We start from the raw sequence: 227,186 nt of genomic DNA on the forward strand, positions 1-227,186 counted from the left end.
GATCTCCGCGCTCGTCGCGTCCAGTCGGCGCAGCGCACCGCAGCCGACCGCCCGCCCGCCGGAGACGGCCACCAGGAACAGATCGATGTCGGCAGCCGACGGCGGCATGCCCGGCTCGTGGTCGCCGGTGCCGTAACGGGCGTCCAGCTCGGCGCGCTGCGCAGCCCGCAGCGCGGCACCGTCCGGATCGTCCCAGGCGCGGACCTCGACGGAGACACTCATGGTGCCCTCCTTTCGTAACAGGCGTTACGGTAACATCCGTTACGTGGCCAGATCAGCAGACCGCTCAGCACAGGGCGAGGCGTTGTCCCGGGCCGTGTGGAGCGTGCTCGCCGAGCAGGGGCTGGAACGACTCACCGTCCGCGCCGTCGCCGCCGCCGCCGGCTGCACGACCGGCCTGGTGATGCACCGCTTCCCGAACCGGCAGGCCCTGCTGCTGCACGCCCGCCGGCTGCTGCACGAGACCACCCGGGCCCGGGTCGAGTCCCTGGAGTCCTCGGCCGCCGGCCCCCGGGCCGCCCTGCGCGCGATCCTGCGCCAGGGCATGGCGCTCGACGAGCAGACCCGGCAGGAGGCGATCGTCTGGATGGGCTTCCTGGCGGCCGCCGTGACCGACGACGATTTGATCGAGGAGCACCGCCGCAACAACCGCGCCTGGCGCGCCCGCATCGAGCGCCTGGTGGCGGCAGCCGCTCCGGAGTGGACACCCGAGCGGGTCGCGACGGTGGCGCTGGCCCTGATCACGATGACCGAGGGCGTCGCCGCGTACGCGGCGGCCGATCCCGGCGCCTTCCCGGCGGCGGCCCAGGAGGCCATGCTGGACGCGGCCCTGACAGCCCACGACCTGGCCCCTGATCCGCACCGGCTTGCCTCGCCCTCGACCTGCCCTGAGTTACCGTGAGGGGCATGACCGCGGTGCCCGAGTGGATGCGCCCGCCCCGGCCCGAGGGGTGGTATGCCGACGATCTCGACTACCTTCCGGAGGCGCCGCGGCACACCGAGCTGATCGACGGAGCGCTCGTCTTCATGATGTCTCCCCAGCGGGCCTGGCACAGTCGGGCCGTCTCCGCCTTGCTGATCACCCTCCTCGATCAGGCACCGACGGGTGTCGAGGTGGAGCGCGAGATGACGATCCGGCTCGACGACCGAAACCGGCCCGAGCCCGACCTTCTCGCCACCAGGGCACCTTTCTACGACCCGAACCGCACCTACTACACGCCCGACCAGGTGCTTCTCGTCGTCGAGGTGGTCTCCCCGGAGTCAGCGCACCGCGACCGAACGGTCAAGCTCCGCAAATACGCGGAAGCCGGCATTCCGTACTATTGGCGCGTGGAGGACGAGGACACGTCGCCGGTCGTCCACGCCTACGAACTCGACGGGCCGACCCGCGCCTACGCGCCGAGCGGCATCCATCGCCACGAGCTGCGGACCAGCACGCCGTTCCCCATCGAGATCGACCTGGACGGGTTGGTCCCCGGCGCTCGTTGAATCTGCCCTCACACCGCCACGAGCCGGATGCGATCACCGCAGAGCTTGCTCATATCCTCGATGTCCGAGGTCAGCATGACCACGGGGCGGTGCTGCCGCAGCGCAGCCTCGGCGACCGCCGCGTCGATGGCTGCCCTCGCGAGCGATCGGGCAAAATCCGACCAGTCCTCGGCGGACTTGTCGGGCGCTCCAGCGACTGGGTGAAGGCGTGGGCGTGTGGCACGGGTCGCCAAGCGAACGCACCGCGATCGCGGCCCGTCCGGTGGTTACAACTGTGACCACCGGGGCCGCTTCGGACATGGGGCTGCCAGAATCGGCGATTCGATAAGCAGGTGATGCACGGATCGAGTGGGGAGGCGGTCAGGTGGCTGAGGTGAGGCCGCTATGGGAACGCATCCCGCACCGTCCCAGCGCTGAAGAGATCGAGCAGGCCGACCGCATCCAGCAGGTGCACGCCGACTGGGTGCGCGAGCACGCCGACGAGATGCCGTTCGACTCCGAAGGGCGGCGCGCGGGTAGCGACTATCCGCTGCACTACGTCGACGTGGAGGCCTCTGGCGAGGCGCTCGACGATCTGAAGTGGCAAATTGGGCCGGCCTGACCTGCGCCTGGGCGAGAGCAGCCGAAAGGGAGTCGGGCCAGCACGGCAACGTCCTGGTGGAAGCGTCGTTGGTGGTACGGCGTCCGGTAGTACCGCGGCCGGATGATCGGCCACGAATGTTCGTCCGATCGCCCAACCTCGGCGCAGCTATCCACAGCGTTGTGGACATTGACGTACCGTCGATGTTGGCGGTCGGAGTAGAGACCGGCCGCCACACCCTGACCTCTACCAGGGGAGCACGGATGACGACCGGGCGAGAGACGTTTGTGCAAGCCCTGGCCCGTTTCCAGGGCGCAATGTCATTGCGAGAACTAGCTCGCCGGGCCCGCATAGACGCCGGGCACCTCTCCCGTGTCGCGCGAGGCGTACGCCCACCCCACGCCGATCTGGCCCGCGCCCTGGACCGAGCGCTGAATACCGACGGCCAGCTGGAGGCCCTCGTCGAGCGGAAGCCCGCACGGTTCGAGGTCGACGACTTCCGACCCTGGGAAACCGCCGAGCTCCTCGGCCGAATCCGCGCCGGCGCTATCAACAACGGCACCATTGAATCCCTCGAGGCCACAGTGATCGAGCTGTGCTGCGAGTATCCGACCCGGGACGCCCATAGCCTGCGTCGGGAGGCGCACATCTGGTTGGGGGAGATCGATCGGCAGCTGCGCAAGCCGGTCGGTCTCGCCGCACACGAGGGCTTACTGCACGCCGCCGGCTGGCTGGCCCTGCTGACCGGATGCTTGGAGTACGACATGGGTCAGCGGGCGGCTGCGGAGGCAACCCGGGTGGCCGCGCGGCAGCTCGGGGAGGAGGGCGGAAACCCCGAGATCGTCGGCTGGAGTTTCGAGATGTCGGCGTGGTTCGCGCTGACCCAAGGCAGGCTCGGCGCGGTCCTCGACGCTGCACGGGCCGGCCAGGCGGCCGCACCCGGAGGTTCAGCAGCCGTGCAACTCGCCGGGCAGGAGGCGAAGGCCGCCGCCCGGCTCCGCGACAAGGAGGGTGTCCGGGATGCCCTGGAGCACGGTCGAGTCCTGCTCGCGTCACGGCCGGCACCGTCCCGGCCGGACCACCACTTCATCGTCGACCCGGCAAAGTGGGACTTCTACGCGATGGATGCCTACCGCCTTGCTGGCGACGATGCGCGGGCAGCGCAACACGCGCGGACCGTGCTGCAGCTCGGGTCGAGTGCCGACGGAGAGCTGGCGCCGATGCGGATGACGGAGGCTCGGCTGACGCTCGCCGCCGTCGCGGCCCGCGGCGGGGACCTGGAACAGGCCGTCACGGCAGGCATCGGGGCTCTCAGTGGTCAGCGCAAGTCCCTTCCGTCACTGCTGATGGTCGGCGGAGAACTGGACGCCGAGCTGCACAGCCGGTACCCGGGCGAGTCCGGGCCCGCGGACTTCCGGGAAGCACTCCGATCGGTCGCTGCCGGTACGTGAGCGGTCCTGTTGCCAACGTTGCCAAATGCCGGCATCGGGCACCCGGCAGCGCGCCACTACTCCACCTCGCGTGATCGCTCGGTGACGATCAGGCTGCGACGGCACGGTTCGCCCACCTCCATGGAAAGCCCGTGCCATCGCACCCCCGGCGCCCGGCTCGGTGGAGGCGATGAGCGTGACCAGGTACGAGATCGAGCACCAGCCCCGACGGCTGCGGGCGCGGCCGTGGCGGATGGTCTGCGCCTACGACGGCATGCCCTGGCCGTGCATCGGTCAGCGCGCCCTGTGCAAGGCGGGATGCTGCGACCACGACTCCGATACGTTCCTGGAGCTGGTCGACGCGCTCGGTCCCTTCGCCCCCGCCTGGGCGCGGAGGATGCGATGAGCCTCCGGACTATCCGACGACACTCCTGGCCGCTCGACGCCGAGGCCGCGACCGAGCTGCTGCAAGCCGACCTGCCGGGCTGGGTCGTGACCTACCGACCCGGCTTGCCCGGCATCTTCTGGGCCGAGCGGCTGCGCGAGACCGGCTCCTCGGCCGTGTGGTGCTCGGACCCGGCCGGCGTCTACGCCACTATCGAGAACCTGTGCGACGAGGACACGCGATGAGCGGCGAGCCGGAGAACCTCGCCCACCGCAATCGCCGGCTTCCCGGAGTTCTCGAAGAGTGCGAACGTCTGGACGCGGCCGGAGACCTCTCGGAGCGCTGCCCGCGATGCACATCCGGCCCGGGGACTCCTTGCGTCAACCTGTTCACCGGCACGCTCAAGGCCGAGACCTGCTGGTCCCGTCGCACGCTGCGGGGCGATGACGTCGAGCTGCCCGCTCACCTGATCGCCCCGCTCGCCGATGCGCCCCGCCCCTGACGCGTTGTGGCGGTACTACACGTTGAAGCGGAACTCGACGACGTCGCCGTCCTTCATGATGTAGTCCTTGCCCTCCATGCGGACCTTGCCGGCTGCCTTCGCGGCGGACATGGAGCCGGCGGCGACCAGGTCGTCGAAGCTGACGATCTCGGCCTTGATGAAGCCGCGCTGGAAGTCGGAGTGGATGACGCCGGCCGCCTCGGGGGCCGTGGCGCCGACCGGGATGACCCAGGCGCGGGCCTCTTTCGGGCCGGCGGTCAGGTAGGTCTGCAGGCCGAGCGTCTCGAAGCCGACGCGGATCAGGCGGTTCAGGCCGGGCTCGGACTGGCCGGTGGACTGGAGGAGCTCGAGGGCCTCCTCGTCGTCCAGCTCGATCAGCTCGGACTCGATCTTCGCGTCCATGAAGACGGCCTCGGCGGGGGCGACCAGGGCGCGCAACTCGTTGAGGAACGCCTCGTTGCCCAGCTCGGCCTCGTCGACGTTGAACACGTACAGGAAAGGCTTCGTGGTGAGCAGGTGCAGCTCGGCGAGCAGCTCCAGCTCGACCCCCGCGGTCTTGGCACCCTGGTAGAGCGTCACACCGTCGTTGAGCAGCTTGAACGCGGCCTCGGCGGCGGCCACCGTCGCGGCCTTCTCCTTCTTGAGCTTCGCCTCTTTCTGCAGGCGGGGCAGTGCCTTCTCGACCGTCTGCAGGTCGGCGAGGATCAGCTCGGTGTTGATCGTCTCGATGTCGTCGGACGGCGAGACCTTGCCGTCGACGTGCAGCACGTTCGGGTCGGAGAACGCGCGGACCACCTGGCAGATCGCGGACGCGTCGCGGATGTTCGCGAGGAACGCGTTGCCGCGACCCTGGCCCTTCGACGCGCCGCGGACCAGGCCCGCGATGTCGACGAAGCTCACCGGCGCCGGCAGGATCTTCTCACTGCTGAACAGCTCGGCGAGCTTGTTCAGCCGGTCGTCGGGCAGCCCGACCACGCCGACGTTGGGCTCGATCGTCGCGAACGGGTAGTTCGCGGCGAGCACGTCGTTCTTGGTCAGGGCGTTGAACAGGGTGCTCTTGCCGACGTTGGGCAGGCCGACGATTCCGATGGTGAGGCTCACGGAACGCCAGTCTACGGGTTGGGTCAGGCGAAGAAACGACGCAGTTCGGCTGCGACCAGTTCCGGCCTGCCGCTGTCGTCAGCGGCGAGATGGCCCACGCCGGTCAGGGTTACCCGCCGCACTCGCGGCAGGACCGGCTCGAGGCCGTTCAACACCCCGATCAGGTACGCCGGTGAGCGGTCCCCGCCAAGCAGGAGCGTCTCGGCGGTGACGGCCCGGTACGTGTTCAGCGGGCCGGCCGCGTCGTCGACCACCGCCGCGTCCAGGCGCATCGTGGGGACCAGTTCGGCGAGCTCGCGGCCCCGGCCACCGCGCATGGCGAGACCGGCGAGCGGGATCAGCGCCGCCCGGGGCACATGCCGGAACTCGCCCGTGCCCTTCGTGACGGTCACGAACGCGGCCGCGCGGTGACCACGGGACAGCTCTTTCTCGTACCGGGGAAGCCAGGAGGTCGGGTCGTGAGCGCCGTGCTTGAGCGGCGGCTCGTAGAGCGCGAGCCGCTCGATCGGCAGCTCCATGGCCGCGCGCAGGGCGACGACCGCGCCCGAGCTGAGCCCGAACACGTGCCGTGCCCCGGTCTCGTCGAGCACCGCCCGCAGGTCGTCGATCTCCGCGCGCAGGCCGTGACCGGTAGCGGCCGGACCGCTGTGGCCGCGACCACGGCGGTCCGGGACGTAGACGGTGTGCGTCGCGGAGAGGAGCCGTGCGAGCTTCGTGAAGTTCGCCGACGTCTGCATGCCGCCGTGCAGGAGCACGACCTTGGGGCCACCGCCGAAGGTGCGCCACGCGATGTCCGTTCGTTGCGCCACAACATCCATGCGTCAACCATAGTTGACATATTCCACCGCGTCAACCTAAGTTGACAACGGTACGGTGATGTCCGAAACCCGCCAGCCACGCCGGTGGGCGGCAGAGCAGACTCGGGGACATGGAGCTGGACTTCGAGCGTTGCTACCGGGCCGTCGACAGCCGTGACCAGCGGTTCGACGGATGCTTCTACACGGCCGTGCGCACCACCGGGATCTACTGCCGGCCCTCCTGCCCCGCCGTCACGCCGAAACGCCAGAACGTCACGTTCTACCCCAGCGCGGCCGCGTCCCAGCGCGCCGGATACCGGGCCTGCCGCCGCTGCCGGCCCGACGCCGCACCCGGCTCCCCCGAATGGGACATGCGCGCCGACACGATCGGCCGCGCCATGCGGCTCATCGGCGACGGCGTCGTCGACCGGGAAGGCGTCGCCGGGCTCGCCAGCCGGCTCGGATACACCGAACGGCACCTCAACCGGATGCTCACCGCGGAACTCGGCGCCGGGCCGCTCGCCCTCGCCCGGGCCCAGCGCGCCCAGACCGCGCGGATCCTCGTCGAGACGACCGACCTCGGGCTCGCCGACATCGCGTTCGCCGCCGGATTCGGCAGCGTGCGGCAGTTCAACGACACGATGCTCGAGGTGTACGCGGTGTCACCGAGCCAGCTGCGCAACCAGCGGCCCGCCGCCGCACGGGGCGAAGCCGGGGTGATCAATCTGCGGCTCGCCTATCGGCCGCCGCTGCACGCCGGGTCACTCCTTGAATTCCTGGGAGCGCGGACCCTGCCGGGGGTGGATGAGCTGTGCGGTGACACGTACCGGAGGGGGATGGTCTTGCCGCATGGAAGCGCGACCGTTGCGCTGAAGCCCGCGGAAAGGTGGGTTTTCGCGACGCTGCGGCTGAGCGATGTGCGGGATCTGGCGCCGGCGGTGGCGCGGTGCCGGCGGTTGTTCGATCTCGATGCTGATCCGGTGGCGGTGGACGGGATGCTGGGGGCCGAGGGGGCGTTGCGGGAGGTGGTGCGGGGGGAGCCGGGGGTGCGGGTGCCGCGGGCGGTGGATGGGTTCGAGATGGCGGTGCGGGCTGTGGTGGGGCAGCAGGTGAGCGTTGCGGGGGCGCGGACGACGCTGGGCCGGATTCTGCGGGCCGCCGCGATCGTGGACAGTCCGGTGGCCCTCGAAGAGGGCCCCTCCCCCGCCTCCCGACCTACCGCCCTACCGACGCCCACCGACACCACCGCAGCCACCACCGCACTCACCGGCTTCCCACCGGCAAGCGCCATAGCCGCCCTCCCCGACTCCGCGTTCGGGATGCCCGCCACCCGCCGCACCACGATCCGCGCCCTGGCGACCGCGGTAGCCGACGGCAAACTGGACCTGGAGCCCGGCGCGGACCGCACCGAGACCACCGCCCGCCTGATGGAACTCCCCGGCATCGGCCCCTGGACAGCCGGTTACGTCGCCATGCGCGCAGTAGGCGACCCCGACGTCTTCCTGGAGACCGACCTGGCGGCTCGCCGCGGCGCGGCCGCCCTGGGTCTCCCCGACACACCCCGTGAGCTGGCAGAACACGCGGAACGCTGGCGACCTTGGCGGTCCTATGCGCTGATCCGTCTCTGGCGTGCTGCCTGACGACGCTACCGCCCGCCGACGCCCCGCGGGAGTTGTCCACATTCCCGGGTTGTCCACAGGCCGGCCTGCGGCGGCAGGCGTTTCCGGCAAGGCTGTGCCCCCCGATCGTGAGGAGAGAGCGATGCTTCGTTATTCGACGTTGGACACCCCGACCGGCCCGTTCACCGTGGTCGTGACGAAGGACGGCGTGGTTCGCGCCGCCGGTTTCACCACGGATGTGCCGGAGCTGATGCGGCTGATGAGTCCGAAACTGCGGGCGCCGGCCGAGGCGAACGACGATGTGGGCCCGGTGCGTGACGCGGTCCGCGCCTATCTCGACGGCGACCTGACGGCGCTGGACGCGGTGCAGGTCGAGCAGCACACCCGCGGTGAGTTCATGAGTCACGCCTGGGACGTGATGCGCCAGATCAAGCCGGGTGCGCCGGTGACCTACACCCGTTATGCGGCGCTGGCGGGTCGTCCACTGGCGGTGCGTGGCGCCGCGTCGGCGTGTGCGCGCAACGCGGTGGCGCTGATCCTGCCGTGCCATCGGGTGTTGCGCACGGACGGGTCGCTGGGCGGGTACCGGTGGGGCCTGCCGGTCAAGTCGTGGCTGCTGGCGCACGAGGCGAACGGCTGACGAAGCCCTTGGCGGTGGGCGCACGCGCAACGCCGATGCATGCGCCCCACCGCCCGGAGGAGCTGGACGCCGGCAAACCCCGCAGACACCCCGATCACCGTACGGCCTAATCGCCTCGCCGATCGCACCACCGGAACCCTAGGCTGAACGGCATGACTGATACGGGAACCGGACGTCACGGTCTCCCCGAGCGCCCGTCGCTGGACGGCCTCGAGGAGAAGTGGGCGTCGCACTGGCAGGGGGAGGGCACGTACGCGTTCGACCGTTCCAAGGAGCGCTCGGACGTGTTCTCGATCGACACACCCCCGCCGACCGTATCCGGATCGCTGCATATCGGGCACGTCTTCTCCTACACGCACACCGACACGGTCGCGCGTTTCCAGCGGATGCGCGGCAAGGCCGTCTTCTATCCGATGGGCTGGGACGACAACGGCCTGCCCACCGAGCGCCGCGTGCAGAACGTGTTCGGTGTCCGCTGCGACCCGTCGCTGCCCTACGACGCGGATTGGGCGCCGCCGGCGAAACCGCCGAAGCCGCCCGTCTCGATCTCCCGGCGGAACTTCGTCGAGTTGTGCGAGAGGCTCACCGCCGAGGACGAGAAGGCGTTCGAGTCGCTGTGGCGGCGGCTGGGGCTGTCCGTCGACTGGGGACTGACGTATTCGACGATCGGGGCGACGGCCCGCCGGATCGCGCAGCGGGCGTTCCTCGCGAACCTGAGCAGCGGCGACGCCTACACCTCGGAGGCGCCGACCCTGTGGGACGTCGGTTTCCGCACCGCTGTCGCGCAGGCCGAGCTGGAGGATCGGGAGAGGCAGGGCGCCTACCACACGCTGCGGTTCACCGGCGACAACGGACCGATCGAGGTCGACACGACCCGGCCGGAGTTGCTGCCGGCGTGTGTCGCGCTCGTTCACCATCCGGGTGATCCCCGCTTCACGGGCCTCACCTCGGCCCGGACACCCTTCTTCGATGTCGAGGTCCCGGTTCTGGCCCATCCGCTGGCTGCCGCCGACAAGGGTACGGGGATAGCCATGGTCTGCACGTTCGGTGACCTCACCGACGTCACGTGGTGGCGTGACCTCAAGCTGGACACCCGTGTCGTCCTGGGCCGTGACGGACGGTTCCTCCCGGATCGTCCGGAGGGGGTCCCGTCGGCGGCGTACCAGCATTTCGCCGGGCTGACCGTGGCGGCGGCCCGCAAGGAGATGGTCCGGCTGCTGGGCGAGTCCGGTGGCCTGATCGGGGAGCCGCGGCCGGTCACGCATCCGGTCAAGTTCTACGAGAAGGGCGACACGCCGCTGGAGATCGTCACCAGCCGGCAGTGGTTCATCCGCAACGGCGGGCGTGACCAGCAGCTGCGGGAGCGCCTGCTGGAGCGGGGCCGTGAGCTGCGCTGGGTGCCGGAGAGCATGCGCCATCGGTACGAGCACTGGGTCGGCGGCCTGACCGGTGACTGGCTGATCAGCCGGCAGCGGTTCTTCGGTGTGCCGATCCCGGTCTGGTACCGGGTGGACGCCGCGGGTGAGCCGGACTACGCGGACCCGCTGATCCCGCCGATGGAGAGCCTGCCGGTCGACCCGTCGTCGGAGTGCCCGCCGGGGTTCACCGAGGAGCAGCGGGACGTGCCGGGCGGGTTCACGGCGGACCCGGATGTCATGGACACCTGGGCGACGTCGTCGCTGACACCGCAGATCGTCACGGGCTGGAGCACGGACGAGGATCTGCACCGCCGCACGTACCCGATGGATCTGCGCCCGCAGGGCCAGGAGATCATCCGGACCTGGCTGTTCGCGTCGGTCCTGCGCGGCGAGCAGCTCGGCGGCACGCTGCCGTGGGAGCGGGCCGTGCTGTCCGGCTGGATCCTCGACCCGGACCACAAGAAGATCTCGAAGTCCAAGGGCAACGAGGTGGAGACGCCGCTCGCGCTGCTGGAGCAGTACGGGTCGGACGCGGTGCGGTACTGGGCGGCGAGCGGCCGTCCCGGCGCCGACCTGGCGTTCGAGCCGGCGCAGCTGAAGGTCGGGCGGCGGCTGGCGACGAAGCTGCTGAACGCGTCCCGGTTCGCGCTGGGCCTGGGCGCCGCGGAGGCGCTGCGGAAACCGGTCACGGAACCGCTGGACCGGGCGATGCTGGGCCGTCTCACATCGGTGGTCAGCGAGGCGACGGCGGCGTTCGAGCGGTTCCAGCACACCGACGCGCTGCAGGTCACGGAGACGTTCTTCTGGACGTTCTGCGACGACTACATCGAGCTGGTCAAGGACCGGGCGTACTCGGACGGTCCGGGCGCGGACTCGGCCCGGGCCGCGCTCGCCGCCGGGCTGTCGGCGCTGTTGCGGCTGTTCGCGCCGTTCCTGCCGTACGTCACGGAGGAGGTCTGGTCGTGGTGGCGGTACGGCTCGGTGCACCAGGCGACGTGGCCGACGACGCACGAGCTGTCCCGGGTGGCGCCGGAGAGCGACCCGTCGCTGCTGGATCTGGCGGGTGAGGCGCTGCGGCAGGTCCGCCGGGCGAAGTCGGACCGCAAGCTCTCGATGAAGACGGAGGTGCCGCTCGCCGAGGCGCTCGGGCCGGCCGATCTGCTGGATCGGCTGGCGCTGGTCGAGGGCGACTTCCGGGCGGCGGGCCGGATCACGAAGCTGGACCTGCTGCGCGACCGCACCCCGGAGCTCGTCATCGCCTGCGCGTTCTGATCCGATTCCCGGTGCCGGGGCCGTGTGCTGGTCCACCATTAGGGCATGTCATTCGCCCCGGAGGAGGTCCAGGCCCCGGCCCGGGACGCGGTGCTGTTCCGGTCCTCGCCGGTGCGCGCCTTCTTGATGGTGTTCGCCGCGCTGCTGGTGGCCTACCTGGCGGTGTCGCCGGTGGTGGCCCGGTTCGCCCGTGGGACGGGCGAACCGTGGTGGGTCACCGCCGCGCAGGCGGTCGCGGTCGCGGCCGGCGCCGCGGGCGTCTACACCCTCTCTGCGAGAGGGTCGCTTCCCACCTGGGTACGGGTGTCGGAGGCCGGCCTGGAGCTGGCGGCGCAGGACAGCGACCCGATTCTGCTGGAGTGGCGGGACGTGGCCGCCGTGGTGATCCGCCGGGCCGGTCTGCGCACGGTCCTCGAGGTGGTGCCCGGTGACCTGGACACGGTGCATCCGGTGCAGGACGCCGCGGATGGCGCGCCGCCGCTGACCGACACGCCTCGCGGCCCGGCGTTCACCGCCGACCTGAGTCAGCTGTGGCCGACGTCGCGGGCGCTGCGCCGGGAGCTGGAGCACTGGATGCTCGTGAAGAAGAACCAGCCGGTCCGGCGTTTCTGACAGCGGTCAGATGTCGCCGCCGCCACCCCAGTCGCCGCCGCCACCCCAGTCGCCACCGCCACCCCAGTCGCCGCCACCGCTGGAGTCGCTGCCGCCGCTGAGGTCATTGCCGCCGAAGTCGGCGGCCTGGGCGTCGCCGCCCCAGTCCTGCCCGCCCCAGTCGCCGCCCCAGTCGCCGTCGCCGCCGACGATGCCCACGTCGCCGAAGGCGGGCGAGAACAGCGCGTCGAAGATCAGCATGCCGCCGAGGACGCCGGCACCCGCGCCGAGCGCGGTCTTCCACACGGGCGTCGAGTACCACCCGGCGGGCACCGGGCGGCCCTGCACCCGGCCGCCGGGGTAGTAGTAGGGCGTGCCGGGGCCGGGCTGCGGGCCCGCGCGGTACTGATGACCCTCGACGGTGACCTCCCGTTCCCGGGTGAGCTGCCCGCTGCCCCGGGAGGCGGCCAGCGGCGGCAGCTCGGGGCCGGGGTCGATGCCCATCGCGGTGCGCGCGGCCCGCACGTAGGCGAGGCCCTCCAGAGCCGACTCGCGGGCCAGCTCGTACTGCCGGACCGAATTGGCCTGCTGGAGCTGACCGCCTGCCGCGTTGTACCGCTCGCTCGCGTCAGCGAGCGCCTGACGGGCCGCCGGGTCCTCGGAGACCAGGTTCATCACCTGACCGCCGAGCCGCTCGTACCACCGCTGCGCCTCGGCGCGGGCGTCCTCGAGCTGCGTCTGCCGGCGAGCCTGTCCACTGCGCTGCGTCGCGGCGATGACCAGCGCCACCAGCGCGAGGATCACCAGGATGAGTAACACGCCCTTCATGTTTCCCACGGTACCTCTGCGGGTCATGTGTCACCGGTCTGGCAATCTTCTCCAAGTGACGTTCTCCACGCTCGCTGTGATCCTCGTCTGCCTCGCCGCCGGCGCCGCCCTGGGCTGGCTGGTCGCCCGGGCACGCGCCGCCACCGACATCGCCCGGCTGGAGGCGACCCTGGAGGCGGCCCGGGAGGGTGAGCAGCGGATGGAGCAGTCGCTTCGGGCACTGTCCTATGAGGCGACCGCGCAGTCCCAGGAGGCGGTGGCCCGAGCGGTGGCGCCGCTGCACGAGACCCTGCGCCGGTACGAGGAGCGGGTCGCCCAGCTGGAGCACGACCGGGTGGACGCGTACGCGGAGCTGCGCGAACAGGTCCGGGTGATGGGCGCGGTCTCGGGCGAGCTGCGCACCGAGACCCGGCAGCTGGTGTCGGCGCTGCGCGCGCCGCAGGTGCGCGGCCGCTGGGGTGAGCATCAGCTGCGGCGCATCGTGGAGGCGGCCGGGCTGCTGGAGCACTGCGACTTCGCCGAGCAGGTCACGGCGGCCACCGACGATCAGGGGGTCCGGCCCGACCTGGTGGTGCGGCTGCACGGCGGCCGGGCCGTGGTGGTGGACGCGAAGGCGCCGCTGGACGGGTACCTGTCGGCGATGGAGGCCCGCGACGAGCGCACCCGCGACGGCCACCTGGACATGCACGCCCGGCACCTGCGCGCGCACGTGGACCAGTTGTCGGCGAAGAAGTACTGGGCGGCGTTCGACGAGGCCACCGACTTCGTGGTGCTGTTCGTCCCGGCGGACCCGTTCCTGGACGCGGCCCTGCAGCGGGACCCGGGGCTGATGGAGCACGCGTTCCGCCGGCACGTGGTCCTGGCCACCCCGGCCACCCTGATCGCCCTGCTGCGCACCGTCGCGTACTCCTGGCGCCAGGAGGCACTGGCCCGCAACGCGGTGGCGGTGCACAGCCTGGGCCGGGAGCTCTACGCCCGGCTGTCCACGCTCGGCGACCACGTGGCGAAGCTGGGCACGTCGCTGACCGGGGCGGTCACCGCGTACAACAAGGCCGTCGGCTCGCTGGAGTCACGGGTGCTGGTGAGCGCCCGCAAGCTGGCCGAGATGGGCGTGACCGGCGACGACCTCATGGAGACGCCGCAGGTCGAGGTCATGCCCCGCCAACCTCAAGCTCCCGAGCTCAGCCAGCAGCCCTAGCGGCGGCCGCGGCTTTCATGTCGCGGCGCAGTTCCTGGGGCAGCGAGAACGTCAACCGTTCTTCCGCGGTCGTGTACTCCGTGACCTCGCCGAAGCCGCGCTCGGCGAGGTGGGCGAGCACCTCCATGACCAGCTCGTCCGGGACGCTGGCACCGGACGAGACGCCGACCGTGGTGGCGCCGGCCAGCCACTCGTCCTGGATCTCGGCGGCGTAGTCGACCAGGTGACCGGCCCGGGCGCCGGCGCCGAGGGCGACCTCGACGAGCCGCACCGAGTTCGACGAGTTCGTCGAGCCGACGACGATGACCACGTCGCAGTCCGGGGCGATCTCCTTGATCACGTGCTGGCGGTTGGAGGTGGCGTAGCAGATGTCGTCGCTGGGCGGCGACTGCAGCAGCGGCAGCCGGGTCTTCAGCCGGGCCACCGTCTCCATCGTCTCGTCGACCGAGAGCGTGGTCTGCGACAGCCAGACGACCTTGGACGGGTCGCGGACCACGACGTTCTCCACGTCGTCCGGGCCGTCGACCAGCTGGATGTGCGCGGGGGCCTCGCCGGAGGTGCCGATGACCTCCTCGTGACCCTCGTGACCGATCAGCAGGATGTCGTAGTCCTCGGCGGCGAACCGTTTCGCCTCGTGGTGCACCTTCGTCACCAGGGGGCAGGTCGCGTCGATCGCCTTGAGGTTGCGCTCGCGGGCCTGCTCGTGGACCTCGGGCGCAACGCCGTGGGCGGAGAAGACGACCGTGGACCCCTCGGGGACCTCGTAGTTCTCCTCCACGAAGATCGCACCGCGGGCCTCCAGGGTGCTGACCACGTGTTTGTTGTGCACGATCTGCTTGCGCACGTAGACCGGGGCGCCGTAGAGCTTCAGCGCCTCCTCGACGGTCTGCACGGCGCGGTCGACGCCGGCGCAGTAGCCACGCGGCTTGGCGAGCAACACCCGCTTACGAGGTTCAGTCACCCGGCCATGGTACGTGGCCGCTCCCCCTGCCTGTCGATCTGCGATCAGTGCCACAGCAGGGCTGGCGGACGTCGGGCACACTGCCGCCCATGACGGAGCTCTACACCGGGATGGTCCGGCTGGCGATCGGGGTGCTGACCCTGCTCGGCGGCGCGTTCTGGCTGGTGATGGCCCTGACCATGCCGGACGTGCGGGACGTGACGATCAGCGTGGCCGCGGTCGGTGCCGGGTTGATCGTGCTGTTCTGGGACCGGCTGCGCCTGCCGGCCCGGATCGTCGTGCCGGTGGCGGCCGCCGGCGGGCTGGCCGGGACGGGCACCGGGCTGGCGGCGGACCGCATCAGCGAGGGCGGGATGTTCGCATGGCTGGAGTACCGCGGCTGGCCGTTCGAGTGGCTGGTGCGCGGCGGTGTGGCGGACACCCCGGACGAGGCACGGCGGCTGGCGATCGAGGACGGCTGGGCGGCCGACTGGTTACGGATGCTCGTGGACGTGGTGCTCTGGACGTACGCAAGCCTGGTGTTGATCGTGGTTTTGATCGTCGGGATGCGGGCGCTGCGTGGGTATTTTGCCCCGAAAGTGACGGATCAGCCGGGATAATGGCCGCATGGGCGGCGCGCATCGGGGCGAGGACCCGTGGGCAGCGTGGCCGTCCATCCCGGCGGTGCTCCGGGTGATGGCGGGCTGGTTCCTCGTCGGCATCGGCGCGCTGAACCTCGCGGTCGAGGTGGACGGCGGCCTGACCGGGCAGTACCTGATCTTCCACGTGGCGCTGCTGGCCGGCGGCGTGCTGCTGCTGGCCCGGCACCGGATCCGGCCGAGCCGCGCCGGGTACCTGGTGTCCGGGCTGCTCGCGCTCGCCGGGATGGCCGTCGCGACGGTACCCGCCACCACACGCTGCTGCCTCGCCGATCACCCGCAGCGGCGCGGCTATCCGTTCCCGTTCCTCGGCACCGGGGACGGCGTGCACGTCGACCCGGAGTACCTGGCCGCGGACCTGGTCTTCTGGGCCTGCGCCGGGCTGCTCGTGCTCACCGTGCTGACCGTGATCGAGCAGCGGCTGCCGGAACGGCGCACCCCGGTGGACCTCGGCGCCTACACCGGGCGGCACGCCGAGCCCCGCGCCATGGCCGCCACCGGCGATCGCAGCGGGGAGAATGTCGGTGGGCTTCCGTAATCTGGCCGGGTGACCCAGCCCGAGGCGAAGAAGCCGGAACCCAAGAGCACCGCTGACGAGCCGTGGCCGGTCCGCGTGGTCAGCCAGAAAGTCGGCGCCTGGATCGCGAAACTCGGCTGGGTCTGGGTGGACGGGCAGGTCGCCCAGATCAGCCGCCGGCCCGGCTCGGGCGTGGTCTTCCTGACCCTGCGTGACCCCTCCGCCGACCTGAGCCTGACCGTCACGGCCCACCGCGACGTGCTCGACGCGGGCGCGCCGGAGCTGGCCGAGGGCGCCCGGGTCACCATGCACGCGAAACCGGAGTTCTATCCCGCCCGGGGCACGCTGAGCCTGCGCGCCGACGAGATCCGCCAGGTCGGCCTCGGTGAGCTGCTGGCGCGGCTGGAGCGGCTGAAGAAGCTGCTCGGCGCGGAGGGCCTGTTCGCCCGTGACCGCAAGCGGCGGCTGCCGTTCCTGCCCGGCCGGATCGGCCTGATCACCGGCCGGGCCAGCGCCGCCGAGCGCGACGTGCTGATGAACACCCGGCGCCGCTGGCCGGCCGTGGAGTTCCGGGTGGTCAACGTGGCGGTGCAGGGCCCGACCGCGGTGCCGCAGATCATCGACGCGCTGAAGGTTCTGGACAACGACGACACGATCGACGTCATCGTGATCGCCCGGGGCGGCGGCAGCGTGGAGGACCTGCTGCCCTTCTCCGACGAGGCGCTCTGCCGGGCAGTGTTCGCGGCGCGCACCCCGGTGGTCAGCGCGATCGGGCACGAGACCGACGCGCCGCTGCTGGACTACGTGGCCGACCTGCGCGCCTCCACCCCGACCGACGCCGCCAAGCGGATCGTGCCGGACCTCGCCGACGAGCTGCGCCTGATCGAGCTCGCCCGCAACCGGCTGGACCGCGCGGTCATCGGCCTGATCGAGCGGGAACGGCACCGGATCGAGTCGTGGCGCTCGCGGCCGGTGCTGGCCCGCCCGGAGTCGCTGATCGACCAGCGCGCCGCCGAGGTGACCGCGCTGCGGGACCGCGCCGGGCGCAGCCTGGAGCACCGGCTGCGCCGCGCCGACGACGACCTGCGGCACACCGTCGCCCGGCTGCGGGCGCTGTCGCCGGCGGCGACCCTGCAGCGCGGCTATGCGATCGTGCAGCGCGCCGACGGCCACGTGGTCCGCGCCGCGGACGAGGTGGCCGCGGACGACCTTCTTCGGATCCGGCTCGCGTCCGGCGAGCTGGCGGCAAGAGTAGGAAGTGACCAGTGAGCGACGAGAACCTCAGCTACGAGCAGGCCCGCACCGAGCTGGCGTCCGTGGTGGAGCGTCTGGAGCAGGGCGGCGGGAGCCTGGAGGAGTCGCTCGCGCTGTGGGAGCGCGGCGAGAAACTGGCCGACGTCTGCCAGCGCTGGCTGGACGGTGCCCGGGAGCGGATCGAGGCGGCCCGCGCGGCCCGGCCCGGCGACTGAGCGCCGGTCAGCGGAGCGCGGCCGCCAGGGTCTCCATGTCGTCGCGGTCGGTCTCGCCGATCAGCAGGATGGTCCGGTTCTGCTCGGTGACGATGAACGCGGTCTCGCCCGGCCGCCCGGAGTAGACCATCCAGGTGCGGTCGCCGGCGCGGAACGTGCCGGTCCGCTTGCCCTGATCGCCCACCTCGGCGGGGACCAGGGTCGCGGCCGGCACCGTGCTCTGCACCAGCAGGATCGGGTCGGACTCCGGGTCGACGTAACCGAGACGCAGGGTGGCCCCGCCGTCCTCCTCGCGGAAGTTGGCGGACGTGACATACCAGTCCTCGCTCAGGCCGGCCGGCTGCACCACGGTGAACCGCTGCGAGGCGGACTGGACCGCGCTCGTCGTGTCCTTCGAGATCGGCTTGTCGCCGTCGAGGACCAGTTTCCAGAAAACCATCACCAGCGCGATCGGCACCAGCAGCACCAGCAGCGAATAGGCCATGTCGCGGGGGCGGCGGCCCTCTTTCGGGGCGAGCCGCGCGGGCGCGGGTGCGGGGACAGACGTCGCGGGTTCCACCAACCCATTGTTAACCATGTCGCTGAACCGAGACGGGGCACGTCCGCGGATGCCAGGATCGGAGGACTTGACAGCCCCGCAACGTCGCGAGGAGGCCGCCGTGCCAGCCCGAGTCCCCCAGGACCTCGACCGCAACATCGCCCTCGACCTCGTCCGAGTCACCGAAGCGGCCGCCATGGCCGCCGGACGCTGGGTCGGCCGTGGCGACAAGAACGGCGGTGACGGCGCCGCCGTCGACGCCATGCGCAAGCTCATCAACTCGATCCAGATGCGCGGCGTCGTCGTCATCGGCGAGGGTGAGAAGGACGAAGCGCCGATGCTCTTCAACGGCGAGCAGGTCGGCGACGGCACCGGGCCGGAGGTGGACGTCGCGGTCGACCCGGTGGACGGCACCACGCTGATGAGCAAGGGGATGCCGGGCGCCGTCGCGGTCCTCGCGGTGGCCGAGCGGGGCGCGATGTTCGACCCGAGCGCGGTGTTCTACATGGAGAAGATCGCGGTCGGCCCGGACTGCGCCGACGTGATCGACATCAACGCCGGCGCCACCGAGAACCTCAAGCGCATCGCGAAGGCGAAGAGGTCGAGCGTCTCCGACGTGACGGTGTGCATCCTGGACCGTCCCCGGCACGCGAAGCTGGTCGAGGAGGTCCGGCACGCCGGCGCGAACATCAAGTTCATCTCGGACGGCGACATCGCCGGGGCCATCTCGGCGGCCCGCGAGGAGTCCGACGTCGACGTGCTGATGGGCATCGGCGGCACCCCGGAGGGCATCACCGCGGCGTGCGCGCTGAAGTGCCTCGGCGGCATGATCCAGGCGAAGCTGTGGCCGCACGACGAGGCGGAGCGGGAGCGGGCGATCGCCGCCGGGCACGACCTGGACCGGGTGCTCAGCACCGACGACCTGGTCACCGGCGACAACTGCTTCTTCGTGGCGACCGGTGTGACCTCCGGTGACCTGCTCAAGGGGGTGCGCTACCGGTCCGGTGGGGCGCACACCCAGTCGATCGTGATGCGGTCCAAGAGCGGGACGATCCGGGTGATCGACTCGTACCACCGGCTGGAGAAGCTCGCGCTCTACTCCGCGGTGGACTTCGACGGGCACCTGCCCACGCTCTGATCAGGCCCCGCTGGTCAGAATCGGTCAGCGCCGGCGGCGGAACAGCACCGCCGCCAGCGCGCCGCCGACCAGCCCGAGCAGGTGGCCCTGCCAGGAGACCCGGGCGTCGGTGGGCAGGATGCCGTAGAGCTGGTACCAGTAGAGCAGGCCGATGAACGCGGCCACCGCGATGTTCCACCAGCTGCGCTCGACCAGGCCGCGGGTGAGCAGCAGCCCGAGATAGCCGAAGATCACGCCGCTGGCGCCGACCACCACGCTCTGCGGGTCGCCGATGAACCACACGCCCAGGCCGGCCACCGCCATGATCACCACGGTCGACCAGATGAACCGGCGCATCCCGCCGGCCAGCACGAACGTGCCGAGCAGGATGAGCGGCACCGCGTTGCCGTAGAGATGCTCCCAGTCGGCGTGCAGGAACGGGCTGAACAGCACCCCGTCGAGGCCCTGGATGTGGCGCGGGATGATGCCGCCGGCCACGTCGAGCGTGCCGGGACCGAGGCCGACGTCGATCGCCTCGATCAGGAAGAGTCCCGGGACGACGGCGCACATCGTCACGAACGCCCGGCCCAGCGACGCGTAGAAGGCATCGGTGCCGAATCTCGCCGCTTCGTCCTCGCGTGCCTTCGCCCAGTCGTACCCCATGGTCCGATGGTGGCAGCCCGGCGCATCCCCGGCCACCCAGGAGGCCCAGCCGGGATGGGCTCAGCCCAGATTGAATCAGCCGAGCTTGCTGATCGCCGCCCGGATCTCGTCGCGGAACTTGGAGACCTGGGTGTAGACGCCGAAGTAGCCGTCCCGCGCGCACCCCAGCCCCCAGCTGACGATGCCCACCTGCCGCCACGTGCCGGCCGCGTCGCGGCGCACCATCGGCCCGCCGGAGTCGCCCTGGCAGGTGTCGACCCCGTGCCGCCCGGCGCAGATCGACTCGTCGCGGACCAGTTCCACCCCGGCCTGCCGGTACGCCTTGGCGCACTCCCGATCCGCGATGATCGGCACCTCGGCGTAGTGCAGGCGCCGCTCCTGCTTCAGCGAGCTCTCCCGGGTCTGCCCCCACCCCATCACCGTGAACGGGCCCTCGTCCCCGCCGGCGTCCTCGGGCAGGTCGAGGGTGGGCAGGTCGAGCGCGCGTTCCAGCCGGACCAGCGCCCAGTCCTTGCCCTCGGTCTCGGTCACGAAACCGGGCGACCGGAACACCTCGACCGATTTCACCGTGACCGCGTCCTTGGACTTCAGGTCGGACGAGCCCGCAGTGACGGTGATCCGGTGGTTCGGGCCGGTCGCGCCGACGCAGTGCCCGGCCGTGAGGACCAGCCGGGGGGCGGTGAGCGCGCCGCCGCAGCCCATCGAGAGCCGCACCGCCCAGGGGAACTCGCCGGGCGTGGCTATCTCGCCGCCGATCACCTCGGGGACGCGCGTGTCCGCGCGGGCCGGCGTGGCGCCGACCGGCAGCGCGACCGTCACGGCCACGACAAGCGAAGCCACATTTCGGACCATACGGACATTGGATCACAGCAAAACGGGGCTGCGCGGCGTGCCGCGCAGCCCCGTTTCAAGTCAGATCAGTACCAGCCCGTGTTCTGCGAGTGGCTCCACGCGCTGCACGGGGTGCCGTAACGGCCCTTGATGTAGCCGAGGCCCCACTCGATCTGGGTGGCCGGGTTGGTCTTCCAGTCCGAGCCGGCCGACGCCATCTTGCTGCCGGGCAGCGACTGCGGGATCCCGTACGCGCCGGAGCTGCGGTTCGTGGCCTTGTAGTTCCAGCCACTCTCCTTCTTCCACAGCTTGTCCAGGCAGGGGAACTGGGAGAGGCCGAAACCGGCGTCGAGCGTCATGGCGCAGCCGATCTTGCGGCTGCCGCTGTACTCGTTGCAGGACTCCGGGATGTCGCCGGTGTACTCCACCGGCCCGCCCGACTCGGCGGCCTCGGCCTTCTTCTTCTTCTCCTCGGCGGCCTTCTTCTCGGCGGCCTCGGCGGCGATCGCCTTCTTCTCCAGCGTCCGCGCCTTGGTGGCCGCGGTCTTCGCCTCGGCGGCCGCCTTGGACGCCGCGGCGTCCTCCGCCTGGCTCCGGAAGGCCCGGGCCGCGGCGTGCTGCGCCTGACGCTCCTTGAGCAGCTGCATCTCGTCGGCGTCCGCCTGAAGGACGAGCTGGGACGTGGCGCTCTGCTGCTCGAGTTCCCGGTTCTGCCCGAGGTAGACGCCGCCGACCAGACCGGTCAGCAGCAGACCCACGGATGCCGTACGAACTCCGAGCCGGCTCCAGAGCCGCTTCACGAAGAATCCCTTCGTCGGGGGCAATGACGCGGCGCGTCTCCACCGTCACTGGGTGAAACCGCGCCGCGAGCACCGCGACCCCGCTGGGCCGCCGCCTCGAACTCCGAGGGGGTGGCCCGAAGTCGATCTCCGACCACGTTGCCACTCGATGGCGCTCGCCGAACACCATGGCGCAACGTGAAGTGGATGTGAAATGCCAACGCGGTCTTGTGACGCTAGTCACACGATTTTTTATCTCAATCCGGCACAAAGTCCCGCGCTGGCGTCATCTCACCGGGGGGTCAGAGAGGGATTTCCTCCAGCAGGTCGGTGACCACCTCGGCAATCGGCGATCGCTCCGAACGGGTCAGCGTGACATGGGCGAAGATCGGATGCCCCTTCAGCGCTTCGATGACCGCCGTGACACCGTCGTGCCGGCCGACCCGCAGATTGTCACGCTGCGCGACATCGTGGGTGAGGACCACCCGCGAGTTCTGGCCGATCCGGGAGAGCACGGTCAGCAGCACGTTGCGCTCCAGCGACTGCGCCTCGTCCACGATGACGAACGCGTCGTGCAGGCTCCGGCCCCGGATGTGGGTCAGCGGCAGCACCTCGAGCATGCCGCGGGCCATGACCTCCTCGACCACGTTGGCGTGGGCGACCGCGCCGAGCGTGTCGAAGACGGCCTGCGCCCAGGGCGACATCTTCTCCGCCTCGCTGCCGGGCAGGTAGCCGAGCTCCTGGCCGCCGACCGCGTACAGCGGGCGGAACACCACCACCTTCTTGTGGCGGTTGCGCTCCATCGTCGCCTCCAGGCCGGCGCAGAGCGCCAGCGCGGACTTGCCGGTGCCGGCCCGGCCGCCGAGCGAGACGATCCCGATCGACTCGTCGAGCAGGATGTCCAGCGCCACCCGCTGCTCCGCGGAACGGCCGCGCAGGCCGAACGCGTCCCGGTCGCCGCGCACCAGCTTGATGGTCTTGTCCGGGTTCACCCGGGCCAGGGCCGAGCCGCGCGACGAATGGATCACCAGGCCGGTGTGGCAGGGCAGGTTCTCCGCCTCGTCGACCTCCAGCTCCTCGCCGGAGTAGAGGGCGACCACCTGCTCCTCGGTGAGCCGCAGATCGGCCATGCCGGTCCAGGTCGGGTCGCTGGCCTGGCCGTGCCGGTACTCGTCGGCGGTGATGCCGACCGAGGCGGCCTTCACCCGCAACGGCATGTCCTTGCTGACGAGCGTGACGTCCCGGCCCTCCGCGGCCAGCCCGAGCGCCACCGAGAGGATCCGGGTGTCGTTCGAGTCGTTGCGGAAGCCGTGCGGCAGCGCGCTCTGGTCGGCGTGGTTCAGCTCGACCCGCAGCGTGCCGCCCTCGTCGTTGCAGAGCACCGGCTGGTCGAGGCGGCCGTGCTTGATCCGCAGCTCGTCCAGCATGCGCAGCGACTGCCGGGCGAACCAGCCCAGCTCGGGGTGGTGACGTTTGCCCTCCAGTTCGGAGATGACCACGAGGGGCACGACGACCTCGTGGTCGGTGAACCGGCGGAACGCCGCCGGGTCGGACAGCAGGACCGAAGTGTCCAGGACGAAGACGCGGCCGGCCGGGGCCGGCTCGGCGTCGGCGTGCCGGTCCCGCACCCTGCGGCGCGGCGTCGTGGCACGGGTCTTGGTCACCTTGTCGGCCGGGTCGGAGTTCGAAGCGACACCGGCATCGGTACGGCGAGATGTCACAGGCCTGCTCCAGCGGGCGTGCAACCCGCCACCCGCGGTCCGCCACCTCCGGCCGCCGGCACATGCACAGGGACGGATTGCGGGCCCTGTGGCGCAAGTCATCGCAGGTCCGGGCCGGCCGGCTGGCTCGGGATGACCCCGTGCCATACCCGAGACGCTAGCGGTCAACTGCGTCCCGCGGTAGTGCGCAAAATCGGGCACCGAGGGGTGACGCTCGCCCCACGCGAAATCATCACGCATGAAAGTCGACCATCCGCGGGTAATCTGAGCCCGTGGCTGAGAGCGCTCGTCCGACACATCCGCTGACCACCGACGAGGCCTGGGCTTTCACCGCCGAGAGGGCCTCCTCGACCACGTTCTTCTTCGATTTCGACGGTGTCCTGTCACCGGTCACCGACGACCCCGACGCCTCGCAGCCGGTCCCCGCCGTCCTCGGCGTGCTGGAGCGGCTGGCGTCCGCGGTGGCCCGTGTGGCGATCGTCTCAGCCCGGCCGGTGAGCTTCCTGCGGTCGCGGTTCGAGTCGCTGGAGGGCGTCGACCTCTACGGGCTGTACGGGCTGGAGGTGTGGCACGACGGCCAGGTGGTGACCGAGCCGGCCGCGCTGGAGTTCGTCCCCACCATGGACCGCCTCGCCGAGCAGGCCCGCACCGAGCTGCCCGCCGAGATCCTGGTGGAGTACAAGCGGCTCTCCGTCGCCCTGCACTACCGCACCGCGCCCGGCCTGGCCCGGACCGTCGAGCGCTGGGGCCACGAGCAGGCCGAGCGGCTCGGCCTGCGGATCCAGGGCGGCCGGATGGTCGTCGAGCTCAAGCCCCCGGTCGACCAGGACAAGGGCATGGTCATCACCGAGGGCGTCCGCAACGCCGGCTGCGCGTGGTATTTCGGTGACGACATGTCCGACATCAAGGCGTTCGACGCGCTGCGCGCCCGGGAGGCCGTCGACCCCGCCTTCTTCGGCATGGCGGTGGCCGTGGCGAACCCGGAGACCGGCGCCGAGGTGTCCAGCGCCGCCGACCTGACCCTGGACTCGCCGGAGCAGGTCGCCACGTTCCTCACCGAGGGGCTGAAGCGCTTCTCGTGAGCGGTGCTCAGGCTCCGTAACGGCGCTGCCGGTTGCCGTACGACCGCAGCGCCCGCAGGAAGTCGATGCGGCGGAAGTCCGGCCAGTTCGCGTCGTGGAAGTAGAACTCCGAGTTCGCCGACTGCCACAGCAGGAAACCGGAGAGCCGCTGCTCGCCGCTGGTCCGGATGACCAGGTCCGGGTCGGGCTGGCCCTTGGTGTAGAGGTGCTCGGCGATGTGCTCCACGTCGAGGATCTCGGCGAGCTCCTCCAGGGTGCCCCCGGTCGCGGCGTGCTCGTAGAGCAGCGAGCGGACCGCGTCGGTGATCTCACGCCGCCCGCCGTAGCCCACCGCCATGTTGACCTCGACGCCGTCGCGGCGGTCGCGGGTCTTCTCCTGCGCCGCTTTCAGCGTGGCGGCCGTGGCCGAGGGCAGCACGTCGAGCGCGCCGACCATCCGCAGCCGCCACGGGTTGCCGTCCTCGGCCAGCTCGGTCGCGAGATCCTCGATGATCTTCACGAGCGGGTCGAGCTCGGCGGCCGGGCGCTGCAGGTTGTCGGTCGCCAGCAGATAGAGCGTGACATGCTCGATGCCGGCCTGGTCGCACCAGGTCAGCAGCTCCTTGACCCGGGTCGCGCCGACGCGGTGGCCGTCGTTGGGGTCGACGAAGCCCATCTCGCGGGCCCAGCGGCGGTTGCCGTCGCACATGACGCCGACGTGCCGGGGCACGGGCTTGCCGACGAGCTTGCCGGCCAGCCGCCGCTCGTAAATGGAATAGATCAGAGAACGCAGACTCATCACCGCAAAGGGTAGCCATCCCCGCTGAGGGCTCAAGCGGGGACGGGCCGCCAGTGCACCATCCGCGTCGCGATGCGTCCGATCGTGCGAACGTCGAGCAGTCCGTCCGCGAGTCCGAGATCCACCATCCGGGCGAACGTGCCGGGATCGGCGGCGGCTGCGGTGACGGCGGCGTCGGCCACGTGCGGCCAGGCGGTGAGCCGGGCGGCGAGCCCCGAGTGCCGCAGGTGCCGCCCGAGACGGCGGCGCAGCGCGGTCGCGTACCGCCGGGCCACGTCGTGCGGCCCGCGCGCTGCTTCCGCGCCGGCCAGCGCCCCGGAGAGCACCGCGTAGAAGATGCCCTCACCGGTCAGCGGGTTGATCAGGGAGAGCGCGTCGCCGGCGAGCAGGATCCGGCCGCGGCCCGCCGCCGGCCGGGCGGTCGACAACGGCAGGTGGTGCCCGCGCACGCTCGCCGGTTCGGCGCCGGGCAGCAGCAGGGCGAGCCGATGGCGCAGGTACGCCCGGGACAGCGGCCGCCCACGCAGCAGCTCCCCGTACCCCACGTTGGCGGTGCCATCGCCGATCGGGAACTGCCAGGCGTACGCCGGCCAGCGCTGACGGGTCGTGACGATGACCTGCTCACCGGTGTCGGCGGCCGGCGCGTAGCCGCGGATCGCGATCGCCAGGTGCCCGGCCGGGTTCGCGCCGTGCCCGAGGCTGCGGCGCACCACCGATCCGGCGCCGTCCGCCCCGATCAGCACCCGTGCCCGGTACCTCTCGTCGATCACGATCGGGTCGTCACCCCGTACCCTCCGGGTGGTGTGGCGGCGCAACTCGGCGCCGGCCGCCACCGCCGCACGGACCAGGCGCTCGTCGAAGATCCGCCGGGGCACCGTGTGCGCCGGACGCGGCAGCGGCCGGGCCACCGCGGCGCCGCCGGGCGCCACCAGCCGCAACCGTTCCACCCTCCGGAAGCCCGCCACCGGGTCCGGCACGCCCAGGCCGGTCAGCACGTCGACGGCCTCGGCCGCGATCCCGTCGCCGCACGGCTTGTCCCGGGGGAAGCCGGCCCGGTCCAGCAGCAGCACCCGCGCGCCGCCGCGCAGCGCGGCCAGGGCGGCGGCCGAGCCGGCCGGCCCGGCGCCGATCACCGCAACGTCATAGACGTCCATGACGCCACGATGTCACTCCGGCGCCGGGCCGGGCAGGGTCAGGCGTCGGCCAGGCGGGCGCGCAGCGCGTCCAGCTCGGCCCAGAGCACGGCCGGCAGCTTGTCACCGAACTTGGTGAACCACTCGGTGACCTGCGGGATCTCGGCCAGCCACTCCTCCGGATCGACCCGCAGCACGGCTTCCAGCGCGGCCGGGTCGATGTCCAAGCCGGTCAGGTCGAGCGACTCGGGCGTCGGCACGTGGCCGATCGGGGTCTCCACCGCGTCGGCCTTGCCGTCCAGGCGCTCGACGACCCACTTGAGCACCCGGCTGTTCTCGCCGAAGCCCGGCCAGAGGAACCCGCCGTCGGCGTCGCGCCGGAACCAGTTCACGTAGAAGACCTTGGGCAGCTTGTCGGCGTCGCCGGACGCGCCCTTCGCCATGTCGATCCAGTGCTGGAAGTAGTCGCCGGCGTGGTAGCCGATGAACGGCAGCATCGCCATCGGGTCCCGGCGCACCACGCCGACCTGGCCGACCGCCGCGGCCGTGGTCTCGCTGGAGAGCGTGGCGCCGAGGTAGACGCCGTGCACCCAGTCGCGGGCCTCGCTGACCAGCGGAATCGTGGTCTTGCGGCGGCCGCCGAAGAGGATCGCGTCGATCGGGACGCCGCGCGGGTCGTGGTACTCGTCGGCGAGGATCGGGCACTGCTCGATCGGGGTGCAGAACCGGCTGTTCGGGTGGCTCGAGACGGCATCCGAATCCGGCGTCCAGTCGTTGCCCTTCCAGTCGATCAGGTGCGCGGGCGGCTCGCCCATGCCCTCCCACCAGATGTCGCCGTCGTCGGTGAGGGCCACGTTGGTGAAGACCGAGTTGCCCTTGGCGAGCGTGCGCATCGCGTTCGGGTTGGTGTGGAAGTCGGTGCCGGGCGCGACGCCGAACAGGCCGAACTCCGGGTTCGTGGCCCACAGCCGGCCGTCGGAGCCGAACCGCATCCAGGCGATGTCGTCGCCGACCGTCTCGACCTTCCAGCCGGGCAGCGTCGGCTCGAGCATGGCCAGGTTGGTCTTGCCGCACGCCGACGGGAACGCGCCGGCGATGTAGCGGACCTGACCCTCCGGCGAGGTCAGCTTCATGATCAGCATGTGCTCGGCGAGCCAGCCCTCGTCGCGGGCGGCCACGCTGGCGATCCGCAGCGCGTAGCACTTCTTGCCCAGCAGCGAGTTGCCGCCGTAACCGGAGCCGTAGGACCAGATCTCGCGGGTCTCCGGGAAGTGCGAGATGTACTTCGTCTCGTTGCACGGCCAGGCGACGTCCTGCGCACCGTCGGCGAGCGGCGCGCCGATCGAGTGCAGGCACGGCACGTAGTCCGCGTCGTCGCCCATCGCGCTCAGGACCTCTGCCCCCATCCGGGTCATGATGCGCATGCTGGCGACGACGTACGGGCTGTCGGTGAGCTCCACGCCGAACATCGGCTTCACCGGGTTCTTATTCGGGTTTTCGCCGCGCGAAGGCACAGTGTCCAGCGGGCCCATGCAGAACGGCACCACGTACATCGTGCGGCCCCGCATCGACCCCCGGTACAGCTCCGTCATGAGCTGCTTCATCTCGGCCGGGGCCATCCAGTTGTTGGTCGGACCGGCGTCCGCCTCGTCGACCGAGCAGATGAAGGTGCGCTCCTCGACACGCGCGACATCCGACGGGTCGGTGCGGGCCCAGAACGAGTTCGGTTTCTTCTCCGGGTTGAGGCGGACCAGCGCTCCGGACTCGACGAGCTCGTCGGTGAGCCGGGTCCATTCGGCCTCCGAACCGTCGCACCAGACGATCCGGTCGGGCGTTGTCAGGGCGGCGACCTCGTCCACCCAGGCCAGCAGGCGGGGATGCGAGGTAGGGGGCAGAGACAAGATGAAGCTCCTTCGGTCGGCACTGACCAATGACGAATCGGCCGGGAAGTCCGGCTCTGTCATGGGAGTCACATGAGCGTAAGCCCGACAGCGCATGGAGTTCATCGGTAGAACCTGTGGACAACCGCACAATCTATGGTTGCGATGCGCGCAGACGATCGATTCTTCGCCTCTTGGTGCACCTGCGCGCAGTCTCGCCGCTTCCCGGCTCGAGGCACACCGTCGCCGCTGACAACTTTCACAAAACGGACTTAACACCTTAGACTTTCACCTAATCGGGCTTTCCTCGCAATTCCGGCCACATCTCGCGCAGGTCCGGCCTCAGGAGGCGGAATGACGACCCCCGGCAACGACGCGGACTCGGACACCGACTTGCTGAGCGCCGTCCGGGCGGGCGACACAGCCGCGTTCGGCACGCTCTACGAGCGGCACCACGCGGCCGTGCGGCAGTTCGCGTACGGGCTGGTCCGCGACCCGGCCGACGTGGACGACCTGGCCGCCGAGACGTTCGCCAAGGTGTTCGCGACGCTGCGGGCCGGACGTGGCCCGCTCGTCGCGTTCCGCGCCTACCTGCACACCACCATGCGGCACGTCTGCTACCAGCGCGCCAAGATGGACCGCCGGCTGGAGTTCACCGACGACCTGACCCGGTACGACGCGGGCGAGCCGTACACCGACCCGGCGCTGGAACGGCTGGAACGCGCGTACGCCGCCGCCGCGTTCCGGCAGCTCCCCCCGCGCTGGCGCGACGTGCTGTGGCAGACCGAGGTGGAGGGCTCGACCCCGGCCGAGCTGGCGCCGCGGATGGGCCTCACGCCGAACGCCGTGGCCGTACTCGCCCATCGCGCCCGCGAGGGGCTGCGCAGCCTCTATCTGCAGCAGCACGTGACCGCTGCCGATCACCCGGAATGCCGGTGGGCCGGCGAGCGGCTGGGCGGCCAGGTGCGCGGCCGGCTCGCCGCCCGCGACGCCCACCGGATGCGCACCCACCTCGCCTGGTGCGGCGACTGCCGGGGCCGGCTCGCCGAGATCCGCGAGGTCGACGGATTCCGGCACACACCGTTACGTCAGCGTCACCATGCCGGGAGCCACGGTTAAGACTCGGCGGCGACGCACGAAAGAGAAGGCAGCGCGGACAGCGAGGGATGACTGCCGCAGGTACCCTCGGTGCCGTGCCTCCCAACCCGGCGCAGACGTCCCGCCTGCGCACACGTCTGCAGGCGCTCGTCCGTGAGCTGGGCAAGTTCGGCACGGTCGGCGGCATATCGTTCGCCATCGACCTGGCCATCTTCAGTGTCCTGCGCGGTTCCGGCACGGAGCCGCTGCTGGCCAAGACCATCTCCACGGTGATCGCGACGACTGTCGCGTTCTTCGGGAACAGGTTCTGGACCTGGCGCCACGGCCAGCACACCCACATGGCCCGGCAATACACGCTCTTCTTCGTGATGAACGCGATCGGCCTCGGCATCTCGCTGGCCATCCTCGCGCTCAGCCACTACGGCCTCGGCCGGATCTGGCCGGTGTTCGAGAGTCAGCTCGCGGACACCATCTCGGGTCAGTTCGTGGGCACCGCGTTGGCTACCATGTTCCGCTTCTGGTCATATCGACGCTTCGTCTTCCGGGTCACCGGCGACTCGGCCAAGGACCAGAGTGTGGCGCCGTCGTCGTCGTCCGCACACTAACTCCGGCGTCACCGCCCCTGTACCCGTAAGGTTGCCCAATGCCCTCAGCCAGCACGCTGACGGAACGCCTGCGCCGCGTCGCCCCGGAGGCCCTGGCCTTCGGCATCATCGGCGCCGGCAACACGCTGCTCTACATGGCGATCACGTACGTCCTGCTCGACATCGGCGCCGTGAAGGCCAGCGTCATCGGCACGGTGATCACCACCTCGCTGGCGTACCTGGCGAACCGGTACTGGACGTACCGGAACCACACCCGCACCGCGCTGCGCCGGGAGTACACCCTCTTCTTCGGGTTCAACCTGATCGGCATGCTGATCCAGTCCGGGGCCATCGCCATCGGCAAGTACGGTTTCGGCCTCACCGAGGAGCACGACGAGCTGCTCTTCATGACGGTCACCGTGATCGGCATCGGCATCGCCACGATCTTCCGCTTCTGGGCGTACCGGACGTTCGTCTTCCTCAAGCCGCCGGTCGACGGCCACGAGGCCGCGATCACCGAGCTGGACGCGACGGCCGGGCTCGCCGAGCTCAGCGCCGTCGAAGAACCGAACAGCGTCGCCCGCCTGGACCTGCAGGCGGAGCTGGACGCCCGCTGAAAGAACCCAGCGGGTCATCTCAGCGCCGGAACAGGCCGCGATGTGGCTCCGGCGCTGTTTGCTGTTCCGGGTCCTCGTCGTCGTCCTCCGGCTCGGCCGGGCTGTGCTCGATCAGGTCGTAGAGGATCGTCTGCACCCGCTCGGCGTGCGGCAAGCCGGCCAGCACCGCACTCTGGTCGCCGATCGAATCGACGGTCAGCGTGCCGCTGCCCAGCATCCGGTCCAGCACCGACTGGGTCAGCGCGTGGTCGTTCACCCGGTTCAGCGGCAGGTCCCGGCGCTCCCGCACGAGCACGCCGTGCTGCAGCAGGATCCGCTCGTTGGTGAACACGTAGTGGGTGAAGCGCCAGATCAGCAGCGGGCGCACGCCGTGGCGCAGTGAGTTCCAGAGCAGGATCGCGGAGATCAGCCAGAGCGCGACCGTGCCGCCCTCGGTCTCCGGCAGCATGACCCAGGCCAGGATCTCGCCGGTCAGCGCGAGCGCCAGGACCGCGACCGGCGCCACCGCCGCCTTCCAGTGCGGAGCGAGGTGAAGGACGACCTCCTCCTCGTCGGTGAGCACATCCTCCGGGAACGCCACGCGGTCAGCGTACGTGCAGCACGTCACCCGCCGAGACCCGATGTTCGGCGCCGTCCACCGTACGGATCACCAACTGGCCGTCCCGATCCACGGTCACCGCCTCACCGGTCAGCTCGCCCCCGTTCGGCAGCAGCACCCGGACCGCACGGCCGATCGTGGCGCAGCCCCGGCGGTACTCCCCGGTCAGCCCGCACATCTCGGCGTCGCCGCCCGCCTCCCGCCAGCCCTCGTACCACCGGGCGAAACCGCGCAGCAGCGCCCGCAGCAGCGGATCACGGTCGATGTTCTCGGCGCCGGCCACCCGCAGCGAGGTGGCCGCCACACCGTTCGTCGGGGGCAGCTCCTCCGCGTACGTGCTGACGTTCAGCCCGATGCCGACGACTATCGCGTCGCCGGCCACCTCGGCGAGGATGCCGGCGCACTTGCGGTCGTCGACGAGCAGGTCGTTCGGCCACTTCAGCGCCGCCTCGACACCGGACACCCGGGTCACCGCCTCACGCAGCGCCACCCCGGCGAGCAACGGCAGCCATCCGTACGCCCCGGGCGGCACCGCCGGCCAGCCACGCTCCGGGTTCGGCGCCGAGGGTCGCAACAGGACACTGAGGGTCAGCCCGGCGCGGGGCGGTGACGTCCACTGCCGGTCGCGGCGTCCCCGCCCGGCGGACTGGCTCTCGGCCACCACGACCAGGCCCTCCGGCTCGTCACGCCGGGCGGCACCGGCCGCGTCGGCGTTGGTCGAGCCGGTCTCGGTGCGGATGTCGAGCCGGGACCAGAAGCCGCCCGGCACCACCAGGGCGCGGGTGAGCGCCCGGGCGGACAGGGGCGGTCGGTCGAGGTCGGCATACGACGAGGAAGTCACCCGCGAAGCCTATGCCCGGCGTCGCGTGCGGCCCGCCCTGGCCGGGCCGCTCCGGGCGGGGCGGCCTTGCCGGAGCGCCTCGGTCAGGGCTGGGGGCCGGCTGCGTGACGGCTCACGTAGCCGGAGGCCTGAGCGGCGGGGGCGGCGGGACGGGGGCGCGGACGCGGACGTTCGTGGCGGGAGCGGCCCTCCAGGCGCTCGTTGCGGTCGCGCCACGGGCGTTTCTCCTCGGCGTCGCGCCAGGCGCGCCGCTCCTCACGGTCACGCCAGGTGCGGGACACCGGTACCCGGTTGTCGTCGGGCTCCGGGGGCCAGGTCGACGGCACGAGCGTAGTGGGCTCCGCAGCCTGCACCGGGGTCAGATCAAAACCGGTCGCCGGCTCGTAGGAGGGCACCTGCGGCAGTCGCTCCACGGGCACCGGCCAGCCGTAGCCCCGGGCGGACGGCTCGGGATCGTTGTAGAGGTCGTCCGGCACCGGGGTCCAGTACTCGCCGGACGACGGGCGGTCGTCCAGGGCCGGATAGTCCGGGCGCACCCAGTTGTCGACACGGTCGCCGCGGTTCCGGTCGGGGGCGGGGCGGTGGCCGTACCCGGGGAATGTGGTTCTGGGGTGTGGTCCGGCGTCGCGCAAGGGCCAGAGGTCGCGCACCGGCTCTGCGGGAGGGGCGATCGAGCGGTCGTAGCCGGGGTCGGGGTAATCGGGTTCGTCGTCATAATCCGGATCGGTCACCTCGGGGTCCGGTTCGTCGTCCTCGGGAAGATCGGGATCCGGGTGGGCGAGGCCGTCCAGGTGGGCGAGGTGGTCCCGGTGGGCGGGGCCGTCCAGGTGGGCGAGGTGGTCCCGGTGGGCGGGGCCGTCCGGGTAACCGGGGTGCTCCTCGTGGGCCGGCTCCTCGTCGTCGGCCAGTCCGATCATGGCAAGACCGGCCGGGGCGGACGCGGTCAGCGGGGGACGGCCGCTGAACGAGGCTGCGATCCGGCGCCGGCGCGGGGGTGCCGGCGCAGGCGGGACAAGCGCAGGCGCCGCCTGCTCCACGAGCGGGGGCGCAGCCGGGTGCGTGATCGGGAGTGCGGACGGCACAGGCTCCGGCATCGGCGGACGAATCGGGGCGGGCGCGGGCAGCGACTCCGGCATAGGCGGACAAATCGGAGCGGGGGTGGACAGCGACTCCGGCGGGGCGGGGATGGTCGGCGGCTCCTGCGCCAGGGGCACCGGATGCTCCGTCGTCGCGCGCCGCCGCCGGGAAGCCGAGCCGGACCCACCACCGAAGATCACCGACCAGAAGCTGATCAATGTGGCGAGGCCGCCTGCGATGAGCGCGAATCCGGCCGCTGTCATCCAGTTCGTCACGGGGAGAGTAACGAATGGGGCATTGGGTATGAAACGCTCCCGTAACGGCCCGCTCTACCCCACCCGATCAGGCAGGTCGGAGATCGACCGGACCGGACCTGAACGCACACTTGGTTACGATCACCCCCGAGTGCATCGTCGCATCGGAGCGGGAGACCACGTGACATCGCAGCCCGACATACACACGACCGCCGGAAAGCTCGCCGACCTCGCCCGCCGGACCGACGAGGCCGTGCATGCCGGTTCCGAGCGAGCCATCGAGAAACAGCACGCCCGAGGCAAGAAGACCGCCCGGGAACGCATCGAGATGCTGCTCGACAAGGACTCGTTCGTCGAACTCGACGAACTGGCCCGGCACCGCTCGACCGCGTTCGGCCTGGACCGCAACCGGCCGTACGGGGACGGCGTGGTGACCGGCCACGGCACCATCGACGGCCGTCAGGTCTGCGTGTTCTCCCAGGATTTCACGGTCTTCGGCGGCTCGCTCGGCGAGGTCTTCGGCGAGAAGATCGTCAAGGTGCTCGACCTGGCCATGAAGATCGGCTGCCCGATCATCGGGATCAACGACTCCGGCGGCGCCCGGATCCAGGAGGGCGTGGTCGCGCTCGGCCTCTACGCCGACATCTTCTTCCGCAACGTACGAGCCAGCGGCGTCATCCCGCAGATCTCGCTGATCATGGGTCCCTGCGCGGGCGGCGCCGTCTACTCCCCGGCGATCACCGACTTCACCGTCATGGTCGACCAGACCTCGCACATGTTCATCACCGGACCCGACGTGATCAAGACGGTCACCGGTGAAGAGGTCGGCATGGAGGACCTCGGCGGTGCGCGGACCCACAACACGCGCAGCGGCAACGCGCACTACCTCGCCTCGGACGAGCAGGACGCCATCGAGTACGTGCGGGCGCTGCTCTCCTACCTGCCGAGCAACAACCTGGACGAGCCGGAGATCTTCGAGTCGGACGCCGAGCTCGCGGAGCCCGACGCGCACCTGGACACCCTGATCCCGGACTCGCCGAACCAGCCGTACGACATCAAGAAGGTCGTCGAGACCGTCGTCGACGAGTTCCTCGAGGTGCAGCCGCTCTACGCGACGAACATCGTGGTCGGTTTCGGTCGCGTCGAGGGCCGGCCGGTGGGCGTGGTCGCCAACCAGCCGATGAGCCTGGCCGGCACGCTCGACATCGCCGCGTCCGAGAAGGCGGCACGGTTCGTCCGGACCTGCGACGCCTTCAACATCCCGGTCCTCACGTTCGTCGACGTGCCCGGCTTCCTGCCCGGCACCGGACAGGAGTGGGACGGCATCATCCGGCGCGGCGCCAAACTGATCTACGCGTACGCGGAGGCGACGGTCCCCAAGGTCACCGTGATCACGCGTAAGGCGTACGGCGGTGCCTACGACGTGATGGGCTCCAAGCACCTCGGCGCCGACGTCAACTTCGCGTGGCCGACCGCGCAGATCGCGGTGATGGGCGCCCAGGGCGCGGTCAACATCCTCTACCGGGGCGAGCTCGCCGCGGCTTCGGACCCGGTCGCACGCCGGGCCGAGCTCATACAGGAGTACGAGGACACGCTCGCGAACCCGTACATCGCGGCCGAGCGCGGTTACGTGGACGCGGTCATCCAGCCGTCACAGACCCGCGCCCAGGTCACCCGGGCGTTGCGGATGCTGCGCACCAAGCGGGAGACCCTGCCGCCCAAGAAGCACGGCAACATCCCGCTGTAACTCCGGCTCCGCTTCGCGGCGATTCGCGTGCTACGGGGTACCCGCGGGGAGCCACTGACCGGCCAGCAGGAAGGCGCCGGCCAGCAACGCCACCAGGTTCACCACCAGGAAGAGGCCCACCCAGAACACGGCGGGCAGGTGCGTGAGGCGGCTGAGCTGGTCGGCGTCCGAGTCACGCATCCGGCCGCGGCTGCGCAGCTTCTGCAGCTCGAAGACCGGCCGGACACCGCCGAAGAGCAGGAACCACACCCCCGCGTACGCGAAGACGGCCTGCACCTGGGCAGACGCGTACCAGGAGACCGCGAACACGATCGCGCCGGTGATCACGAGCGAGACCACGCCGAACAGGTTCCGGATGTTGATCAGCATGAGGAGCAGCAGCACCACGGCGAGCCAGAGCAGCAACGTGATCCGGTTGCCGCCGAGCAGCCAGGCGCCGAGCACACCCACCAGGGACGGCGCGATGTAGCCGCCGAGCAGGGTGAGGATCATCCCGGGTCCGGTCGGGCGGCCGGCCGACAGGGTCAGGCCGGACGTGTCGAACTCGAGCCGGATGCCCCGCAGCCTGCGCCCGGTCAGCAGCGCGAACAGCGCATGCCCGCCCTCGTGCGCGATCGTGACGGCGTTGCGGGCGACCCGCCACACCGGCCTGAACGCGACCGCGAGGAACCCGGCCACCGCGGTGAGAAGCACCAGCAAACCGGGTGGATCGGGCTGAGCTCCGAGGAGTTGATCCCACAGGTCAGTCACACCGTCGATCGACAACACGCCGGGGACTGTAGCCGATCAGGCTATGCGCGGCGTCGCGCCACCACTTTCACCGGCTCGGGTCGGGGCCGGCGCAGGTTGCGGAACGCGAGCACGCCACCGGCAACCACGGCCAGGGCGGCGACGAGCAGGAACGCCAGGACCGGGCCGGCGGCAGCGATGAGGATCGCCAGGTCCGCCACCGCGACCAGCATCCAGAGGGCCAGAGTCGGCTTACTGCCGTGTCGTCGGCAGTTCATGATGCACCTCCATCCGTGACTCTGGATCTACTACCCAGCCGTCCCGATCTCACGCATGGAGGTGCGGATCACCCGGCCCGGAAGCCCTCGTAGATCGCCGCGAGGTCCTTCTTCGCCGCGTCCCAGTCACCCGGAGACGTGTACCAGGAGAGGCTCCAGGTGGTGTCGTCGATCGCGAACACCCGGCGGACCACGTGCTGCTCGTTGCCGCTGTTGGTGGTGTAGTAGTACTCCCAGTCGGCCGCGTCACCGTGGAAGTCGACCTCGTTCACGCCGACGTTGTTGTAGTTCCGGTAGTGGCTGGTGCTCTGCTCCTGCCAGTACTCGCCCGGGTCGTCCAGCTCCTGGTTCACCCGGTTGATGATCAGCAGCCGGTTGTCAAAGTTCACCCGCGTCTCGCTGCCGCCGCCGCTGACCGAGGCGCCCTTCGGCACCGGGAGGCTGAAGCCGGACCCGTTGTAGGTCCGCCAGCCGCTCGGGGTGCCACCGGCCGCCGAACTGGCCGCCGCAGAGGGGCTGCTCGCCGCCGGAGCTGCGGTGGAGCCCTTGGCCGGAGCGGAACTGCTGTCGCTCGCCGGATCACCGGCAGCCGCGGCGCCGCCCTTGACGGGCGTCGCACCGGTGGAGCCCTCGGCGTCGCTCCCGAACGCCTGGGCCACGATGATGCCGATCAGCAGCAGGAACGTGAGCACGATCCCGAGCCCGACGGCGGCCTGCCGGCGGGTCAGCGTGGTGCCGAGAATCGTGATGCCACCGCGCCGCTCCGGCGGACGCATCTGCATGGGCGTCCACGCCGGACGGCTGGGCCGCTCGAATCCCGGCGCCGAGCCACCGGCTCCGCCGCCCACCCCACCGACTCGGCCGCTCGCCCCGCCGACTCCGCCGCCCGCCCCGCCGACGACCCGCGTCGCGGAGTCCGCGTCCGAGCCGAGCGGCGCCCGCCGAGGCCCTGGAGGCGACAGCGGCGCGACGACGGCGGTCCGGTCGTCGATGGCAGGCCCGCGCCCGGCAGCGCCGTTCGCGGCCGTGTCCCGGCGGGCCGGCCTGCGACCGGTCATGTCGCCGCCGACGACAGTGGTCTTGTCCGCGTCCGCCGGGTTGTTCAGCACGGCCGGGTTGGTCAGGAGAGCCGGGTTGCTCAGCATCGTGGTTCGGTCGCTGTCCGCGGGCTTTCCGACGACCGTGGTCCGGTCGGCGTCCGGCGGGGCAGCGGCGGTCGCCGGCTCGTCAGCGGCCCCGGACGTGCCGGCAGTCTCCGCCTTCGCGTCGGACTCCGGCGCGCCGGCGGTCTTCGCGTTCCCGGCGGTTTCCGTCGTGTCGGCGCTCTCCGCGTTCCCGGCGGTTTCCGTCGTGTCGGCGTTCTCCGCCTTGTCAGCGGCCCCCGCCGTCGGGGAGGCCTCGGGCACGCCGACCGCTTGTGGTTCCTCGGCAGCCTCCGGCTTGTCGGCAGCCTCCGCCTTGTCAGCCGGTCCCGCCTTGCCGGTCTCGGTCTTGCCGGCGGTTTCAGGCTTGCCGGTGATCTCGCTCTTGCCGGCGGTCTCAGTTTTGCCGGTCGCGGTCTCGGTCTCGCCGACGGTCTCACTCTTGCCGGCGGCCGCAGCCTTGCCGGCGGTCGCAGTCTCGTCAGCGGTCGCAGCCTTGTCGGACGTCGCAGCCTTGTCCGCGGCATCCGAGCCTGCCGTCGCCGGCTCGGCCAATTCAGAGACCGGCTTCGTCACGGCCGGCGCGGCCTTCTCCGCGGCGGAGTCCACCACCTTCGCGGCGGACTCAGGCTGGTCAGCGGCCGGCTCGGCCACAGCAGCGCCGGACGTCGCAACGCCTGACGCAGCGACGCCGGGCTTCCCGACTGCCGGCTCAGCGGCACCGGACTCCCCGGCCACCGACTCAGCGCCGGCTGAACCACCGGCGACCGACTTCGAAGTGTCCGCCTCGGACGATTCCGAGGCCTTCGCCGCGGAGTCAGCTCCGGGCGACTCGGCCGCAGGATCCGAGGGCCCCACCCCGGAGACCGAAGGCTTGACCTCGGAAGGCGAGGCCGACGGCGACGTCTCGGCTCCCACGCCGGATTTCGCCGCAGCCGGCACGACCGGAGCAGCGGCAGAGCTCGGAACCGACCCGGAATCCTTCGCCGGAACGGACGCGTCCTTCTCGACCGCCGGCTTCTGCGCGGGAACCGACAATTCCGGCTTCTCACCCTTGGTCTCAGGAGACGCGCCGGAGTCCACAGAGGCCGGCGCAGCAGCGGCCGGGGACTGAGCCTCCGCCGCGGGCACGACAGGGTAGGCGCCGGTCGCCGCCGCCAGTGAACGCTCGTGCTCCGGCGCGGCCTTCTTACGCCGGTTCGCCGCCACGTCAGCAGCCGTGAACCCGATGCGCGTCGGCGCACTCGAAGCCACCCCGTGAACCCGCCCCGGATTCCGGCCACCGTCCTGCGGCGACCCCGGCACCCCACCGCGAGGCGCGACACCACCACGCGGCGCACCGGGCACGCCACCCCGCGGACCAGCCTGCGGGCCAGCCGGCATTCCAGGCTGCTGGCCGGGCGGCATTCCACCCTGCTGGGCGCCGGGCACGCCACCCCGCGGACCAGCCGGCGTTCCACCCTGGGGCACTCCGGGCACCCCGCCACGAGGGCCGGACTGCACACCGCGGGGCGGATAACCCGTACCCGAATGGTGGTCTTGAACCGGGGGTGTGTCGACGCGCGTCGCGTCCAGCGGCTTCGGGGGCTGCGGGCCACGGGCCGGAGGCTCGCCGGGCACGGGGCCACCGACCGGCGCCTTGCCCGGCGCGAAGATCGGGGGGCGACCGGGCGGCGGCGTGTTGGCCACCGGCGGACGCGGCGTCGGCACGACCGGGGCCGAACCGGTGGCGGTCCCCCAGCCGGAACCGGGCAGCACCGGCGGGCCACCGGGACCGCTCGGCAGTGACGGTCGCTCCCGGCCGACGCCGGGGCGGCGCATGGTCGGGCTCATCGGGAAGGCGATCTTCGATCGCCGGCCGGCCGCTCGCGCCAGCAGGCGCTCGGCCTCCTCCGCATCGATACGGTGGGCGGGATCCTTGCGCAGCAACCCGTTGAGTACGGGTTTGAGCGGTCCCGCGTTCCGAGAAGGAGGAACATTTTCGGTCGCCAGTGCGGCGAGCGTGGCGATCGCGGACGGCCGCGCGAACGGCGACTGACCCTCCACGGCGGCGAACAGCGTGGCGCCCAGCGACCAGAGGTCGGCGGCCGCGCCCGCGGTGCCGTCCCGGGCGCGCTCGGGAGCGATGTAGGCCGGGGAGCCCAGCACGAGACCGGTGCGGGTCACGTTCGGGTCGCCGGGGACCGTCGCCAGACCGAAATCGGTCAGCACGACCCGGCCGTCGTGGCCGAGCAGCACGTTGCCCGGTTTGACGTCACGGTGCACCACGCCGGCGCGGTGCGCGGCCCGCAGCGCGTTGAGCACGCCGAGACCGATCTCCGCGGCCCGGACCGCGTTGAACGGCCCGTCCTGAGCCAGCGTGTCCTGCAGCGAGCGGGACGCCACGTACTCCATGACGATCCACGGGTCGTCGGCGGTCCGCAGCACGTCGAAGACGCGCACCACGTTGATGTTGTTGAGCCGGGCGATGGCGCGTGCCTCACGCAGTGAACGCTCGCGCATCTCCTGCCGCTCAGCCGGGGTGAGCCCCGGCGGCGGAACGAGTTCCTTGATGGCCACGTCCCGGTGCAGGACGACATCGGTCGCCCGCCAGACACGCCCCATCCCGCCCTGACCGAGCGGCGCGACGAGCCGGTAACGATCAGCGACAACGAGTGGGGGAGAAGAAGACATCACGCAGAAAATACCTGGTTCTGTCGAGCGGCCGCGAATTGATCAGCCGAGTGTGGGACACGTGTCACCGGATCTCCGGCCACCCGTCGTACGCTCGGTTGATGAATGAGGAACCGCTGGTCAGCGTCGTACGAGGAAGCCTAGACGATCATGAGCTGGCCGCGCTGGCCGCCATCCTGACATCTCGATCCACTTCGGTCAATTACGAAACACCGTCACAACCGGTCTCGGAGTGGAGCAGATCAGCACGGCCGACCGGCGCGGCACGTGGCTGGCGGGCCTCCGCCCTCCCTCGCTGACGGCTGTCCACAGGGGGCAGTCATACGCGCCGTGACCGGATAACCTCGGAGAGGTGACCCTTTCATGGCCGGGCGACGCTTGTCACATCGAGGCGGACCTCCTCGCCATGGAGGAGGTCGCCGCCCGCCTGGCCGGCGCCGTGGAGCGGGATTACGCACCCGAGGCGGTCACCGTGAGCAGCACGATGCTCACCCGGCTGCCGGCGGCGGATCGCACGTTCAGCGAGCTGGGCCTCTTCGTGCACGCCCACGAGCGTGCGCAGGAGGCGACCCTGCAGAACGTCTACCACTACGCCAACGGGACATATGGTCTCGCCGACGCGGTCCGGGAGACGAAATCCCGGTACGCGGCGAGTGACGCGGCCGTGGAGGCCGGTCTGCTGCGGCACGCGCCATGATCTCCGCGACCGGCGGTGGCGGCGGCACCGACTGGGCATCGCTGCGCGTCGACCAGATGTGGGAGATGCTCGCGTCCCACGACTCGTCGGCGTATGCGCGGCTGAGCGGCGGCTGGCGGCGATCCCACGAGTTGGTCCTCTCGCACATTTCACAAGTCCGGGCGTACCGGGCAAATCTCGTGGCGGCCTGGCCGCCGGAGGGCAGCGCCGCGGCAGCCGCCTATTTCGCCCGCCTGGACGCGTTGATCGCCAATCTGGAGGAGACCCACGAGGCCGCGATCGCCAACCACCGGGCGTTCACCGGGGCCAGCTCCGCGATCGAGGCGGCCCGGCGCGAGATGGCCGAGATCCACCGGGAGCACGCGGCGAACCAGGCGCTGCTCGCGGCGTTCGCCGAGGAGAAGAGGCTGTACCAGCTGACCCCGGGCAAGGCGCGCGGTGTGCCGCCACGGCGACCGGTTCCCCCAGGGCGGCAGGAGGGGCTGGAGGCTCGGGCGCGGGCGGTCATGCAGGCGTTGAGCACGGAACTGGCGCAGGCGCAGACGGCGCTGGTGGTGCCGCCGCGTTACCGGCCGGCGGTGGTGGGCGATCGGTTCCCGCTGCCGGTCAACGCGCCGGAGCTGTCCCGCAGCCGTGGCCTGTCGACGGAGGCCGCGGAGCCACGGACCTCCGGGCAGCACACATCTGATCCGCGGGCATCAGATGGGCGGGCACCGCAGCCGCGAGCCTCGGGTCAGCGGGCACCGGAGCAGCGCGCATCCGATCAGGGGGCGCCGGGTCAGCGGGGTCCCGTCGCGGCTCGGACCGGGAAGACCGCGCCGGCAACCGCCCGGAATCCGGCCTCCAACCTCCCCGGAAGCCCCGCGACCCCTTCCGCCGAGCGTGCCCAGGGTGTGATCGGCAGACCCGGCCCCGAAGCCACGGCCTCCCGGACCACCCCGGCCCGGCAGTCCCACCCGATCGAACCGGCGACCGGCATCAGACCGGTGAACGGGATCATCGGCGCCACCGCCGCCACCGGCCACCCGGACCAGCGCACCCCCCGCGTCAACCCGATCGGCGGCGTGATCGGCAGGCAGCCCGCCGCACCCCGGCACGACGACCACCCCCGCCCCCGCCGGCCGGCCCACGACGACCCCTGGGAGACCGACACCGGCGTGAACCCGGTCCTCTCTCCCCCGCCGGAGACACCGATAGATCCCGGCCCCGCCCTCGGAAGCCCTCGAAACGACCGCCAAAACGGCTGAAACATGCCGCTTGCGCCCACGGGCCCACTACCGCGCCTTGTAGTGTCCTTTCCCGTGCAGAACGACATCACGTACCGCCTGATCCTCGCCTCGGCCAGCCCGGCCCGCCGTGCCCTCCTGACCGGCGCGGGCATCGACGCCGAGGTCATCGTGAGTGGCGTGGACGAAAGCGTCGTCGAGGCCGAGGACGCGCACACACTCTGTCTCGCGCTGGCCCGGATGAAGGCCCGCACGGTCGCCGCCGACCTCCCGGCCGACCCCGGCGCGCTGGTGCTCGGCTGCGACTCGGTGCTGGCGTTCGAGGGCGAGATCTTCGGCAAGCCGGCGAGCCCCGAGGAAGCGGTGAAGCGCTGGTCCGCGATGCGCGGCAAGTCCGGCGTCCTGCACACCGGTCATCACCTGACCGGGCTGGTCAGCGGCTTGCAGGCGGAGTCGGTCGGCACGACGGTGGTGCACTTCGCGGACGTGAGCGACGCCGAGATCGAGGCGTACGTGGCGTCCGGCGAGCCGCTCCAGGTGGCCGGCGCGTTCACCCTGGACGGCCGGGGCGGCGCGTTCGTGGAACGGATCGAGGGCGACCCGGGCAACGTGATCGGCCTGTCGCTGCCGCTGCTGCGCACCCTCCTCGCCGAGATGGGTGTCCCCATCACCAGCCTCTGGCGGAAGTAAAAGTTAATCCAGAATCACACCGCTGCGGCAGAAACCGAGCCGAACGACCGTTAGGCTCTACCCGTGCGGAAGATATTGATCGCCAACCGTGGCGAGATCGCCCTCCGGGTGATCCGGGCCTGCAAGGACGCCGGCCTCACGAGCGTCGCCGTCTACGCCGACAGCGACCGGGACGCGCTGCACGCGCGAGCAGCCGATGAGGCGTGGGCGCTGGACGGCGAGACAGCCGCCGACACCTACCTGCGCATCGACAAGCTGCTCGACGTGGCGGCTCGGAGCGGCGCCGACGCGGTCCATCCCGGTTACGGGTTCCTCTCCGAGAACGCCGAGTTCGCCCAGGCCGTACTCGAAAAGGGTTTGATCTGGATCGGCCCGTCGCCTCAGGCGATCCGGGACCTCGGTGACAAGGTGACGGCGCGGCACATCGCGCAGCGGGCCGGCGCGCCGCTGGTGCCCGGCACGCCGGATCCGGTGGCCGACGCGTCGGAGATCATCGCGTTCGCCGAGGAGCACGGCCTGCCCGTGGCGATCAAGGCGGCGTTCGGCGGTGGCGGCCGGGGGCTGAAGGTGGCGCGCACCATCGAGGAGATCCCGGCGCTGTTCGAGAGCGCGACCCGGGAGGCGGTGGCCGCGTTCGGCCGCGGCGAGTGCTTCGTCGAGCGTTACCTGGACCGGCCCCGGCACGTCGAGGCCCAGGTCATCGCGGACACCCACGGCAACGTCGTGGTGGTCGGCACGCGGGACTGCTCGCTGCAGCGCCGGCACCAGAAACTCGTCGAGGAGGCCCCGGCGCCGTTCCTCAGCGACGAGCAGCGTTCCAAGATCCACGAGAGCGCGAAGGCGATCTGCCGGGAAGCCGGCTACTACGGCGCCGGCACCGTGGAATACCTGGTCGGCCAGGACGGCACCATCTCGTTCCTCGAGGTCAACACGCGTCTGCAGGTCGAGCACCCGGTCAGCGAGGAGACCACCGGCATCGACCTGGTCCGCGAGCAGTTCCGGATCGCCGCCGGCCTCCCGCTTCCCATCACCACCGACCCGGTGCCACGCGGCCACGCGATCGAGTTCCGGATCAACGGCGAGGACGCCGGCCGCAACTTCCTGCCCGCCCCCGGCACGGTCACCGAGCTGACCTGGCCGTTCGGCCCCGGCGTGCGGGTCGACTCGGGCGTCGAGAAGGGCAGCGTGATCGGCGGCAACTTCGACTCGATGCTCGCCAAGATCATCGTCACCGGCGCAACCCGGGCGGAAGCTCTCGAACGCTCCCGCCGCGTCCTCGACGAGACGGTCATCGAGGGCATCGCCACGGTCCTGCCGTTCCACCGCGCGGTCATCCGCGACGAGGCGTTCACCGGCGAGCCGTTCACCGTGCACACCCGGTGGATCGAGACCGAGTGGGACAACACCGTGCCGCCGTTCGCCGCGCCGGCCGCCGCAGCCGGCGAAACCGCCGAACGCGAGACCGTCGTGGTCGAGGTGGGCGGCAAGCGCATCGAGGTCCGTCTTCCCAAGACCTTCTTCTCCGGTACGGCCTCAGCCGCCCCCAGGCGCAGCGCGAGCCGTCCCCGAGCCGGATCTGCGGGCGCCACCTCCGCGGCGACCAGCGGCGGGCTGACCGCCCCGATGCAGGGCACGATCGTCAAGGTCGCCGTGCAGGACGGCGACGAGGTGGCCGAGGGCGACACGATCGTGGTCATCGAGGCGATGAAGATGGAGCAGCCGCTGCAGGCGCACCGCGCCGGCACGGTCTCCGGCCTGACCGTCGAGGTCGGCACCACCATCACGGCGGGCACGGTGATCTGCGAGATCGCCTGACCGCAGCGGGCGTGGTAGCGCGGACCCTCGGGGACTGCGCAGGGGATTACCAGGGCGGGCCGCCGATACGGGACCTACCGGCGGCCCGCGCCGCGTCGCCGGGGAATCCGAGACCCGGCGGCACGGGCAGTCCCCACCGTACGCCGCGGACCCGCCGGCATCGAAAACCAGGCGCGCAGGGGTGAACTTCGGACGTAACGTGTCCGTCGTCACGACGGATAGTGCCGCGAGAACGTGCATGGTGTAACCGGACGCTGACAGCACAGCGCACTCTCAGCTACGACCACGCACAATGCCGTGAGCCCCGAAGCCGCGAGGTGACCTGCCGATGACCGAACTGTTGACCATGCTGGCCACGCCCGCGTGGGCGTACCTCGCCCTGTTCGGATTCCTCGCGGTGGACGCTCTGGTGCCGGTCGTGCCCATCCAGGCCATCATGATCACCTCTGGGGCGCTCACTGTCTACGGCAATCTCGATCTGCCCGCGGTGATCGCGGTGGGTGCGGTCGGCATGTTCACCGGGGACGCCGTGGCCTTCGCGCTCGGCCGGTCGACCGGTGCCCGTTTGAGCGCATTACGCGAACGATTCGCGCCGCGCGGCGACGATTCCGAGCCCGGCCGGACCCGCCGCGCCGCCGAACGGTTCACCCGGGGCCTGCGCCGGCCCGGCCCGCTCGTCATGCTGCTCTGCCGGTTCGTGCCGGGCGGCCGGATGGCCGCCGGCTACCACGCGGGCCGTACCGGGTACCCGGTGAAGCTCTTCGCCGCCTACGACGGCCTGGCGTCGATCTGCTGGGCGAGTTACGGCGGCCTCGTCGGTCATCTCGGCGGGACCGCGATCACCCAGTCGGCGTGGCGGCTGTTCGCCGTCGCCGCCACCGCCGCTGTCGTCTTCGGCACGGCCGGGTGGATCCTCGCCCTCTTCGGCGGCGGACCGGCCCCGGAGAACGAGGAGCCGGCCGCCGGCCCGACGACGCCTACTGAATCTCGTGCTGCATCAGCTGGCGTGCCGCTTCCGCGATCGACCCGGAGAGCGACGGATAGATCGTGATCGTGTGCGCCAGCTGATCCACCGTCAGGTTGTTCTCGATCGCCATGGTGATCGGCAGGATCAGCTCGCTCGCCTTCGGCGCCACCACGACCCCGCCGACGATCTGCCCGGTCGCCGGACGGCAGAACAGCTTCACGAAACCGTCCTGCAGGCCGGCCATCTTGGCCCGGGCGTTCCCGGTCAGCGGCAGCATCACCTGACGCGCCGGGGTACGGCCGGAGTCCACCTCGTTCTGCGACACCCCCACCGTGGCCAGCTCCGGATCGGTGAAGACGTTCGCCGAGACGGTCCGCAGCCGTAGCGGCGCCACCGCCTCGCCCATCGCGTGCCAGATCGCGATCCGGCCCTGCATCGCGGCGACGCTCGCCAGCGGCAGCACACCGGTGCAGTCACCGGCGGCGTAGATGCCCGGCACGTTCGTCCGCGACACCCGGTCCACCGTCACGTAGCCGCCGTCGCCGACCGCCACGCCGTACTCCTCGAGGCCGAGGTCCGCGGTGTTCGGGATGGCGCCGACCGCGATCAGCGCGTGCGACGCCTCGATCACCTTGCCGTCGCCGAGGGTCACCTGGACGCCGTCGCCGGTGTTCACCACGGACTTGCCGCGGGCCTGACTGAGGATGATCATGCCGCGGTCGCGGAACACCCGCTCGATCGCCATGGCCGCGTCCGCGTCCTCGTGCGGCATCACCCGCTCGCGGCTCGACACCAGCGTCACCTGCACACCCATCGCGAGGTACGCGCTGGCGAACTCGGCGCCCGTCACACCGGAACCGATCACCACGAGGTGGGTGGGGAGCTCGGTCAGGTCGTACACCTGACGCCAGTCCAGGATCCGCTCACCGTCCGGGCGCATCGAGGAGAGCACCCGCGGGGTGGCGCCGGTGGCCAGCAGGACGGTGTCCGCCTCCACCGCGTACGTCTCCCGGCCCTCCGGGGTGATCAGTACCTGATGGGTGTGACCGAGCCGGTCCTCGCCGAGTTTCGCCCGGCCCCGGACCACGTCCACACCCGCCTTGATCAGCTTGGTCTGGATGTCGCCGGACTGCGCCAGCGCCAGCGATTTCACCCGCTGGTTCACCGCCGCGGCGTCGACGCTCACGCCGTCCAGGCCGGCCGACCGGATGCCGAACCGCTCGTTGTGCCGGTACCCCGTCATCACCTCCGAGCTGGCGATGAAGGTCTTGGACGGGACGCAGTCGGTGAGCACGCACGCGCCACCGGGCCCGTCCGCCTCCACGAGCGTCACATCCGCGCCGAGCTGGGCCGCGACCAGGGCCGCTTCGTAGCCTCCCGGCCCTCCACCGATGATCACGATCCGACTCACGACTACCAGACCTCCAAAACGCCGCTGAGTTTTCCCGGCTTTCCCGCGGGGGAAAATCCCGGCAAAACCGGTTGAGAAGTGCCGACACGCACGTTCTATATTCTCACCACCCCCTGTTCCGGCTAGTGTCGTCGCCGTGCGTCACTACGCCGCGTATGGCTCGAACCTGGATCCCGCCCGCATGCGGGCCTACTGTCCGCACTCGCCGATGGTCGGCGTGGGGTGGATCGAAGGCTGGCGCCTCACCTTCGCCGGTGAGGGAGATATGGGCTGGGAGGGGGCGGTAACCACGGTCGTCGAGTCACCGGGCGACCGGGTGTTCGTCTCCCTCTACGACGTCCACCCGTGGGACGCGGCACAGCTCGACGAGGTCGAGGGCGTGACAGCGGGGGCGTACCAGAAGCTCACCGTGCGTGTATCGACACTTGACGGCGACGTGCCCGCCTGGATCTACGTCTTCGCCGGTTACGAGGGCGGCCTGCCCACCGCGTGGTACCTCTCCGAGATCGCCAACGCGGCGGAGAAGGCGGGCGCGCCCGACGACTACGTCGCCGAGTTGCGCTCCCGCCCCACCGGGACATCCTCGCCCGAGGTGTAGCCCGGTTCTAACCCCTGGTCACCGTGGTCTGGTAGACGTTCGCGCGGTAGAGCGCGGTCATCCCGACCTTGAAGTACAGGCTCGCGGCGTCGGTCGGGTTCGCCAGATCGACGCCGAGACCGGCCTTCGCGTGCCCCCGCGCCGCGTACCCGGCGAAGGCGCGGCGGAGAAGAGCTTCCCCCAAACCCCGCTTGCGGTACGGGCGGAGCACCGCCAGCGACCGCACCCATCCCTCGTCGTTCGACTCGTCGCCGCCCGATCCCCCGGACTGCAGGACTCCCGCGACGACCCCGTCCACCTCGGCCACGAACCATTCGTCGAAGCGGACACCGGACTCGGCGCTGATCTTCGCCTGCCAGTCCCGGTAGCTCAGCGCCTGATGGTCGGAGTCCCGGAACGCCTCCTCGACGACCGCGTGGAAGCGGCGCATCTCGTCATCGGCACGGACCGGCCGCACCGTGACGCCCTCCGGCGCCGCCGGCGGCTCGTGCGCGACGCCGGCGAGCGGCATCTGCATCCGGGCGTGCTGCTTCAGGAAGACGAAGCCGGCGCCGGTGAGCGCCTCGATGTACGCCGTCTCGGTCGGGATCGCCCCGGCCCGCACCGTGTAGACGTCGTGGCCCAGCTCCGCGGCGCGCTCCACCATGCGCGCCATCAGCAGGCGCAGCAGCGGCCGTTGCGCCGGCAGGCCGGTCTCCGGGTGCACGTAGACCTCGGCGAAGTCGCGGGCCTGACCGGTCGGGTTCCGCGGGTACGCCCAGCCGGCGGTCCCGCCCGCCGGATCGATCGCGAGCCAGCAGTCCCGGCTCATGTCGGTGTTCGGCCCGGTCAGCTCCTCGTGCACCTCGTCGAGGGTGAAGTCGGGCTCCCCCACCGCGGCGATGTCACTGGCGTGCACGAGGGCGAGGATGGCGGGCGCGTCGGCGAGGGTGGGACGGCGCAGCGACCAGCCGGGTGGGAGATCGGACATCCCGGCATCGGACCATCCCCGCGCGTCGGCCCGCCACCGATTTTCGGCAGCCGGTTTATCAACGCTCCTCAGGTGCTTTTTCGTGCTTCCGCACGCTTCAGCGGGCCAGCCGGTGGCCCAGCGATTCGAGCAGGCCGGCGAACTCCACCCGCTCACTGCGGTCCAGCGCCGCGTAGGCCTGCCCGGCCATCGAGTTCGCCACCGCCTCGGCCCACATCAGCCGCCGCACCAGCGGACCGGCCGGCGGATAGGGCGGCTGCCACCCGAACGCCACCGCCCCGGTCTCTCCGTCCGGCCCCGCGATGATCGCTTCGAGCGGGGTGAGACCACTCGCCCGCACCGCCATGACGTGCACACCCTGCCGATGCTCGTGCAGCAGGTGCAGCAGCACGGCGGCCCGCGCGCCGGGCGCCGGATCCGGCACCGGCATCGCCCGCCACGCCGCGAACAGGGTCAGTCCCGCCGCGTCGACAGCGTCCACGACGCGGCCGGCAAGTTCCAGAAGACGAGCAATCCGAGGGTACGGCCCCAGCTGCTCCCCACCCCACGCACACAGCTCGTGCAGATGCCAGGTGGCGACCTCCACCGGCGCCGACGTCTTGGCCGTCGCCTCCCACCCGTCGGTGACGGCCTCCGGAGCGATGAAGGCAAGCGCCGCCGCCACCGTCTCCGGCCGCACCTCACCGAGCGCCCCGGCCCGCGCCGACACGTGATAGGCCCACCCGGACAGCCCGAGCAGCCGGGCCCGGCGCAACGTCTGCGGTGACTCCGCGAAGGCTCCGACAATCGCGGCGAGTCCGGCCTTGGTGTTGGCGGCAGCCTGTTCGGGGGTCACCTGCCCGATTCTGCCCTCCCCGCCCCGTTAAAGAAAACGCTCCCGCGCTCACTCCCCTCACTCCTTCCCCGCCGTGGAAGCGGCGGCCGGGAGAGTAACCGGGTCAGGAGGGCGCGAGGTCGTCGAGCGCCGCCTGGACGTCGCCCACCCGGCGGCGGGCCGCGGCGGATTCGCGTTCGGCGGTGCGGCGGGCCAGTTTGCGGCGGGCCACGTCGGCGACGGCCTCGGTGCGGCGGCGTTCCAGTTCGGCCAGCTCGGCGTCCAGGTCCTCGACCAGATGCCCGGCGTCCCGCTCGGCCGTCTCGGCACGCTCCAGCTGCGCGTCGGCCCGCCGCTCCGCCGCCAGCGCGGTAGCCATCTCGCGCTCCAGCTCCCGCCGCTTCCGTTCGAGCTCCCGCCTCCGCTGCTCAGCCTCCCGCTGCCGCCTCTGGGCAGCAGCCCGCTCCCGAGCCCCCTCAGCACCGCCGGCCCCAGCAACGCCGGCAGACGCCCCGCCGGGCCCGTCCGGGCCGCTGCCGGACCAGTCGCTCTCGGCGGCGGCGCTGCCGTCAGCCCAGCCTTCGGCTTCGCCGCCCGCGCTTCCGGCCTCGACGCCGCGAGCCCGCTCCTCGGGGGACAAATCCGAAATATCCGCCTCGGCGGTGTCCGTCACGAGGCGCAGGCGGGGGCGCGGCACCTCGCCGAATCCCGCATACGTGGCCGCCCGGATCAGCCGCCCGGTGCGGACCTGCTCGGCGATCTCCGGCTCGGCGAGCGCCGCGGTCAGCGTCGCCTCCACCTCCCCCAGCGGGAGCCGCGCGGCCGGAACCCCCGCCGCGACGGCGAGCTTGCGGGCCGCCGCGACCATCGCCGAGACGAACTGGCGGCGCTGAGTGGACAGTTCGCGCAACTGGTCACCCTGCAGGTCGCGCTGGGCCGAGCGCAGCGCCGATGAGAGCTCGACCAGCTCCTCGATCAGATCCGGGCGCTTGATCGCGAGCAGATTGACCACCCAGGCGGCCACGGTCGGCTTCTTCAGGGCGGCGAGCCGCTTGGCCGCGTCCCGGTCGCCGGCCTTGCGGGCCTCCTCGATCGCGGCGGAGCGGGTCGCCACGAAGCCGTCCGGCGGCTCCTCGTAGAGCCGCCGCACGCTGTCGTCGATGCCGGTGTCCACGTCAGTTCAGCACGGTGCCGGGTGCCACCTGCTGGAACGTCGTCTCCGAGAAACTCTCCAGGTGTTTGCCGTAGACGGCCGAGCCGCGCTCGTTGAGCAGCCCGTCGTGCAGCGCGTACGCCCGGGCCGGCCGCACCGACCGGACGAACTCCAGCGACTCGGCGATCGTGGCCCACGGCGCGTTCATCGGCACGAACAGCGTGTCCACATCCACGTCGCCGGGCCGCACGAACGAGTCACCCGGGTGGTAGACGTTCGTGGCGCCGTCGTCGATCAGGAACCCCAGATTCGCGAAGACCGGCACGTACGGATGAATGATCGCGTGCTGCCCGCCGTACCCCCGGATCCGGAAGCCGGCGGCCTGGAACTCCTCGCCCGCCGCGACCGCGGTGGTCGCCTCGGCGACCTCCGCCAGCAGTGGCAGCACCGCCTCGTGCGCGAAGATCCGCAGATCGGGCCGGCGCCCGGCCGCGGCCGTGACCGCCGCGACGTCCAGGTGGTCGAAATGCTCATGGGTGATGAGCACGGCATCCGCACCGTCCAATGCGGACGACTCGGAGAATTCGCCGGGATCCACCACGAGAACTCCGGCGCCTTCGAGTCGAAGGCAAGAGTGCGTGAACTTCGTGACGCGCACGGGACCCCTCCGCCGTTCAGTGAGCATTTTCAACCTGACATCGGGCCTGAAGGCGCCAGGCCGTTGGCCGGCGCCAGCAAGCGAGGCCCTCGTCACGTTGAAAAAGACTCAATCGTTACCGGTCACCAGCCAGTCTGCCGGAACCACGCGCCGCGTGGCGTACGTCCCAACGGTCAAGCCAGAAGAGATCGGAGTGACGATGCATAAACGGGGAGCCACCAAGCTGATCGCCGCCGCACTGCTCGCGGGGGCGCTGCTGGCCGGATGCGGCGCCGGCAGCAGCGACGAGTCGGGCGCTTCGCAGGCGGAACCGGCGGTCGGCCGCGCGGACGGGGGCAATCCCGACAGCGCCGGGGGCGGCAATGCCGACAGCGCCGGCGGCGGGGAGGCGCCCCAGGCCGCCGAGGGCGCCGCCGTCCAGGGCAAGAACGCTCCGGCGCAAGCGCCGGAGCTGCGCGTCGATCAGCGCTCGATCATTTACACGGGCTCCATCACGGTACGGGTGGAGGACGTCACCACGGCGGCGGCGCGAGCGACAGGCATCGCCTCGGCGGCCGGCGGCTTCGTCGGCGGCGACGAGCGGCACAGCGGCGAGGGCGCCGACACCGCGAACCTGACGCTGCGGATCCCGGCCGCGAAGTTCAGCTCGGTCGTGGACCAGCTGGCCGGTCTCGGCACCGAGGAGACCCGCGGGATCAACACCGAGGACGTCACCGAGGAGGTCGTCGACCTGGACGCCCGGATCTCGGTGCAGAAGGCCCGGGTGGAGAGCGGCAAGAAGCTGCTCGCGCGAGCCGGCTCGCTCGACGATCTGGTGATGCTGGAGCGCGAGGTGGCCACCCGGGAGGCGGACCTGGCCTCGCTGGAGGCGAAGAAGCGCCGGCTCGCCGACCTCACCGCGCTCTCCACGATCACCGTGGTGCTGCTCGACCCGGACGCGGCGGTCAGCGACCCGGACGACGAGCCGCCGGGCTTTTTGGCCGGCCTCTCCGGCGGCTGGGACGCGCTGAAGGCGTCACTGGCCGTGCTGCTGACCGTTCTGGGCGTGCTGCTGCCCTGGCTGCTGGTCGTCGGCGTCCCGGTGGGGGCGGCCGTCTACGCGATCCGCCGGTACCGGAGGCGGCAGCTTCCGCCCCCGGCCACCACGACGCCGCCGGCCACCACCCCTTAGAACGCGCCGGACGACAGGGCCGCGAGCGCGGTGTGCGTCATGACCCGCACGCCGTACCCGATGGCGCGCTCGTCGACGTCGAAATCGCCCTGGTGGAGATCGTGGCGCACGTCCGAGCCGGGGACCGCGGTGCCCAGCCGGATCATCGCGCCCGGGACGTGCTCCAGGTAGAACGAGAAGTCCTCGCCGCCCATGCTGAGCTCGGCCTCGACCACCCGGTCGGCGCCGAGCGCGGCGCCGGCGGCACCCGCGATGATCGCCGAGGCCATCCGGTCGTTGATCACCGGGGGGACGCCGCGGATGTAGTTGACGTCCACCTCGGCGCCGGTTCCCGCGACCACGTCGTGGATCAGCTTGGTGACCAGCTCCGGTGCTTCCCGCCAGGCTTCCCGGCTGAGCACCCGGACGGTCCCGCGCACCTCGCCGGCGCCGGGGATCGCGTTGAACGCCTGGCCGGCGTGCACCGCGCCCCAGACCAGGGAGATCCCGGCGCGCGGGTCGATCCGGCGGTTCAGCAGGGATGGCACGTCGATGATGACCCGGCCCAGCGCGTGCACCAGGTCGGCCGTCAGGTGCGGCCGGGCGGTGTGCCCGCCGGGCCCGCTGAGCTTGACCTCGACCGCGTCGGCGGCCGCGGTGAACGGGCCGGAGCGGACGCCGACCAGACCGGCCGGCAGCTGCGGGTAGCAGTGCAGCGCGAAGATCGCGGAGACGTCCTTGAGGGCGCCCGCCGAGATCACCTCGGGAGCGCCGGAGGGCATCGCCTCCTCGGCCGGCTGGAAGATCAGCCGCACCCGGCCGGGCAGCTCGCCCTGCTCGTTGAGCTGGGCGAGGGCCAGGCCGAGCCCGAGCGCCACGGTGGTGTGCACGTCGTGGCCGCAGGCGTGCGCCAGCTTGTCCACGGTGCTGCGGTACGGGACGTCCTTGAGGTCCTGCAGCGGCAGCGCGTCGATATCGGCCCGGAACGCGATGGCCCGGTCACCCTCGCCGATGTCGCAGATCACCCCGTTGCCGCGCGGCAGCAGGCGCGGGGAGAGACCGGCGACGGTCAGCTCCCGGGCGATCAGCGCGGCGGTCTCGAACTCGGAGTGTGACGGCTCGGGGTGGGCGTGGATGTGCCGGCGAATCGTTACCAGCTCTGCGCCCCTCGCGGCGAGCCAGCGGTCCAGCTGGCCGGGGAGCGGGTCAGCGCCGGGAGGGGGCCCGGGCCACGACGTATCGACACCTTCCGGCGCCGTCAGAGCAGTAGTCACGTCGGCTTCCGTATTCGTTCTAGAGGTTTGTCGGGTTTGGCGACGCGCGCCAGCTTAACCCGATTTCAGTCACGCTGTGTAACGGGTGGGTAAAGAGGTCTTCGCGCCCACAGCCGAGGCAGGGCGGGCTCACGGGAGATCGTCCCGGCCCGCCAACCCCTCAACGGGTAGTGAATCGCGGAGGTGACGCGACGTACTACAGGTCCGTTGCCGACGACTCACCGATCAGAAACGTTCGACCGGCCGGTGGACGCCCCATACCCCACGCAACGTGTGGCACACCTCCCCCACCGTCGCACGCAGGCGCAACGCCTCCTTCATCAACGGTAGGACGTTCACGCTCCCGGCTGCGGCCTTTCCGAGATCCGCCAGCGCGGCCTGCACCGCCGGGTTGTCCCGCTCCGCGCGCAGCGCCGCGAGCCGGCTCACCTGGGCGGACTCGATCGCCGGGTCGACACGCAGCGGCTCGTACTTCTCCTCGCTCTCGGCGGCGAACCGGTTCACGCCGACCACCACGCGCTCACCGGAGTCGATCTCGTTGGCGATCTGGTACGCGGACTTCTCGATCTCACCCTTCTGGAAGCCCTGCTCGATCGCGTCGACCGCCGACCCGAGCTCGAAGACGCGCTCGATCAGCGCGGTCGCCTCCTGCTCGACGGCGTCGGTCAGGGCCTCCACCGCGTACGAGCCGGCGAACGGGTCCACCGTGCCGGTCAGCCCGCTCTCGTACGCGAGGACCTGCTGGGTGCGCAGCGCGAGGCGGGCGGACTTCTCGGTCGGCAGGGCGATCGCCTCGTCGTACGAGTTGGTGTGCAGCGACTGGGTGCCGCCGGCGACCGCGCCGAGCGCCTGGATCGCGACCCGGATCAGGTTGACCTCGGGCTGCTGCGCGGTGAGCTGCACGCCGGCGGTCTGTGTGTGGAACCGCAGCATGAGCGATTTCGGGTCCTTGGCGCCGAACTCGTCCCGCATGATCCGGGCCCACATCCGCCGCGCCGCCCGGAACTTCGCGATCTCCTCCAGGAGCGTGGTCCGCGCGACGAAGAAGAACGACAGCCGCGGCGCGAAATCGTCGACGGCCAATCCGGCGGCGATCGCGGCCCGTACGTACTCGATGCCGTTCGCCAGAGTGAACGCGATCTCCTGCGCGGGCGTCGCCCCGGCCTCGGCCATGTGGTAGCCGGAGATCGAAATGGTGTTCCATTTCGGGATCTCGGCCTTGCAGTAGGCGAACGTGTCGGCGACCAGGCGCAGCGACGGCTTGGGCGGGAAGATGTACGTCCCCCGGGCGATGTACTCCTTCAGGATGTCGTTCTGGATCGTCCCCTGCAGGGCCGTTCCGGGCACGCCCTGCTCCTCGGCGACCAGCTGGTAGAGCAGCAGCAGCACCGAGCCGGGCGCGTTGATCGTCATCGAGGTGGACACCTTGTCGAGCGGGATGTCCTTGAAGAGAAGCCGCATGTCGTCGATCGAGTCGATCGCCACGCCGACCTTGCCGACCTCGCCGTGGGCGATCGGGTCGTCGGAGTCGTAACCCATCTGGGTGGGCAGGTCGAACGCCACCGAGAGGCCCATCGTGCCGGCCGCCAGCAGCTGGTGGTAACGCGCGTTGGACTCCGCCGCGGTTCCGAATCCGGCGTACTGCCGCATGGTCCACGGCCGTTTCGTGTACATCGTCGGATAGACGCCGCGGGTGTAGGGATATTGACCCGGCTGTTCGTCTCCGACGCCTTGAGGAACGTCGTCGGGGCCGTAGACCGGCTTGATCGGGAACCCGGACTCTGCATTCACATCGTGATCCTAATGTTCGTTCAGGACGCCGACAGTGAGGGATTTTGCACCCTGCGTTTCCTTGCGCTCCACGGTCGGCCACGTTGCGGCTACCCACCGTCGAAGTGAGTGGAACACTCCCGCAGTGACTTTCATTGAACGCCACCCACCGGGCAAGATAGCGGGGTTGGCCGACAGCCCCTATACCCCCTCGGTGGCATCCTCAGTGACTCAGATTCCGACGTGGAGCGGTGGCAACACCTCCCCCCTCAGCGGACGTGCAGCCCCGGGCACGCTCATCGGCGGGCGGTACACGCTGCGCGCCGCGGTGGGTCACGGCGGCATGGGCACGGTGTGGCGCGCGGCAGACACGCTGCTGCGCCGTGACGTGGCGATCAAGGAGGTCATCCTCCCGCCCGGCCTGGCGCCCAGCGACCGCGACGCGATGTACGAGCGCACCATGCGGGAGGCCCGGGCCGCCGCCGCGCTCCAGCACCCGGCCGTCGTCCAGGTCTACGACGTGGTCCACGAGAACGGCCGGCCATGGATCGTGATGGAGCTGCTGGACGCGCGCAGCCTCGCCGACATGGTCATCGAGGACGGCCCGGTTTCCCCGCGCGTGGTCGCCAAGATCGGTATCGCGCTGCTCGGCGCGCTCGAGGTCGCCCACGCGCACGGCGTGCTGCACCGGGACGTGAAACCGGCGAACGTGCTGATCTGCCAGGACGGCCGCTGCGTGCTGACCGACTTCGGCGTCGCCCGGATGCCGACCGACGTGCAGCTCACCACGCCCGGCATGGTCCTCGGCTCGCCGCACTTCATCTCGCCCGAGCGGGCGATGGGCCACGACTTCGGCCCGCCCAGCGACCTGTTCTCGCTCGGCGTCACGCTCTACACCGCGATCGAGGGCCGCCCGCCGTTCGACAAGGGCGACCCGATCGAGACCATGCACGCCGTGGTCGAGGACCCGCCCGCCCCGGTGGTCCGGGCCGGCTCGCTCACCCCGGTGCTGATGGGCCTGCTGGAGAAGAACCCCGGCCAGCGGATGGACGTGCAGACCGCCCGCACGATCCTGCGCCAGCAGCTGGCCGGCCCGCTCGCCAGCAAGCAGCCGCCGCACCTGATGACCGACCCGTACTCGGTGGTCTCGTCCCGGCCGACCAGCCCGGCGCCGGCCGCCACCCAGCAGATCCCGCCGCAGATCCCCAGCCAGCCGGGCCCGGCCCAGCCCTCCGGCCAGATCGGCGGCCGGGCCATGCTCCAGCCCGGCGAGTCGCTCACCGACCACCTCAGCAAGCTGGAGTCGCAGAACTCGGGTGGCGGCCGCCGTCGCGCGCCCGAGCCCGCCGACGCCGGGTACCCGACCGGCATGATGCCGGCGCACCCGGGCACGTCCGGCGACACCACGAGCGTGATCCCGCCGCAGAACCCGTGGAACCCGTCCGGCGACCCGCGCCCCGGCACCGTGGTGATGAGCCCGGCGGCCAAGCGCCGGGCCACCATCGACAAGGTCACCACGGGCGCGCGGGAGACCGCCGGGAGACTGGTCACCACGTTCAAGTCCTGGCCGCGCAACAAGCAGCTGGCCACGTCCGGCGCCGCGGCCGCCGTGGTGCTGGTGCTGATCCTGGTCTTCTCGATGACCGGCGGCGACGACGACGCGACGCAGCAGCCGCAGGCACAGGCCGCACCGAGCGCCGCACCGGCCGCGGACACGCCGTTCGAGACGCAGGCCTTCAAGGGCAACGCGACGATCAGCGTGCAGGTCCCGGCCGGCTGGACTCGGGGGGCCGGCCAGACCTACGTCGACTACGTAAACCCGGACAACAACGCGGTCAAGGTGCGGGTGCTGCTGGAGCCGGGCTCGATCGCCCCGACCCGGTTCGTGAACGAGACCGCGCCCGGCACATTGAGGAAGTCGAAGAACTGCCCCAAGCCGTACACGCAAGGCGAGACGATCGAGGCTGAAGTCTCGGGTAACCCTGGCGCCCAGTTCGAGTACACCTGCGGCAACGGCGACGCGAAGCGTCACGGTATCTGGCGGATGACCACGGTCGGCAACAAGATGTACTCGTTCTACCTCACCGCACCGGACTCAGCCTTCGCCGAGAACCGTAAGTATTTCGACAAGATGGCTGAGACTTTCCAGATCGCTCAATAACGACGGTTTCGTGCGATGCGGGGAAGCCAGGACCGGCTTCCCCGCATCGACGTCAGCACTTGTAGTCAGCGCCGCTATTGCTCAGGAACGCATCGGAGATCCAGCCCTCCGGGTCCCCGATGGCCGCGAGGTGCACTCGTGACCACGTCGTGTACGTCACCCCGTTACGCGTGACATGGTCACCTGAGACCCAGCAGTACGGATACATCTGCGTTCCCGAGTCGAACCGATCCACCAGACCACAACTGGTGTGCGGGCCACTCCGCATCGCCACATCAGAACCAGTGACTTTGATGTAAGCGGGGTTGTGGTTGTCGGTGTCCGAGAAACCGTGAGAGCAAGAGGCGGCTGCCGGTGCTGAGGTCCCCAACACGATCAGACCAGCTGACAATGCCGTGATGACGGTTGCCGACCACGACAACGTTCGATGCATTCGCGACTTCACACCCATAACGACCTCCCCGTAATGCTGTGATTACTCAGCGTCATTACCGGCAGCTTATATCGATGTGTGCAAACATAGAAGATCTTGATAAATGCGCCTCGACGATCTACAGTCCGTGCTTCTAGGTCCTACGCCGGGTAACGCCCCTTCCGTTGTGCTATCAATCCCTGATGGCGTCCGAAGTTGATGTTGCCCTGACCGACCGGGCCGAGGCCTGGCTCGCCGATGACCCCGACCCGGCGAGCCGCGCCGAGCTCCGGGATCTGATCGACCGGCTCCCGGCCACCGCCGCGGAGCTGCGCGACAGGTTCTCCGGCCCGCTCACCTTCGGCACGGCCGGGCTGCGCGGCCCGCTGCGCGCCGGGCCGAACGGCATGAATCTGGCGGTGGTCACCCAGGCCGCGGCCGGGCTCGTCGCCTGGCTCGCCGCACAGGACGGCGAGGGGCCGCTGGTGATCGGGTACGACGCCCGGCACGGCTCCCGGGAGTTCGCCGAGCGGACCGCCCGAGTCGCGACCGGCGCCGGCCGCGAGGCGCTGCTGATGCCGCGCACGCTGCCCACGCCGGTCCTGGCCTACGCGGTGCGGGCCCTTGGCGCGGTGGCCGGCGTGATGGTGACGGCGAGCCACAACCCGCCCCAGGACAACGGCTACAAGGTCTACCTCGGCGCGGCGCTGGGCGGACCGGCCGGTGACGGCGCGCAGATCGTGCCGCCGGCCGACGCCGGCATCGAGGCGGCGATCCGGGCGGCCGGCAGCCTCGCGGCGGTGCCGCTGGGCGAGCCCGGCACCCTGCTCGGCACCGACATCGCCGACAAGTACGTGCGGAGCGCCGCCGCGGTGCTCACCGAGGGCGGCCCCCGTGACCTGCGCATCGCCTACACGCCGCTGCACGGCGTCGGCGGCGAGACCCTGGCCGCCGCGTTCCGGGCGGCCGGCTTCCCGGCCCCGGCGGTCGTGGCGGACCAGGAGCAGCCCGACCCCGAGTTCCCGACCGTGCATTTCCCGAACCCGGAGGAGCCGGGGGCGATGGACCACCTGCTCGCGCTCGCCGGCGCCGAGAAGGCCGACCTGGCGATCGCCAACGACCCGGACGCGGACCGCTGCGCCGTGGCGATCCCGGCCGGCGACGGCACGTGGCGTCCCCTGCGCGGCGACGAGCTCGGCGTCCTCCTGGCCGACCACCTGATCCGGCGGGGCGTGACCGGCACCTACGCCACCACGATCGTCTCCTCGTCGCTGCTCGGCCGTCTCAGCGCCGCGCGCGGCGTGCCCTACGCGGAGACCCTCACCGGCTTCAAGTGGATCGTCCGGGCCGCCGAGGAGCTGGCGTTCGGGTACGAGGAGGCCCTCGGGTACTGCGTCGCCCCGGCCATGGTCCGCGACAAGGACGGGATCACCGCCGCGCTCACGGTCGCCGAGCTGGCCGCCGAGCTGAAGACCGCCGGGAAGACCCTGAGCGACCGTCTCGACGAGCTGGCGGCCGAGTTCGGGGTGCACGCCACCGACCAGCTGTCGGTACGCGTCGACGACCTCACCGAGATCGGCAGGGCGATGACCCGGGCCCGGCAGAACCCGCCGACCACCCTGCTCGGCTCCCCGGTGACCGAGGTGGCCGACCTGCTCCCGGAGAACGACGTGCTGACGTTCCGCACGTCGGCCGCGCGCGTGGTGATCCGGCCGTCGGGCACCGAGCCGAAGCTCAAGGCGTACCTGGAAGTGGTGGAACCGGTCAGCGCCGCCGGGCTGGGATCGGCGCGGCAGCGGGCCGCCGCCGCACTCGTCGACCTGCGGGCGGAGATCGCAGCCACCCTGGGCGTCTGAGAAGCGAAGCTCCGCAGGCGACGGGAGTCGCAGGGCTTGACCCGGCACCCGTCGCCGGCGGCCGCCGGACGGCCGGGACCGGACGCACGTCCTCGCGCTGCCTCTCGCCGGAGAGTCAGTCCGGCGAGGACGTGGTCCGATCCGTACCCGTCAGAGGGGTTTGGGGGCGCCCAGCGCCGCCGTGATCGCCCGGCCCAGCGTGGCCACCACCAGGGCGACGCTCGGGCGCACGATGGAGTCCTCCAGCGACACGTCGCCGACGAACCCGGCGTTGCTGGCGATCTCCTCGAGCCGCTCGTGAGCCCGGTCGGCCTCGTCCGGCGGCAGTTTCAGCGCCGGTTCCATCCGGGCCGCGACGAGCAGGGTCGCCAGCGCGGCCGTGCGCTCGTCGGGAAGGGTGTTCCCGATCAGGGCGGCGGCCAGGCGCTGACGGATCTCGGCCTCGTAGGCCGGGTTGCTCGTCGGGTAACGGTGCACGTGGATCACACCGAGCTGGGTCTCGTCGACGTCACGGACCACACCCCGGTCACAGAGATCTTCCAAGACCCGGGTACGCAGCCGGTGACGCAGCCGCTGCAGCCACTGCGCCGGTGTGTGCGGCTCGTCCGCCGCGACCTTGCCCAGCACCGCGTCGGCGACCGGGTCGCCGAGCGGGGTCGCGTCGACCACCTTGAGGTAGCCGTCGGCGGCGTATGCGATCCGGTTCGCCAGTGCGAGGTCGATCAGGACGGCCGCGGCCATGCCCAGGTCAAGCCCGATGCGTGAGCCGGTCGCCTTACCGGTCTGGTCGTCGTACGCGAGGAGGAGGAGTTCCTCAGCGAGCGGGATGGGGGTCATATCTGACAACGATAGTGCTCCGAGTCACGGGATCCGATCCCCAGGTCGGTCACTTGCCCTTGCGCCCGGCTGCCAGCATGGCGTCGGCCAAACGGGCCGCCGCGTGTCCGTCGTCGAGGTCGCTGGCCCGTTCCTTGAACGCCTGGTACTGCGTGGCGTACTTCTCCACCACCTGATCCGAGGTGCGGATCGCGTCGATCACCTCGTCCGAGGTGCTCAGCAGCGGGCCCGGCGCCTCGGCCTCGAAGTCGAAGTAGAAGCCGCGCAGGTTGTCCCGGTAGTTCTCCAGGTCGTAGGTGAAGAACAGGATCGGGCGGCCGGTGCTGGCGAAGTCGAACATCACCGAGGAGTAGTCGGTGATCAGCACGTCCGCGATGGCCAGCAGATCCGCCATGTCCGGATATGTCGAGACGTCGTAGACGAATCCGTTGCCGGCCCCGCGGATCTCGTCGACCACGTTCGGGTGGCGGCGGATCAGCAGCACGTGGTCGTCGCCGAGACGCTCCCGGGCCGCTTCCAGGTCCAGCATCATGGTGATCTTGTAGGCGCCGCCGCTGTAGTACTCGTCGTCACGCCAGGTCGGGGCGTACACCACGACCTTCTTGCCCTCGGGCAGACCGATCCGCCGGCGCACGTCGGCGACAAGCGCGTCCCGCTTCTCGCCCTCCAGGAAGAGCACGTCGTTACGCGGGTAGCCGATCTCCAGGATCTCGCCGGGGAAGCGGAACGCGCGCCGCAGGATCGGCGTGCTGAACGTGTTCGGCGAGACCAGGTGACTCCAGTTCTTCGCCTCGGTCTCCAGCTTCTCGAAGTACTTCTTGTCCGCGAAGTGCAGGTCCTCGATGTCGAAGCCGATCCGCTTGAGCGGGGTGCCGTGCCAGGTCTGGATCACCACCTGGTCGGGGCGGCGCTCGAACCAGCCGGGCAGGTGCTGGTTGGTGACGATGTACCGGCTGGTGGCGAGCGCTTCGTACCACTCGTGGCGCCACAGCGCGACGGTCTTCGCGGTGTCCGGCACGGCGGCCTGGCCGTCGGTGACCACCCAGAGGTGTCCGAGCGGCAGACCGCGGGAGACGAGCTCCTCGTGCACGGCGCGCGGGCTGTCCGAGTACTGCCGGCCGGTGAAGCTGTTGTAGAGCACGACGTCACGCAGCGGTGCCTTGCGCATCCGCGGGTAGAGCTCGGTGCGGCTGCGGAAGCCGTTCGCCTTGCCCCGCTCGGAGTCGGAGAGCGCCGTCCGGACCCGGATCACGCTGCGCTGGTCGGTCAGCCACTCGAAGGTGACCCGCTCGGGGTCGGCCGGGTGGCCCACCGGCAGGCTCTCCATGCTGCCGACGGCGAGCGGCAGCGGCCGGATCGGGCCGTCGCCGAGCCGGTAGAAGACGTTCCACGTGCCGGCCTTGAGCCGGATGTCCCAGCCGAAGTTCGGCACCCGGAGCGGGTCCAGGTCGAGGCTCCACGTGCTGCCGTCGATCGTCACCGGGAAGTGCTTGGTCTCCCGGGCGTTGGAGATCCGGGCGACCACCCGCATGTCGCTCCAGTCGCCGGTCGGCGGCAGCGTGCCGGTGAGCCGGAACCCGGTGCTCAGCGACGTGACACCGGAGATCGCCGGGGTCAGCGGCAGCGCGGTCAGCACCGGGTGACCCTTGCGGTCCGGCAGCACGTTGAGCGTGCGCCCGCTCAGGTAGAGCGGCGGGAACGTGAAGTAGTCGTGCATCGCCAGCCGGATCGGGGCGGCGTGCTCGTCACCGGCGGAGAGCTCGATGTCCCACCGCTCACCGGGCTCGCCCGGCAGCAGTTGCGGGTACTCGGCGCCGTCCTCCTGCAGATCGGTGACCGGGATCCGGAACTCGAACCGGTCGGCGGAGATCTCCACCGGGTAGCTGCGCCAGGCGATCCCCGAGGTGCGCGACAGCCGCGCCGTGGCCGGCCGCCGGTTCGCCCCGGTGACCTCGCCCCGGATCACCACGTGGTCGCCCCCGTCGTCCAGCGAGCCGCTGGTGAGCCGGGCGCCGACGTGCTCCACGTGCAGCTGGAACTTGCCGTTCGTGACGACCGGCGTGACCCGCACGTCGGTGTCGACGTAGAGGCTGGTGAGCCGGATCGGGTTGGCGTGCTCGCCGACGGTCAGCGGGCCCTTGCTCTTCTGGCCGAGGCCGAGGACGCCGACCACGACCGTCCACACCCCGTCGTGCCACTTGCCGTCCTCGCCGCGCAACGACTGGACGTCGATCTCCGACTCGAAGCCGGACCAGTCGTAGTTCATCGACGGGCTGCCGTGCACCGCCGTGGCGTCCAGGCACTTGTGGTTGACAAGCGCCTGGCGCTTGGTCCGGCGGCCGCTCTCGTCGCGCAGCCAGACCAGCCGGGTGGTCGACCAGGCGTGCGCGGCGGACTGCCCGGGGATGAACGCGTGACCGCGGACCCGCAGCTTGTCGCCGCGCCACTGGGCGTCGTGCACCCTGGTGCGCGGGCGCGGGGTGCCGGCCAGGAACAGCGTGCGAGGCACGTTCGGCAGGCGGTCCTCGAGGAACATCAGCTTGTGGTACCGGCGCAGGCCCTTGCGGACGATCCGGTGCCGCGCGCGGACGGTCGGGATCATCTCCAGCAGCTCGGGCAGCATCCGGTTGCGGACCAGCCGCCACAGCACCCGGTGCGCCGCCGGGATCTCGTCGTAGACCCGCTCGTCGACGGTCGCCAGGAAGCGGTTGCAGCCGTCCAGGAACTGCCGGTGGTAGTCCTCGTCCACCTTCGGCAGCACCCGCATGAAGAGCATCAGGTCGCCCTTGAGCGCGGAGGCGTCGTAAAGGCGCTTCAGTTTCTGCTGCTTGTGCTTGCCGAGGAACCGGCTCACCGACTCCACGCCGGCGAGCCGGTCGATGAAGCCCTTGATCTCGTCCCGGCGCTGGGTGATCGACTTGTCCGCGCCCTCGCGCTCACGCCAGTAGTAGACCGGCACGTCCAGCACGTCGACGCTCTTCGCCAGCACGTGCGCCGGGACCATCACCGGGGTGTCCTCGTAGAGCACGCCCTCCGGGAAGGCCAGCTGGTGCTGGTCCCAGAACGAGCGGCGGAACACCTTGTTCCACGCGGTCCGGTCGTCCATCAGCGAGATCTGCTTGCTCACGTGGGTGCGCAGACTCGTGGTGGCGAACGCGGTCCGGTGCAGGCCGGACTGGTGCACGCCCCGGCTGGTCAGCCGGTAGACGTTGCCCGACGCGAAGTCCGACCCGGTCTCGGTGATCGAGGAGACGAGCAGCTCACACGCGGCCGGCGGCAGCACGTCGTCGCTGTCCACGAACATCACGAACTCGCCGGTGGCGTGCTCGACACCGGTGTTGCGTGCGGCGCCCAGCCCGGCGTTGGCCTTCGTCACCAGCTTGAAGCGGGGGTCGCGAGCGGCGAACTCGGCGGCGATCTCGCCGCTTTCATCCGTCGACCCGTCGTCCACCATGACGACCTCGAGCCGGCGATAGTACTGAGCCGCGATCGAGGAGAGGCATTCCTCCAGGTAGGGTGCCACGTTGTAGATCGGCACGATGATGCTCAGCACGGAATCCATTCCCGTGTACCCTCCTGGAATTTCGACGCGGATTATCACTCTATGCGTCGGCTGTTCGGCGAACGTTAGCAGAACAGCCGGGCCCGACGTGAGGCCGATTCGTGACGCTATAAGGCATTTTGTCACCCAACGGCATGCTCTAAGGTGGGCGACGTGCAGGCCATCGTCGCCACGCTCGGCTACGTCTTCTCGCCCGATCGTCGCCAGATCTTGATGATTCGCCGGGACACCCGGCCCGACGACATCCACTTCGGTTACTACAACGGCCTCGGCGGCAAGCTCGAACCCGGCGAGGACGTCATCACCGGCCTCCGCCGCGAGATCCACGAAGAGGCCGGTCTCGACTGCACCGGCGTGGAGCTGGCCGGCACCATCTCCTGGCCCGGCTTCGGCCGCAACGGCGAGAACTGGCTCGGCTTCCTCTTCCGCGTCACGGCCTGGACCGGCACCCCGCACAGCGCCAACCCGGAAGGCTCACTGCACTGGGTCGACGTCGCCGACGTGCTCGCCGGAAAACTCCCCATGTGGGAGTCCGACCGCCACTTCCTCCCCCTGATCTTCGCGGACGAGCCGGAGGTCTTCCACGGCGTCATGCCCTTCTCGGCGGGACGCGCGACGTCGTGGAGCTACAACACCTGATCGGGTACGGGGCTGCCGCTACCCCAACCGCAGGTGAGCAGTCCCCGTGAAGCCGCGCGAGCACCTGCCGCCCCCGGGCCGCAGCGCGCCCTACGGCGACAGGTGCATGGTCACCCGCTGCCCCGTCCCACCGTGATCCACTCTCCCGGGTGCCCCGTCCAGGCGCGCCGGTCCCGTTTCGTGAGCGTGTCGAGTTGGGCGCGCTCCCAACCCCCAGTCCCCACGCGACCCGTCGCGTTTCGTGAGCGTGTGGAATTCGGGTCAGCTCGAGAGCGTCCCGCGATCGAGGGCGCGGTGATTCGCCCTGCCGGCAGGCTGCGGACGCTCCACCGTGGGGGCGCGGCGGTCCGCCCTGCCCGCAGCCTTCGGACACTCCGCCGCGGCGACAAATGCAACAATTCGGATGGGTGCAGGGGCGGTCAGGGCACACGGAAGACGATTGTGTGCGCTCACCGTCGCTATAGCGGCGATGAACGCACACGAACAGCCAACGTGTGCCCTGATCGCCGCAAACTCCGGTCACGGTGTGCCGTGCCGTGGCCCGCTGACCACCGTGTGCCGGCGACCACCTTGCGGGTCACCGTGAGCGCTCGTCCCGCCCGGCTCGCGGGTCACCGTGAGCGCTCGTCGCGCCCGACCCGGGGTCACCGTGAGCGCTCGTCTCTGGCTGCCCGGGGGTCACCGTGAGCGCTTGGCTCGGCGGCGGGGATGACTACGTGAGCCACGGGAACCGAGCTGGGGGTCACCGTGGGCGGGAGGATCCGCTCGGGGGACTGTCTGCTCGTGGGGGTGCAGCGGTCGCGAAAGGCGCCGGACGGCTGGGACGGAGGGCCTGGGTCGCGGGGGCTTCTCGGGGACGGTCGGGGTGCGGTTGGGAGGGTTCGACGCGTACCCGGGAAGAAGTAAGGCCGCACCTCTCTCACGGGGAGAGGGGCGCGGCCCTTCGACTGCGGTGGGTCAGAAGCGGCGCATGCCGCCGAACTGGCGGTCGCCGGCGTCGCCGAGGCCGGGGACGATGTAGGCCTTCTCGTTCAGGCCCTCGTCGATCGAGGCGGTGATCAGGCGCAGCGGGAGGTCGGAGCGGGACAGGCGCTCGATGCCCTCGGGGGCGGCCAGGACGCAGCAGATGATGATGTCGGTGCAGCCGCGGTCGGCGAGGAGCTTGCAGCAGTGCAGCAGCGAGCCGCCGGTGGCGAGCATCGGGTCGAGGACGAGGACCGGCTGGCCGGAGAGGTCCGCGGGGAGCGACTCCATGTAGGCGCGGGGCTCATGGGTCTCCTCGTCGCGGGCCAGGCCGACGAAACCCATCGACGACTCGGGGAGCAGGCCGAGCGCGGCGTCGGCCATGCCGAGGCCGGCGCGGAGGACCGGGACGATCAGCGGCGGGTTCGCCAGGCGGGTGCCCTCGGTGGCGGCGACGGGCGTCTCGATGGGGTACTTCTCGACGGCGAAGAGGCGGGCCGCCTCGTAGACCACCATCGTGGTCAGCTCGTGCAGCGAGGCACGGAAGACACCGGACTCGGTCTCGGTGCGGCGCATCGCGGTGAGCCGGGTCTGTGCCAACGGATGATCTACGACAAGGACGTCCACGGCCTCAACCTACCGTTCATTCAAGATCAACTGACACAGGGTTGCTTAGAATCGATTTCATGACTGCGACAGCGTCCGTCCGGTCGTCCGACCTCCGTTCCTTCCTGCGCGGCCTGCCCGGGGTCGACAAGGTGGGCATCGAGGCGAGGGCGGCGGCACTCGGCACCCGCTCGGTGAAGACCAGCGCCAAGGCGCAAGCGATCGACCTGGCCATCCGCATGGTCGATCTGACCACGCTCGAGGGCGCGGACACGCCGGGCAAGGTCCGGGCGCTCTGCGCGAAAGGCAGGCGGCCCGACCCCGCCGATCCCGGTTGCCCGCCGGTCGCCGCGATCTGCGTCTACCCGGCGATGGTCCCGGTCGCGTCGGCCGCGCTGGCCGGCTCGGGAGTGCGCCTGGCCAGCGTCGCCACCGCGTTCCCGTCCGGGCAGGCGCCGCTCGACGTCAAGCTTGCCGACACCCGGAGCGCGGTCGAGGCCGGCGCCGACGAGATCGACATGGTGATCAGCCGGGGCGCGTTCCTGGCCGGTGACTACGATCGGGTGTTCGACGAGATCGTCGCGGTCAAGGAGGCGTGCGGCAGCGCTCACCTCAAGGTGATCCTGGAGACCGGGGAGCTGGCGACGTATGACAACGTCCGCCGCGCGTCCTGGCTCGCGATGCTGGCCGGCGCCGACTTCATCAAGACCTCCACCGGCAAGGTCGCGGTCAACGCGACGCTGCCGATCACCCTGGTCATGCTGGAGGCGGTCCGGGACTTCCGGGACCGCCACGGGCGGCAGGTCGGGGTCAAACCGGCCGGCGGCATCAAGAACACCAAGGACGCGGTCAAGTACCTCGTGATGATCAACGAGACGGTCGGCGACGACTGGCTGAGCCCGGACTGGTTCCGGTTCGGGGCGTCTTCGCTGCTCAACGACCTGCTCATGCAGCGCACCAAGCTCACCACCGGTCATTACGCCGGTCCGGACTACTTCACCCTGGACTGAGCTTTCCAGGCGGCTTCGCCGCACTGCGAAGAAAGGTCGGAAAGCCGATGTTCTCCTATGCTCCCGCTCCCGAATCCCGTTCCGTCGTGGACATCGCCTCCTCCTATGGGTTGTTCATCGACGGCTCGTTCGACCCCGCCAAGGACGGCGGCACCTTCAAGACGGTGAACCCGGCTTCGGAGGAGGTCCTCGCCGAGGTCGCCGCCGCCGGCTCCGAGGACGTGGACCGGGCTGTCGCCGCCGCGCGCCGGGCCTTCGAGTCGTGGTCCGCGCTGCCGGGCTCCGAGCGCGCCAAGTATCTGTTCCGGATCGCCCGGATAATCCAGGAGCGATCCCGCGAGCTGGCGGTTCTCGAGTCCCTCGACAACGGCAAGCCGATCAAGGAGTCGCGCGACGTCGACCTTCCGCTCGTCGCGGCACACTTCTTCTACTACGCGGGCTGGGCGGACAAGCTGGGCTACGCGGGCTTCGGCCCCGACCCGCGTCCGCTCGGCGTGGCCGGTCAGGTCATCCCGTGGAACTTCCCGCTGCTGATGCTCGCGTGGAAGATCGCTCCGGCGCTCGCCACCGGCAACACCGTGGTGCTCAAGCCGGCCGAGACCACCCCGCTGTCGGCGCTCTTCTTCGCCGACGTCTGCCGGCAGGCCGACCTTCCACCGGGCGTGGTCAACATCGTCACCGGCGCCGGCGACACCGGGGCGTACCTCGTGCAGCACCCGGATGTGAACAAGGTGGCGTTCACCGGCTCCACCGAGGTGGGCCGGGAGATCGCCCGCGCGGTGGCCGGCACCGGCAAGCGGCTCACCCTGGAGCTGGGCGGCAAGGCGGCGAACATCGTCTTCGACGACGCCCCGATCGACCAGGCGGTCGAGGGGATCGTGAACGGGATCTTCTTCAACCAGGGGCACGTCTGCTGCGCGGGCTCCCGGCTGCTGGTGCAGGAGTCGATCGCCGAGGAGCTGCTCACCTCGCTGAAGCGGCGGATGTCCACGCTGCGGGTCGGTGACCCGCTCGACAAGAACACCGACATCGGCGCGATCAATTCGGCGGCACAGCTCGCCCGCATTACCGAATTGTCGGAAATAGGTGGCGCAGAGGGCGCCGAGCGCTGGTCGCCGGAGTGTCAGCTGCCCGATCGCGGCTTCTGGTTCGCCCCCACCATCTTCACCGGGGTGACCCAGGCGCACCGGATCGCCCGGGAGGAGATCTTCGGGCCGGTGCTCTCGGTGCTCACGTTCCGCACCCCGGCCGAGGCCGTGGAGAAAGCCAACAACACGCCGTACGGGTTGTCGGCCGGTGTCTGGTCGGAGAAAGGGTCGCGGATCCTCGCGATCGCCGACAAGCTCCGCGCCGGCGTGGTGTGGGCCAACACGTTCAACAAGTTCGACCCGGCGTCGCCGTTCGGCGGCTACAAGGAGTCCGGCTACGGTCGCGAGGGCGGCCGGCACGGGTTGGAGGCGTACCTTGCCTAAGTCGATTGCACCTAGAACCGCGTCGCGGCTTGCCGTCCGCAAGACCTACAAGCTCTACATCGGTGGCGCGTTCCCTCGCAGCGAGTCAGGACGGACCTTCGTGGTGAACGGCGACAACGTGGCCCTCGCCTCCCGTAAGGACGCCCGCGACGCGGTGGTGGCGGCCCGGTCGGCCCAGAAGAAGTGGGCGGGCGCCACGGCGTACAACCGCGGGCAGGTGCTCTACCGGATCGCCGAGATGCTGGAGGCACGCCGCCGCGAGTTCGCCGGTCTCGGCGTGAAAGCCGACGAGGTGGACGCCGCGATCGACCGCTGGGTCTGGTACGCGGGGTGGTCCGACAAGATCGCTCAGGTGGCCGGCGGCGCGAACCCGGTGGCCGGGCCGTTCTTCAACATCTCCGCGCCGGAGCCCACCGGCGTGGTCGCGGTGGTCGCCCCGCCGTCCCTGCTCGGTCTGGTCAGCGTGATCGCCCCGGCCGTGGTGACCGGGAACACCGTGGTGGTCCTCGCGCCGGAACCGCAGGTCGCGATCACTCTGGCCGAGGTGCTCGCCACCTCCGACGTGCCCGGTGGCGTGGTGAACATTCTCACCGGCAAGTACGCGGAGACCGCGCCCTGGCTGGCCGCGCACGCCGACGTCAACGCGCTCGACCTCACCGGCGTGGAGCATCCCGAGCTCGCCGCCGAGCTGGAGCGGACCGCGGCCGGGACCTTGAAACGCGTGATCCGCCCGCGTCCGGACGCCGACTTCACCGCCGATCCCGGGTTACGGCCGATGACCGCCCTGCTGGAGACGAAGACGGTGTGGCACCCGAAGGGCGAGTGAGCCGACCGGGGCCTTTGTCACACAGCGTTGCGGACTAGGGTGTGTGCCCAGAGTCACCCGTCCCGCCACCCCATTGAGCATCCGGAGGTCAACCGTGACCAGCCAGTCCGACGAGCCCGAGGCGTCCGCGCCGGTGGCCGAGCAGCCTTCGTCCGAGGGGCCGTCCGGGCGTGAGCTTTGGGATTCCGTCCGCATCGAGCCGGTGGAGATCGCGCTGCCGGGTGGTGTGGGGCTGACCCTGCGGGCGTACCGGCCGGCCGGCGAGGTGACGCCGACCGAGATCGAGGTCGACGAGGACGACCCGTTCGAGGCGCGCAAGCGTGTCCGCGAGGAGGACGGCGAGGAGTTCGTCGAGGTCAGCGACGAGGAGCTGGAGCGGCAGGCGCTGGACGCCGCCGCCGCCGACCCCGACCTGGCGGAGAAATCGGACGCGACCGAGCCGGCTGCCGAGACCGAGACCGAGGACGAGCCGGAAGCGGCCGCCGACCGGCCGGACGACGAGGAAGTTCCGCTGTTCCTCAGCCACAAGGGCCGGCTGCTCGCGTTCAAGAGCACCGAATCGCTCGTCGCCTTCCTTCGTTCGGGTGCTCCGCACGATCTCGCACAATTGGACACCTGGGAGGCTGTTGCCGAGCGGGTACAGTCGAGCGACATCGACCCGCTGCCGGAGAACCGCTACGAGCTCGACCTCGTGGTGGAGAACCTGCGTGGCGGCCACGACACGTGGGATCTCCCGCTCCTCATCGCCGCCGGCGAAGTGGCCCGCGACCTCGGGCACGCTCTCCGCATCAAGCCGGTGATCCTGGCCCTGTCGCCCGGTTCTCCGCTCGACGACCTGGACGAGTCCCTGCGTACCGCGGAAAACGGTGGGATGGGTGGATTCTTCGGACGTCGGCGGTTGAAGAAAATCGGGGCACAACAGGCGAGTCTCGGCTGGCGCTCGGTCATCGGGAAGATCTCTGCCGCTGTGGACTGGCGTGACTGACCGATTACCAGGGAACATCAGTCCTTGGCCAGTGAGTGAAAGCAGTCCCGGGGAGGAGGACGACGCCGTGGCGCTCGTGCGCGTGTACTGCGGTCTGGCGTCGGCTGATGATTCGGTGCGTACGGCTTCGGCCGCGCCACTGACCATCGCCGTGGTGGACGACGCAGGCCGGCTGCTCGGCGTTCACGAGATCAGCGACGACCCGGCGGGTTACGCCCAGCTGGGAACGCTTCTCGTGGAACGGACGACGGGATTCAGCGACGCGGCAGTCGCCGCGGACAGTGACGACCACGTCGTCACGTCGCTGCTCACCGCCGCCGGGCGGCCACTCGTCGTCGTCGACGACGACGACGCGGACGACTACGCCGAGCGTTTCTCCGACGACGACTCCCCCGAGGAGATCGCGGCGCCGCTCGCCGCCCGCCGGGCCGTCGGCCTGGCCCGGGCGTTGCAGGCCGGCGCGATCGCGGCGATCAACCTGCCGACGCCGCGGGAGCTGGTCAGCTACAAACCGGTCCTGGCCGCGCACGTCGCGATGCTCGTCGGGCGGAACGCGGCGGCCGTCGCACTCCGCGAGGTGCTGCGCGAGCTCTACCCGGCGGCCCTCCGGGCGTACCCGGATCCCGCCCACCCGCTGGCCCTGGCCGTCCTGGAAGCGGTGCCCGAGCCCGGCCGGATCACCGGCCGGCCCGGCGACGCCGCCCACGTCACCCGCGAGATCGCCGGCGAGCTGGCCCGCAACGGCGCCGGCAGCGACGATCAGCTGATCGCCGCGGTCACCGCCCTGCAGGTCGCGATCAGCGAGTCGCCGCGGCGGGGCGGGGTCAACAAGTCGCTCGCCCCGGCCGCTGCCGACGCCGTGCGCCAGGCGATCGGCGCGGTCCGTTCCTGCGACGCCGCCTGCACCGCGCTGGTCGGCACGCTGACCGCCCGGGGCGCGATGCCCGGCGCCAACTCCACCGTGGGCCGCCGCGCGGCGCGCCGGGCCCCCACCGAGCCCACGCCGCTGCAGCCCGTGCCGACCGGGGAGAACCCGCGGTTCGGCCGTCGCAGCCGTCCCGAGCCGGCCACCAGCGGCAGCGGTCCCGCCGTGCCGCAGCCGATGACCGCTCCCCCGGTCGCGCCGGACCCGATCGCACCACCGCCCATCGCACCGGCCGCGGCGAACGGCCTTCCCGGCCTGCCCAGCCGCACCGGCACGCCCGGCAACCGGCCGGTCTCGGTGCCGCCGCCTCCGCCCGGCATGACCCCGATCACCCCGGGGACGCGTCCCGGCGTCCCGGCGTCCCGGCCCGCGGCCACCCCGACGTCCGCCCAGCCCGGCGGCCGGGCCACTCCGGCCGAGGCCGGCGAGCCGTTCCGGCCGACGCTCACGAACGCCGAGCTGAACCGGGCGCGGGCCGAGCGCCAGCGCACGGTCATCCCGTCCCGGCCCAAGACCACCCCGGCGAACGGCGTGCCGGGCGGTCCGACCGACTTCAGCCTGCCGCTGCCCGCCCAGTCGACGCCGCCCGCGGCGTCCGCCCCGGCGCAGCGTCCCGGCCAGGAGATCGCCGACCCGGGTTCGCGTGCCAACTGGCCGCTGCTCAACCCCGGCAAGGACGATCTGGCGGTCACGCCACCGGCCGCCGCCTCGGTCAGCCCGGCCGCCGCCTCGGTCAGCCCGGCCGCCGCCTCGGTCAGCCCGGCCGCTGCCTCGGTCAGTCCGGCGCCGGCCGGTGGACGGGTCAAGCCGCCGTGGCAGGACATGCCCAAGGAGCCGCCGTCGCTGCGTCTCGTCGAGGGCCGGGCCAACGGCTCGCCGCTGGACCGCTCGGGCCCTTCGCTGGACCGCTCCGGTCCGTCGCTGGACCGCTCCGGCTCCACGCTCGACCGCTCCGGCTCCACGCTCGACCGCTCCGGCTCCACGCTGGACCCGGTCGGCGGCTCGCCGGCGTTGCGCGGCAGCAAGAGCGCGCCGAAGCTGACGGCTCTCGACCGCAGCGCCAGCCCGCCGGTTCCGGCCGACGGCAGCGACGGTGACCTGCTCATCTTCGCGGCGGCGCGGTCGGCGTGGTTCACCGGCGGTCCCGCCGAGACCGAGAAGGTCGACTGGTCCAACCCGAACGACAGCGGCTGGCGTGCGGCGGAGAAAGCGGCCACTCCGGCGGTCGCCGCCGAGACCTCGGCCGGCCTGCCCAAGCGGGTGCCGCAGGCCAACCTGGTGCCGGGCTCGCCCCTGCGCGAGGAACGCCCGCTGCGCATCGTCCGCGACGCCGCGTCGATCGCCGCGCACACCACGGGTTACTTCCGTGGCTGGCGGCGCGGCCAGGAGATAGGTGGCTTCGCGATGGGCGGGCGCCCGGGCCGGGAAGCCGCCGGCGGGTGGGACTTCACTCGCGACGGCCAGGCCGCCGACGAGTACCGCGACAACAACGCGGGCTTCGGCGGTCGCTGATCCAGCCGAGAAGGCCGCGCCCGGTGGGGCGCGGCCTTCTCGCGCATCTGGGTACGCTCATCGCCCTCCAGCGCCGCGCGGACCCGCCGGGTGCCACCCGTGGGTGCGAGCCGCGCTGAGACCGGTGAGAGGCCCGCTGAGCGACCGCCCCGACGTGACCTCCAGCCGGGCTGAGCTTGCATGGTGAGCCCGTAAGGGTTGCGCTTAGTCAATGGCCGGCTGCGCACAGCGCCCGGCCACGGACATGCGAAAGCCCCGCTCCGGCGACCGGAGCGGGGCTTCAACCGACTGTCAGGCGGGCGCCACCGCGCGCGAGCGACGCATCGTCAGAACGTACTCCACCAGGGAGATCAGCACGTTCTTCGTCGACTCGCGGTTACGGGCGTCGCAGCTCACGACGGGCACGTCGCTCGAGATCGCCAGCGCGTCTCGAACGTCCTGCGCGTTGTGGTACTGCATGCCGTCGAAGCAGTTGATCGCGATCAGGTACGGAAGGCGACGGTGCTCGAAGAAGTCGATGGCGGCGAAGCAGTCGGCAAGCCGACGCGTGTTCACCATGACAACTGCACCGATCGCACCCCGGACGAGTTCGTCCCACATGAACCAGAAACGCGTCTGGCCCGGTGTTCCGAACAGGTAGAGGATCAGGTCGCGGTCGATGCTGATCCGGCCGAAGTCCATGGCCACAGTGGTGGTCATCTTCCCCGGCACCTGCCGGTTGTCGTCGACACCCACACCGGCCGAGGTCATGATGGCCTCAGTGGTCAGCGGGGTGATCTCCGAGACCGACCCCACCAGCGTCGTTTTGCCAACGCCGAAGCCACCGGCGATGACAATCTTCGCCGATGTCACGCGTCCCGCAGCGGGACGGTGCGACATGTCAGAGCCTGCGAAGTCCACTCAGCACCCTTTCCAGCAGTTCCGTGCCTACCGCGTCGGTCTCGTCTTCGAGCGAGGTGGGCTCATAGACCGCAAGCAGGCCGTCCGAGGCCATGTCTGCGACGATCACACGTGCCACACCGAGCGGCAGTTGCATGCGTGCGGCGATCTCAGCGAGCGATTGAACGCGCCCGCCGTCACACATCGCCGCGATGTACTGATGCTCGCTTCCACCCTGCCCGCCGCGGTTCATCCCAGAACGGCCGCGCACGGTTGTCTCGACCAGCGCTTCCAGCGCTATCTCAAGCTTCGGCCGGGTCCGACCACGGGTCACGGCGTACGGCCTTACCAGTGCACCGGTCGGCTCATCGCGTTCGGGCATAGTCACCGTCAACCCCTCCCTCGGCCCCTCGAAGTGTATTAGTTGTCAAGGTCTCTGACAGTAGCCGACCAGGCCGGCTCACTGCCCGTCTCAGCCCAGTACCCCGGCCGCCGAACGCGGCGCGGGGGTCAGAGCCTCGCCGACCCGGTCGACCAGGAGGGCCATCTCGTAACCCACCTGCCCGACGTCACAGCTGCGCGCCGCAAGAACGGCGAACGACGAACCGTCGGAGATCGACATCAGGAACAGGAACCCATTGTCCATCTCGACGACCGTCTGGAGAACGGCGCCGCCCTCGAAGCAGCGCGCAGCGCCCTGCGTGAGGGAAACCAGGCCGGACGCGATGGCCGCCAGCTGGTCGGCACGGTCCCGGGGAAGGTCCCGTGAGGCCGCCAGGAGCAGGCCGTCGGCGGAGACCGCGATCGCGTGCGCGACCCCGGGAACGCGGTCGGCGAAGTTGGCCAGAAGCCAACCGAGATCCTGCGTAGATGTCATGCCTCATGCTCCTTGCCAGCCTGCGAGGGCTGCTGCCCTCCCGGAGTCTCCTCCAGGTTGGTCGATTGTTCCTTGGTGCGACCGCGCTGAACACCTCGGTGGTACGCGGACAGCAGACCGCGGACCCCTTCGGGAGTACGGCGCTGGACGGAGTTACCGCCCCGGTCGACACCGCCGGGGACGAGTTGCGCCATCGGCGTGCGCTTCGGAAGGCCCGCCGTGGTGGTGGTATCGACCTGCGTCTCGGCTGCGGCACGGGCCGCCTGCCAGCCGTCGTCGGCCGCGGTGCGCCACGGGTTCGTGGCCGTGCTGCCGTTGCTGTAGGAGCCGCTGACGGCCGCCGCGGGGGCGCCGACCGTCGCCGTGTCGAAGTCGCGCGACTCGGGTGACCCGGCCTGCTGCGGCACACCGGCCGAGCGGGTCGGCTCACCGGTGGGGATCCGGCGCGCGGAGACGACGGACTCGTCACCGGCGTCGGCACCAGAGGTCCTGGCTGCCTCGGGGCGAGGCTGGTCGCCGGGGTGCGTCGTGGTGAACCACGCCGACTCCAGCTCCCGGAAGATCGGCAGCTCCATGGTCTCGTCCGCGAACGGGACCCCACCCTCACGCTGACGGGCGGAAGCCTGTGCCGCGGCGATCTGCGCCGCCGCGGTGGCCTGAGCCTCCGCGGCCTGCGCGGTGGCCGTCTCGTGCCCGGCACGGGCCGCGGCAGCCGCGTCGTCGGCAACCGGGGCCGGCGGCGCGGAGACCTGCGGCACCGCCGAGACGGGGGCGGTCTGCGGGTTGGTCGGCCGGGCCACCTGCGGCTGCGGCTCGAAGTTGTCCGGACGGTACCGCGGGATCTCGGCCGTCATGTCCAGCGCGGCGGCGAGGTTCTCCGGCACGTGCGGGGTAGCGGCCTGCTCCCGATCCGCGGCGACCGGCGGCCAGGCCGGCGGCGCCGAGGCGAACGGGTTGACCGGCTCGGCGGAGACCGGCGCGGCCGAGACCGGCTCGGCCGGAGCCGCCGAGATCGGCGGAGAGTACGGCGGGGCCGACGGCACCGGCGGGGCGGAGACCGGCGGGACCGGCGGCGCGGAGACCGGCGGCATGACCGGGCCACGACCCAGGTTCTCCGGGTTGGCCGGCAGCTGGCGCGGGATGGCCGCGCCGAAGCCGTTGGTGTCCTCCGGACGCGGGAACTCGCCGTTGCGACGCTGCGCGAGCTCGTCGAGCCCGGCGAAGCCCTGCGGGCCGGACGGCAGCGGCGGGATGACCTCGTTGCTGCGCGGGCCGTGGAAACCGTTGGCGAAGCCGTTGGTCTGGGTGCCGTTGGTCTGGGTGCCGTTGGTCTGGGCACCGTTGCCGTTCAGGCCACCGAAGCCGGTGGGAGCGGCGCCGGTCAGGTCGGACCAGGCGGGGACGGAACCGTTGGTGCCGTTCATCGGCTCGAACGGGTGACCACCGCCGTTGACGCCGGGGCCACCACCGTTGAGCCCGCCACGGCCGCTCTCCAGCGCCAGCGGCTCACCGAAGGACGGCATCGCCGGCGGCGGGCTGTCGAAGCCGACCATCGACTGGACCCGGGCGGACGCCGCGGCTGCCAGCACGGAGGCGGGCAGGCCGACCTCGGCCACGGTGCCCCGCTCGCGGTCCGCGGGACGGAGCTCGACGCGGACGGCGTGGCGGTTGGCCAGCCGGGCGACCACGACGAGGCCCATCATCCGGGAGACGGCGACGTCCACCGTGGGCGGGTTGGCGAGCCGCTCGTTGAGGTCGCGCAGCTGCTCCCGGCTGATGCCGATGCCGTGGTCCTCGACGGTCAGCACCGCGTTGTCGCCGATCCGGCGCGCCTCGACGAGGACGTTGGAGTTCGGCGGGGAGAACGCGGTGGCGTTGTCGAAGAGCTCGGCGACCAGGTGGACCATGTCGTTGACGGCGTGCGCCGCGACCTCGATCTCCCGGTCGATCTGGCCGAACTCGATGCGGGTGTAGTGCTCGACCTCGGACTGCGCGGCGCGCAGCACGTCGATCAGTGCGGCCGGCTCGCGCTGCACACGGGTGGAGTCCGCGCCGGCCAGAACCAGGAGGTTCTCGTCGTTGCGGCGCATCCGGGTGGCGAGGTGGTCGAGCTGGAAGAGCTCGGCCAGACGGTCCGGGTCCTCCTCGCCGCGCTCCAGGCGGTCCAGGTGACCGATGAGCCGGTCGACCAGGATCTGCGAGCGGCGGGCGAGGTTGACGAACATCGTCGCGACGGAGGCGCGCAGCGCGGCCTGCTCGGCCGCGGTGCGCACGGCCTCGAGGTGAACCGCGTTGAACGCCTCGGTCACCTGGCCGAACTCGTCACGGCTGCGGACCGGCAGCGGCTCGGCGATCTGGTCGGCGACCTGTGCCGGGGTGAGCGACGCGGAGAGCGCCGGGTCACGCAGCCGGCTCACCGCGTGCGGCAGGCCGAACTGGGCCACCGCGAGGGCACCCTGACGAAGCTCACGCAGCGAGCGGGCCATCGACCGGGCGACCAGCCAGGCGAACAGGATGCCGAGCAGGAGCAGGGCCAGCAGCAGGCTGGTCTCCAGGAAGACCCGCTGGTTCGTGTCGTCACGCAGGGTGGTGGCGCTTGCCACGATGTTCTTGTCGAACTCGACCTCGACCTGGCGGAAGAGGTCGTTGTACCCCTTCATCGCCTCTTCCCACGAGTTCGTGTTGAACTGGATGTTCTTCGCGTTGTCGCCCTGCGCGGTCATCAGCGGGAGGGTGTAGTTCGTCGCGGCCTGGGCCTTCAGGCCGCTGACCGTGTTGCTGAAGTACGTCTTCTCCGAGTCGGTGCCGACCGCTTCGAGCGTCTTCTTCGCGAGGTCGAAACCGGTGATGGTGCCGAGGAACTGCTGCCGGAGGGTGGTGGTGAGCTCGCCCTCCTCGAGGACCTGGTGACCGATGAACCGCTGCTGGGCGATGTAGTTCTTCGCCTCGGCGACGGCCGCCACGGCACGCAGGTGGTCGCTCAGGCCGGGGTCGGTCGCGAGCTGCGCGGAGGAGTCCCGCACCTGGAGAAGGTCGTCGATCAACTGGTTGTACGTGGTCTTGACGTCGGGCGTCTCGACCTGACCGTTCGCGACCTTGCTCCGGAAAGCCGGCAGGTCCTCGAGGTTACGGTCCAGGCGGAGCAGGAGCGTGCCGACGTTGGCCGGGACGTCCTCGAGTGCGCCCTTCTGCTGCACGTACGGCGTCTTGGCGGCGTCGACCGCCTCGTGCTCGCCGTTGTAGAGCTCGATTGCCGCCGTACGAGCGTCGTTGTTCTTGGCGTCCTTGGCGAGCGCCACCATCATGCCGTAGGTCCGCTCGGCTTGCAGGTGGTCGACCAGACCACCAGCCGCCTCGGACAGCACCGACAGGGTGCGAGCACGCTCCGCGTTGCTCGCCTCCTCGATGTGGTCGACGAGGCCGTCGACGCCGACGATGATCGTCGCCACCGTGGGCACCAGCATGATCAGGCCGAGTTTCGACCAGATCGGTAGGTCTCGCAGTCGACCAGCCGGTCGACGCAGACGCGACATGACGCCGTTCGCCGCCTTGGGGCGCTTGCTCACGTCACCGTCCTCCTGATTCGGGCCCCGGCATTCGGCTCGCCGGGCACCGCGCACGACCGACTCGCCGGGTCGGGCCCCCGAGATTCCATCACGACAAGTGTCAAAGAGAAAGGGCAGGCGGACACGGACCGGTTGTGTGACGCGATGTTGCAACGTCTGAGTTGGACATCGCCGGTCCACTATCACTGCGTGTAGAGCTGCACATCTCTCAAGGTCACTCACACGGCCGGGCTGCATGGGGGGTGGGGCGCAGGCCGACCGGGTCCCGATCGTAGTCGATCGCGATAGAAGTGACGATGGCTCGGTTCCCCGCGATCGGCAAGGCGAGATGCCGGTTTCTGCCGAGTTTGCAGGCGGGAGTCTAGCCGAACGGAGGACACGATGTGCCCTGCCGTCGATTTCTTTTGACGTACGTTCGTCCGAATCGGCGAAAAGGGCGAAAAGCCGGACTCGGGCCCGGCGGCGACCACCGCCGGGCCCCGTTGTCAGCCCAGCAATTTGGCATATGCCGGCTTGATGACCTCATTGATCAGTACGAGTCGCTCGTCGTACGGGATGAACGCCGACTTCATCGCGTTGATGGTCAGCCACTGCAGCTCCGCCCAGCCCCAGCCGAACGCCTCCGTCAGCAGCGTCATCTCCCGCGACATCGACGTCCCGCTCATCAGCCGGTTGTCGGTGTTCACCGTGACCCGGAACCGGAGGTCGTGCAGCAGCTTGATCGGGTGCTCGGCGATCGACGCTGCCGCGCCGGTCTGCACGTTGGACGACGGGCAGAGCTCCAGCGGGATGCGCTTGTCCCGCACGTACGCCGCGAGCCGCCCCAGCACCGGCGGAGCGGACTGGGTGCCCCCGGTCGCGGTGACCGCGCTCGGCCCGGTGGCCGGCGCGGTGATGTCGTCGACGATCCGGACGCCGTGACCGAGCCGGTCGGCGCCGCACCACTGGATCGCCTCCCAGATCGACGGCAGGCCGAACGCCTCGCCGGCGTGGATGGTGAAGTGGAAGTTCTCCCGCTGCAGGTACTCGAAGGCGTCGAGGTGCCGGGTGGGCGGGAAGCCCGCCTCCGCGCCGGCGATGTCGAAGCCCACCACCCCGGTGTCGCGGTACCGGACCGCGAGCTCGGCGATCTCCTGCGACCGGGCGGCGTGCCGCATCGCGGTGAGCAGGGTGCCGATCCGGATCGGCCGTCCCGCGGCGGCCGCCTCCGCGCAGCCCTCGCGGAAACCGGCGTCGACCGCGTCGACCACCTGATCGAGGGTGAGACCGCGTTCCAGATGCTGCTCCGGCGCGTAGCGCACCTCGGCGTAGACCACGCCGTCGGCCGCCAGGTCGAGCGCGCACTCCTTGGCGACCCGGTGCAGGCCCTCCACGGTCTGCATGACCGCGACCGTGTGGGCGAAGGTTTCCAGGTACCGTTCCAGCGAACCGGAGTCGGCGGCCGCGACGAACCACTCGCCGAGCCGTTCCGGATCCCGGGCGGGCAGCTCGTGGCCGACGGCTGCGGCGAGCTCGACGATGGTGGCCGGTCGTAATCCGCCGTCCAAGTGGTCGTGGAGCAGGACCTTCGGTGCCCTGACGATGTCCGAGTGTGCGATGCCAGCCATCAGAAGAGCCTAGAGGGAAGCACCCGATGATCGACGGAGCAATTCCGTATCTCCGATGCCCGGTGTGCCGGGAACCACTCACCCGGCAGGAGCGGGCGCTGCGCTGCCCCCGCGGGCACAGCTTCGACATGGCGAAGCAGGGGTACGCGGACCTCAGCGCCGGGCGGCTCCCGCACACCGGGGACAGCGCCGAGATGGTGGCCGACCGGGCCGCGTTCCTGGCCGCCGGGCACTACCGGTTCATCGCCGACGCACTCGCCGAGCACCGCGCCGACGGCCTGGTGCTCGACGCCGGCACCGGGACCGGCGACTACCTGGCCCGGTTCCTGGACGGCTCGCCGGACGCGATCGGGCTGGGGCTGGACGTCTCCAAGCCGGCGCTGCGCCGGGCGGCCCGGTCGCACGAGCGGGCCGCAGCGGTGCTGGCCGACCTGTGGCGGCCGCTGCCGGTGGCGGACGGCTCGGCCGCGGTGATCCTCGACGTGTTCGCGCCGCGCAACGGCAGGGAGTTCCACCGGGTGCTGCGGCCGGACGGGGTGCTGCTGGTGGTCACCCCGGCCGCCGACCATCTGGCCGAGCTGATCGCCGCGCACGGGTTGATCTCGGTGGACCCGGACAAGGCCGAGCGAGTCGGCGCGAGTCTCGGCGCGCACTTCACGCTGGAGTCGTCGGCGGTGCTGCGGCACCCGATGCGGCTGGCGGCGCCGCAGGTGCGGACGCTGATCGGGATGACACCGAGCGCCCGGCACGTCCGGGTGGCCGAGCTGCCGGCGGCCGAGGTCACGGTGACGGCCGCGGTCGAGGTGGCGGTCTACCGGCCGGCCGTGCACCGGTAGCGAGACCGGCGCAACGGCCTCGCGTGGCAGCGAGGCCGCCGCGGATTCTCGGGGACGGGTCGGGTTTGCGGGGGCGGGCCAGCCCCGTACCAGATGGGGTTCAGACGGAAAGGTCTACTTCTTCCCATTCCGGAGGACCGTCGTGGTACGGGCCGGTGAAGATGACCGCCCACTCCAGCGCCCACCGCCGCTGGCCGATCGCGTTGCTGTCCACCTCACCGGGCAGCGCGCGGCCGATCTGCTCGGACTCCTGGAAGGCCCAGTCCAGGCAGTAATAGAGATCGAGCAGCACCGCGGCCTCGGCCGGATCCCGGACCGCGACCAGTGAGCGGGACCGCCAGCTGGCGAACGTCTCACCGGCCGGCAGGTCCGGCATCTGCACCATCAGCGCGTCGTCCGGCGGAACCGTCGGGTCCAGGTGCCGGCTCAGCCCGAGCAGCCAGGCCAGCGCGAAGACCGCGTCGTGGTGCAGCACGAACGAGCGGTGGTCGCCTTTCGCCCCGATCACGAACTGCCACTCCGGCGCGGTGACCAGCTCGACCAGGTGCGATCCGAGCAGCCAGCTCATCGCGGCCTCGGTGGGCATGCCGAAACAGCGCGCGACGACCACGTGCAGCACCGCGGCGCGCGCTTCCAGCTCGGCGGTCGGGCGCAGCTCGACCGTGTCACCCGGCTCCCAGACCAGCGGGAACGCCGCCGGGGGGAGGGGCAGGCCGAGCCGCGCGAGCTCGTCGAGACTTGCCTCGCGGACCGCGCGGGGATCGGGGGCGGCCTTCGTCATGGTCGGTCAGGCTATGCGGTCGAGAAGCAGCCCGGCAGTGGCGGGCTGTTCAGTGCCGACGACGATCGCCGCCGCCGCCTCGTCACGCGCCACCGGGATCCGGGACTCGTCGTCCGCCCGCAGCTCCAGCAGCACGTCACCGGCACGCACCCGGTCACCGGGGCGAACCTTCAGCTGCACGCCGGCGCCGAAACTGACCGGGTCCTCCTTACGGGCCCGTCCGGCGCCGAGGCGCCAGGCCGCAATGCCGATCCCGTACGCGTCGAGCGACGTCACCACACCGTCCTGCGAGGCACGCAGCACCTCGGTGTGGGCGGCCGTGGGCAGCGGCGCGTCCGGGTCGCCGCCCTGCGCACGGATCATCGCCCGCCAGCTGTCCATGGCCGCGCCCGAGGAGAGCGCCTTCTCCGGGTCGGCGTCGACACCGGCCGCCGCGAGCATCTCCCGGGCCAGCGCCAGGGTCAGCTCGACCACGTCGGCCGGCCCGCCGCCGGCGAGCACCTCGACCGACTCGGCGACCTCGTTGGCGTTGCCGACGGCCAGGCCGAGCGGCGTGCTCATGTCGGTGAGCAGCGCCACCGTGGTGACACCGCTGTCCTTGCCCAGCTGAACCATGGTCCGGGCCAGCTCCTGGGCCATCGCCAGGTCCTTCATGAACGCGCCGGAGCCGACCTTGACGTCCAGGACCAGCGCGCCGGTGCCCTCGGCGATCTTCTTGCTCATGATCGAGCTGGCGATCAGCGGGATCGCCTCGACCGTGCCGGTGACGTCGCGCAGCGCGTAGAGCTTGCGGTCGGCCGGGGCGAGACCGTCACCGGCCGCGCAGATGACCGCGCCGATGTCCTGCAGCTGCGACTTGAACTCGTCGTTACTCAGCCGCGCCCGCCAGCCGGGGATGGACTCCAGCTTGTCCAGGGTGCCGCCGGTGTGCCCGAGGCCGCGGCCGGAGAGCTGCGGCACGGCCACGCCGCAGGCGGCCACGAGCGGGGTGAGCGGCAGCGTGATCTTGTCGCCGACGCCGCCGGTGGAGTGCTTGTCGGCGGTCGGCCGGGACACCGAGGAGAGGTCCAGGCGCTCACCGCTGGCGATCATCGCGGCGGTCCACCGGGCGATCTCCCGCGGCGTCATGCCGCGGAGCAGGATCGCCATGGCGAGCGCGGACATCTGCTCGTCGGCGACCACACCCCTGGTGTACGCGTCGACCACCCAGTCGATCTGCGCGTCGGAGAGCTCGTGACCGTCCCGCTTGGCCCGGATCACGTCGACAGCTGCGAACCCGCTCACGCGTTCCCGTCCTTCCAGCGCTGAGGAATGCCCTCGGGCGCGTCACCCTCGCCGGCCCAGGACAGGCCGCCCTCGGCGTCCACGACCACGACCCGTGGTGTGCGCACCAGGCCCCACGCCACCGCCGCCGAGGCGGCCGGGAAGTTGGGGCCCTCCTCCAGGATGCCCTTGTTCTCGCTGTTGCCGGGCTCCCCCGACGAACGCTCCCAGTAGGCGGTCCAGATGGTCTCGCCACCGGAGATGTCCGGGTGGACGAAGACCGTGCCACGGCCGCGCCACTTCGCCAGCTCGGCGGGGACCTCGGCGCCGCCGGCCGGGCCGGTCACCCGGGCCATGTCCTCGTAGCCGAACGCGTGCGGCAGCAGCTCGGTCATCCGCAGCGGCCGGGGCAGGGCCTCGACCTGGAGCTCCGGGCCGCCGTGTTCCCAGAGCAGCTGGCGGCACCGGCCGCAGGGCATCAGCGGCGCACCCGTCGCGTCGACGCAGGAAATCGCCACGAGGCGCCCGCCGCCGGTCGCGTGCAGCGAGCTGACCAGCCCGCACTCGGCGCACAGGGTCATGCCGATGGAAGCGTTCTCCACGTTGCAGCCCACGATGACCCGGCCGTCGTCGACGAGCCCGGCCACACCGACCGGGAAGTCGGAGATAGGCACGTACGCACGCCGCATCGTCTCGATGGCGGCAGCACGCAGCCCCGCCCAGTCGATCTCCATGATCTGAATTCTGCCTGACTGTCTAGCTCTTGATGTATCAGCTCTTGATGTATCAGTTCTTGATGTAAGGGACGCCGTCCGCCGCCGGAGCGCGGACCCGGCCGACCAGGCCGGCCACCGCGATGATCGTCGCGAGGTAGGGCAGCATGTTGAGGAACTGGCTCGGCACCGGGCTGCCGACCGCGCTCAGGTACGTCGCCAGCTTCTGCGCGAACCCGAAGAAGAGCGCGGCGCCGAGCGCGCCGAACGGGGTGAACCGGCCGAAGATCAGGGCGGCGAGCGCGATGAAGCCCGCGCCGGCCGTCATGTTCTTGGTGAAGCTGCCGGTCGCCACCAGCGTGAAGTACGCGCCGCCGAGACCGGCGACCACACCGCCGAGCAGCACGTTCGTGTAGCGCAGGCCGCGGACCCGGACACCCACCGTGTCGGCCGCGGTCGGGTGCTCGCCGACCGCGCGGGTGCGCAGGCCCCAGCGGGTCCGGGTGAGGCCGAAGTGGATCACCACGACCAGCACGAGCGCGACCCAGACCAGCAGGTTGGTGTCGAAGAGCACCGGCCCGATCACCGGGATGTCGGCCAGGCCCGGGATCCGCCACGAGGGCAGCTGCGGCGGCTCGTTGTAGGTGCTCGCGTCCCGCTGCATCAGGCCCTCGTAGAGGAAGCCGGTGACGCCGAGCGCGAACAGGTTGAGCACGATGCCGACCACCGTCTGGTCGACCAGGTAGCGGATCGAGAGCACGGCCAGGATCGCCGCGATGATCACGCCGCCGACGGCCGCGCTGATCAGACCGGCCCAGACGCTTGTCGCCATCGTGCCGACCAGGGCGCCGGCGAACGCGCCCATCAGGAACTGGCCCTCGATCGCCACGTTCACCACACCGGACCGCTCGCCCAGCACACCGGCGAGCGCGCCCAGGATCAGCGGCAGCGCCAGCTGCAGGGTGCCGCTGGTGGTGTCCACCAGCGGCAGGAACTTGCCCGCCACCTGCCAGCAGAGGAACGACAGGACGAACGCCAGGATGCCGAGCGAGAGCAGCAGGTTCTGGAACCTCTTCGCGAAACTCGCGAAGAGCAGGCCGCCGGCCACGATCGTGACGATGCCGAAGAGGACCGCGCCGAGCTGGCCGTTGATCGACAGCGCCGCGCCCTCGGCGTCCTCGCTCAGCGTGAACCGGGCGGTCTCGCTCTTCGCGAGCGAGCCGAACAGCGCCGCGGCCAGGATGCCGATCAGGACGAGACCCGCTCCGAGGCGGCGCGGCCGGGTCCAGAACGGTTCCGGCGCCGCGAGCTCGGTGCTCGCCTCCACTGTTGCCGTCGACATGTCTCAGCCCTTCGCCAGCGAGGCGCCCGGCCGCACGAGGCGGGTGGCGCGAAGTCGGAAGATCGCCTTAACCAGGGCGGGGGCGGCGATGAAGATGACGATCAGCGCCTGGAGCACGGTGACCAGCTCCAGCGAGATGCCGGAGTAGGACTGCATCCGGTTGCCGCCGGCTCGCAGCGCGCCGAAGAGCAGGGCGGCCCAGAGGGTGCCCCACGGCTTGTTGCGGCCGAGCAGGGCGACGAGCAGGCCGTCGAAGCCGATGTTGCCGGCCACCGCGGGGGTGAGCGCGTGGGCGGTGCCGAGGACCTGGGTCGCGCCGCCGAGACCGGCGAGGGCGCCGGCGACGGCCATCAGCACCGCGTACGTCTTGGCGACGCTGATGCCCGCGGTCTTGGCCGCGTGCTGGTTCGCGCCGACGGCCCGCAGCTCGAAGCCGAACGAGGAGCGGTTCAGCAGCCAGGCCACGCCGGCCGTGACCGCCACCGCGAGCAGGATGCCCAGGTGCACCCGGAGCACGCCGCCGAACGACGGCAGCTGCGCCGAGTCCGCGATGGTCTTGCTGATCGCGTCGGTGCGGTCCGGGTCCTGCACGCCCTTCTGCAGCACCAGCCAGGAGAGGAACAGCGCGGCGGTGTAGTTGAGCATGATCGTGGTGATCACCTCGTGCGCGCCGGTGCGCGCCTTGAGGATGCCCGGGATGAAGCCCCAGAGCGCGCCGCCGATCGCGCCGGCCACGATCGCCACCACCAGGTTCAGCACGATCGGCAGGCCGAACGTGAAGCCGGCCACGCCGGCGGTGATGCAGCCGATCACGGCCTGGCCCTGCGCGCCGATGTTGAACAGGCCACCGCGGAACGCCAGCGCCACGGAGAGGCCGGTGAACACCAGCGGGGCGGCGTAGGTGAGCGTCTCGGAGATCGGCGCGAACGCGTCCTGCCAGGTGCCGGTCCCGCTGAACCAGGCGGAGAACGCCTCCGGGTCGCCGAACGCGCCCTTGAGCAGGTCGGAGTAGGCGGTGCTGATCAGCTGCCAGCTCGCGGTCAGCGCGTCACCCGGACGGGCGGTGAAGTAGGCGAACTTCGCCAGCACCTCGGAGTCGGAGACGACGATCAGGATCGCGCCGATCACGAACGCCAGCACGATCGACAGGAACGTCACCGTGACCGTGTTCGACGACCAGAGGTTGCGGGTGAAGTGGCTGAGGAACGATTCCTCTTTTTTAGCCGGCGCTTCGGTGGTCACTTCGTCCCTTTCTCGGCCGGTCCGGTGATGCCGGCCATGAGCAGGCCGAGTTCCTCGCGCGGGGTGTCCGGCGAGACGATGGCCAGGACCCGGCCGCGGTACATCACGGCGATCCGGTCGGCCAGTCCGACCACCTCGTCCAGCTCGCTGGAGACCACCAGCACCGCGGTGCCCTGGTCGCGCTCGTGGATGATCTGACCGTGGATGAACTCGATCGAGCCGACGTCCACACCGCGGGTCGGCTGTGAGGCGATGAACAGGCGCAGCGGGCGGGACATCTCCCGGGCCACCACGACCTTCTGCTGGTTGCCGCCGGAGAGGGTGCCGACCGGGGTCTCCGGCGACTGGCACCGGATGTCGAACTGGTCCACCCGCTCCTGGGCGTTGCTGCCGATGCTGTCCCGGTTCATCTTGAACGAGTTGCCGTACGGCGACCGGTCGTACATGTCGAGGATCAGGTTCTCCGCGACGGTGAACTCCTTGACGACGCCGTCGTGGCTACGGTCCTCGGGGATGTAACCGACGCCGGAGCGCAGGATCTGCTTGGTGTTCAGCGCGGTCAGGCTCTCGTTGTCCAGCTCGATCGTGCCGGCCCGCACCTCGCGCAGGCCCATCACGGCCTCGACCAGCTCGGTCTGCCCGTTGCCCTGCACGCCCGCGATGCCGAGCACCTCGCCGGCCCGCACCTCCAGGTCCACGCCGTCGACGGCACGGACGCCCCGGTCGTCATCGACGACCAGGCCGGAGAGCTTGAGCACGCCGCGGCCGGGTTCCGCCGGGGTCTTCGCGACCTCCAGGCTCACCGCGCGGCCGACCATCAGGGCGGCGAGCTCGTCCTCCCCGGCGTCCGGCGAGGCGGTTCCGACGATCTTCCCGCGGCGGACCACGGTGATCCGGTCGGCGATCGCCTTGACCTCTTTGAGCTTGTGGGTGATGAATACGATCGACTTGCCCATCGCGGTGAGCGAGCGCATCACGGCGAGCAGCTCGTCGGTCTCCTGCGGGGTGAGCACGGCGGTCGGCTCGTCCAGGATCAGCAGGTCGACGTCGCGGGTGAGCGCCTTGACGATCTCCACGCGCTGTTGCGCGCCGACCGGCAGGTCCTCGACCAGCGCGTCCGGGTCGACCGGCAGGCCGTACCGCTCGGAGGTCTCCAGGACGTCGCGGCGCGAGCGGCGGCGGTCCAGCCAGCCGAGCGGCCCGCCGCGGGTCTCCTCGCTGCCGAGCGCGATGTTCTCCGCCACGGTGAAGACGGGCACCAGCATGAAGTGCTGGTGGACCATGCCGATGCCGGCGGCGATCGCGTCGCGCGGGCTGCGGAAGACGACCGGCTCGCCGTTGACGACGATCTGGCCCTCGTCCGGCTGCAGCAGGCCGTACAGCTGGTTCATCAGGGTCGACTTGCCGGCGCCGTTCTCGCCCAGCAGGGCGTGCACCTCGCCGGGCTCGACGGTGATGTCGATGTGGTCGTTGGCCACCAGGTCGCCGAAGCGCTTGGTGATGCCGCGCAGTTTGAGTTTCAGCGGAATCTCCCGGTTCGCTGGTGGACTTCACTGGTGGGTTCAACACGAGCCGCCGCTCAGCCGCAGGTGGTGGACCCGCGGCTGGGCGGCGGCCGAGATGCTACCTAACTACTGGATCACGCAGGCGCGCTGGCCGACTCGACCTTCACGGTGCCGGCGACGATGTCCGCCTTCAGCTTGTCGATCTCGGCCTTGAGCGCCGCGTCGACCTTGGAGTCGAACTGGTTGTAACCGGCCAGGCCGACGCCGTTGTTCTCCAGGGTGCCCACGTAACCCGGGCTGGCGGCGAGCGCCTCACCCTTGGCGCCCTTGACGACGGCCTCCTTGACGGCCTCCTCGATGTTCTTGACGACCGTGGTCAGGAACACGTCGCAGTACTGCTCGGCGCTCTTGCAGCCGTCCTGGTCGACCCAGATGACCGAGGTCTTGCCGGCCGAGTCCTTGGCGACCTGGGCGGTGCCCAGGCCGGTGCCGCCGGCGACCGGCATGACGATGTCGGCGCCCTGCGAGACCAGGGTCTGGGTGATGCTCTTGCCCTTGTTCTGGTCGACGAAGCTCTCGGCGAAGGTGCCGTTCTGCTTCGCTTTGTCCCAGCCCACGACCGCGACCTTGGTGCCCTTGGTCTTGTTGTGGTACTCGACGCCGTCGTAGAAGCCGTCCATGAAGATGGTGACCGGCGGGATCTTCAGGCCACCGTACGTCGCGACCTTGCCGGTCTTGGTGTAGCCCGCGGCCAGGTAGCCGGCGAGGAACGCGGCCTGCTGGGTGGCGAACTGCATCGGGAAGACGTTGGTGTTGCCGCTGGTGCTGTCGACGATGCCGAACTGCGAGTCGGCGCTCTCCTTGGCGACCTTGGTGGTGGCGTCGCCCATCAGGCCGCCGACCGCCAGGATGAAGTTGCACTTCTGGGTCACGAAGCTGCGCAGGCCCGGCTCGTAGTCGGCCTCGGAGGAGGACGCCACGTACTTCGCGTCGACGTTGCTGGCCTCGGCCTTGGCAGCCTCCAGGCCGGCCCAGGCGGACGCGTTGAACGACTTGTCGTCGATGCCACCGGTGTCGGTGACCATGCAGGCCTTGTAAGCGGCGGCAGCGCTGGAGCCGCCGGCCGGGCTGTCCTCGGGGGCATCGCCACAGGCGGCGGCAGCGAGCGTCAGCCCACCTGCCGCGAGAATCGCCACGATCCGCTTCCCACGTACTGGGCGCAAGACGCCCTCCTTCTTGATGTGCGCACCGACCCGCTCGGTGAACCTAAGGACGGCAGCGTAGCCGGGGCTAAACGCGACGTCAGGTGATCGTTCCGGACTGTTCGTTGTCCGTTACCTGGTTGCAATCCCGGATCCCGTTCGGCCCGTTTCTGTATCACGTTGTTACGGCCGGAAACGGGCATCTGGGGTGGTCAGAGGCGATCCGAATTTACATACGGAATCACTTGTGACGCCACGCACGGACGCCCAGCACACCCACCACGGTGCCAATAGTGAGCGACGCCACGATCAACACGGCGTGCACCCAGAGGAATGAGGTGGGCGCACCGTCGGCGAACGACCGGTCGTCGTTCCAGATCGCCACCCCGAACCTCGGCCAGATCACCCACGTCCACACCCCGACGCCGACGAGGAACGCCGCCCACCGCTTGCTGATCATCACGGCGTGAGTATTCCAGCGGCGATCCGCCGCCAGCCCGCCCGCACCTCCCCGGGCTCCGGAGGGGCGCCGGGCACCGCGGCGGAGGAGCCCGCGCCCGTGTCGGCGTCGCTGAAGTCGGCGGTCCGGGCCAGCTCGATCTCCCGGCGGATCGCCTCCACCCCGTCGAGCGGCTGCAGCGGCTCCACCACCGCCATCAGATCGTCGTCGGCCACCACGGCCCGGGCCAGGGCCAGGGCGTGGTCACGCTCGTACGGACCGCAGACCACCGGATCCCACTCGTCGGGGTCGCCGAGCGCGCCGATGGTGACGACCCACGGCAGATCGGCGATCGGTGATCCAGGCGGCAGCTGCAGCGTCACGAGAGTGCCCACCGAAGCATCATCGCGGGCGGGAGTGGCGAATCCAGGTGTTTTGCCCCACGGGAGCGGTTTTATCGTCAGCTGACAGATCGGTGACCCGGCCGTGCGGGCTGGTCGCGGCCCAGGCGGCGCCGAAGAGCAGCAGCTGGTTGAAGACGTACAGATAGACCAGGGCGCCCACGGCGGAGCCGACGAGCGCGTACGCCGGGTTCCGCTCCACGATCGCGACGAACGACTTGCCCACCGTGTTGAGCAGCATCAGCCCGATGCCGACCTGCAGCACCGGCGGCGCCATCCGGCGGGCGGTCATCTTCAGCCGCGGCACGCCGGTGAGCAGGGCCGCCGCCAGCAGCATGTTGACGCCGAACGTGAGCACCAGGCTGACCACCGAGAGCAGCGTGGTGAACCCGCCGCCGGCCAGCCAGTGCAGCAGCCGCTCCAGCCCGTAGACGGCGAGCTGGGTGAGCGCCAGCAGCACCAGCAGTCCGATCAGCACGAGCAGGTCGACGGCCTGCCGCACGCCGATGTACCCGGGCTGCTCCCGGAGCTGCCAGATCAGCCGCTGGGAGGATCGGATCGACTCCACCCACCCGATGCCGGTGAAGGTCAGGCCGATGATGCCGACGATGCCGACCGTCTTCTTGCTGTCCACGATGGCTTGGACGTCGAGGAACGGCAGGTTGTCCCGGAGGAAGTCGGTCACCAGCTCGAACAGCTCGACGTTGTTGCTCAGCAGCAGGCCGAAGATGGAGTAGCCGATGAGCAGCAGGGCGAAGACCGCGAAGAATCCGTAGTAGGCGATGGCCGCGGCCAGCCGCCCGCCCTGGACGTCCCAGTACCGCAGGATGGCCCGGCAGAAATGGTCGAAGTACGGCGACCGATATCGCCACGTCGTGATCCGGGCTTCGGCAGCGTCGTACCCCCGGTCGATCGGGTTCACCGGCAGACCGTAACCGAGTTGTCAGCGCCCGAGTGGGAAGTCCCGCCGTGGCCGCCACGGCCCCTCGCCGCCGTGCGAGAAAAGCGTGAACGAGGTGACCTCGAAACTCGCCGAGAATCCGGCGAGGTCCTCGAAGACGGCGTCCAGCGCCTCCGGTGAGACGTCCTGCGCCACCGTGACGTGCGGGTGGTACGGGAACCGGGTGTCCCGCCGCACGTCCTCCGAGCGCGTGATCGCCTCGGCCAGCAGCTCACACTCACTGATGCCCTTCGCCAGCGTCACGAAAACCACCTCGGTGATCGGCCGGAACGTGCCGGTGCCGCGCAGGTGGATGGTGAACGGCGGCTGGGCGGCGGCGATCGACTCCAGGTGTTTCTCCACCGCGGGCAGCGCGTCGCCGGCCACCTCGGTCGGGCCGAGGAGCGTGACGTGTGCGGGCGTGTAGGCGGCCTGCGGGTCGCCCGCCTCGGCGCGCCGCCGGGTCAGCTGCGCGCCCCACGGTTCCGGGATGTCGATCGCCACGCCGATGCGCGTGAGTGCCGGGTCGGACACCGCGTCAGGCTCCGCGGGCCGGGGCGACGAAACCCACGTTCTGGTACGCCCGTGCCAGCGTCACCGCCGAGACGGCCCGGGCCTTCTCCGCGCCGATCGCGAGGATCTTGTCGAGGTGGGCCGGATCGTCCAGGTACGCCTTGGTGCGCTCCTGGATCGGCTTGACGAACTCGACGAGCACCTCGGCCAGGTCCTTCTTCAGGTCGCCGTAGCCGCGTCCCTCGTACCCCTCGACAAGGTCGTCGATGGTCCGGCCGGTGAGCGCGGCGTAGATGGTGAGCAGGTTACTGACGCCGGGCTTGTTCTCCTCGTCGAAGAGGACCTCTCGTCCGGTGTCGGTGACCGCCGACCTGATCTTCTTGGCCGAGCGCGCCGGGTCGTCCAGCAGCTCGATGATGCCGTTCGGCGAGGAGGCCGACTTGGACATCTTGATCGTCGGATCCTGCAGGTCGGTGATCTTCGCGGTGTCCTTCACGATGTACGCCGAGGGGGTGGTGAAGGTCTTGCCGAACCGCGTGTTGAACCGCTGCGCCAGGTCCCGGGTGAGCTCGAGGTGCTGCCGCTGGTCCTCGCCGACCGGCACCTGGTCGGCCTGGTAGAGCAGGATGTCCGCGGCCTGGAGGATCGGGTAGGTGAAGAGGCCGACGGACGTGCTGTCCTGGCCCGCTTTCGCCGACTTGTCCTTGAACTGGACCATCCGGCTGGCCTCACCGAAACCGGTGATGCAGCTGAGCACCCAGCCGAGTTGCGCGTGCTCGGGGACGTGCGACTGCACGAAGAGCGTGCAGAGCTCCGGGTCCAGGCCGAGCGCGAGCAGCTGCGCCACCGAGACGCGAGTACGGTTGCGCAGAGCCACCGGGTCGTGCCCCATGGTGATCGCGTGCAGGTCGACCACGCAGTAGAAGGCGTCATGCGTGTTCTGCATCGCCACCCAGTTGCGGACGGCGCCCAGATAGTTGCCGAGGTGGAAGGAATCGGCGGTCGGCTGAATGCCGGAAAGCACACGCGGGCGGCGGGCAACGTCGGACATGGCCGCCATTGTGTCAGCCTCTCCCCGGTAACCGCGAATCCCCCACCGTATCGCGCCGATGTTCGAACCTGTTGACTTATGAGCGTTTGTGGAGGATTCTATGATCGTCTTCACTAGCGAAAGGGTCTGAGCAAATGAAACTGCTCGTCACCGGCGGCGCCGGCTACGTCGGCAGCGTGACCAGCAGGCTACTGCTGGACGCCGGCCACGAAGTGGTCGTCCTCGACAACCTTCGCACCGGCTTCCGCGAGGCCGTCGCCCCGGACGCCACCTTCGTCGAGGCCGACATCGCCGACGCCGCGCAGGTCCTCACCCCGGACGCCGGATTCGACGCGGTGCTGCACTTCGCCGGGCTGATCGCGGCCGGCGAGTCGATGGCCAAGCCCGGGCTGTACTGGCACGAGAACGTGGTGAAGTCGCTCGCCCTGCTGGACGCGATCCGCGCCGCCAAGGTGCCGCGGGTGATCTTCTCGTCCACCGCGGCGGTCTACGGCAACCCGGTCGAGCTGCCCATCACCGAGTCCTCGATCAAGGCCCCCACCAGCACGTACGGGTCGACGAAGCTCACCTTCGACCTGGCGCTGACCTCGGAGACGTTCGCACACGGGCTGGCTGCCGTCTCGCTGCGCTACTTCAACGTGGCCGGGGCGTACATCACCGGCGAGCACGAGATCGGCGAGCGGCACGACCCGGAGACCCACCTCATCCCGATCACCCTGCAGGCCGCCGCCGGCAAGCGGGAGAAGCTGCAGCTCTTCGGCGACGACTACCCCACCACCGACGGCACGTGCGTGCGCGACTACATCCACGTCGAGGACCTGGCGCGGGCCCACCTGCTGGCCCTGGACGCGACGGTGGCCGGCGAGCACAAGATCTACAACCTGGGCAACGGCAACGGCTTCTCCAACAAGCAGGTCGTCGAGGCCGCCCGTGAGGTCACCGGCGCGGCCATCCCGGTGGAGATCGCCCCGCGCCGTGACGGCGACCCGGCGACCCTTGTCGCCTCCTCCGAGCGCGCCCGCACCGAGCTCGGCTGGACGCCGCGGAAGAACACCCTGCAGGCGATGATCGGCGACGCCTGGACCTTCTACCGGAAGCACGTGGCATGAGCGTCAAGGAGATCTTCACGGCCGCCTACGGCGCCGAGCCGGCGGGCGTCTGGGCCGCGCCCGGGCGGGTGAACCTGATCGGCGAGCACACCGACTACAACGACGGCTTCGTGCTCCCCTTCGCGCTGCCGCAGCGCACCCTCGCCGCGGCCGGCCCGTCGCCGGACGACCGCTGGCACGTCTGCTCGACCCTCATCCCCGAGCCGGTGAGCTTCGGGACCACCGCGCCGGGTGAGGTCACCGGCTGGGGCGCCTACGTCGCCGGAGTGGTCTGGGCGCTGCAGGAGGCGGGCTTCGAGGTGCCGACGGCGCGCATCGCGATCGACTCGGACGTGCCGCTCGGCTCCGGCCTCTCGTCCTCCGCCGCTCTCGAGTCGGCGGTGCTGACCGCGCTGATCGACCTCGGCGGCCTGGACCTGCCGCTGGAGAAGCGCCCGGCGCTCGCCCAGCGGGCCGAGAACGTGTACGTCGGAGCGCCCACCGGAATCATGGACCAGTCGGCCTCGATCCGCTGCCAGGACGGCAAGGCGCTGTTCCTGGACTGCCGGTCGTACGAGGTCGAGCAGATCCCGTTCGACCTGGCCGCCGAGGGCCTGGCCATCCTGGTGATCAACAGCAACGCCCCGCACCAGCACGTCGACGGCGAGTACGGCGCACGCCGCAAGAGCTGCGAGGAGGCGGCCGCGCTGCTGGGCGTGCCGGCCCTGCGCGACGTCGCCACCGCCGACCTGCCGGCCGCGCTCGAGCGCCTCGGCGACGACGTCCTGGTCCGCCGGACCCGGCACATCGTCACCGAGAACCAGCGCGTCCTGGACACCGTGGCGCTGCTGCGTGACGGCCGGGTCCGCGAGGTCGGCCCGCTGCTGACCGCCTCGCACGCCTCGATGCGGGACGACTTCGAGATCACCGTGGCCCAGGTGGACGTGGCGGTGGAGGCGTCGCTCGCGGCCGGCGCGTACGGCGCCCGGATGACCGGCGGCGGCTTCGGCGGCTGTGTGCTCGCCCTGGTCGACGCGGACCGGGCCGACGCCACCGCCGCGGCGGTGGCCGGCGCGTACGCCGAGCGCGGCTTCACCGCTCCGACCAGCTGGGTCGCCGTGGCCGGGCCGGGCGCGGCGAGGATCTAGAGGCTTTACGGGGTCCTGCGGTGGGTATGGCGCACTCATGACCAGCGAACCGCAGGACCGTAACGTCGAGACCGACCAGCCGAACGAGTTCGGCTTCGCCGGCGGGGCCACCGCGCCCGAGCCGGAGCGCACCTCCGAGTCCCGGCTGCACGACGAGGTCGAGGCGATCGCCGTGCCGTCCGGTGACATCACCGGCGCGATCACCGAGGCGATCGACGAGGTGACCGACCACGAGGACCGGGACCGCCACTGATCGCAGGGGGGTGGAGTAGGCCTTTCAGCCGATCACCCACAGGAGCGAGACCAGGGGCCGGGCAGCGGTCACCCGTCTATGGTGAGCGACATGGGGGTCAGCCCACCGTATCTCTCCGATGACACCGAGCAAGGTGTCACGGTCCGCCTCGATGCCGGGGCGGACGCCGCAGTCTCTCTCCTCACGGTCCGTGGCTCCTGGGACGACCAGCTCCGGCTCAACGCCTCGGCGACGCTGCGCCGATGCTTCACCGAGCATCCGGACGCCCTCATCGTGGACCTCACCGGGCTGCTCGACCCGAACAGCGAGAGCGCGCCGACCTGGGTGACCGCTCAGCACGCCGCGGCGGCTCTGATACCGCCGGTGCCGGTGGCGCTCTGCGTGCCGCCGGATCTGCCGCTGGCGGACCGCATGCAGGGCCTGGGAGTGGGCCGGTTCCTGCCGGTGTACGCGAAGGTGCGGCAGGCCCGGGTGGCGCTGGCCGGCCGGATCCCCGGCAGCGAGCGGCTCACGGCCACGCTGGCGCCGGACACCGACGCCCCGAGCGCCGCGCGCAACCTGGTCAGTGACGCCTGCCTGTCCTGGGGACTGGCGAGTCTGCTGCACCCCAGCCGGCTGGTCATGTCCGAGCTGGTGACGAACGCGGTCGAGCACGCCGGCACCGAGATCCACGTGGTGGTGACCCGGCGCGGTTCGGGCCTGCACCTGGCGGTGGCCGACGGCGACCCGGCACTGCCCCGGCTGCTGCCGAGCACCACCCGCCCGCGCCCCGACCTGCCGCTCGACGAGCGGGGCCGGGGCCTGCGGACGGTGGATCAGACGGCCGCCTCCTGGGGCGCGGTGCCCGCGGAGAACGGCAAGATCGTCTGGGCGACGGTACGCAGTCCGCTTATCGGGCTTCGATGATCATGCCGGCGCCGACCGTACGGTTGGTGCCCTCGTCGATCAGGATGAAGCCACCGGTCGTCCGGTTGCGGCGGTACTCGTCCGCCAGCAGCGGCACGGTGGTCCGCAGCTTGATCCGGCCGATCTCGTTGAGCGCGAGCTCACCGGCCGACTCGTCGCGGTGCAGCGTGTTCACGTCCAGCCGGTACTGCACGCCGCGGACCACGGTCCGCGCCGTCCGGGTGGTGTGCTTGATCGTGTACTTCCCACCGACGCGCAGCGGCGCCGACTCGTCCATCCAGCAGATCATCGCCTCGATGTCCTGCGCGACGGCCGGCGCGTTGTTCGGCCGGCAGATCATGTCGCCGCGCGAGATGTCGATCTCGTCGGTCAGCCGGACCGTCACCGACATCGGCGGGAAGGCCTCCTCGACCGGCCCGTCCGCGGTGTCGATCGACGCGATCTTGCTGGTCAGGCCGGACGGCAGGGCGAGCACCTCGTCACCGGGCTTGAGGATGCCGGAGGCGACCTGACCGGCGTAACCCCGGTAGTCGGTCACGGTGGTGGACTGCGGGCGGATCACGTACTGCACCGGGAACCGGACGTCGACCAGGTTGCGGTCGCTGGCGATGTGCACGTGCTCCAGGTGGTGCAGCAGGGACGGGCCCTCGTACCACGGGGACTTGTCCGACCGGGACGCGATGTTGTCGCCGTTGAGCGCCGAGATCGGGATGATCGTCAGGTCCGGGGCGTCCAGCTTCGCGGCGAACGAGGTGAACTCGTCGGCGATCCGGTCGTAGACCTCCTTGTCCCAGTCGACCAGGTCCATCTTGTTCACGCAGAGCACCAGGTGCGGCACCCGCAGCAGGGTGGTCAGGAACGCGTGTCGGCGGGACTGCTCGACCAGGCCCTTGCGGGCGTCGACCAGGATCAGCGCCAGGTCGGCAGTGGAGGCGCCGGTGACCATGTTCCGGGTGTACTGGATGTGCCCCGGGGTGTCCGCGATGATGAACTTGCGGCGCGGGGTGGCGAAGTACCGGTACGCCACGTCGATCGTGATGCCCTGCTCCCGCTCGGCCCGCAGGCCGTCGGTGAGCAGCGCGAGGTTCGTGTACTCGTCGCCGCGGGACGCGCTGGCGCTCTCCACGGCCTCGAGCTGGTCCTCGAAGATCGTCTTGGTGTCGTAGAGCAGCCGGCCGATGAGCGTCGACTTGCCGTCGTCCACGCTTCCGGCGGTGGCGAACCTCAGCAGGTCCATGCCGCGCCCGGCTGCGGCTTCCGGCTCGAGAACTGCCTGGCTCATCAGAAGTAACCCTCTCGCTTACGGTCTTCCATCGCGGCCTCGGACACCCGGTCGTCGCCGCGGGTGGCGCCGCGCTCGGTGATCCGGGTGGCGGCGACCTCGTCGATCACCTTCTCGACGGTGTCCGCCTCGGAGAGCACCGCGGCGGTCTGCGACGCGTCGCCGACCGTGCGGTACCGCACCCGGCGCACCTCGGAGGTCTCGCCGTCGCGGAGCCGGATGAACTCGTTGACCGCGTAGAACATCCCGTTGCGCTCGACGACCTCGCGGTCGTGCGCGTAGTAGATGCTCGGCAGCGGGATCTGCTCCTTGGCGATGTAGTGCCAGACGTCCAGCTCGGTCCAGTTGGAGAGCGGGAACACCCGGATCGACTCGCCGGGGTGGTGCCGCCCGTTGTAGAGCGACCACAGCTCGGGCCGCTGGTTCTTCGGGTCCCACTGGCCGAACTCGTCGCGGAAGCTGAACATCCGCTCCTTGGCCCGGGCCTTCTCCTCGTCCCGGCGGGCGCCGCCGAAGAGCGCGTCGAAGCGGTACTTCTCCTGGGCGGCGAGCAGCACCGGGGTCTGGATCCGGTTGCGGGTGCCGTCCGGCAGCTCGCGGACCAGGCCGGTGTCGATCGCCTCCTGCACGCTGGCGATCACCAGGTTCAGGCCGAGCGTGGCCACCCGCCGGTCCCGGTACTCCAGGACCTCGGGAAAGTTGTGGCCGGTGTCGACGTGCATGACCGGGAACGGGATCCGCCCGGGGGCGAACGCCTTCTCCGCGAGGCGGAGCATCACGATCGAGTCCTTGCCGCCGGAGAAGAGCAGCGCTGGGCGCTCGAACTCGGCCATGACCTCCCGCATGATGAAGATGCTCTCGGCTTCGAGCGCATCCAGATGTGAGACGCGGTAGGGCTTCGTCTGGCTCATGGGCTCAGTCCCCAGACCTTTCTCCGGTGTTCACCCTGCTTGTTTGGTGCCGACTCGTCATTGTGTCGGAAGATGCTTCTGCAACGCAGCAAGCAACCGAGGAGCGAGATCCTTACGACAGACCACCAGGTCAGGTAGCTTCGGGTCGCCCTGGTTGTAGGCCAGCGGAGTGCCGTCGATGCGGGAGGCGTGCAGCCCGGTGGCCAGGGCCACCGCGACCGGCGCGGCCGAGTCCCACTCGTACTGACCGCCGGCGTGCACGTACGCGTCGGCCTCGCCACTGATCACTGCGGCGATCTTCACACCGGCCGAGCCCATCGGCACCAGCTCGGCGCCGATCTCCCCGGCGAGCGCCGTCACGAACGCGGGCGGCCGGGTCCGGCTCGCCGCGATCCGGATCGCCCCGCCGGTCGCCGACTCCAGCGGCATCGGCGGGTACGCCGGGGGCTTGTCGGTCGCGAACGTCCGGTGCTGGGCCGGCATCGCCACCGCGCCGGCCGCGAGGCAGGCCGGATTGGACGAGTCGGCGGTCCAGAGCGCCACGTGCACGGCCCAGTCGGTCCGGCCCTCCTCGGAGAACTCCCGGGTGCCGTCCAGCGGGTCCACGATCCAGACACGCGAGGCGCCCAGGCGGTCCGGCCGGGCGACGCCCTCCTGCCAGGCCACCCGGGAGTGCTCGTCCTCCTCGGATAGGACGGCGTCAGCGGGTCGCCAGCGGGCCAGCTCGGTCTTCAGAAGGTCGTGTGCGGCCTGGTCGCCGGCGGCCTTGAGAGCCTTTGGATCCGCGTACCCGATCTCGGCTCGGACCCGGAGAAGCTCCTGGCCGGCGCGGTCCGCGAGCCAGCGGGCGAAGGCCGCGTCGATGACCGGCGGCGAGCCGCCCTCGCCGGCGTCCCGCGGCCCCGCAATGCGTGCCGACGTCTTCGTCTGCTCGCCCATCGTCTCGCTCCTCCTCGGCTTTCGCCCAGCGCCGGCCCTGCCTGCGACAGGCCCGGACTCAGTACGCCCCGGACGACCGCACCACCGCGGTCACGGTCCTGAGCAGGATCACCAGATCGAGGCTCAGGGACCAGTTCTCGACATAGCGCAGGTCGAGTCGGACCGCCTCCTCCCAGGAGAGATCCGAGCGCCCGGACACCTGCCACAGACCGGTCATGCCGGGCTTGACCGCCAGCCGCCGCCGCACATCGTCGGCGTAGGCGGCGACCTCCGTCGGCAGCGGGGGTCGCGGGCCGACCAGCGACATCTGCCCCAGCAGGACGTTGAGCAGCTGCGGGAGCTCGTCGAGCGAGAACCGGCGCAGCCACCGACCGACCGGGGTGACCCGCGGATCGTCGCGCATTTTGAAGAGCACACCGTCGTGCTCGTTGAGATGCCTCAGTTCGCCCAGGCGAGCCTCGGCGTCGAGGTACATGCTGCGGAACTTGAAGATCCGGAATTCTCGGCCGTCACGTCCCACGCGCACTTGGCGAAAGAGTACCGGTCCACGTGACGTGAGTCCCACGCAGAGCGCCACGCCCAGCAGCACCGGACCGGCAACGATCAGCAGGGCCAGTGCGCCTAAACGATCGAACACGTCCTTGACCAGGCGCGATCCGCCGTGCAGCCGGGGATGTTCGACGTGCAGCATGGGAAGTCCATCGAACGGGCGAATCGTGGTCCGCGCACCGGCCACATCGACCAGGGCGCTGGCCACCACGAGATCGACCTCGTCCCGCTCCAGCTGCCAGGCGAGCCGGCGCACCGCGGTGCCGTCCAGCTCGGGGCAGCTGAGCACCACCACGGTGTCCGCGTCGGCCTGCTCGACCGCGCTCGCCACCTCGTCGAACGTGCCGTAGACGGTCAGGCCGTCGACGCCGATCCCGTCGGCGTCCGGGGGCAGGCAGGCGCCGACCACCTCGAGGCCGTGGTACCGCTCGCGGCGCAACTGTCGGGTGATTCCGATCACTGACAGCTCGTGTCCGACAACGATCACTCGTCGGAGGTTCTCGCCGCGGCTGCGGGCAAGATGCAGCCGCTTGCGCAGCAGGAACCGGAGCACGACGACGGCGGCGATCGCGCCCGGCAGAGCGACGAGCACGTAGGACCGGGCGAGATCCAAACTGAGCGCGTACGAGACCACGGCCGCCCCCGCGATCAATCCGACGCCGCCCCGGAGCACCCGCTGATACTCGTCGCTGCCGACGAAGAGATAGCGGCGCTCATACGCCCGGGAGACCGCGAGCACCAGCAGGAGCAGGACCGGCAGCAGCGCGGAGAAGAAGGTATAGGCACGGTTGTACTGGGTCACCGCGTCGCCGAAGCGGACGATGAACGTCGCCACGCCGGCGGCGACCCCGGCGGTCAGGTCGGAGACGACGAGCGACCAGACGTACCTGCGCTCCCAGAGCTGACGCCGGGACATCGCGGCGTGCCGGCCGCGGTTGCGGACGAACGGCCGGCTCGCCGGGCGGGCGGCCTGGGAGCGGTTGGGGCGGTCCGACCAGTGCCGCTCGATCGCGTTGTTACGGGCCCCTCTGTTGGGGGCTCGCGCCTCGGATCCGGCGGGAGGTGGGCTGAGCGGCGCCCCCGGGACCGGGATCTTGGTGGTCGGGATCCACGGTCCCGCATTGGGTTTCTTCGGTGCGTCGGTGTCGGGAGTCTTCGGTGCCCCGGTGTCGGGATTCTCCGGCGCGACGGGCTCGGTCGACGACACGTCCTGAGACATCCCCCGCCGACCCCCTGTCACCCGATGCGTGCACCCGTGTGACCAACGGACGGATGGCGGAGCGCGTCACGGCATGACAAGGCGGACAAATCGCCAGGCTGTCAGCTTCCGTGGAACTTGTTCTGCGCCCACTCGACGCCCTCGAGAACTATCGCCTCGGTGACGTCGGCAGCTCGGTCCACCAGGAAGTCCAACTCCTTGCGCTCCGCACCGGAGAAGTCGGAGAGCACGTAGTCGGCCGGGTCCTGCCGGCCCGGCGGCCTCCCGATCCCGAAACGCACCCGCGCGTACTCCTTGGTGGCCAGCGACTTCGACATCGAGCGCAGTCCATTGTGACCACCCTCGCCGCCGCCCCGCTTGGCACGCACCTGTCCGAACGGCACATCCAGCTCATCATGCACCGCGATCACATTCGCCACGGGCACTTTGAAGAACTGCGACAACGCCACCACCGGGGCACCGGACAGGTTCATATAGGTCAGCGGCTTCAGGAGGATCAGTTTCGGGCCACCCATGCCCAGACGGCCCTCGGCCATCTCGCCCTGTGCCCGCTTCGCCCGGCCGAACTTGCCGCCGATCCGGGACGCCAGCAGGTCCGCGACCATGAATCCGACGTTGTGCCGGTTGCCCGCGTACTCCTTGCCGGGGTTTCCCAGGCCGACCACCAGCCAGGGTGCCTCGTCGCTCAACTTCGCCTCCACCGCATATACAGATCAGGGAAAGCACCCGAAGGCACTTTCCCTGATTCCTGGCTTACCGCTGCGCGCGTCAGACTTACTCCGCGGCGCTCTCGCCCTCGGCCTCGGCGGCGGCCGCGTCGTCCTCGGCCTGGGTGGTGCTCTGGGCCGCGGTGATCATCGCGAGCACCAGGTCGGCCTCGACCGCCAGCTCGGTGCCGCGGGGCAGCTTCACGTCGCCGGCGGTGATCCGCGCGCCGGCCTCGAGGCCGTCGATCGAGACCTCGAGCTCGGACGGGAGGTGCAGCGCCTCGGCGACCACCGAGACGGTGTTCGACTCGTGCACGATCAGGGTGTTCTTGGCGGCCTCGCCGACCAGGGTCACCGGGATGTCGACCTGGACCTTCTCGCCGCGCTTCACGATGAGCAGGTCGATGTGCTCGTAGGTGTCCTTGATCGGGTCACGCTGGATGGCCTTCGGCAGGGCCAGCGTCGCGGCGGCGTTGCCCGCGATGTCGATCGTGAAAATCTGGTTGAGCCCACCGTGCCGGATGGCGGCGGCGAACTCACGGGCGGGCAGCGCGATGTGCTGCGGCGCCTCGCCGTGGCCGTAGAGAACGGCTGGCACCAGGCCGGCCCGGCGCGTGCGGCGGGCACCACCCTTGCCGAACTCGGTGCGGGGCTCGGCGCTGATCTTTACCTCGGACACGGGGAAACTCCTGAAACTTCTCGATGCGGGCTGCGGCTAAGTCTGCGGCTGCGGTATCCGGCAGGACATGCGGTGGTGGCCGCCGACGGCGCTAGGACCGTCGCCGGCGCTGCCGGGCGAAGGGCGCGCTGGGCACAGGCCCGGAGCACCGCGTCGATGACGGCACCTCGAGTGGACTGCGAAACCTCAGCAGACCACGAGGCACCCTCGCCGTGGCAACCGCACTAGCTTACCTGCCACGATCGCGCACTGGTCGGCGGGTCCGCCTCTGCCGGCGGCGTCTGCGTAAAAAGCACCCTGTCGCGGCAACTTGCGCCACAAGAGAAAACGCCCGTCACAGACGGGCGTTTCCCTTATCGGTGGATCAGCTGAGGCCACCGAACAAAGTGGTCACCGAGCCGTCGTCGAACACCTCACGGATCGCGCGAGCCAGCAGCGGCGCGATCGACAACACAGTGATCTTGTCGAGCCGCTTCTCCGGTGAGAGCGGCAGCGTGTTCGTCACCACCAGCTCGCTGATCCGGCTGTTCTTCAGGCGCTCGGTCGCCGGGTCGGAGAGCAGCGCGTGGGTGGACGCCACGATCACGTCGGCCGCGCCCTCCTCGAAGAGGATGTCCGCCGCCTTGGTGATCGTGCCGCCGGTGTCGATCATGTCGTCGACGATCAGGCAGACCCGGCCCTCGACCTCGCCGACCACGCGGTTCGCCACCACCTGGTTCGGCTTCAGCGGGTCACGGGTCTTGTGGATGAAGGCCAGCGGGCAGCCACCCAGCCGGTCGGTCCACCGCTCGGCGACCCGCACCCGGCCGGAGTCCGGCGCCACCACGGTCATCGGGCGGCCGGCGAACTTCTTCTGCACGTAGTCGGCCAGGATGTCCATCGCGAACAGGTGGTCCACCGGGCCGTCGAAGAAGCCCTGGATCTGCGCGGTGTGCAGGTCGACCGTGAGGATCCGGTTCGCGCCGGCGGTCTTCAGCAGGTCCGCCACCAGACGGGCGGAGATCGGCTCCCGGCCGCGGTGCTTCTTGTCCTGCCGCGAGTACGGGTAGAACGGCAGGACCACGGTGATCCGCTTCGCCGACCCGCGCTTCAGCGCGTCGATCATGATCAGGGTCTCCATGACCCACCGGTTCACGCCCTCGGTGACCGACTGGACCACGAAGGCGTCGGACCCGCGAACCGAATCCTTGAACCGGACGAAGATCTCACCATTGGCGAACTCGTACGAGTCCGAGGGCGTCGGCGCGACGCCGAGCACCTGTCCGATCTCCTCCGCCAGTTCCGGGAATCCCCGGCCGGAGAAGAGCATCAAACTCTTACGGTTCTCGGCGACGATGCTGCCCATCGGCTCGCTGCTCCCGTTGATTAGGGGGTGGGTTCGCAGTGAAGTATCCCTTGCGAGAACGTAACCGCCACGTTTCACGGCCGCCGGGTGGGATGGCTCACCCCCGCTGGATCAGTCCTGCTCAGGGGTGATATCCGCAGCCCGTGCCGCGGCTTTCGCGGACACCGTCCCGGGACGGCGGCGCTCGGTCCAGCCTTCCACGTTGCGCTGCTGCGCGCGGGTCACACCGAGGTCACCGGCCGGAACGTCCTTGGCGATCGCGCTGCCTGCCGCCACGTACGCCCCCGGGCCGATCGTCACCGGCGCGATGAGGACCGTGTCCGAGCCGACGAACGCGGCCTCGCCGACCGTGGTCCGGCTCTTCCGGACCCCGTCGTAGTTCGCGAAGATCGTACCGGCGCCGATGTTCGCGCTCGCGCCGATCGAGGCGTCACCGACATAGGACAGGTGCGGCACCTTCGCGCCCTCGCCGAGCTGGGCGTTCTTGGTCTCGACGAAACCGCCGACCTTGGACTTGCGCGCCAGCCTGGTGCCCGGCCGCAGGTACGAGTACGGCCCCACGGTCGCCGCCGGCCCGATCTCCGCGCCGATCGCGTGCGTCCGCAGCACCGTGGCGCCCTCGGCGACCACCGTGTCCACCAGCGTGGTGTCCGGGCCGATCACCGCGCCGGTCGCCACCGACGAGGTGCCCGAGATCTGCGAGTTCTGGTCGACCACGGCGTCCGGCTCGAGGGTGGCGGTCACGTCGATCCAGGTGGTCGCCGGGTCCAGCAGCAGCACGCCGGACCGCATCCAGGCGTCGTTCACCCGATCGCGCATCAGCACCCGCAGCCGGGAGAGCTCGGCACGGTCGTTGCAGCCGAGCGTCTCGTACGCGAACTCGGCGATCTCGACCGCGACCGGGTGCCCCTGGCCGGCCAGGATCCCGAAGACGTCCGTGAGGTACTCCTCGCCCTGCGCGTTGTCGGTCGACAACTTGCTCAGCGCCTCGCGCAGCAGCACCGCGTCGAACGCGTAGATCCCGGAGTTGATCTCCCGGATCCGCCGCTGCTCGTCGGTGGCGTCCTTCTGCTCGACGATCCGTTCCAGGTTGCCCTCCGCGTCCCGGACCAGCCGCCCGAGACCTGTCGGGTCGGCGACCTCGGCGCCCAGCACGGTCGCCGCCGCGCCGGCCCGCTCATGGGTGGCGAGCAGCGCCTCGACCGTCTCCGGGCGCAGCAGCGGCACGTCGCCGCTGAGCACCACGACGGTGCCGGTCAGCTCGGGCGCCGCATCCAGGGCGATGCGCACGGCGTGGCCGGTGCCGTTCTGCTCGGCCTGCAGCACCGGGGTGGCCTCCGGCGCGGCCTCGGCGAGGAAGGCGCCGACCTGGTCGGCCTTGTGCCCGACGACGACGAGGGTGCGGTCGGTCCGGATCGCCGACGCGACGGCCAGGACGTGCCCCAGCAGGGTGCGCCCGAGCAGCGGCTGAAGAACCTTGGGCGTCGCGGACTTCATCCGCTTCCCCTCACCAGCGGCGAGGACGACAACGGTACGGCTGGGGGCCTGGCTCACGCGGGACTCCATCGATTGCAGCGGCATCTTGCCGGGGCGACAATTCCACCCCACAGCCCTCGGGCTTTACCACAGGAATTGCTCGGCCGCCAGGACTCGAACCCGGAATACTTGGACCAAAACCAAGGGTGTTGCCAATTACACCACGGCCGAATAGTGCTGGAGACAGCCTAGCGTCCCCCGCCTTGCCCGGCGAAAGCGGACGAAGTCTCGTGGACGACGGCCCGCATCACGCCCTCCGTCCGCCAATAGAGCAGGCGTGACCGGGGCGCCTCGATGATCAGACAGCCGTGATAGTCGTCGCCGACGTTGGCCCTGCGGGTCAGGGGAACATGCTTCTTGATCGTCGGACGGCGGAACTGATCGCGGGGAAGACCCAGTTGAGCCGCCCACCAGTCCGCCGCCTCGTCGGCATCGGCGGTCTCATGGATGCTCAGGCGGTACTTCAAGTCGGCGACGCCGTATCCGCCCAGCTGAAGAAAGCGCAGGAAGAGGCCGCACAGACCGGGGTCGCTGTTGATGAATGTCAGCCGGTCCTCGCGCGCCCACGGTTTCGATTTCCTGCCCTCGCACCAGTAGGCCACGGCTCCCATGAGCAGCACGTCCCGATCCGACAGGGCATCGACATCACGCGCCGCCAGATCCCACACCTCGGCCTGGCGCCGATCCCGCTCCGCCCGGAACTCGTCCCACCGCGCCTCGGAATGCCTCTTCGCCAGCTCGCGTTTCGCGGTGGCTCGGGCGCTGTCCGGATCGAGCGGGATGTGCCCCACCCAGGCGAATGCCGTCGACTTGGCGACACCCAACCGTGTCGCGATGTCGTTGAGTGACCAGCCATCCGTCCGGAGCCGGGTCGCCTCACCCCGAAGGTGATCTTTCGCGTGGGGACGCGCCGGCGGCTCGACACCGCGTAACCAGTCCGTCAGGGTCGCGTTGCTGACGCCGAACATTCTCCTCAGCTGCGTGCGTGACAGCCCCGGATCGGTCCGGAGCCGGCGCGCCTCGTCACGCATGCTGGTCTCGGACCTACCTGCTTCGCGCCCAGTAGTCATAGCGCAATGGTCCGCCGCTGCGATGTTCACCTTCAAGGCCCCGCGCATGCCATTCCTGTCAGGATGGCTGGGTGAAAGATCAGACGGAAAGCGCCGACCGCCCACCGCGAATCCGGATGCCGGCCGCTCAGCGCCGTGAGCAGCTGATCGCGATAGGACGGCAGCTCTTCGCCGAGCGGGGCTTCGACGCGACGAGCGTCGAGGAGGTGGCGTCCCGGGCGAAGGTGTCGAAGCCGGTCGTCTACGAGCACTTCGGCGGCAAGGAGGGCCTGTACGCGGTGGTCGTCGACCGTGAGGTGCGGACGCTGCTCGACCGGATCGCCGCGGCGCTGACCGCCGGACATCCCCGGGAGCTGCTGGAACAGGCGGCGCTCGCGCTGCTCGACTACATCGACGACGAGCCGCACGGGTTTCGGGTGCTGGTTCGCGAGTCGCCGGTGCTCTCCGCCGCGGGCAACTTCTCCAGCGTCATGAACGACATCGCGCACCAGGTGGAGCACATCCTCGGCGCCGAGTTCAAGAGCCGGGGCATCGACCCGAAGTTCGCCGAGCTCTACTCACAGGCGCTGGTCGGGATGGTGGCGCTGGTCGGCCAGTGGTGGCGGGAGGCGCAGCGGCCGAAGAAGGAGATGGTCGCCGCGCACCTGGTCAACCTGGCCTGGAACGGCCTGTCCCACCTGGAGACCAAGCCGGGCCTGCTGACCCGCAAGATGCGGTGACCGCATCTTGCGGGGTCAACGAGACGATCAGGCGGTGCGTCCCTCGCGGACCTGGCGCGGCGCGCCGGCCTGCGACTCCGGGACGACCTTGCTGTACAGGCTGACCGTGATCAGCAGCAGCCCGGCCAGGTAGGTCACGATCACCGTGGACATGCTGTAACCGAAGAAGTTGGCGTCGGTGCGGATGGTGGCCAGCGCGTAACTGCCGATCACCAGCAGCGCCCAGCCGAGGTACTTGTCGACCGCGACGTCGAGGTTCTTGCCGATCGCCGTGCCGGCGAGCACGAGGCCGCCGACCACGATGTGAATGATCGACGAGAGCATGTTGGTCTCCTGGCCGAGGACCCGGATGCCCGTCTCGTTCGCGAACGGCTCCCCGGCGGTCTGGATCGCGCCCAGGACGCCGAAGACCACGAGGTAGGCGCCGACGAGGAAGCCAACGATCCGGTAGATCGGCCGCAGGGGATGGTTGACCGGAATGTGCGAGGCCATGCTGTCCGTCCGTCTCCAAGGTCAGGTGTAGTCGTACCGATTCTCGCGTATCGGCCGCAAGGGCGCAGGCACACCCCCCGGATCAGCTATCCCCCACCTTTTCCGCGAGTTCGAGCCACTCCATCTCGGCCTGGTCCTTCTCGTCCCGCACGGCCTTCAACTGCGCCTCGAACTCCACGATCTTCTCGTAGTCGCTGCCGTGCTCGGCCAGCTTTTCGTTGATCTTGGATTCCTTCTCGGCCAGCTTGTCCATCTGGCGCTCCAGCCGGGAAAGATCCTTGCGAGCCTGGCGCAACTCACCCGCGGAGAGGCCCGGCGCGGCCGGGGCCGCTTGCGCTTCCTTCCCGGGTACGGCCGGGGGGCCCGGCTGTGTCACCCGTGCGAGGTACTCGTCGATGCCACCCGGAAGGTGCACGAGGCGGCCGTCGCCGAACATCGCGTAGACCTGGTCGGTCACCCGCTCCACGAGGTAACGGTCGTGGCTGGCCACCACCATCGTGCCCGGCCAGGAGTCGAGCAGGTCCTCCAGCGAGGCCAGGGTGTCGGTGTCCAGGTCGTTCGTCGGCTCGTCGAGCAGCAGCACGTTCGGCTCGGTGGCGAGCAGGCGCAGCATCTGCAGGCGCCGGCGCTCACCGCCGGAGAGGTCGCTGACCGGCGTCCAGATCCGCTTGTCGGTGAAGCCGAACACCTCGGCGAGCTGACCCGCGGAGAGCTCCCGGTCGCCCAGTTTCACCCGCTTGGCGACCTCCTCCACCGCCTCCAGCAGGCGCAGGTGCCCGGGCAGCTCCTTGAGCTCCTGGGAGAGGAACGCGGGGCGGACCGTCGAGCCGGTGACCAGACGCCCGCCGTCCGGCTTGGTGACGCCCGCCAGAAGTCGCAGCAGCGTCGTCTTGCCCGCGCCGTTGGCGCCCAGGATCGCGATCCGGTCACCCGGGCCGACCTGGAACGTGAGGTTCTTGAAGATCGGCTTGGGGCCGGCGTCCAGGTCGACCTGCTCCAGGTCGTAGACCTGCTTGCCGAGCCGGGTGGTTGCCAGGCGCTGCAGGCTGACCGTGTCGCGCACCGGCGGGACGTCGGCGATCAGCTCGTTCGCCGCGTCGATCCGGAATTTCGGCTTCGAGGTCCGGGCCGGCGGGCCCCGGCGCAGCCAGGCGATCTCCTTGCGGAGCAGGTTCTGCCGGCGGGCCTCGACCGCGGCGGCGACCCGCTGCCGCTCGGCGCGCGCCAGCGTCCAGGCGGCGTAACCACCCTCGTACGCATGCACCTGCTCGTCCACGACCTCCCAGGTCGCGGTGCACACCTCGTCGAGGAACCACCGGTCGTGGGTGACCACGAGCAGCGCGCCGCGCCGGGTGAGCAGGTGCTTGGCGAGCCAGTCGACACCCGCCACGTCGAGGTGGTTGGTGGGCTCGTCGAGGATCAGCAGGTCGCTGTCTCGGACCAGCAGCGCGGCGAGGGCGACCCGGCGGCGCTCGCCACCGGACATCGGCCCGACCGGGGTTTCCAGACCCAGGTAACCCATGCCGAGGCCGTCGAGGATCGTGCGGACCCCGGCGTCGCCGGCCCACTCGTGCTCGGCGCCCATGCCCTCGGCGAGCCAGGCGGTGCCGAGCACGACGTCACGCACGGTGAGGTCGGCGTCGAGGGCGAGGTTCTGCGGCAGCGTCGCGACCCGCAGGTCGCGGCGGTGGGTGACCCGGCCGGAGTCCGGCTCCTCGATTTTCGCGATCATGCGAAGGAGGGTGGACTTGCCCGCGCCGTTGAGGCCGACGATGCCGATGCGGGCGTCGTCGTCCAGGCCGAGAGAAACGTCGGTGAGCAGCTGACCGGCGGCGCCGTAACCCTTGTTGACCCGGTCCAGGTTGATGATGTTGGCCACGATGCGTCTAGATTACCCGCGCTCCGGGCTGCGGCCCGCGCGCGGTGACCGCCTCCCGGCACACCCCCGCCGCGTTCAGCCCGGCCGCGACCTGCTGGGCGTGCCCGGCGTCGGCGGCGAGGAAGACACACGTCGGCCCGGAACCGGAGACGATGCCCGCGATCGCGCCCGCCTCGTGACCGGCTTTCAGCACGTCGGCGAGCTGCGGGCGGAGCGACAGGGCGGCGGCCTGCAGGTCGTTGCCGAGCGCGGCGCCGAGCACCTCCGGGTCGCGCTGGCGCAGTGCGGCCATCAGTTGGTCCGGACCGCTGAGCGGGGCCGGCGGCCAGGAGCCGTCGCGCAGGGAGTCGAGCTCACGGTAGACCGCCGGGGTGGAGAGGCCGCCGTCGGCGATCGCGACCACCCAGTGCCACGCGGTGGGCCGGGCCAGGATCGGGCTGACCGCCTCGCCGTGGCCGGTGCCGAGCGCGGTGCCGCCGTGCAGCAGGAACGGCACGTCCGACCCGAGCTGCGCGCCGACCTCGGCGAGCTCGTCCCGGGACATGCCCAGGCCCCAGAGCACGTCACACGCGATGAGCGCGGCGGCCGCGTCGGCGCTCCCACCGGCCAGGCCACCGGCGAGCGGGATCGACTTGCGCAGGTGCAGCCGGGCGAAGGCCGGGACCCGCGCCCGCGCGGCGAGCGCCCGGGCGGCCCGGATGATCAGGTTGCTCTCGTCCAGCGCGAGCTCGCCGGTCCCGACGCCCTCCATGGTCAGCGTCAGCGTGTCGCCCCGCCGCGCGGTGAGCTCGTCGAAGAGCCCGATCGCGTGATAGACGGTGTTCAGCTCGTGATAGCCGTCCGGGCGCAGCGGCCCCACACCGAGATGGAGATTGATCTTGGCCGGCACCCGCACCCGCACGGGTCCGGGATGCGGACGCGGCCCCTCGTCGTCCGGTCCCCACGCCTCGGTCACGGAGTGATGTCCCGGATCGGCAGCCGGATCTCGAACGGCGCGCTCAACACCAACTCCTCATCCGCGTCGGCGACCAATTCGCAGGCTCCGCTCACCAGGTCGTCGGCGTAGCCCGCGGCGACTCCCGCCTCGGTGCCCGGCCGGAACTCCTCCGGAGCGTTCTGCCGCAGCCACCACCACACCTGATCGGCGATGTCGTCGTGGTCGAGCGAGGGATCGGGGACCTCGATCAGGACTCCGTCGTCGAGCTCGACGCGGGGGGCGTCATCGGGGAATTTCAGCACGTCCTCGATGGTGAAGTCTCGCCGTCTCTGCCGGACGGGGCCGGGCGACCACATGACCTGACCTGCCGGTTCGGCTGTCATGAGTCCACCTCCATCTCAGTCGACGGGCTGAGCTTACCGCCGGGCGCCGACACTTTCGCCGCCGCCGCGATCGCGGCGAACTGCTCCACCGTGAGCGACTCACCGCGGGCCTGCGGGCTGATTCCCGCCGTCCGGAGCACCTGCTCGGCCCGGTCCGCTCCGCCCGCCCAGCCGGCGAGCGCGGCCCGCAGCGTCTTGCGGCGCTGGGCGAACGCCGCGTCGATCACCGCGAAGACGTCCGTGCGGGTGGCGCCGGCCGGCGGCTCGCGGCGGGTGAACGCGACAAGCCCGGAATCCACGTTGGGCACCGGCCAGAACACCGCGGGCGGCACCTTGCCCGCCGATTTCGCCTCGGCGTACCAGGCGAGCTTCACGGACGGGACCCCGTACACCTTCGAGCCGGGCCCGGCGACCAGGCGGTCGGCGACCTCCTTCTGCACCATGACCAGGCCGCCGCGCAGGGTGGGCAGCTCAGCGAGCAGGTGCAGGACGACCGGGACGGCCACGTTGTAGGGCAGGTTCGCGACGAGCATGGTCGGGGCCGGGTCGAACCAGTCGCCGGTCACCCGCAGCGCGTCGGCCGGGTGAACGGTGAGGTGCGTCGCCCGTACCGTCTCCGGCAGTGCCGCCGCCAGGGTCGGGTCGATCTCCACGGCGTGCACGTGCCGCACCGCGCCGACCAGGCCCAGCGTCAGCGACCCGAGGCCGGGGCCGACCTCCAGGGCGACGTCGTCGGGGCGCAGGGCGGCCGCCGCCACGATCCGCCGGATGGTGTTCGGATCGTGCAGGAAGTTCTGGCCGAGCTTCTTGGTCGGCGCGACGCCGAGGCGTGCGGCGAGTTCCCGGATCTCCGCCGGGCCGAGAAGGGTGTCAGCCATGCCCCAGAGCCTAGAGCGCTGGACATGACCAGCTAGTAATGAGGTCATGACCGAGCTGCTGACGCTGCGCGGCGTCGTCGAGGCCCCGCCGGATCAGGTCGCTGCCGTGCTCCTCGACGTGCGGCCCGGTGGACGGTCGCCGTTCGCCACCGAGGGCTCGATCGAGGAGTCGGACGGCGACGAGTTCGTGGTGGTCCGCGACGGCAGCCGGATCACCGTGACGGTCGACCGGGCGGCCCGCTCGGTCACCCAGCAGGGCGAATGGTGGTACCGGGGAGTCACCGCCGTGGAGCCCGACCCGCGCGGCGCCCAGGTGGTCCACCGGATCTACAACGTCGCGCCGGGTCACGGCTGGGCGGTGCGGATGATCTCGCGAGGCCCGCTGCGTGCGGCGCCCGCCGCCTTCGCCACCCACCTGGAGCAGCTGAGCCGGGCACTGGGCGCCGTCGCCTGGGTCGAGGACGACTAGACGGGCCTGTCGATCAGGCCCAGCCTCCGAACACCCGGTCCCCGGTCGCGGAGATCGTCGCGCAGAGCTCGTCGGCGTCCACTCCCTGGGCCGCCGCCAGCGCCCGCACGGTGATCGGGATCAGGTAGGACGCGTTCGGCCGCCCCCGGTACGGCACCGGGGTGAGATAGGGCGCGTCGGTCTCCACCATCATCTGCTCCGGCGGGGTGATGGCGGCCGCCTCCCGCAGGTTGCCGGCGCTCGCGAAGGTGACCGTCCCGGCGAAGCTCAGGTAATACCCGCGGCGCACGCATTCGGCGGCGAACGTCGCGTCACCGGAGAAGCAGTGCAGGACGACGGTGTCCGGCGCGCCCTCGGAGTCGAGGATCCGCAGCACGTCGTCGTGCGCGTCCCGGTCGTGGATGATCAGCGCCTTGCCGTGCCGCTTCGCGATCGCGATGTGCGCCCGGAAGCTCTCCTCCTGCGCGACCCGGCCCTCGTCACCGGTGCGGAACGTGTCCATCCCGGTCTCCCCGATGCCCCGCACCCGCGGCCGGCCGGCCAGCGCCTCGATCTCGCGCAGCGCCTCGTCCAGATCGGACAGCCGGGGCGCCTCGTTCGGGTGGAGCGCGACGGCGGCGAGCACCGACGGGTATTTCTCGGCAGCTTCGGCGCTCCAGCGGGACGAGTCGACGTCGACGCCCACCTGCACGAGCCGGTCCACCCCGCTCTTCGCGGCGGCGGCGATCAGCGCCTCCACCGGGTCACCGCCGGAGCCGTCCGGCACGCCCGCCTCCTGCACGGTCAGGTCGAGGTGGGTGTGGCTGTCGAAGACCGGGATCGCGAGCGGCTCGGGCGCCGGCGGGAACTCGCCGGCCCGGCGGGCGGCTTTCGCCCGGCGCGACTCGGAGGGCGACGAGGACGACGGCGAAGAGGCAGAAGACATGTGAGACATTGTGCACGTCGCATTTTCCGGTAACCGTTAGTTCATCCGATATCCACCGTAGTCACTTAGGTTGCGCCGCGTGACCGTGACCGGTGAGGACAGTGAGCTGGGCACCGACCCGCTCGACCCACCCCTGATGGCACCGCTGCGCCGTGACCTGACCTGGCCGCAGGTTCAGCTCCGCAGCCAGTCGGTGTCGTACCGGGACGATCCGGAACTGCGCCGGATCCGGGCCACCGCGGCGATCCGGCGCGGCACCCGGATGACGAAGGTCCTCTCCGCGGCACAGGTCGCCGGTCATCTCGGCGGCTGGCTGCCGTACGGCTTCTGCTACCGCTCCTGCGACCTGGAACACCTGCGCGACCCCGCCGAGCTGGCGCTGCTCCGCACCGACGGCTCGGTCGACTCGGAGGTCACGTTCGCCCTGCGCTGGCGGGCCACCGACCCGATCGACTACGAGGTTCCGGCGTCTCCGGCGCAGCCCGGCCTGGCCGCCCTGCCAGCGCACTCCCGGGTCGGCGCGATGGTGCTCGGCACCGGTTTCTCGCCGAGCACCGACGACCTGATCCCGGAGTACGTGACGGCCGGTTTCGCGGACCTGCCGATCCCGGCGAACGCGCAACTGCTGGCGTACGTGCCGGGGGGTGACGAGGTGGTTCTCTACACCTATCAGCCCGAGCAGCACGGGTGGCTGCGGCTGGCCGGGCCGCGCTGGCGAGGGCTGCTCGGGGAGATCCCCGGCGCCAGCCCGGACCGGGAGTACGTGCCGTGCACCGCGTCCGCCTCGGCCCGGTTGGTCGGCCGGATCGACGACAAGGAGTACGAGGCGGTCGCCGACCCGCCGGGCGAGTTCCGGGTACGGGCACTCACCCGCGCGGCCCGTTATCCGGTGCAGACCCTGAGCCGGCGTGCCGAGCAGGCGCTGTGGCGGGGCGTGCCGGCCTGGGTGCTGCAGCGCGACGAGACGTGGGCCCGGCTGCGGCTGCTCCGGCCGGAGGGCGAGGCGGTCAACCTGACCGGGGCCCGCTGTTACGAGCGCGGCGTCTACGAGGCCTGGGCGCCGGTGGACGAGCTGGCCGACCACCACATCGCGGACATCGCCTACCAGCTGTAGAAAAAGGGGGCCGGCGGAAGCCGGCCCCCTTTCTCATGGTCAACGCCTACTTGCGGGTCAGCTTCGCCTCACGGTAGGTGTCCTTGTAGTTGTTGGCGTAGTCGTACACCCAGGGCAGGACCACGATCTTGCCCTTGGTGACGCCGGCCGGCACCTTGAGCGACCACTTGCCCTTGGACACCTTCGCCACGTTCTTGCCGTTGGCGCAGTGCTTCAGCAGCTGCGCCTCGGTGGTGTAGCGCTTCCACTTCTTCTTCGGGGTCAGGCAGTAGTACTTGCCCGAGGTGGTGATGCGGACGACCGTGACACCCACGAAGCGGACGCCGGAGCCCTTGTCACTGACCGTGCCCTTGACGGTCTTCCAGGAGCTGATCCGGTTGGCGTTCTTCGGCTTGGTGACCGTCACCTTCGGCTTCCAGCCGTCCTTGAGGACGTTGGTGGTGCCGACGTTGATCCAGCTGGTCGCGCCGTACTTGTTGAACAGCTGGACCTTCAGCGTGACCTTGCCGCTGATCTTGCTGCTGGTGTTCTTGCGGTACAGGATCGAGCCGCGCAGCGTCTGGTTCTTGCCGGACAGGTCGTCGACCCAGCCGTCGCCCCAGTTGAGCTTGATCTTCGTGGTTCCGGCCGGGATGCTGTTCAGCTTCACGTAGAACGGCACACCCTGGTAGACCGTGTACCGGCTGAGCGAGTACTTGCCGGGGACCGTCACGCCGACCGTCTTGGCGGCCGTGGTGAAGCTGTTCCCGCTGCGGTCGGTCAGCGTCTCGGTGACGTTGAACCGGCCGGCCCGGGTGTACTGCTTGGTGTAGCCGGTCGCGCCGGCGGCCAGCGTCGTGGTCGTGCCGTCACCCCAGCTGATCTTGCGGGTGATGCTGGTGTCCGCGTCGACGTCGTCGCCGTACTCGTTGGCGTTCTGGCTGAAGACGACCTTCTGGCCGATCCAGAGCGCGCCGGTGTTGAGCCGGAACGAGCCCGAGGGCTTCACGGTGTCCGGCGTGGTGGTCGGCGGAGTGGCCGGCTCGGTGGTGGTCACGACCGGGGCCGGCTCGGTCGCCGCCGACTGGCCCTCCACAGTGGTGACGGCCGTGGTGTCGGGCCCCTCGGCCGGGGCGGTACGGGAGGAGGTGCTGTCCCCGCTGCCGGCCGGAGCCGCCATGACCGGGGACGCGTAGATGGAACCGCCGGCGACGAGGGCGCCGCTGACGATGGCAGTGATCAGAGGGCGTGAAAGACGTGGTTTCACAGGGGTGCTCCTTCGAGGAATCGATCCACACGAAGGCGGGCACCCGATCAGTCCCTCAGCGCCGAGACGCTGCCGTACCGATGAAACGCTCCTGTCCCCCCGTGGACGACGTTACGGTACCGGAACATCGAAACTTTGATCAATGCCAAATTGACGAAACCCGCCGGTGTCACAGGACACCGGCGGGCATTGTGGAGATTTCGACCGTCAGAAATTCCTCAGGAGCCTTCGCCGAGGCGGGCCAGTTCCTCGTCGACGACCGACGGCTCGAGCTTGCGGAAGACCGGCTTCGGCGCGGCGAGCGGGGTGCCCGCCACCAGCGGCCGCGACTCCCAGCGAGCGCCCGTCGTGTAATCACCCATCAGCACCGGGTAGGCCGGGCCGCCGTCCAGGTCGTCGACCTCGACGATCTCGGGCATCGGCGCATGCACGCCGGTGCCGCCGAGCAGCTCGAAGACCTTCTGCGCGGAGTGCGGCAGGAACGGCGTGAGCAGCGTGTTCGCGTCGCTCACCACCTGCAGCGCGACGTGCAGGACGGTGCCCTGACGCTCCTTCTGCGACTCGTCCTTGAGCTTCCACGGCGCCTGCTCGGACAGGTACTTGTTCGCCTCGGCGACCACCCGCATCGCCTCGCCGATCGCCGCCTTCTGCCGGTGCTTGCCGATCAGCTCGCCGACCGTGGCGAACCCGTTGCGGGCGACCTCCAGCAGCGCGAGGTCCTCCGGCGTCAGATCGACGGCCGGTGGAATGGCGCCGAAGTTCTTCGCCGCCATCGAGATCGACCGGTTGACCAGGTTGCCCCAGCCGGCGACCAGCTCGTCGTTGTTGCGCCGGACGAACTCGGCCCAGGTGAAGTCGGTGTCGTTCGACTCCGGACCGGCGGCCGCGATGAAGTACCGCAGCGCGTCGGCGTCGTAGCGCTCCAGGAAGTCCCGCACGTAGATGACGACCCGGCGCGACGAGGAGAACTTCTTGCCCTCCATCGTCAGGTACTCACTGGAGACCACCTCGGTCGGCAGGTTCAGCTTGCCGAGGTCGCCCGGCTGGCCGCCCTTGTCGCCCTCGCCGGAGTAACCGAGCAGCAGCGCCGGCCAGATCACCGAGTGGAAGACGATGTTGTCCTTGCCCATGAAGTAGTAGGCCGAGGCGTCCTTGCCCTCGCCGTCCGCCGACCACCACTTGCGCCAGGCCTCCGGGTCGCCGGTGCGCCGGGCCCACTCGATCGAGGCCGACAGGTAACCGATGACCGCGTCGAACCAGACGTAGATGCGCTTGTCGTTGCGGTCCCGCCAGCCGTCGAGCGGGATCGGCACGCCCCACTCCAGGTCCCGGGTGATCGCCCGGGGCTGCAGGTCGTCGAGCAGGTTGCGGGAGAACTTCAGGACGTTGGGCCGCCAGTTCTCCCGGCGGTCCAGCCAGCCGCCGATCGCCTCGGCGAACGCCGGCAGGTCCAGGAAGAAGTGCTCGGTCTCGACGAACTGCGGGGTCTCCCCGTTGATCCGCGAGCGCGGGTTGATCAGCTGCTCCGGGTCGAGCTGGTTGCCGCAGTTGTCGCACTGGTCGCCACGGGCGCTGTCGTAACCGCAGATCGGGCAGGTGCCCTCGATGTAGCGGTCGGGCAGGGTGCGGCCGGTGGACGGCGAGATCGCGCCGAGCGTGGTGCGGGCGACGATGTACCCGTTCGCGAACAGCCCCTCGAACAGGTCCTGCACCACGGCGTAGTGGTTGCGCGTGGTGGTCCGGGTGAACAGGTCGTAGGAGAGGCCGAGCCCGTGCAGGTCCTCCACGATCACCCGGTTGTAGCGGTCGGCGAGCTCACGCGGGGTGACCCCGTCGGCGTCGGCCTGCACCTGGATCGGGGTGCCGTGCTCGTCGGTGCCGGAGACCATGAGCACGTCGTGGCCGGCCATGCGCATGTACCGGCTGAAGACGTCGGACGGCACCCCGAAGCCGGAAACATGACCGATGTGGCGCGGGCCGTTGGCGTATGGCCAGGCAACCGCGGCGAGAACGTGACTCATGACGTACAAGCGTAGTGACCGCTTGCGCCGCACCGCGAACGCATTGCCGCACGACGGACGGCCGCGCCCGATTTGTCACGACACGCCCTATAGATGACGTGATCTAGGCCGGTCCCGGGCGTTCAATGATCCAGTGACCGGAGACGCGCCGCAGCCCGAGGAGCCACCGCAGCGAGAACTGACCACCGGCGAGCTCGTGATCATCGAACCGGAAGCCCGGGGCGCTGCTCCGGACGTACCGGATGAACTCGAAGATCAACCACCCACCGACCGCAACCGGCCCACCGTGGTGATCGATCCGCACCGGCCGCTCCCCGACGTGGCGGTCTCGCCGGAGGTCGAGGCGCGGCTGGAGCGGATGGAGAACTCACCGTTCTGGATGACCGAAACGGAACGCGCGCAAGCGGAACCCGCGACGCCCGTTCACCACCCCGGCCGCCGCCGTCGCCAGCCCGCGCACCGCCCCCTCGGCCCGCTCACCGCGCTCGTCACGCTGAGCCTGCTGGCGGCGTTCTTCGGATGGGTCAGCGCGGAGCCGTTCTGGCTCGCGGCCGGGCACGGCAAAGACGGATACGCGACCACCGCGCAGTGCCACGGCGACGGCCTCACTCAACGCTGCGCCGGCCGATTCAGCACAGCGGACGGCAGCTTCACCGCCCCCTGGGTCACCCTGCTCGGCATCACCGGCGAAAGCCGCGAACCCGGCGCGATCACCCCGGCCCGGATGGTCAGCCCGAGCAGCGACCAGGCCTACGCCGGACCCGCCGGAACCCTCATGCACCTCCGCTGGGTCCTCGGCTTCCTCCTCGTGCTGACCTGTGGTTACGGCATCGCGCAGAGCACCGGCGCCCACCGCCTCGAGACCGGCATGCGCCGCCGCCGAGCCGTCCTCCTCAGCTTCGCCGCCCCCATCCTGCTCCAGCTGGGATTCCTGGCGGCGGCGTTCTAGATTGCGGTACGCCCTACCGCAGTCCCACCCCATCCGGGCGACTGACGCCCCTTCCGCCGGCGCTTCCCGCCGCCGGCACCGGCGTCCCCTCCAAGCCGTAATTCCCGGCAACCGTCCAATCACAGGGCGACCCGCAAAACGCCGCCGGTGAGGAGGCACCTGATTTCTCGACGCCCGCGGGTTTTGCGGGTGGCGGGAAATCAGGTGCCTCCTCACCGGGTATAAGGCGTTTTGCCTGCTGAGCGAAGTGAAGCCATCAAGCCCTGTGCACGATGTTGTAGACGTCCCGCTTCTTCATGCCGAACTCGGTCGCCACCGCTTGAATGGCGTCCCGGCGTGACTCGCCGGCCGCCTCCCGCTCGGCGACCGCCGCCCGCAGCTCCTCGTCGTCCGGAACCACCGCCGCGACGACCGGCGCGCCACCCACCACCAGCGTGATCTCGCCACGCGGCTCGCCCGCGGCAGCCCACTCGGCCAGCTCGGCGAGGGTCCCCCGACGGACCTCCTCGTACGTCTTGGTCAGCTCCCGGCAGACCGCCGCCGGCCGGTCCGCGCCGAAGACCCCCGCCAGGTCCGCCAGCGCGCTCACGATCCGGTGCGGCGCCTCGAAGAAGACCAGGGTGCGCGGCTCGGCGGCGAGCTCACGCAGCCGGGACCGGCGGCCCGAGCCGGTCCGCGGCAGGAAGCCCTCGAAGGCGAACCTGTCGCTGGGCAGCCCGGAGAGCGCGAGCGCGGTGGTCACGGCGCTCGGGCCGGGCGCGGCGGTGACCGGATAGCCGGCGTCGAGCGCGGCCCGGACCAGCCGGTAACCGGGATCCGACACGCTCGGCATGCCACCGTCGGTGACGACGGCGACCACCGCGCCGCCGGCCAGCGCCTCGACGAGTTCCGGCGTACGCCGCTCGTCGTTGCCCTCGAAGTACGACACGATCCGCCCGCTCACCGTGACGCCGAGATCGCGGGCGAGCCGGTTCAGGCGCCGCGTGTCCTCCGCCGCGATCACATCCGCCGAGGCCAGGACCTCGCGCAACCGGGTGGAGGCGTCGCCGATGTTGCCCAGAGGCGCGCCGGCCAGCACTACCCGCCCGGGTCCGTTCTCATGTCCCGCCATCCGAAAAGTCCATCACATGACAGGACGCGGCGACGGCGGGCATCACTTCTCAGGCGTGGGGCCTACGATCGCGGGGTGACGACGGCGGCCACTGCTGAGAATGACCTCACCCCCGCGGACTCGCCCGCCGAGGCGGAGCCGTCCTCCGGCGTGCGCGCGGTCCCGGAGATCGTCCGGCGGCGCCTGTCGACGCTGGACCAGCGCTTCAACCCGTACTCCTGGATCGTCACCGCGGTCATCGTGACGATCGCGGCGATCCTGCGGTTCGCCGGGTTGAGCCGCCCCAAGGGTTACATCTTCGACGAGGTGTACTACCCGACGGACGCCTGGGACATGCTGCAGCACGGCGTGGAGTGGGACGAGAAGACGAACGGTCCCGCCTATGTGGTGCACCCGCCGCTCGGCAAGTGGCTCATCGCGTTCGGCGAGCATTTCTTCGGCAACACCGAGCTGGGCTGGCGGGTCTCCGCCGCGGTCGCCGGCACGCTGATGATCCTGGTCCTGATCCGGGTCGCCTACCGTCTGTTCCACTCGATCGTGCTGGCCGGCACGGCGGGCCTGCTGATGACGCTGGACGGCTTCCAGCTGGTGCTCTCCCGCACGTCGCTGCTCGACATCTTCCTCGGCCTGTTCATCCTGCTCACCTTCGCCTGCATGGTGCTGGACCGGGACCATTACCGGCGCAGCTGGCAGCGCGCGCTGGACAAGGGGTACGACACGTCGGCCACCCCGACGCTCCCGCGGATCGTGCCGTGGTGGCTGCTCGTCGCCGGCGCGACGTTCGGCATGGCCTGCGGCGTCAAGTGGAGCGCGCTCTTCTTCGCCCCGTTCTTCGCCGGCCTGGTGATCGTCTGGCGGGTGCAGGCGCGCCGCTCGGCCGGCGTGCAGGGTCCGATCATCGCCGGGATCCTCGGCGACCTGGGCTGGCTGGTGCTCAGCTTCGGCATCACGTTCCTGGTCTACCTGGCGACCTGGACCGGCTGGTTCGTGACCGACACCGGCTACTTCCGGCACTACCGGGAGGCGAACGGGATGAGCGAGCCGCCGATCCTGGGCGCGCTGCTCAACCTCGCGCACTATCACTCCGAGGCGTACAACTTCCACAGCGGCCTGACCGAGAAGCACACCTACCAGTCGTGGCCGTGGCAGTGGCTGCTGCTGGGCCGGCCGGTCGCGTTCTACTGGAACGGCAACGGCAGCTGCGGCGCCTCGAACTGCGCGGCCGAGATCCTGCTGCTCGGCACGCCGATCCTCTGGTGGTCGTTCCTGCCGGCGCTGGGCGCGCTGGTCTGGTTCGGCATCGCCCGGCGCGACTGGCGGGCCTACGCCATCTTCACCGGCGCGGCGGGCGGCCTGCTGCCGTGGTTCTACTTCGCGGTCGCCGACGGCCGGACGATGTTCTCGTTCTACGCCATGCCGGCGCTGCCGTTCCTCATCCTGGCCGTCGTCTACGTGCTCGGCGCGATCATGACACCACCGGGCGGGATCGTGGCCGGCCCGGGCCGCTCCGACCGGCAACTCATCGGCACGGTCGTCCTCACCACGTTCGTGGTGCTGGTGGCGCTCTGCTTCGCCTACTTCTACCCGATCTTCGTGGGCACGCTGATGCCGTACGACGACTGGTCGGTGCGCATGTGGCTCGGGAGCCGCTGGATCTGAGGCCCAGCCGGTACCGGTCGCTCGACGCCGGCCCGGCTTCCTCAACCGCCGCCAGCATCGCCATGTCGCGCGGCGAGTGAGAGCCCGGAGCAATCTGCACGAACGAATGGCCTCGTCTCGGGGTTCGTGCTGAAGCTCGCACGCCAGTCCGCCACGCTGACGCAGGAGCGACTCGCTGAGGAACTCGGCGTCGACGTCACCACCGTCCAGGGATGGGAATCCGGCCGCCGTCCCCTCGCGGCGATGGGCGCAGGCGACTTTCTGAAGCTGTGCGGCCGACTTTCCAGACTGGGTGCGCCTGCGGCGACAGGACGCCATCTCCGTGAGTCGATCGAGGCTGACCAGGTTCTCACGACCGGCGTCGTCGCCGGCGAGTCCTGGGTAGAGCCGGACAGCCACCCGCTCGCCGCCAGCGTTCACCGCTGGACGATCACCAATCTCATTTTGTGGCCGATCCTCGGACGAATTCCCAGGCACTTGCATGAGTTTGTCCCTCAAGTCCCCCGGCGTGGCCCCACGCCAACTCAACCCACCCTGAGCGCCGAAGAACGAACCCGCTTCCTCAACCACCTGCCTGACCATCGCCGAACGCGCACAGCGGTCCGACGAGGCGCTACTGCGCCGACAGGCCGTCTACCTCCTCGGCTTCGACGGACGACAAGAGGTGGTCGACTGGCTCCGCACGGAGTGGAACCGCGCGGGACGCCACAGGCCCGGAGAGCAGAACATCGCGGAACTCCTGGAGGCCCGCTCAGCATCAGTAGCCCTGGCGGTCGCCGGAGACAGCACACACCTCTACGACTTCGTCGAGCACATGACGAACCAGGCTGAAGAGGTAGCGAACCTCAACTACTGGGCCTACTGGATCGGCGAACTCAGCGACGACAAGACCAACGACGACTTCATGCTGACCGCCGACACCCGCTCATGGGCTGGTAGCCGACTACTTCGGCACCTCATGGAACGTCTCGACCCGGCTTCACCGCAGCGGCCTTTGAACATCTGTACCCTTCATGCGCTCATAGCTTCGCGACCAGAGCTCCTCAACGGACGACCAGCAGTTCGCACGTCGCTCACCGAAGTGCTCGATAAGCTCGCTGCCACCGCTGATCTGAGCCGCTCCGAGCGAGACCGGATCGCCGGCCTCCAATACGCGAATCGCATCGCCGAACGGTAGGAAGGACCACAGTGCCAGAGGACGCCGCAGCCATCGCCGCATTCGGGTACGAGCTGGGCTTACTCAAACGCGTCCGCCGCGCCGGCTGGTGGCACGCCGGGGTTCGCGACCCCGAGTCGGTAGCCGAGCACACCATGCGGACCGCACAGCTGGCAGCCCTGATCGCGGCCGAGGAAGGCGCCGACCCGGCTCGCGCCGCCTTCCTCGCGCTCTGGCACGACACGCAGGAGACCCGGACCGGCGACCTTCCGCACACCGCCGCCGCGTACGTGTCGAAGCCTGACCCCCGCCAGATCACCGCCGACCAGACGAACGCCCTCCCTCAGCGATCCCGCGAGACGGTTCGCGCCGCAGTCGACGAGTACGAGGCCCGTCAGACGCTGGAGGCGCTCTGCGCCAGAGACGCCGACAAGCTGGAGATGCTGCTCCAGGCCATCGAGTACCGCGACACCGGCGTCCGCAGAGTCGACGGCTGGATCGAGTCCGCCCGCAAGGACCTCAAGACCGAGACGAGCAGACGGATCGCTGAGGCCGCCATGTCCGTGTCCCCTCTGGCGTGGCGCGATAGATAGAGCCCTGAGTCCCGACATGCTGCAGGCGCCAGACGCTGTGCTCAGCGGTCTGCTGCCAGACCGACCCGTTGGGCCGGCTCAACACAGCGCTTCGCCGCAGGCCCTAAACGCGACGGTTGTCAAGGCGGGCCGGGTCCCTGGGCGCCGCTCGGCGGGTCGGGCCGGAAATAGGGCGCGCCCCGATCGCCTGCCACGGGGGAAGCGGGCGATAGGGGCGCGCAAGATGGAGCTTAACCAGGTCGGATGCCTGGCACAACGGTGGCTCGACAAGATTGCCGTGTCGCAACCACCTTCCCGGGAATTCGGACATTAGGCTCTTACTACACTTAACGGGTTCTATCGATTCGTGAAGAATGCTCGATTAATGCGTCAGGAATACGACAGCAAATTGGGTCCCGAATCGACGTAACGTCTTTGGCCCTCGCGCCTCACCGCTGCTCAGCGAAACGCGCTTCGAGAACGCCCACACCGGTCACCACCGGTCAAACCCTCAGGCTCATCATTTCGTCCCATTTCAGGGGATCAGTCGGTCGTCCCCCTTGTGAGTGATCTGTGCCAAGATCGCGATAAATGTTCTTAAGCTTCGCCGCGTGACTTCGCAGGAGCCAAGAACTTCGCAATCCGCCGATCAAGACGCCCCCGACACGGAAATCATCGCCGTGTCCGCGCCCGCCCCGGTGTTCGTCGACACCACCGGGCGACGCAGCCGGCTGCTTCGGCGCCTCGCGCTCGCCTTCGGTGTCCTCGTCGTCGCCTACGGGGGGTTGCTCAGCGTCAGCCTGGCCGGTGGACCGGTCAGTTCCAGCGCGGTACTACCGCTGCCCGGCCTGGACGACGAACAGGACGCCACGGGCGCCGCCACGCCGCAGCCGCGCCCCAGCCCGACCCCCCAGCCCAGCGCCGCGGCCGGTCCGCGGTACACGGTGGAGGCGCTGCAACGGCGTACCGGTGACGCGCCGCGCCGATCCCCGGCGCCGAGCTCGTCCCAGCCGTCCGCCACACCATCGGCGTCGGCCACCTCGAAGCCGGCCGCCACCCGGACCGCGGCGCCGGCCACCACCCGGATCACGGAGTCGACGGGCAAGCCGCAGCCCAGCAAGTCGTCGCCGGCGCCGATCGTCGAGTCCAGCAGCCCGCCGGCGCCCGGCCCGATCGTCCCGCCGGCGCCGCCCGGCACCGGGGACGGGGCCACACCATGACCGCCCCGCACACCCCCCGGCGGTCCCGGCTGCGAGGCCGCAGCCGGCGCCGCATCCTGCCGCGCCCCCGCGTCATGCTCGGCACCCTGCTGATCGGCTTCTTCGTGGCCGTGCTCGTCGTGCAGGCCTACATCAACGCCGAGTTCACCAACGACCATGTGCAGACCGAGGTCGGCGACCAGGCCGGGGTGCCGCCGGCGATCCGCGGCGGCGGGCCGATCATCAACACCACCGGCGGCCAGGAAAGCACCACCCGCCTGCCGGACCGCACGATCGCGCTCACCTTCGACGACGGGCCGGATCCCACGTGGACCCCGAAGATCCTCAAGGTGCTGCGTGACAACGACGCGCACGGCACATTCTTCGTGGTCGGCTCGCAGGTGGCCCGCCACCCCGAGCTGACCGAGCAGATCGTGGCCGGCGGCAACGAACTGGGCCTGCACACGTTCACCCACCCGAACATGCAGCGGCTCGCACCCTGGCGGCGTGAGCTGGAACTGTCCCAGAACCAGGTGGCGATCGCCCGGGCCACCGGAGTGCGGACCAACCTGGCCCGATTCCCGTACTCCTCGAAGAACGCCGCGATCGACGACGTGAACTGGAAGATCGTCAAGGAGGCGGGCCGGCAGGGCTACCTCGTCGTGGTCAACGACCTGGACAGCGAGGACTGGCAGCGGCCGGGCGTCGAGCGGATCATCGCGAACGCCACGCCGGCCGGCGAGAGCTCGGCGGTCGTGCTGTTCCACGACGCCGGCGGTGAGCGGTCGCAGACCGTGCAGGCCCTGGCCGAGTTCATCCCGCGGATGAAGGCCCGCGGCTACCGGTTCACCACCGTCACCGAGGGCCTGAACCTGAGCATCGCCGAGCAGGCCGCGAGCGCCGGCCGGGACCGGGCCGAGAGCACCGAGGCGATCGCCGCGCTGCCGCTCAACCCGGACGCGCCCCCGCACGACGAGCTGCGCGGTCTGGCTCTGATCTGGACGGTACGGTTCGCCGACGGCCTGGTCCTGGTGATCGCCACGTTGTTCGTGGTGGTCGGGGCGCTGACCATCGGCCGTACCCTCCTGTTGCTCGTGCTCGCCAGCCGGCACGCCCGGCAGCGCCGCAAGCCGGACTGGCGCTGGGGTCCCCCGGTGACCGAGCCGGTCTCGGTGATCGTCCCGGCATACAACGAGAAGGAGGGCATCGAGGCCGCCGTCCGCTCGCTCGCCACCGGCGACTACCCGGAGATCGAGGTGGTGGTCGTCGACGACGGCTCCACCGACGGCACGGCCGACCTGGTGGAACGCATGGGGCTGCCGAACGTCCGGGTGGTCCGGGTCCCGAACGGCGGCAAGCCCAACGCCCTGAACACCGGCGTGGCGCTGGCCCGGCACGACCTGATCGTCACGGTCGACGGCGACACGATCTTCGAGGACGACTCGATCCGCCGGCTCGTGCAGCCGTTCGCCGACCGCACGGTGGGTGCGGTCGCCGGCAACGTGAAGGTCGGCAACCGGGCCAGCATGGTCGCGCTCTGGCAGCACATCGAGTACGTGATCGGCTTCAACCTGGACCGCCGGCTCTACGAGACGATGAACTGCATGCCGACCGTGCCGGGCGCGATCGGCGCGTTCCGCCGGGAGGCGCTCGCCCAGGTCGGCGGCGTGAGCGACGAGACGCTGGCCGAGGACACCGACGTCACGATGGCGCTCTGCCGGGCCGGCTGGCGGGTCGTCTACGAGGAGAACGCCCGCGCCTGGACCGAGGCGCCGACCACCCTGGAACAGCTCTACCGGCAGCGGTACCGGTGGAGTTACGGGACCATGCAGGCGATGTGGAAGCACCGCCGGTCGATCCTCGAGTCCGGCGCGTCCGGCCGGTTCGGGCGGGTCGGCCTGCCGTTCCTGGCGCTCTTCGGGGTGGCCCTGCCGATGCTCGCCCCGGTCGTCGACATCATGCTCGTCTACGGCCTGGTCTTCTGGGAGCTCAGCGAGACCCTCGTCGCCTGGCTCGGCATGCTCTCGCTGCAGATGTTCACGGCCGCGGTGGCGTTCCGTTTCGACCGCGAGTCGTACAAGCCGCTGCTCCGGCTGCCGTTGCAGCAGTTCGCGTACCGGCAATTGATGTACCTGGTTCTGCTGCAGTCCGCGACCACCGCGCTGACCGGCGGCCGGCTGCGCTGGCACAAGCTGGACCGGGCCGGGCTGGTGGCGCGCACGACGCCCGCCGCCGAGCCGATCGGACCGGGCGGGCCGGTCGCTCCCACGGTGGACAGCTGGCCCCCGGTTTCACCGGATTTCACCCCGGCTCCGCGTACGCCCACCGGTCGTGCCGTGGCGCCCCCGGCCGTCCCGGTGCAACCCGCGCACTATGACAACTTCCGGGATGACAACTTCCCCGATGAGCTTCCGTCCGCCGGCTCGCCCCCGGCAGGAGGCTCCGGCCCGGTTCGCGCCGGGTGAGCGCACCGGCCCGCGCCCGGCCGATCTGCAGCCGGGCGGGCGCGGGCCGGTGGGTGCGCCCTCAGGCGATCGCCAGGTCCCGGATCAGCTCGGTCGGGGACAGCTCCGCATAGGGGAAGACCACGTGCAGGGAGGTACCGTCGCCGGGCCGGTCGGAGAGCGCCACCGTGGCGTGGTGGGCGTCCAGGATCCGCTTCGCCACGGCCAGCCCGCGGTCCGGTCCGGGCACGTCGGCCGGGTTGGCGATGGCGCCGTAGTACAGATGCGGGAACAGGTCGGGTCGCATCCCGTCAGGCAGGTCCATGTCGTCGAGCCGTACCGTCGGGCCTGATTCCATCTCCGTGCCCACCCGCACCCGGCCGCCCTCCGGCGTGTACTTCACCGCCGCGAAGAGCAGGTGCGTCAGCACCTGCTCGAGCCGGACCGGGTCCGCGATGATCGGCAGCGACGGGCCGCCGGCCTGGTTCAGGATCCAGATGTGCTTGCTGGCCGCGATCGGGCGGACCGCCTCCACCGCGCGCTGGGTCACCCGGGTCAGGTCGCACTGCCGCATGTGCAGGCTGTCCCCGCCCAGACCGGCGTCGGCCATCGAGGTGAGGTGGTCGAGCAGCTCACGGAACCCGCGCACGTGCGCGGCCGTGGCCCGGCCCACCAGGTCGGCCATCTCCGCGTCGTGGAACCCGGTGTCGCCGAGCTGATCCAGGTACGCCGCCATCAGTCGCAGCGACGACCGCAGTTCCCCGCCGACCAGTCCGGCCAGGTCGTCCTTGCGGCGCTCCAGCTCCTGCAGGCGGGCCGTCGTGTTGGCGAGCGCGAAGGCGTACCGCCGCAACTCCAGCTGGGCGGTGACCTGCCGGGCCAGCGCGCGCATGGCCTGCTGCTGCTCGTTGTCCAGCCGGCGCGGCACGGTGTCCAGCACGCAGAGGGTGCCGAGGGCGAACCCGTCGGTCGTCATCAGCGGCGCGCCGGCGTAGAACCGCACCCCGTCCTCCGCCGTCACCGACGGGTTGTCCGCGAACCGGGCGTCCTCCCGGGCGTCCGGCACGACGAGCAGATCCCGGCCCAGGATGGCGTGGGCGCAGAACGACAGGTCCCGCGCGGTCTGTACCAGCTCGGAACCGGTGCTGGCCTTGGCCCACTGCCGGTCCGCGTCGACCAGGCTGACCATGGCGACCGGGACTTCGCAGACACCCGCGGCGAGCGCGACGATGTCGTCGAAGTCCTTCTCCGGCGGGCTGTCGAGGATGTCGAGCGAGTAGAGCGCGGCCAACCGCTCGATCTCGTTGTCGGGCAGTGGAGCTTTCATGGCGTCACCTCCGGGACTTGCTCCAGAGATACCACCCATAAGTAGCAAATTTCATGTTTTGCACTATCTCTGGTGTTACCCGGGTGTTCTCCGGTGTGACGTGCCACCGGTCACCGCGAAGATCTATTCGGCCGGTCGTATGCTTCGGCGCTGTGAGCACCGAGCAGTTCGTCTGCGGCACGTGCGGAGCCAAGCACGACGGCCCGCCGCTCAGCTTCGCCGCCCCGGCCCCGGACGTCTGGCAGCCGGAGATGGCCGGCCAGGACGGCTGCCTGCTCGACGCCGACCTCTGCGTGATCGGCGGCGAGCAGTTCTTCGTCCGCGGCCTGATCGAGCTGCCGGTGTGGGACATCGGTGACGTGTTCACGTACAGCATGTGGGTGTCCCTGAGCCGGGCCAACTTCACCCGGGCGGTGGACATCTGGGAGCAGGAGGGCCGGGAGAGCGAACCGCCGTACTTCGGCTGGCTTTCCAATGCCATAGCGGGGTACGAACCGTCGACGCTCAACCTGAAGACGAACGTGCACACCCGGCCGGTGGGGCAGCCGCCCTACATCGAGCTGGAGCCGACCGGCCACCCCTTGGCGATGGAACAGGTGGCCGGCATAACGATGGCCCAGGTCCAGCAGATAGCCGCCTTCCACCTTCACCGCCTCGACTAGGGCGCGGCCCCACTCGGGGGGAGGGTGTGCTCAGTTCGGTTGCGAGGTGCGCCCGGCGGTGACGAAAAGGTCGTAGCCGATCACCGCGGGAACCTTCACGTCCAGCTTGCCGGCCGTGGTCCGGAGTTCCTTCTCGTAACCGAGCAGCTCACCGGTGCGGGGGTCGACGACGAGCGTGTAGTGGGTGGGCAGGCCGCTGAAGTCGGACATCAGCACGAACGCCTCGCCCGCACGGCCCATCCGGTCCACCACGGCGCCCTCGTGCGTCAGCCCGGGAAGGGTGGCGAGGATCCGCAGGACACCGGCCCGTAGCGCCGGGTCGAGCACCCGCTCGCGGGCCAGGTCGGTGACGGCCACGATGGTCTCGGCCGGGCCGTTCTCGCGGGGGTGCGCGATCGCCAGCCAGTCCGCCAGCTTCGCCGGATCGGCCGGAGGCGCGTCCTTCCACATCGCCGGGAACTGGCCGGCGCCGAACGACTCGGTCCGCGCCTTGTCGCCGTCACCGTAGGACCCGTCGTCCTCCCACGCCTCACGATGCTCGGCCGACGGGAAGTACGGCTCGCCGGTGCCCACGACGACCTTGCCGGAACCGTCGTCGCCGCGCCAGGACTCCGTCCGCGCCGGCACGACGGCCGAGACGACCCGCTCGTCGTCGATCCGGGTCCAGAGGCTCCAGCTCTCGGTGACGAGGTGCTGGTAGGGGCCCGTCGCGGCCGGCAGTCTCCCGGCGCGGCCGGCGATCTCCCGCAGCACGTCACCGGCCGGCCGCGCGTCGCTGGTCGCGGTGATCACCAGCGGGGCCGGGGTGGCCTCGTAGGCCAGGGTGGGCGAACCGCCGAGAGCCAGCGTTGCCACCACCGCGCCCGCCACGACAGCGGCGGTGCCCGAACCCCAGGCCAGCCGACGCCCGGTCGGGCGAGGCTGGGCCGGGCGAGACCCGTGAGGTTTCGCGTCGTGGTGTGCCGTCGCCAGGATGCGCCGCAGATCGTCCTGCCGGGCCTCCTCCGGCACCGCCGATCGGTGGCCGGCAGCCGGGTCGAGCGGCTTGAGCATGTCGCGCACTTCGGTCGCCATACGGGTCAGCATGAGAGCTCCTTCAGTTCAGGCCGGGGTGCACGCGCAGCGCGGTGGGCGGGACGGCCGGAGCCATCTCACGGCGCAGCCGCCGCCTGGCTCGGTGCAGCCGCATGGCGAACGTGGCGAAGGAGCATTGGGCCGCCGTGGCCGCATCCCGCAGTGACAGCTGCTCCCACGCGATCAGCCGGAGGGTCTCGCGGTCGGTCTCCGGCAGGCGGTCGAACGCCGCCGCGAGGGCGGCACGCGACGCCACGTCGTCGGCGTGATCGGCCGACTCGTCGTCCACGTGCACCGCGACCTTCTGCTCGAGCTGCCGCCGCCGCTGAGCGCCGCGCAACTCGTTCGCCAGGACCCGGCGGGCGACGCCGTAGATCCACGGCAGGGCCGGCTCCGGCACCTCACCGATGCGGCGCCAGATCACCAGGAAGACATCGGCGACGACATCCCGGGCGACGACGTCGGCGGCGCGGCGCACCACGTATCGCTCGACGTCGGCGTAGTGGTGCTCGTAGAGGACCGTGAAGCGTTCCTCGTCAGTCGTCATGCGAACCTCCTGCCCTCCATGTGTCCGGCGGGCACCGGGACTTCACCGCCGATCGCCAGGTGACCACATTGATGACATAGGTCCGATTCACGATCCGTACGACCTGACGGTCCCCGAACACCATTCCCGCAGGACCGCACCAGCCTGATCTCACGTCGAGCCCGGCCGGAGTCGCAGCGGCCATTTCGGGAGCGGAGTCCTGCGACAGAACCGCAAGAGGCAAGAACGCTCGGCAGGCATGTCGGCCACCGCCGCAGCCGGCTGGCTCTGCCTCTACGAGCAGGAGGACGGCGGATCATCCTTGGCGATGTCCCGGACACCGGCGGCCGCACTGATCCTGCCCTGAGCCGTGCCGGAACTCGACCCAACGACAAACGGCCGGCGTTTCCGCCGGCCGTTGTGTGTATGGGTGGAGCTGAGGGGATTTGAACCCCTGACCCCCTCGATGCGAACGAGGTGCGCTACCAGTCTGCGCCACAGCCCCTTGGCTTCGCGGTGATGCCTCACCGTGGAACCGCAGAAAGACTAACAGGATGTCCGCCGCCCCCGCGAACCGCCCCTCCCCTCGCCGCTGACCAGGGGACACGTCAAGCCGCCTCGGAGCGTCACCGGCGGCACCCGTTCGCGTGGCCGGAGCCGCCGGCCCGACACTGCGAACCAGCTGGTCCAGCTGGTCCAGCTGGTCCAGCTGGTCCGGCTGGCTGTCAGCGTTGTCCGGGCACACCGCTGACAGCACTGATAACCAGCTCGTCTCGCCCGGCTGGTCAACAGTGCTGCCGACCGCCCGGTTTGTCCGCACCGAGCGCCAGCCGGCATCGACGTTTCCAGCGGTTTGCGTGCGCCTACCGCCTCAGGTGGGCGGGGCATGGGTGGGTGAGGGCCTGTGGGCGCCCGGGACTGCTCAGGGCTTGACCCGGCACCTGTCGCCGTAGCGGGCGCAACGGCCTTGACCCCCGCGCGGGGTCGCCGGGAACAGCCGGGGACGGGGTCGGCCGCCGGAGGGCGGCCGAACGCCCGTACCTATGAAATGTGCCTTCCGCCGGCCTCGTAAGCGCGCCCTCGCAGGCCCCCTCGCCGGCGGCAGGAGACCGAGCCCCCGTTGGCGGCCACCGGGAGGTCGGAGGGCTCCCGGTCGAGGCCCATCGCGGCGCGGCGGACGGCTTCGCGCTGGGCGGCCAGGCGGCGCTGGGCCTCGCGCCTCGCCGCTGCCCGGCGTGCCTGTTCGCGGCGGACCTCGGCCTGGCGCGCGGCGAGCCAGGCGGCCTCGCGGGCCTGGATGCGGCGACGGCGGCGGTCGGCGATAGCGCGGTTGCGCAGGTGCACCAGGTAGAGGGCGAGGAGGCTGCCGGTGACCGCGAAGCTGATCCAGAAGCCGGGGCCGACGGCGAGCACGCCGACCAGCTCTATCGCGTTGAGCAGCACCAGGGCGGCGAAGACCCGGCGGCGGCGGACCACCGCTGGGGTGCCGCGGCGCTGGGGTGCGCGGCGGGGGGAGCGCCTGCCGGTGACCAGGCGCAGGCGGCGTTCCGGAGGGGCGGCGGGATCACCCGTCGGGGCGGGTACCGTAACCGTCACCTGGCGTGCCGGGTTGATCGGTCGGCGTCCGGGCACGGTGCGACGACGGCGGTGGCGTTGCAGCACCCGCGCCGTCGACGACGCCCGCTCCGCGGCGAGTCGCTCGGTGGCGTCGTACCGGCGTACCAGCGCCGGAGCGAGGGCGAGCAGACCGGCCGCGGCGAGGACGGCGAGGAGCACCGAGGTCGGCACCCTCACTCCCCCATCCAGCGACTAAAACCATCCAGCGACAAAAACATCCAGCGACTACAAACTGGAACGCAGAAGACACGCCCGAAAGAGACGCGCCGTTTGCGAGGTTACGGGCGGTAGCCGTGATATTTCGCGCGCCGCGCCGACAACAGTGACGACGCCAAGATCATTTACTGGCGCGGACGCGCTTCCAGCGGGACAGCAGACCGCCCTCGGCGGCCACCTCTTCGCTGGTCATGGCGTATCCGAGGTGGTCGCGCCAGCCGCCGTCGATGTGCATGTAGCGCTGGTGGTACGCCTCCTCGCGGAAACCCAGCTTCTCCACGACACGACGGCTCGGCCCGTTCTCCGGGCGGATGTTGATCTCGATGCGGTGCAGGCCGCCGGGCCCGAACGCGTGATCCACGGCGAGCGCCAGCGCGGTCGGTATCACGCCCCGGCCGGCCACCCGGTAGTCCACCCAGTAACCCGCGTACGCCGAGGCGAACGCCCGCCGGACGATGTTGCCCAGGTTCACATGGCCGACCAGCCGCTCCCGCCCGTTGTCGACCAGGCAGACCGCGAACGGCATGCTGTCGCCGCGCCGGGCGGCCCGTTTCATGTCGCGGTAGACGTAACCGAACGCGCGGGGCGAGTTCATCTCGGACCACGGGCCGGGCGGCGCCGACTCCCAGGGGGCGAGCCACGCCTGGTTGGCGATCCGCACCTCGGACCAGGCCCGGGCGTCACCACGCTTGTACGGCCGCAGCAGCACCGGACCATCCGCCAGGACGGCTGGCCATCCGGGGGTGGCCCCGAGCATTCATCGCCTCCGGTCGAGCAGCAGCACGTCCACGGTCGAACCCGCCGCCGCCGTGGTGACCCTTTCCCCGAGAACGAGCAGACCGTTCGCCTCGGACAAACCGGAGAGAGTGTACGGCCCACCGGCGAGTGGCTGCACCGTGTAACCGCCGCCGCGTCGTTCCGCGACGTGCGCCGGGCGGAACTCGCGCAGCCCACCGGGCGAGGAGACGGTCTCCAGCAGATGGGCCTTGACGCTGGTCCGGAACACCGGCTCGGCCCCGGCCAGCAGCTGGATCACCGGCCAGGCCAGGACTTCGAAGCCGATCAGCGCCGCGCCCGGCTCACCCGGCAGACACACCACCGGGACCTCCTCGCCGCCGACCGTGCCGAACCCCAGCGCGGTGCCCGGGCAGAGCGCCACGTCGGTGAACTCGACCGAGCCGCGGCCGGTGCCGGGCCGGGACAGCACGCGGCGCAGCATGTCGCCGGGCCCGGTGCCGGTCCCGCCGGTCGTGATGATCAGGTCGGCCCGCAACGTCTGGTCCTCCAGCAGGCCACGCAGGCCTTCCGGATCGTCGTCACAAATGCCTATTCGGTACGCGAGAGCGCCGGCCTCCACCGCGGCAGCGGTCAGCGCGTGCGAGTTCGCGTCCACCACCTGCCCGGGCTGGCTGGGCCGGCCCACGTCGACCAGTTCGTCGCCGGTCGCCACCACGACGACCCGCGGACTGGGCCGCACCAGCACGTGACCGATGCCGGAGGCGGCGAACGTGGCCACCATCGGGGGTGACACGTACGTCCCGGCGCGCGCGAGCACCTGGCCGACCGCGATCTCTTCGCCGGCCCGCCGGACGCCGGAGCCCCGTTTCGGCGCGTGCAGGATCTCCACGGCCGCCATGCCCTGGTCGGTCCAGTGCACCGGCACGACCACGTCGGCGCCGATCGGCAGCGGCGCCCCGGCCGCCACCGAGAAGCAGGTGCCGGGAGTGAGCCGGACCGGCCGCCAGCTGGCGGCGCCCAGGTCGCCGACGACGTTGAGCCGTACCGTGCGGGCGTTGTTGTCGAACTTGGGCAGCGAGGACGGGTGCGACCCGATGCGCCCGGCGCCGGCCAGGTCCTCCCATCGGGCCGCGTACCCGTCGATCGCGGCCTGGTCGAACGCCGGGAACGGGTGCGGCGCGATCACGTCGGCCGCCAGCACGTTCCCGTGCGCCTGGGTGAGGTCGAGGTCGAGCGGAGGCAGCGCCCGCAACCTGCGCAGCACGCTGCCCAGGTATTCGGCGAGAGGCATCAGCTCGTTGGCGGCCGCCTCGGCATCGGCCGTGGCGGTCATCCCTTCTGACCACCGACGAAGTCGGTCAGCCAGGCCCGGAACTCCTCCCCGAGGTCGGGGCGCTGGACGGCCAGCTGCACGACCGCCTGCAGGTATCCGAGCGGCATGCCGGTGTCGTACCGGTGGCCGCGGTAGACGATGCCGTGCACCGGGGTGCCTTCGGCGAGCAGCGTCGCCATCGCGTCGGTCAGCTGGATCTCGCCGCCGGCGCCGGGCTTGGTGTCCGCGATCGTCTCGAAGATCTTGCCGGGGAGGACGTAGCGGCCGAGGACGGCGAGGTTGCTCGGCGACTCCTCCGGCTTGGGCTTCTCGACCAGACCGGTGATCCGGACGATGTCCTCTTCGTCGGACTTCTCCACTGAGGCGATGCCGTAGCGGGAGGTCTCCGAGGGGTCGACCTCCATCAGCGCGAGCACGATGCCGCCGGTCTCCGCCTGCAGATCGAGCATCTGCGGCAGGAGGGGGCGGGACTCCTCCACGAACTCGTCGCCCAGCAGCACCGCGAACGCGTTGTCCGGGCCGACGTGCGAGGCGGCGGTGCCGACCGCGTGGCCGAGGCCGAGCGGCTCACCCTGGCGGACCGTGTAGATGTCGGCGAGCTCGCTGGTCCGGCGGACCGCTTCGAGCCGGGCGGTGTCACCCTTGTCGGCGAGCCGCTGCTCCACATCCGGGCGGCGATCGAAGTGGTCCACCATCGAGGTCTTGCCCCGGCCGGTGACGAGCAGGACGTCGGTGATGCCGGCCGCGGCCGCCTCTTCGACGATGTACTGCAGCACGGGGCGGTCCACCACCGGCAGCAGTTCCTTCGGCACGGCCTTGGTGGCCGGCAGGAACCGGGTGGCGAGTCCTGCCGCCGGAATCACTGCCTTCACCGCGCGCCGGCCTGTTCCCTGCGCGTTCGTCGTCATTGCGTCACCGCACCTTCGCTGGATCGTGCCCGGATATGCCGCGAAGACTATCGGCCACGGACTTGCCGCGGCGGTTGTGGCCCTCCGGTCGTGGCCGCTGCGGGATCGAACGATCCCCGTTCGGCCAGTCGGTACGTATCTCTACCCGAGTTCTTCGCCGCGTAAAGCGCAACGTCCGCGGCGTCGAGGACCTCCTGTGCGGTGTTCCCATGTTCCGGGAAGACCGCGATGCCGATCGAGACACTGATCGAGATGCGGTCGTCGAGATCAGGACGGCGTGGGTCGATCGGCACGGGCCAGTCGCGAACGGCCGCGCCGAGCCGTTCGGCCACGATCACTCCACCGTACGCGTCGGTCTCCGGCAGCAGTACCACGAACTCCTCACCACCCTGGCGGAACGCCACATCCACCTCGCGCAGCCCGATCCGGATGCGCCGGGCGAATTCGCCGAGCACCAGGTCACCGGCGGTGTGCCCGTACGTGTCGTTCACCTCCTTGAAGTGATCGAGGTCGAGCACCAGGACGGTCAGCATCCGGCCGAACCGGCTCGCCCGCTCCACCTCGCGCCGCAGCACCTCGCGCAGGTAACGGTAGTTCCACAGTCCGGTGAGCGGGTCGGTCAGCGACAGCCGCTGCGCCTCCTCGTGCACCCGCACGTTGTTCACCGCCACCCCGGCCTGCCCCGCGAAGGTGCGCAGGGTCCGCAGATCGGTGTCCTCGAAGGCCGGGCTGCCGAGCCGGTCGTAGAGCGCCAGCACCCCGAGCGTTCCGGGTCCCGGCTCGCCCTCGGCGTCCGGGTTCGGCGGCGCGCAGATCGGCACGGCGAGATACGACTCACATGCCGGCTCGTCGTCGCTCGTCGCGCCCGTCCCCTGCAGCGGCGCGCCGGTCGACGCCACCGTGCCCAGCACTCCGCGTCCGGCGACCAGCCGGCGCTGCGCCAGCTCGGCGGCGGGCAGGTCCCACTCACCTGTCAGCCCGGCGCCACACCGCACCGCCAGCCGCCCGTCCGGCTCGGCGAGCAGGATCAGACCGGCCCGGGCGCCGGTCGCGGTCATCGCGGTCCGCAGGATCACCGGGAGGATCCGGTCCAGGTCGTGGGTGCTGGACAGGGTGTCGCCGAGGATCGCCAGGTGCCGCCGGAGCTGGTCCCGGCTCGCGGTCAGCGCCTGTACGTAGGACTGCAGCTCCCGGGTCATCCGGTTGAACGTGCCGGCCAGCCGGCCCAGCTCGTCCGGTCGCGGGATCGGCACCCGGGTGTCCAGGTCGCCGTTGGCCACCCGGTCCGCGGCCCAGGCCAGGTCACCGAGCGGCCGGGTGGTGGACCGGGCCAGCCAGCGAGCGGCGAGCATCGCCGCCAGGGCGGTCACCAGCACGATCAGGAGCAGGATCGCGTACCGCACGGTGGGGTCGGCGGCCGGCACGGTCAGGATCAGCGGCAGCGGCTGGCCGGGCTCGGCGGTCAGTCCACGGACGCCCGCGCCGCTGCCGGCTGCGGGCGCGCCCAGGGTCACCGCCACGCCGCCCACCGCGCCGATGCGGGCCAGCAGGGCGCCGTCCACGCGCTGTGCGGCCATCACGGTCACCTCGGGGGTCGTGCCCGCCTGCGGCGTCGTGGCGAGCGCGGCGAGCGCGGTGACGGCGCCGGGTGCCGGCTCGGCGCAGTTCTGCCAGCCGATCGGGCGACCGCCCTTCTCGAGCATCTCCTCGCGGCTGGCCCCGCGCGGGCGGGAGGATTCCGGCTGCTGATCAGGACCGGTCATGCGGATCGCCGTCGCCAGGCCCCGGGCGATCAGCTGATCGGCGACGGCGGAACGCTCGGTAGCCGGAACCACCGCCACCGCGTCCGCAGCCGCCTGAAGTTGGCGACAGACAGCACTCACGGCGGCACCCACGGTGATAGCGGCGTGGTCGAGGCGCTCGGCCGTCCGTTCGCGGCTCACGGCACCGACGGTGAGGGCGACGAAGATGGACCCGAGCAAGACCGGACCGAGCACGACCACCAGGAACGCGCTGGTTAGCCGGCCACGAAGTGTCACACTTCCTCCCGGGAGTGGCCCTCTTTTCCAGCGATGCTGACATAGTGTGCACCGTTTGCCGCTTTTCAAAAGGGGGTGTTGCATGTCGGATTTAGCCGGTGACGCGGAAAAATCACCACAAAACAAGATCGCTCTGCGCGCGCGGCTGCTCACGGCGCGTCGATCACTTTCGGACGCAGAGCTCGCTTCGTCAGCCGCCAAGATCCACAGCAACACCCTTTCCCTGGTACGGGATCTCGCCCCGTCAACCATCGCCGCCTACTCCCCGGTCGGCACCGAGCCCGGCGGTCCCGGCCTGCCCGGACTGGTCGCCGCGGCGCTGCCACCCGGCGGCCGGCTCCTGCTGCCGGTGCTGCTGCCCGACAACGATCTCGACTGGGCCCGGTTCGACGGATCGCTCGACTCAGGGCCGCGCGGCCTCCGGGAGCCGGGCGGCCCACGGCTCGGTGCCGGCGCGATCCGGGAGGCGGACCTGGTCCTGGTGCCGGCGCTCGCGGTCGGGCCGGGTGGCGTGCGGATGGGGCGCGGCGGCGGTTCCTACGATCGCGTCCTGGCCCGGCTCGGCGATCCCGGCCCGTTCACCGTGGCTCTCCTGCACGACGGCGAGCTCGTTGACGAGGTGCCCGCGGAGCCGCACGATCGAGCCGTCCGGGGTGTGATCACGCCCACTGGCGGCCTTGTGACGTTCTCCTGACTCCCCTCAGGCGGGGGCCGGAGTGGACGAATTGACCTCCGATGCCGCAACATTGGCACTCGGAGTTGGCGAGTGCCAACAGCCGAAGGATCCGGAGGAGCCGTGCCTACCTACCAGTACGCCTGCACCGAGTGCGGTGAGCAGCTCGAAGCCGTGCAGTCCTTCTCAGACCCGGCGCTGACCGAGTGCCCGAACTGCCAGGGCAAGCTGCGCAAGGTGTTCAACTCCGTCGGCGTCGTCTTCAAGGGCTCCGGGTTCTACCGCACCGACTCCCGCTCCGGAAACGTGAGCGCGGAGAAGTCCGGCGCGGCGGCGTCCTCGTCGTCGACGTCCAGCGACTCGTCGTCGAGCTCGGCCGGCACGAGCAGCAGCACCCCGGCCGCGGCGTCGTCGAAGCCCGCCTCGACACCCGCCGCCAGCACGGCTTCCTGAGCCGCCGCGCGCATCATCGAGAACGCCGAGCCGTCCCCGACGGCCCGGCGTTCTCGTGTCTGCGGGCCGCGTGTTCTTCATCGCTCCGGGCTGCCTGTTTCTCATTGCTCCGGGCTGTCTAGCACGATCGGCCGGCTCCCCGCTGATCGTCCACATCCCCAGGTTGTCCACAGGCCCCGCCACGACCGCGCCCCGGCCGCCCTAGCGTGCACTCCCGATCGACCCCCGCCGGCGGGTCGGGCGAACTCAGGGAGGCCCGGATGACGGCCCGCAAAGCCTTCACCCGCCGCAACCGTCGCCGGGAACGCCTGGACCCGGTCCGCTGGCGCCGCCCGCAGCGCGGCGCCCTGGCCCGGCTCGTCCTCGCGGCGGCGTTGCTGATCACGTCCGCGGCAGTGCTCTGGTACCAGCCCACGGCCCGCGCTCCGGACCCCGCCGATCCGGCCGCGCCCACGCCGTCCGCTCAGGAGAGTGCCGCGAGTCCCGGCATCCCGGCCGGCAAGGTCGGCGTTCCGGTACGCCTGGCCGACCCCACCGCCCTCACGCTGGTCCGCCCCGGGCAGCGGGTCGATCTGTTGCGCACCGGTGACCGCAGCACGCTCGTGGCGAGCGCCGCCCTGGTCCTGGAGGTGACCGGCGCGGACGACCCGGCGACCGGCGGCCTGCTGCTGGCGCTCGACCCCGGCGAGGCAGACAGCGCGCTGGCCGGCGCGGGCGATGGTTTCGCCATCGTGATCCGCCCGGGCTGACGGTCGCCGTTGCGCCCGGCGTGACCGTGGTCCTTCCGCGCCCGGCGTGACCGTGGTCCATCCGTGCCCGGCGTGACCGTGGTCGTTGCGCCCGGCTGACCACCGTGGTGATCCGCCCGGGTCAGCCCCAGTGCGGCGGCCGGTCCTCGTAGAGCCGGTCGTCGTTGGAGTAGCTGCGCTCGCCCCAGCCCCGCTCCGTGTCGTCGCGGGTCTGATCGGGAAGCACGGCGGCCTCCTCGGACTCGAAGTCCACCTCACGCTCGGCGTCGCTGTCCCGCTCGGGGCCATCCAGGATGTCCACGTCTAAGAGGGTAAGCCGACGGCGGCGAGGCCGTCTTCCCCCTCCGGCTGTACCGTCGGTGAACGTGACATCTCCCACCAGTGACCCGGAAGACGCGTACTGGCAGCGCCCCGATCCGGCCGCCGAGTCGCTCGGCCGCCCGGAGCGGGACGCGCCGCCCGTCACCGGAGGTCCCGCCTATCCGGGGCCGCCGCGCACCGACCCGCCCGCGCCCGGCTGGCGGCCCCCGACGATCGCCCACCCGCCGCCGCCGCGCGCCATGCCCGGTCAGGACATCGACGCGCTCGACGAGGCGGAGGGCTCCGCCCGCACGGTGACCTACGGCGTCGGACTGGTCGCCGGCGCGATCGCGATCATCGTGACCTGCCTGCTCTGCGCCCGCGTGTTCTTCTGACCGGCGGTCGTGCGGACCGCCCAGCTCCGCCACGACAGGCCTCGGCGGCGCAGCCGGCCGCGCTCATGCGGGGTTCCACACCGCGGTCGCGCCGGAGTCACCGGTCTCGAAGATGTAGTAACAGTTCGCAGCGGCCAGCCCGATGATCACCACGGCGAAGCCGATCTCGACGACCCGGGGCAACCGCGCACCGGCCCGGCCCGTCATCACGACGAGGATCAGGCTGACCACGCCGAGCGCGATCGACAGCCACATGGTGATCGTCCCGTAGTTCATGTGGTCGTCCAGAATTTCAAGAATCGGTCCGGACATGCCCTGGCCGAGCAGCCGGTTGTAGAGCTCGGTGCCGGACACCTTCGCCACCACGGCGGCGATCGGGGCGACCACGGCGAGGATCGCGACGGCCCACCCCATCTTGGCCCGCCACCGCGCGACGACGGCGTAGACGACGCTGCCGAGAGCCAGCAGCGGCACGAAGATGACGGCGGCGTGGAGCACGAGGATATGTACCGGTAAACCATTGACCTGGTCGAACACCATTCCTCCTCGATCACGGGTCGTGCGCGGGACCAAAATACGTGAAGGCGCAACAATCTCACGTCGGGGCACTCTCGCGCAGGGCCAGGACCGGACGATCGCAACCCGGCCGTGGCACTCTTGACCGCATGACGGGAGACGTCGGTCTGTTCGGTCCTGACTCGGTCACCTGGAAACTGCATCAGGAGCCGATCCTGATGCTCGGCGGGCTCCGCTCGCTCTATCTTCAGGCGCTGCACCCGCGCGCCGTCGCCGGAGTCGCGCAGAACTCGGGTTATCGCGCCGACCCGTGGGGCCGCCTGGTGCGCACCTCGAACTATGTGGGGACGGTCGTCTACGGCAGCACCGCCGAGGTGCACGCGGCGGCGGCCCGTCTGCGCCGGCTGCACTCCCGGCTCCACGCCACCGATCCGCGCACCGGCGAGCGGTTCCGGGTGGACGAGCCCGATCTGCTGCGCTGGGTGCACGTCGCCGAGGTGGAGTCGTTCCTGAGCACGGCCGTCGACGCCGGTGTGCGGCTCACGCCCGCCGAGGTCGACGGTTACTACACCGAGCAGCGGCGTGCCGCGGAACTGGTCGGTCTCGACCCCGCGACGGTGCCGGGCACCGCCGCCGAGGTGGCGGACTACTACGCGGCGATGCGGCCCGAGCTGGGCCTCACCCGGGACAGCGCGGAGACGGCGCTGTTCCTGACCGTGCCGCCGGTGCCGTCGACGTGGGGCGGCCGGGCGCTGCGGCTCGGCCTCACCCTCGGTCCGCCCCGCTGGGCATACCTCGGGGTCGCGAGCACGGCGATCGCGCTGCTGCCGGCGTGGGCCCGTCAGATGTACGGCGGACTGGGCTGGCCCACCACCGACCTGGCCGCCCGCCTCTCGGTGCGTGGCCTGCGCGCTCTGCTGGCCGGCGTCCTCGCCACCCTGCCCGAGCAGTACCGGGTGGCCCCCATGCGCAAAGCAGCCCTGGAACGAGCCGGCCTCCAGCCAGCCGCCTGAAACCAGCGGGGCTGAAAACCAGCGGGGCTAACGGCCAGCGCGCGGAGGGCCAGCGCGCGGAGGGCCAGCGCGCGGAGGGCCAGCGCGCGGAGGGCCAGCGCGCGGAGGGCCAGCGCGCGGAGGGCCAGCGCGCGGAGGGCCAGCGGGCTGAGGGTCCGCGCGCTGAGGGCCCGCCGCGTGAAAGCAGCCCGCTCAAACGCCCGCTACGCGCCCAGGTGCTCCACCGCGGTCCACGGCTCCTTCCCCGCCACGCCCGCGCCGGCCGGGCACACCTTCCGGAAGTCGCACCACCCGCACAGCGACCCCGGGTTCGTCGGGAACTCCCGGTCCGGATCGGCCCCCGCGGCCACCGCTTTCTCCGCGGCCATGATGTCGGTCGCGGTCTCCTCGGCCCGCCTGACCTGCCGGGCCAGCGACTCCTCGGTGTGCTCGTGCGCCGCGACCGTCCCGGTCGGCAGGTGGTGCAGCTCGACGCGCCGGCACGGCCGCCGGAACACCCGCTCGGCGGCGAACGCGTAGAGCGCCAGCGCCAGCGAGCCCCGCGCGTCGTCGGCGTCCAGCCCGGAACGGCCGGTCTTGTAGTCGACGATCACCGCCTCGGGACCGTCGTCGGTGGTGCGCGCGTCGATCCGGTCGGCCCGGCCGTTCAGCGCCAGCACCGCGGTCTTGGTGGCGACCACCCGCTCGACACCGAGCGGTTCCTCCTCGGGATCGAGGGTGGCGACGTAGCTCTCCAGCCACTCCAGGGCACGCCGGTAGACGGCTCGTTCCTGGTCGACGTCGCGGTATCCCTCCCGTACCCACGTGGCTTTGAGAAGCGTGGGAAGCGCGCCTGGCGCGCGCCGCTCCGCCGGCAGGGCGAACCAGTTCTTCAGCGCGGTGTGCACGCTCGCGCCCATCGAGTTGTGCGCCCACGGCGGGCCCTTGGGCGGGGTGGGGCGATCGACGTAGGAATAGCGGTAGCGGCGGGGGCAGTCGGCGAAGGCCCCGAGCTTGCTCGGCGTGCAGACGAAGAGCCGCTCCGGCATGCCGGCGAACCCGAGCTGCTCGGGGATGGCAGCGGAGCTGGTGGCGCGTGATCGGGGGGACACACGACAATCCTGCCAGCACCCCCCGACAGGAACCGAACGCGAAACCCTCAGAACTGCCCGCTGTACCCCTTCACGAACGCGAAGACGGCATCCGCGATGAGCTGCACCGCGATCGCCGCGAGCAGCAGACCGGCGATCCGGGTGAGCACCTCGATGCCGGCCGGGCGCAGCAGCCGCACGATGATCCCGGAGAAGCGCAGCACCAGCCAGACGGTCGCCATCACGGCGAGGATCGCGGCGGCCAGGATCAGGTGCTCGTCGAGGGACTCGGCACGCTGCACGAACAGCATCGTGGCGACGATCGCGCCGGGTCCGGCGAGCAGCGGGGTGCCGATCGGGACGAGCGCGACGTTGCTGGTGCCCACCTGGTCGGCGGGTTCGTCGGTCTTGCCGGTGAGCAGCTGCAGCGCGACCAGGACCAGCAGCAGGCCACCGGCGGCCTGGAGGGCCGGCAGCTGCACGTGGAGGTAGTCCAGCAGGGTCTGGCCGGCGATCGCGAAACCCACGATCACGCCGAGGGCGAGCAGCACGGCCTGCGTGGCGGCCTTGTTGCGGGCCTTCGCCGGCATGCTGCCGGTCAGGGCGAGGAAGACCGGAACCATGCCGGGAGGATCGACGATCACCAGCAGAGTCACGAAGAACTCGCCGAACAGCTTGACATTCACCCGATCAAGTTAGGGCGCGGCGTCCTTTTCCGCAGGCGGCTGCGGCGATCGTCACCCCAGGACCGGTACTCCGGTGGCGGCGGAGACGATTTTCTCGTACATCTCGGGCGCGGTCCGGAACGCCCCCAGTTGGACGGTCTTGTGCGTACCGTGGAAATCCGACGACCCGGTCACCGCCAAGCCGAGCTGATCCGCGAGCTCGCGCACCTGTTCCCGCTCCGCCGGCGTGTGATCCTCGTGGTCGGCCTCCAGGCCGAACAGGCCCGCCTCGGCCAGCTCGGCGATCAGCCGGTCCGGCACCACCCGCCCGCGCACGGTCGCCCGCGGATGAGCGAAGACGGTCACGCCCCCGGCTTCCCGCACCGCACGGACAGCCTCGAAAACGTCAAGATCCGATTTGGGTACGAAGTAGCGCGCACCCAGCCACGCGGAGGCGAACGCCTCGGTGGTGGTGCCGACCAGTCCCGCCCGGATCAGCGCCTGGGCGATGTGCGGTCGTCCCACCGAGCCGCCCGCCGCGTACTCCAGCACCTCGGGCCAGGAGATCGGCACACCGTCCGCCCGGAGTTTCGCCACGATCTTCTCGGCGCGCTGCTCCCGGTCCTCGCGGAGCCGGGCCAGCTCGGCGGCGAGCAGCGGCTCGGCCGGGTCGAAGAGGTACGCCAGGAGGTGCAGCGCGATGCCCTGACCGCCCCACGCGCGCTCGCCCCACCAGCAGGAGAGCTCGGCGCCGCGGACCAGGGCGAGGCCCTCCGGCCGGGCCGCGGCGGCAGGCACCCAGCCGCCGGTGGTGTCGTGGTCGGTGATCGCCAGGACGTCCAGCCCGGCGGCCTGCCCGGCCCGCACCAGCTCGGCCGGGGTGAGGGTGCCGTCGCTGGCCGTCGAGTGGCAGTGAAGGTCGATGCTCGTCACGATCAGTCGGCGTCGTCGTCCTCTTTGCCCAGCCGCGCCTCCACGGCCTGCGGCTCGTACATCTCCTCGACGACCCGCAGGTACAGCTCGTTCGGGTTGGGCAGGTGCTTGACCTCGCGCAGCGCCTGGTCCTGACCGGCCGACTCCAGCACGAACGTGCCGTAACTCAGCATCCGGCCGAGAGCGGACTGCTCGTACTTCATGTCGGTCACCCGGAGGAGGGGCATCATGGCCACCTTCCGGGTGATGATCCCGTTGACCACCATCACGCGCTTGTTGGTGAGGATGAACCTGTCGAAGTACCAGTCGAAGACCTGCCAGGCGACCCAGCTGATCACGCCGAGCCAGACCAGCACGGCGACCGTGACCATGCCGTCGATGTTCTGGCGAGTGAGGAAGCCGGCGAGATAACCCAGAACGAGAGTGGCGCCGGCGCCGATCGCGATCGGCGTCGTCAGATGGATCCAGTGCCGTTTCCACTCACCGCGATATCGCTCGGTGGGGAAGAGGTACCGGGCGACGAGCGTGGTGGGCTCGTCCTCCAGCGGCAGGAACCGGCGCGGGCCGCCACCCTGGTCGAGGCCTTCCAGCTCGTCCGGGGTGAAGGACGGCGGCTGGTACTCGCCGGAGTCCTCATAGATCTCCTCGGTCCGGCGCTGATCGCGTGCATACGCGGCGTCGTCCGGATAGGGATCAGAGCGTGTGTACTCAGGACCGTCGAACGCCGGGTCGTCGAACCCGAAGTTCTCGTCGTCGTCCCGAGGGCGCCGGGCACCCTCGCCTCGCGGTTCGCGCGGCTCGCCAGGATCCATGTAGAGATGCTATGCGACGAGGTCGGTGAAGAAGGTGCCGAAGCCTCGTGCGATGTCGGCGATCGTGCCTCCGAGTGACTCGAAGACCGCCGCGGCGGATCTCGGGTTGAAGGCGATGAAGAAGATCAAGAATGCAATACCAAGCCAGGTGAGGACCTTCTTGATCATGGCGGGCCTTCTCCTCCGGTGCGGGTGACGTTCAGCGCCGCGGCAGTACTGACGGTATCAGCTTCGTCGCTTCGTGTGAACAAAGTGTCTGGAAAGCCGATTGTCATCACCGCAGGTCACACCCGAGAGGGTTAGGCACGACCATGCAGGTATGGCGATGGCGCTCCGAACACCAGCTCGGGCGGCACCCCCTCGGAGAGGTCGTGCAGGACGACATGCTCCGCGAGTAGATAGCCCGCGCTTGCGGGCCACGCTACCGCATAGAGCCACATTCCTTTTGCCTCACTCACGTAGGCACTTCGATCTTCGGGTGACTTCACACACCACAGTGGAGTGGGGTGTCCGGCCGCCTTGATCTTCGCGTGTGGACCGGTGTGCGAGCCCGGGTCCGCGAGCGCCTCGGCAAGCAGGTGACCAGGGTCGAGACCGGGAATCCCGGCGAACCGGGTGCCCAGTCCGACACCCGGCTGCTCGGCCACCAGGACCAGGTCGGCCGGGCCGCCGCCGAGCGGTTCCGGGCCGCTGCACGCGAGCACCGTGGCGCGGACGCCGAACCGGTCGTCGCCCGACCAGCCGGCGCCGGTGACCATCCACCCGGAGGGCAACGGCCAGGGGCACCAGAGCGGGATCCGCTCCGCGCTCGCGGCCGACTCCCGCAGCACCGCGCCGACGATCTCGGCGCTGATGTGCTCGGCGACGTGGAACGGGGAGACGTCGCCACAGTTGTCACACCGCCAGGCGCTGTGCATCAGGTCCGGCTTCCGAACCTGACCAGCACATCTGGGGCAACTCACTGTGACACCCACACTCCATACCGTGCGGGTCCGGCGGTCCGGCGTCAAGCGGATCGGGCCTTTTCGTCAGCGTGTCAGGCCGCCGGAGGAAGCCGTCCGGCCAGCAGCGGCAGCCGAGCCGGCCGGCGCGGCACACGCGTGTCAGGCCGGCGCGGCACACCCACGTCCGGGCGGCAGCACGCGCATGTCAGGCCGGCGGTGGCTTCGCGTGTGCCCGGATCCACGCGTGCATCGCGATCCCGCTGGCAACACCGGCGTTGATCGAGCGCGTCGACCCGTACTGTGCGATGGAGAACATCTGGTCGCACGCCGCCCGCGCCGGGCCGGAGAGGCCCGGGCCCTCCTGGCCGAAGAGCAGCACGCACCGCCGCGGCAGGGTGGTGGTCTCCATCGGACGTGAGCCGGGGAGGTTGTCGATGCCGACGACGGGGAGGCCGGCCTCGGCGGCCCAGGCCACGAAATCCTCGATGGCCGGGTGATGGCGGACGTGCTGATAACGATCGGTGACCATGGCGCCGCGCCGGTTCCACCGCCGGCGGCCGACGATGTGCACCTCGGCGGCGAGGAACGCGTTGGCGTTGCGGACCACCGTGCCGATGTTGAAGTCGTGCTGCCAGTTCTCGATCGCGACGTGGAAGTCGTGCCGCCGCTCGTCCAGATCCGCGATCACGGCTTCCCGGGTCCAGTACCGGTACCGATCCACGACGTTGCGGCGATCGCCCTGCTCGAGCAGCTCGGGATCGTAGTGCTCGCCGACCGGCCAGTCGCCGGGCCACGGGCCCACGCCGACCTCGGTCAAATGATCCTCGCCCGCCGTCATGGGGCGTTAGGCTACTCATCCCGCGACGGACGTGGCCCGTCGGCTGCTCCCGCGCCGGGATGTGATCACCGGCAGGAGACGCAATGAGCGGCGGGGCCCTCCCCGGCACCCGCCGCCCACGCTCTGTTGGGAAAGAGTTTGCCTTACGGTCCGTATCTATGTGAAGGACTTTCAACTGTGAGGCAGCTCACAATTAACATTCTTTCCTATTAATTTGAAGTCCCGGGCGCGCTCCCACAGCTGGTCCACAGGCAGGACAAAAGGGCCGGATCATGGCAACCGGCGCGGACGACGCCGCCCGTTCGAGTCGGCAATCCGACACCATCCGCCTACTTTCAGTTACGATAGGTTGCCCAGATCAACTCCGGCGGAGTGCCGCACGACACGTGTACCGGCGCCTCAGGCGGGAATGAGAGTTGGGTACCAGAGGTTTCACCGGACGAAAGCGATTCCCGCAGACGGAGGCATCATGGCGACGGTTGCGCTCACCGCAGCGAACTTCGACGAGGTCACCGGCAAGGACGGCATCGTCCTGGTCGACTTCTGGGCCAGCTGGTGCGGGCCCTGCGTCCGCTTCGCACCGACCTACGAGCGGTCCTCGGAGAAGCACCCCGAGATCACCTTCGGCAAGGTGGACACCGAAGCCGAGCAGGCCCTGGCCGCGAAGTTCGACATCCGCTCCATCCCGACGATCATGGCCGTCCGCGACGGCGTCGTGGTTTTCGCCCAGCCGGGCGCACTCCCCGAGTCGGCGCTGGAGAGCCTGATCGAGAAGGTCGAGCAGCTCGACATGGACGAGGTGCGGGAGCAGATCGCCGCACACCGCAAGGGCGCCCACGGCGAGTCGGCCACGGCCGAGCCCGAGGCGACGGCCGCCGGCCGCAGCTGACCCGGCAGGACATTCAAGGCCCGCGGACCGGTTCCGGTCCGCGGGCCTTCCTGTCTCCTCACCGGGTACGGGTTCGGCCCGCCCCCAGGACACGTACATCCGTTCGAGAAAGGTCATGGACAGGCCGTCGAACGTGTGTTCGAATATCCGCCATGCGATGGTCCCATCTGTCGGCTCCCCCCGACGACGAGTCGCTGCTCAGCAGGGCAGTGCCGGCGGCTCCACCCCTGCCGCTGGCGCTGCCCGGCGCCACCGTCCGCACCTTCGACACTCCCGGATTCGCCGGGATGACGTTCTACGAGGTGCGGGCGAAATCGCTGATCAACCGGGTGCCCGGCCAGTCCCGGGTGCCGTTCGAGTGGACCGTCAATCCCTACCGCGGCTGTTCCCACGCCTGCACCTATTGCCTGGCCGGCGACACCCCGATCCTGCTCGCTGACGGCTCCACCCGGCCCCTCGCGGAGATCCGCCCGGGCGACGCGGTGATGGGCACGATGGGCGCCGGGCCGCACCGGCGCTACGTGCCGACCACGGTCCTCGACCACTGGGCCACCAGCAAGCCGGCGTTCCGGGTCACCCTCTCCGACGGGACCCGCCTGGTGTCCAGCGGCGACCACCGGTTCCTCACCGACCGCGGCTGGCGGCACGTCAGCCCCACCGAGGCGCACCTGCCCGCTCTGGCGGTCGGCGACCTGATGTTCGGGGTGGGCCGGTTCGCCGAGCCGCCCAAGGAGTCCCCCGACTACCGGACGGGTTTCCTCTGCGGCCTGGTCCGCGGTGACGCCTCCGGCGGCGGCACGGCCCGCGAGGGCGACGCCTGGGTCCGCGCCGACGGTTACCTCGACGACATCCCGCTCACCGAGGCGCTGCGCTGGCCCGAGATGCCGACCGGCGAGTGGTTCAGGGGCTTTCTGGCCGGCGCCTTCAGCGCGGTCGGGCACACCGAGCGGCTGGCCGTCGTCTTCACCAGCGACGACCCGGTCTACCTGGGCCGCGTCGCCGAGGCCCTCTCCCACCTGGGTCTCGCCACCCGCCGGCCGGTCCACGCCGGCCGCGGCCGCTCCGGCGCCGGCGGGTCCGGCACCTCCACGTCGGGCCGCACATCGTCCGGCATCTCCACGTCGGGCCGCGCATCGTCCGGCGTGTCCAACGCCTGCCGGGGCTCGGCGGGGCTCGCCGGGGGCGGGCCGGACCGGGTGGAGACCGAGCGGCATCTCGAGGCGGCGCTGCGGTTCCGGCACATGACCGGCGCCTCCTCCGCGCCGCTGGACGCGTCCGGGGTCGGCGTGCGTGCCAATCGGCGCCTCACCGTCGTCGACATCGAGGACCTCGGCCTCACCCTGCCGCTCTTCGACATCTCCACCGGCACGGGCGACTTCATCGCCGACGGGGTGGTCAGCCACAACTGCTTCGCCCGCAACACCCACACCTATCTCGACCTCGACTCCGGTCACGACTTCGACACCCGCATCGTGGTCAAGGTGAACGCCGGCGACCTGATCCGCCGCGAGCTGGCCGACCGGCGCTGGTCCGGGGCTCCGATCGCCATGGGTACGAATGTGGACGTCTACCAGCGCGCCGAGGGCCGTTACCGCCTGATGCCGGAGATCCTGGCCGCCCTGCGCGACCACGCCAACCCGTTCTCGATCCTCACCAAGGGCACGCTGATCCTGCGCGATCTCGACCTGCTCCGCCAGGCCGCCGAGGTCACCCGTGTCGCCCTCTCCTACTCGGTCGGCTTCGTCGACGAGCGGGTCTGGCGCTCCGCCGAGCCCGGCACCCCCAGCCCGAGCCGCCGTCTCGACGCGATCCGCCGCCTCACCGACGCCGGCTTCTCCATCGGCGTGCTGATGGCGCCGATCCTGCCCGGCCTCACCGACACCGAGGAGTCCATCGACGAGACGGTCGCCGCCATCGCCGCCTCCGGAGCCACCAGCGTCGCGCCCCTGCCGCTGCACCTGCGCCCCGGCGCCCGCGAGTGGTATGCGTCCTGGATCGCCCGCGAGCACCCGCACCTGCTCCCGCGGTACCGGGAGCTGTTCGGCAAGGGTTCCTACTCGCGACGCGCCTACCAGGACGAGGTGACCGCCCGGGTCCGGATGGCCGCCCGCCGGCACGGGCTGCACCGGCCCGACACGGTCCAGGCCCGCCGCCTCACCGAGCCGTCACAGCACGACTCCGCCCAGACCCGCCCTCTCACCGAGCCGTCACAGCCCGACTCCGCCCAGGCCCGCCCCCGCCGCGGCCCCGAGCCGTCGCCGGGCGGCGGTTCCCGGGCGGACCAGTTGACGCTGCTGTAAGCGACCGGCCCGGCAGACTCGCCGCGCCCCGGGCGGGGGGCTCGGGGCGCGGCGCTCCACCCGGCGCGGTGGCTAGAGTTGATGGATGCGGAGCGCCCAGCAACTCCTGGCAGACGCGAACGTCATCGCCGTCGTCGGAGCTTCCCGAGAGCCTTACAAGCCGTCGCACACGGTTCCGCTGCAGATGCTGCGGCACGGCTGGCGCATCATCCCGGTCAACCCGTTCGTCGACGAGATCTTCGGCGTCCCGACCGTGCCGACGCTGGCCGACTTGACCGAGCCGGTCGACCTGGTCACCATCTTCCGGCCGTCCCGCGACGCTGTCGAGATCGTCCGCCAGGCGGCCGCGATCAAGGCACCGGCGGTGTGGCTGCAGAGCGGCATCGCGTCCACCGAGGCGAAACGGATCGCCGAGGAGGCCGGCATGGATTACGTGCAGGACCGCTGCATGGCCGTCGAGCGAGCCGTGGCGCAGCTGACCAAGCTGCCCTGACCACACCCGGGGGCTCTGACCACACCCAGGGGCTCCGACCACACCCGGGGGCCTTGACCACCCGCCAGGCCTTGCGTGTGGAGTTCGGGCACTCTCGCACCCTAACTCCACGCACAGAAGCCGCACCAGGACTGCGTGTGGGAGTCGGGTGCGGTTTGCGCCTCAACTCCGCACGCCCAGGCGGCGGGGTGGTGGCTAGCGGAACTGGGCCTCTCGGACGCTGTTGCCGCCGTCCACGACCAGCATCTGGCCGGTGATGTAGGAGGCTGCCGGCGAGCAGAGGAACGCCACGGCGGCAGCCACCTCGTCCGGGGTGCCGGGACGGCCGATCGGCGTACCCAAACCCTGTTTGATCTCGGTGACCGTGGAGGCGGCGGTGTAGATCGTGCCGGGTGCCACGCAGTTCACGTTGACGCCGTCGGCGACCAGCTCCATCGCGAGGGCGCGGGTCAGGCCGACCACGCCTGCCTTCGCCGCCGCGTACGCCGCCTCGGTCGGAAGCGCGTTGACCGGGCCCGCGGTGGCGGCCAGGTTGACGATCCGGCCCCAGCCGCGTTCCGCCATGCCGCTGACGAACGCGCGGCTGCACAGGAACGCGGTGCTCAGGTTCCGATCGATTTCGGCCTTCCACTCGTCGAGCGTCAGCTGCGCGACCGGTCGCAGGACCTCCGGGCTGGTACGGCTCGCCAGCCCCGCGTTGTTCACCAGCACCTCGACGTCACCGAGCTGGTCAGCGATCGCGTCGGCGAGCGCCCCGACCTCGGACTCATCGGTCAGGTCCGCCACGAAACCGGTCACGCCGAGCTCGGTGGCCCGCTCGTGAATGCGCCGGGTGGTGGACACGATCGCGACACGGGCACCCAGGTTGCGCAGGCGACGGGCCGTCGCGTACCCGATGCCGTCCGGGCTTCCGGCGCCGGTGACCAGCGCGACCTTCCCGTCCAGGCGCATGGTGACCGGGGCTTCGCCGGTCTCTTCGATCTCCGCTTCCACGATTTCCATCATGTCCGGTTCGGCGGTCCGTTCGGGGTCGGATCCGGGAGCGCCGGAACGGGGTGGACGGCCATCTGCGGGGCGGGTGGCGTCACGCCGGGACGGACTGCCCCCGGCGGAACGAGCGTCGAAGACCATGCGGCGATCCTGCCCGCTCCCGCAAGCCGGGGCAAACATTACGTCACCGTGGCGTACGAGGGGACCGTCCCGGACCTGGCACCGCTGACACTTTTCCGACAGCCCTCGACGGTCAGCCGCCGGATCCGGGCGCGCTCGGCCGACTCCTGGTCAGGGGCGTGACCGGGCCTTCCTCGACGAGGACGAGCGGGGCCGCGACGCCGTACCGGGCGGGCAGCAGGCGACGAGCCTGATCAATATCCGGTGTGCCGATTTCCACGCCGGCGCCGTCGTGGCGACTGCCGACAGTGACGATGCGCACTCCCTGCCCCTCCCAGTAGTGGAGGTCGGCGATGATCCGGTCGTTCCAGCCGGTGAGTTCGGCGACGGCGTGCGCGGAGTCCCGGACCACGATGCAACTGTCCTCGGCGCTGCGCCGGACGAAGTCGTCGAAACCGGCGGACGGTACCCGGTAGACGACGGCCCGCACCCGCTTCTGGTCGATCTCGATGCCCGAGTAGCGCTGCGGGAAGCGTTCCCGGCCGCCGCTGTCGATGCGTTCCATGGCGGCGGCGAGCCGGGGCGGGGTGAACGGCGTCCGGACGTTCCCCGCCACGACGGTGTGCCGCGGCGACCGGGCGAACGCGCACCCGGCGGTGTTCCAGCCGCCGAGCGGGCCGGTGCGGTCCGGCCGGTCCGCGCGGCCGATACCGCCCAGCCCGTCGAGGGCGTCGAACGCGCCGCAGCCGGGCGCGGTCAGGACCAGGGCCGCGGCGATGAGCAGCCCGGCGATCCGATCGCGACGCATCGCACCCCCTCGGCATCCGGCCCGCCCCGATTGCTGGACAACGAGCGGCACGGGGCTCTTGGTGACGGCTTGAACCCGTACCCAATCGGAATTTTGGGCTTGAGGACGTGCTTTATCACCGAATAGCCGCTAAAGGGATGGTCAGGATGGCGCCGGGGTCGACCGGCCGGCACGCGCGGCGCCGAGAATGACCACCGCCACGCCGGCCAGCAGCAGCGCCAGACCCGGCAGCGAATGCGTGCTCGGCTGCTGGCCCAGCCACCACCAGGCGATCAGGGCCGCACCCGGCACCTCCAGCAGGATCAGCACGCTCACCGCGGTTGCCGACGTGTGCTGCAGGGCGTAGTTGAACATCGAATGCCCGAGCAGCTGCGCGCCCACCACCAGCGCCAGGATCGCGGCCCAGGTCCCGGTGTCGTAGCCCCTGAGATCCACTCCGGCCACCAGGCAGACCACCAGCAGGATCGCCGCGCACGTGCCATAACAGATCCAGGTGTACGTGGTGGTGCTCAACGCCGACCGGGCCCGCTCGCCCAGCGCGGTGTAGACGGACGCCGCCATCGCGCCCAGCAGCGCGAGCACGTCGGCCAGCACCGCCTGACCGGAAACGCCCAGGTCTGCGCCGGTCGCCCAGGCCGCGCCGGAGACCGCGAGCCCGATGCCGAGCCAGCCGGCCGCGGACGGTCGCCGCCCCTGCGCGGCCGCGATCAGGCCCTGCCAGACCGGCTGGGTGGCGACGAGCGCGGTGGCCGTGGCGACCGAGCCCAGCTGGACGGCCGGCATCCAGGTCGCGAAGTGGACGGCGAGGGCGACTCCGGCGAGCACGCAGAAGAGGCCGTCACGCCGTCGGGCGCCGCGAACGATCGCGGACACCTCGGCCCGCCGGGACGTCAGCGCGACGGGCGTGAGGACCACCGTCGCGAGCGCGTTGCGCCAGAACGCGATGGCTATCGCGGGGGCCGCGGCGAACGCGATCAGCGGCCCCGACGAGGAGACCGCCAGGATCGCCACGACCAGCGCCAGAACGGTGGTGGGCGGCGGGATCGGCACCCCATGGGTACGGATCGCCGGAGCGTCGTCTTGACGCGGTGAGCGCATATTCATCCCCGGCCGTCGCTTCTTGCAGAGACGTAGTGCGCAAGTTGCACATTCCTATTGGCGGACAGTGACGGAGTGGCTACAGTCACCGACGGTTCTTCAGCCGTTTTCTTTCCTCGATGACCGGGAGGCCGATTTACATGTCCGCGTACCGTGCGGTCGTGTTCGACTTCTTCGGCACCTTGACCCGTTCTGTCCAGCGCGGACCCCAGCACGCTGACATCGCCCGGTCGCTCGGTGCCGACCCGGAGGCCGTCACCGGCGTCCTCAACCGCACCTTCCGGGCCCGCGCCTGCGGACGCTACGGCTCGGCGGAGGCCACGCTCCGCTGGGTGATCGAACAGGCCGGTGGCCGGCCACGCCCCGGCGCCATCCGCGCCGCCATGCCGGCCCGGATCGACGCGCTGCGCGCCGACACCCAGCTCCGATCGGATGCGGTCAGCGCGCTCACCGCCATCCGCGGCCGAGGCGTACGCACCGCGGTGATCAGCGACTGCACCCACGAACTACCCGCCTTCCTGCCCGGCCTCCCGGTGGCGCCGCTGTTGGATGCTCAGATCTACTCGGTCGAGCTCGGCGTCTGCAAACCGGACCCGGAGATCTACCTGGCCGCCTGTGATCGGTTGGGCGTGGCGCCGTCCGACTGCCTCTACGTCGGCGACGGCGGCAGCCACGAACTCACCGGCGCCGCGGCCGTCGGCATGACACCGGTCCGGCTGGCCGCGCCCGACCTGGCGAGCCACCTGGTCTTCGACGCCGACACCAACTTCGCCGGCCGGACCGTGCGCTCCCTCACCGACGTGCTCGCCCTGCTGCGGCACACCCCGGCGATGGCCGTCTGACAGGATGGCGAAGTGACCACTGGCGTGCTCGACGAGGCGATCAAGAAAGCGGCGATCGCCTGGATCTCGGTGGGCGACGGCCCGGCATACGCCCTGTGGTGCATGCCCGCCGAGAGCTCGATCGTCGTCGTCAGCGGCCCGGGCGAGCAGTTCGCCCCCGGGCTCGCCGAGGCGCAGCAGGCGACGGTCCGGCTCCGCGGCGACCACGGCGGCCTGATCGTGGCCACCGACGCCACCGTGACCAGGCTGACGCCGGGCAGCGACGAGTGGAACGAGATCGCACCCGCGCTGGCCGCCAAACGCCTCAACGCTTCCGGTTCGGCGGATGAGCTGGTCGCGCGGTGGGCAAAGACAAACTGCGTTCTGGTACGGGTGACGCCCGTCCCCGAGAGCGCGGTGACCGGGCCCGGGTTGCCCGCGGAGGCGGGGGCGGAGCCGCCACGGGAGACGCCGGCGCGAGTGGAGACGAAACGCCCGTTCCGCCTCCACCGGGTCCGCAAACGCTGACCCGTCAGCCACACCGCTCCGCGCCGGGGTGGGGTGCGGGCGGCTGTGGGAAGAGTCAGCCGACGAAGGGCGGGACGGCTATCTCGCCTCTGGCGATCGGGACCACGTGACCCGTCACCGTTGCTGAGGTGGCTGTTCCGCCGGTCGCCGTCACCGTGCACTCCAGCAGGGACGGGCGCCTGATCTCGTGGCCCTGGTGGACCCGGTAGGACGACGTCCCCTCGCCCGGGAGCCAACCCGTCGCCACCAGCCACACCCCGAGCCCCAGGGCCGCCGAGCCCGTTGCCGGGTCCTCCCAGACCGCTTCGCCCGGCACGAACACCCGGGCGTGCGCCTCCGCCACGGAAGCCGGCGACGACGGCTCCGGCGACGACGGCTGCGACCAGGAGAAGACGGTCAGCCCGGTCACCCCGTGCGTCCCGGCCACCATCGGGTTCAGGGCTGCCCGGGCGAGCGCTTCCCGGCGTACCGGAAGGAATGTCCATGGCAGGCCGCACCCGGCGGAACGTGGGGCAGCGGGCGCAAGGTCCGCGGCCGAAAGGCCGACGGCCTCCAGCAGGGGCGCCGGTTCGAGTGGATCGCCGAGGGTGGGCGTGCCGCCGGTGAGCGTCGCCGAGCCGGCCGCGGTCACCGAGACCGGCAGCAGGCCGGCGCCGCACTCCTGGACCACGTCGCCGGGCGGGAAGTCGCCGCGGCGCATCAGGGTGACCGCAGCGCCTACGCTCGGATGACCGGCGAAAGGCAGCTCGGTCTCGGTGGTGAAGATGCGCACTCGGTAGGTTGCGCCGGGCGCTGCCGGGGGAAGTACGAAAACCGTCTCCGCCAGGTTGAACTCGCGTGCGAGCGTGAGCATCTGGTCGGGGGCAAGGCCCTCGGCGCCGTGGACCACCGCGAGCGGATTGCCGGCGTAGGGCCGGTCGGTGAACACGTCGACGATCTCGTACGCCACGGTGGACATGTCCGGAACCTATCCTAATCTGAGGGCGTGACCATGGGGACGAGGGTTTATCTGGCTCGCCTCGCCGGTTTGCCGGTGTTCGACCCCAACGGCGATCGGGTCGGCCGGGTACGTGACGCGGTCGTCCGGCTGCGCACCACGAACCGGCCGCCGCAGATCGTCGGGCTGGTCGCCGAGATGGCGCTGCGCCGCCGCATCTTCCTGCCGATCGGGCGGGTCACCAGCATGGATGCCGAGTCGGTCGTGCTCAGCACCGGCACCTTGAACCTGCGCCGGTTCGAGAAGCGGCCGAACGAGCTGCTGGCGCTCGAGGACCTGCTGGACCGGCGGATCACGGTGGTTCCCGAGCACGGCGAGGGCCCGGACCACACCGGGATCGTGGTGGACATCGCCATGGAGCTGAACCGGAACACCGAATGGCTGGTCACCCGGGTGGCGGTGCGCGAGCACACCGGCCGGCTGGCCCGGCGCGGGCACGTCTACCAGGCGGACTACGAGCGGGTGCGTGGCCTGGTCGGCCCGGCCGACATGCAGGGCACCTCGAACCTGCTGGCGCTGCTGGAACAGATGCGCCCGGCCGACATGGCGAACGCCCTGCAGGACCTGCCGGACGCGCGGCGCAACGAGGTGGCGGCCGCGCTGAGCGACCGCAAGCTGGCCGACGTGCTGGAGGAGCTGCCGGAGCACGACCAGGTGGAGATCCTGGCCCGGCTGGACCGGGAACGCGCCGCCGACGTGCTGGAGCGGATGGACCCGGACGACGCCGCTGACCTGCTCGCCGAGCTGCCGAAAGCGGAGCAGATGGTGCTGCTCGACCTGATGGAGCCGGAGGAGGCGGCGCCGGTCCGGCAGCTGATGAACTACCGCCCCGGCACCGCGGGCAGCGTGATGACCTCGGAGCCGGTGATCCTCACCCCGGACACCACGGTCGCCGAGGCCCTGGCCCGGATCCGGATGCCCGAGCTGCACCCGGTCGTCGCCGCGCAGGTCTTCGTCGCGCGGGCGCCGAGCGCCACGCCGACCGGCAAGTACCTCGGGATGGTGCACTTCCAGCGGCTACTCCGGGAGCCGCCCGCCTCGATCGTGGGCGGACTGGTGGACAGCGGCATCGACCCACTGCGCACCGACACGGGGCTGACCGAGATCACCCGGCGGATGGCGACGTACGACCTGATCGCCATGCCGGTGGTCGACTCGGCGCACCGGCTGCTCGGGGCGGTCACGGTCGACGACGTGCTGGACCATTCGCTGCCCCGGGACTGGCGTGATCGCGACGCCCACGACGACGACGAGCAGGTGGAAGCATGAGCGAGCTTGCGAGCGAATCATCGGGCTCAGTGTTGAACTCATGCCGGCGTCGGAGCGAAGCGGAGACGACGGCATGAGCGAGCTTGCGAGCGAATCATCGGGCTCAGTGTTGAACTCATGCCGGCGTCGGAGCGAAGCGGAGACGATGGCATGAGCGAGTCGCGTCGGGATCGGCTGGATCAGCCACGGGAGCCGGGCCGGGTACAGCTGCCGAAATTCGACCCGGAGGCGTTCGGCCGCTGGTCGGAGGGGATCGCCCGGTACATGGGCACGGCGAAGTTCATCGTCTACATGACGGTGGTGATCGCCGCCTGGTTCGCCTGGAACACGCTCGCTCCGGAACGTCTGCGCTTCGACCCGTACACCTTCACGTTCCTGACCTTGATCTTGTCTTTGCAGGCGTCCTATGCGGCGCCGCTGATCCTCCTGGCGCAGAACCGGCAATCCGACCGTGATCGCCTGTCGATGGAGGAGGATCGGCGCCGGGCCGCGATGCAGAAGGCCGACACGGAATACCTCACCCGGGAGATCGCCGCGCTGCGGATCGCGCTCGGCGACGTCGCCACCAGGGATTTCCTCCGCAACGAGCTGAGCCGCCTCGCCGACGAACTGGACGAAGCGGCACTGCGGCGGGAGAAGCGGGCCCGAGCCGAGTGGGACGAGGAGCGGCCCTGAGGCTCGACGTAGCATGGCAAACATGTCCGCACCTGCATCGACGCTCGAGGACGCCATTCAGGCCGCATTGGCGACCGTTGACGACCCCGAGATCCGCCGCCCGATCACCGACCTCGGCATGGTTTCCGGTTTCACCGTCAGCGATGGCCTCGTCAAGGTCGATCTGCTGCTCACCGTCGCCGGCTGCCCCCTGCGGGACAAGCTGACCACCGACATCACCGCCGCCCTCACCGCGATCCCGAGCATCGACCGGGTTGAGATCAACTTCGGGGTGATGAACGAGGAACAGCGCAAGGCGCTGCAGACCACGCTGCGCGGTGGTGGCGAATCCGCGGAACCGGTCATTCCGTTCGCTCAGCCCGGCTCCCGCACGAGGGTGTACGCGGTGGCCAGCGGCAAGGGTGGCGTCGGCAAGTCGAGCGTGACCGTGAACCTGGCGGCGGCGCTCGCCAAGCGGGGCCTCTCGGTCGGCGTGGTCGACGCGGACATCTACGGCCACTCGGTGCCGCGGATGCTCGGCGTGGAGAACAAGCCCACCCGCGTCGAGGAAATGATCATGCCGCCGCAGTCGCACGGCGTGAAGGTGATCTCCATCGGCATGTTCACGGCCGGCAACGCCGCCGTGGTGTGGCGCGGCCCGATGCTGCACCGCGCGCTGCAGCAGTTCCTCGCCGACGTCTACTGGGGCGACCTGGACGTGCTGCTGCTCGACCTGCCGCCGGGCACCGGTGACGTGGCGATCTCGCTGGCCCAGCTCCTGCCGAACGCGGAGATCCTGGTCGTCACCACCCCGCAGACCGCCGCCGCCGAGGTGGCCGAGCGGGCCGGCGCGATCGCGCTGCAGACCCACCAGCGCCTGGTCGGCGTCGTGGAGAACATGTCCTGGCTGGAGCTGCCGGACTCCTCACGCATGGAGGTCTTCGGCGCGGGCGGCGGCGCGACCGTCGCCGAGTCGCTCACCAAGACCGTCGGCGCGCGGGTGCCGCTGCTGGGTCAGATCCCGCTGGACACCCGGGTCCGTGAGGCCGGCGACGCCGGCACCCCGATCGTGCTCGCCGAGCCCGAGGCGCCGGCCGCGAAGGCCCTGGACGCCGTCGCCGACAAGCTCGCCGTCCGCCGCGAGTCCCTGGTCGGCAAGCCCTTGGGCCTCTCGGTCACCACGAAGCGCTAGCGATCGCCGCCGGTGAGAAGCCACGTGATTTCCCGACGCCCGCGGGGTTTGCGGGTGGCGGGAAATCGCCTGGCTTCTCACCGGGTATAAGGCGATCGCTCGCGGAGCGAAGCGGAGCCAGCCGGCTACGTGGCATCCAGGTCGTAACGCTGCGCCGGTCGGGGAGTCTCGGCCGGCGCAGTGCTTTTCGCCGGGGCCGCGCTCTTGATGTCGGCTGCGGCTGCCACGTCGCTCAGCTCCGTCTTGACGCCGTTCAGGTCCTGCTTCACGTCGTCGAAGAGCGTCTGCAGCGGCTTGCGCAGCGACGCCTCCTCGTCCTCGCTGAGGATGTGCTTGCGGATGAACGCCTTCGGGTGCAGGTCCTCCAGCTGGATGTCGGTGCCGAGCTCACGACTCAGGTCCGACGTCGCGTTCTGCGCCATCGACCGCAGGCCACGCACCATCCGCAGCCCGTCGCCGATCACCTTGGGCAGTCGCTCCCCGAAGATCAGAAGCGCCAGCATCAGCAGCGCGCCGATCTCCCACCAGTTCAGATTCTCGAACACAGCTCCGGCCTCCCAGGCGTCCCGGCCCAAGCCTACGCACGCACGCTGTGAGTTGGCAGTCCGCCCGTGACGTCAGTTGGTGTCTGCGGCGAGGGTCACCGAGGCCGACGCGGACTTGGTGCCCCGGCGGTACTCCACCGGGACCGTCGCGCCGGGAGCGTACTTCCGGACCAGGGCGATCAGGTCGGTGCCGTCCTCCAGCACGTGACCGTCGATCTTGGTGAGCACGTCGCCGCTCTTCAGACCCGCCGACGCGGCCGGGCCGGCCGGCTCGACACTGCGCAGCCGGGCGCCGCCCGCGGTCTCCCCGGTCACCACTTCGGCGCCGATCACCGTACGCCGGGCCTTGCCGGTGTCGATGATGTCCTGCGCCACGCGTTTCGCCTGGTTGATCGGGATGGCGAAGGCGAGGCCGATGTTGCCGGCCTCGGTGTCGGTGCCGCCGACCGAGCGGATCACCGAGTTCACCCCGATCACCTGGCCGGCCGCGTTGACCAGCGGGCCGCCGGAGTTGCCCTGGTTCACCGCGGCGTCGGTCTGGATCGCCGCGTAGTAGCGCGTGGCGCCGCCCGCCTCGCCGGCCTCGATCGGCCGGTCCAGCGCGCTCACGATGCCCGAGGTGACCGTGTTGACCAGAGCCAGCGGGGAGCCGAAGGCGAGCACCGGGTCGCCGACGGCGATCGCGTCGGAGTCGCCGAGGGCCACCGGGGCGAGTCCGGACTTTGCGACTTTGATCACTGCGATGTCCGATTCCGGATCGCGGCCGACCACCTCGGCCGAGGCCGTGGAGCCGTCGCTGAAGGCGACCGACATGGTGTCGTTCGCGCCCTCCACCACGTGGTCGTTGGTGATCACGTAGCCGTCCTCGGAGACCACGAAACCGGACCCGATCGCGCCTGTGACGCGGACCGTCACGACGCTCGGCAGCACCCGCTCGGCCACGCCGGCGAGCGTCTCCGGCGCCCGCTGCATCGACTCGGGCACCGGCTGCGCGGTCGCGCCGATCTGTGTGCCGCCGTTCGTCGCATAGCCGCCGCGGACCGCGAAGACGAAGCCGAGCGTGCCGCCGAGACCACCCGCCAACAGGGCGGTGACCAGGCAGATCGCGAGAATCGGACCGAGACCGCGGCGTGGCGCGTCGGGGTCCGGAACGACCTCGGGCTGCGGGACCTCGCCGGTCGGCGCCGTGCCGATGTGGACCGCCGCGGGCGCGTAGGGGTCGCGCCACGGGTCGGCCGGAGCATCGGACCACCACGGCGAGGCGGGATCGGGTGCCCCCGGGGCGGCAGGCCCCGATGGCCGGCGCCAGTTCCAGCCGTCGGTCACGTCGGTGCCTCCACTCTCAGTCCGCCGGCGCAGCACTCCCAGGATGACACGGAAACGCCGGGTACCACCTTGCCACCGAACGCCCACCTGTCGCGCTGCCGAGCGCCATGGGCGGTTTATCCATCGACGGCGCGGTGCATCACCCCTGATGCTCGCTCTAGTCTCTTATCCGATGTGCGTGGCCGGGCCACGCGTGTCACCACTTGCCCGTCCGGAGGTTCGTCATCATCGGTCCCGCCCGTTCATTCGGTCAGCCGGCGCCGCAATCAACGCCGTTCGCCGAGACATACGCCACCGAGGACCCGGTCCAGCAGACCGCGCGCGCCCTGGCCCACGAGCTCGGACTGCCGTGCGTCTCGCCCGGCGCGGGGTCCGTGCTGCGCCTCCTGGCTGCCGCGGGCAGCGCCAAGGCGGTCGTCGAGATCGGCACGGGTACGGGGGTGAGCGGCGTCTGGCTCCTGCGAGGGATGCGTCCCGACGGGGTCCTGACCACCATCGACGTGGAGCACGAACACCAGCGGATCGCCCGGCGGGTCTTCCAGGAGGCCGGCTTCGCGCCGTCCCGCACCCGGATCATCAGCGGGCGCGCGCTGGACGTGCTGCCCCGGCTCGCCGACGGCGCCTACGACCTGATCTTCGTGGACGCCGACACGACCGAGTTCGCCGCCTGCACCGAGGCCGCGCTGCGGCTGCTGCGGCCGGGCGGGGTGCTGATCGTCAACGGCGCCCACGCGAACGGCCGGATCAGCGACCCGGCCGCCCGTGACGTCGACACCCTGACGATCCGCGAGACGGTGAAGGCGATCCGGGAGTCCGAGGATTGGATCCCGGCCGTGATCCCGTCAGGCGCCGGGCTTCTGACGGCCGTCAAGCGGAGCTGACAGGAACCGCAGGAGCGTCCGCGCGCCCCAGCCGGTGGCGCCCTTGGACAGGTCGGCGTCGTCGCTCTCCGACCAGCTCGGGGCGGACATGTCCAGGTGAGCCCAGCGGGTGCCGCCGAAGAAGTCGCGCAGGAACAGGGCGGCCATCACCGAACCCGGGCCGCCCGGCGCGCTGACCCGGTCGGCGATGTCGCTGCGCAGGTTCTCCGCGTAGTCCTCGACGAGCGGCAGCCGCCACATCCGCTCCCCCGCCGCGGCGCCGGCCTCGGCCAGCGCGGCGGCCAGCTCGTCGTCGGGGCTGTAAAGGGCCGCCGTTCGCTTGCCGAGCGCGACCGCGTTCGCGCCGGTCAGGGTCGCCAGGTTGAGCACCAGGTCGGGGGCGAGCTGCTCGGACGCGTACGCCAGCGCGTCCGCCAGCACGATCCGGCCCTCGGCGTCGGAGTTCAGGTTCTCGCTTGTCGTGCCGTCGTAGTGGGTGATCACGTCACCGGGACGGAACGCCGAGCCGCTTATCGCGTTCTCCGCGAGCGGGGTGAGCGCGGTGACCCGTACCGGAAGGTTGAGGTCTGCGGCGCCCAGCGTGGCGGCCACCACCGCGGCCGCGCCGCCCATGTCCTTCTTCATCAGCTTCATGCCGTCGCGCGGCTTGATCGAGATGCCGCCGGTGTCGAACGTGATGCCCTTGCCGACCAGCACCACGTGGGTGGTCGCGCCGGGCGGGTTCCAGGAGAGCTCGACGAACCGGGGCGGCGACACCGAGCCGCCACCGACCGCGAGCAGGCCGCCGAACCGGGACAGCTCGTCGCCGGCCCGGACGGTCACGGTCATGCCGGGGCGCTCCGCGGCGGCCGCGACGATCTGCTCGGCGAACCACTCCGGGTTCTTCACCGAGGACGGTGTGTTCGTCAGGTCCCGCGCCAGCCAGGTGGCGGCGGCGGTGGTCTGTGCCCGGGTGAGCGTCTCCGCGTACCCCGGGGAATGTGCCGCGACGATCCGCACCTCGCCGGATCGGGGCGCCTTCGGCGCGTCGCGATAGCGGTAGCCGCCCAGCCAGAGGCCCTCGGCGAGGCCGCGCAGGGCCGCCTCCCCGGCGGAGGCCGGCAGCAGCACCTCGAGGACCTCGTCGTCACCGGCGGCGCGGATCGCGGCCGCGCCGGCGGCACGCCAGCCGGCCTCGTCGCCGTCGCCGGTCCCGGCGAGCAGCACCCGCGCCGGGCGGCTCAGTGGCCGCGGCAGCACGGTGATCCGGCCGGTCTCGCCGGCGCCGTCGGTCTGCTTGATCAGCGCGTGCACCTCGGCGTCGAGCTCACCGGCGGGCGAGGAGCCGTCCGGGCCGATCGGGACGACCCTGGTGGCCGCATCGTCGGAAGCCTCGGTCAAGCGGATTGCGAACACGGGAGGATGACCTTTCCGTAAGACGTGGAAAGCCCGCCGGTACGGGCGGTACCGTACCGGCGGGCTCGCGTGAAACGTCAGCCGGCGATCGACTTCAACGCGTCACCCAGCGCGTTGGCCTCGTCCGGAGTCATCTCAACGACGAGACGGCCACCACCTTCCAGCGGGACGCGCATGACGATGCCACGACCCTCTTTGGTGACCTCCAGCGGACCATCGCCCGTCCGCGGCTTCATCGCCGCCATCTTGTCTCCCCTCAGACCTACGTCAGGGTCGGTGGGTTGCCCCACAGCCAGTTGCTCCTGGAATGCCAGCAGCCACGTCACGTGCTCAGCCCCACGCGACGCGGTGCTCGTTTCCGATCGGCGGCCCGCTCAGGCCGTTTCACGTGTTCACGCGTTGCGGCCCACCGTGCCGATCAAACATTTTCCCTGATGAACACCGGCGAACCCAAACCCAGCCCAGGCGGATGTGACAGCGTCTAGCATATCGTCTTTTGGGCTGTCACAATGTGCGGTCATGCAGGCGCGGTCCGCACTCTTCGACCTGTACGGCGATTACCTGCGCGCCCGTGGCTCCCGGGCCCCGGTCGCGGCCCTCGTGCGGCTGCTCGCTCCGCTCGACATCGCGGCCCCAGCGGTCCGTACAGCAGTGTCGCGAATGGTGCGACAAGGCTGGCTTCATCCGCTGCGTCTCGCGTCCGGACCGGGTTATCTGCTCACTCCGAAGGCGGCGCGGCGGCTCGACGACGCGGCCAGCCGGGTGTACCGAACCGGTCGCGGCGGCTGGGACGGGCGGTTCGACATGATTCTCCTGCACGATCCGCCGCTGGCCCGCCGGGACGCGGCCCGGCTCTCCTATCTGGGCTACGGGCCGCTCAGCGACCAGGTCTGGGTGGCCGCGCGCGCCTCGGACGAGCTGGAGGCCACGCTGGCCGAGGCCGGAGCGGGGTACGAACGGTTCAGCGCGAGCCACACGTCCGGCTCGGATCTCGTGCGGCGGGCCTGGGATCTCGGGCAGATCGGACGGTCTTACCAGGAGTTCATGGAGTCGCTACAGCCTGTCGTCAAGGCGGTCACGGCGCGTAGCTCCGATGAGGAGGCTTACGCGGCCCGGTTCCAGCTGGTGCACGCGTGGCGGTCGTTCCTCTTCCAGGACCCGCAGCTGCCGTCCTCGCTCCTGCCCCCGGGGTGGCCGGGCGTCCGGGCAGCCGGCTTCTTCGACAAGCACGCGTCACGCCTGCGGCCGGCCGCCGATCGATATGTCGAACGTTGCTTGCAATCGGCCACACGTGGTGCCCGTATGGGATTCTCAGACACATGACCGACTCGCTCCTCGTCGACCGCACCGACGCCGTCGTAACGCTCACCCTGAACCGCCCCGAGTCGATGAACTCGTTCACCGTCGACCTCAAGGAGGCGTTGCGGGACACCCTCGCCCAGCTGGAGAGCGACAGGTCGGTCCGCGCGATCGTCCTCGCCGGCGCCGGCGCGGCGTTCTGCGGCGGCCAGGACCTCAAGGAGCACGCGGCGCTGCTGGAGGCCGGGTCGACCGACCTGAACACGGTTCAGGTGCACTACAACCCGATCGCCCAGCGCCTCGCGAACATGCCGAAGCCGGTCGTCGCGGCGGTCCGCGGCATGGCGGCCGGCGCCGGCGCGTCGCTCGCCCTGCTCGCCGACTTCCGGATCGGCGGCCCGTCGACCAAGTTCCTGATGGCGTTCGCCAACGTCGGCCTCGCCGGCGACAGCGGCATCTCCTGGTCGCTGCCACGCATCGTCGGGCACGCCAAGGCGGTGGAGCTGCTGCTGCTGGCCCAGCCGGTGCGGGCCGAGGAGGCGTCCCGGATCGGGATGCTGACACAGCTCAAGGACGACGACGAGCAGGTGCTGCCGGCCGCTCAGGAGCTCGCTGCGCGCCTTGCGGCCGGTCCGACCGTGGCGTACGGCGCGATCAAGCGGGAGCTCTCCATCGGCGATGCCGGCACGCTCTCCGACGCCCTCGCGGCCGAGGCTCAGGCCCAGTCGATCTGCGGCGCCACCGAGGACCACCGGGAGGCGGTCAGCGCCTTCCTGAAGAAGCAGAAGCCGGTCTACCACGGCCGGTGAGGTCCGGTCCCGGCGGCTGCGGCCGCCGGGACCGGGTCACGCCTCTTCCTCGTCCTCGTCCTCTTCCTCAGGGTCCTGGTTCGCCTCGACGCCCAGCACGAACGCCTGCATCGCGAGCTCGTCGCCGGAGGGCCAGACATAGGTCGGCAGCTCCTGCGGGCCCAGCTCGGCGACGTGCGACCAGAACTGGCGCACGGCCTCGGCCGGGGTGACCGCCTCGATCGGCATCGCCACGCTGACCAGCCACGACTTCTTGTCCGCCGGGGGCGTGAGCCGGCCGGACAGCCGCCGGAACAGCTCCTCGCCGATCGCGGTCACCGGGCCGTCGGCGGCCAGCTCCTCGGCCGGAACCGGCTCGTCGAACGCCCGCCGCAGGTAGCCGAGCACCAGGTCGCCGCTGTCCGATTTCTCCACCCGGGCAAGCGCCACGACGTGGTCCTCGGCGACCAGCAGCACCTCGTCACCGGCTGCGGCCTCGGTCGGACCGCTCGCCACCGTCACGACATCGTGCTGGAACAACCGCTCGGTCGCCCACTGCTCGTCCGGGATGATCACTGACCACTGCGCCATACGGTCCATCTCATCACGCGGCGTCTCAGGCAGTGAGCGGTGGGACCCAACAGCCCGTCAGGTGGTCGTCCACCATGCCGGTGGCCTGCATCAACGCGTACGCGGTGGTGGGTCCGACGAACTTGAAGCCCCGCTTCTTCAGATCCTTGGCGAGCGCGGTGGACTCCGGTGTGACGGCCGGAACCTCGGCGCGCGTGGCCGGCCGGGGACGGGCCGCCGGGGCGAACGACCAGAGCAGGGCGGAAAGACCGTCCGGCAGGTCGGCGGCGACCCGCGCGTTGTGCAGCGCGGCGTCGATCTTCATCCGGTTGCGGACGATGCCGGCGTCGGCCATCAGCCGGGTCGCGTCGGCCTCCGAGTACGCCGCGACCTTGGCGATCGAGAAGTCGTCGAAGGCGGCCCGGAACGCCTGCCGCTTGCGCAGGATGGTGATCCACGCGAGCCCGGACTGGAAGGCCTCCAGGGTGAGCCGCTCGAAGAGCGCGTCGTCACCGCGGAGCGGCTTGCCCCACTCGGTGTCGTGGTACGCCGCGTAGTCGGGCGTGCTGCCGCCCCAGAAGCACCGGGCCCGCCCGTCGTCGCCGATGACCAGGTCGGTCATGGGATGCGGCCCTGCTCGACGAGGCGGCCGAACTTCTTCAGCATCCCGGTGAAGCCGATCTTGGAGCCGGGCCAGAGCACCGGCCAGGCGACCTTCCCGGCCGCGCCGGTGGGCAGGTGGAACCACTCGTGCAGCACCACCTGGGTCCGGTCGCCGGACATCGCGGTGCAGCGCATCGAGCCGGGGCCGCGCAGCACCTTGCCGCAGTGCACCACCCGGACCTCGAACGGGGCGTTCACCTTCACCACGCGCAGCTCGTCCCGGATCACCGCCGGGCCCAGCGCGGTGACCGCCTCGACCAGGCTGCCCTCCCCGCCGTCACCCTCGACCACCCGGACCCGGGTGAACGGGATCCACTCGGACTGTTTCTCCCAGGTCATGAACGCGGCGAAGACCGTGGGGGCGGGCGCGTTGACGATGACCGTGGCGGTGAACTCGCCGATGCCCGGTTTCGCCGCGTCGCCGAGACCGCCGGATGGGCCTGCCTCCGGACCGGTCATCGGCTCTCCGCCGGCGCGTCGTCGGTCTTCGCCGGCTCTGCCTTCTCCTCGCGCTTCTCGCGCTGCTCGTGACTCTCGTGCTCGTGCGGCGGCAGGCCGGCGACCTCGTCGATCGGGTCGTCGCTGCTGATCAGGTCGGTGTGCGGGGCGGACCCGACGCCGGCCGCGAGCTCGGCGGGCGGCACCGCCGGGGCGGCGGAGGCCTCCCGGGCCCGGCGCAGCGCGTCGGCGTCCTCCATCCGGCCGTCGCGGAGCGCGGCCACCTCGGCCTCCAGCACGCCGATCAGCTCGCCCTTGTAACCGATGTCGTACGCCGCGCGCTGCAGCGCCTGGTCCACCTGGTTCATCCGGTAACCACGGAACACCGTGTCGAACCGGGTGCCGGCGATGTCGGGCTCGCCGAGCGGCCGGTCGCTGGGCAGCGGCACCGCACGCCCGTCGGGCTCGACCGGAGTCAGCCCGGAGTCGCCCCCGCTCAGCAGAACCGTCACGCCGAAGACGATCGTCGCGACCACCAGCGCCACGACGATGAAGAGCAGAAGCTGACCCATGCGCACGATGTTGACATGTCGGCTTTCCGGTGGCGAGCCCGCCACCCGGTCGGTGACGGCCTCGGCCGTACGGCGGAGGCTCAGGTCCAGGTCAGGATCCGCTTGCGCCACGCGTAGAGGATGCCCAGCGCGAGCACGCCGACGAAGACGCCCATCTCGGCGATCGCGGCGCCGCCGAACTCCGGGCGATCGAAGATCACCGCCCACGGAAAGAGAAATACGGCTTCAACCGCAAAAAGCACATAAAGGTACGCGTAGACGTAGTACCGGATCTGCGCCTGCGCCCAGTCGCCGCCGACCGGGTCGATGCCGCTCTCATACGCGATCCGCTTGCCCAGCGGCTCGGCCGGATTCGCCGGCCGCAGCAACCGGTTCGCCCCGAACGCGGCCACGAACAGCAGGACTCCGGCGGCGAGCATCAGGCCCAACGTGGCGTACGAACCGAGATATCCGTCCACGAACGGGGAGCCTAGCCGAAGCGGGGTCGCAAATTACGTGCCGCATGGTGGACATTGCTGGCTGGAACTTTGCTCGCACCGCTACCGTGGGCAACGGTCCGCGGCCGCTTCGTAAGGAGCGGCGACGTAGTGTGGAAGTGACGAAGTGCGGGCCGGCTCATCGACAGACTTAAGCCGCCGGACCGCGTCCTATGGAGGTTGACCGTGGCCGCTCCCGCGAAGCGAGTCGAGCAGCTGGACCGTGTTGTGATCCGATTCGCCGGTGACTCCGGCGACGGAATGCAGCTCACCGGTGACCGTTTCACGTCGGAAACCGCTCAGCTCGGCAACGACATCTCGACCCTTCCCAACTTCCCCGCCGAGATCCGCGCGCCGGCCGGCACGCTCCCCGGCGTCTCCAGCTTTCAGGTCCATTTCGCCGACTACGACATCCTGACTCCGGGCGACGCGCCGAACGTGCTGGTCGCGATGAACCCGGCCGCGCTCAAGGCCAACCTCTCCGAGCTACCGCCCGGCGCCGACATCATCGTGAACACCGACGAGTTCACCAGGCGGAACCTCGCGAAGGTGGGTTACCCGGTCAGTCCGCTCGAGGACGGGTCGCTCCAGGAGTTCGCGGTCCACCCGGTCCCGCTCACCTCGATGACGATCGGCGCGCTGGCCGATTCCGGCGTCGCGAAGAAAGACGCCGAGCGCGCCAAGAACATGTTCGCGCTCGGCCTGCTCAGCTGGATGTACTCGCGACCCTTCGAGTCCACGCTGCGGTTCCTGGAGCGCAAGTTCGCGAAACGGCCCGATCTGGTCGCGGCGAACAAGACCGCCTTCCAGGCCGGCTGGAACTACGGCGAGACCACCGAGGCCTTCTCCGTGCGGTACGAGGTGAAACCCGCCCGGATGCGCCCCGGCACATACCGGAACATCACCGGAAACCAGGCGCTCGCGCTCGGCCTGGTGGCGTCCGCCGTGCGGTCGAAACTTCCGCTCTTCCTCGGCGCCTATCCGATCACCCCGGCCTCGGACATCCTGCACGAGCTCTCCAAGCACAAGCGGTTCGGCGTCACCACGGTCCAGGCCGAGGACGAGATCGCCGCGATCGGGGCGGCGCTCGGCGCGTCGTACGGCGGAGCCCTCGGTGTGACCACCACGTCCGGGCCCGGTGTGGCGCTCAAGGGCGAGACCATCTCGCTCGCGATCGCCCTGGAGCTGCCGCTGGTGATCGTCGATGTGCAGCGCGCCGGCCCGTCCACCGGCATGCCGACCAAGACCGAGCAGGCCGATCTGAACATGGCGCTGTTCGGCCGGCACGGCGAGGCGCCGCTCGCGGTGATCGCGCCGAAATCACCGTCGGACTGCTTCCACGCGGCCCTCGAGGCGGCACGGATCGCGCTGACCTACCGCACCCCGGTCATCCTGCTCTCCGACAACTACGTGGCGAACGGGTCGGAGCCGTGGATGCTGCCGTCGGTGGACGAACTGCCCGACCTGTCGGTGGACTTCACCATGTCGCCGAACTCGCCGGACGGGCGATTCCTGCCGTACCTCCGGGATCCTGAGACGCTGGCCCGACCATGGGCGATTCCCGGTACACCAGGACTCGAGCACCGCATCGGCGGCCTGGAGAAAGCCGACAAGACCGGCGACATCTCCTACGACCCGGCGAACCACGAGCACATGGTCCGGATCCGGCAGGCCCGCATCGACGCCATCCCGGTGCCGGACGTCGACGTCGAGGACCCCGAGGAGAACGCGCGGGTGCTCGTACTCGGATGGGGTTCCACCTACGGCCCGATCGGGGCCGCCTGCCGCGCGCTGCGCCAGCGCGGGCTGCCCATCGCCCAAGCGCACCTGCGCCACCTCTCGCCGCTGCCGGCGAATCTGGGCGAAGTGCTTCAGGGGTACGACAGAGTCGTGGTCCCCGAGATGAACCTCGGTCAGCTGGCCGCGGTGATCCGGTCGAAGTACCTGGTCGACGCCGTCCCGTTCAACCAGATCAACGGTCTTCCGTTCACCGCCGCCACCCTGGAGAGCATGCTGGAGGACGTGGTCAAGAATGGCTGAGCCGGTTGCGGTGACACTGACCGCCAAGGACTTCAAGACCGACCAGGAGGTCCGCTGGTGCCCGGGTTGCGGGGACTACGCGATCCTGGCGGCCGTGCAGGGCTTCATGCCGGAGCTGGGCATCCCCCGCGAGAACATCGTGTTCGTCTCCGGGATCGGCTGCTCGTCCCGCTTCCCGTACTACATGAACACCTACGGGATGCACTCGATCCACGGCCGCGCGCCGGCGATCGCGACCGGCCTCTCCACCTCCCGCCCGGACCTGAGCGTCTGGGTGGTCACCGGTGACGGCGACGCGCTCTCGATCGGCGGCAACCACCTGATCCACGCGCTGCGCCGCAACGTGAACCTGAAGATCCTGCTCTTCAACAACCGGATCTACGGCCTCACCAAGGGACAGTACTCACCGACCTCGGAAATCGGCAAGATCACCAAGTCGACCCCGGCCGGCTCGGCGGACTCGCCGTTCAACCCGCTCTCACTCGCGCTCGGCGCCGAGGCGACGTTCGTGGCCCGGACCATCGACTCGGACCGCAAGCACCTGCAGTCGGTGCTGCGCGCCGCCGCCGAGCACGAGGGCTCCGCGTTCGTCGAGATCTACCAGAACTGCAACATCTTCAACGACGGGGCGTTCGACCTGATCAAGGACGCCGCCACCCGCGACGAACACCTGATCCGGCTCGAACAGGGTCAGCCGATCACGTTCGGCCGCTTCTCGGTGGTCCACCCGGAGGGCAGCTTCGGCCTGAAGGTGCAGGAGGGCGGGAACGCCATCGTCCACGACGCCACCGTCGACGACCCGGCCTACGCGTTCGCGCTGTCCCGGCTCTCCGGATCGGAACTGACCACCACCCCGATCGGCGTCTTCCGGAACGTCCAGCGCCCGTCCTACGACGAGATCGTCCGCAAGCAGGTGCTGGACGCGCAGGCCCAGTCCACCGGCACTCCCGAGGAGATGTTCAATGACCTTCTGAACGCCGGCGACACCTGGACGATCCTCTAGACGGTCACCCCGCTGGCGACACCCTCGTCGTCGCGGATGTAGACGAGCAGGTCGCCGGTCTCGATCGTGACGGCCTGCTCGCCACCGAGCGGCAGCACCTTGCCGCGGCGGATCAGCGCCACCACCAGGGTCGGCAGCTGACGCGGGTTCTGGCCGACCTCGGCACGCTCGGCGGACCGCATCGCCAGCGCCATGCCCTGGCCCGGGGTGAGCAGGTCCTCCACCACGTCGATCAGCGGCGGGGCGGTGGTGGTCAGGCCGAGCAGCCGGCCGGCCGTCGAGGACGACACGATCACGTGGTGCGCGCCGCTCTGCTTCAGCAGGGCGGCGTTCTCCTGCTCGCGGACCGCCGCGATGATCCGAACCTGGCCGGCGGTCAACTGGCGGACGGTCAGAGTGATCAGGACGGACGCCTCGTCGCGGTCCGTCGCGATGATGACCGACTTGCAGTTCTTCACGTCCGCGTCGTTCAGCACCGCCGACCGGGTCGCGTCCCCCTCGATCACGACGAAACCGCTCGCCTGCGCCTGCCGTACCCCCGCCTCGCGGTTCTCCACGATCACGATGCGGGACTTGTCGTATCCGGTCTCCAGCAGCGCGGCGACAGCGGCCCGGCCCTTCGTGCCGTAACCGCAGATGATCACGTGGTCCTTCAACTTTCGCCTCCACCGGCTGACCCGAAGGCCCTTGCGGTACTGGTCGGTCAGCACCTCCAGCGTGGTGCCGACCAGGATGATCAGGAAGAGCACCCGGGCGGGCGTGATGAGCAGGACGTTCACCAGGCGGGCGCTCTGTGTCGCCGGGGTGATGTCGCCGTAGCCGGTGGTGGAGAGGGAGACCACGGCGTAGTAGAAGCAGTCGAGGAGGGTCAGACCGTCCTCGTTGACGTCACGGTAGCCCTCGCGGTCGGCATAGATCACCGCTACCGCGAGGAGGACCAGGGTGCACGCCATCGCAAGCCGGACGGCCAGAGCCCTCAGCGGCCCCTGCCGGACCATCGGTAGATGAATCATGAAACCGCCCGCACGCCCTCACCCTAACGGTCAAGCTGGAGATCACACTCGTAGGACGTCATCGGAGGCCCGATGGGTTACCGAGCAGTTCTCCTTCAGATCGCGGTTCTTCTGGCCGGGGGGATCGTACTCACCGGTCAACCGGCCGGCGCCACAACGGTCGACAAGGCGACGCTGCTGCTGCGCTGGACGCAGCCGACCGCGGCCAGCACCGCGGCGTGGAACGCGGCACGGCGTGACCGGAAGGCCTGGGCGGCGTACGACTTCGACTGGTCCACCGACAAGTGCAGTCACGCGCCGGAGAACCCGTTCGGCTTCAACTTCGGGCCGGCATGCAGTCACCACGACTTCGGGTACCGCAACTACCGGGCCGCCGGCACCCTCGACGAGCACCGGGTTCGGCTCGACGAGATGTTCCGCGCCGATCTGCGCCGCGAGTGCGACAGTCATCGGCTGGCCGCCCAGCCGCCATGCAACGTCCTGGCCTTCACCTATTACGAGACGGTGCGCATCCTCAAGCCCAACGCCGATCTGGGGTAGTCGCCCCACGACGCGAAGATCGAGCGATCGCGCATGCCGGCAACGCCCGTTCACGTGATCAAGCCGCCCGGCCGACACTGTGGACCAGCCGGACCAGCCGGACCAGCCGGACCAGCCGGACCAGCCGGGACAGCGCTGAAAGCCAGCCGGACCAGCCGGACCAGCCGGGACAGCGCTGAAAGCCAGCCGGACCAGCCCCGTGCGAGCCCGCCATCCGTGCGACCCCGCCGCCCGTGCGAGCCGGCCATCCGTGCGAGCCCCGCCATCCGCGTCGGCCCCTCAACGGCACGTCACGTAACCGGGGCTATGAGCCGGTCACCGCATTCGCGAAGCGGACCGCGCCGTCCTCCATGTCGGGATGTTCGACGGCCAGAGCCAGCGCCACGATCCGATCAAAGCCCTGCCCCGCGCCGTCCGCATAGGCCGCGTCGAAGGCCGCGTCCCCGAGCGCAGCCCGCAATTCCGCCTGCTGCGCCGACCAGAACGCGCCGAACGACTCGGTACGCCGCGCACCCCGCGCCGCCTCCGCCCCGCCGAAGAGAACTGTCGCGGTGGACGGGTCCCCACCCAGGACGCAGCGGACCGCGATCGCCGCGACCGCGTCCGCGGCGGCGCCCCGGAACCCGTGCCGCAGCCTTGACCGCAACGCCACCACCAGGTGGTCGTGCGCCGCCACCAGGTCACGGCGGCGAAGCGCGACCATGCCGAGCAGCCAGTCCACGGCCCGCCGGCCCCGGTCCTCCGGATGTGCCGCCTCGATCTGGCGCGCGCCGGCGAGCAGCTCGGCGGCCTCGGCCAGTGCGTCCCGGCGCCACAGCAGCTCGGCCAGGGCCAGCACCGCCGGGAGCGCCGCGGACGGGGCGCCGAGCCGGTCCGCCTCGGCGATCACGTGACGGCAGGCCCGCTCGGCGACTTCGGCGTCACCGTCCAGGTGCACCCGCTGGGCGGCGAGCGACCGGATCAGCAGCGCGGGATCCCCGGACCGGCGGGCCTGCTCCTCGGCCCGGGCGAGGAACAGCTCCCGCTCCACCCGGTCCTCGGCGAGCCCGGCGTGGACCAGGTAGGCGCCGGCCAGCTCGCGCGGACCGGTCTCGTCGCCGACCCGCTGGTAGAGACGCCCCAGCAGGTCACGGCCCTCACCGGCGCCGCCGTGCTCGCGCCACCACGGGTCAAGCGCGCCGGCCAGCCGCAGACCGTCGCCCACGGCACCACTCGTCGCGGCCCAGCGCAACGCGGTCTGCCACTCCGCCACGAACGGGCTCAGCTCGGTGAGCGAGACCGTGCCGTCGGTGTCCGCGGCGACCTTCTCCAGCACCTGCATCGCCCAGGTCAGGTGACGGTCGCGAACCGCCTGCTCGTCGCCGGCGGCGGAGAGTTTGCGGAGGGCGTATGCCCGTACCTGATCGGAAAGCCGATAGCGCGGGCCGGGCACCACCTCGACCACCGATTTGTCGGCGAGCTCGGAGAGCGCGCCGAGGGCTTCCGCGCCGCACCACTCCACCGTGGCGAGATCGACCGGGCCGGCGAAGACCGCGAGCCGGCGCAGCAGGTCCGCGGCCCGGCTGCCGAGGGTCCGATAGGACCAGGCCAGATTGTTCGTCAGGCTGGCGTGCCGGCCGTCGCCCGCGGCGTCGTTGTCGAGCGCGCCGAGCGGGTCGTCCAGTCGCCGGGCCAGCTGCTCGGCCGGCAGCAGACGCAGCCGGGACGCCGCGAGTTCGATCGCCAGCGGCGACCCCTCCAGCCGGGCTGCCAGGCACGCCAGCTGCTGATCTCCGTCGCCCGCCCGGCCGCCCTGCGCGGCCGAGGCACGCTCCCGCAGCAGCGCGAACGCGTCGGCGGGCGCCAGCGGCGGGATCCGCCAGACGGTCTCGCCGGGCATCCCCAGCGGCGCCCGGCCGGTCGCCACCACATCGAGCCGCCGGCACCTGCTGAGCAGGCGGTGCACCAGCGTCGCGGTCAGCGCCGGCGCCGCGTCACACGTCTGCAGCACTACCAGCATCCGCCGCTCGGCGCACTGCTCGACCAGGGTGTCGATCATCGGACGTCCCGGTTCCGGGCGCAGACCCAGGGCCGCGGCCAGCGTCGCGGGCAGGCCGTCTGCCGCGGTTGCGGCATCGATCGTCCAGATTCCGCCCGGGTACGCGGGGAGCAGCTGCTCCGCCACCGCCAGCGTGAGCCGGGTCTTGCCGGCGCCACCCGGTCCCACCACCGTGACCAGTCGGTTGTGGCTGATCAGCTCGGCCAGCTCGGCGGACTCGGCGGTCCGGCCGACGAACCGGCTGGACGGCGCGGGCAGGTTGTGACGTGGCGCCTCAGCGGTGCGCGGGCGGGGGAACTCGCGCTCCAGCCCCGGCGCGAGCACCTGGAAGATCCGCTCGTCGTCGTCGAAGCCGCGCAGCCGGAACGCGCCGAGGTCCAGCAGGTCGACGTCGGCAAGAGTCTGTGCCTGGCCGGACGGCCGGTGCACGGGTGCGGTGTACGCGGCCGTGACGGCCAGCGCCGTCGCCTCCGAGCAGAGGATCTGGCCGCCGTGGGCCGCTGCGGACACGCGGGCCGCCCGGTGCACCTCGGCGCTCGCGTACTCCCGGCCGACCGGTGTGGCCCGTCCGGTGTGCAGTCCCATCCGGACCCGGGGCACCGCGTCGCGTCGCGGCCAGTCGTGTGCGGACAGTCGCCGCTGCGCCTCCACGCACGCTGCGACGGCCGCGTCAGCGTTCGCGAACGCGATGAAAAATGAGTCACCCTCCGTAAGGAGCTCGACACCACCGAAGTCGGCCAGCACAGCGCGTAGCACTGAGCGATGCGCTCCGAGCACACCTCGGTATGCCTCGCCGAGCATCCTGGCCAACCGCGTGGAGCCCTCTATGTCGGTGAACATGAAGGTCACCAGGCCACTGGGTAGCTCGCTCCATCCCGACACGGTGGACCCTCCGCCCCCTTTTTGGAAGTCGCGCCTCATGCTGCCGTATCTGTGCGTTACCGCCCATCGTAGAAACGGACGGTAATCATTTGCCCGCCATGGCCGACCCCTTACGGATGACCTGAGATCGCCACATCGACGCGTGACGTACGGGACTACGCGTCTCGTAACGAAAGAGATCGAAGGCGGAAACGCCACAACTGGCGGAAAGCGCCAGGACGTTCGGGTGTACCCGTACGAGGCAACGAATCGGCACGCGGCGCGAGCGGGGGCTCACCCGCCGCAGTCGATCGTGGAACGCCTCTGTCCCGCACCGGCGGGCCGCGCCACCGGCCCCGCCGCGCGCAGCGGGGCCATCAGGCCCGCCGTGCGCGGCCGGCCGCCGAGTCCGCCGTGCACCGCTGGGCCGCCGAGCCCCGGGGCGCGCGGCAGGGCCGCCGAACCCGCCGTGCGCGGCTCGTCCTTCGGTCAGCAGCCGCAGGCGCCTCCGCAGCAGCCGCCGCCGGAGGGACGGGCGGGGGCGGCGGCCGGGGAGGCGCCACCGCGGCCGGTCACGGCGACTGTGGACAGGAGCTTCACGGTGTCGCCGTGGCCCTGCGGGCAGGGTGCCGGCTCGGCGGCCTCGCTCATCGGGCGGCTGATCTCGAAGGTGGCGGCGCAGGCGCGGCACCGGAACTCATAACGCGGCATCCGACCAGCGTAGGGCCCCTGCGGCAGTCCGCGCACCGAGAGTTTCCACAGGGCCGGATCGACTTCCGCGAGGGGTGACACGAACGGGTAGGGTCAACGCCGTGGCGGAGGCACCGAAGACACCGGCAGAGCGTTTCGAGCTGCGCTCGGCGGCACCACGCCAGAGGCAGCCGTTGAGCGGCTCCGGCACGACCCCGGGCGACAAGTCGGGAAAATCGGGCGGGGCTCCACAGGTGGGCGCGATGCCGCAGGTGGGCGCGATGCCGGCGGGCGGGACCACAGCGGAGAGTTCTCCGGCGGGCGCCGGGACGGAAGGGCTGACGAAGCCGCCCACCGCCCCGAAGACAGATGCCGCCAGCAAGGACGATTCCGGCAAGCCGGGCAGCGAGGCGAAGCCCAACCCGGCCCAGCCCGAGCCACCCAAGACCGAGGCGAACAAGCCCGAGGCCAACAAGATCGAGGCGAGCAAGGCCGACGCGAGCAAGACCGAGAGCGCCAAGCCCGAGGACGCCAAAGCGGAAGCAGGCAAGTCCGAAGCAGGCAAGACCGAGGCAGGCAAGACCGAAGCAGGCAAGGGCGACAAATCCGATGCGGGCGGCAAGGGCGACAAGAGCGCTGAGGCCGCGAGCGGCAAGAGCGAGCCGGCCACTGCCGTCGCAGCCGCTGCGGGTGTGGGAGTGGGGCGGCGGTCTCTGCGGGCTGTCGGGCGGGCGGGGCGGGCCACCGCCGTGTGGGCCAAGGGACCCAACGGTCGTGTCGTCATCCCCGGCTTCGTCATCGTGGCTCTGGTGATCCTGGCGGGGACGTCGGGGGCGTACCTCGTACCCAAGGCTTTGGAGGCCGGGCCTGCGCCCAGCGCAAGCGGACCGGGGGATCCGGCTGCGGGGATGAGCGGGCTTCCGGTGGACGGTGGCGCGGGGCTGCCCGGCGCAGGCGCGACCGGATTGCCCGGCGCGGGAGCGACCGGGCTGCCGGGCGCCGGGGCGACAGGCCTGCCCGGCGCCGGTCTGCCTGGCGCGGGCGCCACGGGGCTGCCCGGCGCGGGCGCCACCGGACTACCCGGAGCCGGGGCGACCGGACTGCCCGGCGCGGGAGCCACCGGACTGCCGGGCGCTACGACGGGGCTGCCGGCCACCGGGCTTCCGGGGGCTGGGCTTCCAGGAGCGGGACTTCCGGGAGCGGGAGTGCCCACCACGCAGCCCGGGGCGGTGACCGGTGGGCGGCCGGCCGACGCGCTCGCGAGCTGGGCCACCCAGATCGGCACCAAGGTCGGCATCCCGGTCGTGGCGGTGCAGGCCTATGGGTACGCCGAGCTGGTCGTCGCCAAGACCACGCCGTCCTGCCACCTGAGCTGGACCACGCTCGCCGCGCTCGCCAAGGTCGAGTCCGACCACGGCGCGTTCAACGGCGCGGTGCTCGGCGTGGACGGGGTCGCCTCCCCGACGATCTACGGCCTGCCGCTGAACGGGCAGGGCGGGCGGCAGATGATCGCGGACACCGACCGGGGGCAGCTCGACGGCGACGCCAGCTTCGACCGGGCGATCGGGCCGATGCAATTCATCCCGTCGACCTGGAAGGAGAACGCGGTCGACGCGGACCGGGACGGCGTGACGAACCCGAACGACATCGACGACGCCGCGCTGACCGCCGCCGTCTACCTCTGCAAGGGCGGGCGCGACCTCGCCAAGGCGGAGTCCTGGTGGGACGCGATCCTGTCGTACAACGCGGTCCGGCCGTATGCACAGAGGGTTTTCCAGTACGCGGACGACTACGGACGCCGCAGCCAGAGCTGACACTCTCGGTGAGCAGACCGGCACTTTTGCGTGGTGAGCACTTCCCTAGTGGTCACGTTAACGGCACGATGTACGGGTGAGGGTGCGTGAATGGGATCCACGCTCCGCGTCCGCGGCCGAGATCCAGTCGCTCGTGGAGACGGTGAACGCGGCCATGGCCGCTGATCTCCCCGATGATCCACCCTGGCGTGACGTGCAGGTCCGGGACTATCTGGCCGAGACCATGCCGGGCGAGCGCCGGATCACCTGGGTGGTCGAGGACGACCGGGTGCCCGAGGGCGAGGGTGAGATCTTCGCTCACGTCAACATCCTGCTGCTCGGCGACATCGGGGTGCTGGAGATCCTGGTCCGGCCCGATCTGCGCCGGCGAGGGCTCGGGCGTCAGCTGGTGGGGGTGGCGGCCCGCCGGGCGTACCTGGAAGGTTTCACCTCGATCGGGGTGGAGGCGATCGGCGGCACCACGGCCATCCCGTTCTACGAGTCGCTGGGCTTCGAGCGGGAGTACGCGGAGGCCCGCAGCGTGCTCAACCTCGAATCGGTCGACTGGCTGGCGCTGGGCGCGATGGCGAGCGGGATCAGCTCCGGCTACCGCGTGGAGTACCACCCGGGTGGCCCGCCGGACTCGCTGCTGGAGGCGTACGCGCTGGCCAAGGCGGAGGCCCAGAACGACGACGACGATCTCGACCTGGCGCCTCGCTCGTCCGATCCGCAGCGTCTTCGCGAGTCGATCGAAACGCTTCACAAGCGCGGCCTGAAGCCCTACATCGTGCTCGCGATCCACGAGGGCACCGGTGCCGTCGCCGGGCTGACCGAGGTGGTCGTGCCCGCTCAGCATCCCGAGCGGGCCGACCAGTACGACACGATCGTGGTCCGGGAGCACCGCGGTTACGGCATCGACCGGGCGATCAAGGCCCGGATGCTGTTCGAGCTGCGCTCCGCGGAGCCCACCCTGCGCCAGGTGCAGACCTGGAACGCCCAGCACAACGAGTCGATGCTGAAGGTCAACGCCGAGCTCGGTTACCAGTCGGACCGGGACTGGTACGAGTACATCGCCGACGTCTCCCACCTGGTCCAGCGGCTTGAGCCCTAACCCCGCAGGAGCCCGGCGACCTCGCTGGCCCAGTAGGTGAGCGTGATCTGGGCGCCGGCCCGCTTGATCGAGGTCAGCGACTCCAGGATCACCCGCTCCCGGTCGATCCATCCGTTGGCGGCGGCGGCCTCGACCATCGCGTACTCGCCGGAGACCTGGTAGGCGGCGACCGGGACGGTCACCCGCTCGCGGATCGCGGCGATCACGTCGAGGTAGGCCAGGGCCGGCTTCACCATGACGATGTCGGCACCCTCGGCCACGTCCAGGTCGACCTCGCGCAGCGCCTCCCGCAGGTTCGGCGGGTCCTGCTGGTACTGCCGGCGGTCGCCCTGCAGGGTGGACTCGACGGCCTCGCGGAACGGGCCGTAGAACGCCCCGGCGTACTTCGCGGAGTAGGCGAGGATCCCGATGTCCTGGTGGCCGGCCTTGTCGAGGGCCCGCCGGACCACGCCGATCTGGCCGTCCATCATTCCGGACGGGCCGACCATGTGCGCGCCGGCCTCGGCCTGGGCCACGGCCATCTCGGCGTAGATTTCCAGGGTGGCGTCGTTGTCGACGGAACCGTCGGCGGCGAGCACGCCGCAGTGCCCGTGCGAGGTGAACTCGTCCAGGCAGAGGTCGCCCATCACCACTGTCGCGTCGCCGAACTCGCGGCGGAGGTCGCGGAGGCCGACGTTGAGGATGCCCTCGGGGTCGAGCCCGGCCGAGCCGGTCTCGTCCTTGTTGGCGTCGTCCGGCACGCCGAAGAGCATCAGGCCGCCGACGCCGGCGCTGACCGCGTCGTGCGCGGCCTTCAGCAGCGACTCGCGGGTGTGCTGGACGACGCCCGGCATCGAGCTGATCGGCTTCGGCTCGGTCAGCCCCTCCTTCAGGAAGACCGGAAGGACCAGCTCGGACGGGGCGATCCTGGTCTCCTCGACGAGGCGGCGGATCGCCGGGGTGCGCCGCAGCCGGCGCGGGCGGATATCGGGGAAGGACATCGGAACTCCCGGGAACGAGTGAGGCGCGCCGGTTCACAACCGGCGCGCCTCATCAGTAGATCAGCGGAATCGCAGTGCCGTGGGGCCCTGGACCTTGGACCCGCGGCGCTGCTTGGCCGGCATCGCGGCCAGCTTCTCGCGCAGCTCCAGCGCGTACTCCGCGAGCGCCTCGACCAGGTCCGGCACCGACGCGTTCTGCGGCTGGGTGTCGACCCGCAGGCCGAACTCGACGGCGGTCTCCGCCGTCTTCGGCCCGATCACCGCGACCACCGTGCGGGCGTGCGGCTTGCCGGCGATGCCGACCAGGTTCCGCACGGTCGAGGACGAGGTGAAGAGCACCGCGTCGAAGCCGCCCGACTTGATCGCGTCGCGGATCTCGGCCGGCGGCGGGGCCGCCCGCACCGTCCGGTACGCGGTGACGTCGTCGACCTCCCAGCCGCGCTCGATGAGCCCGGCCGCGAGGGTCTCGGTGGCGATGTCGGCGCGCGGCAGCAGCACCCGGCCGACCGGGTCGAGGATCTCGTCGTGCGGCGAGAACTCGGCCAGCAGGCCCTCGCTGGACTGCTCGCCGGCCGGGATCAGCTCCGGCTGGATGCCGAACGCGCGGACCGCCTCGGCGGTCGCCTCACCGATGCACGCGATCTTGACGCCGCCGAAGTGGCGGGCGTCCAGGCCGTGCTCGGCGAACTTCTCCCAGACGGCCCGGACCGCGTTCACCGAAGTGAAGATCACCCAGGCGTACCGGCCGTCGACCAGGCCCTTGACCGCGCGCTCCATCTGCGCCGGGGTACGCGGCGGCTCGACCGCGATGGTCGGCACCTCGCACGGGATCGCGCCGTAGGCACGCAGCCGGGCGCTCATCGCGCCGGCCTGCTCCTTGGTCCGCGGCACGAGCACCTTCCAGCCGTACAGCGGGCGGTTCTCCCACCAGCTCATGCTGTCGCGCTCGGCGACCTCGGAGCCGACGGTGAGCACGACCCGGCCGGTGAAGCCGAGCGCGGCCGCGACGAAGCTGTCCACGGTCGAGGTGGTGGTGTACTGCGTCTCGCCGGTGCCGTCGCCGGTCACGCCGACCGGGACGCCCGGCTCGACACCGGCGGCGAGCAGGCCGTCGCGCACGGCGGCCAGGTCACCGGCGTCCACGGCGACCGCGAACGAGCCCTTCTGAGCCGCGCCGGCGAGCGCGTCGAAGTCCAGGGTGGTGATGTCGTCGACGTCGGCGGCGACCCGTACGCCGGGCAGCGGCACACCGGCGTACGCCGCGACGCCCTCGGCCTGGCCGATGCCGGGGATCACCTCGAAGTGCACGGCGGTCCGGGCGACCGCCTGCACCTCCTTGACCACCGAGTCGTGGCCGAACGGGTCGCCGGCGACCAGGTGCACCGCGGAGAGGCCGGACTTGGCGGCGGAGAGCAGCACCTTGGCGACGTCGCCGGGGGCGCCCTCGGCCGGGCTGAACTGGGCGTCTTCCTTGGCGTCGGAACGGATCGCGCTCAGCAGCGACTCGGGCACGCCGCGGTCGTAGACCACCTGGTCGGCATCGGTCAGCGCCGCGTACGCGCGACGGGTCAGCAGCTCCGGGTCGCCGGGTCCGGCGCCGATGAACGCGATGCGTCCGGCTGGCTTACGGGCGGTGCGGGTGGTCATTCTGTGCTCCCCATCAGGGTATCGGCGCCGGCGTCGAGGAGATCGATGGCGAGTGCCTTGCCGATCTCCGCCGCGCCGGCGGGCGTTCCGGTGCGCGACAGCCGGATGGCTCGAACCCCATCTGGGCTGATCACCGCACCGCGCAGGTAGATCTCGTCACCGTTCTCACCTTCGGCGAGCTCGGCATAGGCGGCGACCGGGGCGGAGCACCCGGCCTCCAGCGTGGCAAGCAACGCCCGTTCCGCCATGACGGCGGCCCGGGTCGGTGCGTGGTCGAGCTCGGACAGCAGCCCGACCAGGTCCGCGTCGCCGGCCCGGCACTCCACCGCCAGCGCGCCCTGGGCAGGGGCGGGCAGCATGAGCATCGGGTCGAGCGTCTCGCTGATCTGAGCGGTCCGGCCGAGACGCGCCAGACCGGCTCGGGCGAGGACGACGGCGTCGAGGTCGGCCTCGGGGCCGAGCACTCGTGCAATCCGCGTGTCCACGTTCCCTCGAATCGGCGTGACCTGCAACTCTAGGCCGAGAGCACGCAGTTGCGCGATTCGGCGCACCGCTCCGGTCCCGATCTTGGAACCGGGCGGGAGTTCGGCGAGGGTCAGGCCGTCCCGGCTGATCAACGCGTCCCGGGGGTCCTCCCGCACCGGGACGGCGGCGATGTGCAGCCGCGGGTGGGCAGCAGTGGGCAGGTCCTTGTACGAGTGGACGGCGAAGTCGATCTCATCGGCGACCAGCGCGTCACGCAGCGCGGACACGAAGACACCCACGCCCAGCCGGGCGACGGGCTCCGCGGATTTGTCGCCGGGAGTGACGATCCGGACCAGCTCCACCGGGCGGCCGGTGGCAGCGGTCAGCGCGTCGGCGACCATCTGCGACTGGGTGACGGCCAGGGCGCTGCCCCGGGTGCCGAGCCGAAGCGGTTTCACGCCTTCCCCCCGATCTCCGGCACCGCGTTCGCGTGGGTGGCGAGCGGCACGTCCAGGTCGAACAGTTCACGCAGCAGCGCCGCGTACTGATCCCCGCCGGGCTCGGCGGCCAGCTGCCGGACCCGTACCGTCGGCGAATGCAGCAGTTGCTGCACGACCCGGTGCAGGGTACGGGAAACATCGGCCCGCTGCTCCTCGGTGAAGTCCGGCCGCCGCGAGACCAGCTTGCGCATCTCCGCCGAGACCACCTCCTCCGCACGGGTCCGCAACGCCGCCACGGTAGGCGCGATCTCCGCGCCGCGCAGCCAGCCGAGGAAGTTGTCCACCTCACTGGCGACGATCTGCTCGACGGCAGCGGTCTCGGCCGCCGCGGGCAACGCCCGGCGGCTCGCCGCGAGGCTGTCGATGTCGACCACGACCAGGCCCGGCAGGTCGGCGGCGTCCGGCGCCACGTCCCGCGGCACGGCCAGGTCCAGCACGACGAGCGGGTGCGCGGCGCCGCCTCGGGCGGCGAGCGCCGCCTCCAGCCGGGCGCGGGTCAGCACCGGCTCGGTGGACGCGGTCGCGCTGACCACGATGTCCACCTCACGCAGGGCCGTCTCCAGCTCCTCGAAGCCGACCGCGACCGCGCCGTACGCCTCGGCCAGCCGGTCGGCACGCTCCAGGCTGCGGTTGGTGATCCGCAGCGGGCCCACCCCGGTACGCGTCAGCGTGGCCACCGAGAGCGCGCCCATCGCGCCCGCCCCGATCACCAGCGCGGGCCGCCCGGACAGGTCGCCACCGAGGTGGTCGGCGGCCACGTCCAGCGCGGCCGTCACGACGCTCTGGCCGGCCCGGTCGATGCCGGTCTCGGCGTGCGCCCGCTTGCCGACCCGCAGCGCCTGCTGCATCAGCTCGTGCAGCAGCCGGCCGGCGGAGTCCACCTCGGTCGCCGCGTGGTACGCGTCGCGCAGCTGCCCGAGGATCTGCGCCTCGCCGACGACCATCGAGTCGAGACCGGACGAGACCCGGAACGAGTGCTGGACCGCCGCCTCGCCGTAGTGCACGTAGAGATGGCCGGCGAGCTCGTTGGCCGGGATGCCGGAGTGCTCGGCGAGCACGTTGCAGATGTCGCCGAGGCCGCCGTGGAAGCCGGAGACCGCCGCGTAGACCTCGACCCGGTTGCAGGTGGAGACCACGACGGCCTCACCCACGTACGGCTGGGCGACGAGCCTCTGCAGCAACTCGGGCACCGCGGACTCGGGAATGGCGAGCCGCTCCAGGGCCGCGACGTCGGCGGTGCGGTACGAGGCACCGATGCTGAGCAGGTTCACGAGCCGACCGCCTCCTGATTGCCCGCCGCGGCGGACCGGCCACCAGGTAGCGCGGTCAGAGACGCCTTGCGGTGCTCATGGAACGAAAGGATCTGCAGCTCTATCGCGAGATCCACCTTACGAACATCAACATTGGGGGGCACCGAGAGCACGCCCGGCGCGAAGTTCAGGATGCTTGTCACACCGGCGGCGACCAGCACGTCGGCCACCGCCTGGGCGGAGCCGGGCGGGGTGGCGATGACGCCGATCGCGATCGACTCCTCGGCGGCGACCGCGTTCAGGTCGTCGATGTGCCGCACGGTGAGGCCGTTGATCCGCTCGCCGACCTTGTTCGGGTCGGCGTCGAAGAGGGCCACCACCCGGAAACCACGGCTCGCGAACCCGGCGTAACCCGCCAGAGCCTGCCCGAGGTTGCCGACGCCGACCAGGCAGACCGCCCGGTTCTTGTCCAGCCCGAGGATGTACTCGATCTGGTCGACGAGCAGGGCCACGTCGTAACCGACGCCCCGCGTGCCGTACGAACCGAGGTGCGAGAGGTCCTTGCGGAGCTTCGCGGAGTTCACTCCGGCCGCGGCCGCGAGGCCCTCACTGGAGACGGTCTCGGCGCCGGTCTCGGCGAGGTGGTGGAGAGCCCGCAGGTACTCGGGCAGCCGCGCGATAGTGGCCTCCGGGAGATCCGGGAAGGCCGGGACGCCACCGGCATCGCCGGGCGTGCTTCCTTGACGCTGCTGACTCATCTGACTCCGTGCCGACGAGGCGGACCTGCGGTGAGCCCTGTCTGTGCGATACCGGTGAAACCCTCTTGGGGCGGCTGTGGTAGCGGGGCTCGTCGGAGTCACAGAGTAGGCGCTTGTGAAGGCGTGCACAAATCGCGATCTTGTCGGGACAATTGGACAAGATCGACCCAGCTGTGTTAGCCGAGCCGACCTGTCGAGTATTACCGAGCGACACCCGCCAGGGCCACCTGACTCAGAGTGAGCCTTTTCCAACGTGACCAGGGCCTCGCTTGCCGGCGCCGGAGAACGGCCCGGCCGCTTCAGGCCCGATGTCAGGTTGAAAATTGCTCATTGACATGGCCATCTTTACCGCGCCTACCAGCGTGTCGGCGACCGGATAGCCGGAAGTGCGCAGCCGGTCCGGGTCGGTGAAGCCGCCGGTGTAGAGGACCGCCGCCCCGCCGACCGACTCGGCGGCGTGCGCGTCATCCAGAGAGTCACCGATCATGACGACGTTGCCGCCGTCGACGCCGAGCTCGGCCAGATGCCGGGCCAGGTGCCCGGCCTTCAGGTCGCCGCCGACCTCGGTGCGCAATCCGTCGATCCGGGCGAAGAGGCCGGCCAGGCCGAACGTCTCGACGGCCGGGACCAGCTCGTTGTGGAACCACATGGAGAGCAGCGACTGCGATCCCGGCCAGGTCCTGATCGCGGCCATCGCGTCGGCGGCCAGCGAGATGTCGGTCAGCCCGAGACGGTACGCGTCGTGGAAGATCACATCGAGCCGCCCGAACTCCTCGGCGTCCACGGCCCGGCCGAGCATCTCGGCGTAGAACTCCGCCACCGGCCGGCGGAACGCGCGCCGGTGCTCGTCGGCGGCGACGCTGCGCCCGCCGGCCGTGGCGAACGCGGCGTTGGTCGAGGAGACCACCAGGTGAAGGTCGTCGAGAAGGGTGCCGTTCCAGTCCCAGACCAGGTGCTTAGCTGTCACGAGGAGCAAAGTTACAGGCGTGGTTCCCCTGGCTGTCGAGCCAAATCCCGCAGCAGGCGCTCCTCCTCGATCCGCCAGTACCCGTGTTCCTTGCCGTCCAGCAGCAGCACCGGCACCCGGTCGCCGTAATCGCGCTCCAGCTCGATGTCGGAGTCCACGTCGACCTTGGTCCACTGCTGCGGCGCGATCCGGTCCAGGGTCTGCTCGGCGACCTCGCAGAGGTGGCAGCCGGTCCGGCTGATCAGGGTGAGTCGGTTCATAGCTCCTTCTTACGCACTTTGCCGATCGGCGACCGGGGCAGCTCGGTGACCAGCTCGATCCCGGGCAGCTTGAAGCGAGCCAGCCGGGCCGCGCACCACACCTGCAGCTCGGCCACGCTCGGCGGCGGGTCGCCCGCGGCCACCACGTACGCGTGCGGCCGCTGCCCGGACTCCGCGTCGGGCACCGCGACCACGGCGGCGGCGGCCACCCTCGGATGCCCGTCCAGCACCCGTTCTATCTCGGCGGGGTAGACGTTGAAGCCGTTCACCAGGATCAGCTCCCCGATCCGGTCGACCAGGACCAGGTCGCCGTCGCCGTCCGCGTACGCCACGTCGCCGGTCGGCCACCAGCCGTCCGGGCCGGGGCCGCCGCTGCCGTCCGGCCAGTAACCGGAGAAGAGGTTGGGGCCGCGCACCACGATCTCGCCGGGGTCGGTGCCGGCTGAGGCCGCGACGTCCAGGTCCAGCTCGGCACGGTCCAGCTCGGCAAGGTCGTCATCGACCGATGGGGTGCCGTCGCGCCACAGCTCGGCGCCGGTCGGGTCGCGCAGCAGCAGCTCGATCCCGGGCAGCGGCCGGCCGATCGAGTCGCTCTTGTCCCGGTGACTGACGGCGGTGGTGGTGAGGACGGGCGCGGTCTCGGTCAGCCCGTACCCGATCAGGATGCTCTTGCCGGTCGCGGCGTGGAAGCGCGCCGCCGTGCCCGCGCCCAGCGGCGCCGCGCCACAGACCGCGGTCCGCAGGCCGCGCAGCGACTCGGCAGCGCCGGGCGCCGCGATCCAGGCCTGATACATACCGGGCACGCCGACCGCGACCGTCACGTCGTGCCGGGTGATCAGCGCGAGCGTCTCCGCCGGGTCGAAACGCTCGGCCAGCACCCCTGTCGCCGCGTGGTGGGCGACCGTGCCGAGCCCGGTGTTCAGGCCGTAGGCGTGGAAGAACGGCACCGCGAGCAGCACCACGTCGCCGGAGCCGACCACCGGCGGCTCGATCCGGTCCAGCTGGTCGTGGTTGGCCGCCAGCGCGGCGTGGGTGAGCATGGCCCCTTTCGGACGCCCGCTCGTGCCCGAGGTGTAGAGCAGGACCGCGAGATCCGCTGCCTTCACCGCCGGCAGGATGCCGTCCCCGGCCTCCTGCCCATCGGGTACGCGGGGAGCGGTCACCAGGCGCAGCCGGGGCGGTCCCGCCGGTTCCCCCACGATCAGCACCGCCCCCGAGTCCATCACCGCGTGATCGATCTCGCGGGCCGTGTAACCGGGATTGAGCGGCACCGCGACCCGGCCGGCGCGCAGCACTCCGAAGTAGGCGACGGCGAAGTCCACGGTGTTGCCGAGGACCAGCGCGACCCGGTCGCCGGGCGCGGTGCGCGCGGCCGTCCAGTGCGCCGCGGCGGACACGCGGCTGTCCAATTCCGCCCATGTGAGGACCGCGTCACCGGCGATCAGGGCGGGCCGGTCGGGGTGGCGGCCGGCGGCCTCGGCAACCGGATCGCGGGCGGGTTCCTCCACGAGGCCCGAGTTTGGCACAAACGGCCCCGGAGCGGCATGCCGGACATCAGGTCCGTCGGTTCCGGCGCTCCACCGGCAATCGTCGAGCCGACGGCGCACGCGGTAAAGATCCGATTCGCGGCTTTACTCGGAGCGCACATGGTGTGCGACTCCCTGTGTCCGAAGTCGGTGATACTTCCGTCTGCGTAACGGAATCCACACCAACGGGTGAGGTCGACCAGCTTTTCAGCGGGTTGACCCGCCCCTTTTGTTGTGAGTGACCACCCTCATCCCGAGGAGGCCGCTGTGCCACACAAAGCACGGAATCATGGCGAATTCATGTCTGGCGGGACTGATTCGCGATCGTCGCAGGCCCGCCGGGTTGAGGAGGCGAAGTGACTCATGTGTACGCCGGGGACCCGTTCCACCGCGATGTCCTCGCGGCCCGGCTCGCGCTCAACGAGGGCTTGAACACCCTGCGTGAGTCGTTCGACGGCGGAATCGTCAACGCGATCCGCGGCGACAGCCCGAAGCAGACCGGCAGCCGCCGGACGCCCAACGGGCCGCCGGCCGTCACCCAGCCACACGGAGGCAACGGCAAGTTCGGCGGCCGGGCCGGCTCACCCCGCCCGCCCGCCCAGCCGACCGCGGGTCAGCGGTCGAACATCGGGGAGGCGGAGACGACGCCGGGCGACCACACCGTCGTCCTGCCGACCCAGAGCACCACCGGACCGCCCACCGAGACCGCGCCGCCGAAACACCCGGCCCGGCCCGATCGTGGCGACCCCGCCGCCGAGGTGTGGGCGCTCGTCGAACGGGCACAGGCCGGCGAGGCCGAGGCCTTCGGACTGATCTACGACCGGTACGTGGACACCGTCTTCCGGTTCGTCTACTTCCGGGTCGGCAACCGGCAGCTCGCCGAGGACCTCACCTCGGACACCTTCCTGCGCGCGCTCAAGCGGATCGGCAGCTTCACCTGGCAGGGCCGTGACCTCGGCGCCTGGCTGGTCACGATCGCCCGCAACCTGGTCGCCGACCACTTCAAGTCGGGGCGCTACCGCCTCGAGGTGACCACCGGGGACGTCCTCGACGCCGACCGGGAGGACCGCGGACCGGAGGGCAGCCCGGAATCCGCAGTGGTCGACCACATCACGAACGTCGCCCTGCTCACCGCGGTCAAGCAGCTCAACCCCGAGCAGCAGGAGTGCATCGTGCTGCGCTTCCTGCAGGGCTTCTCGGTGGCCGAGACGGCACAGACCATGGGCAAGAACGAGGGCGCCATCAAGGCCCTGCAGTACCGGGCAGTCCGGGCGCTCAACCGGCTGCTGCCGGAAGGGTTCCAGTCTTGATCAGGCGCTCTCGGATGTCGATCTCCGATACCCGACGGCACCCCCTCGTACCCGTAACCGGTGCCGCGTGTCGCGCGTTTGTCCGGATGCGAGCCGGGGCCGGTAAATCCGCCTCCGTCGCCTACGCCGGCCCGCAGGCCGGCGAGACAGCCACGAGCGAGGGGAGGTGCCCACGGTGAAGTTCGAATTCCTGGACCGCCGGAGCGCCGAGCGCTTCGCGGAACTACTCGACGAGGCCGGCGGCGCCCGTCGGCACCACACCCGTGGGCAAGCCGACGAGGAGCTCAACCGGCTGGTCGCCATCGGCAGCCGCCTCGGCGCGGCCCGGCCCGGCGCACCTGTCGAATCCGAGTTCCGCGTGGGCCTGCGCGCCATGCTGGTCGCCACGGCCGAGCGGGACGGCATCGGCCGGACCGCCGTCGACGACGCCGAACCCGTCATCGACACGACCGGCGGAAGCAGGCGTTCGTTCTTCGGCCGCCGGATCCGGGCCCGGGGCGCGATCGTGATCGGCGTCGCCGCCGGTGCGATGGCGGTCTCCGGGATCTCCGCGGCGAGCGAGAGCGCATCGCCCGGCGACGCGCTCTACGGCGTCAAGCGATCCACCGAGCGGGCGCAGCTGGCGATCGCCGGTTCGGACGTGTCTCGGGGACAGCTCTCGCTGGACTTCGCCCGCAACCGGCTGGCCGAGGCGGTCGCCATGGACGGCGGCGACCCGGCGTTCCGTACGGTGCTGGACGACATGGACGCGGACACACGCAAGGGTGTCCGGCTGCTCAACACGTCCGCCGTCTCTCATCAGGACACCAAGCCGCTGACCACGCTGGACGGTTTCGTCGTGGCGCAGCGCAAGGTGTTCGCACCGGCCCTGGGCGAGCTCTCCCCGGCCAACCGGGACCGGGCCGCGGCGTCGCTGGCGCTGCTGGAGGACGTGGCGGGCCGCACCGATCGGCTGCGGGCCGGCCTCGACTGCGAGAAGGTCACGCCGAGCGGATCCGACGAGCTGGGGCCGAAACTGCGCACCTGTGGCGGCGACGACGAGGACGACGCCTCCGCCGGACCGGCCGCGCACCCGAAGCCCGGGCACACCGGCGGCAAGTCGCCGAGCAAGCAGCAGGGTCAGGTCTCCACACCGAAACCGTCGAAGAGCGTGAGCACCACGAAGCCGGCCGACGCCGGCGACGCGGCGACCGTGCCGGGCACGGTGGCGCCGACGACCACGGCGCCGTCGAAGTCTCCGGCGCGGATCGGGGCGACGTCGCCCACGCCCACCGTCCCGGTGACGACTCCTCCGGTCATCGTGGACGAGGAGCAGGACGGCGGAGTGCTGGGCGGGTTGCTGAACGACCTGTTCTGAGCCGGACAGCTGGCGAGGGGCGGTGCCGAAAGTCGTTGTCGACTTCGGGGCCGCCCCTCAACTGTCACTATAGGTCGGTCCGGGCGATTCATTCCAGTGACTGCGACTATGTGTCACTTGACGGTCACGGACCGAATGCGTCCGGTCGCTTCTCCAGCAGTTCGTGCAGGGTCGCCTGGATCGTCTCCCGGACCTGGTCGGCGAGGTTGTAGACGACGAGCGGGTCGTCGGCGAACTCGGTCAGATGCGCGGTCGGGATCGGCGGGCAGAACTGGATCAGCCACTTACTCGGCAGCGGCACCAGACCCAGCGGCCCGAGCAGCGGGAACGTCGGCGTCACCGGGAAGTACGGCACGCCGAGCAACCGGGCCAGCGGCTTCAGGTCAGCGAGGATCGGGTACGTCTCCTCGGCGCCGACGATCGCCACGGGGATGATCGGAGTGCCGGTGCGCAGCGCCGCCGACACGAACCCGCCCCGCCCGAACCGCTGCAGCTTGTAACGCTCGGAGAAGCGTTTCCCGATGCCCTTGAAGCCCTCCGGGAAGACGCCGACCAGCTGCCCGCTGGTCATCAGGCGCTCGGCGTCCGGGTTGCAGGCCACCGTGGCGCCGGCCGCCCGGGCCAGCTCGCTCATCACCGGCATCCGGAACACCAGGTCGGCGCCGAGCAGCCGCAGGTGCCGCTCGTGCGGGTGCTTGTCCCGCATCGCGACGGTGAGCATCAGCGCGTCCAGCGCGATCGTGCCGGAGTGGTTGCCGACCACCAGGCCACCGCCCTCGGCCGGCACGTTCTCGATGCCGAGCACCTCGGTGCGGAACCAGTCCCGGTACAGAATCTTGAGGATCGGCTGGAACACCGTGTCGGTGAGCTCCGGGTCGAAGCCGAAATCGTCCACTTCGTACGCCCCGGCCAGCCGGCGGCGCAGGAAGGCCAGCGCGCTCGCCAGCCGCTCGTCCCAGACGTCCGGGCTCTCCGCTCCGGACTCCCGGGTGTCGGGAGCCGGGACGGGCTCCGGGATCGGCCGGTTGCCGTTCACCCGCTGCACCGGCGGCGGTTTCGGCAACTGGAACTCGGCATGTCCGGGCAGCACGTCACGACGGTACTCGTCCTGACTCACGACCGGTCGCTTCCCACCGGCACCCGGTCCGGTGTGGCGTCCGCCCCGGCCCGGACCCGGCGGATGCCGTCCAGAATGGCCTGCTCGGCGGCGGCCAGACGGTCCGCGGTGAGGGTGGAACCGGCCACGTGCGCCTGGATGAACTCCTCGAACGCGGCAGTCGTGGTGCGCGGGGTGAAGCCGAACTCACGGATCAGGCGGGAGGTGTCCACCACCCGACCGTGCACGAAAAGGTCGATCTGGTCCAGGCCGATCTGCTCCACACCGAGATTGCGCAGCAGCGACGCGCCGGTGGAGAGCGCCGACTCGGGCAGCGGCAGCGCGACCCGGCCGGCCCGGCGGACCGCCTGGGCGAGCATCAGGACGCCGGCGCCGGCCACGTTGAACGTGCCGGGATGGTCCTCGATCACCGAGCGGTGCAGGACCTCCAGCGCGTCCTCGACGTGCACGAACTGGAGGCGGGCGTCCCGGCCTAGCACGGTCGGCACGACCGGCTGGGCGAAGTAGCGGGTCAGCGAGGTCTCGGCCGTCGAGCTGATCATGGGGGCGAACCGCAGCACGGTCGCGGCCACCTCGGGGCGGCGCCGGCGGAAACCCCTGACATACCCCTCGATGTCGAGGATGTCGCGGGCGAACGGCCCGCGCGGCACGGCGCGGGGCTCGGTGTCCTCGGTGAAGACGGCGGGGTCGCGGAACGAGGCGCCGTAGGCCGCCGTGGAGGAACGCACCACGAGTTTGCGCAGGCCGGGCGCGCCCTGGGCGGCCGCGAGCACCTGCATGGTGCCGATGACGTTCTGTTCTTTCATCGCGGCCCGGCCACCGTGACGGCCGTCGGGCACACTCGTCACGGCCAGGTGGACGACGGCCTCGGCGCCGAGATCGGCGATGGCCTCGGTGGCCGCGCGCGCGTCGGCCCGGATCCGCTCCACCCCCTCCAGCAGGCCGAGAAGGCCGGCTGGCGGGTCATGCGGGTCCAGGCCGACAACACGATCGATCCGTGGGTCAGCTGCGAGGCGGGCGGCCACTCGAGCGCCGAGATAACGGCTGACTCCGGTGACCACGACAACGCTGGGCGGTGAGGTCACCACGGGTGCACCTCTCGATGCGAGCCTCGGGACAGGGTCGGCAAGATCCGGTCGCGGCCGGGCGATGCTCCTCGATTCAGGGCGCCCGGCCGTCCGTCACTTGCCGAGACGGCGACGCTGGACGCGGGTCTTGCGCAGCAGCTTGCGGTGCTTCTTCTTCGCCATACGCTTGCGGCGCTTCTTGACCACGGAGCCCATACGAAAAGCCTCTCGAAACCATGTGGGTGGACCGACGACCCGAAGGCACGGCCGGTACCGGACTGGACGGCGCCCGGAGCGTGGCGTCACGATCGGCGCGCAGACCCGGGAACCAACCGCTCCAGCGTACCGGGACGATCGCAAGGGGCCAACACGACCCCGGCAGACGCCGGGGGCGGCCGGTCGTCAGGCGCTCTGCGAGAAGGCGCCGCGAAGATATTCGTGTACCGCGTGCTCCGGCACCCGGAACGAACGGCCGACCCGGACCGCGGTGAGGTCACCGCCGTGCACGAGCCGGTAGACGGTCATCTTGGAAACCCGCATGAGCGCGGCCACCTCGGCCACCGTCAGGAACCGTACCTCCGAGAGTCGTTCCTCGGTCTGGGCTGGACCCGTCATCTCGTCGCACCGATCCTTTCGCAGGCACGTGCGTGTCATCAGAACGGTATCGATACAGCTGTGACCAACGCGATGCGTTCCGTGAAATGCCTACAAAAAGTCAAGCCCGACACGCCGGATCTGAGAGCTTTTGGCCCTATTGGGTTACTTCCTTGAGGTGATGGCCTTGACCGGCCGTTCGGCGATCCGGCGCATCAGGTAGCCGTACCACTGATCGCCGTAGGGAAGGAAGACGCGGACCGTGTGCCCGCCCGCGGCGAGACGGGCCTGCTCGTCGGGACGGACCCCGTACAGAAGCTGGAATTCGTACTCCCCGGTCGACCTGTCGAACCAGCGGGCACGGTCCTCACCGATCGCGATGAGCCGCGGGTCGTGCGTCGCGATCATCGGGTAGCCCTCCCCCGACATCAGGATGTTGAGGCAGCGCACGAACGACTTGTCGACATCGAGCGCCGACGGGAACGCCACCGACTCGGGCTCCGCGTACGCCCCCTTGCAGAGCCGGACCCGGGAACCCGCCGTCGCCAGCTCCCGGCAGTCGCCCTCGGTCCGCCGCAGGTGCGCCTGCAGCGCCGTGCCGGTCCCGGGGAAGTCGCGGCGCAGCTCCAGCAGCGTCTCGAACATCGCGTCGGTGGTGGTGTGATCCTCGGCGTCCAGGGTCACCGTCGTGCCGGCCTCCGCCGCGGCCGCGCAGATCGCGTGCGCGTGCTCCAGCGCGAGTTTCTCGTCGATCCGCTGACCCAGCGCCGACAGTTTCAGGCTCACCTCGGCCACCGGGGTCAGGCCCGCCTCGCGCAGCCGGCCCAGGACCGTCACATACTCCTGGCGGACCGCCGCCGCCTGCTCCGCCGTCCGGGTGTCCCCCCTCAGGTGGTCGAGCGTCACGGCGAGACCGTCGTCGGCGAGCTCCCGGCTCACCCGCAACGCGTCGTCTGCGCTGCCGGCGATGAACCGCCGCACGAAACCCCTGCTGACAGGTGCTGACTCGGCCAGACGCTCGAGCCGGGACGAGCCGGCCGCGGCGAGAAAGAGGGAACGGAGCATGTGCCGAGGGTAACCTCCGGGCAGGTCGCCAAACGCCGCCGCGCTTCATACATGCCTTACGCGCCAACCTGCGGCTACCGTTGTCGGGTGAACTTCGATGCGTACGCCCGGACGGCAGTCGACCTCGTCAACGCCGGACTGGACGATCTCGCCGGGTTGCGGGCCTTGTTCTCCGGCGAGCAGGGCTACATGCGGGACCAGGTCGCCGAGAAGGACCTGGCCGCGTTCCGCCGCGCACAGCGCCGGCTGCGCGAGGTCTTCGAGTACGGCACGACCGGTCGCGACTCCGAGGCGGTGCGCGAGCTGAACACGATGCTCGAGGCGTACCCGGTGCAGCCGCGCATCTCCGGGCACGACGCCAGCGACTGGCACATGCACGTGGCCAGCCGCGGTTCGTCGGTCAGCGCGGAGTACCTGGCGGGCGCGGCGTGGGGCCTAGCGGTGTGGCTCTGTGAGTACGGCAGCGCCCGTTTCGGCATCTGCGCCGACGAGCGCTGCGGCAACGTCTATCTGGACACGTCGTCGAACAACTGCCGGCGTTTCTGCTCGGAGCGCTGCGCGACCCGGTCCCACGTGGCCGCCCACCGGGCCCGTAAGCGAGCGGCCCTGACCCCCGCCTGAGAGCACCACTGCGCCGCTCGCCACCCCGCCGCAACGCGACGCGCGGCGGGGGGGACGCTCCGGCGACCCGTCTATGCGCGGGGGTTGGTCAGGGTCGACTCGGCCGGGGCCAGGTGGCGGCGGGCGAACTCCAGCGCCTCGCGCAGATCGGCCTCGCGCGCGGCCCGGCTGGATGCCTTACGCGTGTTGATCTCCAGCGCCACCGAACCGGTGAAACCCCGGCCGGCCAGGCTGCGCAGCAGCTCGGCGCAGGGCTGGTTGCCGCGGCCGGGCACCAGGTGCTCGTCGCGGCCCTCGCCGGTGCCGTCGCCGAGGTGCACGTGTTTCAGCCCGGCGCCCATCTTGTCGGCCATCTCGAGCGCGTCGATCCGGGACGCCGCGCAGTGCGACAGGTCGAGCGTGTAGGCGTCGAAGCCGGTCTCGGTGGGATCCCAGCCCGGCGTGTACGGCACGAACCAGCGGCCGGCCATCTTCACCGGGAACATGTTCTCGATCGCGAACGACAGGTCGGGGTGCCGGCTGCGGACCTGCTCCAGGCCCTCGGCGAAGTTGCGGGCGTAGTCGCGCTGCCAGCTGAACGGCGGGTGCACCACCACGGTGGGCGCGCCGAGCGTCTCCGCCAGCTCGGCGGCTCTCGCCAGCCGCTCCCACGGGTCGGAGCTCCACACCCGCTGGGTGACCAGCAGACAGGGCGCGTGGACCGAGAGCACCGGCACGTCGTAGTGGTCGGCCAGTCCCTTGAGGGCGCCGGCGTCCTGGCTGACGGCATCGGTCCACACCATGACCTCGAGGCCGTCGTAACCCACCGTGGCCGCCATTTCGAACGCGGCCGCAGTCGGCTCCGGGAAGACCGACGAGCTGGAGAGAAGCACGGGAACGCGGGAACTCACCAGTCAAGGGTAGCCGCGTCCGGCACGCACGGATATATCACCTCTAAACGGTCAGGGTCCACCATTGGGCGTACGCTGAGCCGGATGAGCCGCACGCAGCCGCCCGCCGAGGTCCCGCTCGACTTCCCTCGCGAGTGGATCGAATTTCTCGATCCCGCCGACGAGCAGCACCTCGTCCGCGCCGACCTTACCTGGCTGCTCTCCCGCTGGACCTGCGTTTTCGGGTCGGCCTGCCGGGGCATCCTGCCGGGCCGGGCGGAGGACGGCTGCTGTTCGCACGGCGCGTTCTTCACCGACGCGGACGACGAGAACCGGGTGAAGGCGGCCGCCGCGAAACTCACTCCGGAGACGTGGCAGCACCACCGTCGCGGGTTCAAGAATTACACCGAGATGGATTCCGTCGACGGGACCAAACCCGCACGGCGTACGGCCACCCGATCCGGTGACGGGCCGTGCGTGTTCCTCAACGACGCGGACTTCCCGGCCGGCGGCGGCTGCGCGCTTCACGCCCAGGCGCTGCGGGACGGCGTGCATCCGCTCGTCTACAAGCCGGACGTCTGCTGGCAGCTGCCGGTCCGCCGGGAACAGGACTGGATCAAAAGAGCCGACGGTACGAAACTGCTGCAGTCCACTCTGACCGAGTTCGACCGCCGCGGCTGGGGCCCGGGCGGTCACGACCTGGCCTGGTGGTGCACGTCGTCACCGGACGCGCACGTCGGCACCGAACCGATGTACGTCACCTACGGCCCCGAGCTGACCGCGCTCATCGGCGAGGCGGCCTACGACAAGCTCGCCGAACTCTGCGCCGCCCGCCTCAGCTCCGGCCTGATCGCCATCCACCCGGCGACCGCCCTGGCCACAGCCCCGAAAAAACGGGGCGGTCGCGAGCCCGCTTCCCCCCGCAACACCTGACCGGGCACCGCACAGCGGGCCCGCCCTCACACACCGGAGAGCTCGTCCGTCAACTCCCGGAGTCGCTGCCGGATCCGAGCGCTGCCACCTCGCGGCCGCTCGCGGTCGGCCAGCAGCCACGGGTCCTCGGCATGCGTGAGGTGTTGCAGGTCGAGGCCGGTGAGGGGCGGCACCTCTCGAGCCAGGGGGCGGGACTCGGCGCAACCACCCGCCCGTCCCCGGCGGACGCGCAGCGGCCTGGAGTGGGCAGCTGGTCGCGTGGCCGGTCGGGGACGGGTCGGGTTCGGTGGGAGGGTTTCGCTCGTACCCTCCAAGGTTCTCAGGGCTCGAACTTGTAGCCCAGACCGCGCACCGTGACGATGTAGCGCGGGGCCGACGGCTCGGGTTCGACCTTGGAGCGCAGGCGCTTGACGTGGACGTCGAGGGTCTTGGTGTCGCCGACGTAATCGGCGCCCCAGACGCGGTCGATCAGCTGGCCGCGGGTGAGGACCCGGCCGGCGTTGCGGAGCAGCAGCTCGAGGAGCTCGAACTCCTTGAGCGGCAGCTGGACGCCGGCGCCGTCGACGGTGACCACGTGGCGTTCCACGTCCATCCGGACCGGGCCGGCGGCGAGCGTCGGGGTGGTCACCTCGGCGGCCTCGGTGCCCTGGCGGCGCAGCACGGCACGGATCCGGGCGACCAGCTCACGCGGTGAGTACGGCTTGGTGACGTAGTCGTCCGCACCGATCTCCAGGCCGACAACCTTGTCGATCTCGCTGTCCCGGGCGGTGACCATGATGATCGGGACGGCCGAGCGCTGCCGCAGCTGGCGGCAGACCTCGGTGCCGGACATCTCCGGCAGCATGAGGTCGAGCAGCACGATGTCGGCACCGGTCCGGTCGAACTGCGTGAGAGCGGAGGTTCCGGTCGCAGCGACCGACACCTCGAAACCCTCTTTACGCAGCATGTACGACAGTGCGTCGGAGAACGACTCCTCGTCCTCGACCACGAGCACGCGGGCCAATGTGGTTCCTTCCGTCGTCGGTGGCAGGGCATATCTGAGTTTTCCGGGTGTTGCGGCGGAGCCGCCCGGAGGACTCAGCGCCCGGCCACACCAGACTCGATCTCAATCGCCGTCGGTGACGGCGAGGGGGCTTCCGGGGGACGCGCAGGTAGGCGCAGGGTGAACGTAGAGCCGTCGCCGAGGGCGCTGGTGACGTCGACACGGCCACCGTGGTTGGTGGCGATGTGCTTGACGATGGCCAGGCCGAGGCCGGTGCCACCGGTGGAGCGGGACCGTGCCTGATCAGCACGGTAGAACCGTTCGAAGATCCGGTCGACGTCCTGCGGAGCGATGCCGATGCCCTGATCGGCGACGTCGATCTCGATCCAGTCGTCGCTCTGCCGCATGGTGAGCGAGACCTTGGTGTCCTCGCCGGAGTACGCGATCGCGTTCTCGACGAGATTGGTGACGGCGGTGGCGATCTGGCTGTCGTTGCCGTACGCCATGGCGCCCTTGGGGCCGTCGTAGACGACCTCGATGTTCTTGGCCGACGACGTGGTGCGGGTCCGGTCCACCACCTCGGCGATCACCCAGTCCAGCGGAACCGGCTCCGGGTCCGGCAGCGGCTCGGCCCCCTGCAGGCGGCTGAGCTCCAGCAACTCGCTGACCAGCCGGCCCATCCGGGCCGACTCGTGGTGGATGCGCTCGGCGAACCGGCGCGCCGCGATCAGGTCCTCGGACTGCGCCTCGGGCGCCGAATCGGGCAGCTGGGTGGCGTCCAGCAGCGCCTCGGCCAGCAGCTGCAGGGCGCCGATCGGGGTCTTCAGCTCGTGGCTCACGTTCGCCACGAAGTCGCGGCGGACGCGGGCCAGCCGGTGCGACTCGGTCACGTCGGCGGCCTCGACCGCGACGTGCGTGGAGTTGAGAGCGACGGCGCGCAGGTGCAGTCCGAGCGGGGCCTGCGTGCCACCGGCGCGGCCTCGCGGCAGGTCGAGCTCCACCTCGCGACGCACGCCTGTGCGTCGCACCTGCCCCGCCAGGGTACGGAGAATGGGATGCGCGGCGATCGTGCCGGGCGCCCCGCCGGAGCGCAGCAGACCCATCGCCCGCGCCGCCGGGTTCACCAGCACGGGGTGATCGTCCGAGTCGAGCACGACGACACCGACCCGCAGTGAGTCGAGACTCTTCCGGCCGAGCCCTTTCATCCCGTTCTTACCTGCCGGGCGGTCATCGTCCGGTTCGATGGCGGCGCTCCCCTCCAGCGGCCCTTTCGGGTCCGTCTCGCCTTGCCGGCGGACCCGGGCCAGAACCAGACCCGCCCCCACACCGACGGCGAGCGCGAGCAGGATGAGGCCGACGGCGTACTTCCATTCCACGCTGCGATCGTAGGGTCATTGTTTACCTGCGCTACAGGGCCAAAAGTACAAATCGGGCCGACGTCGAATAATGTTCACCACTACGCCTGGCGTCGTTCACCGCTGTTCACGTTCGCGCCGCCGGTCACCCATAGCGTGGGGCATGACAACCGGCCGCCCGAATCTCGGGCCGGCCCTGAGGAGCACCGGGATACAGACATGCGCGAGGAGTACCAGGCCGACCTCGTCGAGGTGGGCCGTCTTTTGGTGACCATGGCAGAGGCGGTCCGCGCCGCGCTGCGCAAGGCGACGACCGCGCTGCTGACCGCCGACCTCAAGGCCGCCGAGGCCGTGATCGAGCGGGACGCGGACGTCGACAAGATCTACGAGCAGGTGGAGATCAAGGTCGCCGACACCATCGCCCGGCAGGCGCCGGTCGCGAGCGACCTGCGGCGAGTGATCACCGCCCTGCACATCTCCGCCGACCTGGAGCGGATGGGCGACCTGGCCGAGCACGTGGCGAAGACCGCCGCCCGCCGGCACCCGTCGCCGGCCGTGCCGGCCGAGCTGCGCCCGACGTTCCAGCAGATGGCGGACGTGTCCGACCGGATGGCCGAGAAGCTGATCACGCTGCTCGGCAAGCCCGACGTGGCGCTCGCCGCCGAACTCGAGTCGGACGACGACGCGATCGACGACGCCGAGCGGCACCTCTTCAAGATCATGCTGGCCGACGACTGGCCGTACGGCGCGGAGACCGCCATCGACGGCGCGCTGCTCGGCCGGTTCTACGAGCGGTACGCCGACCACGCCGTGAACATCGGCGAGCACGTGATCTACCTGGTCACGGGAGAAACCCCGGCCGTGCAGAACTGAATCGATCCGCGCCTTCGCACGGCGGCGGATCCGAGGGCCGGGACACCACGGGGGTGTCCCGGCCCTCGTCGTTCGTCCTTACTTCTTGCCCTGGTTCGCCACCGCGGCGGCGGCTTCCTTCGCGGCGACCGGGTCGAGGTACTCGCCGCCCGGGTTGGTCGGGCGCAGGTTGTCGTCCAGGTCGTAGCGCAGCGGGATGCCGGTCGGGATGTTCAGCTTGGCGATCGCGGAGTCCGAGACCTGGTCCAGGTGCTTCACGATCGCGCGCAGCGAGTTGCCGTGCGCGGCGACCAGGACCGTCTTGCCGGCGCGCAGGTCCGGGACGATCTCGTCGTACCAGTAGGGCAGGGCCCGCTCCAGGACGTCCTTCAGGCACTCCGCCTTCGGCAGCAGCTCGGGCGGGAGGTTGGCGTACCGCGCGTCACCGAACTGGGAGAACTCGGAGTCGTCCTCGATCGGGGGCGGGGGCACGTCGTACGACCGGCGCCAGAGCATGAACTGCTCCTCGCCGTACGCCTCGAGGGTCTGCTTCTTGTCCTTGCCCTGCAACGCGCCGTAGTGGCGTTCGTTCAGCCGCCACGAGCGCTTCACCGGGATCCAGTGACGGTCGGTGAGGTGCAGCGCGATCTCGCTGGTCCGGATCGCGCGACGGAGAAGGCTGGTGTGCACCACGTCGGGCAGCACGTTCTGCTCCTTGAGCAGCTCGCCACCACGACGGGCCTCGTCCTCACCCTTGGCGTCCAGGTCCACGTCGACCCAGCCGGTGAAGAGGTTCTTGGCGTTCCACTCGCTGTTGCCGTGTCGCAGCAGCACCAGGGTTCCAGTCATGCCCTCATCTTCCCCCCAGCCGGTGTCTCACAGATCACGAGGGCTGGAAAGTCGGTTGCGCCGCCTCCTAGGTTGTAAGGGAGCAGAGCTAGATCACTACTTACGGGGGCGTCGTGTCAGGTTGGTTGCGTCAGGCCGTCGGCGGCCTGCCCCGGCAGTTCTGGTTCCTCTGGACCGGGACGCTGATCAACCGGCTCGGCTCGTTCGTGGTGCTGTTCCTCAGCATCTACCTGACCAGCGACAGGCACTTCACCCAGAGCCAGGCCGGTCTGGTCCTCGGCTGTTACGGCGTCGGCGGCGCGATCGGCACGATGACCGGCGGCGTCCTGGCCGACCGCTGGGGACGCCGGCCCACCATGCTGACCGCGCAGTTCGGCGCCTCGGCGCTGATGCTCACGCTCGGGTTCGCGCACTCGTACTGGCAGATCGCCGCCGTGACGTTCCTGCTGGGCATGTTCGCCGAAGGCGTCCGACCGGCGTTCTCCGCGATGATGGTCGACGTCGTTCCCGAGCACGATCGGGTACGGGCGTACTCGCTGAACTACTGGGCGATCAACCTGGGCTTCGCGCTGGCGGCGGTCGCGGCCGGGTTCGCGGCGCAGTTCGACTACCTGCTGCTCTTCGTGGTCGACGCGGGGACGACCTGCCTCACCGCGATCATCACGGCGATCTTCCTGGCCGAGACGAGGCCGGCGCGGACCCGTACCTCCGGGGTCGCCGTCCCGGCCGGCGGCATGGGCACCGCCCTGCGCGACCGGGTGTTCCTCGTCTATCTGCTGCTCAGCCTCGCGTCGGTGCTGGTCATCCTGCAGCACACGTCGACGCTGCCGCTCACGATGCTGGCCGACGGGCTCACGGCCGCCACCTACGGCGCGGTGATCGCGGTCAACGGTGTGCTGATCGTTCTCGGCCAGCTTTTCGTGCCCAAGCTGATCGAGGGCAGGGACAGCGCCCGGGTCCTCGCGCTCGCCGCGCTGATCATCGGCATCGGGTTCGGGCTGGTCGCGGTCGCCGACACCGCCTGGGTTTTCGCGCTCACGGTCATCGTCTGGACGCTCGGCGAGATGCTCCAGTCCCCCAGCAACGCGGCCACCGTCGCGGCGCTCTCGCCACCCCATCTCCGCGGCCGTTACCAGGGATTGAACTCGCTCACCTGGTCGATCGGAACGGCCCTCGCCCCGATTCTCGGCGGCCTGCTGCTGCAGAAGGGCGGCGATGCGGTGCTGTGGGTGGGCTGTTTCGGACTTTGCGCGATCGCCGCGGTGGGACAACTTCTCTCCGGCCCGGCGCGTGCCCGCAGGACCGCGCAGAGGCGTGCGGAAGAGATCGCGCTCGCCGATCGGGAATTGGCCGCGACAGCGACCGCCTGAAGGCCCACTGAACACATCGGACAGTCTTTATTACCCGAAACTCAGCCGGCGATAACATGTGAACGGGGCATAAACAAAAGCACCGGCGGCGGCGGACGACACCCATCCCCATAGGCGCCGCCCGCACTAACCGCCGGTCTCGGGTCGCGCCGTCCCCCAACGGCTCATGCCACCCGTCCCCAAACGCCGATCCGCGGCGATCATTGCTGATCGACCCGTTCCCCGAACTGACGGTTCGGCGTCCATCGACCACGCTAGTTGGGGCAGTCAAGCCTCACAACCCGTTTCCGTGTCGACATGTGTTCCGACCGTCACACGAACCAACAACCAACCGATCGGACGATCCGCCAATCACTCTTCCGGTGCGCTAAGTATCGGGGAAATTCACTACCTCAATGCCCAGCCGCAGAGAACACCTGATAGAGCATGCATAGATCAACTTCAGGGTCCGGCGCATCTATCCGCTCGTGAACGGTTACGGCGCCGGCCCGATCGACAGCGTCGCGCCGTGGTCGCCGCGCCGGAACTCGGCCGGCGGGCAGCCAGTCGCGTGTCCACGTTCGGCAAGCCGGCGCCGAGGAGAGTGCAGCGCTAAGCGGGCGTATCGCCGCCAGGCGGCTCGGCCAGGTGCTTGAAGGCCTGGAGGTTGGCGACGGACTCGCCGCGCTTGATCCGCCACTCCCATTCGCGGCGGATCGACGAGCCGAAACCGATCTCCAGCATCGTGTCGAACGACTCGTCGGCGTACGTCAGCACCGACCCGAGGATCCGGTCCAGTTCGTCGGCGTCGAGACCGTTGAGCGAGACCCGCCCGGTCAGGTAGACGTCGCCGGCGGCGTCGATCGAGAACGCGACGCCGTACATCCGGGCGTTGCGCCGCAGCAGCCAGGCCCAGAGATCCTCGTGACGCTCGTCGGGGCGGCGCATCACGAACGCCTCGATCCGCAGCGAGTGCTCGCCGACGATCAGGTTGCAGGCGGTCTTCAGCTTGTGGACGCCGGGCAGCGTGACCACATAGGACGACTCGCCGGTCGGCTCCCAGTCCAGCTCGCGGTCGGCGAGCACCTGCTCGATCAGCTTCGTCACCATGCGTACGTCGCCCCCTCCAGCCGTGCCGCGATCAGCGCCCGGTGTTCGGTCACCGCGTCACGGTAGACCCGCAACAGGTTGTCCGCAGTGCGATCCCAGGAGAACTGGGAGGCGTGGGCGGCCGCTCCGGCGGCCAGCCGGTGCCGGAACGCCGGCGCGTCCAGGAGCCGCTCCAGCACCCGCGCCCAGTCCCGGGGGTCGTGCCCGTCGACGAGCACGCCGCTGATCCCGTCCTGGACCGCGGTGACCAGGCCACCGACCGCCGCCGCCACGACCGGGGTGCCGCAGGCCTGCGCCTCGAGCGCCACCAGCCCGAACGACTCGTTGTACGACGGGACGGCGACCAGGTCGGCGGCCCGGTAGAGCGCGGCCAGGCCGTCACCGGTCTGCGGCGGCAGGAACACCACCGAGTCCGAGACGCCGAGCGAGGACGCCAGCTCGATCAGTGAGGACGGCCGGTCCAGACCGCTGCCGCTGGGCCCGCCGCAGATCACCACCGTCACGTCTTCGACCCCCTGCTCGCGCATCGCGGCGAGCGCGGAGATCAGCACGTCGGGCGCCTTGAGCGGCTGGATCCGGCCGACGAACGCGATGATCCGGCCGCGCTCGGGCAGACCGAACCGGGCCCGGTCGGCGACGCCCGGCCGGAACCGCTGCAGGTCGACGCCGGGCTGCACCACGCTGACCCGGTCCGGGTCGGCGTCGTAGTGGCCGATCAGGTCCTGGGCCTCGAAACGCGTGTTCGCGACCAGCCGGTCGGACTCGGCGATGACCTGCTCCTCGCCGATCAGCCGGGCCCGGGGCTCCGGGCGGTCGCCGGCCGCGATGAACTTGTTCTTCACCTTGGCGAGGGTGTGCGCGGTGTGCACATGTGGCACACCCCAGCGCTCCCGGGCGAGCCAGCCCACCTGGCCGGAGAGCCAGTAGTGCGAGTGGATCAGGTCGTAGTAGCCGGGCGGGTGCGCCGCTTCGGCCCGGAGCACGCCGTTCGCGAAGGCGCAGAGCTGCGACGGCAGCTCCTCCTTGTCGAGACCCTCGAACGGTCCGGCGGTGACATGCCGGACGAACACTCCGGGTGACATCTCCACCAGCGGAGGCAGCCCGCTCCCGGTGGCCCGGGTGAAGATCTCCACCTCGACACCCCGCGCCGCCAGGCGTTTCGAGGATTCCACTATGTACACGTTCATCCCGCCGGCGTCGCCGGTGCCTGGCTGCTCCAGCGGGGACGTGTGCACCGAAAGTGTGGCAATCCGGCGAGGGGCGGGCCGCGAGCCGGGCATCGTCAGCTCAACCACGTTGGCTCCCTCCGCTTCTTACCTGAGAACGGTGTGAAAACTTGTTGCGCCAACGTTCATCTTCCCCATCGGCGGAGCGTGAACCACCATGCAGCCGAGCGAGGGTGATCCAAGTCATTGGGGGAAGATCGGTTCATGCAGAACATCGCAGTCGTCACCGGGGCTTCCAGCGGCATCGGCGCCGCCACCGCACGCCGCCTCGCCACCGAGGGATTCCATGTGGTCGCCGTGGCCCGGCGGACCGACCGGCTGGAGGCGCTGGTCGCCGAGATCGGCCCGAACGCGACAGCCGTGAGCTGCGACGTGACGTCGGACGACTCGGTGGCCCGGCTGGCCGAGACGGTGGCCGGCCTCGGCGCCCCGCTCACCCTGCTGGTCAACAACGCCGGCGGCGCCCGTGGCGGTGACTACGTGGCGGACGGCTCGGTCGACGACTGGCAGTGGATGTACGACGTCAACGTGCTCGGCACCCTGCGGGTCAGCAAGGCGCTGCTGCCCGCGCTGGAGGCCAGCGGAGCGGGCACGATCGTGACGATCGGCTCGACCGCGTCGTTCGTGGTCTACGAGGGTGGCGGTGGCTACACGGCGGCCAAGCACGCGCAGACCGCCCTGGTCGGGACGCTGCGCCTGGAACTCGCCGGCAAGCCGGTCCGGGTCGTCGAGATCGACCCGGGGATGGTCCGCACCGACGAGTTCGCCCTGAAGCGCTTCGGCGGCGACCGGGACAAGGCAGACGCCGTCTACGCCGGGGTCAAGGAGCCGCTGGTGGCCGACGACATCGCGGACATCGTGGCGTTCGCGGCGACCCGCCCGCACCACGTCAACATCGACCGGCTGGTGGTGCGGCCGATCGCGCAGGCCGCCCAGCACAAGGTGCACCGGGAGAAGTAGTGGCGTCTCCGCCACCGCGGAAACCGGTCGGGGCGATCACCCGGGGGACGACCAATCCCAACCGGCTGCGTCGCGTCGACAACTTCATGGCGTACCGGTGCGGTCCGGTTTTGATCGAAGCGGCGCAGCCGCTCGTCGTCGACCTGGGCTATGGCGCGACTCCGGTCACCGCGGTGGAGCTCCGCGACCGCCTGGTGGCCGCGGTTCGTGCGGACGTCACGGTGGTCGGTCTGGAGATCGATCCGGTACGGGTGACCGACGCTCAGCCGTTCGCCGATCCACCCCACCTGGTGTTCCGGAGGGGTGGATTCGAGCTGGCCGGGTTGAGTCCGGACGTGGTGCGCGCGTTCAACGTGCTGCGGCAGTACGCCGAGGAGGAGGTGACCGCCGCCTGGCGGACGATGACCGCCGGCGGCGCGCTGCTGATCGAGGGCACCTGTGACGAGCTGGGCCGGATCGCGACCTGGGCGGTCGTCGAAGCGGGCACGCCGCGCACGCTGACCCTGTCGGCCCGGCTGGCGTCGCTGGAGCATCCGGAGGTCTTCGCGGAACGCCTGCCCAAGGCGCTGATCCACCACAACGTGCCGGGTCATCCGGTGCACGAGTTGCTGCGGGCTCTCGGGCGCGCGTGGGAGACCGAGGCCACCCCGTTCGGGCCGCGGCAGCGATGGCTCGCCACGGTACGGCGGATGCGTGCCGAGGGGTGGCCGGTGCTGGACGGGCCGGGCCGGTGGCGGCTGGGCGAGCTGACGGTGCCGTGGCCCGGATCGTGATCCGCTACGTCTCGGTTTTTCGGGACGGCCTCTACGCGAGGACCGTCTTCAGTGCCGCCAGCAGGGCGTCCGCGGTGAACGGCTTCTTCACCAGCAGGGCGTCCTCGCCGACCAGGCCCTTGGTGACGGCGATGTCCTTGGGCAGTCCGGAGATGAAGACCACGCCGAGTCCCGGCCGGAGATCACCGACGGCGCCGGCCAGCTCGCCGCCGCCGATACCGGGCAGGGTGAGGTCGGTGACCAGGGCCGCGATCTCCGGATGGTCACGGCAGACCGAGATGGCCTCCTCGTGATCACCGGCCACCAGCGTCGCGTACCCACGGCGCTCCAGCATGCGGCGCATGATGTCGCGCAGATCCTCTTCGTCGTCGACGACCAGGACGGTCGGCTTCTCGGCGACCGGCGCCTCGGACATTCGTTCCTCCTCGGGGCTGGGGTCGTTCCTCACGCTATCGGCCGATGGGCCCGATGTACGGCGCTTTGCCTATCGCGCCCGTACGACTGGACGCGTCGACGGGATCAACCGAGATGACCCGTGTACAGCATCTTGTTCGGCGAACCGGAACCCGCGTTGCGGACCAGCCCCGACACCGAGTTGTCCACCAGGTCGTCACGCACCTGACGAGGCGTCCAGCCGGGATGCGTGCCGAGCACCATCGCCGCCGCGCCGGCTGCATGCGGCGCCGCCATCGAGGTGCCGCTCATCGTCTTGACGGCGCCGTCCGAACCCTTACCGGCCGACTTGATGTTGACGCCCGGCGCGAACAGATCAAGACAAGATCCGTAGTTCGAGAATTTAGCCCTCTTGTCAGCTTTGTCCACCGCGCCGACCGTGATCGCGTCGGGAGTGCCACCGGGCGACGACTTGCACGCGTTGCGGTTCTCGTTACCGCCGGCGATCACGTACGTCACGCCCTTGGCGATGGACCGGTTGACCGCCGCGTCGAGTGTCTTGCTGACCGGCCCGCCCAGGCTCATGTTCGCCACGGCGGGCAGCTTCGCGTTCGCGGTGACCCAGTCGACGGCCGCGATGAAGTCGGAGAACTTGCCGGAGCCGGAGCAGCCGAGCACCTTGAGGGCGACCAGCCGCACATCCTTGGCGACACCGTACGTCGCGCCGCCGATGGTGCCTGCGACGTGCGTGCCGTGACCGTTGCAGTCCTCGGCGACCTTGTCGTCGCCGACGAAGTCCCAGCCGTTGCGGGCCCGGCCGCCGAACTCGTCGTGCGAGATCCGGATGCCGGTGTCGATCACGTACGCGGTGACGTCCGCCGCGGAGGTCGAGTGGTACGTGCCGGAGAGCTTCGCGGTCCGCTGGTCGATCCGGTCCAGTCCCCACGGGGTCGCCGCGGTGGCCGTGGTGTTCATGACGGCGTCCTGCTCGACGTACGCCACGGCGGGGTCCGCAGCGAGACGAGCCGCCTGGAACGCGGTCGCTTGCAGCTGGAATCCGCGTACGGTCGAGAGGTAGTTCGCGCCGACCGTTCCGCCGTACTCGCGGGCCAGCGCGCGGGCGGCCGGCGGAACCGGGCCGGCCTCGGGCTTGACGACCACGATGTAGCTGCCGGGGACAGCGCCTGCCACCCCGGCTCCGGAGATCACACCGACGGGCGCGGAAGGCACGGCAGCCGCGGGTACGGCTGAGGCGGGCGCAGTGAGTCCGAAAAAGGTGACTGTCGCGGCGGCGATGAGACGGGCGGCCCGGCGGCCGGCGGTACCGAACATGCGTGATCCTCTCGGTCTCGCTCCGGCCCGGGGGCATGCCGTAAGCAACTTGAGGGAAATGGTGAACAGAGAAGAGAGCACTTCCGGGTTCCGCCGGGGTGCGCCGTAGTTGCCGCGGTCCGGGCCGATTCCGATCGGCCGGGATCACACCGGGAACCTCTAAGCCGACCGTGCGGCGGGCCGAACAATCCTGCTGTCAGGACCGCTGCACGCCACCTCAGCAAGGAGAGCGATATGACCACTCTGCTGTCGCCCGAGATCGACACCGTAGGCGAGCTCACCGACCGCTGCGATCGCTGCGGTGCGGCCGCCAAACTGGAGGTCGAGCTGGCCAGCGGTGGTGACCTGGCGTTCTGCGGCCACCACGCCAACCGGTACGACGCGGACATCCGCCGGATCGGACGCAAGATTCGCATCGAGGAAGGCTTCGGCTGGGCGGGCAAGTAACCGCCTGCACAGGTTCGCCGCGTTATGCTCTTTCCCTCACGTCTTGGGGGTATATGTGCATATCGCTGCGCATGGCGTGGGCAGGCTGTCCCGGCTGATCGCCGGGTGCGCCGGAATCACGGTCGCCGTCCTCGGCGCCCTGGATACGCGCACGCTCGACGATGGCGTACCGCCGGAGGGGCTGCTGCCCACTCCGGCGGTCGCGCTCGTTCCGGCCGGGATCGCCCTCTTCGTCCAGGTGATTCCGGCTTCCGGTGGCCGCGCGCGCCGGATCCGCACCGTTGTCGTTGCCCTGCTCGCCCTGGCCGCCGCCGCCCTCGCGGCCGCCGGTGCCAGCGACTTCCCGGCCGCGACGGCCGCCGCCCTGCCGGCCGCGCTGATCGCCGGCACGATCCTGTTCCGAGCCCCGGAAGGTGCGGCGGAGCCCGCGCCCGCGAACAGCACCACGGAGCCCGCGCCCGCGAACAGCACCACGGAGCCCGCGCCGGCGAACACCCCGACCGGCGCCGCGGCGTCCGCACCCGCCGGCCCTACTGAAGTGCGCGATCGGGACGACTTCGCCAGTTCCCTGCTGCAGTCGATGAACGAGGCAGTGATGGTGCTGGACGCGAACTACCGGGTCATCGACGTGAACCGCCGCTGGCGGGAGCTGACCGGGTACCCGGACGACGACGTGGCCCGCGATCCCCCGCCACTTCCTCCACCCGGATCCGGCGGCGACTGGACGATCCCCCGGGCCGACGGCACCGCCGTGCCGGTGCTCGCCACGATGGCCGCCATCCCGGACGCCGCCGGAACGACCCTCGGATACGTCGCCACCTGCGTCGACATCGCCGAGCGCAAGCACGCCGAGGACGCGCTGACCGAGCACGCCGCCGAGCTCGAGCGGGGCAACGCCCAGCTCGCCGCGGCGCTCGCCTTCAAGAACGACCTGACCTCGATGCTGACCCACGACGTGGCGCAGCCGATCAGCTCGATCGCGAGTCTCGCCGAGCTGCTCTCGGCGGACTGGGCGGACCTTCCGGACGACGTACGCCTGGAACTGGCCACGAAGATCGACAAGAACACCCGGCGACTGGTCAAGATGCTGAACGACCTGCAGCTGCTCTTCCGGCTGGACACCGGCTCGGTCACCACCCGGCGGGCACCGGTGCCGCTGCTCGAAGTGGTCCGCACGGTCAGTGCCGCGATGGCCGGCGACCGGGGCGTCGAGATCACCATCGACGAGGATCTGACCGCGCTGGCCGACCGCGGGCATCTGACGGTCGTCGTGGAGAACCTTCTGAAGAACGCGCTGACCCACGGCTCCCCGCCGGTCCTGGTCAAGGCCGACAGGTATGCGGACAGCGTGCTCCTGGTCGTGCAGGACAGCGGTCCCGGCATCCCGGACGACGTGCTGCCCGGCATCTTCGGCCGGTTCATCCGGGGCGCCGGCCTGGGTCTCTTCATCGTCCGGCACCTGGTCGAGGCGAACGGCGGCTCGGTGCGTTACGAGCACACCACGCCGCAGGGCGCCCGCCTGCTGGTGACCCTGGAGCGAGCACCGGCGTGAGCGCGGAGACGACAAAAGGCCGGCCCGAGGGCCGGCCTTCGCTGCGCAGGAGGGCTAACTGCCTCGCTCTTCCTCATTTATCATCCCGTCGCCCCACATGTCCGACTTGCTGGTGTGACCGCCCATCCGCGCGCTCCCGGCCACCCCGCCACTCAGCGGCCCGGGCCCGGCGACCCGCCGGCCACCGCCCGTCTCCTGCGACGCGGCCCGAAGCCCGCTCATGTCCGCCGCGGTCGGCGTGTTGTGCAGCGGGTTGTCGGTGAGCCGGGTGCCGGTCGGGTCGGCGTTGCCGAGGTCCGCCGCGCCGGTGTCCCATCCTGCGCCGGGGCCGGGCGCCGGCTGGGACGCGTTGCGGTTACGGATGCGCTGGGCCACCGAGGCCGGCGATGCGGGGTTCGCCATGGCCGCGTTGCCCAGGAACGAGCGTCCGGTCATCTGCTTGGTGCTGGCGCCGGTCGGAATCGGGCGGCCGCCCAGCACGCCGCTCTCGACCAGCCCCTTGAACGTGGTGAGGTCGGCCTTGAGCCGGCGGTTCAGCGACTCCTGACCGTGCCGATCACTCGGCATCAGGAACGCGATGTCCGCCTCCAGTTGCGCCACGATCTGGGTCTTGGTCTCGCCCATCGGCCGCAGCGTGAGCGTCTCCGCGAGCAGTGGCCCTTCCATCGTCGACCACGAGACCCGCTCGTCCGGCGATCGCTCGATGATCTGGGCGTCGAACTCGCGCCGCTTCCCGTCCACGTCCATGATCCAGTGGGTCTGGTCGGCGCCGATCGCCGTCACCTGCCGGACCCCGGTCATGAAACGCGGGTAGTTCTCGAACGCCGCGAGCTGTTCGTACACCGTGTGGACCGGCGCACTGACCTCGATCGCCTGCTGAACCATGCTCATCGCAACTCTCCCATGCTGAAGTGCTGGCATGACAGAGCGTACGGAGACGAGCACTGGTCGTGTTCAGTTTTACTCAGACGCGACGCAGGTACTGCCAGCGGCCCACCTCGGCGGCGTACCGGGCGTCACTCGCGGGAACCAGCGTCACGGCGGCGTCGCGCAGCGCGTTCACCATGCGCGCGGACGGGCTGCGCCACGCCTCGCTGATCTCCACGGCTGTCCCGGTGGTCCGGCAGGCGCTCGCCAGCGCGGCGACCATCTCCGGGCCGACCACGCCGTCGTCGACACCCGCCTGGGCGAGCAGCGCCAGCGGGCGGGCGAGCTGGGCCGGGACGTACCGGGAGGCTCGCTCGATGCCCTTGACCGTGGTCTCGACGAGCTGCTCGGCGACCTGCTCGGGGGTGAGCGCGCCGGCGTCGAGAGCCGACCGCAGCTGCCGGGCGTCCAGCAGCTCGCCGCCGACCGGGAGCGCGGAGACCGCGACCGACAGCGCGTCCAGCTGGGCCAGGTCGGACGGCAGGGCCAGCCAGCCGTCCGGGCGGATCACCTCGACCTCGGCGGCCACCCGCAGCGTCAGTTCGGTCCGGTGCCGGGCACGGCGGACGGCGTCGGCGTACGCGGTGAGCCAGCCGGTCTCCGGGCCGGCCTGATCGGCGAAGGTCAGCGAGCGCAGACCGGCCCGGTCGGCGGCCGAGACGACCACGCCGACGGCGTCCCGGCCGGACGCGAAGCCGGTGTGCACGTGGGCATCCACCGTCAGATCCAGTGCGCCGACGACGACTGACTCGCGCTCTACCACCACGCTTGCTCCCCGCGTTTCAAGGACGGGGTTCTTCCCGTCTGCCATGAGAGTGCGGGAGCGATGTTGTCGGCCGGGTCAGCGGCCGGTGCAGGTGAGGTGCGTCATCGGCCCCCACCTGCGGCAACCGGGTCGCACCCGTCGGGCACTCCGGCCGGTACCCGTACCCGGGCAGGCTCTTCCCTACCGCGCGCACACGCCCGCGTACGCAGGAAGGGAACGCATGAAGGTCCGACATCCCGGCCGTACCGTGCTCGCTGCCGCCGCCCTGGCGAGCCTGCTGACCTCGGCGGCCGCAGCGCCCGCCGCCGCGGCGACGGGTGCTGCGGCGAAGGTCGCGGTGGTCACCGGCACCGCGAAGACCGGCAGCACGCCTCTGAACATGCGCCGCTCGCCGTCGGCGGGCGCCGAGCGGGTCGGCTCGGTCGCGAACGGCGGGACGGTCTGGATTCTCTGCCAGGCCGCGGCGCAGCAGATCACCGGCACGGTACGCACCACGAACCTCTGGGACCACCTGGCGAACGGTTCCTGGGTCTCGGACGCCTACGTGGTGCGCCCGAGCACCGGCATCCCCCGATGCGCGGCCGCCGAGACGCCCGCCGAAACGCCCGTCGAGCGGGCGCCGGCCATCCCGAAGAAGCTCGCCGGCGAGAGCTGGCGGCTGCCGGTCGGCGCGAGCCTGGTGAGCGGGTTCCGCACGACCGCCCGCCCGTCGCACGACGGCGTCGACCTCTCCGCGGCCCGCAACACCCCGATCGTCGCCGCCGCTGCCGGCACGGTGATCCGGGTGGTCTGCAACGTCTCCGCCGGTTCGTGCGATGTGGACGGCAACCGCACCCTCTCCGGCTGCGGCTGGTACGCCGAGGTGCAGCACATCGGCGGCATCGTGACCCGGTACTGCCACATGGTCCGCCGCCCGTCCGTCACGGTCGGTCAGGCGGTGGCGAAGGGCCAGCAGATCGGGTACGTCGGTACGTCCGGCTCGTCGTCCGGACCCCACCTGCACTTCGAGGTGCACGTGAACGCGGCGCCGGCCACGCACGCCAACGCAGTCGATCCGATCGCGTTCTACCGCAGCCGAGGCCTGGCACTCGGATAACGGGCACTCGGATAACGGGCAACTCGGATATCGGGCAACTCGGACCGGAACGGCCGGAGGCGGCGCCCCGGTGGGCGCCGCCTCCGCCGAAATCACTCGTCCGGGTCGGACTTCTCGAGCATCCGGGTCAGCGCGTGGACCGCGTCCTCGGTCGGCGACGCGGCCTCCCGATTGGCGTCCTGCAGCTCGCGATAGACCTCTTCGCGATGGACCTGCACGTCCCGAGGAGCCTGGATGCCCAGCCGGATGACGTCACCACGGGCCTCGAGAACCGTGATGACGACGTCGTCGCCGATCATCACGCTTTCCCCTGCCCGGCGGGTCAGCACAAGCATCGGGTGCCCTCCTCCATCCACCCCTCCAACCATCCGTCCTTTCGACAGCATGGAACGGACAGCATGGCAAAGGCGCGGTCGCGAAGGAAACGCGACCGCGCCTTGTTCAGGAGGATCAGAACTTCCGATTCATGATCGCCCGGACCGGGTAGCCCGATCCACTCAGGACGACCTGCATGGCGCGCATGGAGTCGCGGTCCACCACGATGGGCGCGAGCAGATTCGCCGTGGTTTCCTCGGTGCCCGCGGTGATGACCGTGAGCAGCAGCAGACGGTCCGGGTCCTTCGTGTTCAGTGCCGCGAAAACCTGGTTCTCGATCTCCGGCGCGTACTCCGGGAAGAACGGCTCCGGCGGCGCGACGAGGAAACGCAACTCCGGGTTGTCGACGGAAGTGAGTGCGAAGAGCAGTCCTTCGTCGTTGAGACGCACCAGAACGAATTCCCGGTGCGCCGGGAAACCCGGCATGGGCACCGCCATCGTGATGGTCGGCAACCCAAGCGACGGGTCGGTCATGGTGGCCTCGATCGGTCGGGACGCGGTGCGAGTAGTCATGGTCACCTCAGGAAATCGATGAGCGAGGGCTGGATCACCTTGGCCGTGGCGGCCAGGGCGGCCTGATACGAGGTCTGCTGGAGCTGCAATTCCATGATCGCCTTCGGCAGGTCGACATCCTCGATATCGGAGAGCTGCGACGACACGGACATCAAGCGATCCTCAGCGGACTGCTTCATCTGGGTAACCCGATTGTATCGGGCACCTACCTCCGAAAGCGTGGAATTCAGGATCTCTGACGCTTTATCGAGATTCTTCAGACCAGCAGTAATACCGGCGCTGTCTCCGTCACGCATGGCATCGGTAAGCCCTTGCAGGACATTGAAGAGTTGCGCTGGATTGGGGTCGGTCGAGCCCGGCAGAGTCTCCGCTCCGAAGACCTCCGGGCCTCGTACGTCGACGCGAACCTTGGCGTTCGGGCCGATCGTCCGGAGCACTTCGCCGTCGGCTTCGCCGGTGTATCCACCGGTCGACCCATAAGCGGCGTTCCCCGGTGTGGCGCCCCCGAATACCGGACGATCCATGTACTTGGTGTTGGCGTACTGGATCAGAGTGCCTTTGATCTGTTCGATCTCGGCGGCTCGAGCCTTGTTGGCCTCCGGAGTGCTGCCGCCGCCGGCGCTGCTCGCCGCCAGGGTCAGTTCACGAACCTTGGCGACCAGGACCGTCGCGTCCTGCAGGGTGTCCTGCACGGTTCCGAGACGGCCCATGGCGTCGTCGGCGTTCGTCGAGTACTTCTTCTGCGCGCGCACCTCGCTGCGCAGCTGGAGGGCGGTCACCGTGCCCGTCGGCGAGTCGGACGGGCGATGCAGCTGCTTGCCGCTGGAGATCTGGTCCTGCGCGGTCTGGGTGCGGCTGAGATTGCGCTGCAGGCTCGCCATCGTCCTGGTGCGGACGCTGCTTTCGGTGACCCGTGGGCTACTGCTCATGAACGGGACTCTCCCTACCTGCCGACCAGGCCGGTCCGGTTGATCAGTTGGTCGAGCATCGAGTCGATCGTGGTGAGGACCCGCGACGCGGCCTCATATCCACGCTGGTACGTGAGGAGGTTGGTCATCTCCTCGTCGAGGTTCACGCCGGACTCCGCGTCCCGGGCGGCGTCCACCTGGTCGGTCACCGCGTTCTGGATGTCCCGCCGGCGGATCGAGGACTGTGCCGCGACGCCGAGGTCGCCGATCAGGGACTGGTACTCGGCGTCGGCGCCGGTCCGCGACGTGGAGAGCTCGGAGATGTCGTCGGCGATCACGCCGTCCAGCACCCCACCCGGGTCGAGGGTCGGGTCGCCGGAGGAGATGGCGAGCTTGTCGGGGTCGGTGACGCCGACCGTGATGTTCGCGGCGGAGAGCGGGTTGGCGTTGCCGGCGACGAAGAAGTTCTCACCGGGGCCGGTGCCGTCGATGCTGTACCCGAGTTTGTGGATGTCGTTCACCGTCTTCGCCAGCGTCGTCGCGACCTTGTCGAGCCGCTCGGACATGGTCTGCAGCGTCCCGCCGCGGGCCAGCATCTCCATCGCCGCGCCCATCGAGCCGCCCGGGCTCACCGGCGACTTGGTGTCGGTGAACCGCAGGTTGACCTCGGTGGTGCCCAGGTCCTCCAGCCGCAGTGCGCCACCGGCCTCGATCTCGATCGGCCGGGTGGTGAACTCGGAGACCAGCGGTGCGCTGCCGACGTAGACGCTGAGCGCGCCGTTCGGCAGGTCGGTCGCGGTGGCGCCGACCATCTCGGAGAGCTTCAGCACCGCCTGTCCCCGCTGGTCCTGCAGTTCGTTGGCCTGCAGGCCGGCCGCGGTGGCGACGACGATCTCCTGATTCAGCCGGGCGATCGTCTCAGCTGCCTTGTTCACCTCGCCGACATAGGTGTCGAGGCCGGCGCGGGTCGCCTGGTACTGGTTGTTCAGCTGCGCCGACGCGTCGTTGAGCGTCGCCGCGACGGTGGTCGCCTGCTGGATCATCGCCGCTTTCGGCGCGGCCTTGTCCGGGTTGGTGGAGACCGCGTTCCAGCCGTCCCACATGTCCTGGAGCCGCGCCTGCAGCGCGGTGTCGCTGGGCTCCGCGAAGGCGTCCTCGATCAGCGCGTACGACGAGGCCCGCTCGTTGTGATACGCCGAGTTCGCGTGCTCGGTGTAGCTGCGCTGGTCGAGTGCGGTGTTGCGGAGCCGCTCCACCGAGGAGACCGTGACGCCGCTGCCCACCGCGGTGGTGGTGGCGTAGACGCCCGGTACGAGATTGGCGTTCTGCGATTGCATCACCACGCGCTGCCGGGTGTAACCCTCGGTGCTCGCGTTGGCGATGTTCTGGCCCGTGACGTCCAGGCCGCGGCGCTGCGCGTACAAGGAGGTCAGCGCCGTATTGAGTCCACTGAAAGTGCTGCCCATCAGATCGCCTCATCAACCAGGCTGGGGCGGCGAGCGCCGCCGGTGACGGTCTGGCCCTGCGGCCCGTACGTTTCCACAGTCTCGGCGAACGCGAGCATGGTTTCGCGAGCCGCGCGCTGTCCGGCCGTGAGCAGGTCACGGTTGACGTCGGCCAGGGCCCGGATCTCCGACGTCAGCAGCAAAAACGCCTTACGGTGCTGGTGCAGCAGGTCCGACCAGGGGTCGGGCGCCGCGTCCGCGAGCTCGCCGAGGGAGGCGTCGGGTGACAGGCCGAGTTCGGCGGCGACCTCCTGCGAGTACGCGGCGCGGATGACCTCGGTCTGCCGGATCTGGTCGAGCACAACCTCCACCTCACGGGTGGCGTGGCTGAGCCAGCGTGACCGGTTGGCGGCGAGGAGCAACTGCTCCTCCTCAAGCTTGAACAGCAGCATCTCCAGCAGCTCACGTGCACGCCACAGGACGCTGGCCAGGTCGGTCAGGCTCACCCGGACCTCCGTGTCGTCTCGCTGTCGGGCTCACCCCCTCGGCGGACCCGCTCATTCGGACAGGTCGGCACATCCGCCGTGCCGCTGAGCGGTTTCCGACGATCGCCCCACCCGCTCACCCGGGACGGGTGGACAGCCGGGCATTCCCCGGTTCGCCCGAAAAGCCCGAAAAAATCTCAGAGAATGCTCATGGCCTCTCGGCGATCGGCCGAAGGGATGAGGCGTAGCACACGGCTCATGGACGGGCCGCTCAGGACCCCAGTCAAGGAGGAGTTTTTCAATGGGTCTTCGCATCAACCAGAACATCGCCGCGCAGAACGCCTACCGGAACCTCTCGGTGACCGACAACCAGATGTCGAAGTCGCTCGAGAAGCTGTCCAGCGGCTTCCGGATCAACCGGGCGGCCGACGACGCGGCCGGTCTCTCGATCTCCGAGGGCCTGCGTTCCCAGGTCGGTGGCCTGAAGGTCGCCGTCCGCAACGCCCAGGACGCGATCAGCGTCGTGCAGACCGCTGAGGGTGCGCTCAACGAGACCACCAGCATGCTGCAGCGCATGCGCGACCTGGCGGTTCAGGCCAACAACGCGTCCCTGGACGCCGAGGCCAAGAATGCCGCCCAGGCGGAGTTCTCCCAGCTCCGCTCGGAGATCGACCGGGTTTCCGACACCACCTCGTTCGGCAAGTCGAAGTTGCTCGACGGCAGCTTCGGCAACACCCAGGGTCTGTCGACGGCCAGCCCGGCGGTGCTCGCCGACGGTGACGCGCTCGGCATCAAGATTGACGAGCTCAACGGTGTCGACGTCTCCGCGCTGGACATCAAGGCGTCGGTGACCGCGTCGGTCAACACGCCGGCGGAGGCCGGCGACACGACCATGGACAGCGCCGTCGCGGATATGAACAAGCAGCTCTCGGACGCTCTCAAGACCGCCGGCTACAACGGCGACGAGATCACCGTCAGCGCCAAGATGGATGCCGACAAGAAGATCACCTGGCAGGTGAACTCGGCCGGCGGTCAGACCTTCAAGACCGACGGCACGGACACCACCATCGTCGCCGCGAGCACGTCGAGCGCCGCGCGGACCGGCGCGACGCCGGGTGACTTCCAGATCGGAGCGAACGCCGACGAGAAGCTGAACATCAGCATCGGAGCCGTCAACTCCCAGAGCCTCGGCCTCAGGGGCCTCGACCTCACCACGGCGGGCACCGCCGCGAGCGCCGGGGTCGACGCCGTCCCGTCGGGCGCGGAGGCGGCGATCACGGCGCTGGACAAGGCCATCACCACGGTCTCCGACCAGCGGGCCAAGCTCGGTGCCTCACAGAACCGTTTCGAGCACACCATCAACAACCTGAACACCGCGGTGGAGAACCTGTCCGCCTCGGAGTCCCGGATCCGCGACACCGACATGGCGCAGGAGATGGTTTCGTTCACCCGGAACCAGATCCTCACCCAGGCCGGCACGTCCATGCTCGCGCAGGCGAACCAGTCCTCGCAGGGCGTGCTCTCCCTCCTGCGCTGATAGCACTCGCAACCGAACAGCCACCGACTACAACTGAATCTCGCGGCGAGACGGCCGAATAGGTGGGGGTAGCCGAGAAACCGGCTACCCCCACCGCGCAATTGTCCTCGGACGAAAGCAGGTTTTCCGTGAGCTCCTCTGTTGACGGCCTCGTCAGTGGAATGCAGACCTCGTCGATGATCAACCAGCTGATGAAGGTTGAGGCGGCGCCGCAGACCAAACTCAAGACCAAGGTCGAGACCGCGCAGACCGCGGTGGCCTCCTACCAGTCGGTGAACGCCAAGCTCAAGGCCGTCAAGTCGGCCGCCGAGTCGATGGCCCGGCTGGAGACCTGGCGGGCGGTCAAGGCCACGTCCAGCTCCGACGCGGTCACCGCGACCGCTTCCGGCAGCGTGTCGAGCATGGCCGGCGCGATCACCTTCAACGTCGACAAGGTCGCCCGGGCCCAGACCTCGGTGCTCAAGGTCAGCACGACGTCGGAGTCCTTCCCGACGCAGTTCTCCATTCAAAAGGGCAGCTGGGCCGACATCGATGCCGACGCCGCCACCGAGAACGACGCCTTCAGCTCCGACGGCACCGCCCCCACGGTCATCGATGTGGGCACGCCGCCCACGGCCGCAAAGGTGGCGGCTGCGGTCAACAAGGCCGACATCGGCATCCGCGCCTACGTCGTCACCACGGGCCCGGACACCGGAGCGCTCCAGTTCACCAGCTCCAAGACCGGCGCCGCACAGGGCTTCCAGATCACCGGTCTGGTGGACTCGGCGAACCCGGGCGAGCAGCTCACCAGCACCTCCTCCCGAGATGCCGTGCTCAAGCTCAACCCGGGTACCCCTACCGAGTACACGGTCACCAGCAGCACCAACACGTTCAACGACGTGATGCCCGGTGTCACGATCACCGCATCCAAGATTCAGACCGGCGTCACGGTCACCGCTGCCTCCGACGTCAGCGCGATGAGCGCCAAGATCCAGGCGTACGTCGACGCGGCGAACGCGGCGTTCACCGAGATCAAGACGCAGACCGCGTACGACGCCGAGACGAGGAGCGGCTCACCGCTGACCGGTGACTTCACCGTGCGGCAGATGAACCAGGCCATGCTCAGCATGATCAGTGGTGGTCTGACGTACGACAAGAAGGTCTACGACGCGAACGGTGAGGTGGCGAGCACCGAGCAGGTGTCCTTCGGCTCACTCAGCCAGCTCGGCATCGAACTGGACGCCACCGGCCAGCTCAGCTTCACCGCCAGCAAGTTCGAGGCCCAGTACGCCAAGGACCCGAGCCGGATCCAGAGCGGCGCGATCGGCTTCGCGAACCAGGTCAAAGAGATGGTCACGAAGCAGTCCAACACCGTGGTCGATGTGATCACCGGCCGGAAGAACGAAATCGACTCGCTCAACGAGCAGGTCGGCAACTGGGATGTCCGGCTCTCCGCACGCCGCATGGCGCTGCAGCGGCAGTACGCCGCGCTGGAGACGGCACTCGGCAAGATGCAGAACCAGTCGACCTGGCTTTCCGGCCAGCTGTCCGGCCTTTCCTGAGACAGGGCCGTCCCTTGAACGACCCGATGTAACGCGGCCAGCAGGACCAGACACCGGCCCTTGACCCGAGGAGACTCATGACCGCGCCCAACCTTCGCGACCGCTACCTGCAGGACTCGATCAACACGGCTTCGCCGGCGAAGCTGCTGACCATGCTCTACGACCGGTTGATCCTCGACCTGGGTCAGGGTGAGGAGGCGATCCGCAACGGCGACCGGGAACTCGGCAGCGCGAAGGTGATGCACGCTCAGGAGATCGTCCTGGAGTTGCGGACCACCCTCGACCTGGAGGCCTGGGACGGCGCACCGGGCCTGGCCAACCTGTACGGCTTCATCCTCACCGAGCTGATCGGCGCCAACATCAGCCGGGACGCGGACCGGGTGGCGAGCTGCCGCAAGTTGCTGGAGCCTTTGCGCGACGCGTGGCGCGAGGCGGCGACGACGACATGAGCACCGAGACGCAGGCCGTGGACTGGCGAGACGCCTGGACCGAAGCACTCAACGAACTCGAGATGGACATCACGGCCGTCGAGGCGATGCTCGCCGACGAGCACCGGCACGCCGAGACGCCGCCGGCCGACCTCTGGAAGCCGCCCACCGAACTCGGCGCGCTGCCGCTCGAGCTCAAGCCCCGGGCCGACGAGATCCTCACCCGGCAGCTCGCCGCGGCGGAGGAGATCGCCCGGCGGCTCACGGCGAACCGCCAGCAGATGTCGATGACGTCCCGGATCGAGACAGGTGAGGCGGTAAAGCGACCCGTATACCTGGACTGCGCGATGTGACCACAGCGTCCCGGAACCCCGGATGGGGGTTCCGGGACGTTTGGCGTGTGCAACCTCTCAGCAACCGCTTGGGACTCAGCGGATCGCGGCTCAGGCCGAACTGCAAGGTACGAGCAACGGATTGCTCACCGAGAAGCCATGGATCGGCGACCAGACGGATCGGCTAGGAGTTCCCGTGTTCGATGACCGTTCGTCGTCCGCGCTGCGTGTTGCTGTCGCGGGCCTCGCGGCGCGGCAGACCGCCATTGCCAACAACATCGCCAACATCGAGACCCCCGGCTACCGGGCCCGTAAGGTCAAGTTCGAGGAAGCGCTGAAGGGCGCCATGGACAACGGCGGATCGCCGAGCGACGTCACCCCGTCCGTGCTGACTTCACTGGAGCCGACACGGCTCAACGGGAGCAACGTCAACCTCGACCAGGAGACGCTGTCGCACATCGATACGACGATGCGCTACAACCTCGCCATCCGGGCGCTCGACGGCAAGTACAGCCTGCTTCGCGAAGCCATCAAGGGGGCGTGACCATGAGTACGTTCAACGCGATCGGGGTGGCCGGCACCGGCGTCACCGTCTACCGCAAGTGGCTGGACGCGGTGTCCGACAACATCGCCAACATCAACACCACCACGCGTACCTCGGAGAACGCCTTCCAGGCCCGGTACGTGGAGGCGCGTGCCGCACAGGACGGCAACGGCGCCGAGGTGGGCGGCATCCAGCTGGGCAGCGCGGAGGGTGTGCTGGCGTACGAGCCGGACAACCCGCTCGCCGACGCCGAGGGCTACGTCCGGCGCCCGGACATCGACATGGGTAGCCAGATGGCCCAGATGATGATGGCGCAGCGCGCGTACCAGGCCAACCTCGCGGTGGTGGACCGGGCTCGCGAGTCGTACTCCGCCGCGATCAACCTCGGGAAGTGATCGTCATGACCTCTCCGATCGGCGGCATCGGCAGTATCGGCGGACTCGGCAGCCTCGGTGGTATCGGTGGCTCCTCCGGCGTCGAAGGCATCTCCGGGCTGGGCGGGTTCAGCGGTGTCGGCGGGATCTCCGGCGACACCGAGACCACCACCAAGGGCCCGAACGCCGACTTCGCGGGCATGCTGGCCCAGGGCCTGGAAAACGTCCAGGCCTCCCAGGCCAAGGCGAGCGACCTGGGCGTACAGGTCGCGAACGGCACGCTGGCCGACCCGGCCCAGTACACGATGGCATCCACCGAAGCCGCTCTGGGACTCCAGCTCACCATGGCTATCCGCAACAAGGCCGTGGAGGCGTTCCAAGAGATCATGAGGATGCAGGCGTGACATGACCGACCGCCTTCCCGCTCCGGTTCGCCGCGTCACGGACACCTTCAAGTCCTTCACACCGGGACAGAAGGCTGTCACGATCTTCGCGGTCATCGCGCTCATCGTCGGTGGCTACTTCTTCGCCACCTGGGCGGCCAAGCCGTCGTACCAGATCCTCTTCAACAATCTGTCCACCAAGGACGCCAGCGCGATCGTCGAGTCCCTGCAGAAGTCAGGTGTCTCCTACGAGCTCGCGAACGACGGCACGACCGTCATGGTCCCCCGCGACCAGGTGAACCAGCTGCGGCTGCAGCTCTCCGGCGAGGGACTGCCCAACGACGAGGGCACCGGTTACTCGTTGCTGGACCAGCAGGGCATCACCACCAGCGACTTCATGCAGCACGCCAACTACCAGCGCGCGCTGGAGGGCGAGCTCTCCAAGACGATCAAATCGATCGACGGCGTCGAGGCGGCCACTGTGCACCTCGTGATGCCTCAGAAGGACGTCTTCACCGACGACCAGAGCAAGCCGACGGCGTCGGTGCTTGTCGCGTCGAAGGGCAACTCCGAGCTCTCCGGCGACCAGGTGCAGTCAATCGTGCACCTGGTCGCGTCAAGCGTCGAAGGGCTCGATCCGACCCAGGTCACGGTTGCCGGCTCGGACGGCCGGATCCTCTCCACCGGCGGCGGCGCCAACATCGCCACGGGTGGCGACAGCGGCGCCGAGGCGCAGACCGTCAACTTCCAGAACCGGCTGAACGCCTCGTTGCAGAAGATGCTGGACAGCCTGGTCGGTCCCGGGCACGCGGTGGTCACCACCACGGCCATGCTCGACTTCGACCAGACCGAGACCCGGAGCAAGAAGTACACCGCCGACCCGGCGACCCCTGCCGAGCAGGAGAGCATCAACACCGAGACGTACACCGGCAGCGGCGCCAATCAGGGCGGTGTGCTCGGCCCGGACAACATCCAGGTGCCGAACAACGCCGGCAGCGGCCAGTACAACAACAAGAACGAGGTACGCACCCGGCAGCTCGACGAGGTCGAGGAACTGCGCCGCAACGCGCCGGGCAGCATCGAGCGGCTCAACGTCTCGGTCCTGCTGGACAGCGCGACGGCCGGTGGCGTGAACCCGGACCAGGTGCAGGAGCTGCTCAGCGCGGCAGCCGGCATCGACGCCACCCGCGGCGACACCATCGCGGTCGCCTCCATGCCGTTCGACACGAGCGCGGCCACCGCCGCCAAGGACGAGCTCGCCGCCGCGGCGTCGGCCGAGCAGGAGGCCAAGCAGCTCACGCTGATCAAGACGGGCGCCCTGCTCTTCGTGGTCCTCGCGCTGATCTTCCTGGCCTGGCGGGCCAACAAGCGGGCCAAGAAACGCCAGCAGCTCACCGAGGAGGAGCGCAAGCACCTCGAGAACATGCAGGCCGCTCTGGAGGCGCAGCGACGAGCCGAGCTGGACGTCACCACCGCCACCGCGATGAACATGCTGGAGAGCCCGGAGGTCGCGAACCAGAACGACGAGGCGCGCGAGGAACGGCACAAGGAGATCGAACAGCTGGTCAAGGAGAAGCCGGAGGAGACCGCCGCGCTGATCCGCAGCTGGCTCTCGGCCGACGCGACGCACTGATCGAACTAGCACCACGACGGTTGAGGAGTATCCGTTGACCACTCCGGGTCTCACCACGCTCTCGATGACGGGTGCGCGCAAGGCCGCGATAATGCTGGTCCAGTTCGGCAAGGAACAGTCCGCCGAGGTTCTGGCGAACATGACCGAGAAAGAGGTCGAGATGCTGTCCGCCGAGGTCGCTCGGCTGGGCAAGCTCGACCCCCATCAGGTCGACGACGTGATGGACGAGTTCTACGCCATGGCGACGACCCGGTACGCCGGGTCGGGCGGCATGGATTACGCCAGGGAGCTGCTGGAGGCGTCGCTCGGCAAGGAACGGGCGGCGCTGATCCTGGACCGGCTCGAGGCGTCGATGAACGACATCCCGTTCAACTTCCTCAGTCACGCGGACCCGCGACAGCTGCTCTCGTACGTCCAGTACGAGCATCCGCAGACCATCGCGCTGGTGTTGGCCCACATACCCTCAGCCCTGGCCTCGTCGATCCTGGCGGGGCTTCCGCTGGAGGTGCAGACCGAGGTCGCGCACCGTATCGCGATCATGGACCGCACCTCTCCGGACGTCATCCGGCAGGTGGAGAACGCGCTGCAGCGCAAGCTCTCCACCGTGCTCCAGCCGGACGAACTCTCCACGGTCGGCGGCCTGCAGCCGCTCGTCGACATCATCAACCGCGCCGACCGCACCACCGAGCGGCTCATCCTGGAGGCGCTCGAAGCGCGCAACCCGGAGCTGGCCGAGGAGATCCGGCGCCGGATGTTCATGTTCGAGGACATCATCAACCTCGACGACCGCTCGGTGCAGCTGGTGCTCCGCCAGGTCGAGCCGGCCGACCTCGCCACCGCGCTCAAGGGCGTGCCGGAGAACGTGCGCGAGAAGGTCACCCGCAACCTCTCCGAACGCGGCCGGGAGAACCTCCTCGAAGAGATCGACTTGCTCGGCCCGGTCAAGGTCAAGATGGTCGAGGAAGCGCAAGCCAAGATCGTCGGCGTCATCCGCACGCTCGAGGACTCCGGACAGATCGAGATCCAGCGTGGTGGCGAAGCCGATGAGCTCATCGCCTGACCGGCCGGTGATCCGCGGGGCGGTGGCCGAGGCGGCCACCGCCGCGCAGTTCTCCGTCGACCTGCGCCGGGACGATCCGGTGCTCGACACCGAGGCCGTCGAACGTGCGAAACAGCAGGCCCGCACCACCGGTTACGCCGAGGGCTGGGCGCAGGGCAAACGCGATGCCGTAGCCGCCGCGGAGGCTGCCGCGGCGCGTGCGGTCGCCAGCGAGGAGGCGTACGAGCAACGCCGGGCAACCGCCCTCGCCAGTGCCGTGAACGCCCTCGGCCGTGCCGTCACCGAGCTGGAGAACCAGCTCATGCCGACCTTCACCGAGCTGCAGGAGGTCGTGCTGGCGAGCGCCTTCGAACTGGCCGAGGCGATCGTCGGGCGTACCGTGCGCGACGATCCGGAGCGGGGCGCCGACGCCGTGCGCCGGGCCATGAGCGCCGCGCCCGAACACGGCAGCGTCTCGGTGAGCCTGCATCCGGACGACTACCGGACGCTGGTCGGCGACGGTGACGCCGAGTTCGACTTCGCGGGCCGGCGGATCAGCCTGCGCCCCGACCCCAGCCTGCAGCCCGGTGACGCGGTCGCCTCCACCGGCACCTCGACCATCGACGCGACGATCGAGTCAGCGATGCGCCGGGCCCGCGAGGCGCTCCGGATCTGAGGCACCCATGACCGATCTCTTCCAGCACCGGCTGCACAACGCCGTGGTCGCGGCCCGTCCCATGGTCAGCGGCCGGGTGACGGGCGCCGTCGGCCTGCGCGTGACGGTGAGCGGGATCGACGCCAACGTCGGTGACCTGCTGCGGATCGGCGACGGGCCGGACGCGGTGCTCGCCGAGGTGGCGGCCCTCGACGGCGAGCGGCTCTCCTGCCTCCCGCTCGGGCCGATCGCCGGGATGGGCGCCGGCACCCCGGCGTACGGCACCGGCGGTCCGCTGCGCGTCGCGGTCGGCCCGGACCTGCGCGGGCGCATCCTGGACGGCCTCGGCCGTCCGATGGACGGTGGCCCGCCGCTGCGCGGCACGATGGTCGAGATCGACACCGCGCCGCCGGCCGCGATGGACCGCCAGCTGGTCGACAAACCCATGTCTTTGGGGGTACGGGTTCTCGACACGCTCGTGCCCTGCGGCCGGGGACAGCGCATCGGCATCTTCGCCGGCTCCGGCGTCGGCAAGTCGACGCTGATGAGCATGATCACGCGGGGCACCTCGGCCGAGCTGAACGTCGTCGCCCTGGTCGGCGAGCGCGGCCGCGAGGTACGCGAGTTCATCGAGCACGACCTCGGCGAGGAGGGCCTGGCCCGCTCGGTCGTCGTGATCGCCACCTCGGACACCCCGCCGCTGGTCCGGCTCCGGGCCGGCTCGGTCGCCACCCGGATCGCCGAGTACTACCGGGACGAGGGCGCCGACGTGCTGCTGATGATGGACAGCGTGACCCGGGCCGCGATGGCGCAGCGCGAGGTCGGCCTCTCGGTCGGCGAACCGCCCGCCACCCGCGGCTATCCACCGTCGGTCTTCGCCATGCTCGCCGCCCTGCTGGAACGCGCCGGCCCGGGCGCGCGCGGCAGCATCACCGGCCTCTACACCGTGCTGGTCGAGGGCGACGACCACAACGAGCCGATCGCCGACGCGGCCCGATCGATCCTCGACGGGCACATCGTGCTGGACCGCAAGCTCGCCACGGCCGGCCACTTCCCGGCCATCCAGGCCCTGGACTCGATCTCCCGGGTCGCCAACAAGATCACCAGTCGCGAGCAGCGGGCGGACGCCACCGAACTGCGCCGCCTGATGGCCGCCCACCGCGAGGTGCGCGAACTCGTCGAGATCGGCGCCTACGTGCAGGGCACCAACCCGGACGCCGACCGCGCCAACGCGGCGTGGCCGCAGATCAGCGCCTTCCTCCGCCAGGACCTCGACGAACGCCTGACTGCCGAGGACGCCTGGGCCCAGCTGAGGGCCCTGATAGCCACCACGTAGCCGTCCGCCCCGAACACGCCTGCCGCGGATTGCGCCCTGCCGTTCCCGCGGTCCGTGGCTCGCAGATCTTGGAAACGCCGAGGCCGGCTGGCGCTCAGTGCGGACAAAACGGGCGCTCGGCAGCACTGGCAACCCGCCGGGCGAGCCGAGCTGGCTCCCAGTGTCGGCAACAGCGCGCTCGAACAGCACTGCAAGCCAGCCCGACCAGCCGGACCGGCCGGACCAGCCCGACCAGCTGGTTCACAGCGTCGGCCCGCGAGCGACGACAACTTTGATCACGCGAACGGGCGAGTGTGACGGGCGTTACGCCGGTTGCAGAGCGGGTGCAGGGGCTCAGCGAATCGGGTCGCACGCCGAAGCGGTCATGTGAGGGCCCTCCCGGCCCCGGTAGGAGGCGAACGTGAACCGCTTGTTCCGACTCGGACCCGTACTTCGTGCCCGCAAGGCGCAGGAGGATGCCGCCCGCGGCGCGGTCATCCAGTCCCGGGCCGAGATCCGTGAAGCCGAAGCCCTGCTCAAACGCCGCCGGCTCGAGCTGATGGGTGCCCAGGCGCCGACCGAGGGCACCGCCCGTGCCATGGTCGCCTCGCTGGTGGCGCGGCAGTCCCTGGCCGCCGGCCTCTTCTCCGCGCAGCGCATGGTCACCGACGCCGAGGATCTCGAACGGGAGAAGATGGCCGCGCTCACCGAGTCCGCCAAGAAGCGGCGTGCGGTGGAGATGCTCGGCGAACGGCACGCCGAGGCCGTCCGCGACCACGATCTCCGCGTCGACCAGGCCAACCTCGATGAACTGGCAGTCACCTCGAAGGCGAGGCAGGCGGCCGCTGGATCCGACGACGGGGGCCTGCGATGACGTCGATGGGTGTCAGCGGGGTCATGTCCCGCGTCGCGGAGCTCAAGGAACAACTCGGGCTCAATCCACCGCCGGCGACCACTGCCGCCGGTGCCTCGGGCACCACGTTCGCATCGGCGCTGGCCGACGCGACGGGCGCCGGCGTCGCTCAGCCCGGAACTGCCGGACCGAGCGGGGCCGACGTCGTCGCGGCGGCCAAGAAGTACCTGGGTACGCCGTACGTCTTCGGCAGTGAGAACCCGGCCAAGGGCCTGGACTGCTCGGGCCTGGTCCAGCAGGCCTACGAGGATCTCGGCGTGCAGCTGCCCCGCAACTCCTGGCAGCAGGCGCGCGCCGGGCGTCCGGTCGCCAGCATCGCCGACGCCAAGCCGGGCGACATCCTCGCGTTCAACTCGCCGGTCGACCACGTGGGGATCTACCTCGGCGACAACAAGATGATCGCGGCGCCCAAACCCGGCGACCACGTCAAGATCCAATCCGTGTACGAGACACCGAGTCACATCCGTCGCGTCCTCGACACCGTTCCCGCCGCCGCCGTCCAGGACATGTCGGCGCTGCGACCGGCCGGCCTGCGTACCGGCAGCGGCGGAGTCACCGGTGTGCCGTACGCCGACCTGTTCAACCAGGCCGGCGCCCGGCACGGCATCTCGCCGAAGCTGCTCGCCGCGGTCGCGAAGGTGGAATCCGGGTACGACCCGAAGGCGGTCAGCAAGGCCGGCGCCCAGGGGCTGATGCAGCTCATGCCGTCGACCGCGCGCGGCCTGGGCGTCAAGGACGCGTTCGACCCGACGCAGGCCGTGGACGGCGCCGCGAAGATGCTCTCCTCGCTGCTGAAGGAGTTCAAGTCGGTGCCGCTGGCCCTGGCCGCCTACAACGCGGGCGGCGGCGCGGTGCGCAAGTACGACGGAATCCCACCGTTCGCGGAGACGCAGGCATACGTCCCGAAGGTCCAGAAAGCCCTGGCCGCGCTCGGCGGCTGATCAATCCCGAACAGGAGAGATGACCCATGCCGACTTCCGTGACGGGTCCCGATCGCCGGCCCACGACCGAGAGCACCCGTCGGACGGCGGGCCGGCGGGATGAGGGAGGCGCGGACTTCGGGTCGGCTCTCTCGGCCGAGATGGGCCGGCCCGGTGCTGACGAGGACAAGGCGGCCGCGGCGGCGAAGGCGTCCCGGGAGGCTGCCGCGGACCGGGTCGCGGACGGCCGTTCGGCGACCGCCGAGCGTGCCGCGAACGATCGGATGGCGGCCGACCGGGCCGCCGCCGCGCGAGCCGCCGCGACGCGGAGCGCCGCTCTGACCAGGGCCGCCTCGAACCGCACCGACGCAGCCGACCGGGCCGCAGCAGACCGCACCGCAGCAGATCGCGCGGCGGCAAACCGGGCAGCGGACCGCACCGCAGCAGACCGCACCGCAGCAGACCGCGCGGCGGCAAACCGGGCGGCAGCGGAGCGCAGCACCCTGGCCCGGGCCGCCGTCAACCGCACCGCCGTGAGCACGCAGGCCGGCCGTACCGCGACTGACCGCACGACCACTGACCGCGCCACCCTCGATCGCACCGTGACCGAGCGCCCGACAACCGCCCGCACCGCGACCAACCGTGCCGCCGGCGGTGTCGCCGAGGAGCGGGCGCCCGGCCGGCCGGCCGCCGCCAAGGGCACCGGCCAGGACGCCGACCAGGTCACCGACACCGCCGCCACTGCCAAGGCCAGCGCAACCGGCGACGCGACCGCGTCCCCCACCGCCGGGACCGAGACCGCGGACGGCGCGAGCACCGAGACCGAGACAGCCGCCACCACCGCAGCCGAGCCCGGTGTTCTCGCGGCGATGACCACCATGGCCGCGCCCCAGCCGATTGCGACCCCGGCCGAGGGCGGCGAGGACGCCACCGCGACGGCAGCCGGTGCCCTGTCGGTGACCGGAGTGGCAGCCACCCCGGTCGGCACGGCCGCATCCGCCGCCACCGCACCCGCCGCCACCGCACCCGCCACCACCGCATCCACCGGTGCCGCACCCACCACCGTCGACGCCCAGGCGCCGCAGAACGCCGCA

General features: G+C 70.6%; 224 protein-coding genes, 2 tRNA genes and 3 pseudogenes (2 of these 229 only partly in view). 99 read left to right on the forward strand and 130 right to left on the reverse strand.

The genetic code is table 11. The annotated features are described in order from the left end of the window. Window positions 1-222, reverse strand: partial view of a GNAT family N-acetyltransferase gene (locus AMIS_RS36545; RefSeq protein ID WP_014447510.1) — the start only. It extends 261 nt beyond the left edge of the window; the window shows 222 of its 483 coding nt (coding positions 1-222); its start codon is at window positions 220-222; the stop codon falls past the left edge of the window. Window positions 223-265: 43 nt separating this feature from the next. Between AMIS_RS36545 and AMIS_RS36550 the strand changes: the two genes are divergently transcribed. Then, window positions 266-901: a TetR/AcrR family transcriptional regulator gene (locus AMIS_RS36550; RefSeq protein ID WP_014447511.1), complete on the forward strand. Its 636-nt coding sequence runs from the start codon at window positions 266-268 to the stop codon at window positions 899-901. A 5-nt stretch (window positions 902-906) separates the two neighbouring features. Beyond that, the gene (locus tag AMIS_RS36555; RefSeq protein WP_014447512.1) at window positions 907-1,488 is read left to right on the forward strand and encodes a Uma2 family endonuclease; all 582 of its coding nucleotides are present in this window, start codon (window positions 907-909) and stop codon (window positions 1,486-1,488) included. Between the two features lie 8 nt (window positions 1,489-1,496). Here the strand turns inward: AMIS_RS36555 and AMIS_RS43805 are convergent, their stop codons facing one another. Further along, window positions 1,497-1,721 carry a hypothetical protein gene (locus AMIS_RS43805; RefSeq protein WP_014447513.1) on the reverse strand — a complete coding sequence of 75 codons (225 nt, stop codon included), beginning with the start codon at window positions 1,719-1,721 and terminating at the stop codon, window positions 1,497-1,499. A gap of 131 nt (window positions 1,722-1,852) precedes the next feature. Here AMIS_RS43805 and AMIS_RS36565 point away from each other — a divergent pair, with 131 nt between their 5' ends. The 5 genes from AMIS_RS36565 (at window position 1,853) to AMIS_RS43195 (ending at window position 4,385) form a co-directional block, all read left to right on the forward strand. Next, window positions 1,853-2,089 (forward strand): hypothetical protein, encoded by a 237-nt coding sequence (locus AMIS_RS36565; protein ID WP_014447514.1) that lies wholly within the window; start codon window positions 1,853-1,855, stop codon window positions 2,087-2,089. 242 nt (window positions 2,090-2,331) lie between these two features. Beyond that, window positions 2,332-3,519 (forward strand): helix-turn-helix domain-containing protein, encoded by a 1,188-nt coding sequence (locus AMIS_RS44455; RefSeq protein ID WP_157435189.1) that lies wholly within the window; start codon window positions 2,332-2,334, stop codon window positions 3,517-3,519. Between the two features lie 169 nt (window positions 3,520-3,688). Beyond that, a complete protein-coding gene (locus AMIS_RS36575; protein WP_157435190.1) occupies window positions 3,689-3,904 on the forward strand; it encodes a hypothetical protein in 216 nt (71 codons plus the stop codon). Continuing rightward, window positions 3,901-4,128, forward strand: a complete 228-nt coding sequence (locus AMIS_RS36580; protein ID WP_014447517.1) for a hypothetical protein — start codon at window positions 3,901-3,903, stop codon at window positions 4,126-4,128. Before AMIS_RS36575 ends, AMIS_RS36580 begins: the two co-directional genes overlap by 4 nt. Beyond that, on the forward strand, window positions 4,125-4,385 hold the full coding sequence (locus tag AMIS_RS43195; RefSeq protein ID WP_014447518.1) for a hypothetical protein: 261 nt from the start codon (window positions 4,125-4,127) through the stop codon (window positions 4,383-4,385). Before AMIS_RS36580 ends, AMIS_RS43195 begins: the two co-directional genes overlap by 4 nt. A gap of 15 nt (window positions 4,386-4,400) precedes the next feature. Here AMIS_RS43195 and ychF read toward each other — a convergent pair whose 3' ends face one another. Beyond that, the gene (ychF, locus tag AMIS_RS36585) at window positions 4,401-5,486 is read right to left on the reverse strand and encodes a redox-regulated ATPase YchF (protein WP_014447519.1); all 1,086 of its coding nucleotides are present in this window, start codon (window positions 5,484-5,486) and stop codon (window positions 4,401-4,403) included. Between the two features lie 23 nt (window positions 5,487-5,509). Further along, a complete protein-coding gene (locus tag AMIS_RS36590; protein WP_014447520.1) occupies window positions 5,510-6,304 on the reverse strand; it encodes an alpha/beta fold hydrolase in 795 nt (264 codons plus the stop codon). 110 nt (window positions 6,305-6,414) lie between these two features. On the opposite strand from AMIS_RS36590, the gene AMIS_RS36595 reads away from it, so the two are divergent. The 4 genes from AMIS_RS36595 to AMIS_RS36610 all read left to right on the forward strand — a co-directional run bounded on the left by AMIS_RS36595 (window position 6,415) and on the right by AMIS_RS36610 (window position 11,844). Next, entirely contained in the window at window positions 6,415-7,923 is a 1,509-nt protein-coding gene (locus tag AMIS_RS36595; protein WP_014447521.1) for a DNA-3-methyladenine glycosylase 2 family protein, read from the forward strand. Window positions 7,924-8,044: 121 nt separating this feature from the next. Then, complete coding sequence (locus AMIS_RS36600; protein ID WP_014447522.1) at window positions 8,045-8,542, forward strand: methylated-DNA--[protein]-cysteine S-methyltransferase; 498 nt, start codon at window positions 8,045-8,047, stop codon at window positions 8,540-8,542. A gap of 152 nt (window positions 8,543-8,694) precedes the next feature. After that, the gene (gene valS, locus AMIS_RS36605) at window positions 8,695-11,232 is read left to right on the forward strand and encodes a valine--tRNA ligase (RefSeq protein WP_014447523.1); all 2,538 of its coding nucleotides are present in this window, start codon (window positions 8,695-8,697) and stop codon (window positions 11,230-11,232) included. Window positions 11,233-11,277: 45 nt separating this feature from the next. Next, a complete protein-coding gene (locus tag AMIS_RS36610; protein ID WP_014447524.1) occupies window positions 11,278-11,844 on the forward strand; it encodes a hypothetical protein in 567 nt (188 codons plus the stop codon). A gap of 6 nt (window positions 11,845-11,850) precedes the next feature. Here the strand turns inward: AMIS_RS36610 and AMIS_RS36615 are convergent, their stop codons facing one another. Then, window positions 11,851-12,651, reverse strand: coding sequence for a hypothetical protein (locus AMIS_RS36615; RefSeq protein WP_014447525.1), 801 nt, complete (start codon window positions 12,649-12,651; stop codon window positions 11,851-11,853). A gap of 25 nt (window positions 12,652-12,676) precedes the next feature. Between AMIS_RS36615 and rmuC the strand changes: the two genes are divergently transcribed. Next, entirely contained in the window at window positions 12,677-13,849 is a 1,173-nt protein-coding gene (gene rmuC / locus AMIS_RS36620) for a DNA recombination protein RmuC (RefSeq protein WP_014447526.1), read from the forward strand. Here rmuC and AMIS_RS36625 read toward each other — a convergent pair. Beyond that, complete coding sequence (locus tag AMIS_RS36625; protein WP_014447527.1) at window positions 13,833-14,810, reverse strand: 4-hydroxy-3-methylbut-2-enyl diphosphate reductase; 978 nt, start codon at window positions 14,808-14,810, stop codon at window positions 13,833-13,835. The two genes, rmuC and AMIS_RS36625, sit on opposite strands and share 17 nt — an antisense overlap. 89 nt (window positions 14,811-14,899) lie before the next feature. Between AMIS_RS36625 and AMIS_RS36630 the strand changes: the two genes are divergently transcribed. Genes AMIS_RS36630 through AMIS_RS36645 form a run of 4 tightly spaced genes read left to right on the forward strand, consistent with a single transcriptional unit; the run spans window position 14,900 to window position 17,434 of the window. Beyond that, window positions 14,900-15,409, forward strand: coding sequence for a hypothetical protein (locus AMIS_RS36630; protein ID WP_014447528.1), 510 nt, complete (start codon window positions 14,900-14,902; stop codon window positions 15,407-15,409). 7 nt (window positions 15,410-15,416) lie between these two features. Beyond that, window positions 15,417-15,986: a hypothetical protein gene (locus AMIS_RS36635; protein WP_014447529.1), complete on the forward strand. Its 570-nt coding sequence runs from the start codon at window positions 15,417-15,419 to the stop codon at window positions 15,984-15,986. A 9-nt stretch (window positions 15,987-15,995) separates the two neighbouring features. After that, the gene (gene xseA / locus AMIS_RS36640) at window positions 15,996-17,234 is read left to right on the forward strand and encodes an exodeoxyribonuclease VII large subunit (protein ID WP_014447530.1); all 1,239 of its coding nucleotides are present in this window, start codon (window positions 15,996-15,998) and stop codon (window positions 17,232-17,234) included. Then, on the forward strand, window positions 17,231-17,434 hold the full coding sequence (locus AMIS_RS36645; protein ID WP_014447531.1) for an exodeoxyribonuclease VII small subunit: 204 nt from the start codon (window positions 17,231-17,233) through the stop codon (window positions 17,432-17,434). The genes xseA and AMIS_RS36645 overlap by 4 nt, the downstream gene beginning before the upstream one ends. Before the next feature lie 7 nt (window positions 17,435-17,441). Here the strand turns inward: AMIS_RS36645 and AMIS_RS36650 are convergent, their stop codons facing one another. Next, on the reverse strand, window positions 17,442-17,993 hold the full coding sequence (locus AMIS_RS36650; protein WP_231859164.1) for a DUF4245 domain-containing protein: 552 nt from the start codon (window positions 17,991-17,993) through the stop codon (window positions 17,442-17,444). A 49-nt stretch (window positions 17,994-18,042) separates the two neighbouring features. On the opposite strand from AMIS_RS36650, the gene glpX reads away from it, so the two are divergent. Next, entirely contained in the window at window positions 18,043-19,110 is a 1,068-nt protein-coding gene (gene glpX / locus AMIS_RS36655) for a class II fructose-bisphosphatase (RefSeq protein ID WP_014447533.1), read from the forward strand. 24 nt (window positions 19,111-19,134) lie between these two features. On the opposite strand, the gene AMIS_RS36660 is transcribed toward glpX, so the two are convergent. The 4 genes from AMIS_RS36660 to AMIS_RS36675 form a co-directional block, all read right to left on the reverse strand. Next, a complete protein-coding gene (locus AMIS_RS36660; protein ID WP_014447534.1) occupies window positions 19,135-19,752 on the reverse strand; it encodes a rhomboid family intramembrane serine protease in 618 nt (205 codons plus the stop codon). Window positions 19,753-19,827: 75 nt separating this feature from the next. After that, window positions 19,828-20,592: a S1 family peptidase gene (locus AMIS_RS36665; RefSeq protein WP_231859165.1), complete on the reverse strand. Its 765-nt coding sequence runs from the start codon at window positions 20,590-20,592 to the stop codon at window positions 19,828-19,830. Window positions 20,593-20,669: 77 nt separating this feature from the next. Beyond that, window positions 20,670-21,383, reverse strand: coding sequence for an aggregation-promoting factor C-terminal-like domain-containing protein (locus tag AMIS_RS36670; RefSeq protein WP_014447536.1), 714 nt, complete (start codon window positions 21,381-21,383; stop codon window positions 20,670-20,672). 281 nt (window positions 21,384-21,664) lie between these two features. Next, window positions 21,665-23,083, reverse strand: a complete 1,419-nt coding sequence (locus tag AMIS_RS36675) for a PhoH family protein (RefSeq protein ID WP_014447537.1) — start codon at window positions 23,081-23,083, stop codon at window positions 21,665-21,667. Between the two features lie 272 nt (window positions 23,084-23,355). Here AMIS_RS36675 and otsB point away from each other — a divergent pair, with 272 nt between their 5' ends. Then, entirely contained in the window at window positions 23,356-24,165 is an 810-nt protein-coding gene (gene otsB, locus AMIS_RS36680; RefSeq protein WP_014447538.1) for a trehalose-phosphatase, read from the forward strand. A 7-nt stretch (window positions 24,166-24,172) separates the two neighbouring features. Here otsB and AMIS_RS36685 read toward each other — a convergent pair whose 3' ends face one another. From AMIS_RS36685 to AMIS_RS36695, 3 genes are read right to left on the reverse strand one after another with little or no spacing between them, the layout of a single operon-like run. After that, complete coding sequence (locus AMIS_RS36685; protein ID WP_041830290.1) at window positions 24,173-24,943, reverse strand: isoprenyl transferase; 771 nt, start codon at window positions 24,941-24,943, stop codon at window positions 24,173-24,175. Window positions 24,944-24,975: 32 nt separating this feature from the next. Beyond that, window positions 24,976-26,097 (reverse strand): geranylgeranyl reductase family protein, encoded by a 1,122-nt coding sequence (locus AMIS_RS36690; protein WP_014447540.1) that lies wholly within the window; start codon window positions 26,095-26,097, stop codon window positions 24,976-24,978. A 38-nt stretch (window positions 26,098-26,135) separates the two neighbouring features. Next, window positions 26,136-28,040 (reverse strand): phosphoenolpyruvate carboxykinase (GTP), encoded by a 1,905-nt coding sequence (locus AMIS_RS36695; RefSeq protein ID WP_014447541.1) that lies wholly within the window; start codon window positions 28,038-28,040, stop codon window positions 26,136-26,138. Window positions 28,041-28,310: 270 nt separating this feature from the next. Between AMIS_RS36695 and AMIS_RS36700 the strand changes: the two genes are divergently transcribed. From AMIS_RS36700 to AMIS_RS36710, 3 genes are read left to right on the forward strand one after another with little or no spacing between them, the layout of a single operon-like run. Further along, window positions 28,311-29,075, forward strand: a complete 765-nt coding sequence (locus AMIS_RS36700) for a sigma-70 family RNA polymerase sigma factor (protein ID WP_014447542.1) — start codon at window positions 28,311-28,313, stop codon at window positions 29,073-29,075. A 47-nt stretch (window positions 29,076-29,122) separates the two neighbouring features. Beyond that, window positions 29,123-29,659, forward strand: coding sequence for a GtrA family protein (locus tag AMIS_RS36705; protein ID WP_014447543.1), 537 nt, complete (start codon window positions 29,123-29,125; stop codon window positions 29,657-29,659). 38 nt (window positions 29,660-29,697) lie between these two features. Continuing rightward, a complete protein-coding gene (locus AMIS_RS36710) occupies window positions 29,698-30,255 on the forward strand; it encodes a GtrA family protein (RefSeq protein WP_014447544.1) in 558 nt (185 codons plus the stop codon). 19 nt (window positions 30,256-30,274) lie between these two features. Here AMIS_RS36710 and AMIS_RS36715 read toward each other — a convergent pair whose 3' ends face one another. The 3 genes from AMIS_RS36715 to AMIS_RS36725 all read right to left on the reverse strand — a co-directional run bounded on the left by AMIS_RS36715 (window position 30,275) and on the right by AMIS_RS36725 (window position 33,046). Then, window positions 30,275-30,835, reverse strand: coding sequence for a PH domain-containing protein (locus tag AMIS_RS36715; RefSeq protein WP_014447545.1), 561 nt, complete (start codon window positions 30,833-30,835; stop codon window positions 30,275-30,277). Between the two features lie 4 nt (window positions 30,836-30,839). Next, window positions 30,840-31,694, reverse strand: coding sequence for a biotin--[acetyl-CoA-carboxylase] ligase (locus AMIS_RS36720; protein WP_014447546.1), 855 nt, complete (start codon window positions 31,692-31,694; stop codon window positions 30,840-30,842). An 83-nt stretch (window positions 31,695-31,777) separates the two neighbouring features. Continuing rightward, entirely contained in the window at window positions 31,778-33,046 is a 1,269-nt protein-coding gene (locus AMIS_RS36725; RefSeq protein ID WP_157435191.1) for a hypothetical protein, read from the reverse strand. A 160-nt stretch (window positions 33,047-33,206) separates the two neighbouring features. On the opposite strand from AMIS_RS36725, the gene AMIS_RS36730 reads away from it, so the two are divergent. Further along, window positions 33,207-34,772, forward strand: a complete 1,566-nt coding sequence (locus AMIS_RS36730; protein ID WP_014447548.1) for an acyl-CoA carboxylase subunit beta — start codon at window positions 33,207-33,209, stop codon at window positions 34,770-34,772. Window positions 34,773-34,802: 30 nt separating this feature from the next. On the opposite strand, the gene AMIS_RS36735 is transcribed toward AMIS_RS36730, so the two are convergent. The 3 genes and pseudogenes from AMIS_RS36735 to AMIS_RS36745 all read right to left on the reverse strand — a co-directional run. Beyond that, window positions 34,803-35,540, reverse strand: a complete 738-nt coding sequence (locus AMIS_RS36735) for a M50 family metallopeptidase (RefSeq protein ID WP_014447549.1) — start codon at window positions 35,538-35,540, stop codon at window positions 34,803-34,805. Between the two features lie 23 nt (window positions 35,541-35,563). Continuing rightward, window positions 35,564-35,779 (reverse strand): hypothetical protein, encoded by a 216-nt coding sequence (locus AMIS_RS36740; protein WP_014447550.1) that lies wholly within the window; start codon window positions 35,777-35,779, stop codon window positions 35,564-35,566. Between the two features lie 2,738 nt (window positions 35,780-38,517). After that, window positions 38,518-39,594, reverse strand: a pseudogene (locus AMIS_RS36745) (serine/threonine-protein kinase); the annotation flags it as partial. Between the two features lie 101 nt (window positions 39,595-39,695). Between AMIS_RS36745 and AMIS_RS42105 the strand changes: the two are divergent. From AMIS_RS42105 to AMIS_RS36770, 6 genes are all read left to right on the forward strand, one after another. Further along, a complete protein-coding gene (locus AMIS_RS42105; RefSeq protein WP_083888859.1) occupies window positions 39,696-39,893 on the forward strand; it encodes an acyl-CoA carboxylase subunit epsilon in 198 nt (65 codons plus the stop codon). A gap of 53 nt (window positions 39,894-39,946) precedes the next feature. After that, window positions 39,947-40,291, forward strand: a complete 345-nt coding sequence (locus AMIS_RS36750; protein WP_014447553.1) for a hypothetical protein — start codon at window positions 39,947-39,949, stop codon at window positions 40,289-40,291. Next, window positions 40,288-41,538, forward strand: coding sequence for a hypothetical protein (locus AMIS_RS36755; protein ID WP_014447554.1), 1,251 nt, complete (start codon window positions 40,288-40,290; stop codon window positions 41,536-41,538). Before AMIS_RS36750 ends, AMIS_RS36755 begins: the two co-directional genes overlap by 4 nt. A gap of 54 nt (window positions 41,539-41,592) precedes the next feature. Beyond that, the gene (locus AMIS_RS36760) at window positions 41,593-42,207 is read left to right on the forward strand and encodes a Maf family protein (RefSeq protein WP_041830293.1); all 615 of its coding nucleotides are present in this window, start codon (window positions 41,593-41,595) and stop codon (window positions 42,205-42,207) included. A gap of 63 nt (window positions 42,208-42,270) precedes the next feature. Continuing rightward, window positions 42,271-44,022, forward strand: a complete 1,752-nt coding sequence (locus AMIS_RS36765) for an acetyl/propionyl/methylcrotonyl-CoA carboxylase subunit alpha (RefSeq protein WP_014447556.1) — start codon at window positions 42,271-42,273, stop codon at window positions 44,020-44,022. Window positions 44,023-44,350: 328 nt separating this feature from the next. Continuing rightward, entirely contained in the window at window positions 44,351-45,073 is a 723-nt protein-coding gene (locus AMIS_RS36770) for a DedA family protein (RefSeq protein ID WP_014447557.1), read from the forward strand. Here AMIS_RS36770 and AMIS_RS36775 read toward each other — a convergent pair. Beyond that, window positions 45,000-46,400: an NAD(P)H-quinone dehydrogenase gene (locus AMIS_RS36775; RefSeq protein WP_014447558.1), complete on the reverse strand. Its 1,401-nt coding sequence runs from the start codon at window positions 46,398-46,400 to the stop codon at window positions 45,000-45,002. The two genes, AMIS_RS36770 and AMIS_RS36775, sit on opposite strands and share 74 nt — an antisense overlap. A gap of 136 nt (window positions 46,401-46,536) precedes the next feature. Here AMIS_RS36775 and AMIS_RS36780 point away from each other — a divergent pair, with 136 nt between their 5' ends. Then, a complete protein-coding gene (locus tag AMIS_RS36780) occupies window positions 46,537-46,998 on the forward strand; it encodes a gamma-glutamylcyclotransferase (protein ID WP_014447559.1) in 462 nt (153 codons plus the stop codon). Between the two features lie 7 nt (window positions 46,999-47,005). Here AMIS_RS36780 and AMIS_RS36785 read toward each other — a convergent pair whose 3' ends face one another. From AMIS_RS36785 to AMIS_RS36800, 4 genes are all read right to left on the reverse strand, one after another. Then, window positions 47,006-47,968: a GNAT family N-acetyltransferase gene (locus tag AMIS_RS36785; RefSeq protein WP_014447560.1), complete on the reverse strand. Its 963-nt coding sequence runs from the start codon at window positions 47,966-47,968 to the stop codon at window positions 47,006-47,008. Window positions 47,969-48,065: 97 nt separating this feature from the next. Further along, window positions 48,066-48,803, reverse strand: a complete 738-nt coding sequence (locus tag AMIS_RS36790; protein WP_014447561.1) for an SCO6745 family protein — start codon at window positions 48,801-48,803, stop codon at window positions 48,066-48,068. A gap of 103 nt (window positions 48,804-48,906) precedes the next feature. Further along, complete coding sequence (locus AMIS_RS36795) at window positions 48,907-49,956, reverse strand: hypothetical protein (RefSeq protein WP_014447562.1); 1,050 nt, start codon at window positions 49,954-49,956, stop codon at window positions 48,907-48,909. 1 nt (window position 49,957) lies between these two features. Continuing rightward, window positions 49,958-50,593, reverse strand: a complete 636-nt coding sequence (locus AMIS_RS36800) for an MBL fold metallo-hydrolase (protein WP_014447563.1) — start codon at window positions 50,591-50,593, stop codon at window positions 49,958-49,960. A gap of 199 nt (window positions 50,594-50,792) precedes the next feature. On the opposite strand from AMIS_RS36800, the gene AMIS_RS36805 reads away from it, so the two are divergent. Next, entirely contained in the window at window positions 50,793-51,764 is a 972-nt protein-coding gene (locus AMIS_RS36805) for a DUF4349 domain-containing protein (RefSeq protein WP_051042628.1), read from the forward strand. Here the strand turns inward: AMIS_RS36805 and AMIS_RS36810 are convergent. Continuing rightward, window positions 51,761-53,017 carry an amidohydrolase gene (locus AMIS_RS36810; RefSeq protein WP_014447565.1) on the reverse strand — a complete coding sequence of 419 codons (1,257 nt, stop codon included), beginning with the start codon at window positions 53,015-53,017 and terminating at the stop codon, window positions 51,761-51,763. The genes AMIS_RS36805 and AMIS_RS36810 overlap by 4 nt on opposite strands. Before the next feature lie 225 nt (window positions 53,018-53,242). Then, window positions 53,243-54,808: an acyl-CoA mutase large subunit family protein gene (locus AMIS_RS36815; RefSeq protein WP_014447566.1), complete on the reverse strand. Its 1,566-nt coding sequence runs from the start codon at window positions 54,806-54,808 to the stop codon at window positions 53,243-53,245. A gap of 205 nt (window positions 54,809-55,013) precedes the next feature. On the opposite strand from AMIS_RS36815, the gene AMIS_RS36820 reads away from it, so the two are divergent. Together AMIS_RS36820 and AMIS_RS36825 are read left to right on the forward strand one after the other, a co-directional pair. After that, window positions 55,014-56,948, forward strand: a complete 1,935-nt coding sequence (locus tag AMIS_RS36820) for a serine/threonine-protein kinase (protein ID WP_041830294.1) — start codon at window positions 55,014-55,016, stop codon at window positions 56,946-56,948. Window positions 56,949-57,563: 615 nt separating this feature from the next. Then, on the forward strand, window positions 57,564-59,216 hold the full coding sequence (locus AMIS_RS36825) for a phospho-sugar mutase (protein WP_014447568.1): 1,653 nt from the start codon (window positions 57,564-57,566) through the stop codon (window positions 59,214-59,216). A gap of 150 nt (window positions 59,217-59,366) precedes the next feature. On the opposite strand, the gene AMIS_RS36830 is transcribed toward AMIS_RS36825, so the two are convergent. Together AMIS_RS36830 and AMIS_RS36835 are read right to left on the reverse strand one after the other, a co-directional pair. Next, window positions 59,367-60,053, reverse strand: a complete 687-nt coding sequence (locus tag AMIS_RS36830) for a GOLPH3/VPS74 family protein (protein WP_014447569.1) — start codon at window positions 60,051-60,053, stop codon at window positions 59,367-59,369. A 49-nt stretch (window positions 60,054-60,102) separates the two neighbouring features. After that, window positions 60,103-63,615 (reverse strand): bifunctional glycosyltransferase/CDP-glycerol:glycerophosphate glycerophosphotransferase, encoded by a 3,513-nt coding sequence (locus AMIS_RS36835; protein ID WP_014447570.1) that lies wholly within the window; start codon window positions 63,613-63,615, stop codon window positions 60,103-60,105. Window positions 63,616-63,768: 153 nt separating this feature from the next. On the opposite strand from AMIS_RS36835, the gene AMIS_RS36840 reads away from it, so the two are divergent. Continuing rightward, the gene (locus AMIS_RS36840) at window positions 63,769-64,254 is read left to right on the forward strand and encodes an NUDIX hydrolase (protein WP_041831637.1); all 486 of its coding nucleotides are present in this window, start codon (window positions 63,769-63,771) and stop codon (window positions 64,252-64,254) included. Window positions 64,255-65,211: 957 nt separating this feature from the next. Here AMIS_RS36840 and upp read toward each other — a convergent pair. Next, window positions 65,212-65,844 carry a uracil phosphoribosyltransferase gene (upp, locus tag AMIS_RS36845; RefSeq protein ID WP_014447572.1) on the reverse strand — a complete coding sequence of 211 codons (633 nt, stop codon included), beginning with the start codon at window positions 65,842-65,844 and terminating at the stop codon, window positions 65,212-65,214. A 59-nt stretch (window positions 65,845-65,903) separates the two neighbouring features. Between upp and deoC the strand changes: the two genes are divergently transcribed. The 5 genes from deoC (at window position 65,904) to AMIS_RS36870 (ending at window position 72,553) form a co-directional block, all read left to right on the forward strand. Continuing rightward, the gene (gene deoC, locus AMIS_RS36850; RefSeq protein WP_014447573.1) at window positions 65,904-66,833 is read left to right on the forward strand and encodes a deoxyribose-phosphate aldolase; all 930 of its coding nucleotides are present in this window, start codon (window positions 65,904-65,906) and stop codon (window positions 66,831-66,833) included. A gap of 47 nt (window positions 66,834-66,880) precedes the next feature. Further along, window positions 66,881-68,305, forward strand: a complete 1,425-nt coding sequence (locus AMIS_RS36855; protein ID WP_014447574.1) for an aldehyde dehydrogenase family protein — start codon at window positions 66,881-66,883, stop codon at window positions 68,303-68,305. Then, window positions 68,298-69,131, forward strand: coding sequence for an aldehyde dehydrogenase family protein (locus tag AMIS_RS36860; RefSeq protein ID WP_014447575.1), 834 nt, complete (start codon window positions 68,298-68,300; stop codon window positions 69,129-69,131). Before AMIS_RS36855 ends, AMIS_RS36860 begins: the two co-directional genes overlap by 8 nt. 94 nt (window positions 69,132-69,225) lie before the next feature. Then, entirely contained in the window at window positions 69,226-70,116 is an 891-nt protein-coding gene (locus AMIS_RS36865) for a DNA primase (protein ID WP_157435192.1), read from the forward strand. Window positions 70,117-70,183: 67 nt separating this feature from the next. After that, a complete protein-coding gene (locus AMIS_RS36870) occupies window positions 70,184-72,553 on the forward strand; it encodes a transposase (protein WP_172666647.1) in 2,370 nt (789 codons plus the stop codon). A gap of 291 nt (window positions 72,554-72,844) precedes the next feature. Here AMIS_RS36870 and AMIS_RS36875 read toward each other — a convergent pair whose 3' ends face one another. The 5 genes from AMIS_RS36875 to AMIS_RS36895 form a co-directional block, all read right to left on the reverse strand. Then, the gene (locus tag AMIS_RS36875) at window positions 72,845-73,432 is read right to left on the reverse strand and encodes a GTP-binding protein (protein WP_014447578.1); all 588 of its coding nucleotides are present in this window, start codon (window positions 73,430-73,432) and stop codon (window positions 72,845-72,847) included. A gap of 1 nt (window position 73,433) precedes the next feature. Then, on the reverse strand, window positions 73,434-73,814 hold the full coding sequence (locus AMIS_RS36880; RefSeq protein WP_014447579.1) for a DUF742 domain-containing protein: 381 nt from the start codon (window positions 73,812-73,814) through the stop codon (window positions 73,434-73,436). 90 nt (window positions 73,815-73,904) lie between these two features. Next, a complete protein-coding gene (locus AMIS_RS36885; protein WP_014447580.1) occupies window positions 73,905-74,309 on the reverse strand; it encodes a roadblock/LC7 domain-containing protein in 405 nt (134 codons plus the stop codon). After that, window positions 74,306-77,875 carry a sensor histidine kinase gene (locus tag AMIS_RS36890; RefSeq protein ID WP_014447581.1) on the reverse strand — a complete coding sequence of 1,190 codons (3,570 nt, stop codon included), beginning with the start codon at window positions 77,873-77,875 and terminating at the stop codon, window positions 74,306-74,308. Before AMIS_RS36890 ends, AMIS_RS36885 begins: the two co-directional genes overlap by 4 nt. Window positions 77,876-78,360: 485 nt before the next feature. Next, window positions 78,361-79,482: an adenosine deaminase gene (locus tag AMIS_RS36895; RefSeq protein WP_014447582.1), complete on the reverse strand. Its 1,122-nt coding sequence runs from the start codon at window positions 79,480-79,482 to the stop codon at window positions 78,361-78,363. A 26-nt stretch (window positions 79,483-79,508) separates the two neighbouring features. On the opposite strand from AMIS_RS36895, the gene AMIS_RS36900 reads away from it, so the two are divergent. Beyond that, window positions 79,509-80,318, forward strand: a complete 810-nt coding sequence (locus AMIS_RS36900; protein WP_014447583.1) for a putative RNA methyltransferase — start codon at window positions 79,509-79,511, stop codon at window positions 80,316-80,318. A 100-nt stretch (window positions 80,319-80,418) separates the two neighbouring features. Here AMIS_RS36900 and AMIS_RS36905 read toward each other — a convergent pair whose 3' ends face one another. From AMIS_RS36905 to trpS, 12 genes are all read right to left on the reverse strand, one after another. Next, the gene (locus AMIS_RS36905; RefSeq protein WP_014447584.1) at window positions 80,419-81,099 is read right to left on the reverse strand and encodes a DUF4272 domain-containing protein; all 681 of its coding nucleotides are present in this window, start codon (window positions 81,097-81,099) and stop codon (window positions 80,419-80,421) included. Window positions 81,100-81,105: 6 nt separating this feature from the next. Further along, entirely contained in the window at window positions 81,106-82,383 is a 1,278-nt protein-coding gene (locus AMIS_RS36910; RefSeq protein ID WP_014447585.1) for a thymidine phosphorylase, read from the reverse strand. Further along, window positions 82,380-83,096, reverse strand: coding sequence for a cytidine deaminase (locus AMIS_RS36915; RefSeq protein ID WP_014447586.1), 717 nt, complete (start codon window positions 83,094-83,096; stop codon window positions 82,380-82,382). Before AMIS_RS36915 ends, AMIS_RS36910 begins: the two co-directional genes overlap by 4 nt. Window positions 83,097-83,148: 52 nt before the next feature. Continuing rightward, window positions 83,149-84,417 carry an ABC transporter permease gene (locus AMIS_RS36920; RefSeq protein ID WP_014447587.1) on the reverse strand — a complete coding sequence of 423 codons (1,269 nt, stop codon included), beginning with the start codon at window positions 84,415-84,417 and terminating at the stop codon, window positions 83,149-83,151. Between the two features lie 3 nt (window positions 84,418-84,420). Next, window positions 84,421-85,659, reverse strand: coding sequence for an ABC transporter permease (locus AMIS_RS36925; RefSeq protein WP_014447588.1), 1,239 nt, complete (start codon window positions 85,657-85,659; stop codon window positions 84,421-84,423). Next, window positions 85,656-87,137: an ABC transporter ATP-binding protein gene (locus AMIS_RS36930; protein WP_014447589.1), complete on the reverse strand. Its 1,482-nt coding sequence runs from the start codon at window positions 87,135-87,137 to the stop codon at window positions 85,656-85,658. Before AMIS_RS36930 ends, AMIS_RS36925 begins: the two co-directional genes overlap by 4 nt. Window positions 87,138-87,298: 161 nt before the next feature. Beyond that, entirely contained in the window at window positions 87,299-88,387 is a 1,089-nt protein-coding gene (locus tag AMIS_RS36935) for a BMP family lipoprotein (protein ID WP_041830296.1), read from the reverse strand. Between the two features lie 220 nt (window positions 88,388-88,607). Next, complete coding sequence (locus AMIS_RS36940) at window positions 88,608-88,826, reverse strand: SCO4848 family membrane protein (RefSeq protein ID WP_231859437.1); 219 nt, start codon at window positions 88,824-88,826, stop codon at window positions 88,608-88,610. Then, complete coding sequence (locus tag AMIS_RS36945; protein ID WP_014447592.1) at window positions 88,826-89,200, reverse strand: hypothetical protein; 375 nt, start codon at window positions 89,198-89,200, stop codon at window positions 88,826-88,828. The genes AMIS_RS36940 and AMIS_RS36945 overlap by 1 nt, the downstream gene beginning before the upstream one ends. A gap of 7 nt (window positions 89,201-89,207) precedes the next feature. Then, window positions 89,208-90,128, reverse strand: coding sequence for a YihY/virulence factor BrkB family protein (locus AMIS_RS36950; protein WP_014447593.1), 921 nt, complete (start codon window positions 90,126-90,128; stop codon window positions 89,208-89,210). Between the two features lie 21 nt (window positions 90,129-90,149). Continuing rightward, complete coding sequence (locus AMIS_RS36955; protein WP_014447594.1) at window positions 90,150-90,680, reverse strand: 2'-5' RNA ligase family protein; 531 nt, start codon at window positions 90,678-90,680, stop codon at window positions 90,150-90,152. A 4-nt stretch (window positions 90,681-90,684) separates the two neighbouring features. Continuing rightward, on the reverse strand, window positions 90,685-91,710 hold the full coding sequence (gene trpS, locus AMIS_RS36960) for a tryptophan--tRNA ligase (RefSeq protein ID WP_041831639.1): 1,026 nt from the start codon (window positions 91,708-91,710) through the stop codon (window positions 90,685-90,687). A 134-nt stretch (window positions 91,711-91,844) separates the two neighbouring features. Between trpS and galE the strand changes: the two genes are divergently transcribed. The 4 genes from galE to AMIS_RS36980 all read left to right on the forward strand — a co-directional run bounded on the left by galE (window position 91,845) and on the right by AMIS_RS36980 (window position 95,105). Then, entirely contained in the window at window positions 91,845-92,819 is a 975-nt protein-coding gene (gene galE / locus AMIS_RS36965; RefSeq protein ID WP_014447596.1) for a UDP-glucose 4-epimerase GalE, read from the forward strand. Then, window positions 92,816-93,946 carry a galactokinase gene (gene galK, locus AMIS_RS36970; protein WP_014447597.1) on the forward strand — a complete coding sequence of 377 codons (1,131 nt, stop codon included), beginning with the start codon at window positions 92,816-92,818 and terminating at the stop codon, window positions 93,944-93,946. Before galE ends, galK begins: the two co-directional genes overlap by 4 nt. Window positions 93,947-93,983: 37 nt before the next feature. Next, window positions 93,984-94,199, forward strand: a complete 216-nt coding sequence (locus AMIS_RS36975; RefSeq protein WP_014447598.1) for a hypothetical protein — start codon at window positions 93,984-93,986, stop codon at window positions 94,197-94,199. A gap of 90 nt (window positions 94,200-94,289) precedes the next feature. Continuing rightward, a complete protein-coding gene (locus AMIS_RS36980) occupies window positions 94,290-95,105 on the forward strand; it encodes an ATP-binding protein (protein ID WP_041831640.1) in 816 nt (271 codons plus the stop codon). On the opposite strand, the gene cysN is transcribed toward AMIS_RS36980, so the two are convergent. From cysN to AMIS_RS37030, 10 genes are all read right to left on the reverse strand, one after another. After that, complete coding sequence (cysN, locus tag AMIS_RS36985) at window positions 95,089-96,387, reverse strand: sulfate adenylyltransferase subunit CysN (protein WP_014447600.1); 1,299 nt, start codon at window positions 96,385-96,387, stop codon at window positions 95,089-95,091. The two genes, AMIS_RS36980 and cysN, sit on opposite strands and share 17 nt — an antisense overlap. Further along, window positions 96,387-97,298, reverse strand: coding sequence for a sulfate adenylyltransferase subunit CysD (gene cysD, locus AMIS_RS36990; RefSeq protein ID WP_014447601.1), 912 nt, complete (start codon window positions 97,296-97,298; stop codon window positions 96,387-96,389). The genes cysN and cysD overlap by 1 nt, the downstream gene beginning before the upstream one ends. Window positions 97,299-97,355: 57 nt before the next feature. After that, complete coding sequence (locus AMIS_RS36995; RefSeq protein ID WP_014447602.1) at window positions 97,356-98,237, reverse strand: 3'(2'),5'-bisphosphate nucleotidase CysQ; 882 nt, start codon at window positions 98,235-98,237, stop codon at window positions 97,356-97,358. 58 nt (window positions 98,238-98,295) lie between these two features. Continuing rightward, window positions 98,296-100,005, reverse strand: a complete 1,710-nt coding sequence (locus tag AMIS_RS37000) for an exopolysaccharide biosynthesis polyprenyl glycosylphosphotransferase (RefSeq protein WP_014447603.1) — start codon at window positions 100,003-100,005, stop codon at window positions 98,296-98,298. A gap of 101 nt (window positions 100,006-100,106) precedes the next feature. Next, window positions 100,107-100,694 (reverse strand): aminoacyl-tRNA hydrolase, encoded by a 588-nt coding sequence (pth, locus tag AMIS_RS37005; RefSeq protein ID WP_041831643.1) that lies wholly within the window; start codon window positions 100,692-100,694, stop codon window positions 100,107-100,109. An 85-nt stretch (window positions 100,695-100,779) separates the two neighbouring features. Beyond that, on the reverse strand, window positions 100,780-101,391 hold the full coding sequence (locus AMIS_RS37010) for a 50S ribosomal protein L25/general stress protein Ctc (RefSeq protein WP_014447605.1): 612 nt from the start codon (window positions 101,389-101,391) through the stop codon (window positions 100,780-100,782). A 364-nt stretch (window positions 101,392-101,755) separates the two neighbouring features. Beyond that, a complete protein-coding gene (locus AMIS_RS37015; protein ID WP_014447606.1) occupies window positions 101,756-102,736 on the reverse strand; it encodes a ribose-phosphate diphosphokinase in 981 nt (326 codons plus the stop codon). A 111-nt stretch (window positions 102,737-102,847) separates the two neighbouring features. Further along, the gene (gene glmU / locus AMIS_RS37020; RefSeq protein WP_041831644.1) at window positions 102,848-104,290 is read right to left on the reverse strand and encodes a bifunctional UDP-N-acetylglucosamine diphosphorylase/glucosamine-1-phosphate N-acetyltransferase GlmU; all 1,443 of its coding nucleotides are present in this window, start codon (window positions 104,288-104,290) and stop codon (window positions 102,848-102,850) included. Window positions 104,291-104,371: 81 nt separating this feature from the next. Next, window positions 104,372-104,443, reverse strand: a tRNA-Gln gene (locus AMIS_RS37025). A 17-nt stretch (window positions 104,444-104,460) separates the two neighbouring features. Next, the gene (locus AMIS_RS37030; RefSeq protein WP_051042288.1) at window positions 104,461-105,303 is read right to left on the reverse strand and encodes a hypothetical protein; all 843 of its coding nucleotides are present in this window, start codon (window positions 105,301-105,303) and stop codon (window positions 104,461-104,463) included. A gap of 155 nt (window positions 105,304-105,458) precedes the next feature. Between AMIS_RS37030 and AMIS_RS37035 the strand changes: the two genes are divergently transcribed. Further along, on the forward strand, window positions 105,459-106,061 hold the full coding sequence (locus AMIS_RS37035) for a TetR/AcrR family transcriptional regulator (protein WP_014447609.1): 603 nt from the start codon (window positions 105,459-105,461) through the stop codon (window positions 106,059-106,061). 27 nt (window positions 106,062-106,088) lie between these two features. On the opposite strand, the gene AMIS_RS37040 is transcribed toward AMIS_RS37035, so the two are convergent. The 5 genes from AMIS_RS37040 to rsmA form a co-directional block, all read right to left on the reverse strand. After that, window positions 106,089-106,553: a DUF4383 domain-containing protein gene (locus AMIS_RS37040; RefSeq protein ID WP_014447610.1), complete on the reverse strand. Its 465-nt coding sequence runs from the start codon at window positions 106,551-106,553 to the stop codon at window positions 106,089-106,091. Window positions 106,554-106,635: 82 nt separating this feature from the next. Further along, window positions 106,636-108,432 (reverse strand): ABC-F family ATP-binding cassette domain-containing protein, encoded by a 1,797-nt coding sequence (locus AMIS_RS37045; RefSeq protein WP_014447611.1) that lies wholly within the window; start codon window positions 108,430-108,432, stop codon window positions 106,636-106,638. Window positions 108,433-108,439: 7 nt separating this feature from the next. Further along, window positions 108,440-109,387: a 4-(cytidine 5'-diphospho)-2-C-methyl-D-erythritol kinase gene (locus AMIS_RS37050; RefSeq protein ID WP_014447612.1), complete on the reverse strand. Its 948-nt coding sequence runs from the start codon at window positions 109,385-109,387 to the stop codon at window positions 108,440-108,442. Further along, entirely contained in the window at window positions 109,384-109,752 is a 369-nt protein-coding gene (locus tag AMIS_RS37055) for a hypothetical protein (RefSeq protein ID WP_014447613.1), read from the reverse strand. The genes AMIS_RS37050 and AMIS_RS37055 overlap by 4 nt, the downstream gene beginning before the upstream one ends. Continuing rightward, window positions 109,749-110,630 carry a 16S rRNA (adenine(1518)-N(6)/adenine(1519)-N(6))-dimethyltransferase RsmA gene (gene rsmA, locus AMIS_RS37060; RefSeq protein WP_014447614.1) on the reverse strand — a complete coding sequence of 294 codons (882 nt, stop codon included), beginning with the start codon at window positions 110,628-110,630 and terminating at the stop codon, window positions 109,749-109,751. Before rsmA ends, AMIS_RS37055 begins: the two co-directional genes overlap by 4 nt. 46 nt (window positions 110,631-110,676) lie before the next feature. Between rsmA and AMIS_RS41075 the strand changes: the two genes are divergently transcribed. Then, complete coding sequence (locus AMIS_RS41075; RefSeq protein WP_014447615.1) at window positions 110,677-111,099, forward strand: hypothetical protein; 423 nt, start codon at window positions 110,677-110,679, stop codon at window positions 111,097-111,099. Window positions 111,100-111,112: 13 nt separating this feature from the next. Here AMIS_RS41075 and AMIS_RS37070 read toward each other — a convergent pair whose 3' ends face one another. Beyond that, window positions 111,113-112,033, reverse strand: a complete 921-nt coding sequence (locus AMIS_RS37070; protein ID WP_014447616.1) for a TatD family hydrolase — start codon at window positions 112,031-112,033, stop codon at window positions 111,113-111,115. Between the two features lie 70 nt (window positions 112,034-112,103). Between AMIS_RS37070 and AMIS_RS37075 the strand changes: the two genes are divergently transcribed. Continuing rightward, window positions 112,104-113,138 carry a hypothetical protein gene (locus tag AMIS_RS37075; protein ID WP_014447617.1) on the forward strand — a complete coding sequence of 345 codons (1,035 nt, stop codon included), beginning with the start codon at window positions 112,104-112,106 and terminating at the stop codon, window positions 113,136-113,138. A 46-nt stretch (window positions 113,139-113,184) separates the two neighbouring features. On the opposite strand, the gene AMIS_RS37080 is transcribed toward AMIS_RS37075, so the two are convergent. Both AMIS_RS37080 and metG read right to left on the reverse strand, forming a co-directional pair. Continuing rightward, window positions 113,185-114,384 carry a hypothetical protein gene (locus AMIS_RS37080; protein ID WP_041830298.1) on the reverse strand — a complete coding sequence of 400 codons (1,200 nt, stop codon included), beginning with the start codon at window positions 114,382-114,384 and terminating at the stop codon, window positions 113,185-113,187. Between the two features lie 218 nt (window positions 114,385-114,602). Beyond that, the gene (gene metG / locus AMIS_RS37085) at window positions 114,603-116,405 is read right to left on the reverse strand and encodes a methionine--tRNA ligase (protein WP_014447619.1); all 1,803 of its coding nucleotides are present in this window, start codon (window positions 116,403-116,405) and stop codon (window positions 114,603-114,605) included. Window positions 116,406-116,538: 133 nt separating this feature from the next. Between metG and AMIS_RS37090 the strand changes: the two genes are divergently transcribed. After that, the gene (locus AMIS_RS37090) at window positions 116,539-117,354 is read left to right on the forward strand and encodes a hypothetical protein (protein WP_014447620.1); all 816 of its coding nucleotides are present in this window, start codon (window positions 116,539-116,541) and stop codon (window positions 117,352-117,354) included. A 256-nt stretch (window positions 117,355-117,610) separates the two neighbouring features. Here the strand turns inward: AMIS_RS37090 and rsmI are convergent, their stop codons facing one another. Continuing rightward, window positions 117,611-118,465 carry a 16S rRNA (cytidine(1402)-2'-O)-methyltransferase gene (rsmI, locus tag AMIS_RS37095; protein ID WP_014447621.1) on the reverse strand — a complete coding sequence of 285 codons (855 nt, stop codon included), beginning with the start codon at window positions 118,463-118,465 and terminating at the stop codon, window positions 117,611-117,613. 75 nt (window positions 118,466-118,540) lie between these two features. Here rsmI and AMIS_RS37100 point away from each other — a divergent pair, with 75 nt between their 5' ends. The 6 genes and pseudogenes from AMIS_RS37100 to AMIS_RS37120 all read left to right on the forward strand — a co-directional run bounded on the left by AMIS_RS37100 (window position 118,541) and on the right by AMIS_RS37120 (window position 125,516). Beyond that, window positions 118,541-120,124 carry a dolichyl-phosphate-mannose--protein mannosyltransferase gene (locus tag AMIS_RS37100; RefSeq protein WP_014447622.1) on the forward strand — a complete coding sequence of 528 codons (1,584 nt, stop codon included), beginning with the start codon at window positions 118,541-118,543 and terminating at the stop codon, window positions 120,122-120,124. Window positions 120,125-120,250: 126 nt separating this feature from the next. Then, window positions 120,251-120,358: pseudogene (locus tag AMIS_RS45070) on the forward strand (helix-turn-helix domain-containing protein); the annotation flags it as partial. Between the two features lie 430 nt (window positions 120,359-120,788). Beyond that, complete coding sequence (locus AMIS_RS43200) at window positions 120,789-121,301, forward strand: hypothetical protein (protein WP_014447624.1); 513 nt, start codon at window positions 120,789-120,791, stop codon at window positions 121,299-121,301. 11 nt (window positions 121,302-121,312) lie between these two features. Next, the gene (locus AMIS_RS37110; RefSeq protein ID WP_014447625.1) at window positions 121,313-121,873 is read left to right on the forward strand and encodes an HD domain-containing protein; all 561 of its coding nucleotides are present in this window, start codon (window positions 121,313-121,315) and stop codon (window positions 121,871-121,873) included. A 659-nt stretch (window positions 121,874-122,532) separates the two neighbouring features. Continuing rightward, the gene (locus tag AMIS_RS37115) at window positions 122,533-123,072 is read left to right on the forward strand and encodes a hypothetical protein (RefSeq protein WP_014447626.1); all 540 of its coding nucleotides are present in this window, start codon (window positions 122,533-122,535) and stop codon (window positions 123,070-123,072) included. Further along, complete coding sequence (locus tag AMIS_RS37120; protein WP_014447627.1) at window positions 123,069-125,516, forward strand: bifunctional polysaccharide deacetylase/glycosyltransferase family 2 protein; 2,448 nt, start codon at window positions 123,069-123,071, stop codon at window positions 125,514-125,516. Before AMIS_RS37115 ends, AMIS_RS37120 begins: the two co-directional genes overlap by 4 nt. A gap of 61 nt (window positions 125,517-125,577) precedes the next feature. Here AMIS_RS37120 and AMIS_RS37125 read toward each other — a convergent pair whose 3' ends face one another. Continuing rightward, window positions 125,578-126,822 carry a GAF domain-containing sensor histidine kinase gene (locus AMIS_RS37125; RefSeq protein WP_014447628.1) on the reverse strand — a complete coding sequence of 415 codons (1,245 nt, stop codon included), beginning with the start codon at window positions 126,820-126,822 and terminating at the stop codon, window positions 125,578-125,580. A 152-nt stretch (window positions 126,823-126,974) separates the two neighbouring features. Here AMIS_RS37125 and AMIS_RS37130 point away from each other — a divergent pair, with 152 nt between their 5' ends. After that, complete coding sequence (locus tag AMIS_RS37130; RefSeq protein ID WP_014447629.1) at window positions 126,975-127,484, forward strand: DUF2199 domain-containing protein; 510 nt, start codon at window positions 126,975-126,977, stop codon at window positions 127,482-127,484. Between the two features lie 30 nt (window positions 127,485-127,514). Here AMIS_RS37130 and AMIS_RS37135 read toward each other — a convergent pair whose 3' ends face one another. From AMIS_RS37135 to AMIS_RS37170, 8 genes are all read right to left on the reverse strand, one after another. Continuing rightward, window positions 127,515-128,570: a CU044_5270 family protein gene (locus tag AMIS_RS37135; protein WP_014447630.1), complete on the reverse strand. Its 1,056-nt coding sequence runs from the start codon at window positions 128,568-128,570 to the stop codon at window positions 127,515-127,517. Window positions 128,571-128,580: 10 nt separating this feature from the next. Further along, the gene (locus AMIS_RS37140; RefSeq protein ID WP_014447631.1) at window positions 128,581-129,105 is read right to left on the reverse strand and encodes an RNA polymerase sigma factor; all 525 of its coding nucleotides are present in this window, start codon (window positions 129,103-129,105) and stop codon (window positions 128,581-128,583) included. Window positions 129,106-129,515: 410 nt separating this feature from the next. Further along, a tRNA-Ala gene (locus AMIS_RS37145) sits at window positions 129,516-129,589 on the reverse strand. 536 nt (window positions 129,590-130,125) lie between these two features. Then, window positions 130,126-130,878 carry a divisome protein SepX/GlpR gene (sepX, locus tag AMIS_RS37150; protein ID WP_172666648.1) on the reverse strand — a complete coding sequence of 251 codons (753 nt, stop codon included), beginning with the start codon at window positions 130,876-130,878 and terminating at the stop codon, window positions 130,126-130,128. Window positions 130,879-131,038: 160 nt separating this feature from the next. Continuing rightward, a complete protein-coding gene (locus tag AMIS_RS37155; protein ID WP_014447633.1) occupies window positions 131,039-131,674 on the reverse strand; it encodes a GNAT family N-acetyltransferase in 636 nt (211 codons plus the stop codon). Then, complete coding sequence (locus tag AMIS_RS37160) at window positions 131,675-132,988, reverse strand: molybdopterin molybdotransferase MoeA (protein WP_014447634.1); 1,314 nt, start codon at window positions 132,986-132,988, stop codon at window positions 131,675-131,677. Continuing rightward, window positions 132,985-133,896 carry a UTP--glucose-1-phosphate uridylyltransferase gene (locus AMIS_RS37165; protein WP_014447635.1) on the reverse strand — a complete coding sequence of 304 codons (912 nt, stop codon included), beginning with the start codon at window positions 133,894-133,896 and terminating at the stop codon, window positions 132,985-132,987. Before AMIS_RS37165 ends, AMIS_RS37160 begins: the two co-directional genes overlap by 4 nt. Window positions 133,897-133,943: 47 nt before the next feature. Further along, window positions 133,944-135,935, reverse strand: a complete 1,992-nt coding sequence (locus AMIS_RS37170; protein WP_014447636.1) for a GGDEF domain-containing protein — start codon at window positions 135,933-135,935, stop codon at window positions 133,944-133,946. Window positions 135,936-136,017: 82 nt separating this feature from the next. Here AMIS_RS37170 and AMIS_RS37175 point away from each other — a divergent pair, with 82 nt between their 5' ends. After that, the gene (locus tag AMIS_RS37175; protein ID WP_014447637.1) at window positions 136,018-136,629 is read left to right on the forward strand and encodes a 5-formyltetrahydrofolate cyclo-ligase; all 612 of its coding nucleotides are present in this window, start codon (window positions 136,018-136,020) and stop codon (window positions 136,627-136,629) included. Between the two features lie 257 nt (window positions 136,630-136,886). On the opposite strand, the gene AMIS_RS44465 is transcribed toward AMIS_RS37175, so the two are convergent. After that, the gene (locus AMIS_RS44465; RefSeq protein ID WP_231859454.1) at window positions 136,887-137,078 is read right to left on the reverse strand and encodes a hypothetical protein; all 192 of its coding nucleotides are present in this window, start codon (window positions 137,076-137,078) and stop codon (window positions 136,887-136,889) included. A 243-nt stretch (window positions 137,079-137,321) separates the two neighbouring features. Between AMIS_RS44465 and AMIS_RS37185 the strand changes: the two genes are divergently transcribed. Beyond that, window positions 137,322-137,810, forward strand: a complete 489-nt coding sequence (locus AMIS_RS37185) for a hypothetical protein (RefSeq protein ID WP_014447639.1) — start codon at window positions 137,322-137,324, stop codon at window positions 137,808-137,810. A gap of 121 nt (window positions 137,811-137,931) precedes the next feature. On the opposite strand, the gene AMIS_RS37190 is transcribed toward AMIS_RS37185, so the two are convergent. Further along, complete coding sequence (locus tag AMIS_RS37190) at window positions 137,932-138,111, reverse strand: hypothetical protein (protein WP_014447640.1); 180 nt, start codon at window positions 138,109-138,111, stop codon at window positions 137,932-137,934. A 64-nt stretch (window positions 138,112-138,175) separates the two neighbouring features. Between AMIS_RS37190 and AMIS_RS37195 the strand changes: the two genes are divergently transcribed. Then, the gene (locus AMIS_RS37195; RefSeq protein WP_041831649.1) at window positions 138,176-138,505 is read left to right on the forward strand and encodes a hypothetical protein; all 330 of its coding nucleotides are present in this window, start codon (window positions 138,176-138,178) and stop codon (window positions 138,503-138,505) included. A 63-nt stretch (window positions 138,506-138,568) separates the two neighbouring features. Here the strand turns inward: AMIS_RS37195 and AMIS_RS37200 are convergent, their stop codons facing one another. Then, window positions 138,569-139,045 (reverse strand): DUF2231 domain-containing protein, encoded by a 477-nt coding sequence (locus AMIS_RS37200; protein WP_014447642.1) that lies wholly within the window; start codon window positions 139,043-139,045, stop codon window positions 138,569-138,571. 125 nt (window positions 139,046-139,170) lie between these two features. Here AMIS_RS37200 and AMIS_RS37205 point away from each other — a divergent pair, with 125 nt between their 5' ends. Further along, the gene (locus AMIS_RS37205) at window positions 139,171-140,034 is read left to right on the forward strand and encodes an oxygenase MpaB family protein (RefSeq protein WP_014447643.1); all 864 of its coding nucleotides are present in this window, start codon (window positions 139,171-139,173) and stop codon (window positions 140,032-140,034) included. A gap of 203 nt (window positions 140,035-140,237) precedes the next feature. Here AMIS_RS37205 and AMIS_RS37210 read toward each other — a convergent pair whose 3' ends face one another. From AMIS_RS37210 to AMIS_RS37235, 7 genes are all read right to left on the reverse strand, one after another. Then, the gene (locus tag AMIS_RS37210; RefSeq protein WP_157435540.1) at window positions 140,238-141,062 is read right to left on the reverse strand and encodes a RecB family exonuclease; all 825 of its coding nucleotides are present in this window, start codon (window positions 141,060-141,062) and stop codon (window positions 140,238-140,240) included. 110 nt (window positions 141,063-141,172) lie between these two features. Beyond that, entirely contained in the window at window positions 141,173-141,790 is a 618-nt protein-coding gene (locus AMIS_RS37215) for a MarC family protein (protein WP_014447645.1), read from the reverse strand. Window positions 141,791-141,841: 51 nt separating this feature from the next. Continuing rightward, window positions 141,842-142,705 carry a PHP domain-containing protein gene (locus tag AMIS_RS37220; RefSeq protein WP_041831651.1) on the reverse strand — a complete coding sequence of 288 codons (864 nt, stop codon included), beginning with the start codon at window positions 142,703-142,705 and terminating at the stop codon, window positions 141,842-141,844. Then, a complete protein-coding gene (locus AMIS_RS37225) occupies window positions 142,705-143,514 on the reverse strand; it encodes a PH domain-containing protein (RefSeq protein ID WP_014447647.1) in 810 nt (269 codons plus the stop codon). Before AMIS_RS37225 ends, AMIS_RS37220 begins: the two co-directional genes overlap by 1 nt. 9 nt (window positions 143,515-143,523) lie before the next feature. Next, window positions 143,524-143,682, reverse strand: coding sequence for a hypothetical protein (locus AMIS_RS43550; RefSeq protein ID WP_014447648.1), 159 nt, complete (start codon window positions 143,680-143,682; stop codon window positions 143,524-143,526). Between the two features lie 131 nt (window positions 143,683-143,813). Next, entirely contained in the window at window positions 143,814-144,488 is a 675-nt protein-coding gene (locus tag AMIS_RS37230) for a DUF6758 family protein (RefSeq protein ID WP_014447649.1), read from the reverse strand. Between the two features lie 175 nt (window positions 144,489-144,663). Further along, the gene (locus tag AMIS_RS37235) at window positions 144,664-145,296 is read right to left on the reverse strand and encodes a TrmH family RNA methyltransferase (protein ID WP_014447650.1); all 633 of its coding nucleotides are present in this window, start codon (window positions 145,294-145,296) and stop codon (window positions 144,664-144,666) included. Window positions 145,297-145,765: 469 nt separating this feature from the next. Between AMIS_RS37235 and trxA the strand changes: the two genes are divergently transcribed. The 3 genes from trxA (at window position 145,766) to AMIS_RS37250 (ending at window position 148,978) form a co-directional block, all read left to right on the forward strand. Continuing rightward, on the forward strand, window positions 145,766-146,185 hold the full coding sequence (gene trxA / locus AMIS_RS37240) for a thioredoxin (protein ID WP_014447651.1): 420 nt from the start codon (window positions 145,766-145,768) through the stop codon (window positions 146,183-146,185). 152 nt (window positions 146,186-146,337) lie between these two features. Beyond that, window positions 146,338-148,485 carry an intein-containing Rv2578c family radical SAM protein gene (locus tag AMIS_RS43815; protein WP_014447652.1) on the forward strand — a complete coding sequence of 716 codons (2,148 nt, stop codon included), beginning with the start codon at window positions 146,338-146,340 and terminating at the stop codon, window positions 148,483-148,485. A gap of 85 nt (window positions 148,486-148,570) precedes the next feature. Continuing rightward, window positions 148,571-148,978 carry a CoA-binding protein gene (locus AMIS_RS37250; protein WP_014447653.1) on the forward strand — a complete coding sequence of 136 codons (408 nt, stop codon included), beginning with the start codon at window positions 148,571-148,573 and terminating at the stop codon, window positions 148,976-148,978. Window positions 148,979-149,173: 195 nt separating this feature from the next. Here the strand turns inward: AMIS_RS37250 and AMIS_RS37255 are convergent, their stop codons facing one another. The 3 genes from AMIS_RS37255 to AMIS_RS37265 form a co-directional block, all read right to left on the reverse strand. Further along, complete coding sequence (locus AMIS_RS37255; protein WP_041830301.1) at window positions 149,174-150,109, reverse strand: SDR family NAD(P)-dependent oxidoreductase; 936 nt, start codon at window positions 150,107-150,109, stop codon at window positions 149,174-149,176. Window positions 150,110-150,221: 112 nt separating this feature from the next. Further along, a complete protein-coding gene (locus AMIS_RS37260; RefSeq protein ID WP_014447655.1) occupies window positions 150,222-150,896 on the reverse strand; it encodes a hypothetical protein in 675 nt (224 codons plus the stop codon). Between the two features lie 141 nt (window positions 150,897-151,037). Continuing rightward, a complete protein-coding gene (locus tag AMIS_RS37265) occupies window positions 151,038-151,994 on the reverse strand; it encodes a DMT family transporter (RefSeq protein ID WP_051042293.1) in 957 nt (318 codons plus the stop codon). 140 nt (window positions 151,995-152,134) lie between these two features. Here AMIS_RS37265 and AMIS_RS37270 point away from each other — a divergent pair, with 140 nt between their 5' ends. Both AMIS_RS37270 and AMIS_RS37275 read left to right on the forward strand, forming a co-directional pair. After that, the gene (locus tag AMIS_RS37270; protein WP_014447657.1) at window positions 152,135-152,836 is read left to right on the forward strand and encodes an HAD family hydrolase; all 702 of its coding nucleotides are present in this window, start codon (window positions 152,135-152,137) and stop codon (window positions 152,834-152,836) included. Window positions 152,837-152,848: 12 nt separating this feature from the next. Then, window positions 152,849-153,343 (forward strand): hypothetical protein, encoded by a 495-nt coding sequence (locus AMIS_RS37275; RefSeq protein ID WP_014447658.1) that lies wholly within the window; start codon window positions 152,849-152,851, stop codon window positions 153,341-153,343. Between the two features lie 55 nt (window positions 153,344-153,398). On the opposite strand, the gene AMIS_RS37280 is transcribed toward AMIS_RS37275, so the two are convergent. Beyond that, window positions 153,399-154,301, reverse strand: coding sequence for a PhzF family phenazine biosynthesis protein (locus AMIS_RS37280; protein ID WP_014447659.1), 903 nt, complete (start codon window positions 154,299-154,301; stop codon window positions 153,399-153,401). Window positions 154,302-154,328: 27 nt separating this feature from the next. Between AMIS_RS37280 and AMIS_RS37285 the strand changes: the two genes are divergently transcribed. From AMIS_RS37285 to AMIS_RS37295, 3 genes are all read left to right on the forward strand, one after another. Then, entirely contained in the window at window positions 154,329-155,609 is a 1,281-nt protein-coding gene (locus AMIS_RS37285) for a magnesium transporter MgtE N-terminal domain-containing protein (protein ID WP_041830302.1), read from the forward strand. A 150-nt stretch (window positions 155,610-155,759) separates the two neighbouring features. Then, a complete protein-coding gene (locus AMIS_RS37290) occupies window positions 155,760-156,284 on the forward strand; it encodes a DUF1003 domain-containing protein (protein WP_014447661.1) in 525 nt (174 codons plus the stop codon). Window positions 156,285-156,306: 22 nt separating this feature from the next. Continuing rightward, window positions 156,307-157,455: an Mrp/NBP35 family ATP-binding protein gene (locus AMIS_RS37295; RefSeq protein WP_041830303.1), complete on the forward strand. Its 1,149-nt coding sequence runs from the start codon at window positions 156,307-156,309 to the stop codon at window positions 157,453-157,455. A 125-nt stretch (window positions 157,456-157,580) separates the two neighbouring features. Here AMIS_RS37295 and AMIS_RS37300 read toward each other — a convergent pair whose 3' ends face one another. Next, on the reverse strand, window positions 157,581-158,000 hold the full coding sequence (locus tag AMIS_RS37300; RefSeq protein ID WP_014447663.1) for a Sec-independent protein translocase family protein: 420 nt from the start codon (window positions 157,998-158,000) through the stop codon (window positions 157,581-157,583). 72 nt (window positions 158,001-158,072) lie between these two features. Beyond that, window positions 158,073-159,326, reverse strand: coding sequence for a S1C family serine protease (locus AMIS_RS37305; protein ID WP_014447664.1), 1,254 nt, complete (start codon window positions 159,324-159,326; stop codon window positions 158,073-158,075). Between the two features lie 326 nt (window positions 159,327-159,652). Between AMIS_RS37305 and AMIS_RS37310 the strand changes: the two genes are divergently transcribed. After that, window positions 159,653-160,207 carry an O-methyltransferase gene (locus AMIS_RS37310; RefSeq protein WP_041831653.1) on the forward strand — a complete coding sequence of 185 codons (555 nt, stop codon included), beginning with the start codon at window positions 159,653-159,655 and terminating at the stop codon, window positions 160,205-160,207. Here the strand turns inward: AMIS_RS37310 and AMIS_RS37315 are convergent. Together AMIS_RS37315 and AMIS_RS41385 are read right to left on the reverse strand one after the other, a co-directional pair. Then, window positions 160,169-161,602: a leucyl aminopeptidase family protein gene (locus tag AMIS_RS37315; RefSeq protein WP_014447666.1), complete on the reverse strand. Its 1,434-nt coding sequence runs from the start codon at window positions 161,600-161,602 to the stop codon at window positions 160,169-160,171. The two genes, AMIS_RS37310 and AMIS_RS37315, sit on opposite strands and share 39 nt — an antisense overlap. Before the next feature lie 77 nt (window positions 161,603-161,679). Further along, window positions 161,680-161,847, reverse strand: a complete 168-nt coding sequence (locus AMIS_RS41385; RefSeq protein ID WP_014447667.1) for a DUF3117 domain-containing protein — start codon at window positions 161,845-161,847, stop codon at window positions 161,680-161,682. Between the two features lie 274 nt (window positions 161,848-162,121). On the opposite strand from AMIS_RS41385, the gene AMIS_RS37320 reads away from it, so the two are divergent. Both AMIS_RS37320 and AMIS_RS37325 read left to right on the forward strand, forming a co-directional pair. Then, on the forward strand, window positions 162,122-162,925 hold the full coding sequence (locus AMIS_RS37320) for a PaaX family transcriptional regulator (RefSeq protein ID WP_014447668.1): 804 nt from the start codon (window positions 162,122-162,124) through the stop codon (window positions 162,923-162,925). Further along, on the forward strand, window positions 162,922-163,710 hold the full coding sequence (locus tag AMIS_RS37325) for an enoyl-CoA hydratase-related protein (RefSeq protein WP_014447669.1): 789 nt from the start codon (window positions 162,922-162,924) through the stop codon (window positions 163,708-163,710). Before AMIS_RS37320 ends, AMIS_RS37325 begins: the two co-directional genes overlap by 4 nt. A gap of 36 nt (window positions 163,711-163,746) precedes the next feature. Here the strand turns inward: AMIS_RS37325 and AMIS_RS37330 are convergent, their stop codons facing one another. From AMIS_RS37330 to ndhC, 5 genes are read right to left on the reverse strand one after another with little or no spacing between them, the layout of a single operon-like run. Beyond that, window positions 163,747-164,280 (reverse strand): hypothetical protein, encoded by a 534-nt coding sequence (locus tag AMIS_RS37330; protein WP_041830304.1) that lies wholly within the window; start codon window positions 164,278-164,280, stop codon window positions 163,747-163,749. A gap of 25 nt (window positions 164,281-164,305) precedes the next feature. After that, a complete protein-coding gene (locus AMIS_RS37335; RefSeq protein WP_014447671.1) occupies window positions 164,306-164,881 on the reverse strand; it encodes a DNA-3-methyladenine glycosylase I in 576 nt (191 codons plus the stop codon). Further along, window positions 164,878-165,381, reverse strand: a complete 504-nt coding sequence (locus AMIS_RS37340; RefSeq protein WP_014447672.1) for an SRPBCC family protein — start codon at window positions 165,379-165,381, stop codon at window positions 164,878-164,880. Before AMIS_RS37340 ends, AMIS_RS37335 begins: the two co-directional genes overlap by 4 nt. Next, window positions 165,378-166,043 (reverse strand): DivIVA domain-containing protein, encoded by a 666-nt coding sequence (locus tag AMIS_RS42125; protein WP_386932979.1) that lies wholly within the window; start codon window positions 166,041-166,043, stop codon window positions 165,378-165,380. Before AMIS_RS42125 ends, AMIS_RS37340 begins: the two co-directional genes overlap by 4 nt. Further along, window positions 166,013-166,390 (reverse strand): NADH-quinone oxidoreductase subunit A, encoded by a 378-nt coding sequence (ndhC, locus tag AMIS_RS37350; RefSeq protein ID WP_014447674.1) that lies wholly within the window; start codon window positions 166,388-166,390, stop codon window positions 166,013-166,015. Before ndhC ends, AMIS_RS42125 begins: the two co-directional genes overlap by 31 nt. 204 nt (window positions 166,391-166,594) lie before the next feature. On the opposite strand from ndhC, the gene AMIS_RS37355 reads away from it, so the two are divergent. Next, complete coding sequence (locus AMIS_RS37355) at window positions 166,595-168,448, forward strand: 2-oxoacid:acceptor oxidoreductase subunit alpha (RefSeq protein WP_014447675.1); 1,854 nt, start codon at window positions 166,595-166,597, stop codon at window positions 168,446-168,448. Next, the gene (locus AMIS_RS37360) at window positions 168,441-169,451 is read left to right on the forward strand and encodes a 2-oxoacid:ferredoxin oxidoreductase subunit beta (protein ID WP_014447676.1); all 1,011 of its coding nucleotides are present in this window, start codon (window positions 168,441-168,443) and stop codon (window positions 169,449-169,451) included. The genes AMIS_RS37355 and AMIS_RS37360 overlap by 8 nt, the downstream gene beginning before the upstream one ends. On the opposite strand, the gene AMIS_RS37365 is transcribed toward AMIS_RS37360, so the two are convergent. Next, entirely contained in the window at window positions 169,448-170,464 is a 1,017-nt protein-coding gene (locus AMIS_RS37365; RefSeq protein WP_041830305.1) for a potassium channel family protein, read from the reverse strand. The genes AMIS_RS37360 and AMIS_RS37365 overlap by 4 nt on opposite strands. A 72-nt stretch (window positions 170,465-170,536) precedes the next feature. On the opposite strand from AMIS_RS37365, the gene AMIS_RS37370 reads away from it, so the two are divergent. Next, complete coding sequence (locus AMIS_RS37370; protein ID WP_014447678.1) at window positions 170,537-171,004, forward strand: phospholipase; 468 nt, start codon at window positions 170,537-170,539, stop codon at window positions 171,002-171,004. A gap of 304 nt (window positions 171,005-171,308) precedes the next feature. On the opposite strand, the gene AMIS_RS37375 is transcribed toward AMIS_RS37370, so the two are convergent. Continuing rightward, the gene (locus tag AMIS_RS37375) at window positions 171,309-173,924 is read right to left on the reverse strand and encodes an adenylate/guanylate cyclase domain-containing protein (RefSeq protein WP_014447679.1); all 2,616 of its coding nucleotides are present in this window, start codon (window positions 173,922-173,924) and stop codon (window positions 171,309-171,311) included. A 468-nt stretch (window positions 173,925-174,392) separates the two neighbouring features. Continuing rightward, window positions 174,393-174,614: an FmdB family zinc ribbon protein gene (locus AMIS_RS37380; RefSeq protein WP_014447680.1), complete on the reverse strand. Its 222-nt coding sequence runs from the start codon at window positions 174,612-174,614 to the stop codon at window positions 174,393-174,395. Between the two features lie 242 nt (window positions 174,615-174,856). Here AMIS_RS37380 and AMIS_RS44470 point away from each other — a divergent pair, with 242 nt between their 5' ends. Both AMIS_RS44470 and AMIS_RS37390 read left to right on the forward strand, forming a co-directional pair. Further along, window positions 174,857-176,407, forward strand: a complete 1,551-nt coding sequence (locus AMIS_RS44470) for a lytic murein transglycosylase (protein WP_014447681.1) — start codon at window positions 174,857-174,859, stop codon at window positions 176,405-176,407. Window positions 176,408-176,483: 76 nt separating this feature from the next. Beyond that, window positions 176,484-177,497: a GNAT family N-acetyltransferase gene (locus AMIS_RS37390; protein ID WP_014447682.1), complete on the forward strand. Its 1,014-nt coding sequence runs from the start codon at window positions 176,484-176,486 to the stop codon at window positions 177,495-177,497. Here the strand turns inward: AMIS_RS37390 and hemB are convergent. The 8 genes from hemB to AMIS_RS37430 all read right to left on the reverse strand — a co-directional run bounded on the left by hemB (window position 177,494) and on the right by AMIS_RS37430 (window position 185,832). Next, window positions 177,494-178,477 (reverse strand): porphobilinogen synthase, encoded by a 984-nt coding sequence (hemB, locus tag AMIS_RS37395; protein ID WP_014447683.1) that lies wholly within the window; start codon window positions 178,475-178,477, stop codon window positions 177,494-177,496. The two genes, AMIS_RS37390 and hemB, sit on opposite strands and share 4 nt — an antisense overlap. A gap of 60 nt (window positions 178,478-178,537) precedes the next feature. Then, window positions 178,538-180,124, reverse strand: coding sequence for a bifunctional uroporphyrinogen-III C-methyltransferase/uroporphyrinogen-III synthase (locus AMIS_RS37400; RefSeq protein WP_014447684.1), 1,587 nt, complete (start codon window positions 180,122-180,124; stop codon window positions 178,538-178,540). Next, window positions 180,121-181,047 (reverse strand): hydroxymethylbilane synthase, encoded by a 927-nt coding sequence (gene hemC / locus AMIS_RS37405; protein WP_014447685.1) that lies wholly within the window; start codon window positions 181,045-181,047, stop codon window positions 180,121-180,123. Before hemC ends, AMIS_RS37400 begins: the two co-directional genes overlap by 4 nt. Beyond that, a complete protein-coding gene (locus tag AMIS_RS37410) occupies window positions 181,044-182,360 on the reverse strand; it encodes a glutamyl-tRNA reductase (protein WP_014447686.1) in 1,317 nt (438 codons plus the stop codon). Before AMIS_RS37410 ends, hemC begins: the two co-directional genes overlap by 4 nt. Beyond that, entirely contained in the window at window positions 182,357-183,097 is a 741-nt protein-coding gene (locus tag AMIS_RS37415) for a redox-sensing transcriptional repressor Rex (protein ID WP_014447687.1), read from the reverse strand. Before AMIS_RS37415 ends, AMIS_RS37410 begins: the two co-directional genes overlap by 4 nt. Window positions 183,098-183,329: 232 nt before the next feature. Next, window positions 183,330-184,064, reverse strand: coding sequence for an HAD family hydrolase (locus AMIS_RS37420; protein ID WP_014447688.1), 735 nt, complete (start codon window positions 184,062-184,064; stop codon window positions 183,330-183,332). An 11-nt stretch (window positions 184,065-184,075) separates the two neighbouring features. Further along, window positions 184,076-184,324 carry a glutaredoxin family protein gene (locus AMIS_RS37425; RefSeq protein WP_014447689.1) on the reverse strand — a complete coding sequence of 83 codons (249 nt, stop codon included), beginning with the start codon at window positions 184,322-184,324 and terminating at the stop codon, window positions 184,076-184,078. Continuing rightward, the gene (locus tag AMIS_RS37430; protein ID WP_014447690.1) at window positions 184,321-185,832 is read right to left on the reverse strand and encodes an AMP-binding protein; all 1,512 of its coding nucleotides are present in this window, start codon (window positions 185,830-185,832) and stop codon (window positions 184,321-184,323) included. Before AMIS_RS37430 ends, AMIS_RS37425 begins: the two co-directional genes overlap by 4 nt. A gap of 374 nt (window positions 185,833-186,206) precedes the next feature. On the opposite strand from AMIS_RS37430, the gene AMIS_RS37435 reads away from it, so the two are divergent. Together AMIS_RS37435 and AMIS_RS37440 are read left to right on the forward strand one after the other, a co-directional pair. After that, entirely contained in the window at window positions 186,207-187,160 is a 954-nt protein-coding gene (locus AMIS_RS37435) for an ECF subfamily RNA polymerase sigma factor, BldN family (RefSeq protein WP_041830307.1), read from the forward strand. A gap of 166 nt (window positions 187,161-187,326) precedes the next feature. Beyond that, window positions 187,327-188,196 (forward strand): annotated as a pseudogene (locus AMIS_RS37440) (DUF5667 domain-containing protein); the annotation flags it as partial. Between the two features lie 445 nt (window positions 188,197-188,641). On the opposite strand, the gene AMIS_RS37445 reads toward AMIS_RS37440, so the two are convergent. The 5 genes from AMIS_RS37445 to AMIS_RS37460 all read right to left on the reverse strand — a co-directional run bounded on the left by AMIS_RS37445 (window position 188,642) and on the right by AMIS_RS37460 (window position 192,360). After that, window positions 188,642-189,634 (reverse strand): lysophospholipid acyltransferase family protein, encoded by a 993-nt coding sequence (locus AMIS_RS37445; RefSeq protein WP_014447693.1) that lies wholly within the window; start codon window positions 189,632-189,634, stop codon window positions 188,642-188,644. Continuing rightward, window positions 189,631-190,722, reverse strand: coding sequence for an NAD-dependent epimerase/dehydratase family protein (locus AMIS_RS37450; RefSeq protein ID WP_014447694.1), 1,092 nt, complete (start codon window positions 190,720-190,722; stop codon window positions 189,631-189,633). Before AMIS_RS37450 ends, AMIS_RS37445 begins: the two co-directional genes overlap by 4 nt. Before the next feature lie 93 nt (window positions 190,723-190,815). Further along, entirely contained in the window at window positions 190,816-190,917 is a 102-nt protein-coding gene (locus AMIS_RS42135) for a 30S ribosomal protein bS22 (protein ID WP_007465623.1), read from the reverse strand. Between the two features lie 186 nt (window positions 190,918-191,103). Next, window positions 191,104-191,316, reverse strand: a complete 213-nt coding sequence (locus AMIS_RS37455) for a helix-turn-helix domain-containing protein (protein ID WP_014447695.1) — start codon at window positions 191,314-191,316, stop codon at window positions 191,104-191,106. A 144-nt stretch (window positions 191,317-191,460) separates the two neighbouring features. Next, on the reverse strand, window positions 191,461-192,360 hold the full coding sequence (locus AMIS_RS37460) for a proline dehydrogenase family protein (protein WP_014447696.1): 900 nt from the start codon (window positions 192,358-192,360) through the stop codon (window positions 191,461-191,463). Between the two features lie 87 nt (window positions 192,361-192,447). Here AMIS_RS37460 and AMIS_RS37465 point away from each other — a divergent pair, with 87 nt between their 5' ends. After that, on the forward strand, window positions 192,448-192,981 hold the full coding sequence (locus AMIS_RS37465; protein WP_014447697.1) for a CGNR zinc finger domain-containing protein: 534 nt from the start codon (window positions 192,448-192,450) through the stop codon (window positions 192,979-192,981). Between the two features lie 71 nt (window positions 192,982-193,052). Here the strand turns inward: AMIS_RS37465 and AMIS_RS37470 are convergent, their stop codons facing one another. Then, entirely contained in the window at window positions 193,053-193,871 is an 819-nt protein-coding gene (locus tag AMIS_RS37470) for a sugar phosphate isomerase/epimerase family protein (protein WP_014447698.1), read from the reverse strand. Window positions 193,872-193,955: 84 nt separating this feature from the next. Between AMIS_RS37470 and AMIS_RS37475 the strand changes: the two genes are divergently transcribed. Further along, the gene (locus tag AMIS_RS37475) at window positions 193,956-194,783 is read left to right on the forward strand and encodes a hypothetical protein (protein ID WP_014447699.1); all 828 of its coding nucleotides are present in this window, start codon (window positions 193,956-193,958) and stop codon (window positions 194,781-194,783) included. Window positions 194,784-194,809: 26 nt separating this feature from the next. Here the strand turns inward: AMIS_RS37475 and AMIS_RS43205 are convergent, their stop codons facing one another. The 3 genes from AMIS_RS43205 to AMIS_RS37485 form a co-directional block, all read right to left on the reverse strand. Further along, on the reverse strand, window positions 194,810-194,956 hold the full coding sequence (locus tag AMIS_RS43205) for a hypothetical protein (protein ID WP_014447700.1): 147 nt from the start codon (window positions 194,954-194,956) through the stop codon (window positions 194,810-194,812). A 146-nt stretch (window positions 194,957-195,102) separates the two neighbouring features. Then, window positions 195,103-195,786, reverse strand: a complete 684-nt coding sequence (locus tag AMIS_RS37480; protein WP_014447701.1) for a response regulator transcription factor — start codon at window positions 195,784-195,786, stop codon at window positions 195,103-195,105. Window positions 195,787-195,860: 74 nt separating this feature from the next. Further along, window positions 195,861-197,141 (reverse strand): sensor histidine kinase, encoded by a 1,281-nt coding sequence (locus AMIS_RS37485; protein WP_014447702.1) that lies wholly within the window; start codon window positions 197,139-197,141, stop codon window positions 195,861-195,863. Window positions 197,142-197,339: 198 nt separating this feature from the next. On the opposite strand from AMIS_RS37485, the gene phoU reads away from it, so the two are divergent. Further along, the gene (phoU, locus tag AMIS_RS37490; protein ID WP_014447703.1) at window positions 197,340-197,993 is read left to right on the forward strand and encodes a phosphate signaling complex protein PhoU; all 654 of its coding nucleotides are present in this window, start codon (window positions 197,340-197,342) and stop codon (window positions 197,991-197,993) included. A gap of 78 nt (window positions 197,994-198,071) precedes the next feature. Here phoU and AMIS_RS37495 read toward each other — a convergent pair whose 3' ends face one another. After that, a complete protein-coding gene (locus AMIS_RS37495; protein WP_014447704.1) occupies window positions 198,072-198,821 on the reverse strand; it encodes a phosphoglyceromutase in 750 nt (249 codons plus the stop codon). Between the two features lie 113 nt (window positions 198,822-198,934). Between AMIS_RS37495 and AMIS_RS37500 the strand changes: the two genes are divergently transcribed. Beyond that, the gene (locus tag AMIS_RS37500; protein WP_014447705.1) at window positions 198,935-200,191 is read left to right on the forward strand and encodes an MDR family MFS transporter; all 1,257 of its coding nucleotides are present in this window, start codon (window positions 198,935-198,937) and stop codon (window positions 200,189-200,191) included. A gap of 591 nt (window positions 200,192-200,782) precedes the next feature. Here the strand turns inward: AMIS_RS37500 and AMIS_RS37505 are convergent. Beyond that, complete coding sequence (locus AMIS_RS37505; RefSeq protein WP_014447706.1) at window positions 200,783-201,280, reverse strand: type III secretion system chaperone family protein; 498 nt, start codon at window positions 201,278-201,280, stop codon at window positions 200,783-200,785. Further along, entirely contained in the window at window positions 201,274-202,560 is a 1,287-nt protein-coding gene (gene mshA / locus AMIS_RS37510) for a D-inositol-3-phosphate glycosyltransferase (RefSeq protein WP_014447707.1), read from the reverse strand. The genes AMIS_RS37505 and mshA overlap by 7 nt, the downstream gene beginning before the upstream one ends. A gap of 150 nt (window positions 202,561-202,710) precedes the next feature. Here mshA and AMIS_RS37515 point away from each other — a divergent pair, with 150 nt between their 5' ends. After that, the gene (locus AMIS_RS37515; protein ID WP_014447708.1) at window positions 202,711-203,466 is read left to right on the forward strand and encodes an SDR family oxidoreductase; all 756 of its coding nucleotides are present in this window, start codon (window positions 202,711-202,713) and stop codon (window positions 203,464-203,466) included. Further along, window positions 203,466-204,239: a hypothetical protein gene (locus tag AMIS_RS37520; protein WP_014447709.1), complete on the forward strand. Its 774-nt coding sequence runs from the start codon at window positions 203,466-203,468 to the stop codon at window positions 204,237-204,239. The genes AMIS_RS37515 and AMIS_RS37520 overlap by 1 nt, the downstream gene beginning before the upstream one ends. 31 nt (window positions 204,240-204,270) lie before the next feature. On the opposite strand, the gene AMIS_RS37525 is transcribed toward AMIS_RS37520, so the two are convergent. Continuing rightward, window positions 204,271-204,654, reverse strand: coding sequence for a response regulator (locus AMIS_RS37525; protein ID WP_041830309.1), 384 nt, complete (start codon window positions 204,652-204,654; stop codon window positions 204,271-204,273). A gap of 104 nt (window positions 204,655-204,758) precedes the next feature. After that, the gene (locus AMIS_RS37530) at window positions 204,759-205,823 is read right to left on the reverse strand and encodes a S8 family peptidase (RefSeq protein WP_231859169.1); all 1,065 of its coding nucleotides are present in this window, start codon (window positions 205,821-205,823) and stop codon (window positions 204,759-204,761) included. Between the two features lie 375 nt (window positions 205,824-206,198). Between AMIS_RS37530 and AMIS_RS37535 the strand changes: the two genes are divergently transcribed. Next, window positions 206,199-206,411, forward strand: coding sequence for a DUF7455 domain-containing protein (locus AMIS_RS37535; protein WP_014447712.1), 213 nt, complete (start codon window positions 206,199-206,201; stop codon window positions 206,409-206,411). Window positions 206,412-206,487: 76 nt separating this feature from the next. Further along, complete coding sequence (locus tag AMIS_RS37540) at window positions 206,488-207,963, forward strand: PAS domain-containing sensor histidine kinase (RefSeq protein ID WP_014447713.1); 1,476 nt, start codon at window positions 206,488-206,490, stop codon at window positions 207,961-207,963. Window positions 207,964-208,017: 54 nt separating this feature from the next. On the opposite strand, the gene AMIS_RS37545 is transcribed toward AMIS_RS37540, so the two are convergent. Beyond that, window positions 208,018-208,854 (reverse strand): SRPBCC family protein, encoded by an 837-nt coding sequence (locus AMIS_RS37545; RefSeq protein ID WP_157435198.1) that lies wholly within the window; start codon window positions 208,852-208,854, stop codon window positions 208,018-208,020. A 73-nt stretch (window positions 208,855-208,927) separates the two neighbouring features. Beyond that, window positions 208,928-209,656, reverse strand: a complete 729-nt coding sequence (locus AMIS_RS37550) for a hypothetical protein (RefSeq protein WP_014447715.1) — start codon at window positions 209,654-209,656, stop codon at window positions 208,928-208,930. A gap of 220 nt (window positions 209,657-209,876) precedes the next feature. Between AMIS_RS37550 and AMIS_RS44785 the strand changes: the two genes are divergently transcribed. Continuing rightward, on the forward strand, window positions 209,877-210,752 hold the full coding sequence (locus tag AMIS_RS44785; RefSeq protein ID WP_014447716.1) for a peptidoglycan DD-metalloendopeptidase family protein: 876 nt from the start codon (window positions 209,877-209,879) through the stop codon (window positions 210,750-210,752). Window positions 210,753-210,844: 92 nt separating this feature from the next. Here AMIS_RS44785 and csrA read toward each other — a convergent pair whose 3' ends face one another. From csrA to AMIS_RS37580, 5 genes are all read right to left on the reverse strand, one after another. After that, window positions 210,845-211,087 (reverse strand): carbon storage regulator CsrA, encoded by a 243-nt coding sequence (csrA, locus tag AMIS_RS44790; protein ID WP_014447717.1) that lies wholly within the window; start codon window positions 211,085-211,087, stop codon window positions 210,845-210,847. A 115-nt stretch (window positions 211,088-211,202) separates the two neighbouring features. Continuing rightward, complete coding sequence (gene fliW / locus AMIS_RS37565) at window positions 211,203-211,640, reverse strand: flagellar assembly protein FliW (RefSeq protein ID WP_041830310.1); 438 nt, start codon at window positions 211,638-211,640, stop codon at window positions 211,203-211,205. Window positions 211,641-211,642: 2 nt separating this feature from the next. Further along, window positions 211,643-212,569, reverse strand: coding sequence for a flagellin N-terminal helical domain-containing protein (locus AMIS_RS37570; RefSeq protein WP_014447719.1), 927 nt, complete (start codon window positions 212,567-212,569; stop codon window positions 211,643-211,645). 14 nt (window positions 212,570-212,583) lie between these two features. Further along, window positions 212,584-214,014, reverse strand: coding sequence for a flagellar hook-associated protein FlgK (flgK, locus tag AMIS_RS37575; RefSeq protein ID WP_014447720.1), 1,431 nt, complete (start codon window positions 214,012-214,014; stop codon window positions 212,584-212,586). Continuing rightward, complete coding sequence (locus AMIS_RS37580; RefSeq protein WP_014447721.1) at window positions 214,014-214,499, reverse strand: flagellar protein FlgN; 486 nt, start codon at window positions 214,497-214,499, stop codon at window positions 214,014-214,016. Before AMIS_RS37580 ends, flgK begins: the two co-directional genes overlap by 1 nt. A 280-nt stretch (window positions 214,500-214,779) precedes the next feature. Here AMIS_RS37580 and AMIS_RS37585 point away from each other — a divergent pair, with 280 nt between their 5' ends. From AMIS_RS37585 to AMIS_RS44795, 14 genes are all read left to right on the forward strand, one after another. Further along, window positions 214,780-216,015, forward strand: a complete 1,236-nt coding sequence (locus tag AMIS_RS37585) for a flagellin N-terminal helical domain-containing protein (protein WP_014447722.1) — start codon at window positions 214,780-214,782, stop codon at window positions 216,013-216,015. A gap of 128 nt (window positions 216,016-216,143) precedes the next feature. Continuing rightward, complete coding sequence (gene fliD / locus AMIS_RS37590) at window positions 216,144-217,556, forward strand: flagellar filament capping protein FliD (RefSeq protein WP_231859170.1); 1,413 nt, start codon at window positions 216,144-216,146, stop codon at window positions 217,554-217,556. 77 nt (window positions 217,557-217,633) lie between these two features. Beyond that, window positions 217,634-218,005, forward strand: coding sequence for a flagellar export chaperone FliS (fliS, locus tag AMIS_RS37595; protein WP_014447724.1), 372 nt, complete (start codon window positions 217,634-217,636; stop codon window positions 218,003-218,005). Next, complete coding sequence (locus AMIS_RS37600) at window positions 218,002-218,337, forward strand: hypothetical protein (protein ID WP_014447725.1); 336 nt, start codon at window positions 218,002-218,004, stop codon at window positions 218,335-218,337. The genes fliS and AMIS_RS37600 overlap by 4 nt, the downstream gene beginning before the upstream one ends. Window positions 218,338-218,512: 175 nt before the next feature. Further along, window positions 218,513-218,860 carry a flagellar basal body rod protein FlgB gene (locus AMIS_RS37605; protein WP_014447726.1) on the forward strand — a complete coding sequence of 116 codons (348 nt, stop codon included), beginning with the start codon at window positions 218,513-218,515 and terminating at the stop codon, window positions 218,858-218,860. A 2-nt stretch (window positions 218,861-218,862) separates the two neighbouring features. Further along, window positions 218,863-219,255, forward strand: coding sequence for a flagellar basal body rod protein FlgC (locus tag AMIS_RS37610; protein WP_041830311.1), 393 nt, complete (start codon window positions 218,863-218,865; stop codon window positions 219,253-219,255). 5 nt (window positions 219,256-219,260) lie between these two features. Beyond that, on the forward strand, window positions 219,261-219,638 hold the full coding sequence (locus AMIS_RS37615) for a flagellar hook-basal body complex protein FliE (protein ID WP_041831658.1): 378 nt from the start codon (window positions 219,261-219,263) through the stop codon (window positions 219,636-219,638). A 1-nt stretch (window position 219,639) separates the two neighbouring features. Continuing rightward, on the forward strand, window positions 219,640-221,250 hold the full coding sequence (gene fliF, locus AMIS_RS37620) for a flagellar basal-body MS-ring/collar protein FliF (RefSeq protein WP_014447729.1): 1,611 nt from the start codon (window positions 219,640-219,642) through the stop codon (window positions 221,248-221,250). 34 nt (window positions 221,251-221,284) lie between these two features. Further along, window positions 221,285-222,310, forward strand: coding sequence for a flagellar motor switch protein FliG (fliG, locus tag AMIS_RS37625; protein ID WP_041830312.1), 1,026 nt, complete (start codon window positions 221,285-221,287; stop codon window positions 222,308-222,310). Continuing rightward, window positions 222,294-222,965 carry a FliH/SctL family protein gene (locus tag AMIS_RS37630; protein WP_157435199.1) on the forward strand — a complete coding sequence of 224 codons (672 nt, stop codon included), beginning with the start codon at window positions 222,294-222,296 and terminating at the stop codon, window positions 222,963-222,965. The genes fliG and AMIS_RS37630 overlap by 17 nt, the downstream gene beginning before the upstream one ends. A 7-nt stretch (window positions 222,966-222,972) precedes the next feature. Beyond that, entirely contained in the window at window positions 222,973-224,280 is a 1,308-nt protein-coding gene (locus AMIS_RS37635) for a FliI/YscN family ATPase (protein WP_014447732.1), read from the forward strand. Between the two features lie 400 nt (window positions 224,281-224,680). Continuing rightward, complete coding sequence (locus tag AMIS_RS37640) at window positions 224,681-225,133, forward strand: flagellar export protein FliJ (protein ID WP_014447733.1); 453 nt, start codon at window positions 224,681-224,683, stop codon at window positions 225,131-225,133. Continuing rightward, window positions 225,130-226,113, forward strand: coding sequence for a transglycosylase SLT domain-containing protein (locus AMIS_RS37645; RefSeq protein WP_014447734.1), 984 nt, complete (start codon window positions 225,130-225,132; stop codon window positions 226,111-226,113). Before AMIS_RS37640 ends, AMIS_RS37645 begins: the two co-directional genes overlap by 4 nt. Before the next feature lie 26 nt (window positions 226,114-226,139). Next, window positions 226,140-227,186, forward strand: the 5' portion of a protein-coding gene (locus AMIS_RS44795; protein WP_014447735.1) for a flagellar hook-length control protein FliK. Its footprint extends 1,020 nt past the window's final position; only the first 1,047 of its 2,067 coding nucleotides appear in the window; its start codon is at window positions 226,140-226,142; its stop codon lies off the right edge, out of view.

Origin of the sequence: Actinoplanes missouriensis 431 (assembly GCF_000284295.1) — a bacterium.
GTDB lineage: Bacteria > Actinomycetota > Actinomycetes > Mycobacteriales > Micromonosporaceae > Actinoplanes > Actinoplanes missouriensis.

Bases quoted from the DNA above. Each gene is read 5' to 3' on its own strand.
- AMIS_RS36555 (WP_014447512.1), top strand. From the start codon at position 907: ATGACCGCGGTGCCCGAGTGGATGCGCCCGCCCCGGCCCGAGGGGTGG.
- AMIS_RS44455 (WP_157435189.1), top strand. From the start codon at position 2,332: ATGACGACCGGGCGAGAGACGTTTGTGCAAGCCCTGGCCCGTTTCCAG.
- AMIS_RS36575 (WP_157435190.1), top strand. From the start codon at position 3,689: ATGAGCGTGACCAGGTACGAGATCGAGCACCAGCCCCGACGGCTGCGG.
- AMIS_RS36580 (WP_014447517.1), top strand. From the start codon at position 3,901: ATGAGCCTCCGGACTATCCGACGACACTCCTGGCCGCTCGACGCCGAG.
- AMIS_RS43195 (WP_014447518.1), top strand. From the start codon at position 4,125: ATGAGCGGCGAGCCGGAGAACCTCGCCCACCGCAATCGCCGGCTTCCC.
- AMIS_RS36590 (WP_014447520.1), bottom strand. From the start codon at position 6,304: ATGGATGTTGTGGCGCAACGAACGGACATCGCGTGGCGCACCTTCGGC.
- AMIS_RS36595 (WP_014447521.1), top strand. From the start codon at position 6,415: ATGGAGCTGGACTTCGAGCGTTGCTACCGGGCCGTCGACAGCCGTGAC.
- AMIS_RS36600 (WP_014447522.1), top strand. From the start codon at position 8,045: ATGCTTCGTTATTCGACGTTGGACACCCCGACCGGCCCGTTCACCGTG.
- valS (WP_014447523.1), top strand. From the start codon at position 8,695: ATGACTGATACGGGAACCGGACGTCACGGTCTCCCCGAGCGCCCGTCG.
- AMIS_RS36610 (WP_014447524.1), top strand. From the start codon at position 11,278: ATGTCATTCGCCCCGGAGGAGGTCCAGGCCCCGGCCCGGGACGCGGTG.
- AMIS_RS36615 (WP_014447525.1), bottom strand. From the start codon at position 12,651: ATGAAGGGCGTGTTACTCATCCTGGTGATCCTCGCGCTGGTGGCGCTG.
- rmuC (WP_014447526.1), top strand. From the start codon at position 12,677: ATGTGTCACCGGTCTGGCAATCTTCTCCAAGTGACGTTCTCCACGCTC.
- AMIS_RS36630 (WP_014447528.1), top strand. From the start codon at position 14,900: ATGACGGAGCTCTACACCGGGATGGTCCGGCTGGCGATCGGGGTGCTG.
- AMIS_RS36635 (WP_014447529.1), top strand. From the start codon at position 15,417: ATGGGCGGCGCGCATCGGGGCGAGGACCCGTGGGCAGCGTGGCCGTCC.
- glpX (WP_014447533.1), top strand. From the start codon at position 18,043: ATGCCAGGATCGGAGGACTTGACAGCCCCGCAACGTCGCGAGGAGGCC.
- AMIS_RS36660 (WP_014447534.1), bottom strand. From the start codon at position 19,752: ATGGGGTACGACTGGGCGAAGGCACGCGAGGACGAAGCGGCGAGATTC.
- AMIS_RS36685 (WP_041830290.1), bottom strand. From the start codon at position 24,943: ATGAGTCTGCGTTCTCTGATCTATTCCATTTACGAGCGGCGGCTGGCC.
- AMIS_RS36690 (WP_014447540.1), bottom strand. From the start codon at position 26,097: ATGGACGTCTATGACGTTGCGGTGATCGGCGCCGGGCCGGCCGGCTCG.
- AMIS_RS36695 (WP_014447541.1), bottom strand. From the start codon at position 28,040: ATGACAGAGCCGGACTTCCCGGCCGATTCGTCATTGGTCAGTGCCGAC.
- AMIS_RS36700 (WP_014447542.1), top strand. From the start codon at position 28,311: ATGACGACCCCCGGCAACGACGCGGACTCGGACACCGACTTGCTGAGC.
- AMIS_RS36705 (WP_014447543.1), top strand. From the start codon at position 29,123: ATGACTGCCGCAGGTACCCTCGGTGCCGTGCCTCCCAACCCGGCGCAG.
- AMIS_RS36710 (WP_014447544.1), top strand. From the start codon at position 29,698: ATGCCCTCAGCCAGCACGCTGACGGAACGCCTGCGCCGCGTCGCCCCG.
- AMIS_RS36740 (WP_014447550.1), bottom strand. From the start codon at position 35,779: ATGAACTGCCGACGACACGGCAGTAAGCCGACTCTGGCCCTCTGGATG.
- AMIS_RS42105 (WP_083888859.1), top strand. From the start codon at position 39,696: ATGAATGAGGAACCGCTGGTCAGCGTCGTACGAGGAAGCCTAGACGAT.
- AMIS_RS36755 (WP_014447554.1), top strand. From the start codon at position 40,288: ATGATCTCCGCGACCGGCGGTGGCGGCGGCACCGACTGGGCATCGCTG.
- AMIS_RS36770 (WP_014447557.1), top strand. From the start codon at position 44,351: ATGACCGAACTGTTGACCATGCTGGCCACGCCCGCGTGGGCGTACCTC.
- AMIS_RS36785 (WP_014447560.1), bottom strand. From the start codon at position 47,968: ATGTCCGATCTCCCACCCGGCTGGTCGCTGCGCCGTCCCACCCTCGCC.
- AMIS_RS36805 (WP_051042628.1), top strand. From the start codon at position 50,793: ATGCATAAACGGGGAGCCACCAAGCTGATCGCCGCCGCACTGCTCGCG.
- AMIS_RS36825 (WP_014447568.1), top strand. From the start codon at position 57,564: ATGGCGTCCGAAGTTGATGTTGCCCTGACCGACCGGGCCGAGGCCTGG.
- AMIS_RS36830 (WP_014447569.1), bottom strand. From the start codon at position 60,053: ATGACCCCCATCCCGCTCGCTGAGGAACTCCTCCTCCTCGCGTACGAC.
- AMIS_RS36835 (WP_014447570.1), bottom strand. From the start codon at position 63,615: ATGGATTCCGTGCTGAGCATCATCGTGCCGATCTACAACGTGGCACCC.
- deoC (WP_014447573.1), top strand. From the start codon at position 65,904: ATGACTGCGACAGCGTCCGTCCGGTCGTCCGACCTCCGTTCCTTCCTG.
- AMIS_RS36855 (WP_014447574.1), top strand. From the start codon at position 66,881: ATGTTCTCCTATGCTCCCGCTCCCGAATCCCGTTCCGTCGTGGACATC.
- AMIS_RS36875 (WP_014447578.1), bottom strand. From the start codon at position 73,432: ATGTCGCACCGTCCCGCTGCGGGACGCGTGACATCGGCGAAGATTGTC.
- AMIS_RS36880 (WP_014447579.1), bottom strand. From the start codon at position 73,814: ATGCCCGAACGCGATGAGCCGACCGGTGCACTGGTAAGGCCGTACGCC.
- AMIS_RS36885 (WP_014447580.1), bottom strand. From the start codon at position 74,309: ATGACATCTACGCAGGATCTCGGTTGGCTTCTGGCCAACTTCGCCGAC.
- AMIS_RS36895 (WP_014447582.1), bottom strand. From the start codon at position 79,482: ATGGCTGGCATCGCACACTCGGACATCGTCAGGGCACCGAAGGTCCTG.
- AMIS_RS36900 (WP_014447583.1), top strand. From the start codon at position 79,509: ATGATCGACGGAGCAATTCCGTATCTCCGATGCCCGGTGTGCCGGGAA.
- AMIS_RS36905 (WP_014447584.1), bottom strand. From the start codon at position 81,099: ATGACGAAGGCCGCCCCCGATCCCCGCGCGGTCCGCGAGGCAAGTCTC.
- AMIS_RS36915 (WP_014447586.1), bottom strand. From the start codon at position 83,096: ATGGAGATCGACTGGGCGGGGCTGCGTGCTGCCGCCATCGAGACGATG.
- AMIS_RS36920 (WP_014447587.1), bottom strand. From the start codon at position 84,417: ATGTCGACGGCAACAGTGGAGGCGAGCACCGAGCTCGCGGCGCCGGAA.
- AMIS_RS36940 (WP_231859437.1), bottom strand. From the start codon at position 88,826: ATGATCAGCAAGCGGTGGGCGGCGTTCCTCGTCGGCGTCGGGGTGTGG.
- trpS (WP_041831639.1), bottom strand. From the start codon at position 91,710: ATGTCCGACGTTGCCCGCCGCCCGCGTGTGCTTTCCGGCATTCAGCCG.
- galE (WP_014447596.1), top strand. From the start codon at position 91,845: ATGAAACTGCTCGTCACCGGCGGCGCCGGCTACGTCGGCAGCGTGACC.
- galK (WP_014447597.1), top strand. From the start codon at position 92,816: ATGAGCGTCAAGGAGATCTTCACGGCCGCCTACGGCGCCGAGCCGGCG.
- AMIS_RS36975 (WP_014447598.1), top strand. From the start codon at position 93,984: ATGACCAGCGAACCGCAGGACCGTAACGTCGAGACCGACCAGCCGAAC.
- AMIS_RS36980 (WP_041831640.1), top strand. From the start codon at position 94,290: ATGGGGGTCAGCCCACCGTATCTCTCCGATGACACCGAGCAAGGTGTC.
- cysN (WP_014447600.1), bottom strand. From the start codon at position 96,387: ATGAGCCAGGCAGTTCTCGAGCCGGAAGCCGCAGCCGGGCGCGGCATG.
- cysD (WP_014447601.1), bottom strand. From the start codon at position 97,298: ATGAGCCAGACGAAGCCCTACCGCGTCTCACATCTGGATGCGCTCGAA.
- AMIS_RS36995 (WP_014447602.1), bottom strand. From the start codon at position 98,237: ATGGGCGAGCAGACGAAGACGTCGGCACGCATTGCGGGGCCGCGGGAC.
- AMIS_RS37000 (WP_014447603.1), bottom strand. From the start codon at position 100,005: ATGTCTCAGGACGTGTCGTCGACCGAGCCCGTCGCGCCGGAGAATCCC.
- AMIS_RS37015 (WP_014447606.1), bottom strand. From the start codon at position 102,736: ATGGGCAGCATCGTCGCCGAGAACCGTAAGAGTTTGATGCTCTTCTCC.
- AMIS_RS37030 (WP_051042288.1), bottom strand. From the start codon at position 105,303: ATGCGTGACGAGGCGCGCCGGCTCCGGACCGATCCGGGGCTGTCACGC.
- AMIS_RS37035 (WP_014447609.1), top strand. From the start codon at position 105,459: ATGCCGGCCGCTCAGCGCCGTGAGCAGCTGATCGCGATAGGACGGCAG.
- AMIS_RS37040 (WP_014447610.1), bottom strand. From the start codon at position 106,553: ATGGCCTCGCACATTCCGGTCAACCATCCCCTGCGGCCGATCTACCGG.
- AMIS_RS37055 (WP_014447613.1), bottom strand. From the start codon at position 109,752: ATGACAGCCGAACCGGCAGGTCAGGTCATGTGGTCGCCCGGCCCCGTC.
- rsmA (WP_014447614.1), bottom strand. From the start codon at position 110,630: ATGGCTGACACCCTTCTCGGCCCGGCGGAGATCCGGGAACTCGCCGCA.
- AMIS_RS41075 (WP_014447615.1), top strand. From the start codon at position 110,677: ATGACCGAGCTGCTGACGCTGCGCGGCGTCGTCGAGGCCCCGCCGGAT.
- AMIS_RS37070 (WP_014447616.1), bottom strand. From the start codon at position 112,033: ATGTCTCACATGTCTTCTGCCTCTTCGCCGTCGTCCTCGTCGCCCTCC.
- metG (WP_014447619.1), bottom strand. From the start codon at position 116,405: ATGAGTCACGTTCTCGCCGCGGTTGCCTGGCCATACGCCAACGGCCCG.
- rsmI (WP_014447621.1), bottom strand. From the start codon at position 118,465: ATGGCGGGACATGAGAACGGACCCGGGCGGGTAGTGCTGGCCGGCGCG.
- AMIS_RS37120 (WP_014447627.1), top strand. From the start codon at position 123,069: ATGACCGCCCCGCACACCCCCCGGCGGTCCCGGCTGCGAGGCCGCAGC.
- AMIS_RS37125 (WP_014447628.1), bottom strand. From the start codon at position 126,822: ATGAAAGCTCCACTGCCCGACAACGAGATCGAGCGGTTGGCCGCGCTC.
- AMIS_RS37135 (WP_014447630.1), bottom strand. From the start codon at position 128,570: ATGCTGACCCGTATGGCGACCGAAGTGCGCGACATGCTCAAGCCGCTC.
- AMIS_RS37140 (WP_014447631.1), bottom strand. From the start codon at position 129,105: ATGACGACTGACGAGGAACGCTTCACGGTCCTCTACGAGCACCACTAC.
- AMIS_RS37155 (WP_014447633.1), bottom strand. From the start codon at position 131,674: ATGCTCGGGGCCACCCCCGGATGGCCAGCCGTCCTGGCGGATGGTCCG.
- AMIS_RS37160 (WP_014447634.1), bottom strand. From the start codon at position 132,988: ATGACCGCCACGGCCGATGCCGAGGCGGCCGCCAACGAGCTGATGCCT.
- AMIS_RS37165 (WP_014447635.1), bottom strand. From the start codon at position 133,896: ATGACGACGAACGCGCAGGGAACAGGCCGGCGCGCGGTGAAGGCAGTG.
- AMIS_RS37175 (WP_014447637.1), top strand. From the start codon at position 136,018: ATGTCGGATTTAGCCGGTGACGCGGAAAAATCACCACAAAACAAGATC.
- AMIS_RS44465 (WP_231859454.1), bottom strand. From the start codon at position 137,078: ATGATGCGCGCGGCGGCTCAGGAAGCCGTGCTGGCGGCGGGTGTCGAG.
- AMIS_RS37185 (WP_014447639.1), top strand. From the start codon at position 137,322: ATGACGGCCCGCAAAGCCTTCACCCGCCGCAACCGTCGCCGGGAACGC.
- AMIS_RS37200 (WP_014447642.1), bottom strand. From the start codon at position 139,045: ATGGTGTTCGACCAGGTCAATGGTTTACCGGTACATATCCTCGTGCTC.
- AMIS_RS37205 (WP_014447643.1), top strand. From the start codon at position 139,171: ATGACGGGAGACGTCGGTCTGTTCGGTCCTGACTCGGTCACCTGGAAA.
- AMIS_RS37210 (WP_157435540.1), bottom strand. From the start codon at position 141,062: ATGCCGGAGCGGCTCTTCGTCTGCACGCCGAGCAAGCTCGGGGCCTTC.
- AMIS_RS37225 (WP_014447647.1), bottom strand. From the start codon at position 143,514: ATGGATCCTGGCGAGCCGCGCGAACCGCGAGGCGAGGGTGCCCGGCGC.
- AMIS_RS43550 (WP_014447648.1), bottom strand. From the start codon at position 143,682: ATGATCAAGAAGGTCCTCACCTGGCTTGGTATTGCATTCTTGATCTTC.
- AMIS_RS37235 (WP_014447650.1), bottom strand. From the start codon at position 145,296: ATGACGGCGGGCGAGGATCATTTGACCGAGGTCGGCGTGGGCCCGTGG.
- trxA (WP_014447651.1), top strand. From the start codon at position 145,766: ATGGCGACGGTTGCGCTCACCGCAGCGAACTTCGACGAGGTCACCGGC.
- AMIS_RS43815 (WP_014447652.1), top strand. From the start codon at position 146,338: ATGCGATGGTCCCATCTGTCGGCTCCCCCCGACGACGAGTCGCTGCTC.
- AMIS_RS37250 (WP_014447653.1), top strand. From the start codon at position 148,571: ATGCGGAGCGCCCAGCAACTCCTGGCAGACGCGAACGTCATCGCCGTC.
- AMIS_RS37255 (WP_041830301.1), bottom strand. From the start codon at position 150,109: ATGGTCTTCGACGCTCGTTCCGCCGGGGGCAGTCCGTCCCGGCGTGAC.
- AMIS_RS37260 (WP_014447655.1), bottom strand. From the start codon at position 150,896: ATGCGTCGCGATCGGATCGCCGGGCTGCTCATCGCCGCGGCCCTGGTC.
- AMIS_RS37265 (WP_051042293.1), bottom strand. From the start codon at position 151,994: ATGCGCTCACCGCGTCAAGACGACGCTCCGGCGATCCGTACCCATGGG.
- AMIS_RS37270 (WP_014447657.1), top strand. From the start codon at position 152,135: ATGTCCGCGTACCGTGCGGTCGTGTTCGACTTCTTCGGCACCTTGACC.
- AMIS_RS37280 (WP_014447659.1), bottom strand. From the start codon at position 154,301: ATGTCCACCGTGGCGTACGAGATCGTCGACGTGTTCACCGACCGGCCC.
- AMIS_RS37290 (WP_014447661.1), top strand. From the start codon at position 155,760: ATGAGCGAGTCGCGTCGGGATCGGCTGGATCAGCCACGGGAGCCGGGC.
- AMIS_RS37295 (WP_041830303.1), top strand. From the start codon at position 156,307: ATGTCCGCACCTGCATCGACGCTCGAGGACGCCATTCAGGCCGCATTG.
- AMIS_RS41385 (WP_014447667.1), bottom strand. From the start codon at position 161,847: ATGGCGGCGATGAAGCCGCGGACGGGCGATGGTCCGCTGGAGGTCACC.
- AMIS_RS37320 (WP_014447668.1), top strand. From the start codon at position 162,122: ATGCAGGCGCGGTCCGCACTCTTCGACCTGTACGGCGATTACCTGCGC.
- AMIS_RS37325 (WP_014447669.1), top strand. From the start codon at position 162,922: ATGACCGACTCGCTCCTCGTCGACCGCACCGACGCCGTCGTAACGCTC.
- AMIS_RS37330 (WP_041830304.1), bottom strand. From the start codon at position 164,280: ATGGCGCAGTGGTCAGTGATCATCCCGGACGAGCAGTGGGCGACCGAG.
- AMIS_RS37335 (WP_014447671.1), bottom strand. From the start codon at position 164,881: ATGACCGACCTGGTCATCGGCGACGACGGGCGGGCCCGGTGCTTCTGG.
- AMIS_RS37340 (WP_014447672.1), bottom strand. From the start codon at position 165,381: ATGACCGGTCCGGAGGCAGGCCCATCCGGCGGTCTCGGCGACGCGGCG.
- AMIS_RS37360 (WP_014447676.1), top strand. From the start codon at position 168,441: ATGGCTGAGCCGGTTGCGGTGACACTGACCGCCAAGGACTTCAAGACC.
- AMIS_RS37365 (WP_041830305.1), bottom strand. From the start codon at position 170,464: ATGATTCATCTACCGATGGTCCGGCAGGGGCCGCTGAGGGCTCTGGCC.
- AMIS_RS37370 (WP_014447678.1), top strand. From the start codon at position 170,537: ATGGGTTACCGAGCAGTTCTCCTTCAGATCGCGGTTCTTCTGGCCGGG.
- AMIS_RS37380 (WP_014447680.1), bottom strand. From the start codon at position 174,614: ATGCCGCGTTATGAGTTCCGGTGCCGCGCCTGCGCCGCCACCTTCGAG.
- AMIS_RS44470 (WP_014447681.1), top strand. From the start codon at position 174,857: ATGCCGCAGGTGGGCGCGATGCCGGCGGGCGGGACCACAGCGGAGAGT.
- hemB (WP_014447683.1), bottom strand. From the start codon at position 178,477: ATGTCCTTCCCCGATATCCGCCCGCGCCGGCTGCGGCGCACCCCGGCG.
- AMIS_RS37400 (WP_014447684.1), bottom strand. From the start codon at position 180,124: ATGACCACCCGCACCGCCCGTAAGCCAGCCGGACGCATCGCGTTCATC.
- AMIS_RS37415 (WP_014447687.1), bottom strand. From the start codon at position 183,097: ATGAGTCAGCAGCGTCAAGGAAGCACGCCCGGCGATGCCGGTGGCGTC.
- AMIS_RS37425 (WP_014447689.1), bottom strand. From the start codon at position 184,324: ATGAACCGACTCACCCTGATCAGCCGGACCGGCTGCCACCTCTGCGAG.
- AMIS_RS42135 (WP_007465623.1), bottom strand. From the start codon at position 190,917: ATGGGCTCCGTGGTCAAGAAGCGCCGCAAGCGTATGGCGAAGAAGAAG.
- AMIS_RS37455 (WP_014447695.1), bottom strand. From the start codon at position 191,316: ATGACGGGTCCAGCCCAGACCGAGGAACGACTCTCGGAGGTACGGTTC.
- AMIS_RS37460 (WP_014447696.1), bottom strand. From the start codon at position 192,360: ATGCTCCGTTCCCTCTTTCTCGCCGCGGCCGGCTCGTCCCGGCTCGAG.
- AMIS_RS37475 (WP_014447699.1), top strand. From the start codon at position 193,956: ATGAGCCGCACGCAGCCGCCCGCCGAGGTCCCGCTCGACTTCCCTCGC.
- phoU (WP_014447703.1), top strand. From the start codon at position 197,340: ATGCGCGAGGAGTACCAGGCCGACCTCGTCGAGGTGGGCCGTCTTTTG.
- AMIS_RS37495 (WP_014447704.1), bottom strand. From the start codon at position 198,821: ATGACTGGAACCCTGGTGCTGCTGCGACACGGCAACAGCGAGTGGAAC.
- AMIS_RS37505 (WP_014447706.1), bottom strand. From the start codon at position 201,280: ATGGTGACGAAGCTGATCGAGCAGGTGCTCGCCGACCGCGAGCTGGAC.
- mshA (WP_014447707.1), bottom strand. From the start codon at position 202,560: ATGCCCGGCTCGCGGCCCGCCCCTCGCCGGATTGCCACACTTTCGGTG.
- AMIS_RS37515 (WP_014447708.1), top strand. From the start codon at position 202,711: ATGCAGAACATCGCAGTCGTCACCGGGGCTTCCAGCGGCATCGGCGCC.
- AMIS_RS37525 (WP_041830309.1), bottom strand. From the start codon at position 204,654: ATGTCCGAGGCGCCGGTCGCCGAGAAGCCGACCGTCCTGGTCGTCGAC.
- AMIS_RS37535 (WP_014447712.1), top strand. From the start codon at position 206,199: ATGACCACTCTGCTGTCGCCCGAGATCGACACCGTAGGCGAGCTCACC.
- AMIS_RS37545 (WP_157435198.1), bottom strand. From the start codon at position 208,854: ATGAGCATGGTTCAGCAGGCGATCGAGGTCAGTGCGCCGGTCCACACG.
- AMIS_RS44785 (WP_014447716.1), top strand. From the start codon at position 209,877: ATGAAGGTCCGACATCCCGGCCGTACCGTGCTCGCTGCCGCCGCCCTG.
- csrA (WP_014447717.1), bottom strand. From the start codon at position 211,087: ATGCTTGTGCTGACCCGCCGGGCAGGGGAAAGCGTGATGATCGGCGAC.
- fliW (WP_041830310.1), bottom strand. From the start codon at position 211,640: ATGACTACTCGCACCGCGTCCCGACCGATCGAGGCCACCATGACCGAC.
- AMIS_RS37570 (WP_014447719.1), bottom strand. From the start codon at position 212,569: ATGAGCAGTAGCCCACGGGTCACCGAAAGCAGCGTCCGCACCAGGACG.
- flgK (WP_014447720.1), bottom strand. From the start codon at position 214,014: ATGGGCAGCACTTTCAGTGGACTCAATACGGCGCTGACCTCCTTGTAC.
- AMIS_RS37585 (WP_014447722.1), top strand. From the start codon at position 214,780: ATGGGTCTTCGCATCAACCAGAACATCGCCGCGCAGAACGCCTACCGG.
- fliS (WP_014447724.1), top strand. From the start codon at position 217,634: ATGACCGCGCCCAACCTTCGCGACCGCTACCTGCAGGACTCGATCAAC.
- AMIS_RS37600 (WP_014447725.1), top strand. From the start codon at position 218,002: ATGAGCACCGAGACGCAGGCCGTGGACTGGCGAGACGCCTGGACCGAA.
- AMIS_RS37610 (WP_041830311.1), top strand. From the start codon at position 218,863: ATGAGTACGTTCAACGCGATCGGGGTGGCCGGCACCGGCGTCACCGTC.
- AMIS_RS37615 (WP_041831658.1), top strand. From the start codon at position 219,261: ATGACCTCTCCGATCGGCGGCATCGGCAGTATCGGCGGACTCGGCAGC.
- fliF (WP_014447729.1), top strand. From the start codon at position 219,640: ATGACCGACCGCCTTCCCGCTCCGGTTCGCCGCGTCACGGACACCTTC.
- AMIS_RS37630 (WP_157435199.1), top strand. From the start codon at position 222,294: ATGAGCTCATCGCCTGACCGGCCGGTGATCCGCGGGGCGGTGGCCGAG.
- AMIS_RS37635 (WP_014447732.1), top strand. From the start codon at position 222,973: ATGACCGATCTCTTCCAGCACCGGCTGCACAACGCCGTGGTCGCGGCC.
- AMIS_RS37645 (WP_014447734.1), top strand. From the start codon at position 225,130: ATGACGTCGATGGGTGTCAGCGGGGTCATGTCCCGCGTCGCGGAGCTC.